Raw genomic sequence first — 219743 nt, forward strand, 5'->3', positions numbered from 1 at the left:
GAGGGGGAAGTAGCCGGAGCCAGGACTTGTTCCCCCTCCGGCGCTTCGCGCCACCTCCCCCGCTAGGGGGAGGATCTAGTTGACCTGCCGCTCCCTGCCCTCCCAGTACGGTGCCCTCAACTCCCGCCGCAGGATTTTCCCCGACGCATTCCTCGGCAACGCCTCCACGAAATCCACCGACTTCGGAACCTTGAACCCCGCGATCCGCGTCCGCGCGAACGCGATGATATCCGCCGCATCCGGCGTCACCCCCGGCTTGGCCGCGACCACCGCCTTCACCGCCTCGCCCCACTTCTCGTCGGGGACGCCGATCACCGCCACCTCGGCCACGTGCGGGTGGCCGTACACCGCGCTCTCGACCTCGGCGGGATAGATGTTCTCGCCACCCGAGATGATCATGTCCTTCACCCGGTCGTGGATGAACAGGTAGCCGTCCTCGTCCAGGTAGCCGGCGTCACCGGTGCGCAGCCAGCCGTCGGCGTCGACCGTCTTCCTCGTGGCGTCGTCCAGCTTCCAGTAGCCGGCCATGTTCGAGCCCGAGCGGATGGCGATCTCGCCCACGGCGCCCGTGGCCACGCTGTTCCCCGCGTCGTCCATGACCTTGATCTCGACGCCCGGCATCGGCAGGCCCGCCGCGCGCATGCGCTTGTTGCCGGCCGGGTCGTGGTCCTCGGGCGGCAGATAGACCACCGTGCCGGTCGTCTCGGTCATGCCGTACTGCTGGACGAAGCCGCAGCCGAACACCTCCATGCATTCGCGCAGCAGATCCAGCGGGATGGGCGCGGCGCCGTACAGGATGTGGCTCAGCCGCGAATAGTCGATCTCGCGGGCCCTCGGCTGGCGCACCACGATCTGCAGCGCCGCCGGCACCATGAACATCTTGGAGACGCGGTCCTTCTCGATGAAATCCAGCACCTTGAAGGGATCGAACTCGCGCGCCACCACGCCCTTGGCGCCGTTCATCAGGCCCACCAGCCCCCAGCCGGTGCCACCGATATGGGCGACCGGCATGGCCACCAAGCTGACGTCCTCCGGCCCCCACTGGTTCCAGGCCATCGGGTTCTTGGAGGCCTCGCGCCGCATGCCCAGCAGGTTGTCGTGGGTCAGCATCGCGCCCTTGGGCCGCCCCGTGGTGCCCGAGGTGTAGAGCTGGATGGCGATGTCCGAGGTCTCGATCGGCTTGTGCGGATCGGCGCCCGGCTGCGCATCACGCCAGGCCTCGAAGGTCGGGTGCTCGCCCGCCCCCTCGGCTTCCATGGCGATCACCACCGGACGCTGGGCCAGCGCCGCGCCGACCGCATCGACGTGGGTGATCAGCTCGGGACCGACGAAGACCATCCGGGCCTCGCTGTCGGCGACGATATAGGCGACCTCGGCCGACGCCAGCCGCCAGCCGATCGGCGTCGTCACCACCCCAGCCTTGGCCGCGCCCAGCAGCAGCTGGAAATAATGGTCGCTGTTCTTGCCGACATAGGCGACGCGGTCGCCGGTCCCCAGGCCCGCCGCGATCAGGGCGTTGGCCACCTGGTTCGCATGGCGGTCGAATTGCTCGAAGCTGGTCTCTCGCCCCTCGAACACGAACGCCACGTCGCCGGGCCGCACCTCCGCATGATAGCGGGCGACGTCGCCCAGCGTATGCATGCGGTCGAAATCGATCGCGCTCGACATCAGGCCTGGCTCCCTCGGTTTGCCCACTCTGATGGCGGGTCAAACGGATGTTGGGCCAGGCTTACGCAACCGGCAAGCTATCCGTATCGATAGGGCGTCAGCGCCAGGCCCGGACGCCGACTACCACCGCCGTGCTGCCCGCCCGCTCGCCCAGCGGCGTCAGAGGCCCGAAGGTCCGTTCCCGGACGACCCCGACATAGGGCGCGAACTCGCGGGTGATCTCGTAGCGCAGCCGCAGGCCGCCCTCGAGCCGCCCCGCCCCGGCCTCGGCCAGGTCGCCCTCGAGACGCGGCTGCAGGATCAGCCGCTGGCTCAGGCGCAGGTCGTAGGACGCCTCGCCCCGCGCCGAGACCTTGCCCTGGTCGGACAGATAGGCCGCGCCCTGGAGTTCGAACCAGTAGGGCGCCAGACCCTCGAAGCCGACGGCGGCGTAGCTGCGGCCCTTCGGGGCCAGGTCGTAGCGGACGCCTGCTTGCAGGTCGAAATAGGGGCCGACCGGCCAGGCCTTCAGCAGCTCGGCCTCGCCGGTTTCCCAGCCTTCGCCGTCAGTGCGTTCGCCTCGCGCCTTCACGACCCACTTGGAGGCGTCATTGCCCCACCATGCCTCGCCTTCGAACGCCTGGCCATCGGCGCCTTTGCGCGAACGGTATTCCAGGACATAGGCGCGGACGGTCCAGAAGCTGCCGCCGCCATGCTCCTTCATCAGCTGGGCGCGCGCGGCGGCCATCTGCTGCGGCGTGTAGAATCGCTCGGCGGCGTGGTCGCCCGCAACGGCCGGCGCAGGTTGCTCGATCGCCGGCGGCGGCGCGTGGTGATGCTCATGCTGGACCATCACAGCGGCCGCACCGTCACGACATTGAACATCCCCGCATGCATGTGCAGCAGCAGGTGGCAGTGGAAGGCCCAGTCGCCGGGCTCGTCGGCCGTCAGATCGAAGGCGACCTTACCGCCGGGCGCGACATTGACCGTGTGCTTCAGCGGCTGATGCGCCTGGCCGTTGACCAGTTCGAAGAAGTGGCCGTGCAGGTGGATCGGGTGGGCCATCATGGTGTCGTTGATCAGCACCACGCGCACCCGCTCGTCGCGCTGGAAGGCGATCGGCTTCTTGATCGGCCCGAACGCCTCGCCGTCGAACGCCCACATGAAGCGCTCCATGTTGCCGGTCAGGTGGATCTCCATCTCCCGGCCCGGCGGCCGCGTGTCCTTGGCTGGAACGAGGTTGGCCAGGTCGACGTAGCGCAGCACCTTGTGCCCGACATCCTCCAACCCCTGAGGCGGCTGGCCCATACGATCCATCGGCATCGGCGAGATGGTCTGGACGCCCGGCGTCAGCGGCACGTTCGGGGCGTTGCTCTGCGAGCGCATCGACATGTCCATGCCCGGCATGTCCATCCCATGGTGCATGTTCCCCATGCCCATGTCCTTCATGGTCGCCAGCGGACGCTTGCGCAGCGGCGGCACGGCGGCGGTCATGCCCAGGCGCGGCGCCAGGGTCCCACGCGCCAGCCCCGAGCGGTCGGACGCTTCGGCGACCAGGGTGAAGGCCTTGTCCTCCGAAGGCCGCACGATGACGTCATAGGTCTCGGCCGGCGCGATCTGGAACTCGTCTGCCGCCACCGGAACGACCGGCTGGCCGTCAGTCGCCACGACCTCCAGGCCAAGGCCCGGAATACGGACGTTGAAGATCGTCATGGCCGCTGAATTGATGAACCGCAGCCGCACCCGCTCACCCGGCTTGAACAGCCCGGTCCAGTTGTCGCCCGGCCCCTGGCCGTTGATCAGATAGGTGTAGGTCGAGCCGGTGACGTCGGCGATGTCGGTGGGGTCCATCCGCATCTTGCCCCACTCGACGCGGTCCTTCAGCGACTGGTCCTGGCCCGCCAACAGGCCACTGAGCGTCTGCTTCTGCATGTTGAAGTGACCGGCATTGACCTTCAGCTTCCGGAACAGGTCGTGCGGATGCAGGAAGCTCCAGTCCGACAGCACCACCACGTGCTCGCGGTCGTAACCGATCGGGTCCTCGCCGGCCGGATCGATGATCATCGGGCCGTAGTGGCCGACCTGCTCCTGCAAGCCCGAATGGCTGTGCCACCAGTAGGTGCCCGCCTGCCGCACCGGGAACTCGTAGGTGAAGGTCTCCCCCGGCTTGATGCCCGGAAAACTGACGCCCGGCACCCCGTCCATCTGGAACGGCACCAGCAGGCCGTGCCAGTGGATCGAGGTGTCTTCATCCAGGGTGTTCGTAACCGACAGCCGAACGTTTTGGCCTTCCTTCAGCCGGATCAGCGGGCCGGGGATCGTGCCGTTGACGGTCACCGCATGGCCGGCCTTGCCGTCGATCTTCGCCATCGTGTGGCCGACGGTCAGCTTGATCTCGTCGCCCGACAGCGCCGCCGGTCGCGCGCCCTCGCTGGCCATCGCCCATTCGGGCAGCAGGCCGGCCGCGCCCAGTCCGAAAGCGCCGCGCAGCAAGGTCCTTCGATCGATCATCCGCTATCCGTATTCCAACCTGAACCGCACTTGGGTATCACCCGAAGCATGTCCAAGAGCACCCCCGCCACGATCGCATTGAGCAAGGCCGGCGTCGCGTTCGACCTGCATACGTACGACTACGACCCTGGATCCGAGCGCGTCGGTCTCCAAGCGGCCGAGGCCCTGGGCGAAGACCCCAGCCGGGTGCTCAAGACCCTGGTGGTGATGCTGGACGGCAAGCCCGCCTGCGCCATCCTGCCCTCGGACAAGGAGGTCAGCATGAAGAAGCTGGCCGCCGCCCTGAAGGGCAAGTCGGCCGCCATGGCCCCCGTCCCCGACGCCGAACGCATCACCGGCTACAAGGTCGGCGGCGTCAGCCCCTTCGGCCAGAAGAAGCGCCTGCCGACGGTGATGGAGGAAGCCGCCCTCGCCGAACCGTACGTCTTCATCAACGGGGGCCAGCGGGGCCTGCAGGTCAAGCTGGCCCCGGCCGATGCGGTGAAGGCCCTGGGCGCGGTGACGGCCGCGATCGTTTCGGAGTAGCCCCGTGTCCTGGCTCCAGATCGTCGCGCTGGTCGTCCTCCTCGTCGCCGCCATCGTGGGCGAGGCCTCCCGGCTGGCCGCGAGGCAGGAGGCCAAGTCCCTCAAGGACAAGCGGCCCGACGACCCACGCCTGAAGACCTCCGAAGCGACCCTTCACCCAGCGCCGGACCTCGACCTAATGTGGGGCTCGAACAAGGGTCTGCCGCCCACGCTGGGGACCATGACCCGCCTGCATCGCGCCGCCATGGCGGTCGCCCTCGTCGCCGGCGCGGTCCTGCTGCTGACCCTGGTCTTTCGGAAGTGACGCCGCCCGCTTGATATCCCGCGCGGTTCTCGCCTATAAGCCGCGCCTCCTGGCTTGGTTGGGTAGCTCAGATGGTTAGAGCGGTGGATTCATAACCCACAGGTCGGCGGTTCGATCCCGCCTCCAACCACCAGGACTGACCTCTTTCTCCCTGAAAATACAACGCGATGTCACCCCGGCGGGTGAGGCGGATGCTTGGCCAGGTGCAGCGCCATGCCGATGCCGTTCCACACCGCGTGCGACAGGATCGCTAGGCCATAGGCGAAGCGCCCGGCTTGCCTGGACCAGTCCCAGGACATGTAGGCCATCAGCAGGAAAGCGAAGGCCTGGCCCAGCGTCCCCGGGCTGGCGCCGTGCAGCAACCAGGCTCCACCGAAGATGATCGCCAGCATGATCCACAGCGCCAGCGACATCCGCTCGCGGTTCGTGCGCCGCACCAGATAGGTGACGAACGGCGTCTCGATCAGCGCTGGCAGCAGGACCCACTCCACGGCCACCAACCAGGTCTCGGTGTCGAGCGGTGGCGGCGCGGGTCCCTTGGTGGGACCGCCGACGATCGTATTGGCTGCGGCCCGCACCAGCAGCGAGATCGTAAACAGCGCCACGCCCACCAGCACGGCCTGACCGATCAGCTTTCCCAACTTCCTGTTGCCCGCGCCCATCGCCGACCCATGCCACAGATTGCAGCTCGGCAACCACTACCCTTGAGCGCGAACACAGTTTGACCACCGCTCAACCCAGCCCCTACTCTGCCGACATGACCGAAATGGCCTTCAAAGGCGGATGCCTGTGCGGCGCGCTGCGCTGGGAGGCTGATCGCGCCCCGAACTTCATGGGCGTGTGCTGCTGCGCCGACTGCCGCAAGGCGTCAGGGAGCGGCTTCATCCCGTTCATGGGCTTTCCGGCCTCGGCCCTGACCATCACGGGGCCGGCGCGGCAGTATCGCAGCCGCGCGTTCCGAGGCGGCGAGGCCACCCGCAATTCCTGCCCGAACTGCGGGGGCCTCGTCTTTGGCGGGGAGCATGGCTTGCATGACTCCCACACCATCTATGCCGGGTCGCTGGACGACCCGGGTCTCTTCAAGCCCGCCATGGCCTTGTTCGGCCGCGACAAGCCCGACTGGGTGGTCCTGCCCGAGGGCGTGACCGTGTTCGAGACGATGCCGGACTAGGGCCGGATTAAGCCATCGCGCCGGCGTCGTGGGTGTCGACAGCCTGCCCCACCAGCGCCACGGCCTTGGCCGCGCCCACCAGCTCGGTTCCGTAGGTCGCCGTGCCGTCATAGGCCTTGGTCAGGAACGCCTTCACCGCCTCGGCATAGGCGCCGACGCCGGCCTCCAGCCCCTTGGACATCAGGAAGCCCGCCACCGCCGCCTTGGCCCCCAGGGCGTCGTGGCCATAGGCCTCGAAGTACTTCTGCTGGGACACGATGTAGTCCAGCGCGGCGCCGACATTGACGCCCGCCGCCTGGGCCTTGGTATTGCCGATGATGGCGTCATAGATCTTGGCCGCCGCGTCGCGGAAGGTCAGCGTGTCGTAGGCTGTCTTGAAGGTCACCGCCCCCGTGCCGCTCATGGCTTGGTTGACCGCGAACTCGATGTATTTGTTCTCGGTGTTGTAGATCGCATAGGCGAAGTCGGTCAGGTCGCTGGTGTTGGTGGCGCTGTCGATCAGTTCGTTCAGCGCCGCCTGGGTCGGGGTCTTGCCGGTGAAGAAGTTCATCGCCTGCAGCGCCAGCGCCGAGGTGTCGGCCGAGAAGCTGATCAGCTTGTCCAGGAACACGGCCTTGGTGATCTTGCCGGCCGTGACGTCGACCTGCAGCTGGGCCAGCAGCTTCATCTCGGCATAGAAGGCGTTGACCACCTTCTCGCCGTTGGGGCCGGTCAGATATTCCGACAGCGCCTTGGACGAGGTCGAGGCGATGCCGGCCAGGGCCTTGTAAGCGTCCTTGATCTGGGCGTCGGTCAGCACGATCGGATTGGAGACCGCGCCGCCGCCCGTCCCGCCGCCGCCGCCCGTGCCGAAGGCGACACTGAGCGGCGTATCCAGCGGCCACTTGGTCAGGGCCTCCTTCAGCGTCTGGACGCCGATATTGACCAGGGCCGGATTGGCCTCGACCAGAGCCAGGGCCGCGTCGACATCGGGCGTCAGCACGCCGAAGCTCTTCAGCAGCGGCCGCAGGTCGAGGAACTTGAAGGTCGCCTGGATCAGGCCGCTGTCGACCAGCTGGATCAGGAACTGGAAGTCGCGAAGCGTCGGTTCGGCCATGGCGGGTCCCTTGCGGGACCCTCGTCGCACCACGCGTCGCTCACTGTCCCCGAACGCCGTTCTACGGGCCAGGACGCCCTGGCCGACATCCCCAGGTCAGGGGGTTGCGAGCCGACTCAACCTCCAGCCAGCCTTACCCTCCAGGCAGCGTGCCCGGACGGATGTAGGCGAACATGTGCGAGACCCAGTCGGGCTTGCCCAGGGCCACGCCCTTGTGGCGCAGGATCGCGTAAGCCGTGGTCAGGTGGAAGTAGAACTGGGCCAGCGCCCAGTCGCGCAGGAACTGCTCGCCGGTCATGTCGAAGACGATGCCGTTGGGCATCTTCAGCTCGATCGTCTTCTCGGCCGCGCCGTCGAAGGCCGAGGCCGGCGTCGCCTGCACCTTGGCTGCGGCCTCGGCCAGCTGGGCGCGCAGGCCGTCGAAGTCGGCCGCGTCCTCGGCCGGGGTGAACGAGTCCGAGCCGGTCAGCTGCCGCAGCATGTCGCTGGCCTGGGTGCAGACGAACCGCACCTGGGTCGACAGCGGGAACATGTCCGGCGCCAGTCGGGCGGTGATCAGGTCCTCGGGCGACAGGCCGTTGTCGGCGACGAAGGCCTCGGCCTTGGTCAGCTGGTTCGACAGGCCCTTGAGCATCTGGGCGTAGGTGGGGACGGCGATCGCGTGCAGGTCCATGGGGGCTCTCCGGTTTGGGGCGGAGCTAAGCTGACGGAGACGCCCAACGCCAGAGGGGCCGGGCCCTTAGGCGCCAGGCCCGAACCGCGCGACCAGGTCGTAGGCCTCGCCGGGGAAGATCTGGCGCACGCGGGTGACGTGCTGGCCTTCGCGCCAGGTGCGACGGTCGACGACCAGGCAGGCCGCGCCTTCGTCCAGGGCCAGCAGGCGGGCGTCGTCGGCGTCGGCGTTGATGGCGCCGATGCGGCTCTCGGCCTCGGTCCAGGTCACGTGTTCCAGCAGCCAGGCGCCGGGCGGATGCGCGTTGAAGTCGGCGATCTCGATCTCGGGCGCGGCCTTTAGCGAGACCAGCCGCCGCTCCAGGGCGAAGGGCCGGCCGCCAGCGTCGTGCACGCCGTCCAGTTCCAGCAGCTTGCCGCCGGCCGCCAGTTCGACCTCCTCGGGATTGTCGCGGTCGGCCGCCCGCACCGTGCGCGACAGCAGGCGGAAGGCGTAGGCCTCGCCGCGCGCGACGATCTCGGACTGGATGTCGGGGATGTTCAGCACCGGCGCATGGACCTTGGGCCGGGCCACGAACGAGCCGGCGCGCTTGCGGCGCACGATCAGCCCGGCCTCGACCAGAGCGGCCATGGCCTTGCTGACCGTCATGCGGGCGCAGCCGTACTGGGTCATCAGCTCGGTCTCGAACGGCACCCGGTGGCCCGGCTCCCACTCGCCCGAGCGGATGCGAGCCTCGATGTCGGCGCGGATGCGCTGGTGCAGCGGTCCGGTCACGCTAGCAGAGCCTTCAGGGTCTGGACGTAGCGCGCCTGGATGGTCTCGCGGGCGTGGTGGCGACCGCCGGAGACCAGCTGCTTGCCGTGCCGCCAGACGGTGTCGATGCCGCCGCCGGCGAAGACCAGGCTGTCGATCAGCGTGTCGCCCGAGCGGCCAATCAGGTTCGGATGGTTGGCGTCGAGCGTGATGAAGTCGGCCGGCGCCCCGCGACGCAGGCCGCCGCGTCCGACGCCAAGCGCCTGAGCCCCGCCGACCGTCGCCCCGCGCCAAAGGTCGCCGCCGGTCGAGCGCTTGGGACCGCCCGCCAGCACGTTACGGGCCCGGCGGGTCAGGCGCTGGGCGTATTCCATGGTCCGCAGTTCCTGGGCCGCATCGATCACGATGTTGGAGTCGGTGCCGATTCCGAAAGCTCCGCCAGCCGACAGATAGTCCGGGGTCGGGAAGACGCCGTCGCCCAGATTGGCCTCGGTCACCGGACACAGGCCGGCGGTCGCGCCGCTCTTGGCCAGGCGCTCGGTCTCGGTGGCGTTGATGTGGGTGGCGTGGATCAGGCACCACTGCTTGCCGACCTCGGTGTGGTTCATCAGCCAGCGGACAGGACGCTGGCCGGTGGCGGCTAGGCAGTCGTCGACCTCCTTGGTCTGCTCGGCCACATGCATGTGGATCGGCCCGCCAGCGGCCAGGGGCAGGATGGCGGTCAACTCCTCGCCGGTCACCGCGCGCAGGCTGTGGGGCGCGATCCCGACCACCGCCTCGGGCAGGGGCGCGACGATCTCGCGGCAGGCTTCGACCAGCCGGGCGAAGCCGTCGACGTTGTGGATGAAGCGCTTTTGGCCATCGGTGGGCGGCAGGCCGCCGAAGTTGCTGTGGGCGTAGAACACCGGCAGCAGGGTCAGGCCGATGCCGGTCTCCTGCGCCGCCGCCGCCATGCTCACCGCCATCTCGGCCGGGTTGTCATAGAAGCCGCCGTCTGGCGCGTGATGCAGATAGTGGAACTCGCCCACCCGCGTGAAGCCGCCCTCCAGCATCTCGACCTGGCCCATGGCGGCGATGGCCTGGGCCATGTCGGGGTCCAGCCGCTCCAGGAAGCGGTACATGACCTCGCGCCAGGTCCAGAAGTTGTCGCCGGTCTCGCCGCGCGTCTCGGCCAGGCCCGCCATGGCGCGCTGGAAGGCGTGGCTGTGGACGTTGCCCAGGCCCGGCAGGGCGGGACCCAGGCGTTGGGTGTCGCCGGCAGAGGTGTCGGTGTCGATCCGCCCGATGCGGCCATCGGTGATGGTGAACTTCACGCCGCGCGCCCAGCCGTCCGCCAGCAGGGCGCTCTCGCACCAGACCACCGTCGAGGAGTCGGAATTCTGCGCGTCGGTCACTGGACAAGCCTCATCGTTCGCAAATATGTCTATACATATTGAAGCCGACTGCAAGCGAGGGAGACGGACCGGATGCGTTGCGACACCCTGTGGATAACTTGCCGTCTGGCCACCCTCGCCCCCACACAGCCGGGCCTCGGAATCATCGAGGATGGCGTGATCGCCGCCCGCGACGGCCGCATCGTCTATGCTGGTTCGGCCGATGACGCGCCTGCCTTCGAGACCGACCACACGATCGATTGCGAAGGCCGTTGGGTCACCCCTGGCCTAGTCGACCCGCACACCCACCTGGTCTTCGCCGGCGACCGCGCCCACGAGTTCGAGCTGCGCCTGGCCGGCGCCTCCTACGAGGAGATCGCGCTGGCCGGCGGCGGCATCGTCTCGACCATGCGGGCCACCCGCGCGGCGTCCGAGGACGAGCTGGTGCAAGCCGCCCTGCCCCGCCTGGACGCCCTGATCGCCGAGGGCGTCACCACCGTCGAGATCAAGTCCGGCTACGGCCTGTCGCTGGACGACGAGATCAAGAGCCTGCGCGCCGCCCGCACGCTGGGCGACATCCGCCGGATCGGGGTCAGCACGACCTTCCTGGGCGCCCACGCCCTGCCGCCCGAGTACCGCGACGACAAGGACGGCTACATCGCCCTGGTCAGCGAGAAGATGATCCCGGCCATCGCCGCGCGCGGCCTGGCCGACGCGGTCGACGGCTTCTGCGAGGGCATCGGCTTCTCGCCCGACCAGATCCGCCGTGTGTTCGAGACCGCCCGCAGCCACGGCCTGCCGGTCAAGCTGCACGCCGAGCAGCTGTCGAACCTGAACGGCGCGGCGCTGGCCGCCGAGTTCGACGCCCTGTCGGCCGATCACCTGGAACACCTCGACGAAGCCGGGATCGCCGCCATGGCCGCCTCGGGCACGGTCGCGACCTTGCTCCCTGGCGCCTACTACTTCACCCGCGAACACAAGGCGCCGCCGATCGCGGCGCTGCGCAAAGCCGGCGTGCCGATGGCCCTGGCCACCGACTGCAACCCCGGCACCTCGCCCCTGACCTCGCCGCTGCTGGTCATGAACATGGCCGCCACGCTCTTCCGGATGACCGTCGAGGAGTGCCTGGCGGGCGTCACGCGCGAGGCCGCGCGGGCGCTGGGGCTGCTGCACGATCGTGGGACGCTGGAGGCCGGCAAGGCCTGCGATCTCGCCATCTGGGACGTCGAGCGTCCCGCCGAACTTGTCTATCGCATGGGCTTCAACCCGCTCCATGCGCGCGTGTGGAGAGGCCTGTGACCAAGCTCGTTCTGAACCCCGGCGACGTGCCGCTGGCCGACTGGAAGGCGATCTATCGCGGCGCGACCGCGACCCTGGCCGAGACCGCCTGGCCGGTGATCGCCGAAAGCGCGGCGGCGGTCGAACGCATCCTGGCCAAGGGCGAGCCGGTCTACGGCATCAATACGGGCTTTGGGAAACTGGCCAGCGTCCGCATCGGCGACGCAGACCTCGAGACCCTGCAGCGCAATATCGTCCTGTCGCACGCCGCCGGCGTCGGCGAGCCCTCCCCCGTGCCGGTCATCCGCCTGATGATGGCCCTGAAGCTGGCCAGCCTGGCGCAAGGCGCCTCGGGCGTGCGGGTCGAGACCGTGCGCATGCTGGAGGAGATGCTGCGGCAGGACCTGATCCCGGTGATCCCGTGCCAGGGCTCGGTCGGCGCCTCTGGCGACCTGGCGCCGCTGTCGCACATGGCCGCGACCATGATCGGGGTCGGCGAGATCTTCGTCGACGGCGAGCGCAAGCCGGCCGCCAAGGCGCTGAAGAAGGCCGGCCTGGAGCCGCTGACCTTGGGCCCGAAGGAAGGCCTGGCCCTGCTGAACGGCACCCAGTTCTCGACCGCCAACGCCCTGGCCGCCCTGTTCGACGCCGAGCGCCTGTTCCAGTCGGCTCTGGTCACCGGCGCACTGTCCACCGAAGCCGCCAAGGGCTCGGACACGCCGTTCGACCCGCGCATCCATACCCTGCGCCGCCATGCCGGCCAGATCGAGACCGCCGCCGCCCTGCGCGGCCTGATGGCCACGTCCGAAATCCGCGCCTCGCACCTGAAGGAGGACGAGCGGGTCCAGGACCCCTACTGCCTGCGCTGCCAGCCGCAGGTGATGGGCGCGGCGCTGGACGTGCTGCGCCAGGCGGCGACCACCCTGGCGACCGAGGCCAACGGCGTCTCGGACAACCCCCTCATCTTCCCGGAAGCCGACGAGGCGCTGTCGGGCGGCAACTTCCACGCCGAGCCGGTGGCCTTCGCCGCCGACATGATCGCCCTGGCCGTCTGCGAGATCGGCTCGATCGCCGAGCGCCGCATCGCCATGCTGGTCGACCCGGCGCTGTCGGGGCTACCGGCGTTCCTGACGCCCAAGCCCGGCCTGAACTCCGGCTTCATGATCCCGCAGGTCACCGCCGCCGCCTTGGTCTCGGAGAACAAGCAGAAGGCCTATCCGGCCAGCGTCGACTCGATCCCGACATCGGCCAACCAGGAGGACCACGTCTCGATGGCCGCCCACGGCGCGCGTCGCTTGCTGGGCATGGTCGAGAACGCCATGGCGGTGCTGGGCATCGAACTGCTGGCGGCGGCGCAAGGCTGCGACTTCCACGCGCCGCTGCGGTCGAGCAAGGCGCTAGAAGCCGTGCGCAAGCTGACGCGGAGCCAGGTTCCGCAGCTGGACGATGACCGCCACTTCCACCCGGACATGGAGGCGGCGAACGCCTTGGTCCGTTCGGGCGCGGTGATCGAGGCGGCGGGTGAACTGCCGGGGCTCGTCGCATGAGCTGGCTGCAGGTCACGCGCGGCGACGCGCCGCTGATCGTCAGCCTGCCGCACACGGGGACGCAGATCCCGCCGGAGATCGAGGCCGGTCTCGCCTCGCCGTGGCTGGCCCGGAAGGACGCCGACTGGTGGGTCGATCGGCTGTATGCCTTCGCCGAGGGCATGCGCGCGACGATCGTGCGGACGGCGATCTCGCGGACGGTGATCGACGTCAATCGCGACCCGTCGGGCGCCTCGCTCTATCCGGGCCAGGCGACGACCGAGCTGTGCCCGACCACCACCTTCGACGGCGAGCCGCTGTATCGCGACGGCGGCCCTGACAAGGCCGAGATCGACCGGCGGCAGACGCTGTACTTCGAGCCCTACCACGCCGCTCTGCGCGCCGAGATCGATCGCCTGCGCAGAGCGCATCCGACCGTGGTGCTGTACGAGGCCCACTCGATCCGCTCACTGGTGCCACGCCTGTTCGAGGGCGAGCTGCCGCAGTTCAATCTCGGGACCAACAGCGGCCAAAGCTGCGATGACGCCCTGACCACCGCCGTCGAGGCCGCCTGCGACGCCTCGGGCCGCTCGCGCGTCACCAACGGCCGCTTCAAGGGCGGCTGGACCACGCGCCACTACGGCCAGCCCGCTACAGGCGTCCACGCCCTCCAGATGGAGCTGGCCTGCCGGGGCTACATGGACGACCCGGCCGAGCCGCCCGCCGAAGACACCTGGCCCACGCCCTTCCACGCCGACCGCGCCGAACCCCTGCGCCTGGTGCTCGAAGACGTCCTTTCCGCCTGCCTCCAGTTCGCGAGACCCTAATGACCCGCCGCGACAACACCCGCGTCATCCGCCCCGCCACCGGGACCGAGCTCACCGCCAAGTCGTGGCTGACCGAAGCCCCGCTACGGATGCTGATGAACAACCTGCACCCCGACGTCGCCGAGCGGCCCGAGGAACTCGTGGTCTACGGCGGCATCGGCCGCGCGGCCCGCGACTGGGAGAGCTTCGACAAGATCGTCGAGACCCTGCGCCGGCTCGAGGATGACCAGACCCTGCTCGTGCAGTCGGGCAAGCCCGTGGGCGTCTTCCGCACCCATGCCGACGCCCCGCGCGTGCTGATCGCCAACTCCAATCTGGTGCCGCGCTGGGCCAATTGGGAGCACTTCAATGCGCTCGATAAGAAGGGCCTGGCCATGTACGGCCAGATGACCGCCGGCTCGTGGATCTATATCGGCGCCCAGGGCATCGTGCAGGGCACCTACGAGACCTTCGTCGAGATGGGCCGCCAGCACTATGCCGGCGACCTGTCGGGCAAGTGGCTGCTGACGGCGGGCCTGGGCGGCATGGGCGGCGCGCAGCCCCTGGCGGCGGTGATGGCTGGCGCCTCGTGCCTGGCCATCGAGTGCCAGCCCTCGCGGATCGAGATGCGGCTGCGCACCGGCTATCTCGACAAGTCCACCGACAGCGTCGACGAAGCCCTGGCCTGGATCGCGGAAGCCTGCGCCGCCAAGACCCCGATCTCGGTCGGCCTGCTGGGCAATGCCGCCGAGCTCTTGCCGGCGCTCTACAAGCGCGGCGTCCGACCCGACCTGCTGACCGACCAAACCAGCGCCCACGACCCGATCAACGGCTACCTGCCGGCCGGCTGGACCCTGGACCAGTGGGCGGACGCCAAGGAACGCGACCCGGCCTCGGTCGACAAGGCCGCCCGCGCCTCGATGGCGGTCCACGTGCAGGCCATGCTGGACTTCCAGGCCGCTGGCGTCCCGACCGTCGACTACGGCAACAACATCCGCCAGATGGCGCTGGAGGAAGGCGTCGCCAACGCCTTCGACTTCCCGGGCTTCGTGCCGGCCTATATCCGCCCGCTGTTCTGCCGGGGGATCGGCCCGTTCCGCTGGGCGGCGCTCTCCGGAGACCCCGAGGACATCGCCAAGACCGACGCCAAGGTCAAAGAGCTAATCCCGGACAACCCGCACTTGCACAACTGGCTCGACATGGCGGGGCAGAAGATCAAATTCCAAGGCCTGCCGGCGCGCATCTGCTGGGTCGGTCTGGGCGACCGTCACCGCCTGGGCCTGGCCTTCAACGAAATGGTCGCCAGCGGCGAGTTGAAGGCCCCGATCGTCATCGGCCGCGATCACCTAGATAGCGGCTCGGTCGCCTCGCCCAACCGCGAAACCGAGGCCATGCAGGACGGCTCGGACGCGGTGTCGGACTGGCCGCTGCTGAACGCCCTGCTCAACACCGCCTCGGGCGCGACCTGGGTGTCGCTGCACCACGGCGGCGGGGTGGGCATGGGCTTCTCGCAGCATGCCGGCATGGTGATCGTCTGCGACGGCACCGAGGCCGCCGCCAAGCGCATCGCGCGGGTGCTGTGGAACGACCCGGCCAGCGGCGTCATGCGCCACGCCGACGCCGGCTACGACATCGCCCTCGACTGCGCGCGGGAGAAGGGCCTGGACCTGCCGGGGATCCTCTAGCGCGCCAGCAGCCCCGCCGCCTCGGTGGGGCTCTTCTTGCCCGTGTCGCGGTCGACCGCGTAGTTGGCCGCCTGCATCGCCTTGACGTCGATGCTGCCGGCCAGCGGCGTCAGGGCGTCCAGCAACCGCCGATCCCCCGCCCGCTTCGGCGAGACCAGGATCACCGCGTCGTAGGGCGGCAGAGCCCCCTTGGGATCGCCCAGCAGCACCAGGTCATCAGCCGCGATCCGGCCGTCCGACGAGAAGGCCGAGATCACGTCGGCCTCGCGGCTCTCCAGGGCGCGGTACATGAAGGTCGGCTGGAACTGGCGCTTGGACTTGAATTCCAGGCCGTAGGCTTTCACCACCGCCGCCCATTCCGGCCGCGAGAAGAACTCCAGGTCGCCGCCCATGGTCAGTTGCGGAGCCTTGGTCGCCAGGTCGGCCAGGGTCTTCACGCCCAGGGCCTCGGCGCGGTCGCGGCGCATGGCCAGGGCGTAGGCGTTCTCGAAGCCTAGCGGGGCCAGCAACACGACGCCATCACGGGCCTTCAGCTCGGTGCGAAGGCCGTCCAGCACCGCCTGTCGGCCAGGGTTGTCGGTGCGGTTCAGGACGTTGGCCCACAGGGTGCCGGAATAGTCGACATAGGCGTCGATCTCGCCGCTCGCGAGGGCGCGGTAGGCGACCGCCGAGCCCAGGTTCACGCGGCGCTGGACGCTGGCGCCCTGCCCCTCCAGCTTGCCGGCCATCAGCTCGGCCAGGATGTACTGCTCGGAGAAGTTCTTGGCCCCGATCACGTAGGCCGGCTTGTCATGCGGGACCACCAGCGGCCCCAGCGCGGCCAGGAGGCCGATAAGGAGCCCCACGCCGCCGGCCCATAGCCGCTTGCCGTCTCGTCGCGCCACGCCGCCCTCGATCAGGCCCAGCAGGCCGTCGACGATCAGCGCCAGGCCCGCCGAGGCCGCGCAGCCGACCAGCACCGCCACCCAGTCCTCGGTCTGGAGCCCTGAGAAGATGTAGTCGCCCAGCGAGGTTTGGCCGACGGGGGTCGACAGCGTCGCGGCCCCGATCGTCCAGACGGCGGCGGTGCGCACGCCCGCCATGATCACCGGCGCGGCCAGGGGCAGCTCCACCCGCCACAGCCGCTGGCGATCAGTCATGCCCACGCCCCGCGCGGCCTCGACCACGGCGGGATCGATCCCAGACACGCCCGCCGCCGCGTTCCGCAGGATCGGCAGCATCGAATAGAGGGTAAGGGCCAGCAACGACGGCAGGAAACCCAGGGCCGGGAAGCCGTGCCCCAGCACCTTCACCGCCAGCCCCGAGAGCAGCAGCAACACCGGGTAGAACAGCGCGAGCAGGGCCAAGCTCGGAATGGTCTGAACGAGGCCAGCCGCGCCCAGGGCGATCCATTTCAGACGCGGGTTACGCGCGGCGGCGATGCCCAGCGGCAAAGCGATGGCCAGGCCCAGCGTGAGCGCGGAGGCCGACAGCGTCACGTGCCAGCCCAGGCGTTCAGGCAAGACGGCGAGTGCAGAGGAAAGTCGATCAGCCACGGGCCAGCTCCGCCAGACGCTCGGCCTGCTTCTTCGGCGAGGCGATCAGGTCGGCGACCACCGGGTCGGGATGCCCCGCCAGCAGTTCCTGAGGCGGCGCGTAGGCCAGCGCCCAGCCATCGGCCATCACCACCACCTCGTCGGCCAGCAGCAGGGCCTCGCCGACGTCGTGGGTGACCATCACGGTGGTCAGACCCAGTTGGTCATGCAGCGCCCGGACATCGTCGGCCAGGGCCACGCGGGTCACCGGATCCAGCGCCCCGAACGGTTCGTCCATCAGCAGGATCGAGGGCCGCGCCGCCAGGGCCCGGGCCACACCGACCCGCTGGCGCTGACCGCCTGACAGCTGCGACGGCGCGCGGCCGGCGACCGCGCGCGGCAGGGCCACCAGGTCGAGCAGCTCGTCGACCCGCGCGGCGATCTCCCCCTCCGGCCAGCCCAGCAGGTCCGGCGTGACGCCGATGTTCTGGGCCACGGTCATGTGCGGGAAGAGGCCAATCTCCTGGAAGACGTAGCCGATCCCCCGCCGCAGCTCCGGCCCCGGCCGTTCGGCGATGTCCTCGCCGTCGATCAGCACCCGCCCGCGCGTCGGCGTCGACAGGCCGTTCATCAGTTTCAGCAGCGTGGTCTTGCCCGCGCCCGAGCCGCCGACCAGGGCGACGAAGCGACCCTTGGCGATCTCGAGCGACGTCTCGTGCAGCACCGTCTGGCCGCCGTACGTCTTGCTGACCTGGTCGAGGACGATGGCGCTCATGGGGGCTCCGGGCGGGGGAGAATCAACCTTTCGCCGTCTCCGAGCGTTGACTCGAATGAAGGGTGCGACAAGGCGGCGCGCGACAGGTCGTCAGGTTCGCACAGGCCGAGTCAATCTCGACCATGAGGAACAGGTTCAAGGAGCGTCTTCATGACCGTCGCCACGCAAGCCCGTACGTTCGATCCGCGCCCTGCTCGTCGCGCGCCCCGCCAATGGCCCCTGGGCTTCGCGGTGCTGCTGGCCTCGGTGCTGAACGCGATCGTCTGGGGCGGCCTGTTCGCGGTCGCCAAGACCTTCCTGCATTTGTAGGCGCCCGCGTATCTGAGCGCTCAGTTCTGTAAGCGTAGCGTTTTCTTTCTCCCCCTGAAGCGAACTGGGCCGCGTCCTCCCCCGAGGCGCGGCCTTTCTTTTTGCGCGCTCCATCCGCCGCCCGCGTGCTGGCGTACCTGTCCAGGAAGCCACCACAGGACGTTCCGCATGAGCCTTCTGACCGCATCGATAAACCGCCTGCAGGACGCGCCTTTTCCCGACTTCGTCGCCCGGCCGGCGATCGCCGCCCTGGTGGCCAACGCCCGCCGACAGCTGGCGTCGACGCCTACCGACGCCGAGGTGCGGTTCGCGGAGATGATGGCCCAACGCCCCGTGGCCGAGCATGTCGCGGCGGCCAACACCCAGCACTACGAACTGCCGCCGCGCTTTTTCGAGCGCGTCCTGGGTCCGCGGCTGAAATATTCGAGCGGCTACTACGAGACGCCCGACAGCACCCTGGCCGAGGCCGAGGACGCCGCCCTGGTTCGCACCTGCCAGAACGCCGGGCTGGCCGACGGCCAGTCGGTGCTTGAGCTGGGCTGCGGCTGGGGCTCGCTGTCGTTGTGGATGGCCTGCGCCTATCCCAACTCGCGGATCACGGCCGTGTCGAACTCAAGCGGCCAGAAGGCCTTCATCGATCGGGAGGCCAAGCTGATGGGGCTGGGCAATCTGACGGTCGTCACGGCCGACATGAACGCGTTCCAGGCCCCGTCGACCTACGACCGCATCGTCTCGGTCGAGATGTTCGAGCACATGGCCAACTGGCGCGCGCTGCTGACGCGAATGCGCGGCTGGCTGACGCCCGAGGGACGCGCCTTTATCCACGTCTTCGCCCATCGCTCGGCGCCCTATCGGTTCGAGGTCGAGGACCGCTCCGACTTCATCGCCCAGCACTTCTTCACGGGCGGCCTGATGCCTAGCCACGGCCTGATGCGCCAGTATCCGGACCTGTTCGAGGTGGAGGCCGACTGGCGGTGGAGCGGCGCCCACTATGCGCGGACGGCCAACGACTGGCTGGCCAATTTCGATCGGCACGAGGACGAGGTGATGGGCCTGATGCGGGAGGTCTACGGCGCCGAAGCCCGTCTGTGGGCGCGTCGCTGGCGGCGTTTCTTCCTGGCCACCGCGGGCCTGTTCGGCGATCGGGACGGGGCCGAGTGGGGCGTCAGCCACTACCGCCTGGCGCCGGTCCCTTAGATCGGCATCCGCATGATTTCTTGATAGGCCGAGATCACCTGATCCCGCACGGCCATCACCGTTTCCAGGCTGGCTTCCGCCGAGCTGATGGCCGTGACGACGTCGACCAGTTCGGCCTTGCCGGCCACCTGGTCGGCGATCTTGTGTTCGGCGACCTTGGAGGCCTTGGTCGCGCCGTCCATGGCCGACTTCAGCATGTCGCCGAAGTCCATGCCCTTGGCCTTGTCGGTCCCGCCCAGCGAGCCGATCGAGCCGACGCCCATGGCGCCTTGCGAAGCATAGGCCTTGGCGGCGGCGAGCGCGGTGATCATGGCCTAGCCTCTACTTCTTCAGGATGTCGAGGGTGCGCGCTTCCATGGAGCGCGCCGTCTCGATGACGTTGAGGTTGGCTTCGTAGGCGCGCTGCGCCTCCTTCATGTCCAGCGCCTCGACCAGCGTGTTGACGTTGGGCGTCTTGACGTAGCCCTTGGCGTCGGCGGCCGGATTGCCGGGATCGTATTCGCTCTTGAAGTCCGACTGGTCGGGATCGACGCGCAGCATCTGCACACCCTCGGCGCCCTGCACCTGGGTCGGCTTGAACACCGGGATCTGGCGACGATAGGGGTCGCCGCCGGCGGTGCGCGCGGTGGAGTTGGCGTTGGCGATGTTTTCCGCGATGACGCGCATGCGGCCCTGCTGGGCGCGCAGGGCCGACGAGGCCACGGCCATGGTCGCCAGCGAGTTGGATTTGATCTCGGGCATTGCTTAGTCCCCTAGCCGTTCGGCTTGCGCGCCGCCTGGCGCAGCATGTTCATGGACTTCTGGTAGAAGCTGATCGCCGCGTCGTAGTTCATGCGCGCGTCGGTCATCTTGAGCATCTGGTCTTCCAGCGAGACCGAGTTGCCGTCGAGGGTCGTTTCCGAGTCCGGGCCCGCCGTCTCGCGCCAGGCGCTGGGGGCCTTGGCCGGCGCCATGTGCGAGGCCGAGGTCGCCATCATGGCCACGCCGTTGGTCGGCGCGACCGGGCCGCCACGATAGGCCGAGCCGGCGCTCTGGTTCATCAGCGAGGCCTGGAAACTGAACGCCTTCAGGTCGCTGGGGCGGTACCCCGGCGTGTCGGCGTTGGCCACGTTCTGGGCGACAAGCTTCTGGCGCTCGGTCAGATAACCGAGGCGGCTCTTGAGCATGCCGAAAAGGGGAATGTCATCCGGACCCATGGCGATCATGGTGAAGAAACAGGGTTAATTCGGCATTAAGAACCCTCAGGCACACCAGGGTCGTAGGCACGATTTGCCTGCGCCAAGTTGTCTCGCTTTTGGGCGGCTCATGCTCGATATCGTCGAATTCATTCGCGCCCTGGCGGCGCTGGCGGTCACCCTGGGCCTGATCGGCCTGGCCGCGTGGGCGCTACGCAAGTACGGGCCCGACGCTATCGGCCGCGCGATCGCCGCGCGCCAGGAGCGCCGCCTGCGCATCGTCGAGAGCCTGGCCCTGGACCCCACCCGCCGCTTGGTCATCGTCAGCCTGGACGGCCAGGAGCGCATGGTCCTGCTGGGCGACGGCAAGCTGCTGGACTGGATCCCTTCTCCGCAACCGACAAAGCCCGCCGAAACCGTCCCCGCCCCGGAGCCCGTGGTCTGATGATCCGCGACCTGATCAAGTCCGTGACGGGCGCCAAGGCCGAGGACGTGCGGCGCGCCGCGGTCATCTCGGTGCTGGCCGCCATCGCCTGCGCGGTGATGCCGGCCGCGGCCCTGGCCCAGTCGGCGGTGAACATCAACCTGGGCTCGGGCGCGGGCCTGACCGACCGGGTCGTCCAGCTGGTCGGCTTGATGACGGTGCTGTCGCTGGCCCCGTCGATCGTGATCATGACCACCTCGTTCGTGCGGATCGTGGTGGTGCTGGGCCTACTGCGCACCGCCATCGGCATCCAGCAGAGCCCGCCCAACCCGGTGATCATCAGCCTGGCCTTGTTCCTGACCGCCATCGTCATGGGCCCGACCTTCGAGAAGTCCTATGACGCCGGCATCAAGCCGCTGCTGGACCACCAGATCGAACTGCCGGAAGCCTTCGACCAGGCCAGCGGGCCGGTGAAGCAGTTCATGCTGCGCCAGGTCGACCGCGAGGACCTGGCCCTGTTCGTCCGCCTGTCCAAGGCCCCCAAGACCCAGGCCGCCCAGGACCTGCCGATGCAGGTAGTGACGCCGGCCTTCATGATCTCGGAACTGAAGCGCGCCTTCGAGATCGGCTTCCTGCTGTTCATTCCGTTCCTGGTCATCGACCTGGTCGTGGCCAGCGTGCTGATGAGCATGGGCATGATGATGCTTCCGCCGGCGGCGATCAGCCTGCCGTTCAAATTGATCTTCTTCGTGCTAGTGGACGGCTGGCGACTCGTCGCAGGCAGCCTCGTCGAGAGCTTCCAGCGCGGCGGCGGCGGATAAACGTAGAAGACCTGCACCATGACTGTTTTCGTTCTCGGCTCGATCAACCTGGACGCCGTGGCGCGGGTCGATGACCTGCCTCGCCCGGGCGAGACGGTGGCCGGCACCTCGCTGGAGCTGTTCCTGGGCGGCAAGGGCGCCAACCAGGCGGTCGCGGCGGCCCGCATGGGCGCGGCCACCCGCCTGATGGGCGCGGTCGGGGGCGACGACTCTGGCAAGAGCCTCAAGGCCAGCCTGGCCGGCTATGGCGTGCAGGTCGCCGACGTGATGGAGCTGTCGGGCGTGCCGACCGGCCAGGCCCACGTCTGGGTGGCCAACAACGCCGAGAACATGATCGTCGTCACCGCCGGGGCCAACGCCCTGGTCACCCCGCAGCAGGTCGGCTCGACCCCGCTGGAGGGTCAGCGCGTGCTGCTGTGCCAGCTGGAGACCCCGGCCACCGCCATCGAGACCCTGTTTCGCACCGGCGCGGCCAAGGGCGCGCTGCGCGTGCTGAACGCCGCCCCGGCCCTGCCCCAGGGCGCGGCGCTGTTCCCGCTGACCGACATCCTGATCCTGAACCAGACCGAGCTGGCGACCTACGCCAAGCTGGACCGCGAACCGGTCCGGCTGGAGGACGTCTCGGTCGCCGCCCGCAAGCTGATGAGCCGGCCGGACCAGACGATCATCGTCACCCTGGGCTCGGCCGGCGTCGCCGCCGTGCGTCGCGACGAGGCTTTCCTGGTCGAGGGCAAGAAGGTCAAGGCGGTCGACACCGTCGGGGCCGGCGACTGCTTCTGCGGCAGCCTGGCCGCCGCCCTGGCTTCGGGCATGGACCTGCGCGAAGCTGTCGAGCTGGCCAATGGCGCCGCGGCCCTGTCGGTGCAGAAGGCCGGCGCCGCGCCGTCGATGCCCTCGCGCCGCGAAGCGGAAGCTTTCCTGGAGGGCTAGCCCTCCGGGTCGCGCTTCAGGTTCTTGGCCACCACCGCCACGATGATCAGCACGAAGGCCGCCAGGCGGATCAGATAGATCCCGCCGCGGTCCTCCTGCGGGATGTGCAGCACCACCGGCAGCGCCTGGTTCACCGCCATCAGCGCGAAGGCCGCCGAGAAGGCCAGGAACAGGCCGTCGCGCGTGCGCCCCCAGAAGCGCAGGAAGAACGCCGCCAGCACCAGGAAGCCGGCGCTCAAGCCGCCGGCGATCAGGCCCTCCTGGCCGCTCATTGGTCGACCTCCCAGATGAAGGCGTAGATCAGCACGCCGATCGCGACGGCCAGGGCGATCTGGCGCGGCCACCACAGCTGCACCTGGGTGGGCAGCAGCACGAGGTCGACGACCAGCAGCAGGTTGTTCAGCGCCATGAAGCCGAACGACACGGCGGTCCAGAGCAGCAGGCGCGTGCGAGCCTTGGCCCAGGCGCGAAACAACAGCCCCGCGCATAGCAGGCTGGCCAGCAGGCACAGGCCGTAGACGACCGCGGGTGTCATTTGCCCCCTCCCCGGAATTTAAACGCGTCGGCCAGCGACTGCAGCCGCTCGGCCGGCGCCGAGATCCAGCGGATCACGGTCACGGGACGAACGCGATAGGTCTCTTCCAGTTCGTCGCAGAGCTTGCCCAAGGCCGGCGCGGCCGGGCGATAGCGGAAGCAGCCGGCGTCGTCGGGAACCACCAGGCCGGCGCTCATCAGGGCGTCCAGATTGCCGTCGACCAGGGCATGGCTGGCGCGCATGGACTCGACCAGCTCGTCGGCCGTCCAGCACCGCTCGGGATCGGCCTTCAGCTTGAGCAACAGCTCCAGCGCCCACACCGACCGGATGTGTTCGCGGATGAAGCTCAGAACGTCCCGGTCCCCAGTCACGCCGTCTCGAAGTCTGCCCCTTGGAAGCGGCGGACCTTAAGGGGGTTCGCCCGAGGGGCAAGCTGAGCTGTAGGGATTTCTGGGATGGGGGCCTTAGGCCGCCCGGATGCCCGAGATGCCTTCGGCGGCGGCGCCGACCACGGCGTCGTAGCCGAGGATCATGTCGACGTCCTTGCCGTTGGTGGCCAGCGGCAGGCGCAGCCACAGGATCGACATGTGCGGCGAGCCGCGCCAGGCCAGGCTGTGGACACCGACGCCCGGACGGCGCTCGTCGACGACCTTGTCCAGTTCCTTGCGCCAGTAGTCGCCGGCGGCGGTGTTGTAGACGTCGTCCAGCTTGCGGCCGGTGATCTCGCGGCCATACACGCCGTACAGGCCGGTGCCGGCCAGACGCAGGCGGTAGTCGCGGGTCTCGCCCTTGACGACGTCGATCAACGACACCGTCGGCAGCAGCCGCTTCATGTTCGTAGGATGCAGGTCGACGCGCGCAGGGAGGCTCGCCCCCCGGCGGAGGGACGCCCAATAGGCGAACATCTCCTGATGAGCGCGGGCCGCCGTGGCGGATGCGCTCAATTGCGCGGACATCTTCAGAGTCCTTAACAAGCTATTGGAATCACTTCGATTCACTATCGCTTAAGGAACGAATCGGCGGCAAGTGAAAAACATGTCGCGCGACAAGATTCCCATATTGAGTCAACTGCCAAAGACAACGCCCGCCGTCCGGGTTCGGACGGCGGGCGCTGGGGTCTGGCGAGGCCGCTAACGGCCAAGCTTTTGTTCCGACTCGACTATTTCGCCTTGCGCGCCGGCTTACGGCCGCCCTGGCCCAGGCCCATCTGCTTGGCTAGGTTCGAACGCGCCTCAGCGTAGTTCGGGGCGACCATCGGGTAATCCTTGGGCAGGTTCCACTTGGCGCGGTAGTCCTCGGGGGTCATGTCGTACTTGGTGCGCAGGTGGCGCTTCAGCGACTTGAACTTGCGACCGTCTTCCAGGCACACGAGGAAGTCGGGCGTGATCGACTTCTTGACCGGAACCGCGGGCTCCTTGGGAGCCGGCGCCGGCTCGGCGGCCGGAGCGCCGACATTGGCCAGCGCGGCATGAACTTGCTTGATCAGAGCTGGCAGGTCGGCGGTCGAAACCACGTTGTTGCCGACATAGGCGGAGACGATGCCCGCCGTCATCTCGATCAGGTCGGATTGATCTTCCATAAGGCCTCGCCCGTAAGCCAATCTTTTTACACGACTGATTCACTAACCAGTCGAGGGCTGCATACAAAAGTTGCAAGCGGCGGGCAATACGGGGTTTGTAAGAGATTGTCCGTAATAATTCAGTGTTCGCCCAACCGACTCAACCAGCCAGGTGGCAAGTAAGTGAGGTTGAGTTCCTGAGCGGCCACAAGTAGCCGTCCCGAAAAACCAACGATATTCCGGATTTAGAGCGCGCTGGGCGAAAGTGTGCGCGGTTTCGCCCGCAAAGCGCGCTCCAAATATTGGGAGTTAGAGCCCCTCTCGGGCTCTAACGGCCGAAATCCCGAGACAGCGCTAGCATCGCGGCGCGCTGCGGGGCCGAGTATTCGTCGACGGCGGCCTCGTCGCCCTCGCGAATGGCCTTCAGCAGGGCAGGGGTCAGGGCCGAGGTCAGCGACCAGTTCCAGTAGCGCAGCACGGTCTGGGCGCGGTCGACGGCGACCATGTCATAGACGGTCAGCACCCGCTCCAGCGCGTGATCGATGGCGCCGCTGCGGTCGACGTCCTGGCGGCGCAGGCCGCGCCACAACAGGCGCACGTTGTTGCGCGGCAGGCCCGTGGCCTTGCACAGGATGGCCAGGGGCTCGCCGCCCGGATCGGTGAAGATCTTGGCGCCGGTCATCGGCTTCAGGCCCGACAGGTACGAGATCTCCTCGGCGATCTCGCGGGTGATCCCCGCCTCGCCGGCGGCGACCGCCTCGTCCAGGCTGCCATAGGGGCTCTTGGCGATGGCCGCGCGGTTGCGCTGGCGGCGCTCGATGAACTGCAGGGCCTTGCGCGATAGCGGGTCCTGCCAGCCCTCGGCCGAGGCCAGGGCGAAGACGTCGCCGACGGCGTCCTGCAGGATTTCGCGCGACACGGCGAAGCGCTGGAGGATGGTCTTGCGCGCCTCGGCGTCAGCCCACCAGAACATGACATAGGCGTGGCTGGGACGCAGCTCGGCGCGGCGCAGCAGCAGCGGGATCAGGTACTGGTTGTCACGCGTGGCGGCGACGATGTTCTCGACGCCCTGGTGGCTGAACTTGACCAGCTCGTTGCGCAGCAGGGTCTCGATGACCGGCGGCTCACCCATGTCGATCAGAGCGTCGGCGACGACCTCGCTGACGCCGCGCCGCTGAGCGATCAGCCGGCGGTGATCGGTGGTCGACTGGTACAGGCAGGCGATCAGGTCGGCGTCCGACAGCTTCTCGGCCTCGACCAGCAGGGCGCGGGCGACGGGCAGCTCGTCACGCAGCAGCAGGCGCGCCAGCACGCCCGGCATCTCGGTCAGCATGGCCAGGCGGCGGGCGACCTTCTCGCGCTCGGTGACATTGGCGTCGCGCAGCATCTCGACCAGCAGGTCGGCGGTCATCGAGCGCTCGAAGGCGTTGATCCGGCTGGTCGGCAGGCACACCACGTCGGCCAGGCGCTTGAGCAGGGCCGAGCGCGAGCGCGGCGCAGCCTTGGGGGCCTCCGGCTCTTCGAACGGCGATGTCCGCGCGGCGTCATTCATCCGATCGAAAAGAGCAGATCGTGCTTAACGAGCCGTGAGCGGCGCCCGCGACAAGTTCACCGGAATTCCGGCTCTTCCCACTCCGGCCAGATGTCCGGCACGTCGGTCGAGACCTTGTTCGGATAGACCGGATTGCGCTTCTCCAGGAACGAGGTCACGCCCTCCTTGGCGTCGCCGGATGCGCCGCGCGACTGGATGGCCCGGCTGTCGGCCTTGTGGGCTTCCATCGGGTGCGCGGCGCCGGCCATGCGCCACAGCAGCTGGCGGGTCAGGGCCACCGACACGGGCGCGGTGTTGTCGGCGATTTCACGGGCCAAAGCGCGGGCGGCGGGCAGCAGCTCGTCGGGCGCGTGCAGCGAGCGGACCAGCCCCTTCTCCAACGCTTCGGACGCCGGGAACACACGGCCGGTGTAGCACCACTCCAGCGCCGTCTGCAGGCCCACCAGGCGCGGCAGGAACCAGGACGAAGCCGCCTCGGGATTGATGCCCCGACGGGCGAAGACGAAGCCGAACTTGGCCTCGGTCGAGGCCATCCGGATGTCCATCGGCAGCTGCATGGTCACGCCCACGCCAACCGCCGCACCGTTGATGGCGCCGATGATGGGTTTCAGGCTGTCGTACATCCGCAAGGTCACGCGGCCGCCGCCGTCGCGATAGACGTCGCCGACCTTGCCCTCCTCGCGCTCCACGGCCTGGGGCGAGGAACGGTCGAACGTGCCGCCGCCGCCACCCAGGTCGGCCCCGGCGCAGAACGCCCGGCCCGCGCCCGTGATGATCACCGCCTTCACCGCGTCGTCGGCGTCGGTGATGTCGAACACCTCGATCATGTCCTTCATCATCCGGGCGGTGAAGGCGTTCATCCGCTCCGGACGGTTCAGAGTGATCGTCGCGATGCCGTCCTCGACGTCGTACAGGATGGTCTCGAAGGTGGGCTGCGACATGTGGGCTTCCTCGTGATTTGCAGGCAGTCAAACACGCGTATGAATACGCCGCAACCGCCCTACCCGCGCTTCACCCCCAGCTTGCTGATCGCGTGGACGAAGTTGTTCGGCGCGATCTCGATGTTCCCCGTCCACTTCATATCCGGGAACCGCGCCAGGATCTGGCGATAGGCCTCCTCCAGCTGGATCTGAGCCACGCGCTTGCCGATGCAGGTGTGGGGGCCATAGCCGAAGGCGATGTGCTTGCCGGCGTTGGCGCGGGTGACGTCCAGCGTGTCGGGCTCGGGGAACATCTCCGGATCGCGGTTGGCCGCGCCGTAGTACATCACGACCTTCTCGCCCTCGCGGATCAGCTGGCCGTCGACCTCGACATCGGCGGTGGCCGTGCGGCGCATGTAGATCACCGGGCTGACCATGCGGATGAACTCGTCGACCGCGCCGCCCAAGAGCGACGGGTCGTCGATCAGCTTCTGCTTCTGGTCGGGGAACTCGGTCAGCAGCTTCATCGCGCCCGACAGGGTGTTGCGGGTGGTGTCGTTGCCCGCGAACACGATCAGCAGCCAGGAGCCGTCGAGATATTCGTCAGCCAGCAGCGCCCCGTCGACCTGGGCCCGCGCGATGGCCGTCATCAGGTCTTCCTTCGGGTCCTCGCGACGCTTCAGCAGCATCCGGCGGCCGTACTCGAACATCTCCTCGACGCCGTTGTTGAAGTCCTGGACGAACTGCATCAGCTCCAGGGTCGGGGCGATCGGGGCGGCGGCGTTCTGGACGGCCAGGTCCTGGGCGCGCTCGAGGTAGTGCATCCAGCCGAGGAACTTCTGCCGGTCCTCGGGCGGCACGCCCAGGATCTCGCACAGGGTGAACAGCGGCAGGATCGAGCTGAAGTGCTCGACCATGTCGATCTCGGCGCCGCCCTCCAGCAGCGGCTCCATCGCGTCGAGAAGCCGGGTCACCTCGGCCCGCACCCGCTCGGTCAGGCCGCGCAAGTAAGCGGGCGTGAAGTACGGCATGTGCTCGCGACGCAGCTGCAGGTGATGCGGCGCGTCCAGATTGATCATGGTGTCCATCGACGCCCGGAACAGCAGGGCGTGGCGTTTGTCCGGCGGCCCCATCGACATCAGGATGCCGCCGCGCTGGGACGAGAAGGTCGCCGGATCGCCGTTCACGCGCTGGACGTCGTCGTACTTGGTCAGCGCCCAAAAGCCCGGACCGTTGAATGGCTCGCCGTGCCACATGACCGGCGCCTCGGTGCGCATCCGCGCGAAGTCGGCCCAGGGCTGGCCGCTGGTGAAGCGGAAGATGTCTGCGAGGTCGACGCCGCTCAGCGTCGGATAGGTCGGGGGCGCGCCGGGACCGGCAATGCCGTCCACTACCGTCTGGCTGATCAGGTCCATCGCGCGCATCTCCCAGAGCATCGTTCTTTGAAGCGACGATACCCCGGAAACGCGACGGAGGAACGGCGCCGCGACGGCAACTTGCGCGATCGGGAAAGGTGCGCGCATGCTCCAAACTGAACGGCGATCACGCGGGTCACACGCGGAGGCCGAAGGGAGAGAAACGATGACCGGGATCATCGAGGCCGACTACGTCATCGTGGGCGCGGGCTCCGCCGGCTGCGTGCTGGCGGCCAGGCTGTCCGAGGGCGGCAAGTTCAAGGTCGTGCTGCTGGAGGCCGGCGGCGACGACCGCCCGACCAAGAACCTTGGCCAATTCGCCTCGAACCTGATGATCCACATCCCGGTCGGCTACTCGTCGACGCTGAAGGATCCCAAGGTCAACTGGCTGTACCAGACCGAGCCGGACCCCGGCACGGGCGGCCGCACCCATGTCTGGCCGCGCGGCAAGGTGCTGGGCGGGTCGTCCTCGATCAACGGCCTGCTCTACATCCGCGGCCAGCACGCCGACTATGACGGCTGGCGGCAGCTGGGCTGCGAGGGCTGGGGCTGGGACGACGTGGCCCCCTATTTCCGCCGGGCCGAGCACCAGGAGCGCGGCGGCTGCGACTGGCACGCCACGGGCGGCCCGCTGAACGTCTCGGACGTCACCACCAAGCACCCGGTCTCGGACGCGGTGATCGAGGCCTGCGAGCAGGCCGGCATCCCGCGCAACGACGACGTCAATGGCTCGTCGCAAGAGGGCGTGAGCTACTACCAGCTGACGGTCAAGAATGGCCAGCGCTGCTCGGCGGCGGTGGCCTATCTGCACCCGGCCATGAACCGCCCGAACCTGACGGTCGAGACCAATGCCCTGGCCGGCAAGGTGCTGTTCGAGGGCAAGCGCGCCGTCGGCGTCGAGTTCACCCAGAACGGCGTCAAGCGCGTAGCCAAGGCACGCGGCGAGGTCATCCTGGCCGGCGGCGCGATCAACTCGCCGCAGCTGCTGCAGCTGTCGGGCGTGGGCCCCGCCGAGCTCCTGATCCGCAACGGTGTCCATGTGGTCCACGACCTGCCAGGCGTCGGCGAGAACCTGCAGGACCACTATGTGATGAGCGTGCGCTATCGGCTGAAAGCCGGCGTCGTCTCGGTCAACGAGCAGTCGAAGGGCGGCCGCCTGGCCGGCGAGGCGCTGCGGTATCTGTTCCAGCGCAAGGGCCTCTTGACCCTGTCGGCCGCGCACATCGCCGCTTTCTGTAAATCCCGTCCGGATCTCGCGGGACCGGACATCCAGTTCCACATCCTGCCCGCCACCATGGACCTGGATAAGTTGGTCAACGAGCAGAAGATGGAGCTGGAGGACGCTCCCGGCCTGACCATCGCCCCCTGCCAGCTGCGCCCCGAGAGCCGTGGCCACATCCGCATCAAGTCGGCCGATCCATCCGTCTATCCGACCATCTTCGCCAACTACCTGGCCGATCCGTTGGACCAGGAAGTCGCCGTCGCCGGCCTGAAGTGGGCCCGCAAGATCGGCCAGGCCCAGGCCCTGTCGCCCTATGTCGACAGCGAGATCAATCCGGGGGGCGAGTTCAGCACCGACGAGCAGCTGCTGGCCTATGCGCGCCTGTCGGGCTCGACGATCTACCACCCGGTCGGCACCTGCCAGATGGGCCACGGGCCGATGGCCGTGGTCGATCCGCAGCTGCGCGTGCGCGGGGTCAAAGCCTTAAGGGTCGTCGACGCCTCGATCATGCCGCGCCTGGTCTCGGGCAACACCAACGCCCCCACCATCATGATCGCCGAGAAGGCCAGCGACATGATCCGGCAAGCCGCCCGCGCGCCCGTCGCCGCCTAAGCCCCAGACGCAGAGGTATCGAGATGCACCCCTACCTTCACGCCCAATCCCAAGGCGACAAGCCGGCCTACATCATGGCCAGCTCGGGCGAGGTCGTGACCTATGCCCAGCTGGACGCGCGGTCGAACCAGGGGGCGCATCTCTTCCGCTCACTGGGCCTGGTTCAAGGCGACGTCATCGCCATCCTGATGGAGAACAACGCCCGCTTTTTCGAGGTCGCCTGGGCGGCGCAGCGCGCGGGGCTGTATTTCGTCTGCGTCTCGACCAAGCTGACGGCGGCCGAGGTCGAATACATCCTCAAGGACTGCGGGGCGAAGGTGTTCGTCACCTCCACCGCCATGGGGCCGCTGATCGACGAGGTGGCCCGGCTCGTGCCCGATCTGACCCTGTTCGCGGTCGGCGGCGCCCAGGGCGCCTATGCCGACTTCGAGGAGGCCCGCGCCCCCGAGCCGACCACGCCGATCGCCGACGAGACCGCCGGCTCGGACATGCTCTATTCGTCAGGCACCACCGGCCGACCCAAGGGTGTGAAGCCGGCCCTGAACGGCGGCCCGATCGACGCGCCCAATGCCTTGCAGATGATGGCCCAGGGCCTGTTCGGCTTCAGCGGCGACAGCGTCTACATCTCGCCCGCCCCGCTCTACCACGCCGCCCCGCTGCGCTGGTGCATGACCGTGCACAAGCTGGGCGGCACGGTCATCGTGATGGAGAAGTTCGAGCCCGAGGCGGCCCTGGCGCTCATCGAGAAGCACCAGGTCAATTGCGGCCAGTTCGTCCCGACCCACTTCGTGCGGATGCTGAAACTGCCCGAGGAAGTCCGAGCGAAGTACGACGTCTCGTCGATGAAGTCGGCGGTCCACGCCGCCGCCCCCTGCCCTGTCCCGGTCAAGGAGCAGATGATCGCCTGGTGGGGCCCGGTGATCTACGAGTACTACGCCGGCACCGAGGGCAACGGCTTCTGCTGGATCAATTCCGACAACTGGCTGGCCCACAAGGGCAGCGTCGGCCAGGCGGTATTGGGCGAGCTGCGCATCTGCGACGACGCCGGCGACCCCGTCCCGCCGCGCACCGAGGGCGCGGTCTACTTCGCCAACGGCCCGGCGGTGAACTACCACAACGCCCCCGACAAGACCGCCGAGAGCTACAACAAGCACGGCTGGACCACCCTGGGCGACGTCGGTTGGGCCGATGAAGAGGGCTACCTCTACCTGACCGACCGCAAGAGCTTCATGATCATCTCGGGCGGGGTGAACATCTATCCGCAGGAGATCGAAAACCTCCTGATCACCCACCCCAAGGTCGCCGACGCCGCCGTGGTCGGCGCACCCTGCGAGGAGATGGGCGAGAAGGTCGTGGCCGTCATCCAGCCCATGGACCAGGCCGAGGACCGCGACGCCCTGGCCGTCGAACTGATGGCCTTCGCCCGCGCCAATCTCAGCCACGTGAAGTCGCCAAGGCGCATCGACTTCATGGCGGAGCTGCCGAGGCATCCGACAGGCAAGCTCTACAAGCGGCTGATCCGGGATGCGTACTGGGGCAAGGGCGAGAGCCGGATCGTCTAGGCGAAGAAGTTATACGCAGATTTCGGATTTGCGTATAACTTGGCGCCATGATCGAGCGGCTGCCCCTTTCGGCGCACACCAGCTATGCCGAGCTGATGGAACGCCTGCGTCTTGGGCGCGTCGGCGACTATCCGCCGGGCTCGAGCTTCGTGTCGAAGACCGTGAAGGGCCGGCTCTACTGGTACGTCCAGATGCCGACCGGCGGCGCCGACAGCCGCCGCCAAGTCTATGTCGGCCCCGACAGCGAAGAGCTGCGCGAGACGATCGCGCGGCATGGCGAGCACCGCGCCGACTTGGACGACCGCCGCCGTCTGGTCGCCGCCATCATCGCCTCGGGCGCCCCGCGCCCTGACCGGACCAGCGGCGAGATCATCCTGGCGCTCGCGGCAGCAGGCGCCTTTCGCCTGCGCGCCTTATTGGTCGGCACCGTGGCCTTCCAGACCTATGCGGCGCACCTGGCCGTACGCCTGCCCGTCACCAGCCTGGCGACGCTCGACCTGGATGTCGCTCAGGACTTCGGCATCGCCTCGAACCTGGACGACACGCTCGACCGTCCTCTGCTCGAAATTCTGAGAGAACTGGATCCGCGCTTTGCGCCAGTGAGCTACGCCTTCGACGCCCGCCGCACGACCAGCTATTCGCTCGGCGAGCGCTATCGGCTGGACGTGCTGACCACCAATCGTGGCGCCCCGCGCGATAAGCCCTCGTACCTGCCGACGCTGAAGAGCGACGCGGTTCCGCTGCCATTCATGGATTTCCTGCTGCGTGATCCTATCCAGACCGCCGTCCTCCACGGCGGCGGCGCGCTGGTGAACGCGCCGGCACCGGCCCGCTACGCGATCCACAAACTGATCGTCAGCCGGGACCGCAAGGTGAACCCCGAGAAGGGCGTCAAGGATCGGCTGCAATCGGTCCAGCTGATCCACGCCCTCAGCCACGACGACCCCTTCGCCCTGCGCGACGCCTATGCCGAGGCCCGCGATCGCGGCGAGGCGTGGCGCGAACTGCTCGATCAGGCGGTCAGCCTCTTGCCCGCCGACGCCCGCGCCGTGCTGGAAAGCTGAGCTCCAGACGCCTATCTGCCGGCCATGACCAAGATCCTGTTCGTCCCCGCCGACGGCCCGCCGCTGGACGCGACCACCGTCAACGATCTGCTCAGCGACGCCTGGAGCGCCGAGGCCGACTTGGTCGCCGTGCCAGTCGAACGGCTGGCCGACGGGTTCCTGGAGCTCTCCACCCGCATCGCCGGCGAGGTGATCCAGAAGTTCACCAACTACCGCATGCGCCTGGCCTTCATCGGCGACATCTCGGCGCGCACCGAGGCCAGCCGCAGCCAGAACGACTTCGTCTACGAGTCGAACAAGGGCCAGCAAGTCTGGTTCTTGAACGATCACGCCGCATTGGACGCCCGACTGGCCGCCGAGGGCTGACAAGCTTGGCCGCGAGCGCCTAACTAGGCCCCATGTTCGCCAGCCTGCTCGCCCGCCTCCCCAAGACCGCCACCGCGCCGTTCTGTCCCGCCGAGGTGCGGGGCGCCGTCGTCGTGCCGGACGGGCTGCCGGCCTGGAAACGGATGCTGCGGGTCGCCGGCCCCGGCCTGCTGGTCAGCGTCGGCTACATGGACCCCGGCAACTGGGCCACCGACATCGAGGCCGGGTCGCGCTACGGCACGTCCCTGCTGTTCGTGGTGGTGCTGTCCAGCCTGGCGGCGATCGTGCTGCAGACCCTGTCGATGCGGCTGGGCTTGGTCACCGGCAAGGACCTGGCGCGGATGTCGCGCGAGCGGTTCGGGCCACGCACCGTCAAGGTCCAGTGGCTGCTGGCCGAGCTGGCCATCATCGCCTGCGACATCGCCGAGGTGCTGGGCAGCGCCCTGGCCTTCAAGCTGTTGCTGGGCATCCCGCTGTGGGCCGGGGTGCTGCTGACCGCGCTGGACACGGTCATCGTGCTGGGCCTGAAGGGCAAGGGTTTCCGGCAGCTGGAGGCGATCATCCTGGGCCTGATCTCGACGGTCGGGATCTGTTTCCTGGTGCAGCTGATCCTGGCCCCGCCGAACGGCGCCGACGTGGCGCGCGGGCTCGTGCCGTCGCTGGATGCGCTGAAGCAGGGCAACGCCCTGTACCTGGCGATCGGCATCCTGGGTGCGACGATCATGCCGCATAACCTCTACCTGCACTCGGCGATCGTACAGACGCGGGTAGTCCCGGCTGACGAGCCTGGCAAGCGCGCCGCCCTCCGCCTGTCGACCATCGATACCGTCGTGTCGCTTCTGCTGGCCCTGCTGATCAACGCCGCCATCCTGATCCTGGCGGCCTCGGCCTTCCACGGCACGGGTCTGACCGAAGTTGCCGGCATTGAGGAAGCCCACCAGCTGCTGGCCCCGGTCACCGGCGGCGTGCTGGCCGGCGTGCTGTTCGCCGTCGCCCTGTTCGCCTCGGGGCAGAGCTCGACCTTCACCGGCACCATCGCCGGCCAGGTGATCCTGGAGGGCTTCCTGGACCTGAAGATCCCCTGCTGGCAGCGGCGGCTGATCACCCGGGGCCTGGCCATCGTGCCGGCCCTGATCGGCGTGCTGACCCTGGGCGAGCACTCGGTCGGCAAGCTCCTGATCCTGACCCAGGTGGTGCTGTCGGCCCAGCTGCCGTTCGCCATCTGGCCGCTGCTGCGCTTCACCGACGACAAGGCGCTGATGGGGGCCTTCGCCAACGGCTGGACCACCAAGATCGTGGCCTGGTTCCTGTTCGTGGTGATCTCGGCGGCCAATGTCTGGCTGGTGGTTTCGACCTTCTCCGGTTGACCCGCGACGCCCGGACTGGTCTCTATCCGAACAACTGTTCGAGGGAGAAAATACCATGAAGGAAGTCGCCTACGCCGACGTCGCCAGCCTGGTCGGCCAGGAGATCGGGGTGTCCGACTGGGTCGAGGTCACCCAGGAGCGCGTCAACCTGTTCGCCGAGGCCACCGGCGACCACCAGTGGATCCATGTCGACGTCGAGCGCGCCACCCGCGAGATCGGCGGCCCGATCGCCCACGGCTATCTGACCCTCTCCCTGATCCCGATGCTGGGCGCCGACATCCTGCGCGTCACCGGCGTCACGCGCGGCATCAACTACGGCTGCGACAAGGTCCGCTTCACCGGCATGGTCCGGGTCGGAAAGCGCGTGCGCATGCGCCAGAAGCTGCTCTCGGCCGAGCCCAAGTCGGGCGGCCTGCAGATGAAGAACGAGTGCACCATCGAGATCGAGGGCGAAGAACGCCCGGCCTGCGTGGCCGAGACGATCTCGGTGATCTACGGCTGAAATCGAGGGATCCCTGTCATTTCCCCTGGCGGCCGCTTGCGATAGCGAGCGGACCTACCGCCAGGGGATTTGCATGCTCGAGCTCCGTCCCAACTGCGAACTGTGCGACGTCGATCTGGCGCCGGACGCGCTGAACGCCCGCATCTGCAGCTACGAGTGCACCTACTGCGCGACTTGCGCGGAGCAGACGCTCCAGAACGTCTGCCCCACCTGCGGCGGCGGCTTCGCGCTGCGGCCGATCCGACCGAAGCAGGCTTACCACCATCCGCATATTTCACTCGGCCTGGGCTTCCATCCGGCCGGCGTCGTCCGCAAGTACAGCCGCTGGAGCCGGGACCAGATCGCCGCCATGACCGCGCGGCTGAAGGACGTCCGACCGGAGGAGCGCTAGATGGCCAAGCAGCACGACTACACCTGCCTGATCGAATGGACCGGCGACCGGGGCGACGGCACGCGCACCTATCGCGGCTATGACCGCACCTGGAACATCGCCACGCCGGGCAAGCCGGTGGTGAACTGCTCCAACGACCCGCTGCTGGGCGGCGACCCGACGCTGCACAATCCCGAAGACCTGCTGCTGTCGTCGCTGAGCGCCTGCCACATGCTGTGGTACCTGCACCTGGCCTCGGTCGCCGGCGTGGTGGTCAAGGGCTACCGCGACCAGCCGATCGGCGTCGGCGAAAGCACGCCCGACGGCGCCGGCCGGTTCCTCAGCGCGACGCTGAAACCGCACATCCTGGTCGAGCGCGGCGCGGACCTGGCCAAGGCCGACGCCGTCCACCACGAGATCCACAAGGTCTGCTTCATCGCCCGCTCGGTGAACTTCCCGGTCGACTACGCGGCGACCTACGAAGAGGTCGACTGAAGCGCCTTGGCGGTCGCCGCGTCGGCCGGCAGGAAGGTCTCGATCGCCAGTTCCGAGACCATGACGTCCAGCGGCGAGCCGAAGGTCATGGTGGCCGACAGGAACGACAGCTCGCCGTGCGGTGTGTTCAGGCGCAGCGGGGCGGCAATCAGGCCTTCGCCGGCGCGGGGATGGGCCTCGCCGCCGGGATAGGCCGACAGCTCCTTGATCAGGTCGGCCAGCTCGGCGTCGCCGCTCTCGGCCAGCTGGCGGCGCAGGCGCGACAGGATATGGCCGCGCCATTCGGCCAGGTTGGCGATGCGCGGGGCGACGCCCTCGGGGTGCAGGCTGACCCGCAGCACATTGACCGGACCTTCCAGGAGCTTGGGCGACACACCCGCCAGCAGCGGCGCAAGGCCGGCGTTGCTGGCCAGCATGATCCAGCGGCGATCGATGGCCAAGGCCGGGAACGGCATGTGGGCGTGCAGCACCGCCTCGACCGCCACGCGGGCGGCGGCCAGGCCAGGGTCGTCATAGGACCGCTCGGGGAACACCGGCGCGAAGCCGGCGGCCAGCAGCAGGGCGTTGCGTTCGCGCAAGGGAACCTCCAGCTGCTCGGCCAAGCGCAGAACCATGTCCCGGCTGGGCGTCGCGCGGCCCGTCTCCAGGAACGACAGGTGCCGGGTCGAGATCTCGGCCTCCAGGGCCAGGTCCATCTGGCTCAGGCGCCGCTTCTGGCGCCAGTCGCGCAGGCGCTCGCCGATCGTCGGGGTGAGGGTCGCGGTGTTCATGTCCAGCAAGCTAGGGCGACCTGCGCGCCGCCGCCATTACCTGACGCGTAATCGACGATCCGCGTCGGCGGCGAAATCCTGGTCGGGCTCAAGAGGAGGAGCCCCCATGACCGCCCTGCCCCGCCGCCACGCCATCACCGTCATGACCGGCATCGGCGCCATCGTCGCCAGCCTACCGGCCCAGGCGACCGCCAAGCCCGCCGCCCCGGCCAAGCGCCCCGCCATGATCACCGCCCGCGACGGGACCCGGCTCTATTTCCGCGACTGGGGCGAGGGGCGACCGGTGGTGTTCCTGGCCGGCTGGGGCCTGCCGTCGGAGTGCTGGGCCTATCAGGCCGCCGAGCTGTCCGAGCAGGGCCTGCGCTGCATCGCCTATGACCGGCGCGGACATGGCCGTTCGGACGCGCCGTGGAAGGGCTACGACTACGACACCCTGGCCGACGACCTGGCCGCGGTGCTGGAGCAGCTGGACCTGCGCGACGTGGTGCTGGTGGCCCACTCGATGGCCGGCGGCGAGGTGGTGCGGTATTTCAGCCGTCACGGCGGGGCGCGGGTGGCCAAGGTGCTGCTGCTGGCCCCGCTGGATCCCTGCCCGGCCCACAAGGCCGACAACCCTACCGGCCTGCCGCCCGCGATGTTCGAGGCCTTCCGCACCCACGTGCTGATGCGCGACTATCCCCGCTGGCTGGAGGAGAACGCCCGGCCGTTCGTGACGCCGGACACCTCGCGAGAAATGATGGACTGGATCCGAGGCCTGATGCTGGAGACGCCGATCAAGGCCCTGGTCGAGTGCAACCGCGCCGCCACCACCGCCGACCTGCGGCCGGAGATCCCAAACATCAAGGTTCCGATGCTGGTGATCCAGGGCGACAAGGACGCCTCGACGCCGCTCGAGACCAGCGGCAAGCGCTATGCCGCGCTAGCCCCGAACGCCGAACTGGTCGTCTACGACGGCGCGCCGCACGGCCTGATGTTCACCCACATCGAGCGGCTGAACGCCGACATCCTGGCCTTCGCGAGGGCTTCCTAGACGGCGCGCGAGGGCGCACAAGACATCCCTTGTTTCAGGGATGATCCATGACCTTCCAAGCCCGTGGCCGCGCCGTTCTGCTGTCGCTCCTGCTGTGCGGCGCCGCCGTGCCCGCCTTCGCGCAAAGCCCGCCCGTCCCCGCTATCCTGAAGACGGCCGAAGCGCGCGACATCCACTCCTACGCCCAGCCGCTGGTGGCGCGGGTCACGCACATCGACCTGGACCTGACTGCCGACTTCGCCGGCCAGAAAATGACCGGCACCGCGGCCCTCGACATCGCCGCCGCGCCCGATGCGAAAGAGGTCGTGCTCGACACCAAGGGCCTGGTGATCCACGGCGTCACCGACGCCAAGGGTAACGCCCTGCCCTGGACCCTGGGCAAGGTCGACCCGATCCTGGGCGCGCCTTTGACGGTGCAGCTCAACGGCGCCAAGCGGATCATCGTCCGCTACGACAGCGCCCCGGGCGGCGCGGCCCTGCAATGGCTCACCCCCGCCCAGACCGCCGGCAAGAAGAGCCCGTACCTGTTCAGTCAGGGCGAGGCGATCCTGAACCGCAGCTGGATCCCCACCCAGGACAGCCCCGGCATCCGCCAGACCTGGACCGCCCGCATCGTCGCGCCCAAGGGCCTGAAGGCGGTGATGAGCGCCCAGATGCTCACCCCCAACGGCGAACCTCTGAAGGACGGCAGCCGCGCCTACCGCTTCAAGATGGACAAGCCGGTGGCCTCGTACCTGATCGCCATCGCGATCGGCGACCTGACCTTCACCCCGCTGGGCAAGCGAACCGGCGTCTATACCGAGCCGTCGGTGATGAAGAAGACGGCCAACGAGTTGGTCGATGTCGAGAAGATGGTCGCCGCCGCCGAGAGCCTCTACGGCCCCTATGCCTGGGGCCGCTACGACCTGTTGGTGCTGCCGCCGTCGTTCCCGTTCGGCGGCATGGAAAACCCGCGCCTGACCTTCGCCACCCCGACCATCATCGCCGGCGACCGCTCGCTGGTCAGCCTGGTGGCGCATGAGCTGGCGCACTCGTGGTCGGGCAACCTCGTCAACAACGCCACCTGGTCGGACTTCTGGCTGAACGAGGGCTTCACCGACTATTTCGAAAACCGGATCATGGAGAAGCTGTACGGCAAACCGCGCGCCGACATGCTGGCCGATCTGGGCTGGAGCGACCTGCAGGCCGCCATCGCCGACGCCGGCGGCCCGACCGGCGCCGACACCCGCCTGCACCTCGACCTGACCGGCCGTGACCCCGACGACGGCATGACGGACATCGCCTACCAGAAGGGCGCGACCTTCCTGCGCACCATCGAGAAGGCTGTCGGCCGGCCGCGCTGGGACGCCTATCTGAAGGCCTATTTCGCCCGCCACGCCTTCCAGAGCCAGACCACGGCCGGCTTCGTCGCCGACCTGCGCCAGAACCTGATCAAGGGCGATCCGAAGCTCGAAGCAGCGATCGGCATCGACAAGTGGGTCTACGAGGTGGGCTTGCCCGACAACGCCGTCCACGTGAAGTCGGTCGCCTTCCCGGCCGTGGACGCCTTGGCCGCCGAGTACGCCAAGGGCGGCCCCGCGCCGCTGGCCAAGTGGAAGGCCTGGAGCACGCCCGAACGCACCCGCTTCATCGCCAGCCTGCCGCGCAAGCTGTCGACCGAGCGTCTCAACACGCTGGATAAAGCCTTCGGCCTGGACGCCCAGGGCAACAGCGAGATCCGCTTCGTCTGGCTGGAGCTGGCCGTGGCCAACCGCTACCAGCCGGCCCTGCCGTCGCTGGAGGCCTTCCTGACCGACCAGGGCCGCCGCAAGTTCGTGGCCCCGCTGTTCAAGGACCTGATGGCCCAGGGCGACTGGGGCCAGCCGATCGCCAAGCGGATCTACGGCCAGACCCGGCCGCTCTATCACGCGGTGACGCGGCAGACGGTCGATACGATCGTGAAGTAGCCAAAACAAAACGGCCGCCGGATCGCTCCGGCGGCCGTTTTCTTTAGTCGTAGGCGGGTGTTCAGTGCTTGATCGCGTCGCCGATCTTGTCCTGCACCTGGCCGACCTTGTTCTGGATGTCGCCCTTGGCCTTTTGGGCGGCGCCCTCAGCTTCCAGACGTTCGTTGTCGGTAGCCTTGCCAACGCCTTCCTTGACCGCGCCTGCGGCCTTGTCTATGGCGCCTTCCACACGATTGGTGCTCATGAGCTCGCTCCTGCTGGTTCGCATTATTGCGTTGCAGAAGAAACGGGCGGGTCCCTCACCGGGTTCCGGGAATTTCCTAGTGTGAAGCGCCCATCGCCATGGCCGAGACGGCCACCGCGGGGATGGCGCCCGGCATGGGCTGTTCGGGCTTGGCCAGCCGCGCCTGGGTGACCGGCGCGCCGGGGATCTTGTCCAGGATGGCCAAGGTCTCGCGGATGAACTTGGCGTGGGTGACGATGCCGATCTCCAAGCGCTCGCCCGACAGCTCGACCTGCTGGGTCAGCAGGCCGGCCACGAACTGGACCTCCTGGCTCTCGCTGGCGCCCGGCCGGCGGCGCGCGCCCTCGGCCATGAACACCGGGCCGCCCGAATTGCCGGGGAACACCGAGAAGTCCATCAGGAAGGTCGGGAAGTTGGCGGCCGGGGCCAGCGGGTAGCTGGCCACGCGACCCGAACGCAGGATCGGGAAGCCAGCCGGGTTGGCCGACAGACCGCGCGGGAAGCCCAGCGCCATCATCTCGTCGCCCGGACCCAGATTGTACTGGTTGAAGGTGTCGTCCTGGGCCAGGTACTTGATCGGGATCGCCGCCTTGACGAACTCGGGCGGGGCCTCGACGACCATGGCCGCGACGTCGCGGGTCGGGTGCTTGGTCCACAGCGGGTGGTCGCCGTCGCGGATCTTCAGGGTCTCGGGATCGAAGCGCCAGACGCCGCCGTCGCCCTCGATGCGATAGCCGATCTTGGCCGACATCGACGGCATCTTTTCGAAGACGTGGGCGGCGGTGATCAGGATGACGCGCGGCTTGCCGTCCGGGGTCGGGTCCGAGATCAGAAAGCCCGTGCCGACGGTCCGCGAACCGTCGCCCAGCGGCTGTTCAAGCTGGACCGTCGCCTTGATCAGGTCGACGGACAGATCCCAGGCCATATCGCCCCCTTGTAGTAGTTACGCTTACTCGCCCGACTGCTGAGGGAATTTGACCACAGGATTCTCGCACCGCAAGTTGTCGTTCTGCCGCACTTGCGCGTTGTGTTGGGTTACGGGGGAATTTGCGCATGGATCGCCGACGCCTGATGACGAGCGCCGCCGCAGCGCTTACGTCATCCCCTGTAATCTTGTCTGGAACAGCTTTCGGGTCCCCCATGTCCGCGCAGAACGTCGTTCGCCCCACCCCGCCGGTCGCCAAGAAGATCCCCAAGACCATCGAGCAGCTGGGACGCAGCCGCACCGACGACTATGCCTGGATGAAGGACGACAACTGGCAGAAGGTCCTGCGCGACCCGGCCCTGATCAAGGCCGACGTCAAGGAGCACCTGACGGCCGAGAACGCCTACACCAAGGCCATGCTGGCCTCGACGGAAGGCCTTCAAGAAAAAATGTTCGCGGAGATGAAGGGGCGCATCAAGGAAGATGACGCCTCGGTGCCCGCAAAAGACGGTCCGTTTGATTATTACACGCGCTTTGAGAAGGGCGCGCAGCATCCGATCCACGCGCGGAAGCCTCACGGTGGAGGTTCCGAGGAGATCCTGCTGGACGAGGAGACTGAGTCGAAAGGCAAGGCCTTCTACCAGGTCGGCGCGGCCAGCCACTCGCCGGATCACAAGCTTTACGCCTTCGCCGTCGATGAGCAGGGCTCGGAAGTCTACCGCATCCACGTCAAGGACCTGGCGACCGGCAAGGTGCTGGAGAGCCCCGTCGAAAGCACCACGGGCGACTTCTGTTTCTCGCCCGACAGCCAGTGGCTGTACTGGACGTTCCGCGACGACAACGGCCGCCCGGCCAAGATCTATCGCCGCCCGACCAAGGGCGCGGCCAAGGACGACGTGCTGATCTATGACGAGCCTGACGAGGGCTTCTTCATCGGCGTTGGTCTCACGGCGTCGGAGAAGTACATCGTCATCTCGTGTGGCAACCAGGAGACCAGCGAGGCGCTGATCATCCCGGCCGCCACGCCGACCGCGACCCCGGTGGTCTTCCACCCGCGCGAGGTGGGTCTGCGTTACGAGCCCGAGCACTGGAACGACCACTGGGTGGTCCGCACCAATGCCGACGGCGCGGTCGACTGGAAGCTGGTCACGGCGCCGGAGGGCGCCACCGGCAAGGCCAACTGGAAGGACTGGATCGCTCACAAGCCGGGCCGCCTGATCTCCGGGACCATGGCCTTCAAGCGCTGGTTCGTGCGCCTGGAGAAGGTCGACGCCCTGAACCAGGTGGTGGTCACCGCTGCGAACGGCGACGCGCACACCATCGGCTTCGACGAGCAGGCCTACGCGCTGAGCCTCGAGGGCGGCTACGAGTACGACACCGACAACGTCCGCTTCGTCTACAACTCGATGACCACGCCCCGGCAGTGGTTCGACTACGACATGGCCTCGCGCCAGCGCACCCTGCGCAAGACGCAGGAGATCCCGTCGGGCCACGATCCGGCCCAGTACGAGACCCGCCGCCTGAACGCCAAGGCCAGCGACGGGACCGACGTGCCGATCTTCATCCTGATGAAGAAGGGGACAAAGCTGGACGGCTCGGCCCCGCTGCTGCTGTACGGCTACGGCAGCTACGGCATCGCCATGGAGCCCAGCTTCTCGATCCGAAACCTGTCCCTGGTCGATCGCGGCTGGATCTGGGCCACGGCCTGCCCGCGCGGCGGTTCGGAAAAGGGCTGGGGCTGGTTCCTGGACGGCAAGAAGTTCAAGAAGAAGAACACCTTCACCGACTTCATCGCCTGCGCCGAGCACCTGCACGGGGCCGGCTACGGCAAGCCCGCCAACACGGTGGCCTATGGCGGCTCGGCCGGCGGCCTGCTGATGGGCGCCATCACCAACATGCGGCCGGACCTGTTCGCCGGCATCATCGCCGCTGTGCCGTTCGTCGACGTGGTCAACACCATGAGCGACACCAGCCTGCCACTGACCCCGCCGGAATGGCCCGAATGGGGCAATCCGCTGGAGGACAAGGAGGCCTACGACTACATCGCCAGCTACTCGCCGTACGACAACGTCTCGGCCAAGCCCTATCCGGCCGTGCTGGCCACCGGCGGGCTGTCGGATCCTCGCGTCACCTACTGGGAGCCGGAGAAGTGGGTCGCCAAGCTGCGACCCGCCACCACCAGCGGCAATCCTGTGCTTCTGAAGATCAATATGGACGCCGGCCATGGCGGCGCATCGGGACGCTTTGACTTCCTGAAAGAGATCGCCTTGGACTACGCCTTCGCGGTGTGGGCGGTGGACAAGGGTTGGACCAAGGCGTGAGTTTAGTGATCAGGGCGTCGACTGACGCCGACCTGACGGCGATTACCGCCATCTATGCCTGGAACGTCTTGAACGGCCTGGGCACCTTCGAGGAAGTCCCGCCGGACCAGGCCGAGATGGGCCGCCGCCGCGCGGCCTTCCTCGACCGCGGCCTGCCCTATCTGGTCGCCGAACTGGACGGCGAGGTGCTGGGTTATTGCTACGCCGGCCCCTTCCGCCTGCGCGCTGCTTATCGCTTTACGGTCGAGGACAGCGTCTATATTTCGCCCGATGCAGTGGGAAAAGGCGTCGGCAAGGCCCTGCTTTCGGCCCTGATCGCGTCTTGTGAAGCTCTGGGCCTGCGACAAATGTGCGCAGTGATCGGCGACAGCGGCAACGACGCCTCGATCGGCCTGCACGCGGCGCTAGGCTTTGAAAAAATGGGCGTTTTCCCGAACATGGGCCACAAGTTCGGCCGCTGGGTCGACCTGGTCTGGATGCAGCGTTCGCTGAACGGCGGTGGCGACACCCCGCCCGACGCGCCGGGGATGCAACTCAGCGGCGTCTAGCAATTGTAAAACATCGTCATTCGAAACAAGGCTTAACCAGTCCGCCCTTAGTCTACTTGACGAGGGAAGGTTGGGGACAGGTCTTGAAGGGCTCGAAGACTGAGGAGAGGCAGCGGACCAAGGTCGCGCTGATGCAGGCCTACGTGCCGATCGTGCGCGGCTACCTGCTCGCGACCTCGGTCTACTATACGCTGATCAGCCTATCCCATCCCTTCTACGAGAAGGGCGCCGCCCTGGTGGTCCTGGAAGGGCTGGCGGTCGCTGCCTGCCTGTACGCGATCGGCGCCTGGGCTCTGCTGCGCAAGGGCAAGATCATGGGCCTGCCGCTGGAAGCGCTGGCCCTGGGCATGAACGCCCTGTTCTTCATCAACACCATCGCCTACCAGACCCTGCATTTCGAAGCGCAGAAGCTGGTCTATTTCGTGCTGATGGCCCTGGTCTTCGCGACCTCGGCGCCTAGCCGGCGCGTGGCCCTGATCAGCGCGACCACGGCCATCGCCGGCCTGATCATCATGACCCGCCAGGCGCCCAAGGACTTGGTCACCCAGTTCCTGTATGTCGGCGTGGCCGGCGCCTTCGCCGCCGCCGGCATGTCCGCCCTGATGCGCGGCGTCGTCGGCCGCGAGGTTCGCGCGCGCCTGGCCAGCGAGGCCCTGAACGTCGAGCTCGAGCGCGAGCTGACCGAGAACCGTCGCCTGCGCACCGAAGCCCAGGACCTGGCCCTGACCGCCGAGACGGCCAACCGCGCCAAGACCGAGTTCCTGGCCACCATGAGCCACGAGATCCGCACGCCCCTGAACGGCGTGCTGGGCATGGCCCAGATCATGGCCGCCGGGTCTCTCGAGCCCGACCAGCGCCGCCGCCTGGACACCATCAGCGCCTCGGGCCAGTCGCTGCTGGGCGTCATCAACGCCATCCTCGACATCTCCAAGATCGAGGCGGGCAAGATGGACATCAGCCCTGCCCCGTTCGACCTACCTATCCATCTTGACGCCCTGCGCCAGCTCTATGGCGGCCTGGCCCGCGACAAGGGCCTGGACTTCAGCCTGGAGGTCGCGCCCGGCGCGGCCGGCTGGCGTCTGGGCGACGCCGAGCGCCTGCGCCAGGTGCTGTCGAACCTGATCTCCAACGCCGTGAAGTTCACCGAGAGCGGCGGCGTGCGGGTGAGTGTCGAAGGCGACGCCGCCGGCATCACCGCGCGCGTCATCGACACCGGTGTCGGCATCCCCGAGGATCAGCGCGACCGCCTCTTCACCAAGTTCACCCAGCTGGACGGCTCCAGCACCCGCCGCGCCGGCGGCTCGGGCCTGGGCCTGGCGATCTGCAAGACCCTGGTCGAGCTGATGGGCGGGACCATCACCTATTCGCCTTCACCGCAAGGCGGGGCCCGCTTCTCGATCGCCGTGCCGATGCCGGAAGTCGTCGCCGACGTCCCCGCCCCGGCCCTGGACATCGCCGCCCCCGAGATGGACGACGCGGCCGCGCCCAAGATCCTGGTGGTCGACGACAACCAGACCAATCGCGCCGTGCTGCTGACCCTGCTGCATCACCTGGGCGTCGACGGCCATTTCGCCGTGGACGGCCGCGAGGCCGTGGCCATGTGGGAGAAGGACCGCTGGGACGCGATCCTGATGGACGTGCACATGCCGGTCATGGACGGCGTCCAGGCCAGCCAGGCCATCCGCGCCGGCGAGGCGCGCACCGGCCGCCCCCGCACCCCGATCATCGCCGTCACGGCCAGCGTGCTGACCCACGAGCGCTCGCTCTATGCCGAGGCCGGCATGGACGCCCTGGTGCCCAAGCCCGTCGAGATCCCGCGTCTGGTCGAGGCGCTGGCGAAGGTGCTTTCGCTGGACGCGGTTGCCGAGCAAGACACCCGGGGCGTGGCCTAGGTCTCCTTCTCCCCTTGCGGGAGAAGGTGTCAGCGAAGCTGACGGATGAGGGGTCGAAAGGCCTGTCCGGACAACGGAGCGCAACCCCTCACCCGACCTGCTTCGCAGGCCACCCTCTCCCGCAAGGGGAGAGGGATAAAAACAAAAAAGGGGACGCCCGCCGCGTCCCCTTTTCGCTTTTCAGCAGTCTTGTAAGAGCGATCAGCCCTTGCGGCCGCGCGTCGGGGCCTTGCCCTTGCGACCACCCTGGCCCAGGCCCAGGGCCTTGGCCATCTGCGAGCGCGCTTCGCTGTAGGCGGGCGCGGTCGTCGGATAGTCGTTGGGCAGGCCCCACTTGGCCTTGTACTCGGCCACGGTCATGCCGTGGGTGGTCAGGTGACGCTTCAGCGTCTTGTAGGGCTTGCCATCCTCGAAGCTGATCAGGGCTTCGGGGGTGATGCTCTTGCGAATTTGAGCCGGCGTGGCCTTGCTAACGGCTTCGACGGTCGGCGCGGGCGGCGCGCCAATACCAGCCAAAGCATCGTGCGTGGCACGGATAAGCGCCGGAAGTTCCGAAACTGGCGTGACGTTATTGGCCACGTAGTTGGCCACGATTTCGGCGGTCAGCTCGATCAGGGTAGCCTTGTCTTCCACGATAACACTCCATTCCCCTAGTGTTTTCGCAAATACACCCTCACCTCGAAAACACAAGTAGTTCACACCCAAATTCTGCTTTAATTCGTGACTTACCGTAACAATTGACTGTCGTTGAGCCCGTTCAACGAGGCGAATTTTCGTCAACTATATCGGTGACAACGCTGTTATCAGGCGCTGATTCAGCCGCTAAACCCTTACGGGTGAACATCTATCTCGCAGCTGCGAACTTGACTTGTGGTTTAGCGATCACAGAACCACAAATACCGCATGCCGAAGGATCGATGTGATCACGATCTGGCGGCCGACATACCGATCGACACTGCCATTGCTTATCTGCACCTGAGCGTGGAACGTTCGCTCTGGAAGATCACCCGCTGGGGGACCGTTCATGACCGTCTATGTCGTCGCGCAGCTAAGCTTCACCGACGAGCCGCGCTATCGCCTCTACCAGGCCCGCTTCGGAGAGGCCTTCGCCGGCCACGGCGGCAAGGTCCTGGCCGCCGATGAAGCGCCACAGGTGCTGGAGGGCGAATGGCCCTTCTCCAAGCTGGTCATGCTGGAGTTTCCGACGGAAGACGCCGCGCGCGGTTTTCTGGAAAGCCCGCTGTACCGGGAGATCTCCGTGGATCGAGACGCGGGCGCCAAGACGACGGCGGTGCTGGCAAAGGGCCTCTAGAGCAGGTCGCGTCGGCGACACTCTTTGAAGTCTTGGATCTCAGGAGGAAGTGGCTGGGGAACTAGGACTCGAACCTAGAATGACGGTACCAAAAACCGCAGTGTTACCATTACACCATTCCCCAGCAGGAACGGCGAAACCCGTCAGGGCTCGGCGAGGCGGTGGAGATAGCCCACGACTCGGATGGATGCAACATCCCATTTCAGAACTTTTTTCGGGCCGTCACACGAACCTCAAAAAAGGCGCTTGCGCCCTCCGAAACCGCCCCCTATAAGGCCGGCCTCCAAGTCGGAGTGTGGCTCAGTCTGGTAGAGCACTGCGTTCGGGACGCAGGGGTCGCAGGTTCAAATCCTGCCACTCCGACCATTTCCTCCCCGCCAACCAGAGGCGGGAAAAAAGCCTAAAATTCATAAGCTTGGGCGCCGCGAAAGCGGCGCCGAGGCTTTGTTTGCGTCTGCCGCGCGCTTACGCGAGATTCGTTGCGCGCTCTTCATTTGGTCGCAACACCAACACCGGTTAGCTTGTCGGCGGTTTCGCTAGCAGGACCTCCGATGAAGCAGTTCTTTCTGACCGTCGCCGGCGTTTTCGTCGGCCTTCTTCTGTTCGTGGTCGGAGTGCCCTTCCTGCTGATCGTGATGGCCGCCGGCGCCGCCCGGCCCGCGCCCGTCCCGACCCACACGGTGCTGCAACTGGACCTGCGCAACAGCCTGACCGACCAGGACGCCAAGAACCCCTTCGCGGCCTTCGGCGGCGGCGGCGGTTCGGTGATGTCGGTCATCGAGACGCTGCGTCGCGCCGAGAAAGACGACAAGGTCGAGAGCGTGCTGGTGCGCCTGCCGGAGGGCGGGCTGGCCCCTGCCACCGCCGACGAGCTGCGCCTGGCCTTCAAGCACTTCCGCGAGGTCGGCAAGAAGCCGATCTACGCCCACAGCCAGGGCCTTTACCCCTCCGGCATGGTCACCTCGACCTATATGCTAGGCGCGGCGACCAGCGAGTTCTGGATGCAGCCTGACAGCAGCTTCCAGGCGGTCGGCGTCTCGACGGAGTCGATGTTCTTCAAGCGCTTCTTCGACAAGTACGGCGTCAAGGCCGAGTACGAGCAGCGTTACGAATACAAGAACGCCGTGAACCCCTATCTCTATAGCGACTACACGCCGGCCCACCGGGAATCGACGCTGTCGTGGATGGGCTCGGTCTATCGCACCGCCCTGACCAGCGCCGCCGTCGATCGCAAGCGCGACCCGGCCCTGCTGATCAAGACGCTGGAAGACGGCCCCTACAGCGCCCAGGAAGCCCAACAGAAGGGCCTGATCGACAAGGTCGGCCAGGTCAGCGACATCCAGGCCTTCGCCCTGGACAAGGCCGGCAAGGGCGCCAAGCTGGTCGACTTCGACGACTATGCCAGCCGCTCCAAGCCGACGCCCGCCAAGACCGGCCCGGCCATCGCCGTGATCGGCGCCGAGGGCGCGATCGTCACCGGCGCGGGCGGCGGCGGCTCGCCGTTCGGCGGCGACAGCAACGTCTATTCCGACGAGGTGGCCAAGGCCTTCCGCGACGCGGCCGAGGACAAGGACGTCAAGGCGATCGTCTTCCGCGTCTCCTCGCCCGGCGGTTCGGACACGGCCTCGGAGCAGATCCTGGCGGCCATGAAGAGCGCCAAGGCGGCCGGCAAGCCCGTCGTGGTCAGCATGGGCACCTATGCGGCCTCGGGCGGCTACTGGATCTCCAGCCAGGCCGACTCGATCGTGGCCGAGCCCTCGACCCTGACCGGCTCGATCGGCGTCTATGGCGGCAAGTTCGCCGTGGGCGACGCCCTGGCCCGTTTCGGCGTCGACACCAAGGACCTGCATGTCGGCGGCGCCTATTCGGAAGCGTTCGGCTCGGCCGAGGGCTTCACGCCTGAACAGCGCGCCAAGTTCGCCGGCTGGATGGACCGCATCTATGCCGGCTTCATCAGCCGCGTGGCCGAGGGCCGCAAGCTGCCGCCCGAGCGCGTGCGCGAAATCGCCAAGGGCCGCGTCTGGACCGGCGAGCAGGCCAAGCAACTGGGCCTGGTGGACCAGCTGGGCGGCTTCTACGACGCCGTCGACAAGGCCCGGCAGCTGGCCAAGCTGAAGGACGACGTGCGCTTGAAGCGCATGGACGGCGCCAAGTCGCCGTTCGAGGCCTTCGAGCGCTTCCTGGGCGTCAGCGAGACCTCGGCCAAGACCCTGGCGGCCGCCGCCTGGGTGATGGGCGATCCGCGCTCGCAGGCGATCCTGGACGAGATGGCCCACGCCCGCCTGCGGGCGGCGCCCGGCGGGGCGTCGGTGCTGGCCGATACGCCGGTGCGATAGACGCTCTTGATATAGAGACGACGAGAAGGCCGCTCAGGGGCTCCCTGAGCGGCCTTTTTTGTTTGGCGCGAGGCAAAGGCCTGGAGCGCCCCCTCCGTCTCGCTGCGTATCCGCAGCGATCCACCTCCCCCGCTGCGCAAGGGAGGAGGATGCGGCCCTTCTCCTGCCCCGCTTGCGGGGGAGGTGGCGCGGCGCCGATAGGCGACGTGACGGAGGGGGCGCTTAGGTCGTCGCCCCCAAAAGAAAACGGCGGGCTCCTTTCGGAGCCCGCCGCCATTCTCAGAACCGTTAGGTCCGATCCGGGAATTAGAATTCCAGGTCGAAGCCCACGCGCACGTAGCGCGGCTCTTGGTAGGCGATCGGCTTGCGGTAGTTGGCCGAGTAGCCGCCGGTGCCGGTTTCGCGGCGCTCTTCGTAGGACGTGATGGCGTCCGAGTTGAACACGTTGAAGACGTCGGCGCGCAGGACCAGGTTGCCACCCAGAGCCATGATCTTTTCCGGCACGGTGTAACGGACCGACAGATCGAGGGTCGTCTGCCAATCGGTTTCCTGAGCCGAACCGCGCGGAACCGGAGCGCTCGGGGCCAGCAGGGCGCCCGTGTCGCTGAAGGTCTTACAGAAGCGCGAAGCCGCGCCGTAACCGCCAGAGTTACCATCGGTCGGGTGACGACCCAGGCAGCCCTGGTGCTTCGGCGAGATGACCGAAGCGTTGGCGCCGAACATCAGGTTGTCGGTGAGGGCGTAGGTGCCGAACACCTTGAACTGGTGAGCGTGGTGGTTCGGCAGCAGACCTTGCTGGTAGTCGGTCAGACCGACGAAGTCGTACAGCACGGTCGAACCGGCGTCGGCTTGGTTGTTGTCCGACAGAACGGTGCCTTCGTAGTTACCCTTGCTTTCCGACAGGGTGTACGAGCCTTGCAGGCCCCACTTGCCGTCGAAAGCGCGCTCGAAGGTGAACTCGAGGGCGATGTACTCACGCTTCGGCTTGGGGAAGCCCAGCTCTTGAGCGGTGAAGGTCAGTTCCTTCGGCAGGGCGGCGGCGGCGGCGATCGTCGCGGCGTCGTGCACCAGGGCGTTCGGCTGACGCAGCTTGATCGTCAGGTCTTCGCCCGGGTTGAAGACGATGTACTGCCACGAGTTGTTGAAGATCGTTTCGCAGGCGGCCAGCGTCGCGCCAGCGACGTGGGCGTTACACCACTTCACGACGAACGGGTCGAGGGTCGTGTCTTCCGAGATGCGGTTCAGCTTGCGGTACGTCAGGTTGACGCCGCCCTTCCACAGTTGGTTGAACTGACGCTCGTAGCCGATCGTGAATTCGTCTTCTTGCGAAGCCTTGATGCCTTGAGCGGCCTTCGAGTAGGCCGGCTCGGCGACACCCAGACCGAACGAAACCGTACAACCGATCACGTTCGGCGAACCGGCGACCACCGAGCTCGGGCAGGTCGTCAGCGTACCGTCCGGCAGGCCCGGGTTGGTCGTGGTGGTGATCTGCGTGCCCAGGGCCGTCGGGGCCAGGTTGGCGCCCTTGGTGAAGTCCGGGCCGTTCGTGGTGCCGTTGACATAGCCCGGCGCGTAGAAGAACGCGCTGTAGCCCAGGTCGGCGCCGCGATAGCTGAGGTTCGACGCCGGCGGGATGTAGTAGCGGCCGAACGAGAACGAGATCTTGTCCTTGCCTTCGCCGACCGGATCCCAGGTCACGCCAACGCGCGGGCCCCAGTTGTTCTTCAGGTTCAGGACCTGTTCGCCCAGCAGGTTGTCCAGGGTGAACTTGTCGTTACGGATGCCCAGCTGCAGGCTCAGGTCCGGGGTGATGTCCCAGGCGTCCTGCACGTACCAGGCTTCGTTGACGCCGTGCACCGGCGCGCCGCCGAAGCGGTTGGTCGACACTTCGACGTAGTTCACGCCGCCCAGAACGCCGTTGGCGTCGCGCGCGGTCGGCGCGGCCGGGTCGAACTTCGGACGGTGATAGATGTAGGCGATACCCGTGCCGCCCGGACCGGTGTCGATCGAGGCGTGGTTCAGGGTCGTCTTTTCGTGGTCGAAGCCGCCACGGACGTGGTGCTTGCCCAGGAAGTCGAAGTACAGGTCGCCGTCGATGCGATAGAATTCGCGCAGCGTCTTGCGGGTTTCGATCGTGGCCTGCTTCTGGGCCGAGACCGTCGTCAGGGCGCTGCCGTCGACGTCGCTTTGGACCAGCGGGTCAACGGTGTTGCCCGGCAGCACGCTGTTGGAGTCGCGGTTCTTGCCGTAGGCGGCCGACAGGGTGAACCAGTCGGTGAACGTGCCGGTGTAACGCGCCACGTAGTTCACGCCGCCCTGACGGTAGACGGTCGACGGCAGCTGAGCGCCGATGGTGTCCGCGGCCGCGGCGTAGGCGAAGGCCGAGCGGTTGATGGTCTTTTGCGTGTCGAAGTAGGTCAGTTCGACGCGCTGCTTGTCGGTGATGTAGCCGTCGATCTTGGCGCCCCAGAACGGGTCGTTCGACTTGTCGACGACGTACTGGCCGGTCGTCTTCTGGGCTTGCGCCGACTGCGTGTCGCGCTGGGCGTTCATCACGTAGAAGAACAGGTGGTCCTCGATGATCGGACCGCTGACTTCGAACGTGGCGTTCTTTTCAGTACGCTTCGAACGGTGGTTGGCGATGATGTAGGTGTCCGGCGCGTCTTCACGCCAGGCGTCCGACTCGTAGTTGCCGTGGACGCCGAAGTGGAAGGTGTTCGAACCCGACTTCGTGACGGCGTTGATGACACCGCCGGTGGCGCGACCGAACTCGGCGGGATAGCCGCCGGTCTTCACTTCGATCGACTTGTAGAAGTCGAACGGCACTTCGGCGGCGCCGATGTACGTGTCGAAGTTCGTGATGTTCAGGCCGTTCACGTAGAACGCGTTTTCAGCGACCGAACCGCCGCCGACCGACGGTTGACCGCCGAAGTTGGCGGCCGACGGAGCCGTGGTGACGCGCGACGAGCTGCCGGTGACGACACCGGGGGCCAGCTGCACGACGGCCGTCAGCGAGCGGCCGATCGGCGCTTGCTTGGTCAGGGTTTCGATGTCGACGGTCAGACCCTTGGTCGTCGCGGCGAAGTCGAGCTGCGGGTTGGCGGTGGCGGTGATCACCACTTCGCTGACCGTCTCGGTGGCGCCGGCCAGGGTGAAGGTATAGGCGGTCGAACCGCCCAGGCCGACGCGGACGTTGCCGTCGTTGGTCGGTTGGAAGCCGTCCTTGTTGATCGCGACCGAATAGCCGCCGATCGGGATCAGGGGGATCCGGAACTGGCCGGCGTCATCCGTGGTGACCGAACGGGTGAAGCCCTGGTCCAGCGACTTGACGGCGACGGAAGCGCCGGCGACCGGAACGCCGGAAGTGTCGCGCACGGTGCCGACGAGCGAGCCCGAGCTGTAGTCCTGAGCGCTGGCGATCGTGGGCGCCATGGCCGCGACGGTCGCGATCGCAACCGGCGTGGCGACGGTCGCCAGACCGGCGAGCAGCGTCGTCGTCAGTAGACGCGCGCGGGCGCTACCTTTGGTGGAAAGCATGCTGTTCAAATCCCCTCTGAGCATGGCGAGAGCGGCAGATCGGACGAGTCCCCCTCTAGAAACTTTGTCCGAACTGGAGCGGAAATCCGCGTAGTTCACGCCACGAGATCACTGGTGTCCCGGAAACATTTCCCCGGTTGCGGCGACGTTAGGGGCCGCTGCGGCCGAGGGTCAATTGTCATTGCAGAATTGTAATCCACATCGACAGCCCCTGTCGCAAAATCGCCACAGCCCTGCCACCATTCGGCAAACCGGCGCTCCATGTGGATACCTTGACCATGGAAACGACAGGCATGAGTTCATCATTGTCTTGTTTTAACGAGGTTATTTCGACCTCAAAGATCTTCGTTATCAATCTCGGCATTTCGAAGAATTTTTCGCGACAATCTTGCCCCTGGGAATTGACAGGCAACAAATCAACGTCGCGAACACGCCGTTTTAGGTAAAAGTTTTTTAATGAACAGGATGTGGGCGGCATGTTCTCCCCGCGCATGATCGTTCCACGTGCACGCTTGAGGGCGGCCGTGACCATTGCCTAGGCGCCCGCGGGTCGCGACAATGCGGAGCGGCGAAATTGCGTCGCGCCTTAAGTTGCGGCGAACCGATGAGCGATTTTCGACGAGTCACCGAATCCCTGTCCGTCAGCCCGCAGGTGACCGAGGCCGACATGGCCCGCGCCGCGGCCGAGGGGTTCGTGCTCGTGATCAACAACCGTCCCGATGGCGAGGATCCCAGCCAGCCTTCGGGCGCGACCATCGAGGCCGCCGCCCGCGCGGCGGGCCTGGACTATCTGCATGTGCCGGTGCGCGGCGGTCCGACCCAGGAGCAGGTGGACGCGGTGCGGGCCGCGGTCGAAGCGGCCGACGGGCCGGTGCTGGCCTTCTGTCGGTCGGGCACGCGCTCGATCGTCACCTGGTCGATCGGCCAGGCGCTGGCGGGCGAGGATCGCCAGACCCTGGTCAATCAGGGCCGCGAGGCGGGCTATGATCTGTCGGGCGTGCTGCCTTCTTAGGCAGATCAGGACTTAGAAGGCGGCCGACTCGCGAGCCACCATCGGGGTCGGTTCGGCCTGGCAGCTGGCCAGAACGAACTGGGCCAGGATGATACACACGATGGCGAAAGCCGCGCGCTGGAGCCGTTTTGAGACAAAAATCGCCGCGTCCGCCGCCATGGCCCGTCCTCCGAAGGTTACTGGAGGGCAAAAGCGCAAGACCGGCGCCGTTTCGGAGTGTCTCTCGATGATTCCTTTCGTTCGCGAGCTGGAGTTCGAATACGGCCGCTGCGACCAGGTCTCGCCGCTGATCCGGCGGGTCATCGCCCGCAATCCGGGGCCGTTCACCTTTACCGGCACCGGCGTCTACATCGTCGGCCAGGGCGAGGTGGCGGTGATCGATCCCGGCCCGGACCAGGAAGAGCATTTCGAGGCGCTAAAGGCTGCCCTGGACGGCGAGCGGGTGACCCACGTGTTGGTCACCCATCACCACCTGGACCACTCTCCCCTCGCCCACCCGCTGGCCCAGGCGTTCGGGGCCAAGGTCTATGGCCTGCCCGCCCCCGCGCCGCACGCCAGCGACGCTCCGGCGTTGGAAGAAGGCGGCGACGACCGCTTCCGTCCAGACGTGAGTCTGGTCGACGGCGACGTGCTGTCCGGTCCCGGCTGGACGCTGGAAGCAATCACCACGCCCGGCCACACCTCCAACCACGTCTGCTTCGCGCTGCGGGAAGAGAACGCCCTGTTCGCCGGCGACCACATCATGGGCTGGTCGACCACCGTGATCGCCCCGCCCGACGGCGACATGGGCGACTATTTCGCCAGCCTGGAAAAGGTGAAGGCGCGCGGCTTCAGCACGCTGTGGCCGACCCACGGCGCGCCGGTGCGCGAGGTCGGGCCGTTCATCGACGCCTATGTCGCCCACCGCCGCGCCCGCGAGGCCCAGATCGTCGAGGCTTTGGCCGCCGGCTTCACCACCATCAAGGCCATGGTCCCCAGCCTGTACGCCGCCGTGGACCCGCGCCTGCACCCGGCCGCCGCCCACTCGGTGCTGGCTCACATGCTGCAGCTGGTGAAGGAAGGCCGGGTCGCCGCGACCGGCGACGGCCTGGACGCGGAATACCGCCTGGCGTGAGGCGCCGAACCGCAAGATCGGTCGAGCAGCCCCTGTCCGTCAGCGCGTAACTGACGCCGCCACGGAAGAAGCGGGAGACGATGAAGGCGGCGCCCAAGACCTATCTCGACCACTATAACGCCCGAATGCAGCGGGTGCTGGACCATATCGACCAGCATCTGGACGGCGATCTGGACCTGGAGGCGCTGGCCCGCGTGGCCGCCTTCTCCAAGTTCCATTTCCACCGACAGTTCATGGCCACCTTCGGGGTGTCCGTGCACCGCTATGTCCAACTGGCCCGGCTAAAGCGCGCGTCGCACCGGCTGGCCAATACGGGCGATACGAGCGTCACGGAAATCGCGCTGGAGGCCGGCTATGACGCGCCGGACGCCTTCGCGCGCGCCTTCCGGCAGCGGTTCAGGCAGTCGCCCTCGTCGTTTCGCAAATCGCCCGACTGGGCGCCGTGGCTTGCGGCCTTCGGGCCCTTGGACAACGCCAGGAGCAAGCTGATGCAGATTACCTACGAAGCCGAAGACGTGATCATTCGTGACGTCGCCGCCACACCCGTGGCGATCATGGAACACCGCGGCGACCGCGCCGCGCTGCCGGCCACGATCGAGCGCTTCATCGCCTGGCGAAAGGCCGCCGGCCTGACGCCCGACAAGAACCCGACCTTCAACATCTTTCGGTCGGAGCGAACCCCTGAGAACCCGGCCGAGTACAGCATGGACCTGTGCATCGGCACCGACCGCCTGATCGCCTCCGACGATCCGGACATGAAGGCCGGCGAGATCCCCGGCGGTCGTTGCGCGGTGCTGCGGGTGGCCCAGAACACCCACAATCTGGAACCCGCCGCGCTGTATCTCTATCGCGAATGGCTGCCGGCCAGCGGCGAGGAAGCGCGGGACTTCCCGGTCTACGCCCAGCGGCACTTCTCGTTCTTCCCGGACCGGCCCGTGCACGAGGTGGTGTGCGAACTGTTCCTGCCGTTGAAATAGCGCCGCAACACACGCTCAGGCATAGTCGCCGGCATGCGCCGACATCTTGCCCTGATCGCTCTTTTCTCGAGCCTCTCCGGAGTCGCCGCCGCCGCGACTCCGGCCTTCGTCGACGTCTATCGGGTGCGGGTGGTGGCGGGGTTCTACTGGGGGACCCACGAGAGCCTGGCGCTGCGTCGGGTCGAGTCTCGCGCAGGCCCCTTCTGGATGGCCGAGCGCCGCACCCGCATCACCAACGGCCTCGCCGGCCCCACCAAGCACATCGACCGGCTGTGGATCGACGGGCGCAGCTGCCCGGCCTTGGGACAGTTCATCGAAGCCATCGGCAAGATCCCGGCCCCGCCCCGTTCCGGGCCCCCACCGCGGTTCCATGGCGCCCATACGACCCTGGCGACGCGAAAGGCGGACGGCAGTTACGCCGTCCGATCCGACTATGAAGGACCGATCACCGCCTGGTGGTGGACGGCCCAGGAAACCCTGAAGCCGTGCTGGGGCGCCGGGCTCACGATGGTGGACGACGACAGCCTGCTGCCGTTGACGCTGGAAACGGACGCCGACGAAGCGCCCTTCATCGCCCTCGAGCGCGCCGACTAGGCCCTACTGCCCCTTCACCGCCGTGATCAGCTCGCCGATGCGGGCGCAGTTGCGGCCCTGGTCGGGGCCGGCGTCGCGGCCGATCGAGCGCAGGTCCAGGCGCGAGCCACGGGCGTCGGGGCGCACGCGCACCACGACGTCATCGGTCAGGCCGTACCAGAAGCTGCGGGCCGTGGCCTCCAGGCGGCCGTCCACGGGGTCGTCGGTGACCAGGGTCATGCCCTGGGCCATGACGGCCGCCTTGATCGCCTCATAGGCGTCGCCAGGCGCGCGCTCGCTGACCAGAGGCCGGGCGGCAGGGCAGGTCTCGGCGTTGATCTCGGCCAGGCGGCGGCCGGCATAGGCGGCCGAGCCCACCGGCAGGGACGGATCGTCGTCCACGATCTCGGCCGAGCCGCCGCGCGCGGCCATGGCGGCGTCCGAGAAGCCCAGTGGCGTCTTCCAGTCGGTCGAGACGTCGTGGATCGGCGGCGACTGGCCCAGCAGCGCCTTGGCCCCGAACATCACCCCGAAGGTGACCGCCGTGATCAGCAAGGCCAGGATCGCCGCCCGGCCCAGGCGCTTGAAGCCGGCCATCAGGGCGATGACCAGGCCCAGCAGACCCGTGGCGACACTGACAAAGGCCAGGCGCGGCGCCCAGTCCAGAGTCATGGCGGTATAGCCCAGCGGCAGCGGGATCATGCCCAGCTTGACGCCCAGGGCGCCGCCGCCCGCCAGGATGGCCGGGGCCAGAGCGACCAGCAGAGCCAGGTCCAGATAGAACGAGGCCCAGGCCGGCGGCTTGCCTGAAGCCTTCTTCTCTTCGGTCTTCTTGGCGGCCTTGCCGCGCTTGCCCGGCGTGATCGGCATAGCGAACGGCAGGGCCTCGCCGGCGTCGGCCAGGACCGGGGTCGGCTTGGGGTCGTGCAGGCGTAGAGGCGCTTCCGGCGCGGGCTCCGGCGACGCAGCCTTCACGGGCGTGGCCTCCGCCTTGGGCTCCGGCGTGGGTTCCGGTTCCGCCACCGCCTCGGCGGCGGCTATCGCGGTGGCCTCGGCGATGATCGCATCGGTGGCCGATACGGTCTCGGGCTCGACGTGAGCGACGACCTCAGGCTCCGGCGGCGGCGCTTCAGGTTCGGGCTGTGGCTCGGCGAGGACGGCCTCGGGCTCGACCTCTTCCACCGGCTCGGGCGCATAGATCACCGAAGCCTGGGCGCCGTCGGCGGCCGCCAGGGTCTGAGTCGGAGGGGGCACGGGCGACGGCTGCAGCGGCGTTTCCGGCAGCTTGTAACCCTCGTCGGCCAGGCGCTTGCGGATCACCTTCTTGTCGATCTTGCCGGTCGCGCCCAGCGGGATGTCGTCGACGAACAGCACGTCGTCGGGCATCCACCACTTGGCGATCTTGCCGTGCAGGAAGTCGATGAACTCCTGCTTGGTCGCGGTCTCGCCCTCCTTCAGCTTGACCAGCAGCACCGGCCGCTCGTCCCACTTCGGGTGCGCCGCACCGACCACCGCCGCCAGGGCGGCCTTGGGATGGCCGACGGCGATGTTCTCGATCTCGATGGTGCTGATCCATTCGCCGCCGGACTTGATGACGTCCTTGGCGCGGTCGGTGATCTGCATGAAGCCGTGGTCGTCGATCGTGGCCACGTCGCCGGTGTCGAAGAAGCCTTCGTCGTCCAGGATCTTGCCGCCGGCGCCCCGGAAATATTCGGCGGCGATGATCGGGCCGCGGATCTTCAGGTGGCCGAAGGCCTTGCCGTCGTGCGGCAACGGATTGCCCTCGTCGTCGCGCAGACAGATCTCGACGCCCAGCGGCGGGCGGCCCTGCTTCAGGCGGTAAGGCATCTGCTCATCGTAGGGCAGCTTGGAGAGCTCATCGGTCATGACCGACAGCGTCCCGACCGGCGAGGTCTCGGTCATGCCCCAGGCGTGGACCACCTCGACGTCGTACTTTTCCTGGAAGGCGCGGATGATGCTCTCGGGACAGGCCGCCCCGCCGATCACCACCTTCTTCAGCACCGGCAGCTTGGCGCCGGTGGCCTCCAGGTGCTGCAGCAGCATCTGCCAGACGGTGGGCACGGCGGCCGAGAAGGTCACGCCTTCGGTGTCCAGCAGTTCGAAGATCGAGGCGCCGTCCATCTTGGCGCCCGGCATCACCATCTTGGCGCCCGTGCCCGGGGCCGAGAACGCCACGCCCCAGGCGTTGGCGTGGAACATCGGCACCACCGGCAGGATGGTGTCCTTCTGCGACAGCCCCATCACGTCGGGCTGCATGGTGATGAAGGTGTGCAGGAAGTTCGAGCGGTGCGAGTACAGCACCCCCTTGGGGTCGCCCGTGGTGCCCGAGGTGTAGCAGAGGCCCGCGGCCGTGCCCTCGTCGAACCCGCCCCAGGCGCAGTCGGCCGACTGCTCCGCCACCAGCTCCTCGTAGCAGAGCAGGCCCTTGAAGTGCGGAGCTTCCGCCGCCAGCGGGAACTCGGCTGGCATGTGGGCGCGGTCGGTGAAGACGATGACATGCTCGACATGCGGCAAGCGCGGCAGCACCGCCTGCAGGATCGGCAGGAAGGTCAGGTCGACGAAGATGGCGCGGTCGCCGGCGTGGTCGGCGATCCAGGCGATCTGCTCGGGGAACAGGCGCGGGTTCAGGGTGTGGCACACCGCGCCGATGCCCATGATGCCGTACCAGGCCTCCATGTGGCGGCCGGTGTTCCAGGCTAGGGTGCCGACGCGGTCGCCCGGCTTGATCCCCATGGCCAGCAGGGCGTTGGAGACTCGCTTGGCCCGATCGTGGATCTGGCCGTAGGTCGTGCGCACGATCGCGCCCTCGACCGAGCGGGTGACCACTTCACGATTGCCGTGCCACTTGGCGGCGTGGTCGATGATCTTGTCGAGGGTCAGCGCCCCATGCTGCATCAGCCCCTGCATCGACTCCCGCTCTCTCTCGGTTGCTTATCGTTGTTCAGGCGAGGCTATCGACGCGGCGCGCCCCGCGCAACGCGCGGCTCTTTAGAAGGGAAAGAAGGGGCAACGCGGGGCCTCTTCACAAGAGAAATCCAGGAAAAGTGATCGGTCGCCTAGTCGACGCACGCGCTGATCGGTCGCACGCGTGTTAAGGAGACTCTTGGTTGCTTGCGGGGGATAGTCGCAACGTAGGCGAACAATCGTCGTCGTCCGGAGAGGCGAGTCTTTGGGCTGGTGGGCCGATACATTAGCGGATGAGCGACTGGACGAGGTCGCGGCCGACATTCGACGGCTCGGTCCTTCGCGCATTATTTCCGGTTGTCTGGCGGCCGGCGTCATTGGCATCGGCCTGGGCTTTCGCACCGCTTTCGCCTGGCTGCTCAGCTTCCTGGTCGCCGAAGGCTTGGCCATGCTGGCCACCCGTAATTTCGGCAAGGGACGTCCGGGCAGCCGCGCCGACCGCGCCGCCTTCATGTTCGCCGCCATTCCCGTCAACGGCAGCTGGGCCGGGCTGGCAGCCCTGCTGTGGCTGCACGGCCCCGCGCAGCTGAAGGTCGCCGCCGTCGCCATCTGGTGCGGCCAGCTGGTCTTCATGCAGCAGTATCGCCACCAGCCGCTGGCCCTGCTGGTGCTGAGCGGCGTAGCCCCGATCGTCAGCCTGATCGTCTTCCCGTTCCTGTTCATGCCCGGCTCGGACCCGGCGACCCAGGCGATGCGCTGGTCGCTGGTGCTGCTGATCGGCATCACCATCAATGTCGCCCTGCGCAACCGCGCCGCCGCCCGGCGCATGGACGAGCTGACCCGCGGCCTGCGCGACGAGCGCGAGCGCGCCCTGGAGGCCGCCCGCGCCAAGTCGACCTTCATCGCCGTCACCAGCCACGAGCTGCGCACCCCGATGAACGGCCTGCTGGGCATGGCCCACGCCCTGGAGCGCTCCAAGCTGAGCACGGCCCAGCGCCAGCAGGTCGAGCTGATGATCAAGTCGGGCGACAGCCTGATGCAGCTGCTCAACGACGTCCTGGACCTCTCCCGCGTCGAGGCCGGCAAGGTCGAGCTGGCCCCCGAGATCGTCGACCCGCGCGCCATCGTCTCGGACGTGGTCGACGCCTGGCGCGACGCGGCCGAGGCCAAGGGCCTGCAACTGTTCGCCCGCTACGACACCGAGGTCCCCGCGTGGATTCGCGCCGACCCGCTGCGCATCCGCCAGGTGCTGACCAACCTGGTCTCCAACGCCGTCAAGTTCACCGCCCAGGGTCATGTCCGTGTCTCGGTCAGCGCCGAGGACGAGATGATCCGCTTCTCGGTCTGCGACACCGGTCCCGGCGTGCCGCCCGAGGCCGCCGACCGCGTGTTCGACAGCTTCACCCAGGCCGACGAGACGATCTCGCGCGGTTATGGCGGCGCGGGTCTTGGCCTGGCCATCTCGCGCTCGCTGGCCCGGCAGCTGGGCGGCGACCTGGTGCTGCGCCCCAGCACGGGCGGCGCCTGCTTCATGCTCAGCGTCCGCGCGCCGCTGGCTTCAGCGCCCGTCGCGCCCGAGCCGGAGCCGCAGGTCGATGACGAGAGCCTGGGCCAGATCCACGTGCTGATGGCCGAGGACAACGCAGTCAACCAGCTGGTCGTGCGCACCATGCTCGAGCCGGCCGGCGTCGCCTTGACCGTGGTCGAGAACGGCCAGGAAGCGCTCGAGGCCATGACCCAGCAGCACTACGACTGCGTGCTGATGGACATCAACATGCCGGTGATGGACGGCATCACCGCCCTGGAAGCCATCCGCGCCGGCCGCGCCGGCGACCCCGCCCTGCCCGTCATCGCCCTGACCGCCTCGGCCATGGCCGGCGACCGCGAGCGGTTCCTGGGGATGGGCTTCGACGACCACCTGGGCAAGCCGGTCAAGCCGATGGACCTGATCACGGCGATCATCCGCGCGGTGAACCCGGACCCGCCGGACGAGGGGCGGCAGGCGGCTTAAGCCCTACCCCATCGTCTCCGCCAGCGCCCGGGCTTCGTCCTCGAACGCGTTGACCGTATCCACCTTGCGCCAGGTGATCTCGCCGGCGTCGCGGGTCAGCTGGCTTTCCAGCACCGCCACGTCGGCGTCCGAGGCGTCGTTGACGCGGGCGGCGACGCGTTCGCGCAGCACTTCGGGCGGGGCCTCCAGCCAGACGCCCAGGAAGCCGACGTCGCAGGTCTTGGCCAGGGCCTCGGCGCGGGCGCGCTCTTCGGGCTTCAGGAACACCGCGTCCAGCACCACCGAACGGCCGGCCTTCAGGCACAGCTCGGCGTCGGAGAACAGCTGGTCATAGACCTTGGCGCTCATCTCCGGCGTATAGGCCTCGCGCGGCAGGCGCTCCAGCGACGGCACGCCCCACAGGCGCTTGCGGATCTCGTCGGTGCGCAAAACGACCGCGCCGGGGGCCGAGCCCAGGCCGGGGGCGCAGACGCGCGAGAAGGTCGACTTGCCCGAGCCCGACAGGCCGCCGGCCGCCACCAGGCTGACCGGCTTGGGCGCCAGGTGCTCCAGGGCGGTGTTCAGATAGGCCCGCGCGGCCTCGTCGTCGCCGGTATAGGCCCAGACGTGGGTGCGCACGGCGGCGCGGACGCTCAGCATCAGCGGCAGGGCCGCCAGACCGGTCCACAGGCCTTCGCCGAAGGTGCGGGCGGCCTCGTCCAGATAGGCGTTCAGCACCCGGCCGGCGGCGTCGCGGCGACGGCGGAAGTCCAGGTCCATCAGCAGGAAGGCTAGGTCGTACTGCACGTCGATGTCCGACAGGGTGTCGTTGAACTCGATGCAGTCGAACAGGATCGGCTGACCGTTCTCGATCAGGATGTTCCCCAGGTGCAGGTCGCCGTGGCAGTGGCGGGCAAAGCCCTCCTTGGCGCGGCCGTCCAGCAGCGGACCCAAACGCTCCAGCGCGATGTCGGTCTCGGTGACCAGGCGCTCGACCGCCTGCTTGCCCAGGCGCGCGGACAGGCCGCGCAGCAGGTTGGCGTTCGAACGGATCGTGTAGCCCAGGGCCGAAACACCACCGCCTTGCGGGCGCAGGCTCGAGCCGGCGTGGAAGCGGGCCACCGTGCGGCCCAGCGAATCCTCCAGCGCGTCGTCGATCGCCCAGGGCTGAGTGGCCAAGACGCCGTTCTGGTCGAAGCGGCGCATTTCCAGCAGGTACTCGACGATCTCGCCCTCGCCATTGATCTCCAGACCGCCGTCGGCGGTGCGCGTCAGGCAACGGACCTCACGATAGATGTCGGGCGCGGCGGCGCGGTTGAAGGTCAGTTCACGCTCGAGGGCCCAGCGGCGCAGCTCCAGCGTCGAATAGTCCAGGAAACCGAAGTCGACCGGGCGCTTCACCTTGAAGGCCGAGTCGTCGATCAGGAACACCCGGGCGCACGAGGTCTCGATCGTGCTTTCGGCCCGGCCTTCGAACCAGGCGGCCACTTCCTGCTCGCGCGCGGCTTCCGCGTCCTTGATCACGCCGAAAATCCCATCTGTCCGCGCACGAATTCGGCGCCGGGGCTGCATAGCCGAAAGCCGGGCCAGAGTCCTCTAACGTCAGCCTTGCTTACCCCTCGTTTTCGCGGCTAGATTGTATCGAAGGCATCAAGTGTGAGTACTCCTATGCTGGTCGGCGCGGGTTTGAAGCGGTCGGGTCACAAGCGCGAGGAGATCCTCGGCTCAGCCAGGGCGCTCTTCCTGCGCCAGGGCTACGCCGACGCCGGCATGGAGGTGGTGGCGCGCGCGGCGGGGGTCTCGACGGCCACGCTGTACGCCTACTTCCCCAGCAAGGCGGACCTGTTCAAGGCCATCGTCATGGAGACGGTCAGCGGCATCGCCGCCCCGGTCCGCGAGGCCGTCCGCACCAAGGGCGACGCCCGCGTCCGGCTGACCGCCCTGGCCGTGGCCTATGCCACCTTCTTCTCTCGCCCCGACACCCGGGCGATGTTCCGCATCGTCACCGCCGAGCGCCGCCGGTTCGAGGACGTCGCCGAATATTTCCTGCAGAGCGCTCGCGACGAACTGGGCGGGGCGGCGATCGCGGTCATCAACGACCTGGTCCGCTCTGGCGAGCTGAAGGTCGAGAAAGCCTCGTGGGCCGCCGGCCAGTTGATGGGCATGCTGGACCACGTGACCCTGGTGCTGGGCCTGTCGGCCGGCGACGAGGTCCAGCCGCGTCGTCCGATCAAGGCCATCGCCGAGGACGCCGTCGAGACGTTCCTCGCCCGCTACGGCGTCCGATAGTCGCAAGGCCCCTGCCCCGACTTGTAGCCGCGCTTCGCATCGGCTAGTCCTGCGCCTGCATCAAGAGTTGGGCCGCGCCCAACGCCAACCTGCCTTCCCGGGCAAGGTGGCGCTCTCTCCGGAGAGGATGTGGCCGAGACGGCAATCAAACGGGTCCCAACCCAGCTCGTCCCGCGTCGATTTTGTCGAAGTCCAGGGGCGAAGCCTTGCCGATCAAGATTCCGGATTCATTGCCTGCCCGCGCCACCCTCGAAGCCGAGGGCGTGGTCGTCATGCGCGAGACCGACGCCGCCCGCCAGGACATCCGTCCGCTGCGCATCGGCCTGCTGAACCTGATGCCCGACAAGCCCAAGACCGAGACCCAGTTCGCCCGCCTCCTGGGCGCCACGCCGCTGCAGGTCGAGCTGTCCCTGATGCAGCTGGCCAGCCACACGCCGCGCAACACCCCGGCCGAACACATGGCCGCCTTCTACCGCTCGTGGGACGAGATGCGCGACCAGCGCTTCGACGGCTTCATCGTCACCGGCGCGCCGGTCGAGACCATGGCCTTCGAGGACGTCGCCTACTGGGACGAGCTGCGGCGGATCCTGGACTGGACCCAAGCCCACGTGCACAGCTGCCTGACCATCTGCTGGGGCGCGCAAGCCGCCCTGCGCCACTTCCACGGCGTCGACAAGCAGGTGCTGCCGGCCAAGCGCTCGGGCGTCTATGCCCACCACCTGGTCGAGCCGACCTCGGCCTATCTGCGCGGCTTCGCCGATGAGGTCGACATCCCGGTCTCGCGCTGGACCGAGGTCAGCCGCGAGGCCGTCGACCAGGCCCCCGGCCTGAAGGTGCTGCTGGAATCGGACGAAGCGGGCCTGTGCCTGATCGAGGACGCCCAGCGCCGCTCGCTGCACATGTTCAACCACCTGGAATATGACGGCGAGACCCTGCGCGACGAATATGTCCGCGACAGCGCCAAAGACCCGACCACGCCGCAGCCGGCCCACTACTTCCCGCGCGGCGACGCCAGCGCGACGCCCCGCAACCGCTGGCGCGGCCACGCCCACCTGCTGTTCTCCAACTGGATCAACCAGATCTACCAGACCACGCCGTTCCGCCTGGACGACATCGGCCGCCTTACTTGACCGTATAGGCGACCGAGATCTTGAAGTTCGAGCCCGCCGCCATCGCCCCGCGCGGCTTCAGCCGGACGTGGGTCACCTGGGCTTGGGTCGCCACCGTTGGCAGGAACAGCCAGCTGGAGCCGCCGTCGGACGAGAACTCGACGTCGTCGCCCAGATTGTTCGACGCCACGTAGCTGAACGCCAGGCCCGAGGCCGGGCTGCCCTCGGTGAAGACCACGGAGGCCCCGCCCGCGCCATCGCCGTCCAGGGCGATCGTGGTGTTGGCCGGGGTCGCGATCTTCAGCTCCATCGTGTTGCTGGCCAGCGCCGAGGTGTCGGGATTGGTGACCGTGACGGTGGTGCGCTGCTTGGCGCCCGGAATGGACTTGGGGTTCGTCGTGCCGTTCTTGTCGTCATAGACCACGGTCGTCGTCGTCGTGACGGTCGCCGGCCTGCCGCCGCTGATCGTCAGATTGACCGTGACGATGCTCGACTTGGTGTCCTTGTCGGTCACGCCGATGCAGCTGCCCACGGCCAGCGAACACAGGCTCCAGTCCCACAGGATGGTGAACGAGCCGGTATAGACCCCCGACTTCACCGATCCCGAGACGCTGGGCTTGATGTAGACTGGCACGCTGGTCGGCGCGAAACCGACCAGTCCCGCCAAATCGACCGACGTGCCGTTGATGTAGTAGGTGGCCGAGCCCGACAGCGGCTTGGTCCCCGCCGCGTCGGCCGATAGCACGTAGTTGATGTCCGGCGCCCCGGCCTGGCTCAGCTTGTAGCCGTTCGACGCCGTGATCGTGGCCTTCACATAGTTGCCGGAGAACGAGATCCACAGCGGGCTGCCCGTCGCGCAGCCGAAGCCGGCCCCGATGCTGGGGGTCGCGGGCGTGACGGCGTTGGGCGAATAGGTGGCCGAGCTCGTTGCCGTGGCCGTGGCCGTACAGGCCGCCGACGCGCCGGTCGCGCAGGTCAGCAGCGTGAACGCCGCCGCCAGGGAGGTGAGGATCGAGCTCAGACGCATTGGCCAAAAGCCTAGGCGCCGGCGGTTAATCGCACCTCAAGGATGTTCCGCCGCCGGACACTCAACCCATAGACTTTGGTCTAGGGAAACAGGCGCTTGGTCGTCCAGCCGGCGTCCACGCGGTCGAAGACCAGCCGTTCGTGCAGGCGGAAGGGGCGGTCGCGCCAGAATTCGATGGTGACGGGCACGATACGGTAGCCCGACCAGTGCGGCGGGCGCGGCACCTTCCCGAGGCCGAACTTCAGGCCCATCTCGGCGACGCGCTTTTCCAGGGCCAAGCGGTCGGGCAGCGGCTGCGACTGGTCGCTGGCCCAGGCGCCGATCTGGCTGGCGCGCGCGCGGCTGGCGAAATAGGCGTCGGCCTCGGCCTCGGTGGTCGGCTCGACCGTCCCGCGGATCCGCACCTGGCGGCGCAGGGACTTCCAGTGGAACAGGATGGCGGCCTTGGGGTGGGCGTTCAGCTCCTGGCCCTTGGCGCTGTGGGTGTTGGTGTAGAAGACAAAGCCACGCGGATCGAAATCCTTCAGCAGCACCATGCGCGAGTCCGGCATGCCGTCGGCGTCGACGGTCGAGACGGTCATGGCGTTGGGGTCGTTGGGCTCTTTCTTGCCCGCCTCTTCCAGCCATTCGGCGAACAGGGCGAACGGATCCTCCTCCGACAGCAGGGCCGGCGGCGTAGCCTCGGTGACCTGGCGGACATAATCGTCTTCGCTGGGCGAGGCGGGGATCAAGGTCGGGTCGGCGCTCATGCCCTTGATATAGGCCCCAGCGCCGCGAGGGGCCACACCCGGACGAACCCCTAAAGTCTTAACTTAACCCGCCGTTGACCATCCCGGCGGCAGGGTCGCGCGAATGACCGCTCGTCCGTCCGCCCTGACGCTTGCCGCCGCCCGCGCCCTCCTGGGCGTGGCCGCGGACGCGGGCGAGCGCGAACTGCGCACCGCCTATCGCGAGGCGGCCAAGCGGGCCCACCCCGACCGTCCGACCGGCGACGCGGCCCTGTTCCGCGACGTGCTGGCCGCCTATCGCCTGCTGCAGGACCATCCTTATCAGCCGGCTGCCTTCCCGCCGGCCGTGACCAGCGCCCCGCCGATCGTCGACCGGGTCTATCTGGACATCGACATCGCCACGGCCGTCGCCGGCGGCGCCGAGGACCTGGCCATCGACAGCCGTCATCTGCGCCTGAAACTGCCCGCCGGCCTGCGCGAAGGCGACAAGGTCCGGGTCGAGGGCGTGATGTTCGAGGTGCGCTATCGCGCTCAGGACGGCGCCCTGGTGCGCGGCGACGACCTGTGGCTGACCGGCAAGGTCGATCCGCGCGTCCTGGCCGAGGGCGGCCGCGTCGACGCCGACACCCCGCTGGGCCGCCGCCCGGCCTGGATCTCGACCAAGGCCGCTGAACGCGGCCTGGTCCGCCTGCCTAATCAGGGTTTGCCGGCGCGGGCTCAGCATAAGGCGGGGGATCTGTTCCTGCGGCTGGAAGCCGCCGAAGCTGGCGCCGAGAGCCCGGCGCGGTCGCTGCTGAAGCGCTTCGCGGCGGCCTGGGCGGCTTAAATTTTCAGATCCTCCCCCTAGCGGGGGAGGTGTCGCCGTAGGCGACGGAGGGGGAAGAAGCGGGCTATCCGGCTACTTCCCCCTCCGGCCTTCGGCCGCCTCCCCCACGGGCGGAGGATCTCGCAATTTACATCGCGCACGATCTTTTTTCACGAACGACACTTGAACATCAATCGCGCACGATCAAATACCCCTGCATCGAACTCAAGCAAGGGAACTCCTCCAATGACCAGCCTCTACACCACCCGCGCCACCGTTGTCGGCGGCCGTGACGGCCACGCGCGCAGCGAAGACGGCCTGCTGGACGTGCAGCTGTCGATGCCCAAGGCCCTGGGCGGCAAGGAAACCGGGACGAACCCTGAGCAGCTGTTCGCGGCCGGCTATGCCGCCTGCTTCCAGAGCGCCATGGCCCACGTCGCCCGCACCCAGAAGATCGCCCTCACCGGCTCGACCGTGACCGGCCAGGTCGGCCTCGCCACGCAAGAAGTCGGCTTCAAGCTGGAAGTCGCCCTCGAAGTCGAGACCCAAGGCTTGAGCCAGGCTGACGCCGAAGCCCTCGTCGCCACCGCGCACCAGGTTTGTCCGTACTCGAACGCAACCCGCGGTAACGTGGACGTGGCTATTACCGTCAAGGCGGCTTAATCGTACACGATGAACAAGAAACCGACGCCGTCCGACCGTCCCGTAGAGTCCCTGCGCCTGGACAATCAGTTGTGCTTCGCCCTGTACGGCGCGGCCAATCGGATGACGCGGCTTTATCGACCCATGCTGGACGCGATGGGCATCACCTATCCGCAGTACCTGGCCATGCTGGTGCTGTGGGAGAAGAGCCCGCAGACGGTCGGGGCCCTGGGCGACGCCCTGGACCTCGACTCCAGCACCCTGACCCCGCTGCTCAAGCGCCTGGAAGCCGGTGGCCTCGTCGCACGCCACCGCGACCCGGAAGACGAGCGGCGGGTGATCGTGGGCCTGACCGACAAGGGCCGCGCCCTGCGGGATCAGGCCGAAGCCATCCCGGAACAGATGATCTGCGCGCTGGACATGCCCATGGACCTCATCGAGACCATGCGCGAGCGGCTGAAGGTTCTGGCTAGGTAATCAGACTTGCTGGCGCGGCGACTGCGCGGCCTGCTGGCGGGCGCGGTGCGCGGCGTGGTCGGCGTCGCTGGTCTGGCGCAGGGCCCGCAGGTCCTCGCTGATCCGGAAGATGGCGACATAGAACTCGCAGAAGGCGCGCCACAGCAGCACCAGGGCGCCGGCGACCAGCAGGCCGGCGATCAGCACCGGGAAGGCCAGTAGCAGCGAGCCCAGGCCCGGCTCCTTCAGCGCCAGGCCGACGGCGGCGCCGACGACCGAGAAGCCGAACAGGGCCACGACCCCCAGGCCAGCCCAATAGATGAAGTGAATCACTGGCCCGGTGACCAGGCGGTCAAAGGTCAGCAGATCCCACATCAGGGAGCCGGAACGCTTAGTCTTATTGGCCGGAGGCATACGGAACCCCAAGTCGGCGATTAACGCCTCTTTGAAGGCCATCGCTACCAGTGACGAGCCCGCTCGGCAATGCCGAGCGGGCTCGCGGTTGTATCAGTCCGGTTAGGGACCGTTATTGCTGCGGCTTGGCGCCCGCGACGGTGGCGTCGATCTGGGCCTTGGTGGCCGTGGTCGAGACGCTGCCGTCAGCGCCCGCGCTCAGGCTGTTGCCCGGCAGGGCGAACTTCACGCCGCCATTGGTGACGATGACGTTGGTCGAGCCGTCGGCGCCGGTGCTGGTGCCGGTGATCTGGCCGACCGAGACGCCGCCGGCGTCCTTCACGGCCGAACCGACCTTGAAGCTGGCCACGGTGGCCGAGCTGGGCGTGGCGGCCGCGTCAGCCGGGCTGGCCGAAGGCGTTGTGGTGCTCTGGGTGGTGGTCGAGCCGGCCGGCGTGGTCGTGGTCGTCGTCGACTGAGTCGGGGCGGCCGTGGTCGGCGACGTCGGCGCGGCCGGATCCGGCGCGGTCGTCGTGGTCGTCGTGCTTTGGGCCGGCGCCGTGCTGGTCGCCGGCGAGGTCGTGGTTTGGCTGGTGGTGGTGCTCTGGGCGAAAGCGGCGCCAGCGAACGTCAGGGTCGCGGCGGCGGCGAGCAGGGCGAGCTTGTTGGTCATGTCTTTACTCTCCGTCGGGAGCCCCTCCCGGCCAAAACAACGTCACCTTGTCGTGACGGTTCCGTCGGAAAGTCGACGTGAGGGTGAGGACTACGCGCTCCGCGCGACCAGAAGCGCCGAAATATAGGCCTCCATCAGCCGCACCAGTTCGTCCTCCAGCGCCTGCGGATCCAGGGCCAGGTCGCTCTCGATCGTGGCCGCGCGCAGCAGGCCGACCACCGCGTGAGTCAGGACGAAACCGGCCTCGGGCGACAGGTCGAACCCTAGCGCCGCCTTGCCGGCGATCATGTCGAAGAAGGTGACGTGGTTGCGCATGACCACGTCATCGCCGCCCTCGGCCGTCAGGGCGTCCAGCAGGGCGCGGCGGGTGGCGGGCGCGCCTTCGAAGGCCGTGGCCAGGGTGCGGACGATCAGGCGAACCGTGCCCAGTTCCGGCCCGGCGATGACGATCTCGGCGATGCGGTCGCGGGCCGCCGCCGCCCGGCGCTGGGCCAGGCCCGCCAGGATCGCCTGCTTGCCGCCGAAGTACTGATAGAGCGTGCCGACGCTGACCCCCGCCCGCTCGGCGATGTGGTTGGTGGTCAGGGCGTCGATCCCGTCGGCTTCCAAAAGTTGAAAGGCCGCCTCCAGAATCGCGTCCACGGTCGCCTCGGACCGCGGCTGGCGCGGCGTTCGCCTCGTCTTTTCAATCACTTGCGGCATGGCCTCCTGGATGCGGGGCAAGGCGAGTAGCGCGGGGGCGTCAGGGGCCTAACCTAGAACCCGAGACAGGGATCCGTCACGGCTCCCGCTAGGAAAGGATGACATGACCCCGCTGGAAAAGGTCCGGGCCAAGGTCGCCTCGCAGAAGACCGCCCTGCCCGCGCTGTATGGCGACGTCGATTTCGACGCCACGCCCGAGCGCTTCACCGACGATCCCAAGGCCAGCGTCGCGCCCCGCCTGCGCGACCTTGATCCCGACAAGGTCGCCCTGATCAAGGCCTACACCCTGCTGGGCGACGTGGTGGCCGACGCCTATGCGGCCCTGATGCCGAAGTACGGCTTCCGACCGCTGATCCAGATGCTGACCAAGGCCTGCGACGACGGGATCGCGGCCGTGCCCGACGCCCCACCGGAGCTGGCCGCTTTCATCGCCGACATGGAAGCCGCGCCCGACTGGCTGGACATGGACCTGGTCCGCGAAGGCCAGCGCCTGGACCGCAACGCCGCCGCCAATCTGGGCCCCTTCGCGATCCGGGGCGCGTTCATCGCCACCTTCATGAACAAGTACGCCGCCCTGCCGATGGCCCTGACCGGGACCCTGTCCAGCGACACGGCCGCCCGACGGGTCAACGAGACGGCGACCTTCTTCACCACCACCTTGCTGCCCGGCTCGCTGGAGCGCCACGGGGCGGGCTTCCGCGCAGCGGCCATGGTGCGGCTGATGCACTCGATGGTGCGGTTCAACGCCCTGAAGCGCTCGGACCGCTGGGACGTGGGCGTCTACGGCATCCCGATCCCGCAGGTCGACCAGATGCCTGCCGGCCTGATCCCGATCTTCCTGATGAGCTACAAGATCGTCGGCCAGGGCCGGAAGACCTTCACCGCCGACGAGCGCGCCCGGGTCGAGCTGGCCCGCTATCGCTGCTTCCTGCTGGGCCTACCCGAGGACCTCTTGGCCGACACCCCGCAGGGCGTGGTCGACACCATGAACGCCCGCAGCGGCACCCTGCGCGCCGGCTTCGACGACGCCACCTGCGGCGAGCTGGTCCGCGCCACGCTGAACGCCTACCTGCCGCCCGACGAACGCCCGGAGAACAAGCTGTTCGACAAGGTCGAGCGGCGGTTCTCCAAGGTGTTCTTCCTGCGCAACTTCATGAACGGCGACGTCTCCGCCGCCCGCCGCATGGGCGTCGAGATCGGCCCGCGCGACTTCATGATGTTCGGCTTGGTGGCCCTGCTGGTGACCAGCCAGCTGATGGCCTACCGCCTGGCGCGCAATGTCCCGGGCGTGGCCGATCTGGCCGACGCCCACCTGGTCGCCAAGCTGAAGAAGCAGCTGGCGCGGTACGGCCACGCGGAGTTCACCTCCGACGCGGAGAAGTACCGCCCGGCTGGCAAACCCGTAGCCGCCTAGAAGTCCAGCTCCATCCGCGCCCCGGCGACCTTGGCGGTGTAGTCACGGTCGCCGTTGGGCAGCGGCGTGGCGTCCGTATAGCTCAAGACCCCGCCGTTGAGGTTGAAGCGCAGATATTCGACCGGCTGCCAGATCAGCGCCGCCAGCCAGGCGTTCTGCGTGCCGCCGACGATGCTGCGGTCGTTCAAGTCCAGATAGTCGTAGCGGACATTGACCTGCAGCGTCCCCAGACCGCCGCCGCCCAGCGGTTTCCTGGGCTTGGCGCGATCGAAGATGCCGCTCTTGTAGCCGCGCGTGTCGTCGGTGAGGTAGTAGCCCAGCTCGGCATAGCCGCCGAAGAACCGTGCGTCCGGCCCGGTCTTCAGTTGCGCGTCCAGCCAGTGGGTCTCGGCCGCCCCGTGCCAGCGGCCGCGCACGAACGCCGCCTCCAGGCCGTAGTGGATCTCTTCGCGCACCGGCAAGGCGGCCGTGCCAATCAGCCGGCTGTTGCTGGTGTGGACATAGGGCCGCTGGCGATAGCGGGTGGCGGTGTCGGACACCCGCTTCAGCTGCCGCTGGTGGGCCGAACCGCCGAAGTGCCACTGGGTCTTGCCGATCTTGGGCGCATAGACCACCCGTCCGTCCAGGCCGTAGCTGTTGTTCTCGTCGCCGCCCGCCGGGCCGTCGCTGGCGTTGGCCAGGGCGGTGATGTCGTCGGCGAACAGGCCCGCCTGAACCAGCCACGGCCCCTTCTCGTACTGGGCCGACAGCCCCAGCCGCCGCTCGAAATTGAAGGCGTCGGTGAAGGCCGCCCGCTCCATCAGCGCGCCGGAGGTGTCGCCGGTCAGTTCGTCCAGCGACTGGAACTGGTTCTGGTTGCCCAGCGCCAGCAGCCAGGGCCCGGCCTTGTAGGTGACGAAGGTGTCGACCAGGTCGACGGCGTTGTCCGACAGCTCAAGCTCCAGCTTGTAGCCGATGCCCGCGCCTAAGCTGCCCTCCCCGCCCAGGCGGATCCGGCGCATCTCGGCGGCATAACCCAGGCCCCGGTCGGCCAGGGCCTTTGGCGCGTCGACATACCCCACGTCGGTCTGGATCCGTCCCTTGGCCTTGAAGCTGCGCCCGCCGCTGGCGGAGATCACCGGCGAGCCCTTCCAGGTGATCTCGGCGCTGACGGGCTTGGCGGGAACCGGTGCGGGGACCGCCGCCGTCGGCGCGGTGCGCTGGATCCCGCTGGCCGCGTCCAGGCGGCTCTCCATGCGCTGCACCTGCGCCTTCAGCCCCGCGATCTCGGCGCGCAGGGCGGCGATCTCTTCGGGGCTCAGCGTATCTTGCGCGAAAACAGGCGACGACAGCAGGCAGGCGCCCGCCGCGCTAAGCGCGACGAGGGACGTAAACTTGGGATGCAAAACAGCACCATGGAAAAGAGCAACCTGCCCGTTCCTAATGCCACACCTTGGTGAAGATTTGCGACTGTCGAAGCGCCAATAACGGATCAGGCGGTCTTCAGCGGCCACACCTCGACCACGCCGTGGCACACCGCGCAGGGGGCCTTGGAGACCAGCGCGATGGCTTCTTCCAGGCTGGCGGCCTCGATGATGGCGAAGCCGGCGATGGGCAGCGAGGACGACAGGAACGGGCCCTCGGTGGTCTGGACGCCGGCGGCTTCGGGGTTGCGGACCTGGACGGCCTGGCCGGCGACGCCGATCAGCGCGCCATGGCGCTTCAGTTCGGCATCCTGGGCATGGGCGGCGTCGCGGAGCGGCTGGGGCGTACGCTCGTAGCCTTCGCGGTCGCCGTAGCCGATGGTGACGAAGTGGGGCATGGGAGCCTCCTTTCAAACCGATTGCAAAACGCAATCAGTCTGGAGAAGGTTCCGCCGCCTGCCTAGACCATGCCCACCGTGCGCAGACGCGCGCGCGGGTGGATCTCGTTCTGGCTCATCACGACGGTCTGGCCGCGGAAGCGCTCGATGATCGAGCGGACGTAGGGGCGAACGCCGGGGCTGGTCAGCAGGACCGGAGCCTCGCCGGCCAGGGCGGCGCGCTCGAAGCTGTCACGGACGCCACGGATGAAGTCCTGCAGGCGCGAGGGCGGCAGGGCCAGCTGCTTGTCGTCGCCGGGGCCGATCAGGGCTTCGGCGAATGCCTGCTCCCAGTCGGCCGACAGGGTGATGATGGGCAGGGCGCCGTCGTCGCCGCGATTGGCCCAGCACAGCTGGCGGGCCAGACGCGCGCGGACCTGCTCGACCAGCTGGGTGACCGAAGCGGTGTGCGGAGCGGCCTCGCCGATGCCTTCCAGGATCTGCGGCAGGTCGCGGACCGAGACGCGCTCCTTCAGCAGCGACTGCAGCACGCGCTGGACGGTGGTGGCGGTGACCGTGCCCGGGATCAGGTCGGCGACAAGCTTCTGCTGCGCCTCGGGCATCTCCTTCAGGAGCTTCTGCACCTCGGAATAGGACAGCAGGTCGGCCATGTTCTCCTTGAGGATCTCGGTCAGGTGCGTGGTCAGCACCGTGGCCGGGTCGACGACCGTGTAGCCGCGGAAGGTGGCTTCCTCGCGCAGGTCGTCGGCGATCCAGGTGGCCGGCAGGCCGAAGGCGGGCTCGCGCACGTGCTCGCCGGGCAGTTCGACCTGGCCGCCGCGCGGGTCCATGGCCATCAGGCTGCCCAGGCGCACTTCGCCGGCGCCGGCTTCCATTTCCTTGATGCGGATGGCGTAGCCCTGGTTGGCCAGGCGCATGTTGTCCAGGATCCGCACCGGCGGCATGACGAAGCCGAACTCGCCGGCCAGGGTCTTGCGCAGGGCGCGGATCTGGTCGGTCAGCTTGCGGCCGTCCAGGTCGTTGATCAGGGTCAGCAGGCCGTAGCCCAGCTCGATCTTGACGTCGTCGATGGCCAGCGAGGCGCTGATCGGCTCTTCCTCGGCCTCGGCCGGCGCGGCGTTGGCGGCCTCGAGCGCGGCGGGGTCGAGCGGCTTGGGTTTCTTGGCGTCCTGAATGCGCTTGTAGGCCAGGGCCCCGGCGCCCAGCGACAGGGCCGCGAACGGGATGATCGGCATGCCCGGGATCAGGGCGATGACGCCCGACGAGGCCGAGACCATGCCCAGGGCGACCGGGTTCATGGCCAGCTGGGTCGTCAGGGCCTTGTCGGCCGAGCCTTCGACGCCGGCCTTGGACACGACCATACCGGCGGCGATCGAGATGATCAGGGCCGGGATCTGGCTGACCAGGCCGTCGCCGATCGTCATGATCGTGTAGGACGACGCGGCTTCGCCGATCGGGATCTTGTGCTGCACGACACCGATGATGATGCCGCCGACGATGTTGATGCCGGTGATGATCAGGCCGGCGATCGCGTCGCCCTTCACGAACTTGCTGGCGCCGTCCATGGCGCCGAAGAACGTGCTTTCCTGCTCCAGCTCCTTGCGGCGCAGCTTGGCCATTTCCTGGTCGATCAGGCCCGTCGACAGGTCGGCGTCGATGGCCATCTGCTTGCCGGGCATGGCGTCCAGGGTGAAGCGGGCCGCGACTTCGGCGATCCGGCCCGAACCCTTGGTGACGACCATGAAGTTCACCACCACCAGGATGATGAAGATGATCACCCCGATGACGAAGTTGCCCTGCATCATCAGGTGACCGAAGGCCTCGATGACCGCGCCGGCCCCGCCGCTGCCTTCCTGGCCGTGGCCCAGGATCAGGCGGGTCGAGGCGACGTTCAGGCCCAGCCGGTATAGGGTCGAGACCAGCAGGACGGTCGGGAACGAGGTGAATTCCAGCGGCCGCTTGATCAGGATCGCCGTCATCAGGATCAGCACGGATCCGGTCAGCGAGATCGACAGCAGCAGGTCCAGCAGGAAGGCCGGAACCGGCAGGATCAGCAGGACGATGATGCCCACGACGCCGACCGCCAGGCCCATTTCGCCGCGCAGGATGCCGTCGACCAGCGACCTGGCGCTGGGGACGGATCTCGCGGTCGGGGCGGCGGCGTCGGCCATGCTGAACCTTGAACCGTTGATGGATAAGCTAGACCAGCGCTTGAAGCGATTTGCGGTCCGCCGCCATCTCCTTAACCAAAATTAGCCATGTTCGGCGCCGCGCGGAGTGTCGCGGGCGCCGAGCCATGTGGTCGCACCCTAGGCGGCGGCGCCAACGCCACCTTGCGGCGGCGGAACGGGGACGCCGGCGTCGCCGTATTCCTTGAGCTTGTTGCGCAGGGTGCGGATCGAGATGCCCAGGATGTTGGCCGCGTGGGTGCGGTTGCCCAGGCAGTGTTCCAGGGTGTCGATGATCAGCTTCTGTTCGACTTCAGCCACGGTAGATCCCACGAAAGTGCGCGAAACGGCGTCGGCGGCCATCTGGGCGCCGCGAGCGACCTGAGCGTCCGGCGACGGCGCCGGAGCCAGTTGTTGGCCGTCCGGCAGGCGGATGGCGAATTCCTCGATCTCCGGACCGGTCGACAGCAGCACCGCGCGGTGCATGGCGTTTTCCAGCTCGCGGACGTTGCCCGGCCAGCGGTGGGCGATCAGGCGGCGCTTGGCCTCGGCCGAGATCGGCTTTTCGGCCACGCCGTTGGCGGCCGAGTACTTCTTCACGAAGAACTCGCACAGGCTGATGACGTCGGCCGGACGCTCGCGCAGCGGCGGCAGGCGCAGGTTCACGACGTTCAGGCGGTACAGCAGGTCTTCGCGGAAGACGCCGTCCTTCACCGACTGGGCCAGGTCGCGGTTGGACGTGGCCAGGATGCGGATGTTGACCTTGACCGGCTTGGAGCCGCCGACGCGATCGATCTCGCGCTCCTGGATGGCGCGCAGCAGCTTGGCCTGCAGGCGCACGTCCATTTCGCTGATTTCGTCCAGCAGCAGGGTGCCGCCGTCGGCTTCCTCGAACTTGCCGATGCGGCGGGCCATGGCGCCGGTGAAGGCGCCCTTCTCGTGGCCGAACAGCTCGCTTTCCAGCAGGTTCTCGGGGATGGCCGCGCAGTTGACGCTGATGAACGGCGCCTTGGCACGGCGGGACTTGCCGTGGACGTAGCGGGCCATGACCTCCTTACCCGAACCGCTTTCGCCGGTGATCAGGATGGAGGCTTCGGACGGCGCGACCTGGTCGGCCAGCTTGAGGACCTGTTCCATGGCCGGGTCGCGGACGACCATCGGCTTTTCGTCGTCGGTGACGGCGGCCAGGACGGCGGCGATCAGCTCGGCGTCCGGCGGCAGCGGGATGAATTCCTTGGCGCCGGCCTTGATGGCGGCGGCCGCGCGCATAGGATCGGCGTCGACGCCGCAGGCCACCACCGGCACCCGCATCCGCTCGGCCTCGTTGGCGGCGATCAGGCTGGCGATGTCCAGCGCGTAGTCGACCATCAGGAGGTCGGCGCCCTGCCCTGCTCTCAGAGCATTGGTCGCCTGCTCCGTCGACTCGACGTGCGAGACCTTGGCGCCCGCGTTCATCGCCATTTTCACGGCGACCGAGAGCTGTCCGTTCAGTTTTCCGACGACGAGAAGCCGCATGTTCTAACTCCTTACAACCGCAGGGCCTTAGCCCTGCTGGTCGCCGTCCTTGATGATTTCCGTCATGGTCACGCCCAGGCGTTCGTCGACGACGACGACCTCGCCCCGGGCGACCAGGCGGTTGTTGACGTAGATGTCGATCGCCTCGCCGACCTTGCGGTCCAGCTCCAGGATCGAGCCCTGGCCCAGCTGCAGCAGCTGCGCCACGGACATGTGGGCGCGGCCCAGCACGGCCGAGATGTTGACCGGCACGTCAAAGACGGGCGCCAGGTCGGAAGCGGTCTTGTCGCTGAGCTCGATCGGCATTTCCGAGGCGAGCATCGCGCCTCCGAACTCGTCGAGCGGGAGATTGTCTTCGGCCATCTCAGGTCAGCTTTCTCAAGAGAACATGGGTTCAGCGTGGAGGCCTTCGGCGGCGATCGCCGCCTCCAGCGCTTCGGTGACGCGCTGGGCGGCGCCATCCGGGTCAAAGGCCGCGCGGCCGTCGCCCCAATCAAAAGTGAAGGCCGCGGGGGCCATGCCGCCATCGGCGCGGGCGACGATCTGGCCCTGGTAGCCGATCTGGGTCGCCACGTGCTCCAGCGCGTTCTGGGTGCGCTCCTCAAGCTCGGGCGAGACCCGGACGAAGATGCGCGGCTGGGCCTCGACTTCGCGGGCCAGGGCTTCCAGCGCCGCGGCGATCGGGGCCTCGGGGAAATGGTGCAGGGCCGCGTCGGCGATCTTGCGGGCGCAGGCCAGGGCCAACATGGCCGAGCCTTCGCGGTGCTCGTGCGCCACGTGGGTCAGGGCCTCGAAGGCTTCGCGCACGGCGTTGGCCACGTCGCTCAGGGCATGGGCGGCTTCCTGCTCGGCGCGGGCCACGGCCGAACGCTCGCCGTCCTGGAAGCCCTGCTGGCGCGCGGCCTCGACCTCTTCGGCCGTCCAGGTCTTCTTGACCTTCGGCGGGGTGTAGGCGACGCCGCCGCGGTCGTCGAAGACCGTGTCGAAGCCGAATTTGCGAGGGGTGTCCATCATGTCGCCATCCTCCTCAGTAGATCAGCTCGTCGTCGCCGCCGCTGCCGGCCAGCATGATTTCGCCCTTGGCGGCCAGGTCCTTGGCGACCTGCACCATGCCCACCTGCGCGGCGTCGACGTCCTTCAGGCGCACGGGGCCCATGCTCTCCATGTCCTCGCGCATGATCTTGGCGGCCCGTTCCGACATGTTCGAGAAGAACAGGTCGCGCAGCTTGTCGGAGGCGCCCTTCAGGGCCAGGGCCAGCTGTTCCTTCGGCGTGCCGCGCAGCAGGGTCTGGATGCCGCCCGGGTCCAGCTTCGAAAGGTCTTCGAAGACGAACATCAGGGCGCGGATCCGCTCGGCGGCCTCGCGGTTGCGCTCTTCCAGGGCGGCGATGAAACGGGCTTCGGTCTGGCGATCGAAGTTGTTGAAGATCTCGGCCATCATCTCGTGGCTGTCGCGCTTGGACGTGCGCGCCAGGTTCGACATGAATTCGGTGCGCAGGGTCATCTCGATCTTGTCGAGGATCTCGCGCTGCACCGGCTCCATCCGCAGCATGCGGGTGACGCATTCCAGGGCGAAGTCTTCCGGCAGGCAGGCCAGCACGCGGGCGGCGTGGTCGGACTTCACCTTGGACAGCACGACGGCGACGGTCTGCGGGTATTCGTTCTTCAGATAGTTGGCGAGCACCGCCTCGTTCACGTTGCCCAGCTTGTCCCACATGGTTCGACCCGCGGGACCGCGGATCTCTTCCATCAGGGCGTCGACCTTCTCCTGAGGCATGAACGACATCAGCAGGCGCTGGGTCTGTTCGTACGAACCCATGATCGCGCCGGTCGAGCTCATGCCCGAGACGAACTCGACCAGCAGATCTTCGACGACGCTGGCCGAGATCGTGCCGAGGCCGGCCATGGCCTGGGAGACTTCCTTGATCTCCTCGTCGTCCAGGGCTTCCCAGATCTTGGTGTGTTCTTCACCGAGCGCGAGCAGAACGATCGCGGCCTTTTCCGGCCCCGAAAGGTTCTTGATATCGGTGACGGCGGCTTTCATGGCCATCAGTTCGACTCGTGCAGCCAGTTACGCAGGATGGCGACCGACTCGTCGGGGTGCTTTTCGACGAACTCGGAAACCCGCTTGATCGACGAGGCCTTAACCTGGCCCTCGATCTTGGCGATGTCGATGCGCGAGTCCATGTCGCTGCCGCCGACGGGGCCGGCGATGGCGATCGGCTCGCCCGACTGGTCGACCACGACCTGCTGCTGAGTGCCGTCCGACAGGGTGACCAGGCGGGTCACCGGCTGGCCGGGGCCGGCCAGCGCTATCTGGGCCGGCGCGGGGGTCGACAGGTTCTTGATGAACGGACGGACCGCGAACAGCAGGATCAGCATGGCCACGACGCCCAGGATGCCCAGTTCGGCGAAGCGCATGATGTCGTTCTTGTCGAAGCCGGCCAGCAGGCCTTGCTTCTCCAGGCCCTGGTCCTCGGGCTGCGGGAACTTGATGTTGGTGACCTTGACCTGGTCGCCGCGCTGGGCGTCGAAGGCCACGGCGGTCTTCACCAGTTCTTCGATCTGGGCGATCTCCTGGGCGGTGCGCGGGGTATAGGCGCCCGGCTTGCCGTCCTTGCCCGGAGGGGCGGTGATCCCATCGATGGCCACGGCCACGGCGACCTTCTTGATCGTGCCGGGCTCCTGGACCGTCGTCTTCACGGACTTGGAGATCTCGTAGTTGGTGACGGTGCCGGTCTCGTTCGAACGCGAGCCCAGCGGTTGGAAGCCACCGGCGCCGCCCTGACCGGGAACGTTCGAGGTCGCGGTGACGCCCGAATTGTCGTCGTTCTTGGTCTCGGAGCTGCCCGCCTCGTTGGAGCTTTCCGAGCGAACGACCTGGCCGTCCGGATCGAAACGCTCTTCTTGCGTGGTGACGCGGTCCAGATTGATGTCGGCGGTGACGTTGACGCGAGCCTTGCCCGGGCCGAGCACGCCTTCGATCATGTCCTTGACGGTCTTGGCGATGCGGGCCTCGGCTTCGGTGCGGCGGTCTTCGGCTTCCTTGCCGGCCAGGGTGTCGTCCGACGGGGCCGACAGGGTCTTGCCGTGCTGGTCGATGACCGCGACCTTCTCGGCCTTCATGTTCGGGACCGACGACGAGACCAGGTTCTGGATGGCGCGGACCATTTCCGACGAAGGTTCGCGAGCGCCGACGCCGATGGTCACGGCGGCCGACGGTTGCTCGGCGTCTTCCTCGAACAGCTGGCGCTTGGGCAGCACCAGGTGGACACGGACGCTGTTGACGCCCTGCATGGCCTTGATGGTGCGTTCCAGTTCGCCCTGCAGGGCGCGTTGACGGTTCAGCTGCTGGACGAAGTCGGTCTGACCCAGCGCGTTGTTGCCGTCGAAAATTTCGTAACCGATCGAGCCGGAGCTCACCAGGCCCTTGCCGGCGACCATCAGGCGGGCGCTGGCGACCTTGTCGCGCGGCACCATGATCGTCGAGCCGTCGCCCTTGGTCTCGTACTTGATGCCGGCCTGGTCCAGCGCCTGGGTGACGGTGGAGGCCTCTTTCAGGTCCAGGTTCGAATACAGCAGTTCACTGGGCTCCTTGCCCATGAACATGACGAGGGCCACCAGGACCGCGACGACGCCGGCGCCAACGCCCAGCATCGCGGCCAGACGGCCGACGCCAAACTGCTTGATTGAACCCAGAAAGCTTTCCACGAAGCCTCACCCTTGATCCCACGGCCCTCCCGCAAGGGAGGAACCGACAAGCGAACGAGAACCGCCGGTCGGTAGGCAGGATTTACCCAGTACAAGGTAAACGAGGCGTTTATATTTGGGTCCGGAAGGGGGCGTCCGAGGCGCCAAAACGTCGCGGCCGCCCCCTTTCGGGAGCGGCCGCTGAACGTCTTCAAACCCTTTTGGCGCAAGGCCTTGGGGATTATCAGGCCGGTAGGAGGGTGGTCACATTAACGCACCCCCTACTGGGTGTTAACGGTACTGCTGGATCCGCGTGGTCCGCAGGCCCGCCAGACCGTGCCGGTCAATCGACTGCTGCCAGCTGAGGAACTCATCGTTCGTCAGCTTGTAGCGATCACAAGCCTCGTCGAGCGAGAGCAGACCCCCGCGGACGGCGGCCACGACCTCGGCTTTACGACGGATCACCCAACGCTGGGTTTCCGGCGGCGGCAAGTCGGAGAGAGTCAGAGGCGCACCGGTCGGACCGATGACGTACTTTTCACCCCGGCTGTTCGTGCGCTGCTGTTGCAACATGGCTTTACGCCTTTCCCACAACCATCACTGTTGAGGCCTCACTATAGGCGCCGCCCAATAACAGCGGCTTAATTCCAACAGTAAAAAAAGGCCTAAACCAGATGGCTCTTAAGCAGTCCGTAGTGTCTCGATGTGAAACACAAGAATTAAAGAGCGTTAATCCCTATGATCAGCGCTTAATGTTCAGAAGTTCTTCCAGCATCTGATCGGCCGTCGTGATGATCTTCGACGAGGCCGAGTAAGCACGCTGGGTAGTGATCAGACCGGTGAACTCGGTCGACAGGTCGACCGTCGAAGCTTCCAGGGTCGAAGGCGCCAGCGAACCTGCGCCGCCCGAGCCTGGAGCCTTCAGGCTGTAGGTGCCGCTTTCATTGGTGACGCGGTAAGCGTTGCCGTTGACGCCCTTCAGGCCGTTCGGGTTCGAGAAGGTGGCCACGGCGACCTGGGCGATCCGGCGGGTGACGCCGTTGTCGAAGATCGCCGAGACGTAGCCGTCCTCGTCCACTTCGATGTTGGTCAGGTTACCGAAGGCCGTACCGTTGGTGTTGACCGACTGGACGACCGATTGGCTGTTGTACTGGGTCAGGCCGCCGGCGGCGCTGGCCAGGTCGATCTGGACGTCCTGGGTGTCGATGCCCAGGCTGTCGGCCCAGATCGGCGGCTGCGGCAGCTGGGCGGCCGGCGGGGTCGGCTGGACCACCAGCGGCGTGCCCGAGGCCTGGATCGAGATCGAGGTCGGGTTGGTGCCGCCGAACAGGTTGCCCGTGTCCTTCAGCTTGCCGTCGGTGGTGAATTCGACGATGCCCGAGCTGATCAGGCCATTGCCGTTGGTCGCCAGGTCGCCCGGCTTGGCGCGCAGTTCGGCGTACCACTGGTTCGGGCCCGGGGCCTTCAGCAGCGACAGGGTGACGGTGCGCTGGCCGCCCTTGGAGTCCGACAGCGGGATCTGGATCTCGAAGTCCGGCTTGACGCCCTTGGTGTTGTCCTTGGCGTAGTCCGACATCGACCAGCTGGCGGGATCGTACAGCTTGCCGGCCTTGGCGTCGGCGTCGTCGGCCGGCGTGCCGCCGATGATGCCCAGGTCGGCCAGGTCGACCGTGTCCGTACCGTTGATGCGCACGGTCGAGGTGCTGCCGACCACCGGCGAGGCGCCCTTGTAGTCCAGGGTCGAGCTGGCGATGGCGCCCGTGGAGTCGTAGCCGACGATGCCGGTGGCGACGATGACGCCGTTTTCCTTGATGTCGACCTGGTACTCGTAGTTACCGCCGACCGGGTTGGCCTTGCCCGTCGAGCTGTAGACGACGTCGTAGTTGTGGCTGACCGGCGGGGTGGCGGTGTCCATCACGCCCGTCTTCGACGGCGAGCCGGCGGTGCCGACCTTGTACGAGACGGCGGCGGCGACGGGCTGTTCCGAGCGCAGGTTGGCGTTGACGCCGACGCGGGTGGTCTTCTCGGCGGTGCCGCCGACGGTGCCCACGTTGATCGACGACAGCTGCATCAGGTCCGACGGGTCGGGCGTGATGGCGCCGGTGACCGGATCGGCCAGCCAGCCTTGCAGGTACAGGCCGGCGTCGTTGCGCAGGTAGCCCAGGCTGTCCAGCTGGAACGAGCCGGCGCGGGTGAACGAGCGGGTGTCGGTGGCGGTCAGGCCTTCCGGCTTCTCGGTGGCGACGAAGAAGCCCGAGCCCGAGATCGACAGGTCCAGGTTCGACGTCGTCGACTGGGTCAGGCCCTGCTGGCTGATGAACTGGTGCGTCTGGGCCTTCACGCCACCGGCGCTGTAGGTCTGGTTCTTCGAGCCCGAAGTGACCAGGGTCGAGAAGTTCGAGGTCGAACGCTTGTAGCCGACGGTGTTGACGTTGGCGATGTTGTCCGAGATCGCGGCCAGGGCCGACGAATTGGCGATCAGGCCGGAGACGCCGGCGAGCATGGCGCTGTTGATGCTCATGACTGAATTCCTACTTCTGAATGGGGTTCGAAGGGTTCAGCGCTGTTTGCGTTTGGGTCCGAGGGAAGACCGTCTTCCGGGGACCGCGTCGGCGTCATTCTGACGCCCGTTCGATAGGTGAATTGCGAGAGGTGGATCAGGCGGCTTCTTTGTCCGCGCCCTTGTCTGCCTCGGGATCGTTGTCGGCGGCGGCGGCGGCAGTGATGCCGATGACGCTGTCGACGGGGATGGATTTGCCGTTGACGATGACCATCGGCTGGCCGGTCGAGTTATCGACCGCCGTGACCAGGCCTTCGGTGCGGCCCTTGATGTTGGTGGCCTTGAGGTCCTTGCCGTCGGGGCCCTTGGCGATGACGTTGATCGTGTAGACGCCGCCATCTTCCAGCTGGACGCCCGCGTCGTCCTTGCCGTCCCAGGTCAGGGAGTGGGCGCCGCTCTTCTGGTCGTCCGGCTTCAGGGTGCGGACCACCTTGCCGGCGGCGTTCTTCACTTCGACGGTCAGCGAGGTCGAGGCGCCCGGCTGGCTCCAGGTGAAGGTGGCCTTCTTGTCCTTCAGGGTCGAGTTGTCGGTCGTCGCGGTGACCTGCTTGCCGATCATGTTGACGCCTTCCGACAGGCCCGTGCCGGTGTTCATGCCGACCAGGGCGGCCAGCAGGTCGTTGGTGACCAGCTGCTGCTCGACGCCCGTCATCGACGTGATCTGCTGGGTCATCTGGGTCGTGTCGGTCGGCGACAGCGGGTCCTGGTTCTTCAGCTGCGTGGTCAGCAGCTTCAGGAACGTGTCCTCGTTGTTGGCGAGCGACGTGCGCGAGTTGTTGATCTTGTCGAGAACCGAAGCGGTGTTCTGCGAGGAGACAGCGGTGGTCATGGCTCTTCCTTAGATCCGGATGTCCAGACCGCTGTCGGCGGTCGTCTTCAGACCGGGCAGCAGTTCGGGGGTGATGAGAATGTCTTCCTCGCCGGTCAGGGCGGACTGGAACGCACGGCCCGAGAAGGCGCGCTGGCCCTGGTCGCCGAAGTCCTGGAAAGCGAGGAAGGGATTGGCGTTCTGGCCGTTGTTCTGGCTGGAGACGTCGAACGACAGGCCGTTGTCCGAGACGGTGAAGCCGGCGTCGTTCAGGGCCTGGCGCAGTTCGTTGGCCTTGCCGCGCAGCTCTTGAGCGGCGTGCAGGGTGTCGAACTTCATCGTGGCGGTCATCGAGCCGTCGCGGGCGATCTCGATGCGCACGTCGACCTTGCCCAGGTTGTCCGGGGTCAGGGTGACGTCGAAACGGGTGGCCTTGTCGCCGGCCTTCTTGATGATCTCGGCCGACAGGGCCGCGACCGTCTCGGGCGAACCGCGCACCGGCGCCGCGGCGGGCGCGCTCGAGGTGTTGCTGACCGAGGTCGGGGCGGCCGGAGCCGGCGCGGCCAGGGCGTTGGCGTCGACCTTGGCGGCGGAGGCCGAGGCCGGGGCGTCAACCGAAGCGATCGCCGCGGTGTTGGCGTCAGCGCCCTTGGCGCCGGTGTTGGTTTCGCCGCCGGCGGCGCCCGCCGCGACAGCGGTCACGGCCTGGGCGGTCTCGACGGCCACGGCGTCGGCTGCCTGGGCCTGGGCGGCCATCACGGTCGGCGCGGTCTTGGGAGCCTCGGCGGTCTTGGTCGTGGTCTTGGCGGCTTCCGGCGCGACCGTCTCGACGGCGACGGCGTCAACGGCCTCGGCGACGGCTTCCGGCGCGACGACGTCAGCGGCGGCGACCGGGGCCTCTTCGGCGACGACCTGGGCCTGGATGACCGGCGCGGCGACCGGAGCGGCCGGCGCCGGGGTCGGAGCGGCTTGCGGGGCGACGGCGACCTTGGGGGCTTCGGTCGTCTTGGCCGCGTCGGCGGTCTTGGCGTCGGCGACCTTCGGCGCGGCGGCGTCTTCGGCGACGATCGGAGCGGTGCCCTCGGTCGACAGCTGGGCCAGGGCTTCCAGGGCGGCGGCGTCGACGGCCTGACCTTCCGGCGCGGCGGCGACCGGGGCGGTCGTCGCGGCCGTCTGGGCCTGAACTTGAGCCTGGACCGGCTGGGCCTGGGCCTGGACCTGGGCCGGCTGGGCGACGGTGGTTTGAGCGGCCTGGGCGGCGACCGGCTGGGCCTGGGCGGCGTCGACGGCGGCGGTGAAGGCCACGGCCTGATCGGCGGTCACGGCCGTGGCGTCGACGACCGGCTGGGCGTCGGTGGTCGGCTCGGTCTGGACCGTTGCTTGCACGGGAGCGGTCATCGCCGCGATCAGGGTGGCGGCGGCCTGGGCGGCGGCTTGCGTCGCGTCGACCTGGCCGGCGTCCTTGTCCGAGACCTCGACCGTGGCGTCCTTGGCGTCGCCCTTGTCGCCGGCGGCGTCGGCCTTGGCGTCCTTGGGGGCGTCGGTCTTGTCCGAGGCCTTGGCGTCAGCCTTGGCGGCGGCCTTCGCGTCAGCGGCGTCCGCCTTGGCGTTGGCGGCGTCGGCCTTGGCGTCCTGAGCGTTGTCGGCGGCGCGGTCGGCGCGATCAGCCCGGTCGGCGCGGTCCGCACGATCGGCGGCGCGGGTGTCGTTCTTGGAGTCGGCGCGAGCCGGCTTGTCGGCCTTCACGTCGCGGCGGTCATCGTTGACGTCACGGCGATCGTCGCGCCGGTCGTCGCGAACGTCGTTGTCGCGATCGTCGCGGGCGTCGCTCTTGAGTTCCGCACGCGAGAAACGCGGCGCGGGAGCCGAGGCCGGCGCCGAGGCCTCGTCGTCACGGCCGGCGATCGCCAGCAGAGCGTCGAAGCCGTCGTTCGACGACTTGGCGCTCACGGCCGGGGTCGGCGTGGCGGGAAGAGCGGCGGTGGGTGCGGCGATCGCGGTCATTCGCAGTCGTTGCTCGGGCTGGGCGGCGGTCCATGACGAACACGCCTTGTTCGGCCTTCCTCTGAGCAACGGTCGGGCCAACTCGGAAAAACGCACCCAAGCGCATGATTTCCTTGAGTTTAATCCCTTGTTTACGAAGCAAAATCCCTCCCCGTGCGGCGCTTTTTGCCGAGTCCTTCGGGTCATGAAGGACGTGAGTTGCCGCGTCGGCGCGTCGCAAGGGGTCTGACCGGGCAGTTGGCGCCGTAATTGCGCATGGTCCCTTGTCGAATTTCCGACCACCGGAACTTATCGCCTTGAATTTCAATGGCTTGGCACATCAACGGGGCCTGATCCCCACCGCGACCCGGCAAGTTTCGCCGGGCAATGACGCGTCGTGCGTTGCGCGGTTTGCCGAGTTGAAGGGGGTTACCGCATGTCGCTGAATGCGATCATGAGCACGGCGACGTCCGGCATGATGGCCGCGCAGACGGGTCTGCGCGTCACGTCGGACAACATCGCCAACGTCAATACCAATGGCTATGTCCGCAAGACGGTCAGCCAGTCGAACCTGTTGTCCAACGGTATGGGCGTGGGCGTCAGCATCGACGCCATCAAGCGCGCGACCGACCGCTTCCTGCAGTCGGCCAGCCTGAACGCCGCCTCGGACAGCGGTCGCGCCTCGGTCGTCGCCAGCACCCTGGACAGCGCCCAGCAGCTGTTCGGCGACCCCAGCGGCGACACCAGCTTCTTCACGACGCTGGACGACATCTTCTCGGCCTTCTCCTCGGCCCAGGACGATCCGTCCTCGTCCCTGCTGCGCACCCAGGCCCTGACCCGCGTGGACGACTTCCTCAGCGAGTCCAGCCGCATCACCTCGTCGCTGTCCAAGCTGGGCAAGGACGCCGACACCCGCATCTCGGCCGACACCAATCGCGTCAACGACCTGCTGAGCCAGATCGACGGCCTGAACACCGACATCACCCGCGCCAAGGTGGCCGGGGCCGACGCCACCGGCGCCGAGAACGTCCAGGGCGGCCTGATCGACGAACTGGCCAAGCTGATGAACGTCCAGATCACGCCCCGCACCCTGGGCGGCGTGTATGTGCGCTCGACCGAGGGCCTGCCCCTGGCCGGCGACGGCGCGGCCAAGATCAGCTACCAGACCTCGCCGACCGCGACGGGCTATCTGACGGTGCAGCTGGCCAACGGCTCGGTGCAGCCCACCCCGCTGAACATCACCAGCGGCGAGATCAAGGGCCTGCTGGACGTGCGCAACGTCGAGCTGGTCAACCTGTCCGACCAGCTGGGCGAGTTCACCTCGCGCGCGGCGGAAGAGATCAACCGCGCGTCCAACGCCGCCTCGTCGGTGCCGGCCCCGACCAGCCTGAACGGTCGCGACACGGGCCTGGACGCCCAGGCGGCGATCACCGGCATGACCGGCAAGACGACGATCGCCCTGACCGACTCCAGCAGCGTCATCCAGCGCCGCATCGACATCGACTTCGACGCCGGCACGATGAGCGTCAACGGCGCCGCCGGCACGCCCTTCACCACCGCCAACTTCATGACCCAGCTGAACGCGGCCCTGGGCGCCCAGGGCTCGGCCGGGTTCTCCGGCGGCGCGCTGAGCATCAGCGGCGCGGGCGGCCTGGGCGTGGCCATCCAGGACGACGCCACCAACCCGGCGACCAAGGCCGGCAAGGGCTTCAGCCACTATTTCGGCCTGAACGACATCATCCGCACCAACGGCTATTCGCCGTACGAGACGGGCCTGACCGCCAGCGATCAGCACGGCTTCACCTCGGGCGCGATGACCATCCGCCTGACCGACGTCGAAGGCGGCCGCATCCGCGACATCACCGTCGCCCCGCCGCCGGGCGGCACCATGCAGGACATGCTGGACGCGCTGAACTCCCGCGCCAACGGCACGGGCCTGTACGGCGTGTTCTCGATGAACGACAAGGGCCAGATCAACTTCGCGTCGAACTCGACGACGCCGGTGACCATGTCGGTCGTGGCCGACACCACCGAACGCGGCGTCGGCGGGCCCTCGGTCAGCCAGCTGTTCGGCATCGGCCCGGCCGAGCGCAGCACCCGCGGCGAAAAGTTCTTCGTCTCCAAGGAGATGGACGCCAACCCCAAGCTGGTGCCCTTCGCCCAGCTGGACCTGACCCAGATCGTCGGCGGCAGTCCCGCCCTGGCGATCGGCGACGGCCGCGGGGCCCTGGCCCTGGCCAAGGCCGGCGACAACAGCGCCGCCTTCGCCGCCGCCGGCGACGCCTCGGCCGTCAATATGAGCGTCAACCGCTACGCCTCGGACTTCAGCGGCTCGATCGCCCGCAAGGCCGGCACCGCCGAAAGCCGCAAGGACGCCGCCAACGCGGTGTCCAGCGAAGTCGACAGCCAGCGCCAGTCGGAAGAGGGCGTGAACCTCGACGAAGAACTGATCAACCTGACCACCTACCAGCAAGCCTTCAACGCCTCGGCCCGCCTTATCCAGGCGACCAAGGACATGTTCGACGTGCTCACCGGAATCCTGGGGTAAGCCATGACCCGCGTCTCGACCGTCCAAAACTACAACATCATGACGTCCAACCTGATGGCGGCTCAGATCCGCCAGAACGAGGTGGGCGCGCAGGTGTCCAGCCAGAAGGTCGCCAACGACCTGAAGGGCTATGCCAAGAACGCCGAAATGCTGACCGCCATGCGCAGCACCCAGACCAAGATCAACGGCCTGGTCGACCAGACCAAGATGGTCGGCAACCGGCTGGAGATGCAGGACACGGGTCTGGGCCGCATCGCCAACGCCACTCAGAGCGGACGCGAGGCCATCGCCAACGCCCTGGCCGCCGGCAGCGCCACCACCCTGATGCAGCAGATGACCGCCGCGTTCGGCGAGGTGGTCCAGGGCCTCAACGCCAAGTCGAACGGCCTCTACGTGTTCTCGGGCGCCAAGACCGACACGGCCACGACCACGGCCACCACCATGGCCGACCTGACCAGCGTGCCGATCACCTCGGACCTGTTCCAGAACGACCAGTACATCGCCACCAACCGGGTGGACGAGCAGACCAACGCCAAGACCGGCATCCTGGGCGACGCCGTCGGCACCGACGTGTTCGAGGCCTTCAAGCAGGTGCAGGCCTATATCGACGCCAATGGCCCGTTCACCGGCAATCTGGACGACGCGCAGGTCAACTTCCTCAAAGGCCTGCTGCCGGTGTTCGACGCCGCCCAGAAGGGCGTGGTCGACGCCCAGGGCAAGAACGGCGTGACCCAGAAGCGTTTCGAGAGCGCCCAAACGGATCTCTCCAACCAGGCCGACACCCTGACGGCCATGGTCGGCGGCATCACCGACGTCGACATGGCCGACGCCGTGACCCGCCTGGAAGCCGCCAAGCTGGCCGTCCAGGCCTCGGCCCAGGTGTTCACCAGCCTGCAGGCCTCGTCGCTGCTGAACGTGCTGAAGTAGGGAGCGGCGCGAAGACGCGCCCTCCCAACCTCGCAAAACCGACCTCCAGGCGCTATATGGCGGCGGATGAACGCCGACCTGCTGACCCCTGCCGCCACTTCCGACACCGACGCCCTCATCGCGCGCGCGGTCGAACAGGTGCGCGAGGCCGTCGGCCTGCCGGAAGGCACGCGGATCGTCGCGGCCATGTCCGGCGGCGTGGATTCCACCGTCACCGCCGCCCTGCTGGCCAAGGCAGGCTATGACGTGGTCGGCGTGACCCTGCAGCTCTACGACCATGGCGCGGCCATCACCAAGAAGGGCGCCTGCTGCGCCGGCCAGGACATCCTGGACGCCCGCATGGCCGCCGAGCGCATCGGCATCCCGCACTATGTGCTGGACTACGAAAGCCGCTTCCGCGAGCAGGTCATCGAGGACTTCGCCGACGCCTATCTGCGCGGCGAGACGCCGATCCCCTGCGTGCGCTGCAATCAGACCGTCAAGTTCCGCGACCTCTTGGACGTGGCCCGCGACCTGGGCGCCGAGGCCATGGCCACCGGGCATTATGTGCAGCGCGCCTTTGCGGGCGGCGGTAACCGCCCGCAGCTGCGTCGCGCCGCCGATCCCGCCAAGGACCAGAGCTACTTCCTGTTCGCCACCACGCGCGACCAGCTGGACTTCCTGCGCTTCCCGCTGGGCGGCATGGACAAGCCGACCGTGCGCGCCGTCGCCTTCGGCCTGGGGCTCGCCATCGCCGACAAGCCCGACAGCCAGGACATCTGCTTCGTGCCCGAGGGCAAGTACACGACCGTCATCGACCGCATCCGCCCACAAGGCGCCGAGGCCGGCGATGTCGTGCACCTGGACGGCCGCGTGCTGGGCCGCCACGAGGGCGTGACCCGCTACACCATCGGCCAGCGTCGCGGCCTGAACATCGCCGTCGGCGACCCGCTGTTCGTCGTCCGCATCGACGCCGACAAGCGCCACGTCATCGTCGGCCCGCGCGAGGCGCTCCTGACCGCCTCCCTCACCCTGAAGGAAGGCAGCTGGCTGGGCGGCCAGGACAGCCTGGAAGCCGCCGCGCAGGACGGCCAGCCGGTGCTGGCCCGCGTCCGCTCGACCCGCGAGCCTGTCGCCGGCCGCCTGGCGCTGACCGGCGACACGGTCTCGGTGGTGTTCGACGGCGCCGAGGAAGGCGTCGCGCCCGGCCAGGCCTGCGTGCTCTACGACCCCGCCGACCCCGAACGCGTGCTGGGCGGCGGCTTCATCGCCGCCACGGTCCGCCAGATGGACCTCGCCTAAGGAGCCCCTGATGTCCGAAGCCACGATCCGCCTCTTCTCCTACGGCACCTTGCAGCAGGAGAGCGTGCAGATCGAAACCTTCGGACGGCTCCTGAAAGGCCAGGCCGACACCCTGCCCGGCTTTGCCAAGACCATGGTGCGGATCACCGATCCGGCGGTGCTGGCGACCAGCGGCCAGGAATATCACCCGATCGTCACGCCCAGCGACGATCCGGCCGAGGCTATCCCCGGCGCGGTGTTCGAGATCACGCCCGAGGAGCTGGCGGCCGCCGACGACTACGAGGTCGCCGACTACAAGCGCATCGCCGTCGTCCTGGGCTCGGGTCTCCCCGCCTTCGTCTACGTCAAAGCCTGAGCGTCGGATCGAACCGGGTCTTGCGGGGTTCAGAAGAGGACCCTTTCACGGAAGATCCGCATGCTCCGATCCCTGCTCATCGGCCTGTCGGCCGGCTCTCGCTCCATGACCCCCCTGGCCGCCGTCAGCGAGGCCGCGCATGGCGGCCACCTGGACGCCAGCAATCCCTCCGCCCATCTGCTGGGCCATCCCCTGGTCGCCGCCGGGACCAAGGCCCTGGCCGCCGGCGAGCTGTGGGGCGACAAGCTGAAGTCGGCTCCGGACCGCATCGTACCGCTGGGCATCGCCGCCCGGGTCATCACGGCCGGCTTCACCGGCGCGGCCCTGGCCCCGCGCAAGAAGATGCTGCTAGGCGGCGCGCTCGCCGCCGGCGCGGCGGTGGCGGCGGCCTATGTCACCTTCCATTTCCGCATGAAGGCCATCAGTCGCTTCGGCCAGACCAACAGCGGCCTCGTCGAGGACGCCCTGACGGTGGGCGCCGCCCAACTGGTGACGCGGGCGCTGCGATGATCGAGCGCAAGGACAAGGAGTCGGTCGAGCCGGAGATGACGCCCACGCCGGAGGCCGACTCCACGGCCGAGGGCGTTCGCCGCCAGCGGCAGCACATCGAGGACCTGGACGGTGAAGACCCGCTGCGCGGCGGGGTCGCGGACTAGCTTCCTTCTCCCCTTGCGGGAGAAGGTGTCAGCGAAGCTGACGGTGAGGGGTCGCGCGGCGGATAGGGCTTTCAACCCCTCACCCGACCCGCTGCGCGGGCCACCCTCTCCCGCAAGGGGAGAGGGGGTAACTCTAAGCCGCCCGCCCCGGACGCGAGGCCGGCGCGGCCGCGCCCTCGTCGACCTTGAAGCGGCTCATCAGGCGGAAGAGTTCGCTGGTCTCGCGCGCCAAACCGTAGGCGGCCGCCGTAGACTCCTCGACCATGGCGGCGTTCTGCTGGGTCATCTGGTCCATCTGGTTCACCGCGACATTGACCTCGCCCAGCCCTGTGGACTGTTCCTTGGCGGCGGCGGCGATGCCGGCCACCACGCCGCTGATCTGGCCGACGCGTTCACCGATCCGGGTCAGGGCCTCGCCGGCCTGGGCGACCAGTTCGACGCCGCGCTCGACCTCGCCGCCCGACGCATGGATCAGCCGCTTGATGTCGCGCGCCGCCTCGGCCGAGCGCTGGGCCAAGGCCCGCACCTCCATGGCCACGACCGCGAAACCCTTGCCGCTCTCGCCGGCGCGGGCGGCCTCGACCCCGGCGTTCAAAGCCAGCAGGTTGGTCTGGAAGGCGATCTCGTCGATCACCCCGATGATCTGGTTGATCTCGCGCGAGCTGGCCTCGATCTGGCCCATGGCGGCGACGGCGTCCTCGACCACCCGGCGCGAGCCGTCGGCGTCGTGCTTGGCGTGGCCGACGATGTCGCGCGCCTGGTCGGCGCCCTCGGCCGTCCTTCGGACGGTTGCGGTGATCTGGTCCAGCGCGGCGGCGGTCTCTTCCAGGCTGGCGGCCTGGCGCTCGGTGCGCTGTGACAGTTCGCTGGAGGCCTGGCTGATCTCGTCGGTCCCCGAACGGATGCCGCGGCTAGCCTCGGACAACACGCCCATGGTCTCGCGCAGGCTCTCCATCGCCTGGTTGAAGTCGGCCCGCAGCTTTTCGTAGTCGGCGGCGAACGGGGTCTTGAGGCGGAACATCAGGTCGCCGGCCGACAGCTTCTCCAGCCCCTGGGCGATCGAGGTGACGACCTGTTCCTGCTCCTTCTGGGCCTGGGCCTTGGCGGCCTCGACGCGGGCGCGTTCGGCCTCGGCGGCGGCGCGCTGCTCGGCGGTCATGCCCTCGAGGCGCAGCTTCTCGATCGCCGCGTCCTTGAAGGCCTGGACCGCGCCGGCCATCTCGCCGATCTCGTCGCGGCGGCCCACGCCCGGAATGGCGATGGCGTTGTCCCCGGAGGCCAGACGGCGCATGGCCGAGGTCATGGCGCTGACCGGCGCGGCGACCAGGCGGGTGAGCGCCACGGCGAGGATCGTCGACAGCGCCAGAGCCAAGAGACAGCTGACGATCAGATAGACCTTGCCCATGAAGATGGCCGTGGACTGCGACTGCATCCGGTCGTCCTGCAGCAGGTGCTGGGCGTCGCTGATCTCGTCCAGGGTGGCCTGCATCTCGCGCAGGGTGTTGCGGCCCATCAGTTCGACGGCCTGGTCGTGGCCGCCCGGCTGCTTGGCCAGGGCCAGCGGCTTGTCGGCGAACTCGGCGCGCCAGCCGGCGATCATGCTCTTCAGTTTCTGGGCCCGCGCCCGCTGCCCCTCGCTGCTGGTGTCGGCTATGAAGCGGTCGATCGCGCCGTCTACCGCCTTCACATGCGCCTCATAGGCCTCCAGGTGCGAGGCATCGCTGGCCATGACGAAGCCGCGCACGGCGTTCTGCTGCTCGACCAGCCCTTGCGTGACCGCCTCAACGTCCAGCGACAGGTCGTAGGTCTTGTCGTTCTTCTGGGCGGCGTCGTGGATCTGGTCCAGCTTCAGGAAGACCAGGGCGTCGCCGATCAGCGACACGACGATCAGCACGGCGAAGGTCAGCGCCAGCTTGCGCGCGATCTTCAGGTCGTTGAGGAACATGGAAAGCCGTCCGGAACTGGGCCGGCAAACGTTTGCCGCGCGCGCAAACTTCGCGCCCCTCGTGCTTTCCGAAACCTTACCCGGCGAAAAGGCCGCACCCCTCGCGGGTCACTCGGCCGCGATCTTGATGGCTTCGAGGGCCTCGCCGACGGTCATCGGGTGCTGGTCCTGGGAGACGCGCTCCAGGTCGCGGCGCTGGACCACCTCGCCGCATTCCTCGCAGGCCAGGACGGGGTGGAAGGCGCAGCCACAGGTCTTGTGGCGGAACAAGACCGGCGAATTGTCACGACCATAGACGTGGCGGTCGCCCCATTCCGACATGGTCAGCAGCACCGGCGACAGGGCCAGGCCCTTCTGGGTCAGCCAGTATTCGTGGCGCGGCGGACGCTCGGAATAACGCCGGGTCTCCATGACGCCGTGGCCGACCAGGGTCTTCAAGCGCGCTGCCAGGACGTTGCGGGCCACGCCCAGCCGCTCCTGCCACTGCTCGAAGCGCTTCACCCCGGCAAAAGCGTCGCGGAGGATCAGCAGGGTCCACGGATCGCCCACGACCTCGAGGGTGGCGGCGACCGAGCAACGTTCGTTCGTATAGTCAGCTGTGCGGCCCATTTGGCGAGGTTGCGGCGTTCCGCGAGGGAAAGCAAGAGACCGTTGCGTTTGAAGATGAACCACAGTAGGTTTTTTATCGCAATTGACTCTCTCGGTTATTGCACGACTGGCGAGGAGGCGCGGTTTCGGCCAACACCTCCTCGCCCCTTTCCCATCACAATCTCGCAACCCACTTGCGCATGATCGGGTGATGAGGGCCTATCTCGCCTCAAAATCCGCCCAGGGAGCTTATTCATGTCCGTCGCCGATCCCGTCGTCATCGTCTCCTACGCCCGCACGCCGATGGGCGGTTTCCAGGGCGCTCTGAGCGGGGTGAAGGCCACGGACCTGGGGGCGGCGGCGGTCAAGGCGGCCATCGAACGCGCCGGCGTGACGGGCGACAAGGTCGAGCAGATCATCATGGGCTGCGTGCTCCCCGCCGGCCTCGGCCAGGCTCCGGCGCGCCAGGCGGCGCTGGGCGCGGGCCTGCCGCTGTCGGTCGAAGCGACCACCGTCAACAAGATGTGCGGCAGCGGCATGCAGGCGGCGATCATGGCGCATGACGCCCTGGCCGCGGGCTCGGTCGACGTCGTGGTGGCCGGCGGCATGGAGAGCATGACCGGCGCGCCCTACCTGATGTCCAAGCACCGCGCCGGCGCCCGCATCGGCCACGACCAGATGTGGGACTCCATGTACCTGGACGGCCTGGAGGACGCCTACACCCCCGGCAAGCTGATGGGCGCCTTCGCCGAAGAGACGGCGGCCCAGTACCAGTTCAGCCGCGAGGCCATGGACGACTACGCGACCAAGGGCCTGGCCAAGGCCAAGACGGCCATCGAGAGCGGCGCCTTCAAGGCCGAGATCACGCCGGTGACCGTCACCACCCGCAAGGGGACCGAGGTCGTCGACACCGACGAACAGCCGCTGAAGGCCGATCCGGCCAAGATCCCCACCCTGCGCCCGGCCTTCGCCCGCGACGGCGGCATCACGGCGGCCAACAGCAGCTCGATCAGCGACGGCGCCGCTGCCCTGGTCATGACCCGCGAGAGAGTGGCGAAAGCCTTGGGCCTGCCGATCGTCGCCCGCGTGGTCAGCCACGCCGCTCACGCCCACGAGCCGGGCCTGTTCACCACCGCCCCGGTGCCGGCCATGAAGAAGGCGCTGAAGAAGGCTGGCTGGGAGGTCGCTGACGTCGACCTGTTCGAGGTCAACGAGGCTTTCGCCGTCGTTGCCATGATCGCCCAGCAGGAGCTGGGCATCGATCCCGACAAGCTGAACGTCAATGGCGGCGCCTGCGCCCTGGGCCATCCGATCGGCGCCTCGGGCGCTCGGATCCTCTGCACCCTGATCAACGCCCTGCAGGCGCGCGGCGGCAAGAAGGGCCTGGCGTCCCTCTGCATCGGCGGCGGCGAGGCCACGGCCATGGCGGTGGAGCTGGTCTGATCCCATCTAGGGCGGATCAGATTGCCCGAGAGGCGCGTTTCCTCGTCATGGACACCTTCCGCCACAACCCCGAACGCAGCCGCTACGAGCTGGAGGTCGACGGCCTGCTGGCCGTGGCCGACTACCAGCGCGCCGGCCACCGGCTGGTGATCCCGCACGTCGAGGCCGACATGGCCCTGCGCGGCACCGGCGCGGCGGGACGGCTGATGACCAAGGTCGCCGAGACGGCGCGCGCCGAGGGCATGCGGATCACCCCGCTGTGCTCCTACGCGGCCGCCTGGCTGAAGCGGAACGACCCCGACCTGATCGCTTAGGCCTTCGCCGCCGCCTTCTCCGCCATGAAGGCCACCCGAGACAGCACTTCCGGGCCCGCCGCTGGGCCGGGCCTATAGGCGAAGCTCTCATTCGTGATCGGCTTGCCGCTGACCCGGTCGACCATGATCGGTTCGGCCGCCAGGCCCGTCTGCCGGTCGACCAGCTGGCCGGCCACGCCCTCGATCGCGAAGTGGCGGTTGCCGAAGGCCAGCAGCGCCGTCAGCACCGGCGCGAAGTCCCGCCCCAGATCCGTCAGCAGATATTCGTAGCGCGGCGGTCGCTCGCTATAGGCGCGCTTCTCCAGCATGCCATTCTCCACGAGGCCAGCCAGGCGCTTGGTCAGGATGTTCGGCGCCACGCCCAGGCTCTTCTCGAACTGGTCGAAGCGGGTCAGCCCCTGGGCGGCGTCGCGCAGGATCAGCAGGGTCCAGTGATCGCCCACCCGCTCCAGCGTGCGGCCGACCGGACATTGGGTGGGCAGGCGTTCAGATTTGCTCATGACAAAAGATTTGGGATGTCACTTGCGAAAAGCAAGTTACCCCATAGCTAAGCGTGGAGCCGGACCATCGAGGCCTCGGCGAGGGATACGAGGACTACCACGATGAGCACCACCAACAACCAAGGCACGGCCCTGATCACCGGCGCTTCGACCGGCATTGGCGCGACCTATGCCGACCGCCTGGCCAAGCGCGGCTACGACCTGATCCTGGTCGCCCGCGACGAAGCCCGCCTGAACGCCCTGGCCGATCGCCTGCGCGCCGAGGCCGGCGTCAAGGTCGAGGTCATCAAGGCCGACCTGACCGACAAGGCCCAGGTGGCCGCGCTGGAGCAGCGCCTGGCGACCGACACGGCCATCACCACCCTGGTCAACAACGCCGGCGTGGCGGGCGCGGGCGACTTCCTGGCCTCCGATCCGGAAGCCTTCGACAAGATGATCCAGCTGAACGTCACGACCGTGACCCGCCTGGCCTCGGCGGCGGCCCGCAACTTCGTGCCGCGCAACACCGGCGCGATCATCAACCTGGCCTCCGTGGTCGGTCTGATGCCCGAGCTGAACATGCCGGTCTATGGCGCGACCAAGGCCTTCGTGACCTATCTGACCCAAGGCCTGCGCGTGCAGTTCGCCGAGTCCGCCGTCCGCCTGCAGGCGGTGCTGCCGGGCGCCACGCGCACCGAGATCTGGGAGCGCTCGGGCTCGGACATCGATGCCCTGGACCCGAACATGGTCATGGGCGTCGACGACCTGGTCGACGCGGCGCTGGCCGGTTTCGACCAAGGCGAGCTGGTGACGATCCCCTCGCTGCCCGACGCGGCCGACTGGGACGGCGCCCTGGCCGCCAAGGCCAAGCTCTATCCGAACCTGTCGCGCAGCGAGCCAGCGGCTCGCCTCCGCTAAGTCTTAGAAAGCAGAAAGCTCGCCGGCGCGGCGCTCACTCCCGCGCCGGCGAGTCCGCCCTGATGGGCTTTCCCGGGTTGATGCGCACCGGGAAAACCCATCTGGAACGCGAATTCTACGAAAGCACCATCACGACCACGCGGCGGTTCTGAGCCCGGCCTTCGCGCGTTTCGTTCGCGGCGACGGGGGCGTCCTGGCCGTACGAGATCGTCGCCATGCGGTTCAGGGCGACGCCGTGCACGCTGAGGAACTTGCGCACGGTTTCCGCGCGCTTCTCGCCGAGCTCGTCGTTGTATTCCTTGGAGCCCGAGTTGTCGGTGTGACCCTGGATTTCCAGGTACACGTTCTTGTTGTCGGTCTTCAGCTTCTCGGTGAATTCCGACAGGCGCTGCTCGGCCTCCGGCGAGAGGTTCGCGGCGTTGACCGGGAACTTCACGGAGTCGTCGCTCAGCACCAGGGCGTACTGGAACTTGCCTTCAGCCAGCTTGCCGGCCGCGATGGCGCGGTCCAGGGCTTCCTTCGAGGTCTTGTCCAGTTCACCGATCTGGGTGTCATGAGTGCTGACCCGCTCATTGACCGCACCCACCTGGGTGTTCACGTACTTCTTGGTGGCGCAGCCGCTGACCGACAGGCCGCCCATCACCAGGGCGGCGGCGACCATCATCGTCTTCGTGCTTGCTATCATTGTTTCCATCTCATCCGTAGCTGGGGCGCAGCGTCCTGCAACGCTCGCAGGACCAAATCGGGCAGCCGAACTTGGCCAAAGATGGGCGTGATTCCGGCGCTTCCGGGCCAAGCTATGCCGTTGATATGGCAGCGATTTCAGAGCCAATAGAACCGCGCACGAGCGCCGTTTACGGACTTTGGTTCCGAAGATTCTTTATTGATTTTCCGTGCTGGAAAGCCACGCCTGAAAGGCCTTCAGGGCCGGAGTCGGGGCCCTGGATTTCAGCCAGGTCAGCCAGTAGCGACCGGCGCTGACCTGAGTCGGGAAGGGCCTGACGAGGCGTCCCTGCTGCAGATCGTGAGCAAACATCATCGGCGGGGCCAGCGCCACCCCAAATCCCTGGATGGCCGCCTCGACCATCACCCACGAGCTGTCGAACACCGGCCCGCGGATGGGCGGCGGCGACAGGCCGGCGGCGGCGAACCAGTCCGGCCAGTCGGCGGCGCGGTAGCTGCGCAGCAGGGTCTCACCGAAGAGATCGGTCGGCTCGGCGATGCGCTCGGCCAGGGCCGGGGCGCACAGCGGGCTCATCGGCGCCTCGAACAGCGGCGAAGCCTCGGTCCCATGCCAGGCCCCATCGCCAAACCGCACCGCGCAGTCCAGGCCCTCGCCCGCCAGGTCGGTGCGGTTGTTGTTGGTGAAGAGCCGCAGGTCGACGAACGGATGGGCCTCCCGGAACGCTGGCAGGCGCGGCAGCAGCCAGCCGACCGCGAAGGTGCCCACGACGCCGACGCTGAGCACCTCCAGCACCCGGCCGCCCTCGAACCGGGCCAGCACGTCGTCCAGCCGGTCGAAGGAGTCGCGCACGCTGGGCAGCAGGGCCAGCCCCTCGTCGGTCAGCGCCAGGCCGCGCGGCAGGCGGCGGAACAGGGCCGCGCCCAGACGGGCCTCCAGCCCCTTCACCTGGTGGCTGACGGCGGCCTGGGTCACGCACAGCTCGATCGCCGCTCGCGTGAACGACAGGTGCCGGGCCGAGGCCTCGAAGGCGCGCAGGGCGTTCAGGGGCAGTTGCGCGCGGCTCATTAAGGATGACCCTAGATCAGCTAATGGGTCCGCCAAGGTATCGTCGTTTGCGGCCGAGGCCAGCCCCCGGCAGGTTCCGCGGGCAAGGAGACCCCCACCCATGTTCCACCGTCGCAAGTTCTTAACGGCCCTGGCGGCCGCGCCCGTTGTCGTGCCTGCCTTCGCCAAGGCCGCCGTGTTCAGCAGCACGCCGCCTTCTGACCTTAGCTCACGTATTAACGAATTGGAGCAGCGCAGCAGCGGCCGCCTGGGCGTGGCGGTGCTGGACACCCAGACCGGCCGCCGCTTCGCCTGGCGCGGCGACGAGCGTTTCCGGATGTGCAGCACGATCAAGATGCCCTTGTCCGCCGCCATCCTGCGCCGCGTCGACCAGGGCCGCGAGCGCCTGGACCGCCGGATCACCTATGGCCGCGACGTGCTGATGGGCAATTCGCCGGTGGTCGAGAAACATGTGGCCGACGGCATGACCATCAGCGAGCTGTGCCATGCCACGATCACGGTCAGCGACAACGCCGCCGCCAACCTGCTGCTCGAGGCCCTGGGTCCGGGCGACGGCGGTCCGGCCGCCCTCACCCGCTTCCTGCGCGCCATCGGCGACCAGACCACCCGCAGCGACCGCCTGGAGCCCGAACTCAACACCGGCACGCCCGACGACCCGCGCGACACCACCACGCCCGTGGCCATCGCCGACACCTGGAAGACCCTGCTGCTGGGCGACGCCCTCTCGCCCGCCTCCCGCAAGCAGCTGACCGCCTGGGTCGTGGCCAACAGGACCGGCGACAAGCGCCTGCGGGCGGGCCTGCCCAAGGGTTGGCGGGTCGGCGACAAGACCGGCAACAACGGCAAGGACACCACGAATGACGTGGCCATCGCCTGGCCGCCGGGCAGGAAACCGCTGCTGATCGCGAGCTTCCATGATCGGGGGAGTTCGGATGATGACGTGCGCAACGCGGTGCTGGCCGATGTGGCGCGGGCGGTCGTGGCTGCGGGGTTCGGGCGGTAGAAAGTTATCCACAGGGGCGGAGGGAGACCGTGCTGGCGGCTTCCCTCTCTCCTCCCCCTCTTGGGGGAGGGGGACCGCCGAAGGCGGTGGAGGGGCCAGCGCGGCCGGCTCATGACTAGCCCCCTCCGTCACGCCACGCTGCGCGGGCGCGCCACCTCCCCCAGACGGGGGAGGAGAGGTGAAAGGCCGTCTGCACTCGTGCTTATCCCCACTCAGTAACCGGCGTTTCCGTGTCGCGGCGCGCACTTACCCAAAAACACCCGTTTCTTATCCCCGCCCCTCCCGACCGCCTCATGCTTCTCCCCATGAGCCAGACCCAATCCCCCGCCACCTGGTGCGCCGACCTGCAAGCCCGCCTGATGGCCGCCCTCGACGCCGCCTGGACCCTCGCCGAAACCAGCGACGACCCGGCCGTCATCGCCAAGGCCCGCGACAAGGCCAAGCTGTGCGGCCAGATGTCCGCCGAGGTCCGCAAGGTCGCCGCCATGGTCCCGCAACCGAAACCCCGCAGCCTCCCCGCCCACATCCACGAAGCCTTCGACCGCCTCGACACGGCCACCGCGCCGCTGATCGCCGAGGCGGCGCGCCAGGAGGCCCGCGACACGGGTAAGCCGCCGGCCGCCCAGTCGCTGGCGATGCTGGCCGCGCTGAAGAAGCTGAAGCGACGCTAAACTTTGATCCCGCCAGTCGCGAGCGCCACTTCAACACCCCTTAAAAATTGCAATTGCACGATCGACACGCGACATTCCTGTTGGCGTTAGCGCCAGGGGGATATCTTGACCGAAAAGAAAAAGACGGCCGAACCAGCCGCCAAACCCATTTGCTTCGTAATCACGCCGATCGGCGCTGCTGGCAGCCCGGAGCGAGAGCACGCCGACTTCGTCTTGAATGGCGCCCTTCGCCCGGTATTCGAAGCACGCGGTTATGAGGTGGTTCGCGCCGACACCATGGCCGATCCAGCCATGATCAACGACGGCATCTTCAACCACATCTTCGAGGCCAAGGTCTGTGTGGCGGACCTGACCTTCTCCAATCCAAACGTGTTCTACGAGCTAGGCGTGCGGCACGCTCAGCTTTTGCCAGTGATCCACATCGCCGACGAGGACACTCGCCTTCCCTTCGACACAGCACAGCATCGAGCGATCATGTTTCGCAGAACGAACTGGGCGTCATTCGAGGCCCTTCGAGATGGACTCGGCCGGCAACTCGACGCGATCGAGGGACGGGACTTCAAGGTCTCCAATCCGATCACCCATGCGCGCGGCCGTATCGAGATCGCCAAGCGCGGCGACGAGGAAAGCAAACTGGTGCTCGATACGCTGACACGAGTGGAGCGGCTCGAGCGGCGGGTACGACAAACGACCGGACCGGACACCATACAACGCGTCCGGTCGACGCCCTTTTCCTCAGCACCCAAGTCATACGATGACCTATCACTCAAGATAGTAGAATTTATCGAAGCAATAGATGATCTCCCCGAGAAGGAAAAGAAAATTTTATTCCAAGACGAATTCGGATATTTAATCTCCAACATGGAATCTTTCGAGAAGAACGCCCTCTTCAATCAGGTATTTGAAATGAGCAATATGAGCTTCGAAAATTTTCAGTGGGCAAGGAGGTTTTTCTAGCCTAGCCAATTCCCTCGAGATCTAAGCACCTCATTGCAGCCCCTCACTTGTTACCGCTACCTTTTCTGTTAGCTTCCCCGCGCTGACACCGGTGACCAAACCGGGACGGGGAGAGAAACGACCATGCTGAAGACCATCGCGCCCTCGCTGATCGCGCTCGCGATTGCAACGTCGGCTTCGGCCCAGACCCTCCCCTACCAGGACCCCAGCCTCCCCGCCGCCCAGCGCGCCGCCGATCTGGTCAGCCGCATGACGCTGGAGGAAAAGGCCGCCCAGCTACGCCACGCCGCCCCGGCGATCCCGCGCCTCAAGGTCCCCGCCTACAACTGGTGGAACGAAGGCCTGCACGGCGTCGCGCGGGCCGGCGAGGCCACCGTCTTCCCGCAAGCCATCGGCCTGGCCGCCACCTGGGACGAGCCGTTCATCCATGAGGTGGCCGACACGATCGCCACCGAGTTCCGCGCCAAATATGTGGAGAAGGTCGCGCCCGACGGCAGCACCGCCCAGTATCGCGGCCTGACGGTCTGGTCGCCCAACATCAACATCTTCCGCGACCCACGCTGGGGCCGGGGCCAGGAAACCTGGGGCGAGGATCCCAAGCTGACCGCGACCCTGGGCTCGGCCTTCGTCGAGGGGCTGCAAGGTCCCGACCTGAACCACTTGAAGACCCTGGCCATGGCCAAGCACTTCGCCGTGCACAGCGGCCCCGAGGCCGACCGCCATCGCGACGACATCCACCCGTCGCGCCACGACCTGGAAGACACCTACCTGCCGGCCTTCGAGGTGCTGGTGACCCAGGCCAAGGCCCAGTCGGTGATGTGCGCCTACAACGCCGTCGACGGCCAGCCGGCCTGCGCCAGCGACATGCTGCTGAAGGACAAGCTGCGCGGCCAGTGGAAGTTCGACGGCCACGTGGTCTCGGACTGCGCCGCCATCGCCGACGTCTGGCTGCCGACCTCGCACGCCTATCGCAAGACCCCGGCCGAGGCCTTCGCGGTGACGGTCAAGGCCGGCACCGACCTGCTGTGCGATTTCGGCGGTCCCAACGGCGTCGAGGCGCCGGCCATCGTCGAGGCCGTGCGCACGGGCCTGGCCACCGAAGCCGAGGTCGACCAGGCCGCCCGCCGCCTGTTCGAGGGCCGCATGCGCCTTGGCCTGTTCGATCCGCCCGGCTCGGGCCCCTGGGGCAAGATCACCGCCGCCGACAACGACACGCCGGCCCACCGCGCCCTGGCCCTGAAGGCCGCGCAAAAGGCCATGGTGCTGCTGAAGAACGACGGCCTGCTGCCGCTGAAGACCGCGCCCAAGTCGATCGCCGTGATCGGTCCCAACGCCGACAGTGTCGACGCTTTGGTCGGCAACTATAACGGCACGCCGTCCAAGCCGATCACCGTGCTGGCCGGCATCCGTGAGCGCTTCCCCGACGCCAAGGTCACCTATGTCGCGGGCACGGGCCTGATCGGTCCGCCCAGCGCGCCGACGCCGGAGGCGATCTTCTGCCAGGACGCCGCCTGCGCGACCAAGGGCCTGAAGGTCGAGGAATTTGCCGGGCTGGAACTGGCCGGCGCCCCGACCGCGACGCGCGTCGACGCCAACGTCAATTTCCGCTGGGGCTGGCCGACGCGGACGCCGCGGCAGGCCTCGGTCCGCTGGAGCGGCTTCGTCACGCCGACGCAAAGCGGTCCGCACAGCTTCGCCATCGACGGCGAGCGCGGCTGGCGCATCCTGATCGACGGCAAGGCCGTCGCCGAAGCCTGGGACACGATCCAGGATCCGGGCCAGGCCCAGACCATCATGCTGACCGCCGGCAAGGCCTATGCGATCACGATCGAGGCCCGCCAGGACAGCAGTCGCGGCAGCCAGCGCCTGACCTGGAGCCAGCCGGCCGACAACGCCGACACCGCCATCGCCGCGACCAAGGACGCCGAGCTGATCGTCTTCGTCGGTGGCTTGTCGGCCCGGATCGAGGGTGAAGAGATGCCGGTCCACGCCCCGGGCTTCGCCGGCGGCGACCGCACCAGCCTGGACTTGCCCGGTCCGCAGGCCAAGCTGCTGGAAGGCCTGCAGGCCACCGGCAAGCCCGTGGTCATGGTGCTGGTCAACGGCTCGGCCATGGCGGTGAACCAGGCCGACAAGACCGTGCCGGCCATCATCGAGGCCTGGTATCCCGGCGGCGAAGGCGGCAAGGCCGTCGCGGGTCTGCTGGCCGGCGACTTCAGCCCGGCCGGCCGCCTACCGGTGACCTTCTACCGCTCGGCCGACCAGCTGCCGCCGTTCAAGGACTACACGATGGCGGGCCGCACCTATCGCTACTTCACGGGCGAGGCGCTGTACCCGTTCGGCTACGGCCTGTCCTACACGACCTTCAAGTACGGCAAGCCGGTGCTCAGCAAGGCCAGCGTGAAGGCCGGCCAGACGCTGACCGTCAGCGTCGATGTCACCAACACCGGCGGCCGCGACGGCGACGAGGTGGCCCAGCTGTACGTCACCCGTCCGGACGTGGCCGGCGCCCCGATCCGCGCCCTGAAGGGCTTCCAGCGCGTCACGCTGAAAAAGGGCGAGACCCGCAAGCTGACCTTCGCCCTGGACCCCGCCGCCTTCGCCACGGTCGACGCGGACGGCAAGAAGAGCGTCGTCCCCGGCGCCGCCGACCTGTGGATCGGCGGCGGCCAGCCCGTCAGCCGCCCGGGCCTGGCCCAGGCGGCTGGGGTCGCGGCGAAGGTGACCGTGACGCCTTAAGGCAGCGGGTCCGTCCTCGCCCTTCGACAAGCTCAGGGTGAGGACTACTTTTGAGCCCCAGCAGTAGAAAACCTCATCCTGAGCTTGTCGAAGGACGAGGCTTTCGGCTCCTCCGACTTAGAACGTCTCGCCGACCATCTTCTCGCTCAGCGCCCACAAGGCCTGGGCGTTGGCCGGGTCGAGGGCGTACGACCGCACGCCGTACCGGACTTCGGAGGCGTCCTCGACCGGCGGGGCCAGGTGACAGTCCTCGCAATAGCGGCCGGCGACCTCGTCGATCGGGGCCACGACGCCGGCCCAGACGCTGGTCGCCGCGCCCTGCGGGATGGTCTTCCACTCGAAGGCCTTCTCGCCCTTGGCTTCGGCCTCGGCGTTCAGCTGGTCCAGCATGCCCTGGATGAAGGACGGGTCCAGGTGGCGGGCCAGCTCGGTCTGGATGCCGCCCGGATGCACGGCCACGGCCCGCACGCCGCGATCCTTGTGGCGACGGTCGAACTCGACGGCGAACAGGATGTTGGCGGTCTTGGAGCGGCCATAGGCGGCGAACGGGATGTACTCGGTGGTCTCGAAGTTCGGATCCTCGAGATTGACGTCCGAGAAGCGGTGGCCCGACGAGGCCAGCGACACCACGCGCGACCCGGCCTTCAGCAGGCTGGCGATGCGGTTGATGAACGTGAAGTGGCCCAGGTGGTTAGTGCCGAACTGGGTCTCGAAGCCGTCGACGGTCTTGCCCAGCGGCGTGGCCATGACGCCGGCATTGGCGATCACCAGGTCGAAGCTTCGGCCGTCCTTGACCAGGGCGTCGGCGGCGGCGCGCACGCTCGCCAGGCTGGCCAGGTCCAGTTCGATCAGCGACAGCGAGCCGCCGCTCGTCGCGGCCGCCTCGCGCACGACGGCGGTCGCGCCTTCGGCCTTTTGAAGATCGCGGGCCGCGCCCACGACGTCGGCGCCGTGCGCGGCCAGGGCGCGGGCGGTCTCGACGCCCAGGCCGGCCGAGACGCCGGTGACCAGCACGCGCTTGCCCTTGAGATCGACGCCGGCCAGGACGTCGTCGGTGGTGGATTTGGCGCCGAATGGATTGCTCATGACTCTCTCGCTCTCTTGTTGTCAGAGCCAATCCGGAGGATAAGTGGAGGAAGGCTCCGGATACATATTCGGAGGTATCCTCCGTTTTTCAAGATCGATGTCCGAAGATTCTGAGATCAAGACGCGGAAACCCCGCGCCGACAGCCTGCGCAATCGCGAACTGCTGCTGACGACGGCCAAGACGGCCTTCGCCGAAACGGGCGCCGACGCGCCGCTAGAAGAGATCGCCCGCCGCGCCGGCGTGGGCATCGGCACGCTGTACCGCCACTTCCCCACCCGCGAGGCCCTGGTGGCGGCGGTCTATGCGCGGGCGTTGGAACAGCTGACGCAGGCCGCCGACGACCTCCTGGCCACACGCCCGGCCGGCGAGGCGCTGGCGGCCTGGCTGGAGCTGCTGATCGACTACATGGCCACCAAGCGCGTCGTGGCCCCCGCCCTGCAAGCCGACCCCGGCGAAGGCTCCCGCGTCTACGCCAGCGCCGGCGCGACCATCCTGCCGGCCCTGCAGAAACTCACCGACACCGCTCACGCCGCCGGGGAGATCCGGGGCGACATCGGCTTCGAGGACATCCTGCGGATGATGGCCGGCCTCAGCCAGGGGTACGAGAAGCCGGGCTGGGAGGTCGGCGCCCGGCGCCTGCTGGGGGTGATGATGGACGGGTTGCGGGCGCGCTAGGCTAGGCCGGCGCGTCCGCCTCTTGGTGCCAGGAACGCGTCGTCGCGAAACCGATCCAGAGCGCCGCCAGGATCGCCGTGACGACGAGCACGGCGTTGAAGCCACGCTCGAAGACCAGGCGCGAGTCCACCGCCGTCGTGGCAGGCCCGACAAGGCAGTTTTCGGGCCCACGCGCCGGCGCTGGACGCCGCAGCACCGCCTGGCGGGCCAGGCGTTCGCTGGTGGCGCGGATTTCCACGCACCGCGTCCAGTCGCCGCCCGGAACGATGACGTAGCTCTTCAACGGAGGATCGCGCAGGAGATCGACCATGGAAAAGCCGACGGCGCCCACATACGCCGTCGCGCACAGCGCCATCACAAGATTGCGGCTGGCCACACTAGGCCACCAACATCGCGCGCGGATCGGCGACCGCCGGTGCGCGCTCGCTGGCGACGACCTGGGTCCGCAGATGGGCTTCCAGGATATCGAGGATCTCCGCATCGACCTCGGCGTCGAACTTGCGCGCGAAGAGGTCCCCGCTGGACGTCAGCAGGTCCGCGTCGGCCTTGGTGAAGGTGCGGGGGCGCAGCTTGATGTCCCCGTCGGGCACCCAGTCGATCATCCGCTTGTCGTCGTTGACGATCTCGCCGTGCGCGGCGGTGTTCATCATCACGGTCTGGAAGAAGCCCTCATCGGCGATGAAGGTGTTGCGGTAGAAGGCCTTGTAGCGATCGACCGACGGATCGTGACAGACGAACTCGCAGAACGCCCGGCTGACGATCTTCCACTGATTGCCGATGTAGGGCGTGGCGTCCTTCAGGAAGAGACGGGTCATCAGGCTGTCGATGATGCGGCCGCCCTGCTCGACCACGTGCTGGAGGATCCGCCCCATGGTTTCGGGCCGACTCTGGGCCTGGTCCAAGACCCGGATGAACTCACGCCCCCGATTGGCGTCCAGGAAGGCCCGGATGCGGCCCTGCGTCGCCAGGGGAAAGTCCTGGCCGCTGAGATTGATGAAATAGTCCCACCGGGCGTCCATCTCGAGCAGCCTGGCCATACCTCGCAGCTCGGCGTCGACCAGACTGTAGCCGCCCCACAGGGCGCGCTGGCCCTCGAGAATGGCGGCGTTGGGATAGGCCGCGAGGAATGCCCGCAGCTCGTCCTCCAGGCCTGGGCCGGCGTTCTTGTCGACATGGACCAGGTAGTGGTTGGCCGGATCATGGATCGCCTTGAACAGCCGCTTGAACTGTTCGGGATAGCGGTGGACCAGGACCAGATAGGCGATGGTTGGCGGCGCGTGGCGCTTGATCAAGACTTGGTCCCTCGCAGGGCGTCCGGGTCGATCGGCCTGGGCCTGGAAGGCTGCCCACCGGTCGACCGGGAATCGTTCAGGCCCTTGGGAGCCGAGGGGCGGGTTCCGGGATAGGTTTTCATCGTGCGGTCTTTCGTCGAGCGCGCCGATCCGCGGCGCTCGGTCTTCTCGCTGCGCCCGGCGGCTACTTCTTGCGCGGCGCCAGGGTCTGCGAGAGCGCGGCCGACGGCGCGGCGGCGATCACCTTGGGCTTGATCGCCTTGGGTTTGCGGACTTCACGATTGCCTTTGGACATGGCGTTCCTTTTGAGGGCGGCGGACGTCGGCCATGGGCGCGGCACGGGCCAAGCCCGATCCGTTGTGGTCGACTCTCGCGATAAGGGGTGTCCCGGCTTCGGGACCTAGGGACCTTCCGCCTGGCGGACCGGTCCGAATGGCGTGACTGCGCGCCTCAAGGGAACCTTAGCACGGAGAACCATGCGACAGGGAAATGATTGCGCCGACTGGGGAGCCATCGCCCTCGGATCGCGCTATCATCCCTGCGCCACGGATTACCCCGCGCCATGCGGACTCGTCGGCCTGAAAGGACGTCATGTCCTCCCCCTCGAACACGCCAGTCCGCACGCCGACGCGCGCGGTGTTTCAATGAGCCCGTGGAGCGCCGTGCTGGCGATCTTCGGCGTGCGCCAGGTCTCGATCCGGGAGGTGCGGGCCGAGGCCTTTTTCCTGGGCGGCCGGCACAAGGGCGAGATCCGGGAAGGCGCGCAGAAGGAGTTGCTGGCGCCGGGTCTCGATCCCGAGCGCGCCGCCCTCCTGAGGGCGGTCATTCGCACGACGCCGCCGTCCACGGTCGAGGGCGCGCGCCCATGACCGACGAAGACGCCCAGGCGATGCGCCGCGAGAACGATTATCTCAAGCGCCGGAACGCCCAATTGCAGAACGACGTCACCAGTCTCGGCAGCCAGGTCCTGCGCATGCAGCAGGAAATGGAGCGCCTGGGCGGTCGCCATCCCGGTCAGGCGCCAAACCCGCTGGCGAGCGGACAATCATGACCCTGACACCCGGCCAACGCGCGGCCCTGCAGAACCTGGCGCGGAAAAAGTCGGGCGAGGCGGTCGACTGGATCAACATCGGCGACGCGCGCGCGCTGACCGAGCAGGGCCTGGCCGAGAGGACCGGCGGCGGCTGGGTCATCACCCCGGCCGGAGCGGCCGCGCTCGCCGCGTCGGGGGAGCCTTAACGGAAGGCCTTAGTTCCCTTCCTCGTCCACATAGATCACCACCGGCTTGCCGCGCGACAGCGGCTCCCAACCGGCTTCGATGGCCGAGGTGATGGCCTTGGCGATGATGCGCACGGGAATCTGCGAGGGCTTGAGCGGCGGCGCGCTGAACTTGGGTTTGGGGCCGGGCGGGAACTCGATCAGCGCCTCGCGCTGGCCTTCCTTGTGGCGCGCGGCGATCACCTTGCCGTGGCGCTCCGACGGGTCGTAGTTCCACTGCGGCAGGCGGTGCAGGCGCCAGACATAGGGGTGGCCGTCGACATCGATGTCGAACTCGACGGTGAGTTTGGTGGTTTTGGCCATGCGGGGGAATAACCCGACAAGCGCCCAAGAAAAAGGGCCGCCCTCCTATCACCCTCTCTCATGGAGAGAGGGAGGGGCCCGCCGCCGCAGGCGGTGGGAGGGTGAGTGGGTTCGCCGGTCCAAGCAAACCCACCACCGTCATCCCGCGCTTTATGCGCGGGACCCATCGTTCAGCTTCTACGTGAGAGTTTAGGCCCGCACTTCACTTGCGGCGGACAAATGGGTCCCGCGCATAAAGCGCGGGATGACGGCCTAGATCCGGGTTTCTCCGGCCGCCTTTGTAACCACTCACCCTCCCACCGCTACGCGGCGGGCCCCTCCCTCTCTCCAAGAGAGAGGGAGTTCTTACCCTTACTGCAGCGTCGCCTTGCCGAACGACAGCAGGCCGCCCTCGACCCCGACGGCGATCACCCCGCCGTCCTCGATCTCGCCGGCCAGCAGCTTTCTGGCGATCGGGTCGATCAGTTCCTTCTGGATCACGCGCTTCAGGGGACGCGCGCCGTAGACCGGGTCGTAGCCCTTGTCGGCGATCCAGTTCAGGGCCTCGGCGTTGATCGACAGCGTCATGCGGCGGTCGGTCAGCAGCTTCTCGACCCGTTGCAGCTGGATCTTGACGATGTCGCCCATGTGCGCGCGGCTGAGGCGCTTGAACAGGATGATCTCGTCGATCCGGTTGAGGAACTCGGGGCGGAAGTGGCCGCGCACCATGTTCATCACCATCGGCCGGACGGCTTCGACGTCTTCACCCTCTTCCTGGTTGGCCAGGAATTCGGCGCCGAGGTTGCTGGTCATGATGATCAGCGTGTTGCGGAAGTCGACCGTGCGGCCCTGACCATCGGTCAGGCGACCATCGTCCAGCACCTGCAGCAGCACGTTGAAGACGTCCGGGTGGGCCTTCTCGATCTCGTCGAACAGCACGACCTGGTACGGACGCCGGCGCACGGCTTCCGTCAGCGCCCCGCCCTCGTCGTAACCGACATAGCCGGGAGGCGCGCCGATCAGGCGGCTGACCGAGTGCTTTTCCATATATTCGGACATGTCCATCCGGGTGATGGCGTGCTCGTCGGCGAACAGGAACTCGGCCAGGCTCTTGGTCAGCTCGGTCTTGCCCACGCCCGTCGGGCCCAGGAACAGGAACGAGCCGATCGGTTTGGTCGGGTCGTGCAGGCCGGCCCGCGCGCGGCGGACGGCGTCGGACACGGCGGTCAGCGCCTCGTCCTGGCCGACCACGCGACCGCGCAGTTCGTCCTCCATCTTGAGCAGCTTCTCGCGCTCGCCTTCCAGCATCTTCTCGACCGGCACCCCGGTCCAGCGGCTGACCACGGCGGCGATCTGCTCGGCGTCGACGACTTCCGGCGTCAGGGCCTGGGTGTCGCCCTGCTCGGCCTCGGCCAGGCGGCGCTCCAGGGCCGGGATCTCGCCGTACTGGATCTGGCCGGCGCGGGCGAAGTCGCCGGCGCGCTGGGCGTTGGCGAGGTCGGCGCGCAGGCGGTCCAGGGCTTCACGGGCTTGCGCGGCGCCGCCGACCTTGTCCTTCTCGGCCTTCCAGCGGGCAGTCATCTCGTCGCTGCGGAACTGCAGATCGTCGACCTCGACTTCCAGGTTCTCCAGGCGGTGCTTGGAGGCGGCGTCGGTTTCCTTGCTGAGGGCCTCGCGCTCGATCTTCAGCTGCACCAGGCGGCGGTCGATCTCGTCCAGCTCCTCGGGCTTGCTGTCGATCGCCATGCGCACGCGGCTGGAGGCTTCGTCCATCAGGTCGATCGCCTTGTCCGGCAGGAAACGGTCGGCGATGTAGCGGTTGCTGAGCGTAGCGGCGGCGACCAGGGCCGAGTCCGAGATGCGCACCCCGTGGTGGACCTCGTACTTCTCCTTCAGGCCGCGCAGGATCGAGATGGTGTCCTCGACCGTGGGCTCGCCGACAAAGACCGGCTGGAAGCGACGGGCCAGGGCCGCGTCCTTCTCGACGTGCTTGCGGTACTCGTCCAGCGTGGTGGCGCCGACGCAGTGCAGCTCGCCGCGCGCCAGGGCGGGCTTCAAGAGGTTGGAGGCGTCCATCGCCCCGTCGCCCTTGCCGGCGCCGACCAGGGTGTGCATCTCGTCGATGAACAGGATGATCGAGCCCTCGGCGGCCGTGGTCTCCGCCAGAACCGCCTTCAGGCGCTCCTCGAACTCGCCGCGATATTTCGCACCAGCGATCAGGCTGCCCATGTCCAGCGACAGCAGCCTCTTGTCCTTCAGGCTTTCGGGCACGTCGCCATTGATGATGCGCAGGGCCAGGCCCTCGACGATGGCGGTCTTGCCAACGCCGGGTTCGCCGATCAGGACGGGGTTGTTCTTGGTGCGGCGCGACAGGACCTGGATGGTGCGGCGGATTTCTTCGTCGCGGCCGATCACCGGGTCGAGCTTGCCGTCACGAGCGGCCGCCGTCAGGTCGCGGGCGTAGCGCTTGAGCGCCTCATAGCCTTCCTCGGCGTTGGCGCTGTCGGCGGTGCGGCCCTTGCGGATGGCGTTGGCGGCGGTCTCCAGGGCCTGGGCGCTGACGCCGGCTTCCTTGAAGAGCTTGGCCGCGTCCGCGCCTTCCTTGGCGATGGCGATCAGCAGGCGCTCGGTGGTGACGAACGCGTCGCCGGCCGCCTTGGCGCTTTTCTCGGCCTCGGCGAAGACGCGGGCCGTGTCGGGCTTCATGTAGAGCTGGCCGCCGGCGCCGTCGACGCGCGGGGTCTTGGCCAGCAGGGTCTCGACGCCGCCGTCCAGCTGGTCGGGGCGGCCGCCGGCGCTCTGGATCAGGGCGCGGCCCAGGCCGTCCTTCTCCTCGAGCAGGACTTTCAGGATGTGTTCGGGCGCGAACTGCTGGTGGCCACGGGCCAGGGCCAGGCTCTGCGCCGACTGGACGGCCTGCTTGGCGCGGTCCGAATAGAGATCGATATTCATGTGTCTAAGGTGTCCCCTTCCTAGGCGGATCTGGACCGGCCGCCTCTTCTGAGCACGGCCCGTCCCGATGGGGCATTTAGGTGTGGCTCCCTAGCCACACAAGGCTCACCAGCCCCGGCTAGCCAGATAACGTTCGAGCTCGGAAATTCGCACCGCGTCCGACGGGTGGGTCGAGCCCAGATCGCCGCCGCCAGACTGGCCAGCCTGAGCGTCATGGGCCTGCATGTTGCGCCACAGCGCCACGGCCTCGCGCGGGCGGTAGCCGGCCCGCTGCATGAAGTCGACGCCCAGCTTGTCGGCCTCCAGCTCCTGCTTGCGCGAGAACGGCAGCAGCACGCCGAACTTGGCCGCGTCGTCGCCGTGGTCCTTGAGCAGCTTGCCAAAATCGGTGCCGCCGGCGGCCGCGCCGGCGATGCCCAGCAGGATCTTCGAGGTCCGCTCCTGCGAGACGCGCTCGGCCGCGTGGCGGGCGACGACGTGGCCGGCTTCGTGACCGATCACGGCGGCCAGCTGGTCGTCGTTCTCGACAATGGCCAGGAGGCCCACGGTCACCCCGACATGGCCGCCGGGCAGCACGAAGGCGTTCGGCGCTTCGTCCAGGAACACCGCATAGTCCCACGGCCGGGCGCCCAGACCCGCCGCATTGATGACCCGCTGGCCCACGGCCTGGACGCGGGCGTTCTTGCGCGGCTCCTTGGAGATGTAGCTGGTGCGCAGCGTATCGGCCCAGGCCTTCTCGCCCTCGCCGACCAGGCTGTCGTCATTGACGATCAGCAGCTGGTCGCGGCCGAGGTCGGCATTGTAGGCGCAGCCGCCCAGCAGGGTGGCGGCGACTATCAAGAGCGGCAGGGCCAGACGGGCGAGGTTTGGGCGGCGCAAGGTTGCCATGAAGCTCGACTGTGTTTCCAACACGACACAAGCCTTATCCCTGGCCGGCTTGCCGGACGCAACCGGCGAAGCTTCCAGGACCTAGTCCTCGTCCAGCGGCCGGCCGCCCCGGGCCCGCAGGTCGGCGATCAGGGTGCGCATGGCCCAGCCCGTGGCCTTGGCCATCTGCTCGCCGGTCAGGTTCCAGTGGTCGCGCATCTCCAGCCAGGGCGTGGTGTGCAGCACCTGCAGCATGGCGGTGGCCAGCACCTGGTCCTGCGCCGGCAAGTCCTTGACCAGATCGGCGGTCGCGGCGCTGTAGCGGGCCAGGCGCTCGTCATTGGTCGACAGCCGCATGACCCGGCCCTGGGGCGTGGATCGCACCAGGGTGGCGATCGGGGCGATGCTGTCGAAGCCGGTATAGATGTCGTGCAGGTCGCCCGTCAGGTCGGCCTCGCTGGACGGATAGGTGACGCGCGGCCCGGCCAGCTCCTGCACCCGCGCATGCGCCGCCGCCATCAGCGCCTCGCGGTCGGGGAAGTAACGATAGACCGTCCGCCGCGCCACGCCGGTGCGCTCGGCGATCAGGTCGTGATTGATGTCCATCCGCCCCTCGGCCAGCAGGTCGATCAGGGCGTCGGCGATGCGCGTACGCATCTCCAGCTTCTGGGTTTCGCGGGCGCCGGCCGCTTTGCCTTCGGGGGGGGGAATCTCACCATCCATGGCGGACGGATTTAGAGCGCGGCACATTTTGTGTCAAATTCTGATTGACACTTTTTGTGCCACATAGCATTCAGCGCTACCTCAAACGAAGGGGATAACGATGCTATTTCACATGTCGATCGCGGCGCGGGACCCGCAACACGTGGCCGAGGTCTTCGCCGAACTGTGGGGCGGCGAGGCGTTTCCGTTCCCGCCGGTGTCCGACAACGGCTGGATCGCCGTGGCCGGTGACGATCGCGGCACGGCGCTGGAGGTCTATCCGGCCGATGTCGTGCTGCGCGAAGCCGACGGCGACGCGGACGCTTACGGACAAGCCACCGGCCAGGTCGTCTACAGCGCCAGCCACGGCGCGATCGCCACGGCGCTGGACCTGGACGCGGTCATGGCGATCTGCGCCCGCGAGGGCTGGCCGGCCAAGTACCGCAAGCGCGGCGGCATGTTCGGCGTGGTCGAGGTCTGGATCGAGGGTCGCCAGATGATGGAGATCCTCACCCCCGAGATGCAGGGCGAATACCTGGCCTGCATGAGCTTCGCCACCTGGCGGGCCATCCGCGACGCGGTGGCGGCCGGCCAGGCCATGCCGGCCTAACGGCGCAGCTCGAGGAGATCCAGCTTCGACTCCTGCTTGGGCCACGGCAGGGCCAGGCGGTACTGGCCCGCGCCGATGCGCTCCAGCACCCCGACTTGGTCGCGCTCGGGATCGCGGCCATAGCGGGCGCGGCCCTCCCCCGTGCCCCAGGCCACCGCGCCCAGGAACACCAGGCGCCGGTTGGTCTCGGGATAGAGATTGCCGGCCTGGCGTTGGCTGCCGGTGGTCTTCTCCAGGATCAGGTCGCCGCCCGGCGTCAGCGCGACCCGGCAGCGGAACCAGCCATAGGCCACATAGGACGGCCCGCTGCTGGGCGAGCCCAGCTTGATGGTGCGGCAGCGGTAATTGCCCGGCGTCGGCTGCGGGCGAGCCAGGGAGACGCGGGGGTCGACCAGCGCGCCCAGGCTGCGCAGTTCGCGCCCGTGACCGTCGGCGCGGGCCTGCGACAGCGCCGCGTCCCAGGCCTCGTCCAGCTGCTCCAGCCGGCGGACATCCGATCCCTTGGCATCGGCGCGCCAGTCGCCGGAGGCGGCGTGGGCCGTGCCGGCGGCGAGGAGGGACAGGGCGAAGACGGCGGGCAAACGCATGGCGGCTCCTGAGCTTTGCAGTCAGGGGTAACGCGGGGGTGCGGCGGGAGTTCGGCTAACGGCAGCCCTGCTTCAGCAATCCGTCCATCGCCACCGCCAACCTCCCGCCCAGCACCCGCTGCCCGGCCGTGGTCAGGTGCAGGGTGTCGGCCTTCAGCGGCAGGCCGCCGGCCGGGACCATGGCCACGCACTTGGGCATCGGCCCGGCCTGGACCGCCTGGATCGCCGACCACGACGGATAGGTCTTGGGCGCGGACACCTCCGGCGATGGTGGGTCGGCCAGTTGGACCAGGACCAGCGGCAGGTTCTTGCCGCCGAGGTCGGCTCGGAACCGGGCGACCAGGGCCTCGAAGCTCTCGCGCCAGCCGGCGGCGGAGTCGGGGCGGCCGGCGTCGGTTTCGCCCTGGTACCAGAGAATCCCCCGCACCTTGCCCACGGCGCGAGCGCGGGCCAGGCACGAGCCGTAGAGGGTGTCCCTCCCCTCCCCCGGCGTCCACTGCGCCATGGACGAGCCCCCCTTGGCGCAGGGGACCAGCAGGATCGGCCAGCCGTTCAGGCCGTGCAGGGTCCGGGCGAAGAACAGGCCCGGCCCGACGGCGGCGATCGTGTCGGTCGAGATCGCGTCGACCTGGCCGACGGCGGTGTCCAGCGGCTCGACGGCGGGCCGGATCGTCTCCTCGTTGCCGTAGAGCGTGATGGCTGGGTCGGCGACACGCTCGGCCGCCGTCAGCTCCTCGACCAGCCCCCGGCCCGACATGTTGGACTGGCCCGTCAGCAGATAGACATCGGGCTTTTGCGCCATCAACGCCAAGGCCAGCAGCAGGCCGCTCACTTGAGCACCGCCAGCGGGATGGCCGCCGCCATGGCGCGGTAGCCGGCCGGCGAGGGATGCAGCAGGTCGCCGCTGTCGTACTCGGCCTTCAGGCGCGCGGGGTTGGCCGGATCGCGCGTGACGGCGTCCAGGTCGACCACGGCGTCGAACGCGCCCGAGGTGCGGATCCACTGGTTCACCGCCTGGCGATCGGCGTCGGCGTCCGCGTCCGCGTCGGAGCGGTAGGTCTTGGTCCCGCCGAACGGCAGGATGGTCGCGCCGACGACGCGGATCCCCTGGCCGTGGGCGCGGTCGATCAGCTGGCGATAGCCGGCCTTCAGCCCCTCGACCACCGCCTGGCGGCCTTCCGGCGTCACCGGGCCTTCGCGCGAGAGCATGCCGATGTCGTTGACGCCGATCAGCACGATCAGGGTCTTCACGCCCGGATGCGAGAACACGTCGCGATCCAGCCGCGCCAGGCCGCTGACGCTGGTCCCGTCCTTGAGCAGCCGGTTGGCGCCGATGCCGGCGTTGATCACCGCCAGGTTCCGGGTCTTGGGGTCGGCCTGCAGCCGCTCGGCCAGCACGTCGGGCCAGCGCTCGTAGCGGTTCACGCCCGCGCCGCTGCCGTCGGTGATCGAGTCGCCGAAGGTCGCCACCGCCGCGACCTTGGCGTTGTCGACCTCGACCCCGGCCAGTTGCAGCCATTGCAGGTTGGTGACCGCGCCCGGCAGGTCGGCGGCGTCCGGCGTCGCGCCGGTGGCAAGATAGGTCGTGGTGCGGCCCGAGCGGTGCTGGGTCGCCACGCTCGGCGCGGTCGGCATAGCGAGGCTGACGGCCAGGCGGTCCAGCGCCTTCACGGGCAAGGCGACGGGATCGGACAGCCACACCGCGCCGGCCGGAATGACCACGGCCTCGCGCCCATCGAAGGTCACCTTGCGGTCGCTGCCGGCGACGATGGCGGCGCTGGCCGGCGCCGCCGACAGCGCCACATGGACGGCGTCGATGCGCAGCGGCGCGGTCCCGAAGGCGTTGGAGAGCCGCAACCGCACGCGCGGCCCGCCGGCGGTCAGGCGCACCACCTCCCGGACCACGAACGGCCCTTCCGGCCAGGTCGGGGGTTTCTCGGTCTCGGACGACACCAGCCCGGTCGACCAGGCGCTGACCCAGGGCGAAAGCCGTTCCGCCGCGTGGCCACTGGTCGCCAGCAGCAAGGCGCCCGCCAGCGCCAGCATCGTACGCTTCATGGAAACTCCCCGATCATTGGCGGGGACCTTAGCGAGTCCCACAAATGGGGCAATCGCTCCACGATATGGATGTCAGGAGTCGGCGGCGGCAAGTCCCGGCTCCATTCGCAACTTGCCTAACGAAATTCGAACTTGCACAACCGCGGCGGTCGCGAATGATTGTAACGCTAGTGGGATTCAGTAATAGGCGAGTGCGTGCGCGCCGGTGCGCAGATTTCCGTGGGGGGAACCAAGATGACTCTGGATCAGCTGATCAAAGCGTATACAGCCGTTCACGACGGGAAAGCGCCGGACGCCGCGACCCAGGCCCGGCTTCAGTATTTCGTGCAGCTGTCCGAGCAGCGGCCCACCGATGCGGCGGCGATGAGCTACATCGTCAACAGCGCCGACAGCACCACGGCCCTGGCGGTGCTCAGCTACCAGTTCTTCACGGGCAAGAGCCCGACGGCGGCCGGCCTCGACTTCCTGGTCAATTCGTCGAGCAACACGAACGACCTGAACGACGCGTACTATCGCCAGTTCAGCCTCGAGAACCGCTACATCAACTTCGCCGCCAACCTCGGCGTGTGGGGCGAAGGCGCCAGCGTCTTCGCCAACAAGTACGGCGCGCTGAGCTTCGCCGACTATGTGGCCTCGATCTACCAGACGATCATCGGTTCCAACTATGCGGCGGCGGCGGGCATCAATCCCGCCCAGGCCATCGCCGACATCATCTCTCGCAAGGACGCCCTGCTGGCCACGGCGACCGGCGCCGGCATGATCAATTCCAACATGACGGCCGCCCAAATCGACATCGCCCTGAAGGCCGCGACCGCGGGCTATCTGCTGGGCGAAGCGATCAAGGCCGACGTAGGCCTCTACGCCTCGGCCGCCAACAACTTCATGGTCGCGGTGGCCACCGGCACGGCCGTCTACAACACCGACATCACGCGGACCTATGCTAGCCCGGCCAACCTGACCGGCGGGAGCGGCCAGGCGGTGTCGCCGGGCTTCAACTTCCCACCACCGGTCGTCACCCCGCCCGAGCAATCCGTCAGCCGCGCCTTCACCCTGACCACAGGCCGCGACATCTTCACCGGCGCCGATCTTGCCGACACCTTCACCGGCCAGATCGGCGCCGGCGCGACGCTGAACGCCACCGACGTGCTGAACGGGGCCGGCGGCACGGACACGCTGCTGCTGACCAGCGATGCGGCGTCGTTCGCCCTGGACCCCGGCAAGATCACCAGTATCGAAGTCCTGCGCATCAAGGCCCAGACCCAGGCCCTGAACATCGACGTGGGCGGGATCGCCTTCACCGAGGTCAACAACAACGGCTCCACCCAGGCCCTGACCTTCGACAACGCCGCGCCGACCAGCACGCTGTCGATCAACAACACCACCTCCGACACCACCTTCGTCACGCCGAACACGGGGCTGGGCGGCAATGCCGACGCGATCACTCTGAAGCTGGAGGACGTGACCTCGGCCGCCGGCGTCACCATTACCGCCGACATCTCCCGCCCCAACGAGTTCGAGACGCTGAATATCGTCTCGAACGGGTCCGGGACCAACGCGATCACCCTGGCCACCGACGCCGACCAGACCAGCCTGTCGACGATCAACATCCGCGGCGCGGCCGGCCTGACCCTGCGGTTCGCCGCCGGCGGCGGCGACCACACCGCGCAATATGCGACGACCATCAACGCCCACAACCTGACCGGCGCCCTGGACATCATCACCGGCGTGGTGGCCAACACCATCACCGGCGGCTCGGGCAATGACGTGATCCAGCTGGGCGCTCAGGGCGTCAACGCCGTGTCGGGCGCCGACGCGATCGCGACGGGAGCCGGCAACGACATTATCCGCTTCGTCGGCAACAACCCGGCGGGCACGGGCGGCGCGACCGACCTGACCGCTTTCGCCACCATCACCGACTTCTCACTCGCCAACGACAAGCTGGCCTTCAGCGCCAACGACGCCGACTTCAGCCTGACGGCCGATAACGGCGGGCCTTTCACCGTGACCGGTCTGTCCAAGATGAATAGCGCCGGTGGCCTCGATCCCAACGATCCGATGGTGGTCCAGGAGATCGAGCAGAATGGCCCGCCCAGGGATAGAATCTCCGGCGTCACCTTCTTCAAGCTGACGGAAGCCGTTGCGTTCACCACGGACGTGAAGGGCACGTTCAGCGCCGCGCTCGGCGGGTCAGTGCTCAATCTATTGGCGAGCGACGCCAACTATCTGATCTCGGTCTATGACACGACCCACAGTCAGATGATTATCGGCGTCGTGAACATCAGCCGCGGCGGCTTCAATTCCTTTAGTGGGCAAGATTTGACCGATGACGCCGGCGTCGCCGTCATCGGGGTCGTCAACATGTCGCAGACAGATTACGGCCTCTTCGGCGCGACCCACCTGGGCACGGCGTTCTAAGCCAGCCATCGTCACTGGACACCTGAGACAGGGCGATCCTCAAGGTCGCCCTGCGGGTGTTCGTGGGGGCGAGCGAACGACCCAAATCGTCAGTCCAATCTGACATTTTTGGTCAGGCCAGTTTGACAAAGTCAAAAAACATGGTCATGCCAATCGCGCGACAGTCATTCGTGTACGTCGCGGCAGGAGGCGACCGTAACGGCGGCGCGCTCCGGGGAAACGAAAGGTCTTTTCTCGGACAGCGCAGGTCCGTTCGACGCTCTCAAAAACATCAAAATAACAAAGCGTAATGCCGGGTAACCGGTCACCTCGATGAGCAGGAGGGGAAAACTTGCTCATGCAAAAAGGGGTGGAATACCAATGTCTCGATATAACAACGGGCTCGTGCGTCGCGCGGGTCTGCTGGTCAGCGTCTCGACAGCCGTGCTGTTGAGCGGCGGCTACGCCATGGCCCAAGACAAGACGGCGGCAGACGAGTCTCAGGTCGTCGAAGCCGTCACCGTGACCGGCTCGCGGATCACCGCGATCGCCACCAATGCGCCGACGCCGGTGACGGCCGTCTCGACCGAACAGCTGACCCAGACCACGCCCAGCGCCCTGCCGGACGGTCTGAACAAGCTGCCGGTCTTCCAGGGCTCGTCGATCCCGACCCGCTCGGGCGACGGCGCCGGCAACCAGGCCCAGAACGTGCTGGCCCTGCGCGGCTTCGGCGCCCAGCGCACGCTGGTGCTGATCGACGGCCATCGCCAGACGCCGTCCAACGCCAACGGCACGGTCGATGTCGACTCGGTGCCCCAGATGCTGATCAGCCGCGTCGACGTCGTCACCGGCGGCGCCTCGGCCGTCTATGGCTCGGACGCCGTGACGGGGGTGGTCAACTTCATCCTCGACAAGAAGTTCACCGGCCTGAAGATCGAGGCCAACGCCGGGATCTCCACCTACGGCGACGGCCAGAGCTACAAGTTCGGCATCGCCGGCGGGGCCAAGGTCCTGGGCGGTCGCGGCCACGTGATCGGCTCGTACCAGCGTCGCGAGACCGATGACGTCGACAACTTCGACCGCGCCTACGGCCGGGGCGTCTACACCCTGACCGGCAGCGGCACGGCGGCGGCGCCCTTCACCACCTCGGCCAATGTCCGCCGGGGCGACAGCGCGTTCGGCGGCAAGATCACCGCCTGCACCAATTCCTGCTCGGCCCTGAACCAGCAGTTCATCAGCAACGGGGTGCTGGGTCCGTTCCTGCCCGGCCAGACCACCGGCACCGGCAACCAGAACGTCGGCGGCGACGGCGCCTATGCCCGCTACACCACCGCCCTGGTGGCCATGCGCCAGGACGAGCTGTTCGGTCGTTTCGACTTCGACCTGACCGACAACGTCCAGTTCTACGCCCAGGCCTCGTACGCCAACGCCTATTCCGGCGGCTGGCACTTCCCGGTCAAGCTGACCCCCGGCAACGGCCAGGCCAGCACCTTCTACAAGAACAACCCCTTCCTGAACGCGGCCACGCGCGCGGCCCTGGGCGACAACGGCGCCTCGGACGCGACCAACACCTTCCAGATGGGGACCTACATCATCAGCACGGGCCCCAAGGGCCTGACTGGCACGCGCAACGTCAACGAATATACGAACTTCAACACCGGCCTGTCGGGCACGGTGGGCGACTATCGCTGGGACCTGTTCTTCACCCACGGTCGCAACGACCTGATGGTCGAGAGCCGCAACAACTCCAACTACCAGAAGCAGTTCGCCGCCCTGGACGCGGTGACCGTCGGCGGGACGGTGCAGTGCTACGCCGCCACCCAGGCCGCCACGGCCGCCGCCTACAAGGGCTGCGTGCCGCTGAACGCCTTCGGTCCGACGGCGATCACCCAGGACGCCTTCGACTGGTTCACCGACAACACCCACCAGAACGTCATCAACACGATGGACAATGTGGGCGGCAGCTTCACCGGCACCGCCTTCGACAACTGGGCCGGCCCGATCAACTTCGCCGTCTCGGCCGAAGCGCGCTGGAACAAGTACACGGTGTGGAGCGACGCCAGCCCGACCGCCACGGTCGACTGCACCGGCCTGCGCATCTGTAACGCCGCCCTGCCGCTGTGGGCCCAGCCGGTCTCGGCCAATGTCACGGCCAAGAACAACGTCTGGGAAGTCGCCGGCGAGCTGGCCATTCCGCTGCTCAAGGACCTGCCGTTCGTCAGCAGCCTGGATGCGAACCTGGCCGGTCGCTACACCGACTACAGCACCTCGGGCAGCGTCCAGACCTGGAAGGTCGGCCTGGACTATCGCGTCAACAACAGCCTGCGGTTCCGGGCGACCACGTCGCGCGACATCCGCGCGCCGACCTTGAACGACCTGTTCCAGCCGATCCAGGCCTCGGTCAGCGGCTTCGTCGACCTGCATACCTCGACCAGCAGCACGGTGTTCATCTCGACCCAGGGCAACGCCAACCTGGTGCCGGAAGTGGCCCGCACCTACACGGTCGGCGCGGTGTTCACGCCCAGCTTCCTGCCCGGCTTCAACGCCTCGGTGGACTGGTACAAGATCAGCATGGACAACGCGATCGGCTCGATCGCGGCCAGCAACACCAGCATCCAGCAGCTGTGCGAGGCCTCCGGCGGCAGCTCGCCCTACTGCGCGCTGTTCGAGCGTCCGCTGCCGTTCAGCAACACGACCCCGGCCAACTTCCCGACCAAGGTCTATAACCAGAGCCTCAACACCGCCTATACCGAGATCAAGGGCTTCGACTTCGAGGCCAACTACCGGTTCGAGGCCCTGGGCGGGTCGTGGTCGGCGCGTCTGTTCGCCAACCACCAGCCGACCAACATCTCGCAAGCCTTCCCCAACGCCCAGTTCAGCAAGGTCTCGGCGCCCAAGACCCGGGTGACCACCTTCCTGCGCTACGAGCGGGGCGACCTGGCGATCGGCGTGCAGGACCGCTGGCTGAGCGGCTTCAGCAAGATCACCAACATTCCGCGCACGCCGGCCGAGAAGCAGTACTGGGTCGATCCGGACGTGCGCGCCTTCAACAGCGCCGACGTCAATGTCGAGTACAAGTTCGGCGGCAACACCACCGCCTATGTCACGGTGCAGAACGTGGGCAACGCCAAGCCCGAGATCGTGCCGCTGGCCGGCTCGATCGGCCTGACCTTCCCGGTCCCCGCAGGCCAGGACATCATGGGCCGCTACTACACCGTGGGCGTTCGCGCGCGGTTCTAAGGACAAAGAAAAAGGGAGCCGCTGGTGCGGCTCCCTTTGACTTTCTACCGATCGCTAGCGGATCAGGCGTCTTCGGATTCCGAACCGGCCGGAGCGCCCTCGCCCGCTTCGAAGCTGCGCGGCGCGCGGCGACGACGGGGCTTCTTCACCTCTTCACCACCGTCGGCGGCGGGAGCCTCCACAGGGGCTTCAGCGGCCGGGGCTTCGGCCTTCGGCGCGCGGGTCGACTTGCGGCCGAGGAAGGCCGGAGCCTCGCTGATGGCGCCGTCCTGGCCGCGCAGCACGGGCGAGCTTTCGCTGGCCGAGGCCTTCGAGGTCGGCAGCGGCGAGGCTTCCGGCTCGATCACGGCCAGCGGGTCACGCTCGCCGCGCGGCTGCCAGTCACGGTCGCGGTTGCGATCGCGGTCACGGCCCCGACGACGGCCTTCGCGGCCCTCGCCCTCACCGCCCTGCGGCTGCTCGCCCTCGGCGGCGACCGGACGGTCTTCACGCGGACGATCATCCCGGGGGCGATCGTCGCGGTCACGGAAGCGGTCTTCGCGAGGACGGTCGTCGCGCGGGCGATCGTCACGGGGACGGTCGTCCCTGGGGCGGTCATCACGAGGACGGTCGTCACGGGGACGATCATCGCGCGGCCGGTCGTCACGCGGGCGGTCATCCCGGTTGCGGTCGCGGTCGTCGCGGTCACGCCAACGGTCGCGGCGACCTTCGCCCTGGCCCTGGTTGTCGCGCGGACGATCGTCGCGGTTCCGGTCGCGATCGCGGCCTTCGCGGTTGTTGTCGAAGTTGCGGTCACGGTCGCGGTTGCGATCGCGGTCACGGTTTTCGAAGCGGTCACGGCGCTGTTCGCCGCCTTCACCGTTCTCGCCGCCTTCGCCCTGGCCTTCCGGCTGGGCGGGGGTCTCGGCGACTTCCGGCTCTTCGGGCGGCTCGGCCTCGAAGTCGATCTCGTACGCCGCGTAGACGTCCTTGCCGACGATGTCGGACACGGGACGATTCGGCTGGATGGCGCGCAGGACGCGGAAATAGTGTTCGGCGTGCTGCAGATAGTTCTCGGCCAGAACCCGGTCGCCGGACGACGTCGCGTCGCGGGCCAGCTGCTGGTACTTTTCATAGACGCTCTGGGCCGCGCCGCGAACCTTGACCCCTTCGGGCCCGTTCGAGTCGAAAGCGCGGTTGGCGTTGTGCTGTTGAGGCTTGCCGCCGCTGCCACCGCGATTGTTGCGGCCGCGCTGGCGCTTCATGCCTTTGAAATCTCTCATGGTCTCTCTGAACCTGTCCGGAGGTCAGTCTTGCGCTGGCGCGTCCGGCCTTGCTGGTCTCTGAGCGGGTCGAACCCTGTTGAGTTTCAGAGACACTGGTTTCCGTAGAGCCCCCGCCCTGTCTTTGGGCGCGGCGACCGGCGAACCGGGCGCGCCTGCCAGGGGAGCCTCACAGACGTTGTAGACGTCTGCTTTTCCCGTCACCTGGCGATCTGGAAGGGGACATGACTCGTCTAACGGTTCACGCCCCGGTTTCCAAGGGGTTTTTCACCCCCGTGACAACACGGTCGTGCGTCGACAGGTCTTTGATGGTCTTGACCTGCTGCGCGCCCGCCTCACGGAACAGCGCTTCGACGGCTTCGGACTGGTCGAAGCCGATCTCGACGGCGAACATCCCGGCCGGTTTCAGCACCCGCAGGATCTCCGGCGCCAGCAAGCGATAGGCGTCCAGGCCGTCGGTCCCGCCGTCCAAAGCCAGGCGCGGCTCGTGGTCGCGAACCTCCGGCTCCAGCGTGTCGATGACGGCCGTCGGGATGTAGGGCGGGTTGGAGACCACCAGGTCGAAGCTGGCGTCGCCCAGGCCCGCCGTCCAGTCGCCGTGCATGAAGGCCGCGCGGGTGTTGAGGTCCAGGCTAGCGGCGTTGTCGCGCGCCACGGCCAGCGCCTCGGCCGAGGCGTCGATACCCAAGCCCTTGGCGGCCGGACGCTCGGCCAGCACCGCCAGCAGGATGGTGCCCGAGCCGACGCCCAGGTCCAGCATCGAGAACCCCATCTGCTCGGGGAAGGCCTTCAGCACCTCGTCGACGATGACCTCGGTCTCGGGACGCGGCGTCAGGACGTTCTTGTTCACCTGCAGCAGGATCTTCCAGAAGCCCTTGCGGCCGATGATGTGGCTGACCGGCTCACGGCGCGCGCGGCGGCTCAGGTAGTCCTCGAGGGTCGCCTCCTGCTCGGCCGTCAGCTCGCGATAAGGATCGGTGACGATTTCGGTGCGGCTGACATTGGCGGCCACCTCCAGCATCAGGCGCGCGTCGATCGACGGCTGATCGATGCCGGCGTCCTTCAGACGATCCTTGGCGGCGGTCCAGGCTTTGACGAGGGTCAGGGTCATGGGCGGGGTTTAGCGTGTTGGATTGGCGGAGGCGAGATTGAATGGGGTACCAGATTTTGGTATCATGACGACATGGCCAGCAAGAACACTTCCGTGAGCCTGGGCGATCACTTCCAGGAATTCATCGACACCCAAGTTGCCGAGGGTCGCTACGGCTCGGCCAGCGAGGTCATCCGGGCGGGGCTTCGGCTGCTGGAGGACAACGAAACCAAGCTTGTCGCCTTGCGAGCAGCCCTAAAGGCGGGTGAAGAGAGCGGCTTCATCGAAGACTTCGACTTCGACGCATTCATTGAGGAAAGGCTGCGGGAACCCCAGCCGCATGGATTCCACGAGGAATGAAGGCTTACCGCCTCTCGTCTCTCGCCAGGCTCGATCTCATCGAGATCTGGAGCTACTCGCGCGGCCAATGGGGCAACGTCCGCGCCGAGGCCTATCTCAGAAGCATCCAGTCCACAGTCGAAATGATCGCCGAGCGTCCTGACGTCGGCTGGACTGACGAAACGATAGGCGAAGGCTACCGCCGTCGCGCCATCGGATCGCATGTCATTTTCTACCGCGTTGATGAGGGCGTGGAGATCGTCCGCATTCTGCATCAAAGCATGGACGCGAAATCCCGCCTGGGCTGACGGTCAACCGACCGAGAGCAAATCCCCCTCGGCCACCGCCCCGCCCTGCGTCACGTTCACATAGATCCCGCAGAACATGTGCTCGTAGTTGTCGAACAGGGCCTTCACCAGCTCGACATCCCGTTCGGCCGTCGTGGGATCGACGTGAGTCGCCGCGCAGCGGACGATGGGTTTGAGGACCGCTGCGGTCGCGCCGCCGACGGTCAGGGTCTTGCCGGTCCAGGCGTTTTCGACCCAGGCCGGCCAGCCTTCGACATAGAGGTTGGCGCGGAAGCGCAGCGGATCCAGGTCCATGCCCAGGCGCTGCCCAAGATCGCGTACGCTGGCCAGGTTGACGATCGAGACGTAGCCGGACTTGCTGTCCATGAAGCGGTGCGCGCCCGGGCCTTCGATCACCTTCAGCGGCCCGGTGATCTCGCCGTCCAGCAGGTCGGCCAGCCAGCCCTCCAGCCCCTCCCGTCCCGCATCCGTGCGCAGGTCGCCGGCGAAGTCGGGGCGGCCTTCCGCGCGGGCGGAGAAGACGCCGGAGGCCTCGTCATAGGCCGTGCGAGCCTTGGCGACGGCCGGGATCTTGGCCAGCACCGTGAACTTCATCTTCGAGATGTGGCCGGGCGCGGCGGGGTCAAAACCACTCGGCCCGTCCTCGACCGCGTACAGACGGTCGCACGGAAAGCACGCCCCGGCCTCCAGCGTCGCGGCGGTCAGCCGCTCGGGCGTGAAGCCCTTCACCGGGTGGCGGTAGATCGAGGCGATGCGGGCGTCCATGGCGCGGAAGATTGTGGACGACTCAGGTCCTGGCAAGGCTTGCGCGGAACAGAGCGCCGCCGTCCGGGTTTTGCAGGCCTGGAGGGCGTTTCATGGCCGACGCAGCAAAGCGTCCGATCCTCAAGTACCTGAAGTCGCGTCCGTACCACCTGGCGCCCTGGATCGTGCTGCTGGCTGTCGCCCCGTTCGCCTTTCCGAAGAAGCCCCCAAAGAACCCTGGCGAAGAACACATCGAAGCGCCGCCCGGCCTGTCGGAAGACCGCGCCATGCCGCCGGCCGACTTCGACCAGGCCGAGCCCAAGCGCGGCCGCGCCGCCCGTCATCCCGGCCACATCCCGCTCTTGGGCTGGCGCGACATCCTGTGGCGCACCTGGCGCGAGATCACCGTCGATCGCCTGCCCGCCGTAGCAGGAGGCGTGACCTTCTACACCCTGCTGGCCCTGTTCCCGGCCATCGGCGCCTTCGTGTCGCTGTATGGCCTGTTCGCCGACGTGCGCACGGTCGAGGCGCAGCTGCGCGAGATGCGCGGCGTCTTCCCGCCCAGCGTGGTCCAGATCGTCGGCGAGCAGATGCTGCGACTGGCCAGCCAGGGCCAGGCCAAGCTGGGCGTGGCCTTCGGCTTCTCGCTGCTGCTGTCGATCTGGAGCGCCAACGCCAGCATGCGGGCGCTCTTCGACGGGCTGAACATCGCCTATGACGAGGACGAGAAGCGTCACCTCGTGCCGCGCACCCTGCTCAGCTACCTCTTCACCTTCTGCGCCCTGCTGTACGCGGCGGTCGCCTCGAGCGTGCTGATCGCGACGCCGCTGTTCCTGAAGGCTGCACGCCTCTCGGCGTTGGACGAGATCATCGCCCCGATCCGCTGGCTGCTGGTGCTGGCTATGACGGCCTTCGCCTTCGCCGTGCTGTACCGCTTCACCCCCAGCCGGGCCCAGGCTCGCTGGCGCTGGGTGTGGATCGGGGCGGCGGCGGCCTCGGCAGGCTGGCTGTTCGGCTCGCTGGGCTTTTCGTTCTACCTGGCCAACATCGCCCACTACGACGCCACCTACGGCACGCTGGGGGCGGTGATCGCCTTCATGGTCTGGGTGTGGTTCTCGATCATGGCCATCCTGGTCGGGGCCGAGCTGAACGCCGAGATCGAGCACCAGACCGCCGTCGACTCCACCACCGGCCCCGAGCGCCCGATGGGCGCGCGCGGCGCGGCCATGGCCGACACGGTGGGGCTGGCCTTCCATCCCTGGGAGATGATCAAGCGCGAGGCGGGCATGGTCCGCCGCGTGACCGGCGGGGCCTGGAACAAGGTGCGAGGGCGCTGATTGTTCGGCTTGACCCCGGGAATCGGCTTGTTGCGACCGAGCGGCGTTCCTAGCTTCCGACCTTGACCGTCGGGGAGCCTTCCATGTCGCTGCTTCGCCCATACCAGGATCACGAACTGGCCGACCTGGCCCTGCTGGTGAACTCGGCCTATCGCGGCGAACTGGCCGAGAAGGGCTGGACCAGCGAGAGCTACCTGCTGGGCGGCCAGCGCACCGACGAGGACAGCCTACGGGCCGACCTGGCCGCCAGTCCGGGCTCCACCCTGCTGACCCTGCGCGACGGGGAACGTGACAAGGCGCACGCCTGCGTCTGGCTCCAACCTGGCGAGGACGACGCCTGGTACGTCGGCATGGTCACCGTCTCGCCCCTGCGCCAGGCCGGCGGCATCGGCCGCACCATGCTGGAGGCCGCCGAGGCCTACGCGAAAGAGCGCGGCGCCAAGCGCATGACGATGACCGTCGTGTCGGTGCGCGACACTCTGATCGCCTGGTACGAACGCCGCGGCTACCGCCTGACCGGCGAGACCGAGCCCTTCCCGTATGGCGACGAACGCTTCGGCGTGCCCAAGCGGGACGACCTGCACTTCGTGATCATGGAAAAGGCGCTTTAAACGCGCTAAGCCTTGGGGGCCTCGACGAGGAACTCCCATGCATCGCTACATCCTGACCGGCGCCCCGGGCGCTGGCAAAACCGTGCTGCTGCGCGCCCTCGAACGCGCGGGGCATGGCGTGGTCGAAGAGGCCGCGACGGACGTCATCGCCTTGGCCCAGGCCGAGGGCGTCGCCGAGCCGTGGACCTCCCCTGACTTCATCGACGCGATCGTCGCGCTGCAAAGGCAGCGGGAAGCGCGGGCGGTCGGCGACGTCGTGTTCTTCGACCGCTCGCCGGTCTGCGCCCTGGCTCTGGCGCGGTTCCTGGGCCACCCGGTTTCGCCGTTGCTGCGGGAGGCGCTGGACCGGATCGCGGGTGTGTACCAGCGGCGGGTGTTCCTGGTGCGGGGGCTGGGGTTTGTCACGCCGACGGCCGCGCGGCGGATCAGCCTGGAGGAGGCGCGGGCGTTCGAGGCGGTGCATGAGGCGGCTTATGGAGAGCTGGGGTACGAGCTGGTTTCGGTGGAGCGGGCGTCGGTGGCGGAACGGGTGGCGGCAGTGTTGACGCGCCTCTAAGCAGCGCCCTCCTCCGTCTCGTCGCCTATCGGCGCCGATCCACCTCCCCCGCAAGCGGGGCAGGAAGGTGAAGCTGCCTCCTCCCTCGTGAAACGGGGGAGGTGGATCGATGCGGATACGCATCGAGACGGAGGGGGCGCTCAGCGGATTACTGAAGCTTAATTGGCGCAGACTCCCCGCCTCCCCTCACATGCCCCGATCCAAACTCAGGGGCTCCCATGTCGCTCACCCTCCGCGCGGCGCTCGCCGTGCTCGCCCTGTCCGTCGCGGTCTCGGCCCAGGCCGCCGTGACGCCCGTGCCCGTCGGCCAGCCTCTCGCCCGGTTCGACAAGCTCAAGCCCGCCACCCACCGCTACCTGCGCTACAAGCAGGTCGGCGACACGATCCAGCCGCTGGACGTCTGGACCCGCGAGATCCGCATCGAGCCCGACAAGGCCGGCGTCAAACGCCTGCACATCGTCCAGCACTGGGACGGCGCGACGCCGGGCGCGGTGAAGACCCTGGACAGCTGGTTCGAGCTGAACACCTTCCGCCCGTTCACCCACGAGCGTCGCACCACCAAGGATGGCCAGACCAAGGTCGAGGGCTTCGACTTCAAGCCCGACCGCGTGGTCGGCTTGAAGGATCTGCCGGACAACGCCCAGGCCGCCTATGACGTGGCCTCGCCGCAGCCGACCTTCAATTTCGAGACCGACATGGAGTTCCTCCAGGCCCTGCCGCTGGCGGCCGGCTATGAGGCCCAGATCGTCTTCCACCATCCGGGCGGCGGCGCGCCCGCGCCCTATGTCTTCAAGGTGACGGGCAGCGCGGTCCTGACCAGCTCGGCCGGCGGCAAGGTCGACTGCTGGGTGGTGACCACCGACTACAACCGCCCGGAGATGAAGCCCACGACCTTCTGGATCGCCAAGGACAGCCAGGTGGTGATCAAGAACGTCGCGACCGCGCCAGACGGGGCGGTGTGGGTCAAAACGCTGATCTGGTAGCCGCTATTTGCTGGTGAAGACCTTGCGGCACAGCTGGTCGGCGAAGTCGCGGGACATCTGGGCCTCGACGTCGGCGAGGGTCTCGAACTGGTACTTCATGTTCGTCCAGCCGGCGCCGCTGGTGCGCACCGAATGCGTGGCCAGCACCGAATGCGTGGCCGGGTCGTACAGGCGGACCTCGCCCTGCAGAGTGCTGCCCGGCCCCATGTTGTCGCGCAGGCTGGGGTTGGAGCGGTGATACTTGGTGATGTCGACCTGCAGGGTCACCGGATAGGTCCCCTTCACGCAACGCGCCAGCTTGGCCGACACCTCGCGGGTGAAGACCGTCTGGAATTCGTCGGTGGAGTCGGGCGGGCTGTTCACCTGCACGGCCGTGACGGTCACGCGCGGCGCGGTCGGCGCGGCGGCCTGGGCCATGGCGGACGTAGCGAAGAGCGCGCCGCATAGGGCGGCCAGGACGGACTTGAGCATGACGGTTCCCCTCGAACCCTCGCCTCATAGCAAAGCTTGAGGTCGCCCGCCTAGATCACCGCCCGCGAACGCTCGGCGACCTCGCTGAACAGCGCGCTGGCGACGATCTCCAGCCCGCGCCGCAGGGTCTCGCGGTCCGGCACCGCGCCCAGGCAGACGCGGACGCCGCTTTCGAAGCCGGCCTCGACCACGGGGGCGGTCGGCGGGGTGACCTCGGCGCCGCCGCGCAAGGCGCGGCCAGCCAGGCGCTCGGCGTCCAGCTCGCTCATCGGCAGCCAGACGTGGGGGGCGGTCTCGGACTGCGGGGCCTCGATCGCCGGACCCAGCAGGTCGCGGACCAGGCTCATGCGGATGCGGGCCTCGTCGCGGGTCTCGGCCAGGATGGCGTCGGCGCTGCCGTCCTCGATCCATTGGGTGGCGATCAACCCGCCGAAGGCCGGCGGGGCGTAGGTGGCCACGCGCACCGCGTCCAGCACCCGCTCGAACATCTCGCTGGCCGGAGCCACCAGGAAGCCGGCGCGCAGGCCCGGGGCCAGGGTCTTGGAAACGCCCGAGACGTGGAACGTCCGCTCCGGGGCCAGCATGGCGAACGGCGGCGGCGAGCCCTCGGCATAGGCGCCGTAGATGTCGTCCTCGACGATGGTCAGGTCGTACTTGCGGGCGATGCGGACGATGTCGTCGCGGCGGGCGCGGCTCATGATCCGGCCGGTGGGGTTCTGCAAGGTCGGCAGCACGGCCAGCACCTTGGCGCCGGTCTCGACGATCGCCTGTTCCAGCGCGTCGGGGCGCAGGCCCTCGTGATCCATGGCCAGGCCGCGCACGCGCCAGCCGCTGTGTTGGCCCAGGGTCTTGAGGCCGTGATAGGCCAGGCACTCGGTCAGCAGCGTCTCGCCCGGCCGCATCACCGCGCCCAGGGCCAGGGAGAGGCCCTGCTGAGCGCCGGCGCAGCAGATCAGCCGCCGCCAGTCGACGCTCTCATAGCTGCTGGTCCGCGCCAGCCAGGCCGCGCCGGCCCGCCGCTGGGCGTCGTGGCCGGTGGGCGGGGCGTAGGCCAGGTGCTCCAGGAGGTCGGCGCGCTTGCGCAGGCGCGCCAGGGCCTCGGGCAAGCGGGCGCCGGCCGGGGCCTGGGGGGCGATGTTCTGGGCCAGGTTGATCGGCCCGGCCCGCTCGTAGGGACGATGCTCGGCGGGCGCGTTGACGAAGCTGCCCCGGCCCACATGGGCGCTGACCAGGCCCGCTTTCTCGGCCTCGACATAGGCCCGCGTCACGGTCCCCAGCCCCACGCCCAGGCGGTAGGCCAGGTCGCGCTGCGGCGGCAGGCGCACGCCGGCGGCCAGGGCGCCCGAGGCGATGTCGGCGCGCAGCACCGCCACCAGCCGCTCGTAGAGCGGGGCGTCTCCGTCGGGAATGACGGGCGTCCAGATGGCGGCCACGGCAAGCGCTCCTTTATTGTCACGATGACAATATGCAATTTGACTCACGATACAATGGAAATCATCACCATGACACTCCTGACCAATGGAGGTCGTGATGACTCCGGAACTGCTGCTCGCCTACGTTCTCTTTTGCTTCGCCACCGCCGGTACGCCGGGGCCGAACAACATGATGCTGCTGGCGTCGGGAGCAAATTTCGGGCTCCGGCGGACCGTACTGCACATCCTGGGGATCAGCTGCGGCCTGGGCTTCATGGTGCTGTGCATGGGGTTGGGCCTGGGTGGCGTGTTCCGGACCTACCCCGTGCTGCACGAGATCCTGCGCTGGGTCGGGGCGGCCTACATGCTGTGGCTGGCCTGGAAGATCGGGACCTCCAGCACCGTCAGTGACAAGTCGCTGGCCAAGCCCATGACATTCCTGCAGGCGGCGGCGTTCCAATGGGTCAATCCCAAGGCCTGGGCCATGGCCCTGGGCGCCGTGACGACCTATGCGCCCGAAGGCAGCGGCTGGACGATCGTGCCGCTGCTGGCCGGGACCTTCATGCTGGTCGGCGCGCCGTGCAGCGCCGCCTGGGCGGGGTTCGGGCAGGGTCTGCGGCCGTTCCTGGACCGGCCGGCGGTGCTGCGGACGTTCAATGTGACGATGGCGGTGCTGCTGGTGGTGTCGCTGTATCCGCTGGTGTTCGAACATCGGAAGCCGAACCTCAGCCTGGAGGCGCTGGCGAGCGTGCCAGCCCCGCCGGCGATGCAGTCGCGGGGGTGAACGCGGAGCCGGAAACCTCGTCCTTCGACAAGCTCAGGATGAGGTTTCCTACTGGCGCGGGGTAGCAATAGTCCTCACCCTGAGCCTGTCGAAGGGCGAGGACGGCCCCACGGAGATTTCCATGCGCCTGCTGCTCGCCGCCATCGCCGCTCTCGCCCTGCATGGCGCGGCCTTCGCCCAGGACCTGAAGGTCACCGTCGCCGGTCGCGACACCGTCACCCTCAGCGCCAAGGACCTCGCCGCCCTGCCCCGCGCCAAGGCGACGATCAAGGTCAAGGGCGCGGACGTCACCTATGAGGGCGTGCGCCTGGACGCCGTGCTGGCCCAGGCCGGCGTGGTGCATGGCGAGCGGCTGATGGGGCGGTATCTGAACCAGGTGGTGATCGCCCGCGCGGCGGACGGCTTCTTCAGCGTGCTGTCGCTGGCCGAGACGGATCCGGTCTATCGGGCCAATCCGGTGGTGGTCGCCGACACCGTCAACGGCCACAAGCTGGACGAACGCGAAGGCCCCTATCGCCTGGTGGTCGATGGCGACCTGAGGCCCTCGCGCGCGCCGCGCCAGCTGACCTCGATCGAGGTCAAGCCGGCCTTCTAGGCCTTAGGCCGCGACCGCCTTCACCCGCTCCGGCCCGATCCCCAGGAAGTCCCGCTTGCCCAGCGGCACCCCGTTGTGGCGCAGGATGTCGTAGGCCGTCACCACGTGGAAATTGAAGTTCGGGATCGCGAACTCCAGCAGATATTCCAGGCCCGTGAAGCCCAGGGTCAGGCTCGGACCGGCCGGCACCGTGACTTCACGATCGGCCGCGCCCTCGAAAGCCGAGGCCGGGACGCTTTCGACGAAGGCCAGGGTCTTGGCCACGCGGTCCTGCAGCTGGGCGAAGGTCGTCTCGTCATCGGCCATGGCCGGGGCGTCGACGCCGGTCAGGCGGGCGATCGTGCCCTTGGCAGTGTCGGAGGCGCGCTGGATCTGGCCGCTCAGCGGCAGCATGTCCTCGAACAGGCGGGCGGTGACATAGTCGTCCGGGTTCGCGCCGGTCGCCTCGGCATGGGCCTTGGCCTTGTCGAGCAGGGCCGACAGCGTCTTGAGGCCGCGCGCGGTGGTGGTCACGGCGACGTGCTGGATGGAAACGGACATGGGAGATCCTCGCTGAGCCCAGACCCCTCCGGCCTAAGCTGCACAACGAGTTAGACACGCTTATGAGCGTTTTCAATAAAGACTGATGACAATTCCTGTCAGCAGTTACGCATCTGCCGTCAGACGCACCCGCCCGCCGCCCTCAACCAGCGCGTCGATCTGATCCGCCGGCACCGCGGCGCTGAACAGGAAGCCTTGCGCCTGGGCGCAGCCGATCTCCTTGAGCTGCTGGCGCTGCGCGTCGGTCTCGACGCCCTCGGCGATCACCGACAGGCGCAAAGCCTTGGCCAGGCGGACGATGGCGTGGACCACCGCGCCGGCTTCCTTGTCCTCGCCCAGCGGGGTGATGAAGCTGCGGTCGATCTTGATCTTGTCGATCGGGTAGCGCCGCAGATAGCTGAGCGAGCTGTAGCCGGTGCCGAAGTCGTCCAGGGCCAGCGAGAAGCCCATCTCGCGCAGGCGCTCGATGGCCCGGTGGGTGGTCTCGTCGTCGCCCAGCAGCGCGCCCTCGGTGATCTCCAGCTCGATCTTGTCGGCCACGGCGCCGGTCTCGTGCAGCAGCAGGGCGACTTGGTCGGGGAAGTCGGCCTGCTTCATCTGCAGGGCCGAGACGTTGACGGCGACTTTCAGGTCTTTCCAGCGGCGGCTGTCGGTGAAGGCGCGGCGCATGACGAGATGCCCCAGCGCGTCGATCAGGCCGCAGTCCTCGGCCAGGGGCACGAAGGCGGCGGGCGAGATGGCGCCCTTGGTCGGATGGGTCCAGCGGGCCAGGGCCTCGACCCCGACCACCTGGCCCACCGCGTCGACCTGCGGCTGGTAGGCCAGCCACACGCCGCCATCCTCCATGGCCTGGCGCAGATCGGCCTCCAGCCCGCGCCGGGCCTTCAGCGCCGCGTCCATCTCGGCCTCGAAGAAGCAGTAGCGGCCACGGCCCTCTTCCTTGGCGCGGTACATGGCGACGTCGGCGCGGCGGGCGGCCTCGACGGCGCCGGCATGGGCCTCGGCCTGGTCGATCAGGGCGACCCCGATCGAGCCGCCGACGAAGACCGTGCCGCACGACAGCTCGACCGGCGCGGCCAGGGCCGCCACCAGGCGCTCGGCCAGGGCGGCGGCGCCCTTGGGCTCCAGGTCGACGGCCACCACGCCGAACTCGTCGCCGCCCAGGCGGGCCACGGTCTCGCCGACCCGGCACAGGGTGGACAGGCGCTTGGCCATGGCCTGGATCAGCTCGTCCCCGGCCGCGTGGCCGTGAGTGTCGTTGACGGCCTTGAAGCGGTCCAGGTCGATGGCCAGCACGGCGGCCGCCCCGCGACGGCGCGACAGGCCGTCGATCGCCTGGCGCAGGCGCTCCTCGAACAGCACGCGGTTGGGGAGCCCCGTGAGGGCGTCGTGCAGGGCCATGTGCTTGGCCCGCGCCTCGCTGGCGACCAGGCCCTCGGCGATCTTGCGGCTGCGACGGGCGAAGACCAGTACGGCCACGGCCAGGCCGCCGACCACGATCAGGATCGGCAGCACCGCCTTGCGCAGCAGGCGCTGGCCCGGATGCGGCGGCTCCCAGTCCAGGGTGGCGACCACTTGGCCGCTCAGGTTCTTCAGGGGCACATGGGCGTCGTCCCTGTCGGCGGTGGAGTCGCCCGGATGCAGGTGGATGCCGGCCAGCAGGAACCGGTTGGCGAAGCCCTCCAGGAAGGCCGCGTCCAGCTTCAGCGCCGTCAGCACCACCGGCGCGCGGTCGTGCCGGATCAGGGCCTTGCCGAAGTCGGGCTGCACCAGGCTGGCGGTGACGAGGTAGGCCTCGCCGTCAATGCGCTCGATGGCGCTGACCTGGACGGGCTGGGAGACCATGTCGCCGTCGGGACGCGGCCCGGTCGGGCGCGGGGTCATCGCCTCGCGCTGGCGCAGGCGGTCCATCACCGGCGCGAAGCCCGGCGCATGCCGTTCGTACCAGGCGTCGGTGATCGGCTGGCCCAGGCGCTCGTTGAAGATCGCCTGGCCCTGGGGATCGACCACGAAGATGTAGTCGAAGCCCGCCTGGGTCATCAGATAGGCGCCGATATTCTCGTGCGCCCACTTGGGATCGTACTGGTTGTCCAGCGCCTTGACCGCGTCGTCCCAGCCGACCTCGGGCCAGATGGTGCGTTCGATGTCGACCATCTTGGACTGAATGCCGCGCTCGACCAGGGCCTGTTCGTGCAGCAGGGCGTCGCGGTCCACGCGGGCGGCGATCATGAACAGCACGGCGACCAGGACGCCGACCGTCAGCAAGGCCATGCCCGCCAGGGGGGCCGAAAGGCGGGTCTCGATACGCTTCATGGTCGTGGGAAGGCCCAGGCCGGCGACGGGAAGCCGACACACTCGCCCTGAATGGCTAAGTCTCGGCTAACAGCGCGAGCATTGCTCTCCGAAACGGGTTTGCTCCCCCATCCATTCCCTTCGGCCGCTAAAAGCACTAGAGAAGCCGACCCGATCCTTCAGACATTGCGACATCCCCCTTGCGACTGCCCCAGGCCCGTCTCGACCAGGTTCTCGACCGTTTCCGCGAAGTGGAGGCGCGCATGGGCGCGGCCACCGACGGAACCGAGATCGTCAAGCTCTCCAAGGAGCACGCCGAGCTGCGCCCGGTCGCCGAGGCCGTCGAGCGCCTGGCCAAGCTCAGCGCCGAGCGCGCCGAGCTGGACGTCATGGCCGCCGATCCCGAGATGGCCGACATGGTCAAGGACGAGATCCAGGCCCTGGACGAGAAGCTGCCGATCCTCGAGCACGACCTCGCTTTGATGCTGGCCCCCAAGGACAAGGACGAGAACGCCTCGGCCATCCTGGAAGTCCGCGCCGGCACCGGCGGCGACGAAGCGGCTCTCTTCGCCGGCGACCTCTTCCGCATGTACCAGCGCTACGCCACCCTGCAGGGCTGGCGCGTCGAGATCGACAGCATCTCGGAAGGCGAAATGGGCGGCTTCAAGGAAATCGTCGCCTCGATCACCGGCGACGGCGTGTTCGGACGCCTGAAATTCGAAAGCGGCGTGCACCGCGTGCAGCGCGTGCCGGCCACCGAGGCCCAAGGCCGCATCCACACCTCGGCCGCCACGGTCGCGGTGCTGCCGGAAGCCGAAGACGTCGAGATCGAGATCAAGGAAAGCGACCTGCGGATCGACACCTACCGCTCGTCGGGCGCGGGCGGTCAGCACGTCAACAAGACCGACTCGGCCGTGCGCATCACCCACTTGCCCACCGGCGTGGTCGTGACCTCCTCGGAAAAGTCGCAGCACCAGAACCGCGCCCGGGCCATGAAGAACCTGAAGGCGCGCCTCTACGACATGCAGCGCGAAGCTCTCGACAGCGCCCGCTCCGAAGCCCGCAAGAGCCAGGTCGGCAGCGGCGATCGCTCGGAACGCATCCGCACCTACAACTTCCCGCAGGGCCGGGTGACCGACCACCGGATCAACCTGACCCTCTACAACCTGGCCCGGATCATCGAGGGCGACAGCCTGGACGACGTGATCAACCCGCTGATCGCCGAGGACCAGGCCGAGCGCCTGGCCAGCCTGGAAGAGAGCTTCAGCTAGTGGCCTTCACCCGGACCTATGACGAGGGCGAGCCCCAGCGGGTCAACAAGTGGCTGGCCCAGAGCGGCGTGTGCTCGCGCCGCGAGGCCGAGCAGTTGATCAGCGACGGCCTGGTCTCGATCGACGGCGAAGTGGTCGAGGACGTGGGTCGCAAGATCCTGCCCGGCCAGACCCTGGTGCTGGCCGACCGCGCCACCGCCAAGCTGGACGCCGCCGTCACCTACATGATCCACAAGCCGGTCGGCATCGTCTCGGCCCAGCCCGACCCCGGCCAGGTGCCCGCCGCCCGCCTGCTGACCCGTCAGAACCAGTGGGGCAACGCCCCTGCCCCGATCCCGCAATCGGGCGACCTGCTGCCGCCGGTGGGCCGCCTGGACAAGGACTCGCGCGGGCTGCTCCTGCTGTCGAGCGACGGCGTCGTGGCCAAGGCCGTGATCGGCCCGCAGTCGGACCTCGAGAAAGAATACCGGGTCGCGGTCATGGGCGACCTGACCGAAGAGAAGATCGAGCTCCTGCGTTTCGGCCTGGAGCTGGACGGGAGAGAGCTCCGCCCGGCCGAGGTCGAGGTCATCTCCGACCAGCGCCTGCGCATCGTCCTGCGCGAAGGCCGCAACCGCCAGATCCGCCGCATGTGCGAGTTGGTCGAGCTGAAGGTCGTGGACCTGTTCCGGGTGAGGATCGGGCCGCTGGACATGGACGATATGCCCGAGGGCCGTTGGCGTCCGCTGACGGCGGCGGAGCGCGCGGCGTTGATCGCGGGGTAGACTTGCCTAGGCCCAGGGCAGGTTGAATTCAGCCGCCAGCGTCGGCGCGTTAAGCCGTTCCGCGGACCGCCGCTCGACCGCTTGCGCCTCGTCGCTATCGGAGATCGTCACGAACAACGTCACGCCTTCAAGCGCCTGCGCCCGCTCGGCCCGCAGATGGGCCAGCGCATCGATCATCGCGTCGATCAGGCGGTCGAAGTAGGCGCTGAAGTCCGCGCCAGAGTCGCCGCTCGCCGCGGTGAACTCGCGATTGATGTCCGCGAAATGGCCATTGCCGGAACTCTCGTACCGCCACTCGGCCGGAGCCCAGCGCAGATAGGCCGCGTAATCCGACGTCATGTCCTCGACTTCGGCCTCTGCGGCGTGTTTCGCGGCATAACCCTCCTCGGTATTGGCGCAGAACCCGACGCTCATGCCGTCATCCGCCGTCTGCAGACAGATCGCGTAGAGGCGCTGCTCGTCGCGCAAGGACGCCAACCCGTCGAACGCCGCGATCGTCGCCACGCGAAGCTTCTCTGCTCTGACGCTCCAGTCCACGCCGGCTCCCTTTCGATCCTGACCAAGCTAGCACCCAGACCCCGCCCAGCAAGCGGACCTTGGCGGCATCCGCTATGGGGGGTGAGCGGACGGCGTCGCCGTCGACGCGCTATTGAGACGGCTGGCGCGCGCCAGATTTGGCGTTACATTATAACAATGAGCCAATCCCAGCCCCCCGCCCCGACCAACTTCTTCAACCAAGAGATGGCCGACGCCTATGATCGGCGGAACAGCGCCCTCGCCCCCATCTCCGACAATCTGCATTTCCTGATGCGCCTGGTCCTGGCGGACTTGCCCGCCGAGGCGCGGGTGCTGTGCGTCGGCGTGGGAACCGGCGCCGAGATCCTGTCCTTGGCCAAGGCCTATCCGGGCTGGTCGTTCGTCGGCGTCGATCCGTCCGAGGAGATGCTGGCCGTCGGGCGACACCGGCTCGAACAGGCCGGGGTGCTGGAGCGTTGCGAGCTGCTTCAGGGCTACGTCCAGGATGCTCCCAGCGACGGCTTCGACGCCGTGGTCAGCCTTCTGGTCGCGCACTTCATCAAACGCGAGGACCGAGCCGCCTTCTACACCGCCATCCATGATCGCCTGAAACCCGACGGCCGCTTCGTCAGCGCCGAGATCAGCGGCGACCTGGACGCGCCGGAATTCCCGCGGATGCTGGAGGACTGGAAACAGGTCCAAACCCTGATGGGCGCGACGCCAGAGTCGCTGGCCAAGCTGGGCGGCATGATGCGGGACGTGTTGGGGGTGCTGCCCCCGGCGGAAACGGAAGCTCTGTGGCAGACCGCCGGCTTCCGGACGCCGATCCCCTTCTTCCAGGCCTTCATGATCCGCGGCTGGCACGCGGCGAAGGCTTGATGGGCGGTCTTGGCATGGCCACGTTTTAATTGGCCGTCCCAACCGAGCCCCGATAGACCACGAACAGTTGAGTCGGTTGGGGAGAGACGCGTGCCGAGAGTTTATTGGGGTCTGTCAGGTGTGCTTCTCGCCGCGCTCAGCGCGTTTGCGACCAGCACGGTCGCCCAGGAGGCGACGCCCTCGCCCTTCCCTTCACGCCTCGCCCAGGCGATCACCCCTCTGGACGTCAAGCCGGAGGGTCTGTCGGGCGCGGGCGCGCTCGTCCTGTCCAAGGCCATAGCCGACAGCCGCTACGTCCTGATCGGCGAGAGTCACCACAGCCGCGAGATCCCGGCCCTCACCACCCAGATCTGCCGCCTGATGGCGCCCTCCGGCCTGACCGCCATGGCCATCGAGACCGGCCCCGAAGCGGCGCGCGTCGTCGATTCCGTCATGCGATCGAAAGACCCCGAAGCTCGGATCGACGATTTCGTACGCGCGCATCCGGACAGCATCGCCTTCTTCAACGGACGCGATGAAGTCCGGATGGCCGGCGATTGCGCCGCCGCCGCCGGACCGAAGTTCAAGCTCTGGGGCCTGGACCAGGAGTTCCTGGGATCCAGCGGCCATCTGCTTGAGGCAATGCTAGCCTCGAAGCCAGGGCCCCTCGCCCGGGCCGCCCTGACCGGTCTGGCCGCGCAGGACAAGAAGGCGACCGCCGCCGCGCTCGCATCGAGCTCGCCTTTCGACCTCTTCTTGCTCTCGGTCCCGCAGGATGATCTTGATAAAGCCGCCGCCGCGGTCGCGCGGGATGGCGGCGCGCGCGTCCGCCATCTGTTTGGCCTGCTGACGGAAAGCCGCGCCATCTATCAGGCGTCGAAGTCGGGCCAGGGCGACGCCAACGGACGCCGCGCGCGGCTGATGAAGCGCACCTTCGCCGCCCATCTCGCCGAAAATCCCGACGCGAGAGTCCTGATGAAGTTCGGCGCCTACCATGTCTACAAGTCGATTAATCCGCTCAATCAGCGCGACCTCGGCGCCTATGTGGCCGAGCGCGCCGAAGGCGAAGGCGTCTCGGCGTTGCACATCATGGTGCTCGGGGCCAAGGGCTCGGAGGGGGGTTATGGCGGCGTCGGGCGGCCCTCCGTCGTGCGCGCCTTCGACATGAAGGACGACAAGGACCCGGACTGGCGCAAAGACGCCGCGCTCGCGAAAGCGGCTGAGGCCGCGCCGGGATCGTGGATGCTGGTGGATCTGCGGACGCTCCGGACCAAGAGCGTGTTGGCGTCGGCGCCGCCGGAATGGCGTGACCTGGCGCTGGGCTACGACATCGCCATTCTGGCTCCGACACTCACCGCGTCCAGCGTGCTCGGCGTCGAGAAAACCGCGGCGCGTTGATCTCGCACTGAAAAGGGCGGCCGCCTCACGGCAGCCGCCCTCAGCTTTCCTTCGGCCAGGGCCGAGGGCTAGTTCAGGTCGATACGGTCGGCGTTCATGACCTTGGTCCAGGCGGCCACGAAGTCCTTCACGAACTTGCCTTGCGCGTCGGACGAGCCGTAGACCTCGGCGAAGGCCCGCAGTTCGGCGTGGGAGCCGAAGATCAGGTCGACGCGGCTGGCGGTCCAGCGGGGCTCGCTGCTCTTGCGATCATGGCCGGCGAAGGCGTTGACCGCCGTCGGGCTCCAGACGGCGCCCATGTCCAGCAGGTTGACGAAGAAGTCTGTCGTCAGCACGCCCGGGCGATCGGTGAACACCCCGGTCTTGGAGCCGCCGGTATTGGCGCCCAGCACCCGCAGGCCGCCGACCAGCACGGTCAGTTCCGGGGCCGACAGACCGAGCAGCTGAGCCCGGTCGACCAGCGCCTCTTCGGGCGCCATGAACTGGGTCCCGTCCTTGCGGTAGTTGCGGAAGCCGTCCGAGATCGGCTCCAGCGGCTCGAACGACTCCGCGTCGGTTTGCTCGGCCGAGGCGTCGGTGCGGCCCGGCGCGAACGGCACCTCAATCGGCGTGCCGGCGTCCTTAGCCGCCTTCTCGACCGCGGCCGAGCCGCCCAGCACGATCAGGTCGGCCAGCGAGACCTTCTTGCCGAAGTCCTTCTGGATGCCTTCCAGCGTCGACAGCACCTTGGCCAGCACCGGCGGGTCATTGACGGCCCAGTCCTTCTGCGGCGCCAGGCGGACGCGGGCGCCATTGGCGCCGCCGCGCTTGTCGGACTTGCGCCAAGTCGAGGCCGAGGCCCAGGCCGCCGAGACCAGCTCGGAAACCGACAGGCCCGAGGCCAGGATCTGGTCCTTCAGCGCCTTGACGTCATTGGCGTCGACCAGCGGGTGGTCGACGGCCGGCACCGGGTCCTGCCAGATCAGCGTCTCGGCCGGGACCAGCTTGCCCAGGTAACGACGCTTGTCGCCCATGTCGCGGTGGGTCAGCTTGAACCAGGCGCGGGCGAAGGCGTCGGCGAACTGGTCGGGGTTCTCGTAGAACCGGCGCGAGATCTTCTCGTATTCGGGGTCGAAGCGCAGGGCCAGGTCCGAGGTCAGCATGCGCGGGCGCTGCTTCTTGGAGGCGTCGAAGGCGTGCGGAATGTCCTCCGGCGCGTCCTTGGCTTCCCACTGCTGGGCGCCGCCGGGGCTCTTGGTCAGCTCGTATTCGAACTTGAAGAGGTTGTCGAAGAAGTGGTTGCTCCACCGCGTCGGCGTCTGGGTCCAGGTGACTTCCAGGCCCGAGGTGATGGCGTCGGCGCCCAGGCCGGTGCCGTGCTTGCTGGCCCAGCCCAGGCCGGCGGCTTCGATCTCGCCGCCTTCCGGCTCGGGGCCGACGAACGAGGGATCGCCCGCGCCGTGGGTCTTGCCAAAGGTGTGGCCGCCGGCGATCAGGGCGACGGTTTCCTCGTCGTTCATGGCCATGCGGGCGAAGGTGGCGCGGATGTCATGCGCCGAGGCCAGCGGGTCGGGATTGGCGTTCGGGCCTTCCGGATTGACGTAGATCAGGCCCATCTGCACCGCGCCCAGGGCCGGATGCAGCTGGCGCTCGCCGCTGTAGCGCTCATCGCCCAGCCACGAGCCCTCGGGACCCCAGTACAGTTCCTCGGGCTCCCACTGGTCGACGCGGCCGCCGGCGAAACCGAACGTCTTGAAGCCCATCGACTCCAGCGCGACGTTGCCGACCAACACATAGAGGTCGGCCCACGACAGCTTGGCGCCGTACTTCTGCTTGATCGGCCACAGCAGGCGGCGGGCCTTGTCCAGGTTGGCGTTGTCCGGCCAGCTGTTCAGCGGCGCGAAACGTTGTTGACCGCCACCGGCGCCGCCACGGCCGTCCGAGGTGCGGTAGGTGCCGGCGCTGTGCCAGGCCAGGCGGATGAACAGGCCGCCATAGTGACCGAAGTCGGCGGGCCACCACTCCTGGCTGTCGGTCTGCAGGGCGTGCAGGTCGGCGATCACCGCGTCCAGGTCCAGGCTCTTGAAGGCCTCGGCGTAGTCGAATGCCTCGCCCATCGGGTTGGAGCGCGGCGAGTGCTGGTTCAGCCCCTCCAGCCGCAGGTTCTGGGGCCACCAGTCGCGGTTGCCATGGCCGCCACGGCCGCGTCCCATCGGGCACTGGCCCTGAACGCTGTCTTCGACTTTCTTGTCCACGTCGTTTCCTCCGCTTTGGCTTGGTTCAACCCGGCGCCGTCCCCGACACGGAAGCCATCAGGACGCCCCAACCGGCGATAGGTAAAATTGATTGTTCCTATCGTCAGGATAGACTGAGCCATTGGCGATCAGAGCGCGGACAATGGAACTATCCGTACAGCCCCGCATCGCGCGCCACGCGAACGTAGACACCTGCCTACAGCCGGCTGAAATAATTGTAGGTACGTACCTTCAAAATCAAAAATGACAACGTTGGACAAAATCGGCTTGCCAGCCCATTTTTTGCGTTGTTAGCGTCGCTCCAAGGGACGGAACGCGACCGCCAAAAAGGCGGCGCGGAAACCAGGGGGACGCCATGACGCCGGCTGAATTGAGCGTAGCCTTTTTCCTGCAGATGTTCGTGATCGTTGCCGCGTGCCGCGCGTCCGGCTGGGTCATGAAGCGCTTCTTCGACCAGCCGCAGGTCATCGGCGAGATGATCGCCGGCATCATCCTGGGCCCGTCGCTGCTGGGCCTGCTGGCGCCGGATCTCCAACATCACCTGTTCCCCAAGGAGACCAAGTCGGTCCTGTTCGTCGGCGCCCAGCTGGGCGTTGGCCTCTACATGTTCCTGGTGGGCGTCGGCTTCCGCGCCGACCACTTCAAGGCCAACGCCAGGAGCGCGGTGACCGTCTCGCTGTCGGGCATGATCGCGCCGTTCCTGGTCGCCATCGCCCTGACGCCGTGGCTGATGGGCCTGAACCTGTTCGGTCACGGCGTGAGCCACGTCCAGGCCATGCTGTTCATGGGCGCGGCCATCTCGATCACCGCCTTCCCGGTGCTGGCCCGCATCATCCAGGAGCGCGGCCTGACCAAGACCCCGCTGGGCTCGCTGGCCCTGTCATCGGGGGCCATCGACGACGCCGGCGCCTGGACGGTGCTGGCCATCGTGCTGGCTAGCTTCGGCGGCGGTCCGGCCGTGGCCCTGAAGGCCGTGATCGGCGGCGGCCTGTTCGCGCTCTTCATGCTGACCGTCGGCCCCAAGCTGCTGGCGCCGCTGGGCCGCTGGGCCGAGCGCGAGGGCAAGATCACGCCGCCCCTGCTGGGCGTGGTCGTCATGCTGTTCATGCTCAGCGCCTGGGCCATGGACGCGGCCGGCCTGCACTCGGTGTTCGGCGGCTTCCTGCTGGGCGCGGCCATGCCGCGTGGCGTGCTGACCCGCGAACTGAAGAAGTCTCTCGAGCCGCTGACCGTGGCCCTGCTGGTGCCGATGTTCTTCACCTTCTCGGGCCTCAACACCCAGATGAACCTGCTCAACAGCTGGTCGCTGGCCGCCGTCGCCCTGGTCATCCTGGCCGGCTCGATCCTGGCCAAGGGCGGGGCCTGCTGGGCCGCCGCGCGCCTGACCGGCCAGGACAATGCCACGGCTCTCGGCATCGGCGCCCTGATGAACGCCCGCGGCCTGATGGAACTGATCATCATCAATATCGGCCTGCAGAAGGGCATCATCGGCCCGGCGCTGTTCTCGATGCTGGTGGTCATGGCCCTGGTCACGACGCTGATGACCTCGCCGCTGTTCGAGCAGGTCTATGGCAAGCAGGCCCGCGCGCGCGGCGAGCTGGGCGCGCTGAACGAAGACGAGGACGACGAGCTCGTCCCCGCCGGCGCCAAGGCATGATCCCCGCCCCGGCGCTGCCGCCCCTCGCGACCGACTTCCGGGACGTGCTGGCCCACCTCGCCAGCGGCGTCGCCATCGTCTCGTGCTGGGATGGCGACGCGCCTCGGGGCCTCTTGGTCAGCTCGATCACCGGGCTGTCGGTGGACCCGCCCCGCTTCCTGTTCTGCGTGCGCAAGGAAGCCGGCTGCCACGACATCTTCCTGCGCCGCCCTGCCCTGTCGATCGCCCTGCTGGGCGCGGCCGACAAGGACGAGGCGGTGCGGTTCGGCGGCCCGGTCCAGGCCCATGAGCGCTTCTGCCCCAGCCGCTGGGAGCTCAGAGCCGACGCACCGCCCACCTACCGCCAGGGCTTGGCCCAGGCCGCCTGCACGATCGACGAGATCGTCGAGGCCCAGACCCACTCGATCTTCATCGTCACGGCCAGCGACCATCGCCTGGACCCGGCCGCGCCGCTGATCGCCTGGAACCGCGCGCTGATCGCGGTCGACTAATCAAAACAAGAAAGTCCGCAGGGGAGTAACCGATGAGCGACAAGAACCCGAACGCCATCCAGAAGATCGTCATCGTCGGCGGCGGCTCGGCCGGCTGGATCTGCGCGGCCATGCTCAGCCACTTCTTCCGGGACGGGGACTGCGACATCGAGCTGATCGAGAGCGAGCAGATCGGCACGGTCGGCGTGGGCGAGTCGACCATCCCGCCCTTCCTGCAACTGATCTCCAGCCTGGGCCTGGACGAGCGCGAGTTCATCCAGGAGACGCAGGCCGCCTTCAAGCTGGCCATCCGCTTCGAGAACTGGCGCAAGAAGGACGAGGTCTATTACCACCCGTTCGGTCAGATCGGCGGCCCGATCGGCTCGCACGAGTTCTACCAGTGCTGGCTGCGGGCCAAGGCCAACGGCCACTCGTCGCAGCTGCAGGACTTCGCCCCGGCCACGGTGATGGCCGACCAGTGGAAGTTCATGCTGCCGGGTGCCCTGCAGGACACCATGCTGGCCGCCTCGCGCTACGCCCTGCACATCGACGCCAACCTGGTGGCCAAGTACCTGCGCAAGTTCTCCGAGGCGCGCGGCGTCAAGCGCGTCGAGGGCATTGTCGACCAGGTCGTCACCCGCAATGACGGCACGATCGAGAAGGTGATCCTGCAAAACGGCTACGAGGCCTCAGGCGAGCTGTTCATCGACTGCTCGGGCTTCCGCTCGATCCTGAACGGCAAGGCGATGGACACCCCGTTCCTGGACTGGTCCGACGTGCTGCTGAACGACCGCGCCATCACCGTCCAGACCGACAACATCCGCGAGCCGCATCCCTACACCCTGGCCGCGGCCCAGGACTTCGGCTGGCGCTGGCGCATCCCGCTGCAGCACCGGGCCGGCAACGGCTATGTCTTCTGCTCCAAATACATCAGCGACGACGAGGCCCGGCATGTGCTGCTGAGCCAGGTGGAAGGCGAGCCGATCACCGACACCTGGCTGGTGCCGTTCAAGACCGGCATGCGGACCAAACTTTGGAACAAGAACTGCGTGGCCATCGGCCTGGCCGGCGGCTTCATCGAGCCGCTAGAGTCGACGGCCCTGCACCTGATCTATCGCGGCATGGACTATCTGCTGCGGTTCTTCCCTGACCGGACCTTCGCCCCGGCCTTGCAGGCGGAATACAATCGCCGCATGGCCGCGGACTACGAAGAGATCCGCGACTTCATCGTGCTGCACTACCAGACCACCCAGCGCGACGACACGCCGTTCTGGCGCGAGTATCAGCAGGTCCAGCCGCCCCAGAGCCTGAAGGAGCGCATCGAGCTGTTCCGCGAGACCGGCACCCTGCGCGACGGCGTCGACGACATGTTCCGCGCCCCGTCGTGGCAGTCGGTGATGGAGGGCATGGGCATCCGGCCCAAGCGCTACCAGCAGCTGGTCGACACCACGCCCTATGAGGTGATCCGCCAGACCCTGGACCGCTCGGCTCCGATCGTGAAGGCCCAGGTGGCGACCCTGCCCGGCCATGGCGAGTTCCTGGCCCACCACTGCCCGGCCCCGCCGCCGCCTCCCCCGCCGGAGCACCGCCGGCCCAAGGTCGCGGCGACGGCCTAAGCTTTCAGATCGCGACAGGTCGGAAACGAACCCGGCCCTCGCGGCGCCACGAGCCAGCGGCATCCCTGTCGGACGACAACGACGGGGATGACCATGGCCGACCTTCATCGACGCGGACTGCTGGCCCTAGGCCTGGCGGCGGGGACGGGCGCTTCGGCGCAACCGAGCCTGCGGCCTGGTCCCAAGCTGACGCCGGCCGTCACCGAGGGTCCCTACTACCTGGCCGGCGCGCCGTTGCGGGCCGACATCGCCGAGGGCCTGCCCGGCGTGGCGGTCGAGCTGCGCTTCCACGTCTTCGACGAACTGGGCGCGCCGCTGCCGGGGGCGCGGGTCGATGTCTGGCACTGCGATGCGCAAGGCCGTTATTCCGGCGTGGACGCCCTACAGGCGCAGCGGTTCCTGCGTGGCGTGCAGCCGGTCGATGACGGCGGGGCGGCGACATTCCGGACGGTCTATCCGGGCTGGTACGAAGGCCGCACGACCCACATCCACTACAAGGTCTGGCTGGGCCAGCAGGCGCTGCTGACCTCGCAGGTCTTCCTGCCCGACGCCCTGAACGAGTTCCTTTATCTTCAGGCCGCCGACTATCGGCGCGGCCGCACGCGTGACACGCTCAACAGCACCGACGGCATCGCCCGGCAGGGCGGCGAGGCGACCTTCGCGGCTGTGGCCGAGGGCGAGGATCGCTACCGGGTCGATTTCGACGTCGTGGTCGACCGCAACGCCCGGCCGCGCGCGGAGGGGTTCATGGGACCGCCTCCGGGAGGCCCGCCGCCGGGCGATTTTGGCCGCCGTGAGAGCCTCACCGGCGAGGCGCGTGTAGCGGCGCTGTTACCTAAGACCTGACTCCCGCACAGCTTGATACATTGCCGTTACAGAGCCGCCCTAGTTGCACCGCAGCATTGGCGTTCTTTCCGACGGGTACGGAGAGACTGACATGCCTTACGACACCGCCAAGGATACCGAAGGCCGCCGCGCCAGCACGATCGACCTGCACGTCGGCACGCAGGTGCGGATGCGCCGCAAGGTGCTGGGCGTCACCCAGGACCAGCTGGCCGACAGCCTGGGCATCACCTTCCAGCAGGTGCAGAAATACGAGCGCGGCGAGAACCGGATTAGCGCGTCCAAGCTCTACCAGATCGCTGCGGTGCTGAAGACCGACATAGGCTTCTTCTTCGACGGCCTGCCCGATCCGGTCGAGACCGACGGCGAAGGCTGCGAGGCCGACCGCACGGTGCAGACCTTCCTGCACACATCGGAGGGGATGCAGCTGGCCGAACTGTTCCCGCGCATCGGCCCGAGCCGCGTGCGGCGACAGCTGGTGGATCTGGTGCGGGTGATGGCGGAGACTTAGCGGTCCGACACACTATCCGATCATCCCCGCGAAAGCGGGGACCCAAGCGGCATAAGCCACCAAACAACCGCCCCCCAAAGAATTCGCCTTCCTAGGCCTTGTGCCTAGGACCCATGGTTCGACCGGGCGCGGAACGCTTCGAGAAAGCGCTGCGACACAGCGGCGGCTGAACGCTGGGTCCTCGGCACAAGGCCTAGGAAGACAGGGTAGGTTTGAAACTCAGCTTGGATCCCCGCTTTCGCGGGGATGATCGGTGGGGGGTGTTACTCCGCCGCCAACGCCTTGGCGGCATCGGCCGCCTTCAGCTCAGCGGCCTTCTTCTCGACCAGCTCGACGATGTGGTCGACCATGCCGTCGTTGGACTGTTTGTGGTCGGGCTTGCCGGCCATGTAGACCATGCCGGCGCCGGCGCCGCCGCCGGTGAAGCCGATGTCCGTCATCAGGGCCTCGCCCGGGCCGTTGACGACGCAGCCGATGATCGACAGCGACATCGGCTGCGAGATATGGGCCAACCGCGCCTCGAGCGCTTCCACGGTCTTGATGACGTCATAGCCCTGCCGCGCGCACGACGGGCAGGCGATGATGTTGACGCCCCGGTGGCGCAGGCCCAGCGACTTGAGGATATCGAAGCCGACCTTGATCTCCTCGACGGGATCGGCGGCCAGCGACACGCGGATGGTGTCGCCGATGCCGGCCCACAGCATCGAGCCGATGCCGATCGAGGACTTCACCGTGCCGGTGCGCAGCGCCCCGGCCTCGGTCACGCCCAGGTGCAGCGGGCAGTCGATGGCCTCGGCCAGCTGGTAATAGGCCGCCACCGTCATGAACGGGTCGGACGCCTTCACCGAGATCTTGAACTCGTGGAAGTCGTGGTCCTGCAGGATGCGGGCGTGGTTGAGGGCGCTCTCGACCATCGCGTCGGGGCACGGCTCGCCGTACTTCTCCAGCAGTTCGCGCTCCAGCGAGCCGGCGTTCACGCCGATCCGCATCGAGCAGCCGTGGTCGCGGGCGGCCTGGATGACGTCACGCACGCGGTCGGGCGAACCGATATTGCCCGGATTGATCCGCAGGCAGGCCGCACCGGCCTGGGCTGCCTCGATGCCGCGCTTGTAGTGAAAGTGGATGTCGGCCACGAGCGGGACCTTGGCCTCGCGGGCGATGGTCTTGAACGCGGCCGTGCTGTCGACGTCGGGGCAGCTGACCCGGACGATGTCGGCGCCGGCCTCTTCCAGCTGACGGATCTGCTCCAGCGTCGCCTTGGCGTCGCTGGTCAGGGTGTTGGTCATCGACTGGACGGTGATCGGCGCGTCGCCGCCCACCTCGACATTGCCGACGCGGATCTTGCGCGATTGCCGGCGCGTGATCATGCGCCAGGGACGGACGTGCGTGTGGTCTGCGGCCATGGGGGTAATTTAGAGGGTGTTGAGGGCGGATAGAAGACCCGCCCTTCGCCCTTGCGAGAAAACTACTGCGGCCGAACCGGCGCAGCCGGCTTCGGCGCGACGGGAGCCGTCGCCACCGGGGCAGGCGCCGCCGGGACCAGCTTCGCCACCGCCGTCTGGTTCGAGGTCAGCCGCCCCGTCAGACGCCCGTTGAAATAGACGTCGAACAGGTTCGGCTCGACCACGTCCAGGATCAAACCCGGCGTGTTCGGGGCGCGATAGGCGTCGCCGGTCGAGAGCCAGCGGGTCATGTGGATCGTGCCGTCGGCGCGGCGCACGGTCAGGGCGCCGGCCTTGCGGGCCTGGATCAGGACGCCCGAGGCTTCGGCCGGCGAGGCGCCCAGCATCTGGCCCTTGGGCTTGAACTGCGAGCCGACCACGAACTGGTTGGCCGGATCCACGACACCGGCCTTGGCGTCGGCCTCGGCGCGGGCCTTGGCGGCGATCTTGGCGGCGTCGACCGAACCGCCGTTGGCGGCGGCGTCGTCCAGGCCGGGGGTCTTGTAGGGCTCGGGCGTGGTGCTTTCGACCGGGGCCGGCAGCGGCGCGCCCAGGGCGACCTGGTTGTTGCCGGCGTGGGCCTGGACCTGGGTCGAGGCGGCGGCCGGGGCCACCTGGGCCGGCGGCTCTTCCTTGGTGATGGCGCGCTGGGCGACATTCCACAGCAGGATGGCGCCGACCACCAGCAGGCCGCCGGCGAAGATCAGGGCCAGGCGCGGGTCACGCTCGCGGCGCACGCCGACGGGGGCGCGCAGCTCGGCGGCGTCGTTGTCGGGCGCATCGTTCTTGAAGCGGGCCACGGCGGCCTCGGCGTCCAGGCCCAACAGGCCGGCATAGGCGCGGACATAGCCGATGGTGAACGGGCGCGAGGGCAGGTCGTCGAAGCGCAGGTCTTCCAGCGCCTCGATATAGCTCTGGCGGATACGGGTGGCGTCGGCGACGTCCTGGGTGTTGAGGCCGCGGAACTCGCGCGCCGCCTTCAGGGCCATGCCCACGTCGGCGCCCTCATCGATCGACGGATGATGGACGGCGACCGGCGTATCATCCGCATCGGCGTCGGCGACAAGGTGCAGACGTCTCACGTTGCCCGTATCCAGCGGCATGACTTGACTATACGCCCCCAAAATCGCGCCGCGCGCGAAGCGCGACGCACTCCCCCACCCCGTATCGCACGGAGGTCTTAACAAGTGTTTGGGATAACAAACTAAGTAGCCGGATTCAATGGACTAAACGGTGACGCTTGGTTAACAGCCAAGCTTTTCTTCTAAACGGCGACGTAAAGCTTCCGGGCCAAGGTTTCGATTTCGCCGCGCAAGGATCCGCTGGTGCCCTTCAGCAGGGCCTCGACATTGCGCCGCGCGGCCTCGCGATCGCACGACAGGACCATCTGCTTGACCGGGCCGATGCCGGCCGGCGGCATGCTAAGCCCTTCAAATCCAAGGGCGACCAGCGCGAAGGCCTCCAGCGGACGGCCGGCCATTTCACCGCACACGGACACCGGCGTGCCGGTGTCGGCGCAAGCCTGCTGGATGGTCTTCAGCGCGCGCAGGGCGGCCGGCGACAGCGGGTCGTAGCGGTCCGAGACCTTCGGATTGCCCCGGTCGGCGGCGAACATGTACTGCATCAGGTCGTTGGTGCCGACCGAAACGAAGTCGGTCATCGGCAGCAGTGCGTCGAGATGCCACAGCAGCGACGGGGCCTCGATCATCGCCCCGACGTCCAGGCGGGCCGGCGCGGCGCGGCCACGCTTCAGGGCCCAGGCCACTTCCTGGTCGACGAAGGCGCGGGCGGCGCGGAACTCGTCGACATTGGCCACCAGCGGGAACATCACCTTCAGCGGCCGGCCGTTGGCGGCCTTGATCAGGGCGCGGATCTGCATGCGCAGCAGGGCCGGACGGTCCAGGCCCATGCGCACGGCGCGCCAACCCAGGGCCGGATTGTCCTCGCGCTCCAGCTCCATGTACGGCAGCAGCTTGTCGCCGCCGAGGTCCAGCGTGCGGAAGGTCACCGGCATGCCGTCGGCGGCGTCCAGCACCTTCTCGTAGAGCGCCGTCTGGGCCTCCAGGCGCGGCAGCTCCTCGGCGACCATGAACTGGAACTCGGTGCGGAACAGGCCGATGCCCTCCGCCCCGGTCTCGGCCAGGATGTCCAGGTCGACGGCCAGGCCGGCGTTCATCAGCAGCGTGATCTTCGCCCCGTCCTTGGTGATCGGCGGGGTGTCGCGCAGGCGGGCGAACTCGGCCTTGCGCTGGGCGCGGACCTCCATCCGGGTCTTCAGCGCCTTGACCACGTCCGGACGCGGCCGCAGCCAGGCTTCCTGCGTCTCGCCGTCGACGACCACGGGGTCGCCTTCGCTGACCCGGTCGCGCAGGCCGGCCAGGCGGCCGACGCAGGGGATGTCCAGGGCGCGGGCCACGATGCCGGCGTGGCTGGCGGCCGAACCTTCCTCGAGCAGGATGCCCTTCAGCTTGGTGCGGTCATATTCCAGCAGGTCGGCCGGCCCCAGGTTCCGGGCGATCAGGATGGCGTCGTCGGGCAGTACGCGCACGGCGTGGACGTCGCCCGACAGGTGGCGCAGCAGCCGGTCGTTCAGGTCTTCCAGGTCGTGCAGCCGCTCGCGCAGGTAAGGATCGCGGGCTTGGCCGAGGCGCGCGCGGTGCTCGGAGCGGACACGCTCGACGGCGGCCTCGGCGGTCAGGCCCGAACGCACGGCTTCGTTCAGGCTCCGGTTCCAGCCCCGGTCGTGAGCGAACAGGCGATAGGTCTCGAGAACCTCGTACGAGGCGCCGACCAGGCCGTGCTGGCCTTCCAGCATCTGGTCGATCTGGGTCTGCAGCGCCTCGATGGCGTAGGAGAGCCGCGCCTCCTCGGCCAGGGCGTCGTCCGACAGCAGGGTCTCGGGGACCACCGGCTGCTCGTGCAGCACCGCCACGCCATAGGCCAGACCTTCGGCGAAACGCGAGCCCTTCAGGCGCTCGGGCTTGTGCGGCGCCAGCTCGACGTCCTTGAGCTCGTCGGCGCCCAGCAGTTCGCTGGAGCTGACCATCTCGGCCAGCACCATGGCGATGATCTGGAGGTCCTCGACCTCCTCCTCGTCATAGACCCGCTCGGTGCGGTTCTGGACGACCAGCACGCCGATCGCCCGGCCACCGCGCAGCAGCGGCACGGCCAGGAAGGCGTGGTAGGGATCTTCGCCGGTTTCCGGACGATACGAGAACTGCGGGTGGCTGGCGGCGTCCGACAGGTTCAGCGGCCGGCCCAGACGCATGGTCTCGCCGACCAGGCCCTCGCCCGGTCCCAGCCGCGTGACGTGGACGGCCTCGCGGGCCAGACCCTCGGTGGCGAACAGTTCCAGATCGTTGGAGGCGCGGCGCAGATAGATCGAGCAGACTTCGGCCACCATCGAGATGGCGATGGTGCGCACCACCATGTCCAGCTTGGCCTGGGCGGGACCGCCGCCGGCCATGGCCTCGCGAATCTGCCGCAGCAGGCTGCGTGGTCCTCGAACGGCGATGCCGGATGCAGCCATCTCGTTCGCGTGCGCTCCCTAAGTGCCTGGAGGTACGATCTAGCCTAGCTTGAGCCGCCAGGGGTTAAAGACCGTCCGTCCTCTAGATGGGGGCTATAGCAGATTTCGCCCGCGCGAAAGCGGCCTAGGTCAACCGAACGTCGATTAGGTGTAGGGGCACGAAAAAGCGCCGCCCGGTTTTGCCGGACGGCGCAGTCTGCACGCTAGGGGAGGGATCGGAACTCTAGCGGCGATACTCGAAGCGAACGGGGGGACTAGCGGCGATAGCCGTAGTCGCGGGCGTCGTAGCGGTTGCCGTAACGGTCATAGGCGTAGCGGCTGTTCTGGTAGCCACGCTGATCGTAGCGGTTGTTGTAGTAGCCGCGGTTGTCGTAGCGCGGGGCCGTGCGATAGCCGTAGCCGTAGTTCTTCTTCTTGGCCGTCGTCGCGCCCAGGGCCGCGCCGGCGACCGCGCCGATGGCGACCGCTTCGGTCTTGCCGTCGCCGATGGCCGCGCCGGCCACGCCACCGATCACCGCGCCCAGAATGGCGCGCTCGGTCTTGCTGGCGGCGAAGGCCGACGAGGCGGGAGCAACCAGGGCGCCGGTGATGGCGACGGCGATCGCAGTCTTGGTGAAGGTCTTCATGACAAACTCCTTTTCCAGATGCGTCGCCCCCAAACCAATTCTGGGCGGCGCTGTTGATGTCTGTTGTAAGGGGGTCTGCCTGAACCTGATTTGAACCACGCCGTTCAGGTTCGCGTCATGTTGCGAAAAAGTTTTAGGCCGCCGCCAGGGCCGCTTTGGCCGGCCGATGCAGCCGCACCGACCACAGCACGCCGACCAGCATCAGCACGATCGCCGCCGTCTCCAGCCCGCGCGGCCAGCGGCCCTCATGCAGGAAGCCGTACAGCAGCGCGAACAGGGTCTCGAACACGATCAGCTGGCCCGACAGGCTGAGCGGCAGCAGGCGGCTGGCCGAATTCCACAGGCCGTTGCCGATCACCGAAGCCCCGATCGCCACCGCGAAACTGACCATCCAGAACCAGCGCCAGTCGGCCGCCGCATGCGATGCGCCGCCCATCATGAAGGCAGGGACCACCAGCAGCAGCGACAACAGCCCCGTGGCCAGGCCCGTCAGCAGCGACCACTCGTGGCTGGTGAATTTCGGCGTCGCGGCCAGGCGGCGGGCGTTCCAGACGGCGTAGGCGGTCCACATGGCCAGGGCCAAGGTCGCGCCCAGCAGGCCGACGACCTGCTTGCCTATCGAGGCGCCCTGCCCGTCCGTGAACACCGAGACGTTGATGCACACCCCACCGGCGACGATCAAAGCCAGCGGCGCGGCCAGGTGACGGAGCGCAACCCCCTCCCCCGGCTTGGCGCCCACAAGGGTCACCGTGACCGGCAACAGGCCAATGACCAGCGAGGCCAGGGCCACGCCAGAGCTCTGCACCGACACCGACAGGCCGACATAATAGATCAGGTTGCCCAGCAGGCTCAGCAGCACCAGGTCGCGCCAGTCACGGCCGTCCATCTTGGCCATCACCGTCCGCCAGCTCGGAACTAGCAGCACCGCCGACGCCAGGCCGTAGGCGATATAGCGCCCCGCCGTCATCTGCAGCGGCGTGAAGGCGTGGAGCAGCTTGGGCGCCAGGAACACCCCGCCCCAGAACGCGCCGGCGACCAGGCCGCACAGCAGGCCGAGGAGGAGATTGCGGGAGGTGCTCATGCGGCTGGGCTTAGCACCGCGCGCCAGGGGCGGCTTGGCGAAAGCTCTCGGAGGTTTGGCGTCTCCTCCCGGCGCGCTAGTTGGTCGCTTCGTAGCGACCTGGCCCGTGATCATCCTTCTTGGGCAAGGTGAGGAGCACGCCGGCCTTGGGTGAGATCACCTGAATGCGCTCGATCTTGGCCGACACGACACACCCCTTCCAATGCTGCTCGGAGGGATTGTCCAAGGTCGGAGTGGTTTTGCTTTCCCCGCAATCGACGATGGAGCCCGTCGACGACTTGCTGACGGTTCCTTCGATCAAGGCATACAGGTTGGCGGTTGCGGCGCGCGCGTCATCGGGCTTCATGGGAATGAGCTTGCTGGCCGCGTCATACACGCCGTACTTCGCCTTCGGCAGGGTTCCCATGTGGTCGTCGCCAATGCTTCCCACACCGAACTCGGTCCAGTAGGAGGACGTCACTTCTCGCTCCGCGCCGAACGCGTTGGACATCTTCCTCGGCTGACCGGTCGTATAGTCCGTGCTCAGCGCAAAGTAGCTGTAGTCGGGCCCGGGACCGCCCGCATCGCGATACTGAACCGTTGTGTCGGGATAGACGCGGATGTTCAGGACTTCCTTTTCCGCATCATATTCGTAACGGACACCCCCCACGTCACTGACGGGCAGACGAACCTGGAAACGACGTCCCTCCAAGGCGGAGTCGTCGAAGCCCTTGCTGAACTCGTCCTTCGGCGTGAACGTGAGCTTGGCCTTGCCATAGGCGATCATGTTCGCGGCCGTCACCGTGCCGTCGGACTTGAGCTGCAAATCAGCGGCGTTGGCCGCCGCCTTCGACGCCTCTTCGGTTCCGGACGACGACTCCCCGCAGCCGGCCAGCATCAGGGCCGCGGCGCCGGCCACCCAGAACATCTTCGAAAACCGCATAACGCCTCCCCAAGCGAATCCGGGGTCAAGGGACCATGCCGGACAGGGGAGATCAACCGCAGCGCTACTACCCTTTCCGCCACGCCCCCGGCGTAACGCCCATCACCGCCTTCCAGCCGGCGACCAGGCCGCACAGCAGGCCGAGAAGGAGATTGCGAGAGGTGCTCATGGGCCTGGGTTAGCAGGTCCCATTCCAGCGGGCTTGGCGAAAGCTCCCGCGGGTTTGGCGAGTGCTCTCAAGGGTTGACTCTTAAGTAGAGTAATGACGCAATCCAACCCTAGGTACAAGCAGGAGGGTTCGATGAAATCTCGTCGTGAAGTGATGTTCTCCGCCGCCGGCCTTGGCGTGGGCGCCCTGATGGTCGCCACCGCCGCCCAAGCCCGCACGCTATCGGCCAGCGCCTCGCCGTCGATCGTCGGCATGGACGACGACAACTGGTCCGATCCCGTCACCGTCAGCGTCAGCGGCGGCATCGGCCCCTACACCTATCAATGGGTGCGCACCTCGGGTTCGAGCGACATCTGGGCCACGGACGACACCAGCCCGGTGACCCAGTTCCGCTGGCTGGGGAACTTCAACGGTCCGCCGCGCCTGTCGGGCTGGGTGTGCCAGGTGACCGACAGCGCCAACGAGACCACCAGCACCGGCCTCATCCGCGCCGCCTACGCGTCGGACTGAGACCTAGCCGCGTCCCTTTCGCCAGGCGCCGGGGGTCACGCCCAGGCTGGCCTTCATGCGCTTGGTGAGACCGCTCTGATCGCCGTGCCCCGTACGCACGGCGATCTCGGCGATCGACAGGCTGGTGTCCGACAGCAGCCGCTGGGCCGCCCGCAGGCGCGCCTCCGACAGCGCTCCATGCGGCGTGGTCCCATAGGCGTCGGCGAACCGCGCGAAGAAGCGGCTCTGGCTCATGCCGGCCTCGGCGGCCAGGTCGCGGACAGTCAGGGCCTGGTCGAAGCGGGCCTCGATCATCGCGGCGGCGCGAGCCAGGCGCGGATCGACATTGATCGGCGCCGCCGACAGGCCGCGTAGCAAGAGCGGCGTCCACAGGCTGGCTACGCCGGTGTCGATCGCGCCGGGCGCCTCGCCGGCCAGATATTCCAGCAGGCCCCGCACCGCGCCGGTCACCGGAGCGAAGGGCCGCTCGCGCAGGGCCTCGAACGGCTTCATCAGCGCCCCGCCGATATCGGCCACCACGAACAGGTTCTCACCACAGGCGGCGAAGGCGTGGCGGGTTCCGGGCGGCACCACCGCCGCGCGGCCAGGATCCACGCGCCCGCCCTTGCCGTCGATCTCCATCTCCAGCACGCCCCGGCGCGGCAGCACGATCTGGTCGAAGGCGTGGGCGTGCGGCGGCGCGTCCTCGCCGTAGCGGCGGAACGACAGTTCGGCGGGGGCGGTCAGGTCGTGACCCATGCCCTCACTATAGCGGGATCAGCCGTGCCCCGGCAGGGCCAGGGCTTCGCTGGCGTCCTCGACCAGCTTGCGGGCCTGCTGCAGGGCCGCGTCGATGTCGGTCTCGATGAACTCGACCTCGAGGTCGGTCAGCGGGTGCGGGGCGGCGACGACATTGCGCAGATAGGCGCGCTTTTCGGCCTCGGTCATGGTCCACCAGCCGACGGTGTGGCCTTCCTCGATGACCGCGTCGCCCATGGCCAGCAGGTCGTCGGTGTCGAAGATCGGCTGGCCGGGCTTTTCCGGGAACCATTGGCCGTCGTCCGGCAGGGCCTGGTCCAGCTTGTTCAGCAGGGCCGCCAGCCACGGGCTGATCAGCAGCGGCTTCTCATAGCCGTCGCCGAACTTGGCGCGCAGCAAGAGGTCGTAGAGCAGGTCCAGGCCCGCGTCGCCGTGGAAGGTGACGGTCTTGGCGTCGGGGTCGAACTTGAAGACGTCGGACATGGGGATTCTCGGAGGCTGCAGCGCCTTCTTAACGTCAGAACACGACGTTTCGGCAACGGCGAAGCGCGATCGCGCTCCGCCTCAGCAATCCTACAGCTGGTCCAGCCCATACACCGCGTGCAGGGCGCGCACGGCCAGCTCGGTGTAGGCCGCGTCGATCAGGACCGAGATCTTGATCTCCGAGGTCGAGATGACCTGGATGTTGATGTTCTTCTCGGCCAGGGCCGCGAACATCGACTGGGCCACGCCGGCGTGGCTGCGCATGCCGACGCCGATGACCGACACCTTGGCGACGTCCTCGTTCACCGCGACGTCCTCGAAGCCGATCTCGGCGCGGGCGGCCTGGACGATCTCGACGGCGCGGGCGGCGTCACGCTTGCCGACCGTGAACTCCATGTTGGCGGTGTCGGCGCTGCGGGCGCGCGACTGCACGATCATGTCGACGTTCACATTGGCGTCGGCGAGGCGGCCGAAGATCTGCGAGGACACGCCCGGGTGATCGGGCAGGCCCAGCAGGGTGATCTTGGCTTCGTCGCGGCTGTAGGCGACGCCCGAGACGATGCGCTTTTCCATGATTTCTTCCTCGTCGCAGACGATCGTACCTTGGCCCGGGGCTTCGCCCGGTTCGACGAAACTCGACAGCACCCGCACCGGGACGCGATGGGCCATAGCCATCTCGACCGAACGGGTCTGCAGCACCTTGGCCCCCAGCGAGGCCATTTCAAGCATCTCTTCGTAGCTGATCTTGGCCAGGCGCTTGGCCTTGCTCTCGATCCGCGGGTCGGTGGTGTAGACCCCGTCCACGTCCGTATAGATGTCGCAAGCGCCCTTCACGGCGGCGGCGATCGCCACGGCCGAGGTGTCCGAGCCGCCACGGCCCAGGGTGGTGATGCGCTGCTTGGTCGTCACGCCCTGGAAGCCGGCGATGACGGCGATCTCGCCGTTCGCGAAGCATTCATCCAGGTTCTCGGACGGAATGTCCTCGATGCGGGCGCTGCCGTGGGCTTCGCTCGTGATGATCGGCACCTGCCAACCCAGGAACGAGCGAGCCTTGTGGCCCATGTTGCGCAGGGTCATGGCGAGGAGACCCGCGGTCACCTGCTCGCCCGACGCGACGACGGCGTCGTACTCGTCGTCCGACTCCGGAAGCCCTTGCGCGGCGCGGCCCGCGCCGTCCGTCCAGGCGACCAGTTCATTGGTCTTGCCCGACATGGCCGAGACGACCACCGCCACCTGCTTGCCCGTCGCCACCTCGGCCGCGACCAGGCGCGCCACCCGACGGATGCGCTCCAGGTCGGCCACCGAAGTGCCGCCGAACTTCATCACCAACCGAGACACGTGCCTGTCACCTCGAAAACCGGTCAATTCTTGCGCGGAACGCGGCGCAACGCCCCCGCTCGCGCAAGCCGCCGCCTTCTAGCGACCTTGATGCGGCGCCGCAATGCTCTCCCCGCTATTTTTGAGGGCCCGAAACGTCCGGAACCGGCGGAACCTTGAAGGCCACGACCTGCCGGCTGGCGCGATTGACGCCCCACAGCACGCGCTTGTCGTAGGGATCCCAAGCGATGGCCTGGCCCTCGACGGGGATCGCCAGCGTGGCGACATAGTCCAGGGTCGCCCCGCCCTCGGTGGGAATCTTCAGCGCGTACAGCTCGGGCCGGTCGTGGCCGGTGATGTAGAGCAGCCCGTCGTCGCCGAACCCGCCGCCCGAGCAGCTGTAGGGCGCCATTCGCGCCAGGACCTCTTCAGGCAGGGTCCAGGCGCCGACGCGCCGCCACTGGTCGTCGAACTTGACCAGGGTGGTCCAGCGGTGATCGCGGTTGGGCTCACCGCCCTTGGCGTCATAGTTGGCGAACATCGCGAACCAGAAGCCGTCGCGGCGGTCGACCCAGGTCAAGGAGCCGATGCCCGGTCCCAGCGGCACGGTCCGCACGTGGGTCATCTTCACCGGATCGAAAATCTCGACCGAGCTGTTCTGCGGCACGCTGGGATAGTTCGAGCCGGCGCAGACCAGGTCCTTGCCGACGATCAGGCAGGCGTTCAGGTGCTTGAAGCGCACCGGATCGCCGGTCCAGGTCGCCTGCTTGGCGCCGCTGGCCTTGTCGTAGCGGGCGATGCGGCCGTTATCGATGGCGTAGAGGTGGGTCTTGTCGGCCGCCACGCCCTGCTTGGCCTCCGGAGCGTCGAAGCGGCGCAGCTCGGTGGTCTGCAGGGTGGGTTCTTGGGCAAAGGCCGGCGAGGCCAAAGCCGCCAGGACAGCTGCGAGGATCAACGGCTTCATCGACTTGCTCCCGTACGCGCGACCGGACCCTAGCCCCGGCGCAAGGGTCGCTCTAGATAGGCTTTATGACGGATACTGCATCCCCCTCCTCTGGGCATCCCTCCTGGAGCATCGACCCCGCCGACGTGGCGCGGTTCTCGGCGATCGCCGCCGAGTGGTGGGATCCCAAGGGCAAGTTCGCGCCGCTGCACGTGTTCAACCCCTGCCGCCTGGCCTTCATCCGCGAGCAGGCGCTGGAGCGGTTCGGCCGCGACGGGACGCTGCGCCAGCCGTTCCAGGGCCTGTCCCTGCTCGACATCGGCTGCGGCGGCGGGCTGCTGTCCGAGCCGATGGCGCGGCTGGGATTTGACGTCACCGCCGTCGACGCCTCGGAAAAGAACATCAAGACCGCCGCGACCCACGCCGCCGAGCAGGGCCTGGCCATCGGTTATCGCCCCGCCACCGCCGAGCAGCTGCTGGCCGAGGGCGCGGGGCCGTTCGACGTGGTGCTGACCATGGAGGTCATCGAGCACGTCGCCGATCCGGGCGAGTTTCTGCGCACCTGCTCGCGGCTGCTCAAGCCCGGCGGCCTGATGATCGTCGCCACCCTGAACCGCACGCTGAAGGCTTTGGCGCTTGCGAAGATCGGCGCGGAATACATCCTGCGCTGGGTGCCGCCCGGCACCCACGAGTGGAAGCAGTTCCTGAAACCCGAAGAGCTGCGCGCCTTCATCGCCGGCGAGCCCGTCGAGATGCACGGCCCCTTCGGCGTGGCCTATAATCCGCTGACGGGCCGCTGGAGCCGCTCGGCCGATGTCGACATCAACTACATGATGACCGTCACCAAGGCCTGACCGTGAGTTGAAACGGCAGAGGTCCGGGAACCTCGATGTCACGCGGGCTTTTCCTCCCCGGGACATGAACCCGGATTGGCGACCCTGTCGGGGGTGGCCGTCGATCCGTTCGAGTGGGAACGGAGACACCTAATGACTCGCAAGACCTTGGCCGCCGTCCTGGCCGCCACCGTGGCGTGCGGCGCGATCGCCCCCGCCTTCGCGCAGGATTCGGCTTACCAGCAGAGCCTGCGCAACTACGACAACCAGCGCGCCAACTATTACGACAAGGTGGCCGAGTATCAGGACCGCCAGGCGGCCTATGAGCGCGACCGGGCCAACTACATCCGCAACCGCGACGACTATGACCGCCGTTACGGCCGCGGAGCCTATGACCGTCGCAACCCCAGCTTCGCCGAGCGCTACCGCGTCGCCCAGTATCGCGACAGCGCCGCCTACTATGCCGAGCAGGCCGAGTTCGAACGGTCGCGCGCCACCTACGAGCGCGCCCGCTACGACTATGACCGTCGTTACGGCCAAGGCAGCTATGACCGCCGCAACCCGCGCGAGGCCGACCGCTTCCGCACCGAAGGCGTCAGCTATACGTCCGGCTACAATGCCGACCGCGACCAGTGGGAGCGCGATCGCTCGCGTTATCTGAGCGCCCGTGACGACTATGACCGCCGTCGCGGCGCCGGGGCCTATGACCGTCGTTATCCCGGCGAGGCCAGCCGCTACAACGCGCCCTATGCCGGGGCCTACAGCATCGACACCAGCGCCAACGTCAACTACCGCGACGACTGTCGTCAGGACGCCAAGAAGAACGCCACCGTCGGCGGCGTGATCGGGGCCCTGGCCGGCGCGGCCCTGGGCTCGAACGTCGCCGCCCGCAACGCGCGTCCGGAAGGCACCGTCCTCGGGGCCCTGGTCGGCGCCGGCGTCGGGGCGGCCGTGGGCAACGCCTCGGCCAAGTGCGACACGCGCGGCAACTACTACAGCTATGACCAGACCCAGCCCTATCGCTACAGCGACGGCCGCTACGCCGAAGCCAGCGAACGCTGCCGCCTGGCCCCGGCCCCGACCGAGTACAACGGTCGCGTCGAGCAGCGCTATGTGCGGGTCTGCCCCGACGCCGACGGCCGTTATCGCGTCGACGGCTAAGCGCGATCGTAAGACCCAAGCTGGCGTCTGGTAGCCGACTTTCTCGGAAACCGGCCGTCAGCTTGGGCGTTTACGAAACGAGGGATCGTACAAGAAACAATATTGGAGAGCTCGCCATGCGCGCCCGCCTGAAGACCATCGTCCTGGCCACCGTCGTCGGTTTCACCGTCAGCAGCGTGGCCATCACCGCCGCAGAAGCCCAGCAGCGCCGTGAGCGCGTGCTGGTCTGCAACAAGTCCAAGGCCAAGAACGGCGCCATCATCGGCGGCCTGTCGGGCGCCCTGCTCGGCAACACCGTCGCGGGTCGCGGCAACAAGACCGAAGGCGCTCTGCTGGGCGCCGGCGTCGGCGCCGTCGCCGGTCACGAGATCGGCAAGGGCAAGAAGAAGTGCCACTACGAGTACCGTTATCGGTAACGCGTAGGGGTTCATCCAGAGCCAAAAGGGCGGCGGATCTCAGGGTCCGCCGCCTTTTGCATGTCGGGCTGCCTCCGGGGCTGATGGCAATCTTTGCCAAAACGTGCCAACTTTGGGGCTGGAGGCACATCATGGCTACGATGAACGTGTCCCTCCCCGACGCGATGAAAGCGTGGGTGGAAGGGCAGACCGAGACCGGCCGCTACAGCAATGCGAGCGACTATGTGCGCGACCTGATCCGGCGCGACCAGGAGCGCGCGGACAAGATCGCAGCCCTCCAAAAGCTCGTCGACGAAGCCGAAGAGAGCGGCGCAAGCCAGAACTCGATGACCGACATTCTCGCCATCGCGCGTCGCGGCCTCTGAAACCCTCTCTCATAGAGAGAGGGCGACTCTGCGACAGCCTCACCGACCTAGTTCACGTCCGTCTTCTTCGGCGCCGCCGGCGGCAACGCCGCGACCTTCACCCCGTCCTCGACCAGCGCCTTTACCTCGGTCGGCGAGGCCTCGCCGTAGATGCCGCGGTCTTCGGACTTGCCCTCGTGGATGGCGCGGGCCTCCTTGGCGAAGGCGTCGCCGACATAGTCGAAATTGTCCTCGACGTGCCGACGGACCTCGCCCATGGCCGTCATCATCATCTCGCGCATTTTCGGATCGACGGCGGGCGCCGCGCGCTGAGCTTTGGTCCCTGCCACGGCCGGGGCCATGATCTGCTTGGAGACGCCGTGCGAGCCGCAGACGGGGCACTCGACCAGCCCCCGCGCGGCCTGGTCGTCATAGTCCGACGACGACCCGAACCAGCCCTCGAACTCATGGGCGTGCTCGCACTGAAGCGCGTACTTGATCATAGGCGGAGGGTGCGCGCTTTCAGGGACCGACGAAAGGCCGGGCGTTCTTGAGGACCGGGATCGCCGCCCGCGCTGACAAGGCCGCAGGCAGATCCAGCTCGGCCAACAGCACGCCGGGCTCGTCGTGGTCAAGCTTACCGATCACCTCGCCCCAGGGGCCGATGGCGATCGAGCGGCCCCAGGTGCCGCGGCCGTCCTCGTGGAAGCCGCCTTGCGCCGCCGCGATCACGAACGAGCCGGTCTCGATGGCGCGGGCGCGCAGCAGCACGTCCCAGTGCGCCTCGCCCGTCGGACGGGTGAAGGCGGCCGGGGCGGTGATCACCGTCGCACCGGCCAGCGCCAGCGCGCGGTGCAGGGCCGGGAAACGCATGTCGTAGCAGATGGTCAGGCCGAACTTACCCAGCGGCGTGTCGACGACCACGGCCTTCTCGCCCGGCGTATAGGTGGCCGACTCCCGTGCCGTCTCGCCGGTGGGCAGGTCGACATCGAACATGTGCAGCTTGTCGTAGGTCGCGACGATCGCGCCCGTCGGGTCGATGACGGCCTGGCGGTTGGCCGCCTTGCCGTCCTCGCGCAGCACCAGGGCCGAGCCGATGTCGATCCAGGTCCCGGTCTCGGCCGCGATCTGGCGCAGGCCGTTGACGACCACGTCGTCCTCCAGCGCGACCAGGGTCGGCAGCAGCTTGGCGCGGTCCTTCTGCAGGACGTTGGTGCATTCGGGCGTCAGCACGAACTGCGCGCCGCCCGCGATCGCCTCGCGCACCAGCGGCGCGACATGGGCCAGCGCCGACGCGTGCGTCGCGGGCGTACGGGTCTGGATCAGACCGACCTTCAAGCTCATGCGGCCAGCATCGGGTCCAGCTTGCCCTCACGCTCGAGGGCCATCATGTCGTCGCAGCCGCCGATGTGCTGCTCGCCGACGAAGATCTGCGGGAAGGTGGTGCGGCCCGAGCGCTGCATCATTTCCTGGCGGAGCGCGGGATCCATGCCGGCCTCGACCTCGGTGAAGTCGGCGCCCTTCTCGTCCAGCAGGGCGAGGGCGCGGGCGCAATAGCCGCAGAACGGGCGGGTGTAGATAGTGACGTGAGCCATGGTGCAGTCGATACCCTGGTGTTGTGCGTCCTCATATAGGACGCGCCTGCATTTCTGTAACGCGGGCGACGACGGATAACGTCACCGACGCCGCGCCGGCGGCCAGAAGCGCTCGTGCGCAGCCCTCGGCCGTCGCGCCTGTGGTCAACACGTCATCAATGAGAACGATCCGCCGGCCCTCAATCCGCGCCCGCCGCGTTTCGGGGACGACAAAGGCGGCGGCGACGTTGCGACGGCGGCCCGTCGCCGACTTGCCGCCCTGGCTGGCGGTGTCGCGCTTTCTCACCAGGACGTCGGGCAGATAGGCCAGCCCCGCCGTCCGGGCCAGCGGCCGGGCGATCTCGGCGGCCTGGTTGTAGCGACGGCTGAACAGGCGCGATCGGTGGACAGGCACCGGGACCACCGCGTCGGCCTCGTCCAACAGCTCCACCGCCGCCCGCGACAGCCAGCGGGCGAACAGCCGCGCCAACTCCGGCTGGTCGGCGTGTTTCAGCTTCAGGATCAGGTCGCGCGAGTGTTCGTCATAGACGCAGGCCGCGCGGCAACGCTGGAAGGCCCTGGGCTTGGCCAGGCAAGCGGGACACCGCTCCAGCGCCATCTCGGCATAGGCCATGGCCAGACCGCAGCCGTCGCAGACCGGATCGTCCAGGAAGGTCACCTTCGAGAAGGCCCTGGCCGACAGGCCGCCGCTGAGGGCCGCCTCCCCGTCCAGGCTGGACGGCGGAAGGAGCAGATCGAGGACACCCCGACCCAATCCTACAAAGAAGGGACGCCCTTTCCAGAACGGTCCGGAATCGCCATGTTCCGCGCGCAATGACCGCCTCCCCCCTGCTCTTCGACCGCGCCCTGCATCGCGCCCGTCTCGACCGCGCCGCGCCCGACTTCGCGGCCGCCGATTTCCTGAAGGCCCGGGCGGCCCAGGACGTTGTCATGCGGCTGGAGACGATCCTGCGACGCTTTCCGGTCGCCGTCGACCTCGGAGCCAGAAACGGTCATTTTTTCAAGGCCTTGGCCGATAGCGACGCCCGCGCCAACATCGACACGCTGATCGAGGCCGACCTGTCGGGGCGGATGCTGGGCGGCCGCGACTCCCTGCGTGTTGTCGCCGACGAGGAGCGCCTGCCGTTCGGCGACGGGACCCTGGACCTGGTCACCTCGACCCTGTCGCTGCACTGGACCAATGACCTGGTCGGCGCGCTGATCCAGATCCGCCGCGCCCTCAAGCCCGACGGCCTGTTCGTCGGGGCGATCTTCGGCGGGGCCACCCTGACCGAGCTGCGCCAGTGCCTGCTGGCCGCCGAGGCCGAGCTATCGGACGGCGCATCGATGCGCGTCTCGCCGTTCGCCGACGCCATCGACGCGGCGGGCCTGCTGCAACGGGCCGGTTTCGCCCTGCCCGTCGCCGACGTGGATCGCGTGAAGGTCCGCTACAGCCACCCGATCAAGCTGCTGCAGGACCTGCGCCGCATGGGCGAGACCAGCGTGCTGGTCGACCGCTCGCGCAAGCCGCTGACCAAGAAGATCCTGTTCCGGGCGATGGAGCTTTATGCCGAGCGCTTCGCCGAGGCCGACGGCAAGGTCCCCGCGACCTTCGAGATCGTCTCGGTCACCGGCTGGGCGCCGCATGACAGCCAGCAGAAGCCGCTGCGGCCGGGTTCGGCCAAGATGCGGCTGGCCGATGCGCTGGGAACGACGGAAGAGTCCGCAGGCGATAGGGCCGGTTAGGAGCCGATCGCGTTCGCGGTCTTGGTGAAGGCCGCCTTGATGTTGCCGCCGATCGTGGTCAGGGCGGTGATCAGGATGACGGTGATCAGGCACATGAGTACGCCGATCTCGACGGCGGTGGCGCCGCTTTCGTCACGCCAGAAACGGTTCAGAGCAGATCGCGCAGCCAGGCGACCAGCGGCTCGTCCGCCGGGGGCATCGGATAGTCCGTGAGCTTGTCGGGCTTCACCCATGCCAGCGCCTCGTGCTCCTTGCGCGCCACTTGGCCTTCCCACCGACGCAGCAGGTACAGTGGCATCAGGAGGTGAAAAGACTCGTAAGAGTGTGACGCGAACACGAACGGCGCGAGACAGGCCTGGGCGACGGTGATGCCCAGCTCCTCGTTCAGCTCGCGGATCAGGCACTGCTCCGGCGTCTCGCCCGGCTCGACCTTGCCGCCCGGAAACTCCCACAGCCCGGCCAACTGCTTGCCCTGCGGCCGCTGACAGATCAGCACGCGCCCGTCGACATCGATCAGGGCGGCGGCGGCGACAAGGACGATCGGCTTGGTCATGAGGCCGGGTTTGGCGCGGCGCTTGGCCGCTGGCAAGGCCGGGAACTGGCCCTTCCTTGACTTTTGCACTGCAACAAGCGATATCCGCCTCGCGCCGACTTGGCGCTATCGGTGCTCCAGCCGCGTGAGGGTCCTTTTTGGACCAGCCTGTCGAGCGCCCTGAAGAGCTTCTCATTAGAGAGCCCGTGCACGCGGGGCGCTCCCCGACCGACTAGCCGAGGGGCCAGCCGTGCGAGGACGCATGGGCTGCATTCGGCGCATGATTAAGACAAACATCCGTGACTCAATTCGCTGACCTTGGCCTGGCCAAGCCGCTGCTGAAGGCCCTCGCTGAAAAGGGCTACAAGGAACCCACCCCGATCCAGGCCCAGGCCATTCCGGTGGTGTTGCAAGGCAAGGACCTGCTGGGCATCGCCCAGACCGGCACCGGCAAGACCGCCGCCTTCGCCCTGCCGATCCTGCAGCGCCTGGCCGAGGACCGTAAGCCGGCTCCCCGCCGTGGCTTCCGCTGCCTGGTCCTGTCCCCGACCCGCGAACTGGCGACCCAGATCGCCGAGAACTTCAAGGCCTACGCCGTCCACATGGGCCTGTCGGTCCACACCATCTATGGCGGCGTCAAGTACGGCCCGCAGATGAAGGCCCTGGCCGGCGGCATCGACGTTCTGGTCGCCACCCCGGGCCGCCTGATGGACCACATGGCCGAGAAGTCGGCCATCGTCTCGGGCACCGAGATCTTCGTCCTGGACGAAGCCGACCAGATGCTGGACCTGGGCTTCGTGGTGCCGATCCGCAAGATCGCCAGCCAGCTGACCAAGAACCGCCAGAACCTGTTCTTCTCGGCCACCATGCCGACGGAAATCGGCAAGCTGGCCGGTGAGCTGCTGAAGGATCCGGTGCAGGTCTCGGTGGCGCCGCAGGCGACCACCGTCGAGCGCATCGACCAGCGCGTGCTGTTCATCGAGGCGCAACGCAAGCGTCCGCTGCTGGCCGAGTTGTTCGCCGACAGCAACTTCTCGCGCACCATCGTCTTCACCCGCACCAAGCGCGGCGCCGACCGGGTGGCCAAGTATCTGAACGCCGCCGGCATCGAGGCCGCCTCGATCCACGGCGACAAGACGCAAGGCCAGCGTGAGCGCGCCCTGGCCGCCTTCAAGGCCGGTGAGATGCGGGCCCTGGTGGCGACCGACATCGCCGCGCGCGGCATCGACGTCAACGACGTCAGCCACGTCATCAACTACGAGCTGCCCAACGTGCCGGAGGCCTATGTCCACCGGATCGGCCGCACCGCCCGCAAGGGCAAGGACGGCATCGCCATCAGCTTCTGCGCCGATGACGAGCGTAACCTGCTGAAGGACATTCAGAAGGCCACCCGCCAGACGATCCCGACCTTCGACCGCCGCAACGACAAGAACCTCGCCGCCGCCGCGGCCGTCGCCGACAAGCTGGCGCCGCCGGAAAAGTACGTCGATCCCCGCAAGGCCGACCCGCGCAACGACGTGCCGTCGGAACTGCGCCGCAAGCGCAACCGCAACGGCAACCGCAATGGCGGTGGCGGCGGCAACGGTGGCGGCCGCTCCGAGGGCGGCCAGAAGGCCCAGGGCAAGGGTCCGCAGCGCCAAGGCCGCGGTCCGGGTCAGGGCCAGAAGGCCCAGGGTCCCCGGAACGAGTTCCGCGGTCCCAAGCGCGACGCCGCGCCGGCCGAGAAGCGCTGGTCGCCTATCGACTAAGTGGAAATAAAACAAAGGGTTGTAAAACGGGGCGGCGAAAGCTGCCCCGTTTGTATGTCTGCGTCCTTTCGTTACAGCGCAGCTTGTCTCTACGTCGTCTATGGGTTCACCTTAACGACGGGCCGGCCAAGTGAGGCCGGATGGGGGACCAACTGCGATGGGCGAGGGTGAACCACGCGCCACGCCTGTATTGACACGCATCGCGGGCGGCGAGATGGCTGCTCGCGTGAGCGCCTTCGATTGGTCGATGACGCCCCTGGGCCCGAGGGACGCCTGGTCCCCGGCCCTGCGCCTGTCGGTCGACATGATCCTGGCCGCCAACTTCCCGATGGCCCTGCGCTGGGGGCCTGAGCTGGTCCTTGTCTACAACGACGCCTACGCCCCTGCCCTGCACGAGAACCACCCGCAGGCCCTGGGCGTGCTGTTCACCCAGACCTCGCCCGAGTTCCAGGCCTCGATCCGCGCCCTGCACGACGACATCCTGGCCGGGACCAGCCCCGGCTTCGCCTTCGACAAGCTGCCGCTGCGGGTAACGCGGGGCGGCAAGCAGGAGCTGGGTTATTTCCGGGTCAGCTACAGCCCCGTGCCCGACCCCACGGGCGCCAACGGCGTCGGCGGGGTGCTGGTCACCGCCGTCGAGATCTCGCAATCGGTCGCCGACCAGAAGACCCTGCGCGCCACCCAGGAGCGCTACGCCATGGCCCGCGAGGCAGCCGGGGTGGTCGGGGCCTGGGAGTGGGACATCAAGGCCAACAAGGTCTATGCCGACGCCCGCTACGCCGAGCTGCACAATGTCTCGCCCGAGTTCGCCGAGGCCGGCCTGCCGGCCCAGAGCTACACGCCCGCCGTCCATCCCGAGGACGCCGACCGCATCCGCGACACCGCCCTGAAGGCCGCTCGCGAAGGCGGCGACTTCTCCGAGGAGTACCGGCTGGTCCAAGCCGACGGCTCGATCCGCTGGGTCTATACGCGCGGCCGCGCCTATCTGGACGACGCGGGCCAGCCGCACCGCAACACCGGCGTCATCGTCGACATCACCGAGCGCAAGACGGTCGAGGCCGAGCTGGCCGCCGCGCGCCTGGATCTGGACCTCGCCGCCCAGGCCGCCGGCATGGGCCGCTGGGACCACAAGCCCTCGCGGGGCGAGCGATACTGGGACGCCCGCGCCCGCAGCATCTTCGGCCTGGCGCCTGACGACGAGCCCACGCAAGAGCTCTTCGATCGCCTGCTGCATCCCGACGACCTGCCGGCGATCCGCGCGGCAGTGGCCGCCGCCGTGGACCCGGCCGGTCCCGGCGCGATCAACATGGAGTACCGCATCCGCCGCGCCGACGACGGCGCCGAACGCTGGGTCGAGACGTTCGGCCAGGCCTTCTTCGAGGGCGACCAGTGCGTGCGGTTCGTCGGCGTGGTCTCGGACGTCACCGAACGCCGCGAGGCGGTCGAGCGCACGCTGCGCCAGGAGGAGACCCTGCGCCAGGCCGTCGACGCCGCCGACGTCGGCACCTGGGACCTGGACATCGACAGCGGCGCCCTGACCTGGTCGGACCGCTGCTACCAGATGTTCGGCATGACGCCGGGCGATGCAGTCGACGTCGAGACGGCCTATGCGCTGATCCACCCGGGCGACGTGGCCCGCGTGCGCGACGCCACGATCCAGGCCATGGATCCGGCCATCCGCCCGGACTACGCGGTCGAGTACCGCGCCATAGGCCGCGACGACCATGTCGAGCGCTGGCTGGGCGTGAAGGGCAAGGTGTTCTTCGGCGACGACGGCAAGGCCCACCGCTTCGTCGGGGCCGTGGTCAACATCACCGACCGCAAGCGCTCGGAGTTGCATCTGCGGCTGCTGGTCAACGAGCTGAACCACCGCGTCAAGAACAGCCTGGCCACCATCCAGGCCATCGCCGCCCAGAGCTTCACCGGCGAGCGCGCCCTGCCCCAGGCGCAGGAAGCCTTCTCCAGCCGCATCGTCGCCCTGGCCGAGGCCCACGACCTGCTGACCCGCGAGAACTGGGAGGGCGCCGAGCTGCACGACGTCACCACGCGGCTGGCAGCCCTGCACGGCGGCGCGGCGCGGTTCGAGCTGTCGGGCCCGTCCATCCGCCTGTCGCCCAAGACGGCCCTGTCGCTGTCGATGGCCCTGCACGAACTGGCCACCAACGCCATGAAGTACGGCGCGCTGTCGACGCCCGACGGCCGCATCCGCGTGGTCTGGGACTTCGCGCCGGAGCCGGGCGCGGCGCGGCTCGATTTGACCTGGACCGAAAGCGGCGGGCCGCTGGTCAAGCCGCCGACGGATCGGGGTTTCGGCTCGCGGCTGATCGAGCGGGGTCTGGCGGCGGAGCTGTCGGGCTCGGCGGCGATCGACTTTCAGCCCGAGGGGGTGGTGTGCCGGATCCGGGCGTTGCTGGAGGCTTAGGCCGAAGCCGCCCTCAACGCCGCCCCGATCTGCTCGTCCGTCCGGCGCAGGGCCATCATCACCGCGCCCGCCACGATCAGCGGCAACAGCGCCCAGACGTACCAGCCGGCCACCGCCAACGCCGTCGCGCCGCCGAACAGGAAGGCGATCAGGAGCTCGGCCAGGGCGGACAGGAACGAGCCCGTACGCCGGCGGCGGAAGTCGGCGCGTTTGCCGGGCTTCTGATGCCAGATGCCGATCAGGCCCGAGCTCCAGGCGGTCAGGCCCGCGCCGATCGCGGTCCACAGGGCGGCCAGGGGCGCGAACCAGGCCAGCACGGCGATCGGGACCGCCAGCAGCACCGCCACCGGGATCAGGGCCGCCGTCAGCTTGGCCCGGCGCAGCACGCTCATGGGTGTCGGCGAGATGGCCAGCAGGTCGGGCGTGTCCTCGGCCGAGACGGTGATCCAGATCAGGCTGCCGGCCACCTGGCCCGCCAGGAAGGTCACGGCGGCGGCCGGGCCGGCCAGGGCCCAGACCGGCAGGTGCGCGGCGTTGCGGGCCATCAGGAAGGCCAGCGGCAGCATGTACAGCACCCGCAGCAGCACCTGCGACAGCAGAGCCGCGTCGCGGCTGACCAGGCGTAGCTCCTTGCGCACCGTGGCCCGGAAAGCGCCGGCGGCGAAGGCGCGGGTCGGGCCCTTCGCGGCCTTGCGGGTCTCGGCCCCTTGGGTGGCGGCGGCCGCGTCGGCGAAGCGGCGCCCCAGCACGCGGGCGGCGAACAGGAAGATGCCGAGACCGATCGCCGTGATGACCAACAGCGGGATCGGCTGACCCAGCGCCGCGCGCAAAGGCCAGTCGGCGAACGGCGGGAGGACGATCTTGCCGTCCCGGACGTCCAGGGCGATGCGGGCGAACAGGCTCTCGCTGGCCCGCTCGCCCATCAGGTTGCGGTACTGGCTGGCCAGGAAGAAGGCCGCGCCGATCAGGGCCGCCATCACCTGGGCCACGGTGCGCGTGCGGCGCGGGCCGATCAGGGCGAACAGCGCCATGGCCAGCAGCAGGCCCACACCGGAAGCGCCCAGGGCGGCGGCGCTCAGCACCACGAACACGCTGGCCCAAGCCCAGTGTCCCAGCAGGATCGACGGCGTCAGCAGCAGCACCGCCGGCGCCAGGAACCAGAGCCCCGCATTGACCGCCAGGCCCAGCGCCCGGACGAACAGCACCTTGCGCGGCGCCAGGGGTGACGAGAACAGCAGGTCGAGGTCGTTGCGCTCGTAGAGCGCGTCCGCCGAGGCCGCCAGGGTGGTCGACAGCATCAGGGTCAGGATCACCGCCAGGATCAGGTCGGCGATCACCGCCGACAGCGGCAGGATCGGAACCTCGTGTCCGCGCACGCCCAATCCTAAGAACACCCCGCCGACCAGGATCATAGCGCCCAGGATGCCGAACGCGATGAACGCGCCGGGCCCGCTGGCCTTGCGCCCGGCCTTGAAGCCGCGCCAGGTCAGCCGCAGCTCGTGGGCCAGCAGCCAGGGCGTGCTGGCGGGCTTGAACGGCAGGCTCACGCAGCGGCCTCGGCGTTCGTCAGCTGCAGGAAGACGTCCTCCAGCGTGCGGCCGCTGGCCTCGCCGGCCTTGGCGCGCAGCTCGTCCAGCGTGCCCTCGGCCATCAGGCGGCCGCCGGCGATGATGCCGATGCGGTCAGCCATGCGCTCGGCGACTTCCAGAATGTGAGTGGTCAGGATCACCGTGCCGCCGGCGTCGACGCGGGCCTGCAGCATGTCCTTGACCAGGCGCGCGGCGGCGGCGTCGAGGCCCGTCAGCGGCTCGTCCAAGATCAGCAGCTTGGGATCGTGGATCAAGGCGCCGGCCAGGGCGACCTTCTGTTTCATGCCGCGCGAGAAGCCCTCGCAACGGCGGCGGGCCTCGTCGGTCAGGCCCAGGGTGGCCAGGAGTTCTTCGGCCTTGGTCTTGGCGGCGCGCGGCTCGATGTTCCAGAGGCCGGCGACGAACTCCAGATATTCCAGCGGGGTGAGCTTGTCGTAGATCATCGCCTCGTCGGGCGCCCAGGCCAGCAGCGCCTTGGCGCCGGCGGGGTCCTTGCGGGCGTCGACGCCGTAGATCTCGACTTCGCCGCTGTCGGGCTGGGTCAGGCCCGCGACCATGCGCAGGGTGGTGGTCTTGCCCGCGCCGTTGGGACCCAGCAGGGCGTAGAGTTCGCCGGCATGGACCGTCAGGTCGAGGTCGGACACCGCGGGCTTGGCGAACGTCTTGTTCAACCCGCGAACGATCAAGGCTTCCGTCAAACCCGCCCCCAGCACTGCAACGGCGCGATGTGAGCCCGATGCGCGCGGCGAGGCAAGAAAAAGCGCCCGCCTCCGGAAGGAAGCGGGCGCCAGCCGTCTTAGAACGCGTACTTCAGAGCCACCGTGTAGTTGCGCGGCTCGCCATAGCGGTACTGGCTGTAGAAGCCGGTCTGCGCGTAATAGGTCTTGTCCGTCAGGTTCTCGATATTGGCCTGGACCGACAGCTGCTCGTTGATCTCGTAGCGGGCCATCAGGCTGACCAGCGTATAGGCCTTCTGCGTGAAGCTGAACGGCGCGCCCGTGACCGGGTTGGTCGAGGCCGAGTAGGCCTCGCTCTGCCAGTTGACGCCGCCGCCGACCGTCAGGCCGCTGAGCGCGCCCGGCAGCTGATAGGTCGTGAACAGCTTGAGCAGCTTGCGCGGGAAGGCGGTGTTGACCTTCACGTCGTTGACGTCGCGCATCTGGAACTGGCTGTAGCCCAGCGAGATGTTCCAGTTGTCGACCGGCTTGCCGATCACTTCCAGCTCGAAGCCCTTGCTGGTCGCGCCCTTGGCCGCGATCGAGGCGCGGGTCGGCGGGGACGAGCCGGGGATGATGTGCGTCAGGTCCGGATCGGTCTGGGCCAGGTTGTCCTGGACGATGCGGAACACCGCGACCGAGGTCTGCAGCTTGTCGCCGAAGAAGGCGCTCTTCAGACCGCCTTCCAGGCTCTCACCGGTGATCGGCTTCAGATAGTCGCCCCGGAAGTCCTGGGCGTTCTGCGGCTGGAAGATCTCGGTGTAGCTGGCGTACAGGCGATGGTTCGGCGTCAGGTCGTACAGGGCGCCCAGATACGGCACCAGCACGTTGTCGTCGCCGAAGTCGAAGGTCCCGTAGTTGAAGCCCTTCTGGCGCCAGCTGGACAGGCGCGCGCCGCCGATCACCTTGAAGGCGTCGGTGACGTTCAGGCGGGTGGCGACGTAGTAGCCGCTCTGCGTGATCGTCTGGTCGACGGTCGGCGACTTGGTCTTCGAGAAGGTCGGGTGCGGAATGGCCTGCCAGTCGAAGAAGCTGCCCGCCGTCGTCGCCGCCGAGGTCGCCGCGAAGGTGTCGGTGGTCAGGTGCTGCTTGCTGCCCAACGCGCCCAGCACCAGCTCGTGCTGGCGGCCGAACAGGGTGTAGTCGCCCTTGACCTGCACATCGATGCTGTTCTGGAGGCTCTCGCCCTTGTCCTTGTAGGGGAACGGCGCCCACTGCCAGGTCCCGGCGGTCTTGTCGATCAGGCCCGACATGTAGAGCAGCTCGGTGCTCTGGGCGTTGCGGATCCAGTTGTAGTTGACGCTCAGCGACCAGCCGTTGCCGAACTGGTGCTGCAGGTTGGCGAAGATGTTCTGGTTGGTGCTGTCCCAGTAGCTCCACTTGGCCGAGGCGGTCTTGGTGCGCGGCCAGATGGCGACGCTGCCGTCGCTGTAGAAGGTGGGCAGAGCGCCCCAGGCCGGGGCGTTCGGGGCGCCCTTCTGCTGGCTGGCGCCGACGCGCAGCAGGGTGGCGTCGTCCAGGTCGGCGTCGATGACCCCGTACAGCACCGACTTCTCGTTCTTGTACCAGTCGATGAAGTTCTCGGTCTTTTCGTACTTGGCGACGGCCCGGCCACGGATCTTGCCGCTGGACGTCAGGGCGCCGGCGACGTCGGCCTGGACCTGGCGGTTGTTCCAGCTGCCGACGCTGGCGTTGATGTAGCCGTTGAGCTCGGTGCTGGTGGCGTGCTTGCGCACCAGGTTGATCGAGGCCGACGGGTCGCCCGCGCCGGTCATCAGGCCGGTGGCGCCGCGCACGATCTCGACCCGGTCATAGATCGAGACGTCGGCGATGGTCTCGCCGGCGCCGCCCGCCAGGGTCCAGGCGGTTGGGACGCTGTCGATCTGGTAGTTCTTGATCTCGAAGCCACGCGCATTGAACGTGTTGCGCACGTCGTCGACCTGGTTGGTCGCGACACCGACCGTGTTGACCACGACATCGGCCACGGTGCGCATGTTCTGGTCCAGGATGCGCTGGGCGGTGATCACGGTCACCGACTGCGGCGTCTCGCGCAGGGTCAGGCCCAGGCCGGTGGCGGTGTCGATACGGTTGTTGATCGTATACGAGCCGGTGATGACCACTTGGTCGACTTCGCTCGCGTCGGTCTTGGCCTCTTGCGCCATGGCGGGCGCGGCGAATGCGAGAAGAGCGCCGCCCGCGAGCAGCGTGGTTTTGAAGTCCATGGAACTCACCCCTGATAGGACGCCTGCCGCACGGAGAGACGCGGCGGTCGCAGGCGTTGTCGGCTTGAGACGCCGTTGATCAGGAGCCTATAACGAGCGTCACCTGCAATTGCAAATGACTCTCATCAACTTTTGGGTAGCGGTCCCTTTTAGAACTTGGTCTTGCAGCCCTGCTTCAGGTGCACGCCGCGCAGGAAGCCGCGCCGGGCCAGACCGGCGTCGACAGCGGCGTTCATACGACGGTCGTTCGGCGCCGCGCCCGTCACTTCGCGAACCAGGCCGCGGAAGGGGATGATGCTGTTGATGATGGTCTTGCCGCCCGCCTCGGCCAGCTTGCCCGCGCGGTTCTCCTCGTAGGAGTTGCCGACAATGTAGTCGGGGCCCAGCACGCCGTTCAGATCCCGCACTTCGCGAGACAGGGACACGCACGTCTTCAGCCCCTTGAGGCTGTAGGGATCGGCATAGGCCTTTTCCAGGATCGGCGGGATCTCGCGCTTGGACATGCCGACGTCGCGGACCGGCTGGCTGCCGATCTCGGTGGCCTTTTTCTTGGCCTCGCCCCAGCGACCGCCCGGCTCGTCCGGCGTGGCCGGCGGCTTGACCTGGGCCAGAGCGGGCGCAGCCGAGGCCAGCATCGCGACCAACAGTCCGGTCATGACGGTTTGCTTCAGAGACATCTCAACGCCCTCCAACCCAGGTAAACACCGATCAGGAACGATGCTTCGGGCTTGCGGTTCCGCTTGCCCGGCAAGGATTTGAATAGCTTAGTTCGGCGGGGTCGCCGCTTCCAGTTCGAAGGCCGCGTCGAACGCGTCTTCGCTGGGGACGGTCCCTTCCAGGGCGCCGATGAACAGGTCCTCCAGCGCGTCCCAGATGAAGGTCATCTGCTCCAGCACGGCCGGCACGCGGGCAGACTCGAAGCCCGGATACAGGTCCTCGACCAGCCACAGGCCGGTCTGGCCGTCATAGCCGAAGCGGCAGCCGATTAGGCGGAACTGGGCCAGGGCCATGGTCTCGAACAGCGCCGTCAGGTCGCGGGCCTCGGCCAGGTCCTCGGGGTCCAGCACCAGGCACCGCACCTGCAGCCAACCGTGGTCGGGCAGCAGGTAATAGGCGCCCTCCTCCTCACCGCCGGAGACTTCCAGGCCGCGGTCGATGGCGTCGACGACGTAGCCGGCCTCGCGGCAGGCGGTCGTCAGTTCGGCCAGCAGGGCGGCTTCCTGGTCGGGGGTGAGGTCGGTCATGGCTTAGCTCCGGTAATCGCCGTTGATGGCCACGTACTGCTTGGTCAGGTCGCAGGTCCACACCGTGGAAGACCCCTTGCCCACGCCGACGTCGACGCTGACCTCGAACTCCTGGTTCTTCACATAGGCGCTCATCTTGGCCTCGTCGTATTCGGCCGAGATCAGGCCGTCACGGGCGGCGTACAGGTCGCCGAACTTGACGCTGATCTTCTCGCGAGCCACCGGCTCGTCGGCGCGGCCCACGGCCATGACGATGCGGCCCCAGTTGGCGTCCTCGCCGGCGAAGGCGGTCTTGACCAGCGGGCTCTCGGCGATGGTGCGGGCGATCTTGCGGGCGCTGGCCGGGCTCTCGGCGCCGTTGACGGTGATCTTGACGAACTTAGTGGCGCCTTCGCCGTCGCGGACCAGCTGCAGGGCCAGGTCCAGCAGCACGTGTTCCAGCTTCTCGCGGAAGTCGGCCAGGCGCTTGTCGCCCGGACGGCTGATCTTGGGCGCGCCCGACTGGCCGGTGGCGAACAGCAGCAGGGTGTCGTTGGTCGAGCGATCGCCGTCCACCGTCACGCAGTTGAAGGTCGTGCGGGTATAGAGCGAGACCAGGGTCTGCAGCGCCGCCGGGGCGATGGCCGCGTCGGTGGCCACGAAGGCCAGCATGGTGGCCATGTCGGGCGCGATCATGCCCGAGCCCTTGGCGATGCCGGCGATCTTCACTTCCACGCCGTCGATCAGGGCGGTGGCGTAGGCGCCCTTCGGGAAGGTGTCGGTGGTCATGATCGCGCGACCGGCCTGGGCCCAGGCGTCGGCGGTCAGGCGCGCTTCGACTTCCGGCAGGCGGGCGGTGATCTTGCTGTCGTCCAGGATGACACCGATGACGCCAGTCGAGGCCATCATCACGTCGCGCTGGCGGCAGTCCATGCGCTTGCCCACGGCCGTGGCCACGCGGCGCACCGCGTCGGCGCCGGGACGGCCGGTGAAGCTGTTGGCGCAGCCGGCATTGACCACCAGGGCGCGGACGTCCGCCCCGCCGGTGGCGGCCAGCTGGCGCTTGCACCAGTCCACAGGGGCCGAGCCGACGCCGTGACGGGTGAAGACGCCCGCCGCCGAGGTGCCCTCGGCGAAACGCATCAGCAGCAGGTCCTCGCGCTCGTGCTTGTAGAAGCCGGCGCGACCCGTGGCGATCTCCACGCCCGGGATCGGCGGGATATGCGGGAACGGCACGGCCAGGGGCGAGATGGCCAGGCCCGGCTTGCCCGCGCCGGTGGCGGCGGGCTTCGCGGGAGCAGGCGTGGCCGGAGCCGGCGTCGTCTCGCCGGCCGACTTCTGGGCGCGGCGCAGGCCGGCGCGCTTCAGGGCCGAGGTCAGGGGATCGACGATCGCGTCGATCACGCCGCTGGCGCGCTCGGCCGGCGTCGGCGCGGCTTCAGGAGCCTTCGCGGCCGTCTTCTTGCCGGAAGTCTTGGGAGTCTTGGTCATGAGCCGCTCTTATTTCTTAGCGGGTTGAGCAGGAGGCGGCGGAGCCGAGGCCGGCGCGCCGGCCGGCGGCTCGGGCGGCGCCGAAGCCGGTTCCTGGGCGCCGGCGGGGCCGGGCGCGTCGGCGGTCTTGCCGATCAGCATCTCGACCTTGGCCGAGCCGCGCAGCTTTTCGAGGATGTCGCGGACCTGATCATAGGTCAGGAAGCGCACGATCTGCGGCCGCGCGGACTCCAGGGTGATCGGCTCCTCGGTGCGCTTGTCCTCGACCTTGACCAGCACCCAGCCGCCCTCGGCCGCGAACGGACCGACCAGCGCGCCCTTGGCGGCGTCCTTCAGGGCCACGCCATAGGGCTCGGGCATCACGTCCAGGGTGAAGTAGCCCAGGTCGCCGCCGTTGAAGCGGGTGGCCTGGTCGGTCGAGCGCTCCATGGCCAGGGCGTCGAACGAGGCGCCGGAGGCCAAGAGCTTCTTGACGCTGTCGGCCTCGGCCTGGCTGCCGACGATGATCTGGCGGGCGCGGATCTCTTCCGAGCGCTTCGAAAGCTTCTGCTGCTCGGCATAGAGCTTGCGGATGGCGTCCTCGGTGACGGCCTTCTCGACCACGCCCTCGACCAGCATGTCGCCCAGGATGCGCTCGCGGGCGGCGGCCAGGCGGCGCTGGGCGATGGCTTCCTTGTCGATCTTGCGCTTGGTCGCCTCGGCGGCCAGCAGCTTCTGGTCGATCACCTCGTCCAGGCGCTGACGGAAGACCTCGCTGGAGATGTCCAGCGGCTCGCCTTCGCTGATCAGGCCTTGCGCCACGGCCTCGCGTTTGACGTCCGACGCCCAGATCACCTGGCCGTTGACGCGCGCCACGGCGGTGTCGCCGGGCTCGGGCGGACGCTCGGCGACCTTGTTCTGGCCGCACGAGGCCAGCACCAGGGCGCAGGCGACGGCGCCGATCAAACGAGAGAGGCGGAAAGTGGTCTTCAAGGCCAAGATCTCCGGCTTTGTTGCAGACGGCTCTAGCGTGCTTTTTCGCCGAGTGGAAACGGCTTCGCCATCGAAAGCGTTCGACCTAGCGAAAACTGAGGCGGGACGGCCACTAACGGCCCTTAAAGCCTTACTTACACCGGGGTCTTCGCGTTGACACCAAGATGACCGGTGCTTAAGTCTCCGGCCGCACCGGAAGAGTGGATTTTTCCGTTAATCCAGTGCGACTCCATATTCCGTAGTCGAGGCCGCACAGCCTTAGCGCCGGCCTCCTCGTCAAAACGTCCCTTTCGGATTCCCCCTGCATGCTTGGTCTCGCCAAAAAGCTCTTCGGCTCTTCGAACGAACGCAAGGTCAAGACCTTCCAGGCGCGGGTCGCCAAGATCAATGCGCTGGAGTCGGAATACGCCGCCCTGTCGGACGAGGCCCTGAAGGCCAAGACCGCCGAGTTCAAGGACCGCCTGGCCAAGGGCCAGACCCTGGACGACGTGCTGAACGAAGCCTTCGCCGTCGTGCGCGAGGCCGGCAAGCGCGTGCTGGGCATGCGCCACTTCGACGTCCAGCTGGTCGGCGGCATGGTGCTGCACTTCTCGGGCATCTCGGAAATGCGCACGGGTGAAGGCAAGACCCTGGTCGCCACCCTGCCCACCTATCTGAACGCCCTGGAAGGCAAGGGCGTCCACGTCATCACCGTCAACGACTACCTGGCCACCCGCGACGCCGACTGGATGGGCCAGATCTACAACTTCCTGGGCCTGAGCTATGGCGTCATCGTCAATGGCCTCTCGCAAGGTGAACGTCAGCGCGCGTACCGCAGCGACATCACCTACGGCACCAACAACGAATTCGGCTTCGACTACCTGCGCGACAACCTCGTCTACAGCGTCGAGGAAATGGTCCAGCGCGGCCACAACTTCGTCATCGTCGACGAAGTGGACTCGATCCTGATCGACGAAGCCCGCACCCCGCTGATCATCTCGGGCCCGACCGAGGACCGCAGCGAGTTCTACAAGACGATCGACGTGCTGGTGAAGCAGCTGATCCTCGACAAGGGCACCTACGACCACGACGAGAAGCAGAAGCAGGTCATCCTGACCGAGGACGGCCAGGAGAAGATCGAAGAGATCCTGATGTCGGGCGGCCACCTGGCCGAGGACTCGGCGGGTCTGTACGACGCCGCCAACGTCTCGGTGGTGCACCACGTCAACCAGGCCCTGCGCGCCAACATCCTGTACACGCGCGACAAGGACTACATCGTCAAGGGCGGCGAAGTCGTCCTGATCGACGAGTTCACCGGCCGCATGATGACCGGCCGCCGCCTGTCGGAAGGCCTGCACCAGGCCATCGAGGCCAAGGAAGGCGCCGACATCCAGCCCGAGAACCAGACCCTGGCCTCGGTGACCATCCAGAACTACTTCCGCCTCTACAAGAAGCTGTCGGGCATGACCGGCACGGCTTCGACCGAGGCCCAGGAATTCGACGACATCTACAAGATGGGCGTGTCGGAAATCCCGACCAACCGCACCATCCAGCGCATCGACGATGACGATGAGGTCTATCGCACCGAGCGCGAGAAGAACGAGGCCATCCTCAAGCAGATCGCCGACTGCCACATGCGCGGCCAGCCGATCCTGGTCGGCACCGTCTCGATCGAGAAGTCGGAAGAGCTGTCCAAGCTGCTGACCAGCTACTCGTTCGAGAACGACGGCAAGAAGCAGAAGGGCATCCCGCACCAGGTGCTGAACGCTCGCTTCCACGAGCAGGAAGCCGGCATCGTCGCCGACGCGGGCGTGCCCGGCGCGGTGACCATCGCCACCAACATGGCCGGCCGCGGCACCGACATCCAGCTGGGCGGCAATGTCGACATGCGCCTGGCCTCGTGGCGCCAGCAGCAGCGCGGCATGGGCCTGGAGATCGACCACCAGGACGAGCTGGCCCAGAAGGCCGCCCTGGAAGCCGAGATCGCCGGCGCCAAGGCCGCGGCGCTGGCCGCCGGCGGCCTGTTCGTGCTGGGCACCGAGCGCCACGAAAGCCGCCGCATCGACAACCAGCTGCGCGGTCGTACCGGCCGTCAGGGCGACCCGGGTCGTTCGAAGTTCTTCCTGTCGTGTGAAGACGATCTGCTGCGCATCTTCGCCGGCGAGCGCCTGGACGCGATCATGCGCACCTTCGGCGTCCAGGAAGGCGAGGCGATCACCCACAAGTGGCTGAACAACGCCATCGCCACGGCGCAAAAGCGCGTCGAGCAGCGCAACTACGAGATCCGCAAGAACCTCCTGAAGTACGACGACGTCGTCAACGACCAGCGCAAGGCCGTGTTCGAGCAGCGCCAGGAGTTCATGGAGTCGACCGACCTCTCGGACATCATCGCCGAGATGCGCCAGGACACGATCGACGACCTGGTCGCTCGCCACCTGCCGCCCAAGGCCTATGCCGAGCAGTGGGACATCGACGGCCTGAAGGAACGCGTTCAGTCGATCCTGGGCCTGGACCTGCCGATCGAAGCGTGGGCCGCCGAGGAAGGCATCGCCGACGAAGAGATCAAGGACCGCATCCAGAAGGCGGCCGACGCCTACGCCGCACAGCGCGAAGAGATCATCACGCCCGACCAGATGCGCTCGGTCGAGAAGAACTTCCTGCTGCAGATGATCGATCTGCAGTGGCGCGAACACCTGATGCACCTGGACCATCTGCGCAACGTCATCGGCCTGCGCGGCTACGGCCAGCGTGATCCGCTGAACGAGTACAAGACCGAAGCCTTCTCGCTGTTCGAGAAGCTGCTGGGCGACCTGCGCACCAACACCACCCGCTGGCTGATGACGGTCGAGATCGCCTATGCCGAGCCGGAAGTCCCGCACCAATCGCTGGACAACCTGGTCGAGGTCCACCTGGACCCGCTGACCGGCGAGAACGCCGCCGTCGCCGGCGCCATTCCCGACGGCCTGTCTCCGCAACAACGCGAAGCCCTGCCCGTCTCGGCCCTGCCGGAAGGCTGGGACCGCACCAACCGCAACAGCGCCTGCCCCTGCGGCTCGGGCAAGAAGTTCAAGCAGTGCCACGGCTCGCTGGTGAAGTGAGCCTCTAGGCCGCTCTGAGTTTAGGACGCCCGCCCCGGGAGACCGGGGCGGGCGTTTTCTATTTCCGGGTGGGCAGCCCCGCCACCGCCGCCGCGCCGACCAGCAGCACCGCCGCGCTCAGGCCCGAGACGTGCAGACCGGTCACCACGTCCGTCCCCGCCAGCGCGCCGAAGATCGCCACGCCCGCCGCGCCGCCGACCTGGCGGCAGGCGTTGAGGGCGCCCGAGGCCGCGCCGGCGTCGTGCTTGTCGACGCTGGCCAGCAGGCCGCTAGTCAGGGCGGGGATGGCCAGGCCCATGCCGCCTGGGATCAGGGCGAAACCGGGCAGCATCTCGAGCATGTCGCTGCCCGTCCCCAGCCGCGCCGTCAGGGCGTAGCCGCAGGCGGCCAGCAGTACGCCGCCCGTCGTCACCGTCCGCGCGCCGAAGCGAGCCACCAGGCCGCCGCTCAGCAGGTTGGAGACGATGAACGTCGCCGTCAGCGGCAGGAAGGCCAGGCCCGCCTTGGCCGGGGCCCAGTGCAGGGCGCGCAGCATGTAGAGGCCCAGCACGAAGATCAGGCCGTAATAGGTGAAGTTCAGCGCCGAGCCGACCACCACGGCCGTCCAGGCCGGGCGCTTGCGGAACACGCTGAGCGGCATGGCGGGATGGGCCGCGCGGCGCTCGAACAGCACGAAGGCGACGGCCAGCAGCACCCCGGCGACCAGGGCCAGCAGCGGCGCCCCGCCCCAGCCTCGGTGACCGCCCTCGATCAGGCCGCCGACCAGCAGCGACACCGCCGCCACCGCCAGGGCCTGGCCGGGAATGTCGAACGGGACCTTGGGCTTGGCCGGCGCGTCGGGCGCGACCAGCAGCGTCAGCACCGCGCCCAAAGCGCAGACCGGCAGGTTGACGAAGAACACCCAGCGCCAACCCAGGGTCTCGACCAGCAGGCCGCCCAGCACCGGTCCCAGCGCGATCGACACCCCGCCGGCGGCGGTCCACCAGCCGACGGCCGAAGCGCGCTTGGCGTTATCGCCGTGCGCGGCATGGGCGATCAGAGCCAGGGACGGCGGGATCAGCAGCGCCCCGGCCGCGCCCTGGGCCGCGCGGGCCAGGATCAACGCCAGCGGGCTCATGGCGAACCCGCAGGCCGCCGAGGTCAGGCCGAACAGGACGAGCCCCGCCACGAACGCCCGGCGTGGCCCCACCCGGTCGCCGATCGCGCCGGCCGACAGCAGCATGGCCGCCAGCGCCAGAATGTAGGCGTCGACCACCCATTGCAGCTGCGCCGTCGGGGCGTGGAACGCCGCGCCGATGGCGTCCAGCGCGACATTGACGATCGTGACATCCAGCTGGGTGACGAAGAAGCCGAAGCTGGCGGCGGCGGTGATCAGGGGCAGGCGTGCGTTACTCATGGTCCTGGACATGCCCCGATCCGCCGCCCGGATGCTACACGCGCCGATGAACCATTCCGCCGACGATCGTCCTATGATGCGAATATGGACGCCAATATCGCCACCCCCGCCGCCTTGATCGGCGACCCGACCCGCGCCGCCATGCTGCAGGCCCTGCAGGACGGCCGCGCCCAGCCCGCCAGCGCCCTGGCCTGGGCGGCCGGCGTCACGGCCCAGGCGGCCAGCAATCACCTCGCCAAGCTGGTCGACGGCGGCCTGCTGGCGGTCGAGCGCGAGGGGCGGCATCGCTATTACCGCCTGGCCTCGGCCGAGGTGGCGCACGCGATCGAGGCGCTGTCAGTGCTGGCCACGCCGGTGCGGTCGCTGGAGGTCCCGCGCTCGCCCAAGGCCCGGGCGTTGCGGGATGCGCGGTGCTGCTACGGGCACCTGGCGGGGCGACTGGGGGTGCGGGTGTGCGAGGCGCTGGTCGATCGGGACCTGATCCGACCGGCGGCGGAGAAGCTCTACGACGTGACGCCGGAAGGCCGCGTCTGGTTCGAGGACCTGGGTGTGGCGGTCGACAGCTTGCGCTCGCCGAGGGGCGTGGCGCGGCAGTGCCTGGACTGGACTGAGCGGCGGCATCACTTGGCCGGGCCGCTGGGGGTGAAGTTGCTGGAGGCGATGAGCGCGCGGGGGTGGTTGGCGTTGGAGGCGAAGGGCCGGGCGGTGCGGTTGACCACTGTTGGCGCCGAGGCCCTACGTGAGCGGCTAGGTGTCAGCCTGGACGAAGAAGGCCGCGTCGCCGCTTGAAAGGCTTTTCCCTCTCCTCCCCCTTTGGGGGAGGGGGACCGCCGAAGGCGGTGGAGGGGTCAGCGCGGCCGGCTCATGACTAGCCCCCTCCGTCACGCCACGCTTCGCGGGCGCGCCACCTCCCCCATACGGGGGAGGAGAGATGAAACGGGACGCCCTGCCGGCTAGGGCTTCAGGACGACCCCGACCTCGGGACTGGTCCCACCATCGACCTGCGCCAGATACGCCGCCTGCATCGCCTCGCGGCCTTCGCCGACCTCGACCTTCAACCACCGCGGCGCATCCGCGACGAACCCCGCCCAGGCCGCGCCGTAGCGCTGCTCGAACTCGCCCGGCGCCCAGTCCTTCTGCCGCTTGGCCACCCGATCCGGCGCGAAGAAGAACGCCGGCGTCGGACCCGGCAGGGCCCCGCCACCACTCGGCGCCTCCCAGTGGGTGCCACCCACCAGGATCGAGGCCTTCAAGTCGTCGGCGAACCGGTTATGCACCGCCGCCAACACCGCCGCATCGCCCGCGAAGTCCACGAACGCCGTCGGCCCTTCGATCGGCGCGCTGGCCAGGTCGTCGTACAGCACCACATGATCGTAGAACCCCAGCCCCTCGACGAACGCCTTGTTGCGCGGCGAGGTCAGGCCCACGACGGTCACCCCGCCCCGCTTCTTCAACAGCGCCGCCAGGCCGATCGCCGTCTTGGACGAGGCGCTGGACAGGATCACGCTCTCGGCGCCGTAGAAGCCGTGCTCGTCGAACTGGTCGTCGATCAGGAAGGCGGTGATGAACAGCGGTTGCAGCAGCGCCCGGTGCGCCTCCAGCGCATCCTCGGCGCCGACCGCCAGGTACTGGTTGTAGACCGGCGGCAAGGGCTGGCGATGGGCCGCCACGTCGGTGAAGCCGCTCTTGCCGGGCTTGGCCTGCACCGTCAGATGGGTCGACATCGGCCAGTAGCCGTAGAACCGCTGCCCCACCGCGATGTCCGGATGCGCCGAGGCCTCGACGCGTGCATGGCCCCACACCGGCACGCGGCCAAAGCCGTCGGGGCCGGGGAAGAAGTCCCAGTACTTCATCATCTCGCCGAACACGGCATAGGTGATGTTGTTGGCCGTCAGGGCGAAGCTCTCGATGGCCAGGCGGACCTGGCCATCGTCCAGCGGCGGCGGCTCGACGTCGCGGAATTCCGTGCGGCGCAGGTCGCTCTTGGCGACGACGAAATCCCAGGCCATGGCGGCCTCCCATGCTGTTTCGACGGAGTTAGCGGGAGGCCGCGCGGCAAGTCAAACGTGCGTTTGAGATCAGGCGCTGACCCACTGGCCGTGGAAGCCGAACGGCACGCGGCGCGGCAGCCTGGCGCCGGCGATCGGGCCGTTCTCCACCGCCTGGGCGTCGAAGACCACGAACTCGCTGACGTCCTCAGCCTGGCGATAAATCACCGCCGTCAACCAGCCCTCGCCCTCCGCAGCGTCCGGCCCGGCGTGGGTAAAGACGGCTTCGGAGATCGCGTCGCCTTGCGGCACGGTCCAGGTCTTCCGCGTCCCCGCGACCAGGTCGACATGGGCCACGATGTTGGAGCGGAAGTCGCCGGGCTTCAGGCTCTGGCCGACCAGCCAGCCGTGGCGATAGGCCATGCCGGCGAAGCGCTCGTCGAAGCGCGGGAATTCGCCGGCCGTGTCGTCGAGTTCGACCTCCGTCACCGCCCCGGCGGCCAGGTCGATCGTCCAGCGCGTCAGATAGGCGGCGGCGTTCTCGCCCTTGGTCCCGTCGGCATTGGGGAACAGCGGCGCGGAGGCGTAGCGCATGACGTCGGCGACGATCGTCTCACCCTGCTCAAACGCGTTCATGACGTGGAAGGCGTAGCAGGCCGGGATCTCGATCCAGCGCAGGCTGGCCACGCCCTCGTCCCGCCGGATCACCGCCAGATGGCCGCCGACCTCCGGCTCCCAGGCGAAGACCGGCTTGCCGCTCATGGCGCGCGGCAGGCTGCCGGTCAGGGGCAGCACCGGGATGACGATGTAGTGCTCGGTGACGATACAGTCGTGGACCATCGAGCAGTACGGCGCTTCGAAGGTCTCGCGCTTGAGCAGCTTGCCGTCCTTGTCGGCGACGCCCCAGCTGACCTTGTTCGACAGCGGCATCGGATCGTCGGCATAGGCGAAGAACACCAGCTCGCCGGTGATCGGGCAGGCCTTGGGGTGGGCGGTGACCTTGCCGCCCAGGTCGTAGGCGCCCAGCGTCTCCAGGTCCGGACCGCTCATCTCGAACGGCGCATGGGCCTCCTCTAGCGCCAGCAGATGGCCGCCATGCTGGATGATGTTGGTGTTCATCGCGCCTTCGGACGCGACACCCAGCACCGACGGGTCGGTGGTCATCGGGTTGCCCCAGCTGCCCCACAGCGCCTGGCCCGCGTCGCGCTCCATCCGCCACTTGTTGGTGCGGACCCAGCGGTTGCGGTAGCGGACCTGGCCGTCCTCCACCGTGAAGGCGTGCAGCATGCCGTCGCCGACGAACCAGTGATAGTTGGCGTCGCGCGGGTCGAACTGCGGGTTGGGACCGTTGCGATACAGCGTGCCCTTCAGGCTCGGCGGCAGGTCGCCCCAGACCTCCAGCGCGAAGTCGTCCTCGCTGCGCACGGGCGCGAAATTGCCTGAGAGGAAGGGATTGATACGCACGTCACCGTCCATGGCCGGACCTCCTGAATGACGATTGTTTACAATGTAAATTTATGTTGTAAGCGAATGAGTGAGTCAATCGGGATTCTCGAGTGCCCCGCGTCCTGTCGTCCGAAGACGTCGAAGCCTTCCGCGTCCGCCTGTGCGAGGCGGCCGAAACCCTCTTCGCCGAGCGCGGCATCGAGGCTGTGACCATGCGCGAGCTGGCCCAGGCCCTGGGCGTCAGCCCGATGACCCCCTACCGCTACTTCAAGGACAAGGACGCCATCCTGGCGGCCGTCCGTGCCGCCGCCTTCGCCCGCTTCGCCGTGCGGCTGGAAGCGGCCATGGCCGCGGCCGCCGATCCGCTGCGCCGCTCGCGCGACGCGGGCCAGGCCTATGTCGACTTCGCGCTGTCCGAGCCCCAGGCCTACCGCCTGATGTTCGACCTGAACCAGCCGACCGAGGGCGACTATCCCGAGCTGCAGGCCGCCATCGTCCGCGCCCGCCGCACCATGACCGTCCACATCGAGGCGATGATCCAGGCGGGCCAGTTGGAAGGCGACGCCGAGCTGATCGGGCATCTCTTCTGGTCGGTGCTGCACGGCATGCTGATGCTGCAGCTGACCGGCAAGCTGGCGCCGGCGATCGACCCGGTGAAGCTGCGAGCCCTGGCCTCTCAGACCCTGGTCAAAGGCCTGGGAATCTCCGCGCCCTGATTGTCACGGGGACAATGTTTCCGTTGCGACGCCCGGCCTGAAGGCCCAAGTCCAGGCTAGTCCAGCTTGCGATTGGAACCGCCATGCCGACCCACGCCCCCCTGCCCTTGCGCCACTTCCTGCTGGCCCTGGCCGTGGTGGCGGTGTGGGGCACCAACTTCGTGGTCATCCGCATCGGCCTGAATCACCTGCCGCCACTGCTGTTCGCGACCCTGCGATTCTGCATGGTGCTGGTCCCCATGGTGTTCTTCGTCAAGCGCCCGGCGGTGTCGTGGAGCAACCTGGCGGCCTATGGTCTGCTGATCGGGGCGGGGCAGTTTGGCCTGCTGTTCGTGGCCATGAAGGGCTCGATCTCGCCGGGCCTGGCCTCGCTCATTCTCCAGACCCAGGTGTTCTTCACCATCGGCATGGCGATGTGGATCAGCAAGGAGCGGATCCAAGGCTTCCAGATCGCCGCCCTGGTGCTGGCCGTCGCCGGCATCGTGGTCATCGCCGCCCACGGCGGCGGCGCGGCCACGCCGCTGGGCGTCGCGCTGGGCCTGCTGGCCGCGCTCAGCTGGTCAGGCGGCAACATCGTCGCGCGCCAGGCCGGACCGGTGAACATGCTGGGCTATGTGGTCTGGGCCAGCCTGTTCTCGATCCCGCCGCTGTTCGCCATGTCGCTGTGGCTGGAAGGCTGGCCGGCCATCGTCAAGGGCGTGACGGGCGCGGGCTTCACCACCTGGCTGGCCGTCGCCTGGCAGGCCGTGGGCAACACCATGTTCGGCTACGCCGCCTGGGGCTGGCTGCTGGCGCGGCACCCGGCCGCGACAGTGACCCCGATGGCCCTGCTGGTCCCGGTGTTCGGCATGAGCGCCTCGGCGCTGTTGCTGGGCGAGGGTTTGCCGGCGTGGAAGCTGATCGCGGCGGCCCTGGTGCTGACCGGCCTGGCGGTGAACATGCTGTGGCCGAAGGTGCGGATGAAGTTCCTGGCGGCGGCCTGAGATTCGCAGCCAAGGGTTGATTTCATTGCGAGCACACTCAAGCTCGCGACATGGTCCCGCGCGACGCCTCCATCGCTGTCTACATCATGACGAATAAACCTCACGGCACGCTGTACGTCGGTGTGACGAGCATGTTCGAGGCTCGGATCGTCCAGCATCGCGAGAAGCAGCTGAAAGGCTTCACCCAGAAGTATGGGCTGACGCGGCTCGTCTGGTACGAGACCCACGAGGACATGACCGTGGCCATTCATCGCGAGAAGCGGCTGAAGGAATGGCCACGGCAGTGGAAGATCAATTTGATCGAGCAGGATAATCCACGCTGGGATGATCTGTACGATCAGGTGATGAACTGGACGCCCGTGCCTCGGCAGGTTTAGCCGCCACCCCTCCCCCAACCCGTCATCCCGCGCTTTATGCGCGGGACCCATGGCTCAGCTTCCACGTGAGAGCGTGAGCCCGCACTGCACCTGCGGCGGACAAATGGGTCCCGCGCATAAAGCGCGGGATGACGGGTTGGGGGAGTTCGGAGCTCTATTGACGGCCGTCACGTAAGCGAGCGGAGGCTCCTCCGAAACAAGGGAGGCCCGTCATGACGCCGTTCGAGGTGAACTGGAGCCGCGAGGCTGTCGACATGGTCCTTACTCAGGTTCGCGCCTATGAGTTCCCGCCCGCGCCGGAGGGCGGTGGCTGGGCCTATGGGTGTGACGCCGACTTCCTGAAGGACCTCTGCGGCTACTGGAGCGACGGGTTCGACGTCGCGGCGGCGCAGGCCAACCTCAACCGCTTTCCGCAATTCAGGGCCAACATCGAAGGCCTCGACATCCACTTCGTTCACGTGGTCGGCGAGGCGCAGGGCAAACGGCCGCTGCTGATCAGCCACGGCTGGCCGGGCAGCCACTTCGAGTTCTGGGACGCCATCGAGCCCTTGGCCTTCCCGTCGCGCCACGGCGGGGACCCGGCCGACGCCTTCGACCTCGTCATCCCGTCGCTGCCGGGGTTCGGGTTCTCGGGTAAGCCCAAGCGGCCGCTGGGCCAGCGGGCGACGGCGCGGATCTTCGACACGCTGATGACCCGCGAGCTGGGCTACGAGACCTACCTCGCCCAGGGCGGCGACTGGGGCGGCCTCGTCACCTCGTGGCTGGGCCTGGACCACGCCGCGCATGTGAAGGCCATCCACCTCAACATGATCGGCCTGCGCCCGCACGGCCCGCCGACGACGCCAGAAGAGATCGCCTGGATCACCGGCTTCGGCGCCCAGATGGATCTGTGGGGCGCATACTTCCGGCTCCAGGCCAGCAAGCCGCAATCGGTGGCGTGGCTAGGGGCCAACAACCCCGTCGGCCAGGCCGCCTGGATCCTGGAGCGCTTCCACGACTGGGCCGACCTGTCGACCAGGCCCTTCGAGCAGGTGTTCACCCGCGACCAGCTGCTGACCAACATCATGCTCTATGTGATGACCGGCAGCTTCACGACCGGCGCCTGGTACTACCGCGCCCTGCTCGAAGAAGGCGGCCCGGTCCTGGCCCAGGGCCAGCGCTGCGAGACCCCAACCGCCTTCGCCAACTTCCCCGGCGAGAGCATCTACAGGCCCCCGCCCCGCTCGTGGGCCGACCGGGCCTACAACATCACCCGTTGGACCGACCAGCCACGCGGCGGCCACTTCGCGGCGATGGAGGAGCCGGGGCTGTTCGTTGACGACGTGCGGAGCTGGGCGCGGGACGTCTAGACGGCCCAGGCTTGGCCATGGCATGCCCGGCGGCAGTTCCTTCCAGGAGTTCGCCTGCCATGGCCCGCTACGATTTCGCTTCCGACAACGTCGCCGGGGCCATGCCCGAAGTGATGGAGGCGCTGGTCGCGGCCAATGCCGGCACGGCTTCCGGCTATGGCACCGACCACGTCAGCAAGGCCGCCGCCGACCGCATCCGCGCCTTGCTGGACGCCGACGCCCAGGTGCGGTTCACCGCCTCGGGCACGGCCGCCAACGCCTTCGCCCTGACCTTGCTCGCCCAGCCGCATGAGGCGGTGCTGGCCCACGAGCACGCCCACATCTGCACCGACGAGACCGGCGCTCCCGGCTTCTTCGGCCAGGGCGTGGGCCTGATCGGCCTGCCCGGCGCGTCGGGCAAGATCGAGCTGTCGGCGCTGGAGAGCGCCCTGGCCCGCCCCGAGGTCTCGTACAACCAGCCCGCCAACGCCTTGTCGCTGACCACCGCTACCGAATACGGCACGGTCTATTCCGAGGCCGAACTGCGCGCCCTGGTCGCCCCGGTGAAAGCCAAGGGCTACGGCGTCCACCTGGACGGCGCCCGCCTAGCCAATGCCGTGGCCGCCGGCTTCGATCTGAAGAGCGTCGCCAAGATGGGCGTCGACATCCTGGTCATGGGCGGCACCAAGGCCGGCTCGACCCCGACCGAGGCCGTGGTGTTCCTGAACCCCGACCACGCCCGCCGCCTGGACGCGCGCCTGAAGCACGCCGGCCAGCTGGTGTCGAAGGGCCGCTTCCTCGCCGCTCCGTGGCTGGGCCTGCTGGGCGAGGACGGCGGCACGGGTCCCTGGGCGGCCCGCGCGGCGCACGCCAACGCCATGGCGCAAAAACTGGCCGCTCGGATGCCCTTCGAGATCAAGCACCCCGTCGAGGCCAACGGCATCTTCGTCGAGATGGACGAACCGACCCTGGAGCGCCTGCGCGGCGAAGGCTGGTTCGTCTACCGCTTCCTGGACGGCACGGTGCGCTTCATGTGCTCGTGGGCGACCACGCCCGAGATGGTCGAGGACCTGGGCGCGGCGCTGAAGCGGGTAGCCTAGGAAGCCGCCCGCTTAGCTTCTTGCGTCTGCGGCGCGGGCTCTTCCTTCGGGGCGAACGCAATCACCGGCGCGGCGGCTTCGGCGGCCGAGGCGGCCGTGATGCCGAGCAGTTTGGCGATCTCGCTGGCCGGGGCCGGGCGGCTGATGAAGTAGCCCTGGATCTCGGCGCAGCCCTGGCCGCGCAGGGCGTTCAGCTGTTCCAGGGTCTCGACGCCCTCGGCCGTGGTGACGATGCCCATGGACGAGCCCAGGTCCAGCACGGCCTTGATGATGGCCATGGCGTCGCTGTCTTCCAGGATGTCGCGGACGAAGGTCTGGTCGATCTTGATCTTGTCGAACGGGAAGCTGCGCAGATAGCTCAGCGAGCTGTAGCCCGTGCCGAAGTCGTCCATCGAGATGCGCACGCCCAGGGCTTTCAGGTCATGCAGCATGGTCATGTTGGCCTGGCTGTCCTGCAGCAGCACCGACTCGGTGATCTCCAGCTCCAGGCGCTGGGCGGGCAGGCCGGACGCCGCCAGGGCCGAGACGACGGTGCGCACCAGGCCGCGATCGCGGAACTGGGCCGGCGACAGGTTGACCGCCAGGCGCACGTGGCCCGGCCACTTGGCGGCCTCGGCGCAGGCCGTGCGCAGCACCCACTCGCCCAGCTGGACAATCAGGCCGATTTCCTCGGCCAGCGGGATGAAGTCGGCCGGCGAGACCATGCCCCGCTCGGGGTGGCGCCAGCGCAGCAGGGCCTCGCAGCCCGTGACCTGCTCGGCGCCCAGATTGTAGAGCGGCTGGTAGAACAGCTCGAACTCGCCGGCCGTCAGGGCGCGGCGCAGGTCCAACTCCAGGGCGCGGCGGGCTTGCAGCTGCTCGTCCATGGCGCGTTCGAAGAAGTGGAAGGCGCCGCGGCCGTCGGCCTTGGCGCGGTACAGGGCCATGTCGGCCTTTTTCAGCAGTTCGTCGGCGTCCTCGCCGTCCGAGGGCGCGGCGGCGACGCCGACGCTGGCGCCGATCACCACGTGATGGCCTTGCAGGTCGAACGGCTGCGACATCGCCTCGACGATGCGGCCGGCCAGACGCGTGGCGCCCCCCATGTCCTTGAGACCGCTCTGGACCACGGCGAACTCGTCGCCGCCCAGGCGGGCCACGGTGTCGCCTTCGCGCACGCAGCCGCGCAGACGCTCGGCGGCCTCGCGCAGCAAAGCGTCGCCCAGCGGGTGGCCCAGGGTGTCGTTGACGGTCTTGAAGCGGTCCAGGTCGATGAAGTGCACGGCCAGCTGGTCGCCCTTGCGGGCGCGGCGGGCCAGGGCGTCGGACAGCGACTTCTGGAACAGCACGCGGTTGGGCAGCTCGGTCAGCGGATCGTAGTGGGCCAGGCGCGCGATCTGGGCCTCGGCCCGCTTGCGCTCGGCGATGTCTTCCGAGACGCCCAGCAGATATTCCGGCACGCCGTCGGCGTTGCACAGCGCGATCTTCTTGGTGCGCAGGATGGCCATGCCGCCGTCCTTGCGCGGCACGTGGTCTTCCTCGACGACGCGGACTTCGCCGGACTCCAGCACTTCGCGGTCGCGCTCGACATAGATCGCCGCCAGCTCGGCGTCGTGGATGTCGGCGTCGGTCTTGCCGATCACCTCATCGCGCTTGAAGCCCAGGGTCTTCTCGCCGGCGCGGTTCAGCAGCACGTAGCGATGATCGTCGGCGCGCTTGACGAACACCATGGCGGGCATGGCCTCGACGATAGCGGTCATGAAGGTCTGGGCGCGCTCGACATCGGCCTTGGCGGCGGCCAGGGCCTCGACGCCCCGACGGTTGGTCTCGTTGGCGGCCTGCAGCAGGCCCAGCACCGTGCCGACGCCCAGATAACGGCCGCCCTCGGTGACGATGAAGCCGCGCAGCAGGTCCGAGGCGCGATACGACAGGCTGTCGGTGGTGAAGGACGCCAGCTCGGTATTGGCGTCGACGACCAGCGGCTCGCGGTCCATCAGCGTCGAGATCGGACGATTGGCGTACAGGGCGCGGCCGTACTCGGCGGCCATGCGCAGGAAGAAGGCGTTGCGCTCGACAATGCCGATCGGCCGGTCCTCGGCGTCGAGCACGGGCACGATCAGGGTGTCGGGCTCCTCACGGAACCGCTCATACAGCGACTTGCCGAGATCATCCTGACGCGCCGGCGTCAGCGAAGAAACGGTGTCCCGCAGGGTGAACATGGTACGCCTCCACTTACGGGTGGCAGGGACCATTTCCTGACTAACGGGGCGCTAATGGCCCCGCTTGGAGCCCTTCATTTCGCCAAAACTTCATAGGGCTGTCACAGTGTTTGCCGCGCTATTTACAGTGCTTATCTACTTTTAAGAGTGACCCGAAACTAGCGCCCGGTATCCATGAAGTCTCGGGCCTTGAAGTCGTCGGGCGCGGCGACCTCGACGATGGGCTCCTCGCGGTCGTCGAACTCGGTGCGCAGGGCCCGGCTCATCACAGCGTGCATCTCGTAGAGACAGGTGATGTAGGTCAGCTCCAGGATCTGCTCGTCGGTCAGGAAGGCCTTGAGGCTGGCGAACACGCCGTCGGCGATACGCCCGCCATCCAGCACCAGGCCGTCGGCATAGGCCAGCACCGCCCGCTCGCGCGGTTCGAACACTTCCGAGATCTGCCAGTGCGGCACGGCGGCGATCTTGTCCTCGGGCACGCCCAGGCCGCGCAGCGACTTGCAGTGCTGGGAGAACACGAACTGGCTGCCCCGCGTCCAGCCGGCCCTCGTCTGGGCCAGCTCGCGCAGCACCGGGTCGATCTTGCGGGCCGGGTCGCGATAGAGCGCGAAACCCTGGGCGGCGTGGCGCAAGACGTCGGGGCTACCCGCGAAGACCGTCCACCAGTCGCCGCGCGTGCCCGTGGCCGTGCCGGGCTCGACGACGGGGTCGCGGTCGCCGAACAGCAGGTCGTAGAGCTTCAGCGTGCCTTTGTCGGTGACCTCGCCGCGAGGGATCTCGCGCAGGCGCGGCATCAGGCGTCCACCGTGGCTTTGGCGGGCTCGTGCTTCACGTCCTCCGGCCCGAAGTCGCGGGTGAAGGCGGCCAGCTCCATCATGATGCCGTTGGGATCGGTGAAATAGACCGAGCGGACGAAGACGCCGGGATGGAGCTTGCGCGCCACGCCCATCTCGCTGTCGTCGTGATTGACCACCATCGGGAAGGCCGGCACGCCCGCCGCTTGCAGGCGCTCCAAGCAGGCTTCCAGGTCGGCCTCGTCGACGGTGAAGGCCACGTGGTTCATCGAGCCCACGGCGGTCTTGGAGTCGGCCGGGAAGCTCTTCACCGACGCGATGCCCGGCGCGGCCGGCGGCGTTTCTGGCCACCAGAAGAAGGCCAGGCACGACCCGCCGCCGCAGTCGAAGAAGAAGTGCTGGCCGCCGTCGGGCAGAGCCACGGTCTTCACGAGGGGCATCTGCAGCACCTCGGAATAGAACCTGACGGTCTGCGCCATGTCGCGGCAGACCAGAGCCAGGTGATTGACGCCGGTGATCTTCATCTCGGCTTCCTCCCGGAGACCGAGGTTACGCCGATCGCGGTCGGCGTCGAGCGTGCCGCGACGTCGCTTCTATTCGCGCTCCCGCTTGGCGTCCCCCAGCAGCACCTGGCCGATCCAGCTGACGACGCCGGTCACCACCGCCGCCTGGACGCCCGCCCACAGGCCGTGGACCTGCATGCCGGGCACGATCAGGGACACCAGGCCGATCATCGCCGCATTCACCACCAGCAGGAACAGGCCCAGGGTCAGCAGCGTCAGCGGGAAGGTCAGCAGCGTCACGATCGGCCGGACGATGGCGTTGACGACGCCCAGCAGCAAGCCGGCCAGCAGCAGGGTGGTCACCCCCTGGACGACGACGCCGGTGATCAGGCGATCCGACAGCCACAGGCCGGCGGCGGCGATCAGGATGCGGAGAATGAAACGGATCATGGCGGTGCGACTCCCCTCGATTTCCGGAAGAGTGAACTACGGAAATCGGCTGAGCAAACTGTCGCCCGATTTGTACAATATCCCAGCCGTGAACTCGGACATTACAAATGCGTTACCGCCCTTCCAACCGCCGCCTTGCGAACTATCTATCCTCTCGTGTGGGGGATGATCGCGCGCGAACGGCGAGCGGATCCGCGCACCGCAAGGGGATATAAGAACTATGGCCGTGAATTCTCTATCGGTGATGTCGCCGGACGGCGGCTTGTCGCGTTACCTCACCGAGATCCGCAAGTTCCCGATGCTGCCCAAGGACGAGGAGTTCATGCTCGCCCAGCGTTGGAAAGAGCATCAGGACTCGGCCGCAGCCCATAAGATGGTCACCTCGCACCTGCGTCTCGTGGCCAAGATCGCCATGGGCTATCGCGGCTACGGCCTGCCGATCGGCGAAGTGATCTCGGAAGGCAATGTCGGCCTGATGCAGGCCGTCAAGAAGTTCGAGCCCGACAAGGGCTTCCGTCTGGCCACCTACGCCATGTGGTGGATCCGCGCCTCGATCCAGGAATACATCCTGCGCTCGTGGTCGCTGGTGAAGATGGGCACGACCGCCGCGCAGAAGAAGCTGTTCTTCAACCTGCGCAAGGCCAAGAGCCAGATCGCCGCCTTCCAGGAAGGCGACCTGCATCCTGACCAGGTCAGCCAGATCGCCACCAAGCTGGGCGTGCTGGACAGCGAAGTCATCTCGATGAACCGCCGCCTGTCGGGCCCCGACGCCTCGCTGAACGCGCCGCTGCGCGCCGACGGCGAAAGCGAGTGGCAGGACTGGCTGGCTGACGACGACCAAGTCAGCCAAGAGACCGTCGTCGCCGAGAACGAGGAAAAGTCGCTGCGGATGTCGCTTCTGGAAGAAGCGATGGTCGAACTGACCGACCGCGAACGTCACATCCTGACCGAGCGCCGGCTGAAGGACGACCCGACCACCCTGGAAGAACTGGCCGCCCAATACGGTGTCAGCCGTGAACGGGTCCGTCAGATCGAAGTCCGGGCGTTCGAAAAGCTGCAAAAGAACATGCGCGAGGCGGCCGTCGCCAAGAACATGGTCGATGCGTAACTGATATCTGCTCCCCCTCTGGGGGAGCTGTCGGTGAAGACGACTGAGGGGGCTACTCGGCCTAGGCCGCGCTGCCCCCTCCGGCCCTCTGGGCCACCTCCCCCAGAGGGGGAGGAGAAAGACGGAAAGGGGCGCTCTTCGGAGCGCCCCTTTTTCGTTTCGGGCCCGATGGTCTACAAGGCCTCCGCATGACCCTGACCTGCGCCCATACCGGTCAGCCGGCCGTCTACCAGCGCACGCCCGACGACTGCATGATCTGCGTCCTGGCGATGCTGACCGGCCGTTCGTACGAGGACGTGGTCGCCGCCGCGCTGGCCCACGATCCCGCGTTCCCGGTTCAGGGCCCGATGAGCCATTCGATCCTGCGCAGCGTGGCCCACGGCTGGGGCTTCATGCTGCTGAGCGGCATCTACATGCTGTGGGCGAGCCCCGGCATCGTCGGCGTGCTGTCGCCCACAATTCCGGGCACGGGCCACGCGGTGTTCTGGGACGGCGAGAAGATCATCGATCCCAAGCCGGGCGGCGAGGTCGACCGCGCCTATGTCGACGCCCACGGCCTGGAATTCACCCAGCGCGCCAGCGACCTGCTGCCCCTGGCCGACCACGAACTGGCCCTCGCCGCCGCGCGGACGACGGACGAACCGTTCTGAGTCTATAAGGCCCAGATGACCGACGCGACTCCCCTGCCCCAGCTGATCCTGCTGCCCGGCCTGCTCAACGACGCCGAGCTGTGGCGCGACCAGATCAGCGGCCTGGCCGACGTCGCCCGCATCTGGGTCCCCGACCTTGCCCCCTACGCCACCCTGCGCGAGATGGCGCAGAGCGTGCTGGAGAAGGCCGAGCCGACCTTCGCCCTGGCCGGGTTCTCGATGGGCGGCTACGTGGCCCAGGAGATCGCCCGGATCGCGCCGGAACGCATCGAGCGGCTGGCCCTGCTGGACACCTCGATCCGCGTCGACACGCCCGAACGCGCCGCCCAGCGCAAGGCGCTGAACAAGGCGGCCGCCAAGGGCCAGACCTTCATCGGCATCGGCCAGGCGATCATGAAGAGCTATGTCGACGCCTCGCGCCTGGACGACACCGACCTGACCGGCCGCATCGTCGACATGACCCAGCGCCTGGGCCGCGACGTCTTCCTGCGCCAGAACAGCCTGGAGCGCGAGGACGGCGAGGCGGCGCTGCGGGCCCTGCGTGTCCCTTTGGTCATCATCGTCGGGGAAAACGACCAGATCACCCCCGCGCCGGGCCACCACGAGATGGCCAAGGCGATCGGCTGCTCGCACCTGCTGGTGATCCCAAGCACCGGCCACATGACGCCGATGGAAGCCCCCGGGCCCGTCAACGGCGCCCTGCGCCACTGGCTGCAAAGACCCGCCGGAAAGCGCTGATCAACGGCTTATGGCCACGCTTTAGCCGCATTTGAGATCGAAGTAATAGTTATATCGTATCAGGCAAAGCCGACGATAAACGCTCCGGAAAACGAGTAATAAGCGCTTTACTTAAGCGGCGCTGGAGCCGTCGTTTCAAAAATCTGCAACAAAACCGTCAAGCAAACATCACTGGTCCACCTGGACCGTGAAATCTATCCCCTGCCCCGCATACGCGAACGCGCGCCTGCTCAAACAAGAGCGCGCAGACAAAGGGGATATTTCATGCGGAAGACCATGCTCTTCGCGCTGGCGGCGCTCGCGCCGCTGGCCATTGCCTCGGTGGCCACGGCCGCTCCGGAAGACGCGCCGATGGCCACGGCCGACGAGCCGACCCTGGCTTCGGCGGTCGTCGTCCAGGCCAAGATCGCCTACCGCAACCGCAGCGAGTCGACCGCCCCGGTCCTCGACTACGGTCTCGACTACTTCCAGCGCTTCGAGCCGCTGACCGTCGGCGACGCCCTGAAGCGCGTCCCCAGCGTCTCGTTCCTGTCGGACGTGCTGGAATCGGACGGCGTGCGCCTGCGCGGCCTGGATCCGGCCTACACCCAGATCCTGATCAACGGCGAAAAGGTCCCGGGCTCGGGCTCGTCGTCGGGCGCGTTCGGCAACGGCGCCGACCAGTCGTTCTTCGTCGACCGCATCCCGGCCGAACTGATCGACCACATCGAGATCTCGCGCGGCGCCTCGGCCAACCGCAGCGGCGACGCCGTCGCCGGCGCCCTGAACATCGTCCTGCGTGACGCCCTGGCCCTGGACGGCGGCTATGTCCGCGCCGGCGCCCTGATGTTCGACGACAAGCGCATCCGCGGCGCCTTCGGCGGCGTGTGGGGCGGTCAGGTCGGCCCCGGCCGCCTGCTGGTCGGCGCCAACGTCCAAGGCCGTCGCAACCCCAAGGAAAAGCTGAGCCTGCGCTATGACGAGCCCGGCGCGGCCCTGAACAATAACGAAGTCCAGACCGACAAGCGCAACGGCACCGACAGCTCGTTCAACATCGCCTACGACGTGCCGGTCGGCCCCGGCCAGCTGTCGATGAACGGCTTCTACGTCCACACCGACCGCTACCAGGACGAAGACTCGATCGAGTACAACACCGGCAACAACACCAACGCCAACCTGTCGACGATCAACAACAACGACGTCGACATCCAGCAGGACAGCTACTCGCTGAACGGCAAGTACAAGTTCCCGATGGCCGGCGGCACGACGACCGTGAAGCTGGGCTACGCGGCGTTCAAGAACGACGAGTACGAGTTCGAGTACGAAACCGAATATCTGCGCGACTCGACCCCGTTCCCGGACGGCGACCGCTTCACCGGCGACCGCGCCAAGACCCGCGTCACCGACGATGAAGCCTCGGCCAAGCTGGAGCACAAGCGCGAGCTGTCGCCCAGCACCGACCTGGAGTTCGGCGTCCAGTACGAAGGCAAGCGCCGCGACAGCCGCGTCAGCGAAGTGCCGCGCAACCGCTACAACCTGCCCTCGGCCAGCCCGCCCGCCTACGGCCCGTTCTTGGTCGTCGGCAAGGCCCGCCTGGAGCAGACCCGCATCGACCCGTACGTGATGCTGTCGGGCCGCTCGAACGGCTTCAAGTGGGAAGCCGGCCTGCGCTACGAAACGACGGACGTCACGATCAACGACTACGTCCTGCGTGAAGAGACCGAGAAGAAGTACGAGGTCCTGCTGCCCTCGGCCTCGATCCGCTACAACCTGACGGCCGCCGATCAGATCTACGCCTCGGTCGCCCGCACGCTGCGCCGCCCCAGCTTCCAGCACCTGTCGCCGGTGCTGCTGGAGGAAGAACTGGGCGCCAACGACTTCGTCGGCAACCCGGACCTGGAGCCGGAAAAGGCCTGGGGCCTGGACGCAGGCTACGAGCGCCGCATGGGTCGTGACGGCGTCTTCGGCGTCAACGTCTTCTACCGCGAGATCAAGGATCTGCTCGAGATCTACAACACCAACGTCCGCGGTTCGGCCGATGATCCGCCCAGCGACATCGCCTGGGTCTTCTCGGCTCGCAACACGGGCGACGGCAAGGTGTACGGCATCGAGTTCGACCTCTCGACCCCGCTGTCCTTCATCGGCATGGACAACACCGGCGTGTTCCTGAACTACTCGTACCTCGACTCCGAGGTCAGCGACGAGTTCGGCAAGCGCCGCTTTAACAGCCAGGCCGAGTCGGTGTTCAACGTCGGCTTCATCCAGGACATCCCGACGATCGCCGCCTCGTTCGGCATGACCTATCGCAAGCAGGGCGAGGCCTATAGCCGCGTCGTCGGCGAAGAGGTCACGACCACCTACGGCGCCGACCTGGAAGCCTTCATCGAAAAGCGGGTCGGCAAGAACATGGTCATCCGCCTGACCGGCTCGAACCTGCTGGACGCCAACAAGCGCGAGACGTTCAACAAGTTCACCACCATCGCCAGCCAGCAGACCCGCGACTTCGACGAGTACGAGCTGGAGCGCGAAAAGGCCGGCCCGGTGTTCCAACTGACCGCCCGCGTGGCGTTCTAAGGAACCCTAGGGTTTGAAATGACGAAGGCGGCGTCCACGAGGGCGCCGCCTTTCTTCTTGGTCCGTCCTCGTCCTTCGACAAGCTCAGGATGAGGACTACTTTTGACGCGGTATCCGTAGAAACCTCATCCTGAGCTTGTCGAAGGACGAGGTTTCGGCTCCGCCTTCGCTAAGCCGCCCGCCCCGTATCCTCGGACGACATAAAGCCCAGCAGGGCGTCGATGCGCTTGACCAGCTCGACCCGCGCGGCGCTGCCGGAGAGATCCGCGCCCATGACGGTTTCCAGCGCGCTGGCGGCTTCGACCAGGCGGCTGTCCTTGACGGCCTCGCCCACGCGCTTGAGCTCGACGGCCTGGGCGACCAGGGCGCGGCGGGCCTGGGCCGGATCGGTGTCCAGGGCGGTGGCGGCGGATTTGACGATGCGCAGGGCCTGGGAGAGGCGCGCGGCGGGCGTGCCGGCCGCGTCGGCCTTGCGCTTGCGCGGACCCTTGTAGTCGGCCGAGTTGAAGCGGCGGCGGTCGGGACCGACATAGGCCACGGCCTCGATCCAGTCGCGCGGCTTCAGGGTCACCGCCTCCAGGCGGCGCTCCAGGTCCTTCAGGTTGAAGGGCTTGCGCATGAATTCGTGCACGCCGGCGTCGCGGGCGCCGAAGATCGCCTCGGCGGTGGCTTCGGCCGTGCACATGATCACCGGGGCCTCGCGGCACAGCAGGTCGCTGCGGCGAATCTTGCGGGTGAAGGCCAGGCCGTCGACGCCGTTCTGGGCGTGCTCGACGAAGATCAGCTGCGGATCGGTGGCGCGGGCCATGGCGTAGCCCTTCTCCGCCGACGGCGCGGCGAAGATCTGCACGCCGCCCAGCGGACGTAGCTGTTCGGCCAATAGGCGCGCGGTCGCGGGGTTGGGGTCGACGACCATAACCCGTTGCACCTTGGCGGCGACACGCTGAATTGTGCGGACGTTCCCGTCGAACACGTGACCCGAGACTCCTCGAAACCAGACCCCTTCACTAGGCCTAGAATGTAAAAATCCGCTTATTGATCCAGAGGGGTTAACCGCGTCAGTTTGTCCGCCCCCACTAGAGGCTGAGCGGCACTGACAGGCCCGCCTCGAAGTCCATGAAGATGTCGATCGCCTCTTCGACATCGACCGTCAGCGGCTCGCCCTGCGGGAAGCGGTACCGCCAGTAGCTGGAGATATGCGAGATCACGCCCACCCGCTCGCCCAGCGACAGGAACATCTCCGGCGCGCGCAACAGGAAGTCGCGGAAGGCCGTCGGGCGACCGTTCTCGATCAGGTCCTCGAAGGCGTCGTCATAGACCTTCAGCGTGCGCAGGATCGCCGACCGCTCGACCAGCACCCCGCCCTGCAGGCGGCGGCGGCTGTCGTCGATGAACTTGGAAGTCTCGGCGTCCTTGTTGCCGGTGATCAGCAGACGGCCGATCTCCTGGCCCACCGTGGTCAGCTGCGGCCACAGCTTGGTCAGCATCCACTTGTAATAGAGGAAGCCCTTCCAGCTGAAGACGCCTTCCTTGAAGCTCTCGCCTTCCATGACCAGGGTGTCGCGCAGGGGCTCCAGGCGCTCGTCGACATCGGTCGACAGCAGGGCCTCGACCAGGCGCGCGGCATGGGCGCGACCGACGCCGCCGGACCCGCGATAGGCCAGCTCGATCAGCCGGGCGATCTCCATGGTCACGAAGCCCTGCATGTTCTCGTAGTCGGCCAGCGACAGGGCGAAATAGCAGTTGGCCACCAGCACGCCGTTGCGGCGCAGGTGTTCGCGCAGCAGGAACGGATCCAGCGACGGCAGCACGTCGATCAGCCGCAGGGTGGCCAGGTCGCGGCTCATGTCGCCCGAGGCGTTGCACGCCTCGACCACCAGGTCGGTCCAGCCCCGTTGCCCCACGAACACCGACTGGCCGCCCAGGCCCAGGTCGCCGCGGTCGAACGGAATGATGATCTTGGTCGCGGTCGGCCGGGCCTCGTCGAACAGGTACATGTCGTCGTTGCGCAGGCGGTGCTTGAGCAGGATGGCGGTGTTCAGGGTCCGGTTCCGGAACAGCGGCGCCTGCGCATATTCCGGCCGCCTGCCGCTCTCGGCCTCGACGGCCAGCAGGTTGAGGACGCGGCTGGTCGAGGCCGTGCGCTCCAGCGCGCGCAGGCTGCGCATCATCCGGTCGGCCTTATGGACCGGCTTCAGCTTGCGACGGCGCGCGAGTGCGGACACGAAACCCCCTTATGTGGACAAGCCGTCATAAGGGAAGCTGGCTAACAAACGCTAACCGAACCGCGCTCTGCGCAGGCCCCGCAACCGGAAGTGGGGAGGGTCAGCGCGAGGCCGTCGCCCGCACGAAATCGGTGATCAATCGCGCGGCCGGCTCGGCGTGGGTTTCCAGCAGCAGGTGGCCGGCGTCCAGGACGTGGGCCTGCGCGCGGGGCAGGTCCTCCAGCCACGACAGCACCTCGGCGGTCTCGAAATAGGGATCGTGGCGGCCCCAGAGGATCAGGCCAGGGGGCTGGTGCGCCTTCAGATAGGCCGCGATCTCGCCGAACCGGGCTACGTGGTTGCCGTAGTCGGCGATCATCGCGTGCTGGGTCTCCATGCGGCCCGGCAGGTTCATGACCCGCCAGTCCTCTTCCCAGCGCGCGTAATCCAGGCGCGCGACCAGGTCCTCCGGCACGTTGTCGGCGTACTGGCCGCGCGTGCCTTTCGCCGTGAGGTGAGCGGTGGCGGCGGCGGTGTTGCGGGCGTCCGGAGCGGACCAGAATTCGATGACGTCGGCCCAGCTGGGTCCCATGCCCGAGCGGTGGGCGTTGCCGTTCTGGACGATCAGGCCGCTGACCAGCTCCGGCGCGCGCATGGCCAGGTCCAGGGCGACCGGCGCGCCGAAGTCGTGGACGTACAGATAACGCTCACGCATGCCCAGACGGTCCAGCAGCTCCTCGAGACAGTCGGCGAAGGCCTTGAAGGTCGGCGCCTCCAGCGGGTCCGAAGCGCCGCTGCCCGGCAGATCCGGCGCGACGACGAACGCCACTTGCGACAACGGCTCCATCAGGCCTCGGAAATAGCCCGAGGCGTTGGGCACGCCGTGGATCAACACCACCGCCGGCCGCTGGTTCACATCGCCAGCGGTGCGGAACGCCAGGTCGACACCGCGCGCCAAGCGCATCGTCTGGATGGGAAGGTCGGAGGCCATAACCACCAAACGCGGCGCCCCCAGGCCAAGGTTCAGCGCCCGGTCGTGGCCCGCTGCATGACCTGCTGGAACGGTGCGACCCAGATCTCGGCCTCGTGGGCCTTCAGGTAGCGCAGCAGGCCTTGGTGAGCCTCCGACGAGACGGTCAGGTAGTCGCCGCCCACGCCGTGGAACATGAACACGCCCAGGCCGCCCGCGCGCTGCACATCCTTGACGTAGGCGATCAGGTCGTCGGCCGTGGCGGTCTCTGGAAACGAGCGACTGGGCACGCGGAAGGGATCCAGCTTGGCCGGGTCGCTGACCACCGCGTCACTGGGCACGCCGGTGCGGACATAGGCGATCGTCCCGGACGCCTTCAGCGCGTCGGTATAGTCGACGCCGCCGGCCAGGCTGATGCTGCAGGGCACCGAATAGGTCCGCGTCGTCTGGCCGTCGATCGCGGTCAGCAGGGTGTTCATCGCCCCGATCTCGCGCAGCATGCCGGGGACCGTGTAGCGCTCGGAGTTGAACTGGGCGTCCATCGGGAACGACGCGCGCGGGCACGGGTGGAACATCGAGTGGTTGCCCAGCTCGTGCCCGGCCTGGGCCAGCCGCCGCCAGCGCGGAATGTCTTTCGCCGCAAAGGTGCCGTTGAGGAAGAAGGTGCCGCGCAGGCCCGCCGCCTCCAGCTGCGGCGCGGCGACATCCAGGTGCGAGACCAAGGCGTCGTCATAGGTCAGGACGATCGCCGCCTTGCGCCCGCCCGGCCAATCGAAGGTCCCCGCCGCGACGGGCGAAGCCAGGACCAGGGCGACCAGCGCGGCGACGATCGCGCGCATCAGGCGACCGCCAGGCGAACCGTCGGCGCCGGCGCTCGCAGGCCCGCCACCGTCATCAGCAGCCCCGCAGGCTGGATCGGCTTGGGATGCGCGGCGTCGAAGCCCTGGGCCAGCAGGCGCTCGGCGTCGCCGGCCATGGCGTCGGCGGTCAGGGCCACCACCGGCATGTCCACCCGGCCGGCCTCTCCCGCGCGGATGCGGCGCACGGCCTCGCTGCCGTCCATCCCGGGCATGTGGACGTCCATCAGCACGACGTCGAAGTCCTCGACGCGCAGGCGGGCCAGGGCCGTGTGGCCGTTGTCGGCCGTGGCCACGGCGGCGCCGACCGCTTCCAGGATGGCGCGGGCGACGGTCTGGTTGATGCTGTTGTCGTCGACGACCAGCACCCGCGCGCCGGTCAGGTCCAGCGCCTCGTCGGCGCCGCCGGCGGCGTCCGGACGCTGCGAGGCGGCCAGCGGCAAGCGGGCGGTGAAGGTCGAGCCTTGGCCCGGCGCGCTCTCGACGCCGATCTCACCGTCCATCATGTCGACCAGCTGGCGGCAGATCGCCAGGCCCAGGCCGGTGCCGCCGAACCGGCGGGCAATGGTGCGATCGCCCTGCACGAACGGGGTGAACAGACGCTCCTGCTGCTCGTCGCCCATGCCGACGCCGGTGTCGGTCACGGCCAGCAGGACGCCGGCCTCGGTCGGGGCTATGCGCACGATGACGCGGCCGGTCTCGGTGAACTTCAGGGCGTTGGACACCAGGTTCATCAGCACCTGGCGCACGCGGGCGGCGTCGCCTGACAGCCATTCGGGGGTGGCCGGATCGATATCCAGGACCAAATCCACGCCCTTGAGCCGCGCGGTCTCGCTCCAGACCAGGCGGATCTGGGCGGCCAGCTTGCGGACGTCGAACGGCAGGGCCTCCAGCTCCAGCTTGCCGGCCTCGATCTTGGAGAGGTCCAGGATGTCGTTGAGGATGGTCATCAGGCCGTGGCCCGACTGCTCGATCATTTCGAGATATTCAGCCTGACGCTGGTCCAGCTTGGCGCCGCGCAGGGCGTAGGCCAGGCCGAGAATCCCGTTCATCGGCGTGCGCAGCTCGTGGCTCATCATCGCCAGGAAGGCCGACTTGGCGCGGCTGGCTTCCTGGGCCTCCTCCTGCGCCTGCTCCAGGGCCTGGTTGGTGCGGCGCATGACCCGCACCGCGTCGATGGCGTAGCCGACCAGGCCGGCGATCGTCACCAGGGCCACGGCCTTGTCCCAGGCATTGAAGCGTTGGGCCATCAACGGCGCCACGGTCAGCGCGATGAACGGGCCCGGCAGGATGGCCAGCATCGCCGTCCAGCTGATCGTCGCGTATTTCAGCCCTTCGATCACCAGGCCGAACAGGATCATCACGGCCGCGAACTTCATCGACATCGGGCCGTTGACGGCGGACCAGCCGGCCATCACCGACCAGGCCAGGGTGAAGGCCGCCGGCGGTCCCAGGCGGATGTACAGCGGCGTGCGCCCGCCCACCCGCGGCTTAAAGCTGAATTGCAGATAGAGCAGCCAGCCTTCGAGCAGGACATTGACGGCCGCCCACAAGAGCGGCGGCACGGGCCCGAAGTGGAACGCCAGCAGTCCGCCGACCAGGGTCGTGACCAGCAGGCGCGCCACCCGACTGCGCCGGCTCATGATGAGCGAGGCGCCTTCGCGTCCGTCATCGAGGAAGTCTCGGAGAGCCAAAACGCTCCTCCCGCACGGCTAAGGTGCGGGAGGTTAAGGTCAACTTGGTTCACCAAGCGTTTACCGTGCGACGGTCTGTCGCACCTTTTTTGTGCAGCTACCCTTGGAAGGGGTCGCGCATGAGGATGGTGTCGTCCCGCTCGGGGCTGGTCGACAGCAGGGCCACCGGGGCGCCGATCAGCTCCTCGACGCGGCGCACATACTTGATGGCGTTGGCGTTGAGGTCCTTGAACGAGCGGGCGCCAGCGGTGCTTTCGGTCCAGCCGGCGATCTCTTCGTACACCGGCGTGGCGGCGGCCTGATCGCGCAGGCCGGCCGGCAGGTAGTCGACGACCTTGTCGCCGATCTTGTAGCCGACGCAGATCTTCAGGGTCTCCAGGCCGTCCAGCACGTCCAGCTTGGTCAGGGCCACGCCGTGAATGCCGTTGATGGCCACCGACTGGCGCACCAGCACCGAGTCGAACCAGCCGCAGCGGCGGGCGCGGCCGGTGTTGACGCCGACCTCACGGCCGACCGTCGACAGGTGCTTGCCCACGTCGTCGAACAGCTCGGCCGGGAACGGGCCCTCGCCCACGCGGGTGGTGTAGGCCTTGACGATGCCCAGCACGAAGCCAGTCGCCGACGGGCCCATGCCCGAGCCGGCCGAGGCCTGGCCCGCGGCGGTGTTGGACGAGGTCACGAACGGATAGGTGCCGTGGTCGACGTCCAGCAGCGAGCCTTGCGCGCCTTCGAACAGGATGCGGCGGCCGGCCTTGTGGGCCTGGTCCAGCACCCGCCACGCCGGCTGGGCGTAAGGCAGGATGCGCGGGGCCAGCTCCATCAGGGCGTCAAACAGCTCCTGGGCCGACGCTTCCGGCAGGTTCAGGCCGCGACGCAGGGCGCCGTGGTGGCTGAGCAGGCGCTCGATCTTGGGCTTCAGGGCTTCCGGATCGGCCAGGTCGGCGACACGGATGGCGCGACGGCCGACCTTGTCCTCATAGGCCGGGCCGATGCCGCGGCCGGTGGTGCCGATCTTCTGGGTCGAGGCGGCCTCGCGGGCCTGGTCCAGGTCACGGTGCAGCGGCAGGATCAGGCAGGCGTTGTCGGCCAGGATCAGCAGCTCGGGCGTGATGGCCACGCCCTGGTCGGCGATCTTGTCGATCTCGCCCAGGAGGTGCCACGGGTCGACGACGACGCCGTTGCCGATCACCGACAGCTTGCCCTGGACCACGCCCGAGGGCAGCAGGGCCAGCTTGTAGACCTTGCCGTCCACCACCAGCGTATGGCCGGCGTTGTGGCCGCCCTGGAAGCGCACGACGACATCGGCTCGGTTGCTGAGCCAGTCGACGATCTTGCCCTTGCCTTCATCGCCCCACTGGGCGCCGACGACGGTTACGTTGGCCATGGTAGAGATATGCCTTGTCACCTGCCCGGTGACGTCCAGCGGCCCTTCGACAGGACTCGGCCGCAGACGTTTATTCAGTTTTGGGCGGCGACACGCAGCTCGTCAAATCGAGCCAGCGCGAAGTCAGAAGGCGTAAACCAGCCGGACCCCCGCGTCGTCAAGTCCCTGGTTCTTGCCTTGGTGGAAGATCTGGCCGTTCGACAGGTGGGTGTAGCTCAGTTCCACCGACACCTTGTCGCTGACCTGGTAGCCCAGGGCCAGCTCCGGCTCGAACAGCACCTTCGAGCCGAAATCGATGCGGTGATAGTAGAGATAGGTGCGGCGATCGCGCTCGGCCTGGGTCAGGCCCGGCGCGTTGGCGGGCGGCAGGCCGGCCTTGCCGTCGGTATAGGCCAGGCCGATGCCGGGGCGGAAATAGAAGCCGCCGGGCTGGCCCAGCTCGATCCGCCAGTCGAAGCCCGCGGCCACGAAGTTGGAGGTGTTCTTGCTGTTGATCGACACCATGGTGTGGACCTGCGGCTTGCCCAGCCAGCGCAGGTTCTCCAGACGGTTGGTGCGATAGCCCAGGTGGACGTCGAAGCCGTCCTCGCGACCCGCGGCGCCCAGGCCGACGGCGTTGCCGATGAAGGTCACGTCGTGCTTGTAGACACCGACAAAGGCTTCGCCGGCGCAAGCGGGCGCGGCGACGGCCAGCACGGCGGCAGCCGCAGTGGCGAACATGGCGGTCTTCATCGAGTCGTCCTGAGAAATCAGCCCGTTCCCTATATGGAGCCAACGGCGATTGTCGCAAAGTGTTTCAGGCGGGGTCTTTTGAACGTCCATGCCCCGATATCTTCAAAAGCGCGACCGCAACCCCTAAAGCTGGGGGCATGACCGTTTCCCTCGCCGACATCCAAGCCGCCGCCGTCCGCCTGAAGGGCCTGGCGGTCGAGACCCCGCTGATCGAGAGCCCCGCGCTGAATGAGCGGCTGGGCGGGCGGGTGTTCCTCAAGCCCGAGACCCTGCAGCGGGCCGGGGCCTTCAAGTTCCGGGGCGCCTATAACCGCCTCAGCCAACTGAGCGACGCGGAGAAGGCGCGCGGCGTCGTGGCCTTCTCGTCGGGCAACCACGCCCAGGGCGTGGCGTTGGCGGCCAAGCTGCTGGAGATCCCGGCGCTGATCGTCATGCCGTCGGACTCACCGGCCGTGAAGGTCGCGGGCACCAAGGGCTTCGGGGCCGAGATCCGCTTCTACGACCGCTTCACCGAGGACCGCGTCGCCATCGCCGACCAGATCGCCGCCGAGCGTGGGTGCACGGTGGTGCCGTCATACGACGATCCGCACATCATCGCGGGCCAGGGCACGCTGGGGATCGAGATCGTCGAGCAGGTGCGGGCGCTGGGCGTGGAGCTGGATCGCGTGCTGTCGCCCGTGGGCGGCGGCGGGCTGATCGCCGGGACCAGCACGGCGGTGAAGGGGCTTTCTCCGTCCACGGCAGTCTGGGGCGCCGAGCCGGCCGGTTTCGACGAGACCCGCCGCTCGCTGGAGAGCGGCCAGCGCGAGACCATCGACAAGGACGCCCGCTCGATCTGCGACGCCCTGCTGACGCCGGTGCCGGGCGAGCTGACCTGGCCGATCAATCAGCGGAACCTGTCGGGGATCGTGGCGGTGACCGACGCCGAGGTCGCCGAGGCGATGCGGTATGCGTTCTCGACGCTGAAACTGGTGGTCGAGCCGGGTGGGTGCGTGGCGCTGACGGCGGCTTTGACCGGCAAGGTGGATCTGAAGGGCAAGACGGCGGCGATCGTGCTGTCGGGCGGGAATGTGGATCCGGGGTTGTTCGCCAGCGTGCTCAAGGGCGAGATCTAACCCTCAACCCCTGCCGTCATCCCGCGCTTTATGCGCGGGACCCATGGCTCAGCTTGCATGTGAGGGCTAGCTTTTCTCCGCACCTGCGGCGGACAAATGGGTCCCGCGCATAAAGCGCGGGATGACGGTTGAGGGGATACGGACAAAGTGAATTTTCCAAGCGCTGAACACCTCCCCCAGACCCCCCTCCTCGTCGTCGACCGCGCCGCCCTCACCCGCAACCTCGCCCGCATGCAGGCGCTCTGCGACACCGCCGGCGTGCGCCTGCGCGCCCACGGCAAGACCCACAAAAGCTCCACGCTCGCCCGCCTCATCGTCGAAGGCGGCGCCGTGGGCCTGTGCTGCCAGACCGTCGGCGAGGCCGAGGCCTATGTCGCCGGCGGCATCAAGGACGTCCTGGTCACCGCCCCCGTCCCGCCCTGGGGCCCCGCGCGCCTCGCCGCCCTCGCCCGCACCGGCGCGACGATCGGCGCGGTCGCCGACGACGAGGGCCAGATCGACCGGCTCTCGGACGCGGCCGTCGCCGCCGGCGTCCGCCTCGACCTGATCGTCGACCTCGACCTCGGCACCCACCGCGCCGGCGCTTACCCCAAGGACGCCTTGCGCCTGGCCCGCGCCGCCGACGCCTCGCCCGGCCTGCGGTTCGCCGGTCTCCAGGCCTACCTCGGCCACCTGCAGCACATGGACGACCTGGCCCTACGCCAGAGCGCCGACGAGGCCGCCTTCGCCACGTTGAAGGCCCTGGTCGCCGAGCTGACCGCCGCCGGCTTGCCCCCGCCCGTCGTCACCGGCGGCGGCACCGGCACCCACGCCTACGACCTGGCGTCCGGCGTCTATACCGAGCTGCAAGCCGGCTCCTACGCGGTGATGGACGTCGAGTACGACGCCTGCGGCGCGCCGGGTGGCGGCGACTGGGCGTTCGAGCCGGCCCTGTTCGTGGCCGCCACCGTGGTCTCCGGCAACCACAAGAGCCACGTCACCTGCGACGCCGGTTTCAAGGCCATGTCGATGGACGGCCCGCCCGCCCGCGTGGTGGCCGGCGCCGCGCCGGGCTCGCTGTGGCGGCCGATGGGCGACGAGCACGGCATGATCGCTCACCCCGCGATGATCGACGTGCTGAAGGCCGGCGGCCGCGATCCCCTCGGCTTCGACCGCGCCGTGGCCGCCGCCGACGCCGATCCGGCTCGCGACTTCCCGGCAGACGCTCCGAAGGTCGGCGACCTCGTCTGGCTGCAACCGGGCCACTGCGACCCGACCATCAACCTCTATGACGCCCTGCACGTCTGGGACGGTGAAAAGCTGGAACGATGGCCGGTGGACGGCCGCCGGGTCACGCTCTAGGGTCCGCGCCAAGATTTCCCCCAAAGAGGGTTCCGGATGAAACGCCTGCTGCTCGCCACCGCCTTGATCGCCGCTCCCATGCTGGCGCAGGCCGCTGAAGCGCCCAAGATCGACCCCGCCAAGCTGTCGGCCCACATCAAGATCCTGTCGTCGGACGAATACGAAGGCCGCGGCCCCGGCACGGCCGGCGAGACCAAGGCCGTCGGCTACATCGTCGAGCAGATGAAGGCCATCGGCCTGACCCCCGCCGGCGACGTCCAGAAAGACGGCAAGCGCGCCTGGACCCAGAACGTACCGCTGGCCAAGTTCGAGATGGCCGGCCCGGTCGCCGCTTCGGTGGCCAAGGACGGCAAGAGCACCCCGCTGGCCCAGGGCGACCAGATCGCCATTCGCGCCTCGATGACCAATGTCGACGCCGTCTCGCTGAAGAACGCCCCGATCGTCTTCGCCGGCTATGGCGTCAAGGCTCCGGAACGTAACTGGGACGACTTCAAGGGCCTGGACGTGAAGGGCAAGATCCTGGTCGTGCTGATCAACGACCCGGACTTCGAGACCGGTTCCGGTGACTTCGGCGGCAAGGCCATGACCTATTACGGCCGCTGGACCTACAAGTACGAAGAGGCCGCCCGCCTGGGCGCCGCCGGCGTGCTGATCGTCCACGAAACCGCCCCGGCCTCGTACGGCTGGGCGACGGTCAAGAACTCCAACACCAACGTGATGTTCGACATCGTCCGCAAGGAGCCGGCCAAGTCGCATCCGGCGATCGAGGCCTGGATCCAGCGCGATACGGCCGTCGACCTCTTCAAGCAGGCGGGCCTGGATTTCGACGCCCTGAAGAAGCAGGCCCAGAGCCGCGACTTCAAGGCCGTGGAGCTGCCCGGCGTGACCTTCTCGGCCGACTTCAAGGTCAAGCACCAGGTGATCACGTCCAAGAACGTCGCCGGCCGCATCGTCGGCACGAAGTTCCCGAACGAGACCATCATCTACAGCGGCCACTGGGACCACCTGGGCGTCGGCGCCCCGGACGCCAAGGGCGACAAGATCTATAACGGCGCGATCGACAACGCCGACGGCATCGCCGCCTTGCTGGAGCTGGGCCGCGCCTTCAAGAGCCGCCCCGCGCCGCAACGCTCGATCCTGTTCCTGGCCGTGACCGCCGAGGAAAAGGGCCTGCTGGGCTCGGAATACTACAGCGCCAACCCGCTGTTCCCGATCGCCACCACGGTTGGCGACATCAATATCGACGCCCTGTCGGCGGCCGGTCCGGCCAAGGACATCGGCACGTCCGGCGACGGCAAGGTCGACCTCCAGGACATGCTGGTCGCCAAGGCCAAGCTGCACGGCCGCTACTTCACGCCCGACCCGTCGCCGCAGGCCGGCCACTTCTACCGCTCGGACCACTTCCCGTTCGCCAAGCGCGGCGTGCCGGCCATCTCGATCGGCTCGGGCAACGACCTGGTCGTCGGCGGCAAGGAAGCCGGCGAGAAGGCCGAGGCCGACTATACCGAAAACCGCTACCACCAGCCGGCCGACGAGTGGTCGGCCAGCTGGGATCTGTCGGGCCAGGCCATGGACCTGGGGCTGGTCTACGAGATCGGCGCGGATCTCGCGAACAGCCGCGTGTGGCCGCAGTGGCAGGCGGGGTCGGAGTTCAAGGCGCTGCGCGACAAGACCGCGGCGCAGCGGAAGTAACCTCGCTACCGACTATCCCCGCGACCCGAAAGGGCGGCGCAAGCCAAAGCGGGGATCCATTCTGACGTGCCGCTTGGGTCCCCGCTTTCGCGGGGATGGGCGGGAGTTTTTGCATGACCGCCTCCGTCTTCGACCTCTTTAAACTCGGCGTCGGCCCGTCGAGCAGCCACACCATGGGGCCGATGACGGCCGCCGGGCTGTTCATCGGCCGCCTGCGCGAGGCCGGCAGGCTCCCTGCCGTCGCCCGGGTCGAGACCCGCCTCTACGCCTCGCTGGCCCTGACCGGCAAAGGCCACGCCACCGACCGCGCGGTGATCCTGGGACTGATGGGCTTCGTGCCCGCCACGCTGGATCCCGACGCCGGCGAGGCCGCGCTGCTGGAGAGCCAGGCCACCCAGTCCCTGAACCTGGGCGGCGACCATTCCATCGCCTTCGACGAGGCCAAGGACATCGTCTGGCTGGGCCACGAGCGCCTGCCCCAGCACCCGAACGGGCTCACTTTTACGGCTTTCGACGCCGCTGGCGTCGTCCTGGCCGAGCGCACCTATTTCTCCATCGGCGGCGGCTTCGTGCGCGACGAGTTCGAGATGGGCAGCAACGCCCCGCCCGAGCCCGGCCCAGTCATCCCCCACCCGTTCGAGAGCGGCGCCGACCTCTTGCAACGCGCCGCCGACGCCGGCCTGTCGATTGCAGGGGTCATGGGCGCCAACGAGCTGGCGCGGATGTCGGAAGGCGACATGAACGCCGGCCTCGACCGCATCTTCGAGGCCATGGAGGCCTGCATCGATCGCGGCATGCGCCAGGACGGCGTCCTGCCCGGCGGCCTGACCGTCAAGCGCCGCGCCCGCCAGATCCACCAGACCATCCTGGGTCGGATGGAGCGCCAGATGAGCGACCCGCTGGCGGCCATGGACTTCGTCAACCTGTGGGCCATGGCGGTCAACGAGGAGAACGCCGCCGGCGGCCGCGTCGTCACCGCCCCGACCAATGGCGCGGCGGGCCTGGTGCCGGCCGTGCTGCGGTTCTTCGTGCGCTTCCACAAGGGCACGCCCGAACAGATCCGGGTGTTCCTACTGACCGCCGCCGCCATCGGCGCGCTCTACAAGCGCAACGCCTCGATCAGCGGCGCCGAGGTCGGCTGCCAGGGCGAGGTCGGCGTGGCCTGCTCGATGGCCGCCGCCGGTCTGGCCGCCGCCCTGGGCGGCACCAACGCCCAGATCGAGAACGCCGCCGAGATCGGCATGGAGCACAACCTCGGCCTCACCTGCGACCCCATCGGCGGCCTGGTCCAGATCCCCTGCATCGAACGCAACGCCATGGGCGCCATCAAGGCCATCGACGCCGCCCGCCTGGCCCTGCTGGGCGACGGCCAGCACTCGGTGTCGCTGGACAAGGTCATCGCGACGATGAAGCGCACCGGCGAGGACATGAACGAGATCTACAAGGAAACCTCGATGGGCGGCCTGGCGGTGGGCCTGTCGGTCAACCGGGTGGAGTGCTGACGGCAGGAGTCAGCAGGCTTGCCGCCCGCTCTTGCCGAACCGCGCGGCGATGCTAGGGTGCGCGCCGAGAACAGGAAGGGAACAAACATGGCCAAGGGCGTGATCCGGGCGGGCATCGGCGGTTGGACGTTCGAGCCTTGGCGCGGTCCCTTCTACGGCGCTGACGTCAAGCAGAAGGATGAGCTGAAATACGCCTCGTCCAAGCTGACCAGCATCGAGATCAACGGCACCTACTATTCGACCTTCAAGCCCAACAGCTGGCAGAAGTGGCGCGACGAGACGCCCGACGACTTCGTGTTCGCGGTCAAGGCCAGCCGCTACTGCACCAACCGCAAGGTGCTGAGCGAGAACAACGACTCCCTCGAGAAATTCCTGTCCCAGGGGCTGGAGGAGCTCGGGCCGAAGCTGGGTCCCATCAACTGGCAGTTCATGGGCACCAAGAAGTTCGATCCGGCTGATTTCGAGGGATTCCTGAAATTACTGCCAAAGGAGCGCGGCGGGGTGCGCCTGCGCCACGCGCTGGAGGTCCGCAATCCGACCTTCGCTTGCCAAGAGTTCTACGACCTGGCCGCCAAGTACGGCGCGGCCATCATCTACGCCGTCGACGACGAGGAGCCGACCTGGCCGTGCATCGACGAACCCACGGCCGACTTCACCTATGCGCGGCTGATGTCCAGCAAGGAGGATGAGCCGACCGGGATGAGCTCGGAGGAGCTGGACGGCGTAGTGAAGCAGACGCGGAAATGGGCCGAGCGCGGTGACGTGTTCGCCTACTTCATCGCCGGGGCGAAGGTGCGCAATCCGGCTGCGGCGATGGCGCTGATCGAGAAGCTGAAGGCGTAGCCCTCCACCGTCATCCCGCGCTTTATGCGCGGGACCCATTTGTCCGTCGCAAGTGAGGTGCGGGCCTAGGCTCTCACGTGCAAGCTGAACCATGGGTCCCGCGCATAAAGCGCGGGATGACGGGTTTGGGTTGAGGGCGCTTAGACCTTCTTCGGAAACCACGGCACGAACCCGCTCGTCCGCGCCACGTACTCCGCATAGCCCGGCTTGCTCTTCTTCATCCGCCCCTCGGTGGTCGGCACGCCGCTCCACCGCGTCAGCAGGAAGGTGATCAGCAGCGGCCCCGGCAGGCTCCAGACGCCCAGGCCGGTGTCGGCGGCGATCAGATAGAGGCCCCACCAGACGCAGGCGTCGCCGAAATAGTTCGGGTGGCGGGTGTAGCGCCACAGGCCGCGATCCATCACCTGGCCGGCGTTGGCCGGGTCGGCCTTGAAGCGGGTCAGCTGCCAATCGCCGATCGTCTCGAAGGCGATGCCGATCAGAGCCAGGACCGCGCCGGCGATGGCCAGCGGTCCCAGCGCTCCCGGCTGCTGGCCCAGCTGCACCGGCAGGGCGACGACGAAGCCCAACAGCATCTGCAAGCTGAACACGTAGATCAGCGCCGTCTTGGCGAAGCTCCAGCCGCGAGTCTTCTCGGCGTGGGCGATCATCGAGACATAGCGCCGATCCGCCCCGTGCTTGCGCCAACGCCAGAAGAGATACCCGCCCAACCGCGCCGCCCAAAGGGTGCAGAGGCCCGTCAGCAGTAGGGCGTGCGGAGTCGGCGGCGACTGCAGGAAGGTGCTCCAGGCCAGCAGCGCCATGCTGGGTCCCCACCAGGCGTCGATGAAGCTGACGTCCTTGATCCGTAGGCTGACGACCCACAGGAGCAGGAAGGCGACCAGCGAGACGGCGACGTTGGTGAGCAGGAGGGTGAGCAGCGGAGGCATGGACGACGGACCTTTGAAACGAAGATCCTCCCCCGCGATGCGGGGGAGGTGGCCCAGAGGGCCGGAGGGGGCTAGCTCGGCCTGAGCGGCGCTTGCCCCCTCAGTCGCTACGCGACAGCTCCCCCGCAGCGCGGGGGAGCATCTGCCTCAGACCCCTACGTCCCCACGACAAAACTCACCGTCGTCGTCGTGGACCCGCCGATGTTCAGCGTCTGCACTGTCTTCGCCCCCTCGACCTGATAGTCCCCGGCCTTGCCGGACGTCTGCTTCCACGCATCCAGCAGCATCCGAACGCCCGTAGCCCCCACCGGGTGCCCCGCGCCGATCAGCCCGCCGGACGGATTGATCGGCAGACGCCCGCCCATGGCGATGTCGCCCGCCTCGACCGCCTTCCAGCTTTCGCCGGGCGCGGTCAGGCCCAGGTGGTCGATGGCCATGTATTCGGTGGCGGTGAAGCAGTCGTGGGTCTCCACCGCGTCGATGCCGGAGACATCATCCGCGATGCCGGCTCGCGCACGCGCGTCCAGGATGGCCCGGCGCACCTGCGGGAAGACGTAGTCGCTGCCCCGCGACGCCTCGACCTTCCGCGCATAGCTGAGCGGCGCCGACCGATGCCCCCAGCCCTTGATGCGCGGAATGCTCTCCAGCGCGATCCCGCGCTTGTCGGCATACTCGCGAGCTCGCCGCTCCGACGCCAGGAACACCACGGCCGAGCCATCGGTGACCTGCCCGCAGTCCTGCTTGCGCGTCCGCCCCTCGACCACCGGATTGGCGACCTCGTCGGCGGTGAAGGCCTCGGGGCCGAAGTTCCAGCCGCGTGTCTGGGCGTTGGGATTGCGCTTGCCGTTGGCGAAATTCACCTCGGCGATGCCCATCAGGTGCTCGTACTTCAGCCCATAGCGCCGGTCGTACTCGTCGGCGAGATCGGAGAAGGCGTGCGGCCACAGGAAGCGGGCGTCCTGGAACTCGTGGCCGGCCCAGGCGGCGCTACCGAGGTTCTCGGCCGCCTTCTGGCCGGGGACGTTGCGCATCTGCTCGACGCCGACCACGCAGGCCAGGTCGTAGCGGCCCGCCTCGATCTCGGCCGTCGCCGCCAGGATCGCCACGCTGCCCGAGGCGCAGGCCGCCTCGTGGCGCGCGGTCGGCAGGCCGTCGAAGTCGGGATGGACCAGGCCGAACATGCCGCCCAACAGGCCCTGGCCCGCGAACAGCTCGGCGGCGAAGTTGCCGACATGACCGGTCTCGACGTCCCCCACGTCGAGACCGGCCGCCGCCAGGCCCTCCCCGACGGCCTGCGCGAAAGCGTCGGCCAGCTCGCGCCCCTCGCGGCTCCAGTTGGCGGCGAAGTCGCTCTGCCAACCGCCCAGCACATAGACCATGCGCCAGCTCCCTTCTTCTAGTTAGTTCGATTATACAAGCGACCATCGTCGAGTCCACGACTTAGACGAACAACAGTTTGAACCAGCGTTGACTTAGCCTCCCGAAGCGGCTCACCAACCGCCCATGGTCTCGCCTAAGGCCCCTGTCCTCGTCCGTCGCAGTTCAGCCGCCCGCGCGCTGAACCTGATCGGCGACCGCTGGACTCTCCTGGTTCTGTACGCCGCCTTCATGGGCGTGAAGCGCTTCGACGGCTTCGTGGAGATGACCGGCGTCGCCCGCTCGCTGCTGACCGATCGCCTCAAGCGCCTGGAGGCCGGCGGCGTCCTGGAGCGCCGCCTCTATCAGGACCGCCCGCCGCGCTTTGAGTACCGGCTGACGGCCATGGGCCGCGACCTCTACGACTCGGCGCTGATGCTGCTGGGCTGGGAGATGCGCTGGCGCTTCGATCCGGGCTGCCCGTCGCACCAGATCGTCCACGAACCCTGCGGCCAGGCGCTGAAGCCCATCCTGGCCTGCAAGGCCTGTGGCGAGGCGGTGAAGGTGCGCGACATCACCCTGTCGCCCGGTCCCGGCGCGGGCCTGGAGCCCGCCCCGCCGGCCCGTCACTCGCGCCGCGCCAGCTCCGACGACGTCGGCGGCGCGCCGCTGCATCCGATGCTGGAGCGCGGCATCGAGGTGCTGGGCGACCGCTGGACCGCCCATCTGGTGGCGGCGGCTTTCTACGGCCTGCGCCGGTTCAAGGATTTCCAGGCCGAGCTGAAGGTGGCCAGCAACATCCTGACCGACAGGCTCGAGCGGTTGGTGGCGCGAGGGATGCTGGAGCGCGTGCGGTATCAGGAGCGGCCTGAGCGGTGGGAGTATCGGCTGACACAGGAGGGCCGCGACCTGTTTCCGCTGATCGCGGCGCTGATGGCGTGGGGCGATCGGTGGTTGGCAGGGAGTGAGGGAAGTCCGGAAATCCTGACGCATCGGTGTGGGGTCAGGTTGGAACCTGTGGTGCGGTGTGAGGGGTGCAATGGCGCCGTGGACATCAGCAACACGCGGATCGCGGCGAGCGCTTGAAAGATGCTCCCCCGCGTTGCGGGGGAGCTGTCGCGGGAGCGACTGAGGGGGCTAACGCGGCATGCGTCCAGCTTGCCCCCTCCGGCCCTCTGGGCCACCTCCCCCGCATCGCGGGGGAGGATCTAGATCGGCGCTAAAGCCAGAGGTCGCGGGCCTCTTCTCCATCCCCCCAGAACCCCGGCTTCGGCGGCGCAATCCGCCCCCGCTCCACCCGCAGCCCGCCCGGGTGATCCACCGCCAGCCACCACGGCCCGTCCAGGTCCGCGAAGTCGCTCGCCCCGCCCAGATGCAGCGCCGGCGCGACACCCAGCGACGAGGCGACCATGCACCCCGTCATCACCTGGAAGCCCAACCCCCGCGCGGCCTTGAGCATCCCAACCGCCTCGGTCAGGCCGCCGGTCTTGTCGAGCTTCAGATTCACCGCCTGATATCGCCCGCGCAACGCCGCGAGGTCGCCGCCGACATGGACGCTCTCATCGGCGCAAACGGTGAACGGCGGATCCCAGCCCTCGAGCGCGTGATCGGCGTCGGCCGGCAGCGGCTGTTCCACCAGGGCGATCGGCAGGTCCGCCAGCAGGCTCTTCAGCCCGTCCAGGATCTGGAACGTCCAGCCCTCATTGGGATCGACGATGAACCGCGAATTCGGCGCCGCGGTCGCGACGGCGCGCAGGCGGGCGGCGGGGTCGTCGGCCGAGAGCTTGATCTTGATCAGCGGCGCGTCGGCGACGGCGCGGGCGGCCTTGGCCATGGCTTCGGGGCTGTCCAGGCTAACCGTCACGGCGGTGATCAGATCCGTCGGGATCGCCAGGCCGGTAGCCGCCGCCACGCTGACGCCGGTGCGCTTGGCCCGCAGGTCCCACAGCGCCAGATCGAGGGCGTTACGCGCCGCGCCGGGCGGCAGGGCGGCGCAGGCGGCTTCGACATCCGCCGAGGCCAGGGCCGGCGCGAGCCGGGTCAGCACGTTCTCGACCGTCTCGTCGTAACGGCCGTAGGGCACGCTCTCGCCGCGCCCGATATGGCCCTCGGCCGAGGCGATCACCTCGACCACGTCGGCCGCCGTCTTGACCCCGCGCGAGATGCGGAACGGGGCCTTCAGCAGGTGCGAAACCGGGCGGGCGGAAACGGCGATCGACATGTCCGAAGGCATGCCGCGTTTCGCGAAATCCTACCAGCCCCAGTGACGGGGGATCGGCGAGTCGGCGCGGCGCTCGGCCATCACCTTCAGGGCCAGCGGACGGTCGACGACGAACAGCACCGCCCAGACCAGCAGCACGCCGGCATAGTGGATGGCGCCCAGCAGGCCGCCAGGACGACCCGGACGCACGAAACGACGTTGGGCGGTGAACGGCTGGGTCATGGCGAAGTCGGTCATGTGGTCGTCCCTCATCTGATGAAGACGACCTTGGCTGTGCGCTGCGCCAGAATCGGACGTATTGAACTGGACCGCCACCGCCCGCATTTCAGCGGTGCGCCTTCACGAGGATTCCATGGCCAAGACCGTCAGCATCAACATCCCCCACCAGCTGGGCGCGGCCGAGGCCAAGCGCCGCCTGGAACAGGGCCTGTCGCAGCTGGCCGG

At 68.0% G+C, this 219743-nt stretch carries 213 protein-coding genes, 3 tRNA genes, 10 pseudogenes and 1 riboswitch (1 of these 227 running past the window's edge); of the genes and pseudogenes, 108 read left to right on the plus strand and 118 right to left on the minus strand.

The genetic code is table 11. The annotated features are described in order from the left end of the window. Positions 1–75: 75 nt before the first annotated feature. From AC07NF_RS22575 to AC07NF_RS22585, 3 genes are all read right to left on the minus strand, one after another. Positions 76–1668, minus strand: a complete 1593-nt coding sequence (locus AC07NF_RS22575) for a fatty acid--CoA ligase (RefSeq protein WP_494632813.1) — start codon at positions 1666–1668, stop codon at positions 76–78. Between the two features lie 97 nt (positions 1669–1765). Then, positions 1766–2500, minus strand: coding sequence for a copper resistance protein B (locus AC07NF_RS22580; RefSeq protein WP_494632815.1), 735 nt, complete (start codon positions 2498–2500; stop codon positions 1766–1768). Next, entirely contained in the window at positions 2500–4158 is a 1659-nt protein-coding gene (locus AC07NF_RS22585) for a copper resistance system multicopper oxidase (protein WP_494632817.1), read from the minus strand. Before AC07NF_RS22585 ends, AC07NF_RS22580 begins: the two co-directional genes overlap by 1 nt. A 48-nt stretch (positions 4159–4206) precedes the next feature. On the opposite strand from AC07NF_RS22585, the gene ybaK reads away from it, so the two are divergent. The 3 genes from ybaK (at position 4207) to AC07NF_RS22600 (ending at position 5120) form a co-directional block, all read left to right on the plus strand. After that, on the plus strand, positions 4207–4683 hold the full coding sequence (gene ybaK / locus AC07NF_RS22590; RefSeq protein WP_494632819.1) for a Cys-tRNA(Pro) deacylase: 477 nt from the start codon (positions 4207–4209) through the stop codon (positions 4681–4683). 4 nt (positions 4684–4687) lie between these two features. After that, the gene (locus AC07NF_RS22595; protein WP_494632821.1) at positions 4688–4987 is read left to right on the plus strand and encodes a hypothetical protein; all 300 of its coding nucleotides are present in this window, start codon (positions 4688–4690) and stop codon (positions 4985–4987) included. Positions 4988–5043: 56 nt separating this feature from the next. Further along, positions 5044–5120, plus strand: a tRNA-Met gene (locus tag AC07NF_RS22600). Positions 5121–5157: 37 nt separating this feature from the next. On the opposite strand, the gene AC07NF_RS22605 is transcribed toward AC07NF_RS22600, so the two are convergent. Next, positions 5158–5628 carry a hypothetical protein gene (locus AC07NF_RS22605; RefSeq protein ID WP_494632824.1) on the minus strand — a complete coding sequence of 157 codons (471 nt, stop codon included), beginning with the start codon at positions 5626–5628 and terminating at the stop codon, positions 5158–5160. Between the two features lie 80 nt (positions 5629–5708). On the opposite strand from AC07NF_RS22605, the gene AC07NF_RS22610 reads away from it, so the two are divergent. Then, on the plus strand, positions 5709–6158 hold the full coding sequence (locus AC07NF_RS22610) for a GFA family protein (RefSeq protein ID WP_494632827.1): 450 nt from the start codon (positions 5709–5711) through the stop codon (positions 6156–6158). A 7-nt stretch (positions 6159–6165) separates the two neighbouring features. Here the strand turns inward: AC07NF_RS22610 and AC07NF_RS22615 are convergent, their stop codons facing one another. The 4 genes from AC07NF_RS22615 to AC07NF_RS22630 form a co-directional block, all read right to left on the minus strand. Beyond that, on the minus strand, positions 6166–7254 hold the full coding sequence (locus tag AC07NF_RS22615; protein WP_494632829.1) for a hypothetical protein: 1089 nt from the start codon (positions 7252–7254) through the stop codon (positions 6166–6168). Between the two features lie 133 nt (positions 7255–7387). After that, entirely contained in the window at positions 7388–7927 is a 540-nt protein-coding gene (locus AC07NF_RS22620; RefSeq protein WP_494632831.1) for a DUF1993 domain-containing protein, read from the minus strand. A gap of 66 nt (positions 7928–7993) precedes the next feature. Then, positions 7994–8701, minus strand: a complete 708-nt coding sequence (hutC, locus tag AC07NF_RS22625; protein WP_494632832.1) for a histidine utilization transcriptional repressor HutC — start codon at positions 8699–8701, stop codon at positions 7994–7996. Beyond that, a complete protein-coding gene (locus AC07NF_RS22630) occupies positions 8698–10074 on the minus strand; it encodes a formimidoylglutamate deiminase (protein ID WP_494632837.1) in 1377 nt (458 codons plus the stop codon). The genes hutC and AC07NF_RS22630 overlap by 4 nt, the downstream gene beginning before the upstream one ends. Positions 10075–10146: 72 nt before the next feature. On the opposite strand from AC07NF_RS22630, the gene hutI reads away from it, so the two are divergent. The 4 genes from hutI to hutU are packed head-to-tail and all read left to right on the plus strand — an operon-like array spanning position 10147 to position 15348. Beyond that, the gene (gene hutI, locus AC07NF_RS22635) at positions 10147–11352 is read left to right on the plus strand and encodes an imidazolonepropionase (protein ID WP_494632839.1); all 1206 of its coding nucleotides are present in this window, start codon (positions 10147–10149) and stop codon (positions 11350–11352) included. After that, positions 11337–12878: a histidine ammonia-lyase gene (hutH, locus tag AC07NF_RS22640; protein ID WP_494632841.1), complete on the plus strand. Its 1542-nt coding sequence runs from the start codon at positions 11337–11339 to the stop codon at positions 12876–12878. The genes hutI and hutH overlap by 16 nt, the downstream gene beginning before the upstream one ends. Next, complete coding sequence (hutG, locus tag AC07NF_RS22645; protein ID WP_494632843.1) at positions 12875–13684, plus strand: N-formylglutamate deformylase; 810 nt, start codon at positions 12875–12877, stop codon at positions 13682–13684. Before hutH ends, hutG begins: the two co-directional genes overlap by 4 nt. Continuing rightward, positions 13684–15348, plus strand: a complete 1665-nt coding sequence (gene hutU, locus AC07NF_RS22650) for a urocanate hydratase (RefSeq protein WP_494632845.1) — start codon at positions 13684–13686, stop codon at positions 15346–15348. Before hutG ends, hutU begins: the two co-directional genes overlap by 1 nt. Here the strand turns inward: hutU and AC07NF_RS22655 are convergent. Next, entirely contained in the window at positions 15345–16883 is a 1539-nt protein-coding gene (locus tag AC07NF_RS22655; protein ID WP_494632847.1) for a glycine betaine ABC transporter substrate-binding protein, read from the minus strand. The two genes, hutU and AC07NF_RS22655, sit on opposite strands and share 4 nt — an antisense overlap. Next, positions 16876–17637, minus strand: coding sequence for an ATP-binding cassette domain-containing protein (locus tag AC07NF_RS22660; protein ID WP_494632848.1), 762 nt, complete (start codon positions 17635–17637; stop codon positions 16876–16878). Before AC07NF_RS22660 ends, AC07NF_RS22655 begins: the two co-directional genes overlap by 8 nt. 150 nt (positions 17638–17787) lie before the next feature. On the opposite strand from AC07NF_RS22660, the gene AC07NF_RS22665 reads away from it, so the two are divergent. Both AC07NF_RS22665 and AC07NF_RS22670 read left to right on the plus strand, forming a co-directional pair. Then, positions 17788–17946, plus strand: a complete 159-nt coding sequence (locus tag AC07NF_RS22665; RefSeq protein ID WP_454717509.1) for a hypothetical protein — start codon at positions 17788–17790, stop codon at positions 17944–17946. A gap of 168 nt (positions 17947–18114) precedes the next feature. After that, positions 18115–19143 carry an SAM-dependent methyltransferase gene (locus AC07NF_RS22670; RefSeq protein WP_494632850.1) on the plus strand — a complete coding sequence of 343 codons (1029 nt, stop codon included), beginning with the start codon at positions 18115–18117 and terminating at the stop codon, positions 19141–19143. On the opposite strand, the gene fliE is transcribed toward AC07NF_RS22670, so the two are convergent. From fliE to flgB, 3 genes are read right to left on the minus strand one after another with little or no spacing between them, the layout of a single operon-like run. Next, positions 19140–19454, minus strand: a complete 315-nt coding sequence (fliE, locus tag AC07NF_RS22675) for a flagellar hook-basal body complex protein FliE (protein WP_454717512.1) — start codon at positions 19452–19454, stop codon at positions 19140–19142. The genes AC07NF_RS22670 and fliE overlap by 4 nt on opposite strands. A gap of 10 nt (positions 19455–19464) precedes the next feature. Next, entirely contained in the window at positions 19465–19884 is a 420-nt protein-coding gene (gene flgC / locus AC07NF_RS22680; protein WP_492813049.1) for a flagellar basal body rod protein FlgC, read from the minus strand. A gap of 11 nt (positions 19885–19895) precedes the next feature. Beyond that, positions 19896–20339 carry a flagellar basal body rod protein FlgB gene (gene flgB / locus AC07NF_RS22685; protein WP_492813549.1) on the minus strand — a complete coding sequence of 148 codons (444 nt, stop codon included), beginning with the start codon at positions 20337–20339 and terminating at the stop codon, positions 19896–19898. Positions 20340–20448: 109 nt separating this feature from the next. Between flgB and AC07NF_RS22690 the strand changes: the two genes are divergently transcribed. Genes AC07NF_RS22690 through AC07NF_RS22700 form a run of 3 tightly spaced genes read left to right on the plus strand, consistent with a single transcriptional unit; the run spans position 20449 to position 22493 of the window. Continuing rightward, positions 20449–20763, plus strand: coding sequence for a FliO/MopB family protein (locus tag AC07NF_RS22690; RefSeq protein ID WP_492813051.1), 315 nt, complete (start codon positions 20449–20451; stop codon positions 20761–20763). After that, complete coding sequence (gene fliP, locus AC07NF_RS22695) at positions 20763–21563, plus strand: flagellar type III secretion system pore protein FliP (protein WP_492813053.1); 801 nt, start codon at positions 20763–20765, stop codon at positions 21561–21563. Before AC07NF_RS22690 ends, fliP begins: the two co-directional genes overlap by 1 nt. Before the next feature lie 18 nt (positions 21564–21581). Next, positions 21582–22493, plus strand: coding sequence for a ribokinase (locus tag AC07NF_RS22700; RefSeq protein ID WP_492813055.1), 912 nt, complete (start codon positions 21582–21584; stop codon positions 22491–22493). On the opposite strand, the gene AC07NF_RS22705 is transcribed toward AC07NF_RS22700, so the two are convergent. The 8 genes from AC07NF_RS22705 to AC07NF_RS22740 all read right to left on the minus strand — a co-directional run bounded on the left by AC07NF_RS22705 (position 22490) and on the right by AC07NF_RS22740 (position 28473). Beyond that, entirely contained in the window at positions 22490–22765 is a 276-nt protein-coding gene (locus AC07NF_RS22705; RefSeq protein ID WP_492813057.1) for a DUF5985 family protein, read from the minus strand. The two genes, AC07NF_RS22700 and AC07NF_RS22705, sit on opposite strands and share 4 nt — an antisense overlap. Next, complete coding sequence (locus AC07NF_RS22710) at positions 22762–23028, minus strand: DUF5985 family protein (RefSeq protein WP_454717519.1); 267 nt, start codon at positions 23026–23028, stop codon at positions 22762–22764. Before AC07NF_RS22710 ends, AC07NF_RS22705 begins: the two co-directional genes overlap by 4 nt. Continuing rightward, complete coding sequence (locus tag AC07NF_RS22715; protein ID WP_494632859.1) at positions 23025–23399, minus strand: hypothetical protein; 375 nt, start codon at positions 23397–23399, stop codon at positions 23025–23027. Before AC07NF_RS22715 ends, AC07NF_RS22710 begins: the two co-directional genes overlap by 4 nt. 93 nt (positions 23400–23492) lie before the next feature. Next, positions 23493–23990 (minus strand): motility/cell cycle regulatory protein MopJ, encoded by a 498-nt coding sequence (gene mopJ, locus AC07NF_RS22720; RefSeq protein WP_454718708.1) that lies wholly within the window; start codon positions 23988–23990, stop codon positions 23493–23495. Between the two features lie 197 nt (positions 23991–24187). Further along, positions 24188–24607, minus strand: coding sequence for a Ros/MucR family transcriptional regulator (locus tag AC07NF_RS22725; RefSeq protein ID WP_454761142.1), 420 nt, complete (start codon positions 24605–24607; stop codon positions 24188–24190). A 307-nt stretch (positions 24608–24914) separates the two neighbouring features. Next, positions 24915–26138, minus strand: a complete 1224-nt coding sequence (locus AC07NF_RS22730) for a DUF2336 domain-containing protein (protein WP_454717522.1) — start codon at positions 26136–26138, stop codon at positions 24915–24917. A gap of 56 nt (positions 26139–26194) precedes the next feature. After that, entirely contained in the window at positions 26195–27079 is an 885-nt protein-coding gene (locus AC07NF_RS22735; RefSeq protein ID WP_494632862.1) for a crotonase/enoyl-CoA hydratase family protein, read from the minus strand. A gap of 59 nt (positions 27080–27138) precedes the next feature. After that, the gene (locus AC07NF_RS22740) at positions 27139–28473 is read right to left on the minus strand and encodes a cytochrome P450 (protein ID WP_494632864.1); all 1335 of its coding nucleotides are present in this window, start codon (positions 28471–28473) and stop codon (positions 27139–27141) included. 166 nt (positions 28474–28639) lie between these two features. Between AC07NF_RS22740 and AC07NF_RS22745 the strand changes: the two genes are divergently transcribed. From AC07NF_RS22745 to AC07NF_RS22780, 8 genes are all read left to right on the plus strand, one after another. Further along, the gene (locus tag AC07NF_RS22745) at positions 28640–30307 is read left to right on the plus strand and encodes a GMC family oxidoreductase (protein WP_494632865.1); all 1668 of its coding nucleotides are present in this window, start codon (positions 28640–28642) and stop codon (positions 30305–30307) included. Between the two features lie 23 nt (positions 30308–30330). Then, positions 30331–31869 (plus strand): acyl-CoA synthetase, encoded by a 1539-nt coding sequence (locus AC07NF_RS22750; protein ID WP_494632867.1) that lies wholly within the window; start codon positions 30331–30333, stop codon positions 31867–31869. A 47-nt stretch (positions 31870–31916) separates the two neighbouring features. Next, positions 31917–32933: a nucleotidyltransferase family protein gene (locus AC07NF_RS22755; protein WP_494632868.1), complete on the plus strand. Its 1017-nt coding sequence runs from the start codon at positions 31917–31919 to the stop codon at positions 32931–32933. A 24-nt stretch (positions 32934–32957) separates the two neighbouring features. Next, the gene (locus tag AC07NF_RS22760) at positions 32958–33299 is read left to right on the plus strand and encodes a DUF4180 domain-containing protein (protein WP_494632869.1); all 342 of its coding nucleotides are present in this window, start codon (positions 32958–32960) and stop codon (positions 33297–33299) included. Positions 33300–33331: 32 nt separating this feature from the next. Next, the gene (locus AC07NF_RS22765; RefSeq protein WP_494632871.1) at positions 33332–34666 is read left to right on the plus strand and encodes an Nramp family divalent metal transporter; all 1335 of its coding nucleotides are present in this window, start codon (positions 33332–33334) and stop codon (positions 34664–34666) included. Between the two features lie 55 nt (positions 34667–34721). Then, complete coding sequence (locus AC07NF_RS22770; protein ID WP_099580679.1) at positions 34722–35168, plus strand: MaoC family dehydratase; 447 nt, start codon at positions 34722–34724, stop codon at positions 35166–35168. A gap of 73 nt (positions 35169–35241) precedes the next feature. After that, the gene (locus AC07NF_RS22775; protein WP_492813074.1) at positions 35242–35559 is read left to right on the plus strand and encodes a DUF1272 domain-containing protein; all 318 of its coding nucleotides are present in this window, start codon (positions 35242–35244) and stop codon (positions 35557–35559) included. Next, entirely contained in the window at positions 35560–36033 is a 474-nt protein-coding gene (locus AC07NF_RS22780) for an OsmC family protein (protein ID WP_494632875.1), read from the plus strand. Here the strand turns inward: AC07NF_RS22780 and AC07NF_RS22785 are convergent. Next, positions 36015–36803 carry a helix-turn-helix domain-containing protein gene (locus tag AC07NF_RS22785; RefSeq protein ID WP_494632877.1) on the minus strand — a complete coding sequence of 263 codons (789 nt, stop codon included), beginning with the start codon at positions 36801–36803 and terminating at the stop codon, positions 36015–36017. The genes AC07NF_RS22780 and AC07NF_RS22785 overlap by 19 nt on opposite strands. A gap of 106 nt (positions 36804–36909) precedes the next feature. Between AC07NF_RS22785 and AC07NF_RS22790 the strand changes: the two genes are divergently transcribed. Both AC07NF_RS22790 and AC07NF_RS22795 read left to right on the plus strand, forming a co-directional pair. After that, on the plus strand, positions 36910–37833 hold the full coding sequence (locus AC07NF_RS22790) for an alpha/beta fold hydrolase (protein WP_494632878.1): 924 nt from the start codon (positions 36910–36912) through the stop codon (positions 37831–37833). A gap of 47 nt (positions 37834–37880) precedes the next feature. After that, a complete protein-coding gene (locus AC07NF_RS22795; RefSeq protein ID WP_494632883.1) occupies positions 37881–39779 on the plus strand; it encodes a M1 family metallopeptidase in 1899 nt (632 codons plus the stop codon). Positions 39780–39829: 50 nt separating this feature from the next. Here AC07NF_RS22795 and AC07NF_RS22800 read toward each other — a convergent pair. Then, positions 39830–40023, minus strand: a pseudogene (locus AC07NF_RS22800) (CsbD family protein); the annotation flags it as partial. A 76-nt stretch (positions 40024–40099) separates the two neighbouring features. Beyond that, positions 40100–41113 (minus strand): annotated as a pseudogene (locus AC07NF_RS22805) (trypsin-like serine peptidase). On the opposite strand from AC07NF_RS22805, the gene AC07NF_RS22810 reads away from it, so the two are divergent. From AC07NF_RS22810 to AC07NF_RS22820, 3 genes are all read left to right on the plus strand, one after another. Further along, positions 41077–43269 (plus strand): S9 family peptidase, encoded by a 2193-nt coding sequence (locus AC07NF_RS22810; RefSeq protein ID WP_494632886.1) that lies wholly within the window; start codon positions 41077–41079, stop codon positions 43267–43269. The pseudogene AC07NF_RS22805 and the gene AC07NF_RS22810 sit on opposite strands and share 37 nt — an antisense overlap. Then, positions 43266–43817, plus strand: a complete 552-nt coding sequence (locus AC07NF_RS22815) for a GNAT family N-acetyltransferase (protein ID WP_494632888.1) — start codon at positions 43266–43268, stop codon at positions 43815–43817. Before AC07NF_RS22810 ends, AC07NF_RS22815 begins: the two co-directional genes overlap by 4 nt. Positions 43818–43900: 83 nt before the next feature. Then, positions 43901–45709 carry an ATP-binding protein gene (locus AC07NF_RS22820; protein WP_492813087.1) on the plus strand — a complete coding sequence of 603 codons (1809 nt, stop codon included), beginning with the start codon at positions 43901–43903 and terminating at the stop codon, positions 45707–45709. Positions 45710–45910: 201 nt separating this feature from the next. Here the strand turns inward: AC07NF_RS22820 and AC07NF_RS22825 are convergent, their stop codons facing one another. Beyond that, a complete protein-coding gene (locus AC07NF_RS22825) occupies positions 45911–46342 on the minus strand; it encodes a Ros/MucR family transcriptional regulator (RefSeq protein WP_454717538.1) in 432 nt (143 codons plus the stop codon). A 391-nt stretch (positions 46343–46733) separates the two neighbouring features. Between AC07NF_RS22825 and AC07NF_RS22830 the strand changes: the two genes are divergently transcribed. Then, positions 46734–47021, plus strand: coding sequence for a DUF1330 domain-containing protein (locus AC07NF_RS22830; protein WP_494632892.1), 288 nt, complete (start codon positions 46734–46736; stop codon positions 47019–47021). A 50-nt stretch (positions 47022–47071) separates the two neighbouring features. Here the strand turns inward: AC07NF_RS22830 and AC07NF_RS22835 are convergent. Further along, positions 47072–47145: transfer RNA gene (locus AC07NF_RS22835), tRNA-Gln, on the minus strand. 165 nt (positions 47146–47310) lie between these two features. On the opposite strand from AC07NF_RS22835, the gene AC07NF_RS22840 reads away from it, so the two are divergent. After that, a tRNA-Pro gene (locus tag AC07NF_RS22840) sits at positions 47311–47387 on the plus strand. A gap of 185 nt (positions 47388–47572) precedes the next feature. Then, positions 47573–49357: a signal peptide peptidase SppA gene (gene sppA / locus AC07NF_RS22845; protein WP_492813090.1), complete on the plus strand. Its 1785-nt coding sequence runs from the start codon at positions 47573–47575 to the stop codon at positions 49355–49357. A 160-nt stretch (positions 49358–49517) separates the two neighbouring features. Here sppA and AC07NF_RS22850 read toward each other — a convergent pair. The 3 genes and pseudogenes from AC07NF_RS22850 to AC07NF_RS22860 form a co-directional block, all read right to left on the minus strand. After that, positions 49518–49595: pseudogene (locus AC07NF_RS22850) on the minus strand (hypothetical protein); the annotation flags it as partial. 68 nt (positions 49596–49663) lie between these two features. Next, positions 49664–52894, minus strand: coding sequence for a TonB-dependent receptor (locus tag AC07NF_RS22855; RefSeq protein WP_492813091.1), 3231 nt, complete (start codon positions 52892–52894; stop codon positions 49664–49666). A gap of 178 nt (positions 52895–53072) precedes the next feature. After that, positions 53073–53426, minus strand: a complete 354-nt coding sequence (locus AC07NF_RS22860) for a hypothetical protein (RefSeq protein WP_494632894.1) — start codon at positions 53424–53426, stop codon at positions 53073–53075. Between the two features lie 72 nt (positions 53427–53498). Between AC07NF_RS22860 and AC07NF_RS22865 the strand changes: the two genes are divergently transcribed. Continuing rightward, positions 53499–53906 carry a TIGR01244 family sulfur transferase gene (locus tag AC07NF_RS22865; RefSeq protein ID WP_492813095.1) on the plus strand — a complete coding sequence of 136 codons (408 nt, stop codon included), beginning with the start codon at positions 53499–53501 and terminating at the stop codon, positions 53904–53906. A gap of 12 nt (positions 53907–53918) precedes the next feature. Here AC07NF_RS22865 and AC07NF_RS22870 read toward each other — a convergent pair whose 3' ends face one another. Beyond that, positions 53919–54065 (minus strand): hypothetical protein, encoded by a 147-nt coding sequence (locus AC07NF_RS22870; protein ID WP_492813097.1) that lies wholly within the window; start codon positions 54063–54065, stop codon positions 53919–53921. 67 nt (positions 54066–54132) lie between these two features. On the opposite strand from AC07NF_RS22870, the gene AC07NF_RS22875 reads away from it, so the two are divergent. The 3 genes from AC07NF_RS22875 (at position 54133) to AC07NF_RS22885 (ending at position 56591) form a co-directional block, all read left to right on the plus strand. After that, positions 54133–55020, plus strand: coding sequence for an MBL fold metallo-hydrolase (locus AC07NF_RS22875; RefSeq protein WP_494632898.1), 888 nt, complete (start codon positions 54133–54135; stop codon positions 55018–55020). 80 nt (positions 55021–55100) lie between these two features. Continuing rightward, complete coding sequence (locus AC07NF_RS22880; protein ID WP_494632902.1) at positions 55101–55997, plus strand: AraC family transcriptional regulator; 897 nt, start codon at positions 55101–55103, stop codon at positions 55995–55997. 33 nt (positions 55998–56030) lie between these two features. Next, positions 56031–56591 carry a hypothetical protein gene (locus AC07NF_RS22885; RefSeq protein ID WP_494632905.1) on the plus strand — a complete coding sequence of 187 codons (561 nt, stop codon included), beginning with the start codon at positions 56031–56033 and terminating at the stop codon, positions 56589–56591. Between the two features lie 3 nt (positions 56592–56594). Here the strand turns inward: AC07NF_RS22885 and AC07NF_RS22890 are convergent, their stop codons facing one another. Continuing rightward, positions 56595–59498 (minus strand): long-chain-fatty-acid--CoA ligase, encoded by a 2904-nt coding sequence (locus AC07NF_RS22890; RefSeq protein WP_494632907.1) that lies wholly within the window; start codon positions 59496–59498, stop codon positions 56595–56597. Positions 59499–59760: 262 nt separating this feature from the next. Here AC07NF_RS22890 and AC07NF_RS22895 point away from each other — a divergent pair, with 262 nt between their 5' ends. Further along, positions 59761–61506 (plus strand): hybrid sensor histidine kinase/response regulator, encoded by a 1746-nt coding sequence (locus AC07NF_RS22895; RefSeq protein WP_494632909.1) that lies wholly within the window; start codon positions 59761–59763, stop codon positions 61504–61506. 3 nt (positions 61507–61509) lie between these two features. Here AC07NF_RS22895 and AC07NF_RS22900 read toward each other — a convergent pair whose 3' ends face one another. Beyond that, positions 61510–63009 carry a bifunctional aminoglycoside phosphotransferase/ATP-binding protein gene (locus AC07NF_RS22900; RefSeq protein ID WP_494632912.1) on the minus strand — a complete coding sequence of 500 codons (1500 nt, stop codon included), beginning with the start codon at positions 63007–63009 and terminating at the stop codon, positions 61510–61512. A gap of 144 nt (positions 63010–63153) precedes the next feature. Here AC07NF_RS22900 and AC07NF_RS22905 point away from each other — a divergent pair, with 144 nt between their 5' ends. After that, positions 63154–63774, plus strand: a complete 621-nt coding sequence (locus AC07NF_RS22905) for a TetR/AcrR family transcriptional regulator (RefSeq protein WP_492813553.1) — start codon at positions 63154–63156, stop codon at positions 63772–63774. A 52-nt stretch (positions 63775–63826) separates the two neighbouring features. Continuing rightward, positions 63827–63933, plus strand: a riboswitch (SAM-I-IV-variant riboswitch). Positions 63934–63980: 47 nt separating this feature from the next. Next, positions 63981–64904, plus strand: a complete 924-nt coding sequence (locus AC07NF_RS22910; protein ID WP_494632914.1) for a homoserine O-succinyltransferase — start codon at positions 63981–63983, stop codon at positions 64902–64904. Here the strand turns inward: AC07NF_RS22910 and AC07NF_RS22915 are convergent. Both AC07NF_RS22915 and pdxH read right to left on the minus strand, forming a co-directional pair. Continuing rightward, entirely contained in the window at positions 64897–65910 is a 1014-nt protein-coding gene (locus AC07NF_RS22915) for a hypothetical protein (RefSeq protein ID WP_494632917.1), read from the minus strand. The two genes, AC07NF_RS22910 and AC07NF_RS22915, sit on opposite strands and share 8 nt — an antisense overlap. 80 nt (positions 65911–65990) lie before the next feature. Then, positions 65991–66659, minus strand: a complete 669-nt coding sequence (gene pdxH / locus AC07NF_RS22920; RefSeq protein WP_494633260.1) for a pyridoxamine 5'-phosphate oxidase — start codon at positions 66657–66659, stop codon at positions 65991–65993. 103 nt (positions 66660–66762) lie between these two features. On the opposite strand from pdxH, the gene AC07NF_RS22925 reads away from it, so the two are divergent. Further along, positions 66763–67464, plus strand: a complete 702-nt coding sequence (locus AC07NF_RS22925; RefSeq protein WP_494632920.1) for a DnaJ domain-containing protein — start codon at positions 66763–66765, stop codon at positions 67462–67464. A gap of 7 nt (positions 67465–67471) precedes the next feature. On the opposite strand, the pseudogene AC07NF_RS22930 reads toward AC07NF_RS22925, so the two are convergent. Then, positions 67472–67568, minus strand: a pseudogene (locus AC07NF_RS22930) (hypothetical protein); the annotation flags it as partial. A gap of 121 nt (positions 67569–67689) precedes the next feature. On the opposite strand from AC07NF_RS22930, the gene AC07NF_RS22935 reads away from it, so the two are divergent. Both AC07NF_RS22935 and AC07NF_RS22940 read left to right on the plus strand, forming a co-directional pair. Then, entirely contained in the window at positions 67690–68106 is a 417-nt protein-coding gene (locus tag AC07NF_RS22935) for an organic hydroperoxide resistance protein (RefSeq protein ID WP_494632922.1), read from the plus strand. Between the two features lie 9 nt (positions 68107–68115). Next, positions 68116–68562, plus strand: a complete 447-nt coding sequence (locus tag AC07NF_RS22940) for a MarR family winged helix-turn-helix transcriptional regulator (protein WP_494632925.1) — start codon at positions 68116–68118, stop codon at positions 68560–68562. On the opposite strand, the gene AC07NF_RS22945 is transcribed toward AC07NF_RS22940, so the two are convergent. The 3 genes from AC07NF_RS22945 to AC07NF_RS22955 form a co-directional block, all read right to left on the minus strand. Then, positions 68563–68967: a DUF4282 domain-containing protein gene (locus AC07NF_RS22945; protein ID WP_454717560.1), complete on the minus strand. Its 405-nt coding sequence runs from the start codon at positions 68965–68967 to the stop codon at positions 68563–68565. A 100-nt stretch (positions 68968–69067) separates the two neighbouring features. Next, positions 69068–69607: a hypothetical protein gene (locus AC07NF_RS22950; RefSeq protein WP_492813115.1), complete on the minus strand. Its 540-nt coding sequence runs from the start codon at positions 69605–69607 to the stop codon at positions 69068–69070. A 90-nt stretch (positions 69608–69697) separates the two neighbouring features. Continuing rightward, positions 69698–70300 carry a TetR/AcrR family transcriptional regulator gene (locus tag AC07NF_RS22955; protein WP_494633261.1) on the minus strand — a complete coding sequence of 201 codons (603 nt, stop codon included), beginning with the start codon at positions 70298–70300 and terminating at the stop codon, positions 69698–69700. A gap of 112 nt (positions 70301–70412) precedes the next feature. On the opposite strand from AC07NF_RS22955, the gene AC07NF_RS22960 reads away from it, so the two are divergent. Then, on the plus strand, positions 70413–71723 hold the full coding sequence (locus AC07NF_RS22960; protein ID WP_494632930.1) for an oxygenase MpaB family protein: 1311 nt from the start codon (positions 70413–70415) through the stop codon (positions 71721–71723). Here AC07NF_RS22960 and AC07NF_RS22965 read toward each other — a convergent pair. The 12 genes from AC07NF_RS22965 to AC07NF_RS23020 form a co-directional block, all read right to left on the minus strand. After that, positions 71720–73108 (minus strand): OprO/OprP family phosphate-selective porin, encoded by a 1389-nt coding sequence (locus AC07NF_RS22965; protein WP_494632934.1) that lies wholly within the window; start codon positions 73106–73108, stop codon positions 71720–71722. The genes AC07NF_RS22960 and AC07NF_RS22965 overlap by 4 nt on opposite strands. Positions 73109–73194: 86 nt before the next feature. Then, positions 73195–73524: a YciI family protein gene (locus tag AC07NF_RS22970; RefSeq protein WP_492813123.1), complete on the minus strand. Its 330-nt coding sequence runs from the start codon at positions 73522–73524 to the stop codon at positions 73195–73197. A 62-nt stretch (positions 73525–73586) separates the two neighbouring features. Then, complete coding sequence (gene flhA / locus AC07NF_RS22975; protein ID WP_494632937.1) at positions 73587–75695, minus strand: flagellar biosynthesis protein FlhA; 2109 nt, start codon at positions 75693–75695, stop codon at positions 73587–73589. Positions 75696–75833: 138 nt separating this feature from the next. Further along, on the minus strand, positions 75834–77207 hold the full coding sequence (flbD, locus tag AC07NF_RS22980) for a sigma-54-dependent transcriptional regulator FlbD (RefSeq protein WP_494632939.1): 1374 nt from the start codon (positions 77205–77207) through the stop codon (positions 75834–75836). 27 nt (positions 77208–77234) lie between these two features. Then, positions 77235–77570: a flagellar motor switch protein FliN gene (gene fliN / locus AC07NF_RS22985; protein ID WP_492813129.1), complete on the minus strand. Its 336-nt coding sequence runs from the start codon at positions 77568–77570 to the stop codon at positions 77235–77237. Positions 77571–77585: 15 nt separating this feature from the next. Further along, complete coding sequence (locus AC07NF_RS22990) at positions 77586–78221, minus strand: FliH/SctL family protein (protein WP_494632941.1); 636 nt, start codon at positions 78219–78221, stop codon at positions 77586–77588. 13 nt (positions 78222–78234) lie between these two features. Beyond that, positions 78235–79257, minus strand: a complete 1023-nt coding sequence (gene fliG / locus AC07NF_RS22995) for a flagellar motor switch protein FliG (protein ID WP_492813133.1) — start codon at positions 79255–79257, stop codon at positions 78235–78237. Beyond that, positions 79257–80918: a flagellar basal-body MS-ring/collar protein FliF gene (gene fliF, locus AC07NF_RS23000; RefSeq protein ID WP_494632943.1), complete on the minus strand. Its 1662-nt coding sequence runs from the start codon at positions 80916–80918 to the stop codon at positions 79257–79259. Before fliF ends, fliG begins: the two co-directional genes overlap by 1 nt. Before the next feature lie 270 nt (positions 80919–81188). Next, entirely contained in the window at positions 81189–81470 is a 282-nt protein-coding gene (sciP, locus tag AC07NF_RS23005; RefSeq protein ID WP_099580735.1) for a CtrA inhibitor SciP, read from the minus strand. Between the two features lie 169 nt (positions 81471–81639). Beyond that, a complete protein-coding gene (flgE, locus tag AC07NF_RS23010; protein WP_494632945.1) occupies positions 81640–83418 on the minus strand; it encodes a flagellar hook protein FlgE in 1779 nt (592 codons plus the stop codon). Between the two features lie 136 nt (positions 83419–83554). Beyond that, a complete protein-coding gene (locus tag AC07NF_RS23015; RefSeq protein WP_494632947.1) occupies positions 83555–84286 on the minus strand; it encodes a flagellar hook assembly protein FlgD in 732 nt (243 codons plus the stop codon). A 9-nt stretch (positions 84287–84295) separates the two neighbouring features. Continuing rightward, positions 84296–86269, minus strand: a complete 1974-nt coding sequence (locus tag AC07NF_RS23020; RefSeq protein WP_494632949.1) for a flagellar hook-length control protein FliK — start codon at positions 86267–86269, stop codon at positions 84296–84298. A 296-nt stretch (positions 86270–86565) separates the two neighbouring features. Here AC07NF_RS23020 and AC07NF_RS23025 point away from each other — a divergent pair, with 296 nt between their 5' ends. The 8 genes and pseudogenes from AC07NF_RS23025 to AC07NF_RS23060 all read left to right on the plus strand — a co-directional run. After that, complete coding sequence (locus tag AC07NF_RS23025; protein WP_291870982.1) at positions 86566–86694, plus strand: hypothetical protein; 129 nt, start codon at positions 86566–86568, stop codon at positions 86692–86694. Beyond that, positions 86685–88796: a flagellar hook-associated protein FlgK gene (gene flgK, locus AC07NF_RS23030; RefSeq protein WP_492813143.1), complete on the plus strand. Its 2112-nt coding sequence runs from the start codon at positions 86685–86687 to the stop codon at positions 88794–88796. The genes AC07NF_RS23025 and flgK overlap by 10 nt, the downstream gene beginning before the upstream one ends. A gap of 3 nt (positions 88797–88799) precedes the next feature. Beyond that, on the plus strand, positions 88800–89723 hold the full coding sequence (locus AC07NF_RS23035; protein ID WP_492813145.1) for a flagellin: 924 nt from the start codon (positions 88800–88802) through the stop codon (positions 89721–89723). Between the two features lie 66 nt (positions 89724–89789). Next, complete coding sequence (gene mnmA, locus AC07NF_RS23040; protein ID WP_494632953.1) at positions 89790–91004, plus strand: tRNA 2-thiouridine(34) synthase MnmA; 1215 nt, start codon at positions 89790–89792, stop codon at positions 91002–91004. Positions 91005–91014: 10 nt separating this feature from the next. Next, positions 91015–91359 (plus strand): gamma-glutamylcyclotransferase family protein, encoded by a 345-nt coding sequence (locus AC07NF_RS23045; RefSeq protein WP_494632955.1) that lies wholly within the window; start codon positions 91015–91017, stop codon positions 91357–91359. A gap of 60 nt (positions 91360–91419) precedes the next feature. Further along, positions 91420–91869, plus strand: coding sequence for a DUF4126 domain-containing protein (locus AC07NF_RS23050; RefSeq protein WP_494632958.1), 450 nt, complete (start codon positions 91420–91422; stop codon positions 91867–91869). Beyond that, on the plus strand, positions 91866–92015 hold the full coding sequence (locus tag AC07NF_RS23055; RefSeq protein WP_494632959.1) for a hypothetical protein: 150 nt from the start codon (positions 91866–91868) through the stop codon (positions 92013–92015). Before AC07NF_RS23050 ends, AC07NF_RS23055 begins: the two co-directional genes overlap by 4 nt. Continuing rightward, positions 91981–92148: pseudogene (locus AC07NF_RS23060) on the plus strand (hypothetical protein); the annotation flags it as partial. The gene AC07NF_RS23055 and the pseudogene AC07NF_RS23060, both read left to right, overlap by 35 nt. Here the strand turns inward: AC07NF_RS23060 and AC07NF_RS23065 are convergent. Both AC07NF_RS23065 and AC07NF_RS23070 read right to left on the minus strand, forming a co-directional pair. After that, entirely contained in the window at positions 92149–93960 is a 1812-nt protein-coding gene (locus tag AC07NF_RS23065; protein ID WP_494632962.1) for a methyl-accepting chemotaxis protein, read from the minus strand. A 108-nt stretch (positions 93961–94068) separates the two neighbouring features. Continuing rightward, on the minus strand, positions 94069–94569 hold the full coding sequence (locus tag AC07NF_RS23070) for a winged helix-turn-helix transcriptional regulator (RefSeq protein ID WP_492813157.1): 501 nt from the start codon (positions 94567–94569) through the stop codon (positions 94069–94071). Positions 94570–94803: 234 nt separating this feature from the next. Here AC07NF_RS23070 and AC07NF_RS23075 point away from each other — a divergent pair, with 234 nt between their 5' ends. Further along, positions 94804–95991 (plus strand): acetyl-CoA C-acyltransferase, encoded by a 1188-nt coding sequence (locus AC07NF_RS23075; RefSeq protein ID WP_494632963.1) that lies wholly within the window; start codon positions 94804–94806, stop codon positions 95989–95991. A gap of 47 nt (positions 95992–96038) precedes the next feature. Then, positions 96039–96305, plus strand: coding sequence for a GNAT family N-acetyltransferase (locus tag AC07NF_RS23080; RefSeq protein ID WP_494632964.1), 267 nt, complete (start codon positions 96039–96041; stop codon positions 96303–96305). On the opposite strand, the gene AC07NF_RS23085 is transcribed toward AC07NF_RS23080, so the two are convergent. Further along, a complete protein-coding gene (locus AC07NF_RS23085) occupies positions 96302–96805 on the minus strand; it encodes a winged helix-turn-helix transcriptional regulator (protein WP_494632966.1) in 504 nt (167 codons plus the stop codon). The two genes, AC07NF_RS23080 and AC07NF_RS23085, sit on opposite strands and share 4 nt — an antisense overlap. A 102-nt stretch (positions 96806–96907) precedes the next feature. Between AC07NF_RS23085 and AC07NF_RS23090 the strand changes: the two genes are divergently transcribed. Next, positions 96908–97702, plus strand: a complete 795-nt coding sequence (locus tag AC07NF_RS23090) for an SDR family NAD(P)-dependent oxidoreductase (protein WP_494632967.1) — start codon at positions 96908–96910, stop codon at positions 97700–97702. 115 nt (positions 97703–97817) lie between these two features. Here AC07NF_RS23090 and AC07NF_RS23095 read toward each other — a convergent pair whose 3' ends face one another. Together AC07NF_RS23095 and AC07NF_RS23100 are read right to left on the minus strand one after the other, a co-directional pair. Further along, positions 97818–98387 carry an OmpA family protein gene (locus AC07NF_RS23095; RefSeq protein ID WP_492813165.1) on the minus strand — a complete coding sequence of 190 codons (570 nt, stop codon included), beginning with the start codon at positions 98385–98387 and terminating at the stop codon, positions 97818–97820. Between the two features lie 195 nt (positions 98388–98582). Continuing rightward, positions 98583–99452, minus strand: a complete 870-nt coding sequence (locus tag AC07NF_RS23100) for a LysR family transcriptional regulator (RefSeq protein ID WP_494632970.1) — start codon at positions 99450–99452, stop codon at positions 98583–98585. Positions 99453–99552: 100 nt separating this feature from the next. Here AC07NF_RS23100 and bla point away from each other — a divergent pair, with 100 nt between their 5' ends. The 4 genes from bla to AC07NF_RS23120 all read left to right on the plus strand — a co-directional run bounded on the left by bla (position 99553) and on the right by AC07NF_RS23120 (position 104822). Further along, positions 99553–100455 (plus strand): class A beta-lactamase, encoded by a 903-nt coding sequence (gene bla, locus AC07NF_RS23105; RefSeq protein ID WP_494632972.1) that lies wholly within the window; start codon positions 99553–99555, stop codon positions 100453–100455. 305 nt (positions 100456–100760) lie between these two features. After that, a complete protein-coding gene (locus tag AC07NF_RS23110; RefSeq protein WP_494632974.1) occupies positions 100761–101126 on the plus strand; it encodes a hypothetical protein in 366 nt (121 codons plus the stop codon). Positions 101127–101231: 105 nt separating this feature from the next. Further along, complete coding sequence (locus tag AC07NF_RS23115; RefSeq protein WP_494632976.1) at positions 101232–102083, plus strand: hypothetical protein; 852 nt, start codon at positions 101232–101234, stop codon at positions 102081–102083. A gap of 123 nt (positions 102084–102206) precedes the next feature. Further along, positions 102207–104822, plus strand: coding sequence for a glycoside hydrolase family 3 C-terminal domain-containing protein (locus AC07NF_RS23120; protein WP_494632977.1), 2616 nt, complete (start codon positions 102207–102209; stop codon positions 104820–104822). 117 nt (positions 104823–104939) lie between these two features. Here AC07NF_RS23120 and AC07NF_RS23125 read toward each other — a convergent pair whose 3' ends face one another. Continuing rightward, positions 104940–105908, minus strand: a complete 969-nt coding sequence (locus AC07NF_RS23125) for an SDR family NAD(P)-dependent oxidoreductase (protein ID WP_494632979.1) — start codon at positions 105906–105908, stop codon at positions 104940–104942. Positions 105909–106005: 97 nt separating this feature from the next. On the opposite strand from AC07NF_RS23125, the gene AC07NF_RS23130 reads away from it, so the two are divergent. Beyond that, positions 106006–106584, plus strand: coding sequence for a TetR/AcrR family transcriptional regulator (locus AC07NF_RS23130; protein WP_494632980.1), 579 nt, complete (start codon positions 106006–106008; stop codon positions 106582–106584). A 1-nt stretch (position 106585) separates the two neighbouring features. Here the strand turns inward: AC07NF_RS23130 and AC07NF_RS23135 are convergent, their stop codons facing one another. The 3 genes from AC07NF_RS23135 to AC07NF_RS23145 are packed head-to-tail and all read right to left on the minus strand — an operon-like array spanning position 106586 to position 107998. Beyond that, positions 106586–106960, minus strand: coding sequence for a hypothetical protein (locus AC07NF_RS23135; protein ID WP_494632982.1), 375 nt, complete (start codon positions 106958–106960; stop codon positions 106586–106588). Position 106961: 1 nt separating this feature from the next. Next, the gene (locus AC07NF_RS23140; protein ID WP_494632984.1) at positions 106962–107876 is read right to left on the minus strand and encodes a beta-1,6-N-acetylglucosaminyltransferase; all 915 of its coding nucleotides are present in this window, start codon (positions 107874–107876) and stop codon (positions 106962–106964) included. Continuing rightward, positions 107873–107998 carry a hypothetical protein gene (locus tag AC07NF_RS23145; protein WP_494632986.1) on the minus strand — a complete coding sequence of 42 codons (126 nt, stop codon included), beginning with the start codon at positions 107996–107998 and terminating at the stop codon, positions 107873–107875. Before AC07NF_RS23145 ends, AC07NF_RS23140 begins: the two co-directional genes overlap by 4 nt. A gap of 540 nt (positions 107999–108538) precedes the next feature. Between AC07NF_RS23145 and AC07NF_RS23150 the strand changes: the two genes are divergently transcribed. From AC07NF_RS23150 to AC07NF_RS23160, 3 genes are read left to right on the plus strand one after another with little or no spacing between them, the layout of a single operon-like run. Continuing rightward, positions 108539–108745 carry a hypothetical protein gene (locus tag AC07NF_RS23150; RefSeq protein WP_492813183.1) on the plus strand — a complete coding sequence of 69 codons (207 nt, stop codon included), beginning with the start codon at positions 108539–108541 and terminating at the stop codon, positions 108743–108745. Continuing rightward, a complete protein-coding gene (locus AC07NF_RS23155) occupies positions 108742–108927 on the plus strand; it encodes a coiled-coil domain-containing protein (RefSeq protein WP_494632988.1) in 186 nt (61 codons plus the stop codon). Before AC07NF_RS23150 ends, AC07NF_RS23155 begins: the two co-directional genes overlap by 4 nt. Continuing rightward, positions 108924–109115: a hypothetical protein gene (locus AC07NF_RS23160; protein WP_492813185.1), complete on the plus strand. Its 192-nt coding sequence runs from the start codon at positions 108924–108926 to the stop codon at positions 109113–109115. Before AC07NF_RS23155 ends, AC07NF_RS23160 begins: the two co-directional genes overlap by 4 nt. Positions 109116–109124: 9 nt before the next feature. On the opposite strand, the gene AC07NF_RS23165 is transcribed toward AC07NF_RS23160, so the two are convergent. Next, positions 109125–109457 carry a hypothetical protein gene (locus AC07NF_RS23165; protein ID WP_492813187.1) on the minus strand — a complete coding sequence of 111 codons (333 nt, stop codon included), beginning with the start codon at positions 109455–109457 and terminating at the stop codon, positions 109125–109127. Positions 109458–109622: 165 nt separating this feature from the next. Between AC07NF_RS23165 and AC07NF_RS23170 the strand changes: the two are divergent. Further along, a pseudogene (locus AC07NF_RS23170) lies at positions 109623–109706 on the plus strand (hypothetical protein); the annotation flags it as partial. 102 nt (positions 109707–109808) lie between these two features. Here the strand turns inward: AC07NF_RS23170 and clpB are convergent. From clpB to AC07NF_RS23185, 3 genes are all read right to left on the minus strand, one after another. Further along, positions 109809–112388, minus strand: coding sequence for an ATP-dependent chaperone ClpB (clpB, locus tag AC07NF_RS23175; RefSeq protein ID WP_494632990.1), 2580 nt, complete (start codon positions 112386–112388; stop codon positions 109809–109811). Positions 112389–112493: 105 nt separating this feature from the next. Next, complete coding sequence (locus AC07NF_RS23180; protein ID WP_494632991.1) at positions 112494–113276, minus strand: M48 family metallopeptidase; 783 nt, start codon at positions 113274–113276, stop codon at positions 112494–112496. A gap of 81 nt (positions 113277–113357) precedes the next feature. Beyond that, positions 113358–113912 carry a TetR/AcrR family transcriptional regulator gene (locus tag AC07NF_RS23185; protein WP_494632993.1) on the minus strand — a complete coding sequence of 185 codons (555 nt, stop codon included), beginning with the start codon at positions 113910–113912 and terminating at the stop codon, positions 113358–113360. Between the two features lie 166 nt (positions 113913–114078). On the opposite strand from AC07NF_RS23185, the gene AC07NF_RS23190 reads away from it, so the two are divergent. Further along, positions 114079–114567, plus strand: a complete 489-nt coding sequence (locus AC07NF_RS23190) for a hypothetical protein (protein WP_494632995.1) — start codon at positions 114079–114081, stop codon at positions 114565–114567. On the opposite strand, the gene AC07NF_RS23195 is transcribed toward AC07NF_RS23190, so the two are convergent. Genes AC07NF_RS23195 through AC07NF_RS23205 form a run of 3 tightly spaced genes read right to left on the minus strand, consistent with a single transcriptional unit; the run spans position 114564 to position 117212 of the window. Further along, positions 114564–115154, minus strand: coding sequence for a DUF4893 domain-containing protein (locus AC07NF_RS23195; protein WP_494632997.1), 591 nt, complete (start codon positions 115152–115154; stop codon positions 114564–114566). The two genes, AC07NF_RS23190 and AC07NF_RS23195, sit on opposite strands and share 4 nt — an antisense overlap. 55 nt (positions 115155–115209) lie before the next feature. Next, positions 115210–115986, minus strand: a complete 777-nt coding sequence (locus AC07NF_RS23200) for a sialate O-acetylesterase (protein ID WP_494632999.1) — start codon at positions 115984–115986, stop codon at positions 115210–115212. Then, positions 115983–117212, minus strand: coding sequence for an SGNH/GDSL hydrolase family protein (locus AC07NF_RS23205; RefSeq protein WP_494633001.1), 1230 nt, complete (start codon positions 117210–117212; stop codon positions 115983–115985). Before AC07NF_RS23205 ends, AC07NF_RS23200 begins: the two co-directional genes overlap by 4 nt. A gap of 234 nt (positions 117213–117446) precedes the next feature. Here AC07NF_RS23205 and AC07NF_RS23210 point away from each other — a divergent pair, with 234 nt between their 5' ends. Together AC07NF_RS23210 and AC07NF_RS23215 are read left to right on the plus strand one after the other, a co-directional pair. Continuing rightward, a complete protein-coding gene (locus tag AC07NF_RS23210; RefSeq protein ID WP_494633004.1) occupies positions 117447–119627 on the plus strand; it encodes a hypothetical protein in 2181 nt (726 codons plus the stop codon). A 360-nt stretch (positions 119628–119987) separates the two neighbouring features. Continuing rightward, positions 119988–122846, plus strand: coding sequence for a TonB-dependent receptor domain-containing protein (locus tag AC07NF_RS23215; protein ID WP_494633006.1), 2859 nt, complete (start codon positions 119988–119990; stop codon positions 122844–122846). Positions 122847–122908: 62 nt separating this feature from the next. Here AC07NF_RS23215 and AC07NF_RS23220 read toward each other — a convergent pair whose 3' ends face one another. From AC07NF_RS23220 to prmC, 3 genes and pseudogenes are all read right to left on the minus strand, one after another. Further along, complete coding sequence (locus AC07NF_RS23220) at positions 122909–124108, minus strand: DUF4167 domain-containing protein (protein WP_494633007.1); 1200 nt, start codon at positions 124106–124108, stop codon at positions 122909–122911. 4 nt (positions 124109–124112) lie between these two features. Continuing rightward, positions 124113–124312, minus strand: a pseudogene (locus tag AC07NF_RS23225) (hypothetical protein); the annotation flags it as partial. Positions 124313–124349: 37 nt separating this feature from the next. Continuing rightward, positions 124350–125219 (minus strand): peptide chain release factor N(5)-glutamine methyltransferase, encoded by an 870-nt coding sequence (gene prmC / locus AC07NF_RS23230; protein WP_494633010.1) that lies wholly within the window; start codon positions 125217–125219, stop codon positions 124350–124352. Between the two features lie 72 nt (positions 125220–125291). Between prmC and AC07NF_RS23235 the strand changes: the two genes are divergently transcribed. Next, positions 125292–125558, plus strand: a complete 267-nt coding sequence (locus tag AC07NF_RS23235) for a type II toxin-antitoxin system ParD family antitoxin (RefSeq protein WP_494633014.1) — start codon at positions 125292–125294, stop codon at positions 125556–125558. Next, positions 125555–125845 (plus strand): type II toxin-antitoxin system RelE/ParE family toxin, encoded by a 291-nt coding sequence (locus AC07NF_RS23240; RefSeq protein WP_494633015.1) that lies wholly within the window; start codon positions 125555–125557, stop codon positions 125843–125845. Before AC07NF_RS23235 ends, AC07NF_RS23240 begins: the two co-directional genes overlap by 4 nt. Before the next feature lie 3 nt (positions 125846–125848). Here the strand turns inward: AC07NF_RS23240 and AC07NF_RS23245 are convergent, their stop codons facing one another. After that, positions 125849–126610, minus strand: coding sequence for an MOSC domain-containing protein (locus AC07NF_RS23245; RefSeq protein ID WP_494633018.1), 762 nt, complete (start codon positions 126608–126610; stop codon positions 125849–125851). A 92-nt stretch (positions 126611–126702) separates the two neighbouring features. On the opposite strand from AC07NF_RS23245, the gene AC07NF_RS23250 reads away from it, so the two are divergent. From AC07NF_RS23250 to AC07NF_RS23260, 3 genes are all read left to right on the plus strand, one after another. Then, the gene (locus AC07NF_RS23250; protein ID WP_494633020.1) at positions 126703–127926 is read left to right on the plus strand and encodes a YihY/virulence factor BrkB family protein; all 1224 of its coding nucleotides are present in this window, start codon (positions 126703–126705) and stop codon (positions 127924–127926) included. Between the two features lie 83 nt (positions 127927–128009). Further along, entirely contained in the window at positions 128010–128537 is a 528-nt protein-coding gene (locus tag AC07NF_RS23255; protein ID WP_494633021.1) for a GNAT family N-acetyltransferase, read from the plus strand. 37 nt (positions 128538–128574) lie between these two features. Then, positions 128575–129093, plus strand: a complete 519-nt coding sequence (locus AC07NF_RS23260) for an AAA family ATPase (RefSeq protein ID WP_494633022.1) — start codon at positions 128575–128577, stop codon at positions 129091–129093. A 25-nt stretch (positions 129094–129118) separates the two neighbouring features. Here the strand turns inward: AC07NF_RS23260 and AC07NF_RS23265 are convergent. Then, positions 129119–129241 (minus strand): annotated as a pseudogene (locus AC07NF_RS23265) (hypothetical protein); the annotation flags it as partial. Positions 129242–129311: 70 nt separating this feature from the next. Here AC07NF_RS23265 and AC07NF_RS23270 point away from each other — a divergent pair. Together AC07NF_RS23270 and AC07NF_RS23275 are read left to right on the plus strand one after the other, a co-directional pair. Next, positions 129312–129440: pseudogene (locus AC07NF_RS23270) on the plus strand (hypothetical protein); the annotation flags it as partial. 66 nt (positions 129441–129506) lie between these two features. After that, positions 129507–130076 (plus strand): DUF3108 domain-containing protein, encoded by a 570-nt coding sequence (locus AC07NF_RS23275; protein WP_494633262.1) that lies wholly within the window; start codon positions 129507–129509, stop codon positions 130074–130076. Between the two features lie 3 nt (positions 130077–130079). Here AC07NF_RS23275 and AC07NF_RS23280 read toward each other — a convergent pair whose 3' ends face one another. Next, positions 130080–130547, minus strand: a complete 468-nt coding sequence (locus AC07NF_RS23280) for a hypothetical protein (RefSeq protein ID WP_494633023.1) — start codon at positions 130545–130547, stop codon at positions 130080–130082. 50 nt (positions 130548–130597) lie between these two features. Next, on the minus strand, positions 130598–131980 hold the full coding sequence (locus tag AC07NF_RS23285; protein WP_494633026.1) for an aminotransferase-like domain-containing protein: 1383 nt from the start codon (positions 131978–131980) through the stop codon (positions 130598–130600). Between the two features lie 97 nt (positions 131981–132077). On the opposite strand from AC07NF_RS23285, the gene AC07NF_RS23290 reads away from it, so the two are divergent. Both AC07NF_RS23290 and AC07NF_RS23295 read left to right on the plus strand, forming a co-directional pair. Then, positions 132078–132743 carry a LysE family translocator gene (locus tag AC07NF_RS23290; RefSeq protein ID WP_494633029.1) on the plus strand — a complete coding sequence of 222 codons (666 nt, stop codon included), beginning with the start codon at positions 132078–132080 and terminating at the stop codon, positions 132741–132743. 121 nt (positions 132744–132864) lie between these two features. Next, positions 132865–133338 carry a molybdopterin-dependent oxidoreductase gene (locus AC07NF_RS23295; RefSeq protein ID WP_494633033.1) on the plus strand — a complete coding sequence of 158 codons (474 nt, stop codon included), beginning with the start codon at positions 132865–132867 and terminating at the stop codon, positions 133336–133338. Between the two features lie 3 nt (positions 133339–133341). On the opposite strand, the gene AC07NF_RS23300 is transcribed toward AC07NF_RS23295, so the two are convergent. Together AC07NF_RS23300 and AC07NF_RS23305 are read right to left on the minus strand one after the other, a co-directional pair. Then, positions 133342–133878 (minus strand): DUF1993 domain-containing protein, encoded by a 537-nt coding sequence (locus tag AC07NF_RS23300; RefSeq protein ID WP_494633038.1) that lies wholly within the window; start codon positions 133876–133878, stop codon positions 133342–133344. Positions 133879–133983: 105 nt separating this feature from the next. Beyond that, a complete protein-coding gene (locus AC07NF_RS23305) occupies positions 133984–136191 on the minus strand; it encodes a putative bifunctional diguanylate cyclase/phosphodiesterase (RefSeq protein WP_494633040.1) in 2208 nt (735 codons plus the stop codon). 179 nt (positions 136192–136370) lie between these two features. On the opposite strand from AC07NF_RS23305, the gene prfA reads away from it, so the two are divergent. Both prfA and AC07NF_RS23315 read left to right on the plus strand, forming a co-directional pair. Then, entirely contained in the window at positions 136371–137441 is a 1071-nt protein-coding gene (gene prfA / locus AC07NF_RS23310) for a peptide chain release factor 1 (RefSeq protein WP_492813229.1), read from the plus strand. Then, on the plus strand, positions 137441–138205 hold the full coding sequence (locus tag AC07NF_RS23315) for a pseudouridine synthase (RefSeq protein ID WP_494633044.1): 765 nt from the start codon (positions 137441–137443) through the stop codon (positions 138203–138205). The genes prfA and AC07NF_RS23315 overlap by 1 nt, the downstream gene beginning before the upstream one ends. 6 nt (positions 138206–138211) lie before the next feature. On the opposite strand, the gene AC07NF_RS23320 is transcribed toward AC07NF_RS23315, so the two are convergent. Continuing rightward, positions 138212–138709, minus strand: coding sequence for a DUF4303 domain-containing protein (locus AC07NF_RS23320; protein WP_494633046.1), 498 nt, complete (start codon positions 138707–138709; stop codon positions 138212–138214). A 189-nt stretch (positions 138710–138898) separates the two neighbouring features. On the opposite strand from AC07NF_RS23320, the gene AC07NF_RS23325 reads away from it, so the two are divergent. Both AC07NF_RS23325 and AC07NF_RS23330 read left to right on the plus strand, forming a co-directional pair. Continuing rightward, the gene (locus AC07NF_RS23325) at positions 138899–139600 is read left to right on the plus strand and encodes a class I SAM-dependent methyltransferase (RefSeq protein WP_494633049.1); all 702 of its coding nucleotides are present in this window, start codon (positions 138899–138901) and stop codon (positions 139598–139600) included. A 120-nt stretch (positions 139601–139720) separates the two neighbouring features. After that, positions 139721–140977 carry a TraB/GumN family protein gene (locus tag AC07NF_RS23330; RefSeq protein WP_494655334.1) on the plus strand — a complete coding sequence of 419 codons (1257 nt, stop codon included), beginning with the start codon at positions 139721–139723 and terminating at the stop codon, positions 140975–140977. Between the two features lie 68 nt (positions 140978–141045). On the opposite strand, the gene katG is transcribed toward AC07NF_RS23330, so the two are convergent. Further along, the gene (katG, locus tag AC07NF_RS23335; protein ID WP_494633055.1) at positions 141046–143211 is read right to left on the minus strand and encodes a catalase/peroxidase HPI; all 2166 of its coding nucleotides are present in this window, start codon (positions 143209–143211) and stop codon (positions 141046–141048) included. A 355-nt stretch (positions 143212–143566) separates the two neighbouring features. Here katG and AC07NF_RS23340 point away from each other — a divergent pair, with 355 nt between their 5' ends. The 5 genes from AC07NF_RS23340 to AC07NF_RS23360 all read left to right on the plus strand — a co-directional run bounded on the left by AC07NF_RS23340 (position 143567) and on the right by AC07NF_RS23360 (position 148308). Beyond that, positions 143567–144868 (plus strand): cation:proton antiporter, encoded by a 1302-nt coding sequence (locus AC07NF_RS23340; protein ID WP_494633057.1) that lies wholly within the window; start codon positions 143567–143569, stop codon positions 144866–144868. Beyond that, a complete protein-coding gene (locus AC07NF_RS23345) occupies positions 144865–145359 on the plus strand; it encodes a flavin reductase family protein (protein ID WP_494633059.1) in 495 nt (164 codons plus the stop codon). Before AC07NF_RS23340 ends, AC07NF_RS23345 begins: the two co-directional genes overlap by 4 nt. Positions 145360–145391: 32 nt before the next feature. Continuing rightward, positions 145392–146954, plus strand: a complete 1563-nt coding sequence (locus tag AC07NF_RS23350; RefSeq protein ID WP_494633062.1) for a tryptophan halogenase family protein — start codon at positions 145392–145394, stop codon at positions 146952–146954. A gap of 93 nt (positions 146955–147047) precedes the next feature. After that, a complete protein-coding gene (locus AC07NF_RS23355) occupies positions 147048–147800 on the plus strand; it encodes a dioxygenase family protein (protein ID WP_494633064.1) in 753 nt (250 codons plus the stop codon). 91 nt (positions 147801–147891) lie between these two features. Beyond that, positions 147892–148308 (plus strand): helix-turn-helix domain-containing protein, encoded by a 417-nt coding sequence (locus tag AC07NF_RS23360; RefSeq protein WP_494633069.1) that lies wholly within the window; start codon positions 147892–147894, stop codon positions 148306–148308. Between the two features lie 263 nt (positions 148309–148571). Here AC07NF_RS23360 and ispG read toward each other — a convergent pair whose 3' ends face one another. From ispG to AC07NF_RS23390, 6 genes are all read right to left on the minus strand, one after another. Beyond that, positions 148572–149711, minus strand: coding sequence for a flavodoxin-dependent (E)-4-hydroxy-3-methylbut-2-enyl-diphosphate synthase (ispG, locus tag AC07NF_RS23365; RefSeq protein WP_494633071.1), 1140 nt, complete (start codon positions 149709–149711; stop codon positions 148572–148574). 62 nt (positions 149712–149773) lie between these two features. Next, a complete protein-coding gene (locus AC07NF_RS23370) occupies positions 149774–150853 on the minus strand; it encodes a helix-turn-helix domain-containing protein (RefSeq protein WP_494633075.1) in 1080 nt (359 codons plus the stop codon). A gap of 161 nt (positions 150854–151014) precedes the next feature. Next, on the minus strand, positions 151015–153279 hold the full coding sequence (gene ptsP, locus AC07NF_RS23375; protein WP_492813251.1) for a phosphoenolpyruvate--protein phosphotransferase: 2265 nt from the start codon (positions 153277–153279) through the stop codon (positions 151015–151017). Positions 153280–153533: 254 nt separating this feature from the next. Beyond that, entirely contained in the window at positions 153534–153905 is a 372-nt protein-coding gene (locus tag AC07NF_RS23380; protein WP_494633079.1) for a YMGG-like glycine zipper-containing protein, read from the minus strand. A 133-nt stretch (positions 153906–154038) separates the two neighbouring features. Beyond that, a complete protein-coding gene (locus tag AC07NF_RS23385; protein WP_494633081.1) occupies positions 154039–154986 on the minus strand; it encodes a DMT family transporter in 948 nt (315 codons plus the stop codon). 76 nt (positions 154987–155062) lie between these two features. Continuing rightward, positions 155063–155908, minus strand: coding sequence for a hypothetical protein (locus AC07NF_RS23390; protein ID WP_494633083.1), 846 nt, complete (start codon positions 155906–155908; stop codon positions 155063–155065). Positions 155909–156209: 301 nt separating this feature from the next. On the opposite strand from AC07NF_RS23390, the gene AC07NF_RS23395 reads away from it, so the two are divergent. Then, on the plus strand, positions 156210–156587 hold the full coding sequence (locus tag AC07NF_RS23395) for a SprB repeat-containing protein (protein WP_492813258.1): 378 nt from the start codon (positions 156210–156212) through the stop codon (positions 156585–156587). A 3-nt stretch (positions 156588–156590) separates the two neighbouring features. Here AC07NF_RS23395 and AC07NF_RS23400 read toward each other — a convergent pair whose 3' ends face one another. The 4 genes from AC07NF_RS23400 to AC07NF_RS23415 all read right to left on the minus strand — a co-directional run bounded on the left by AC07NF_RS23400 (position 156591) and on the right by AC07NF_RS23415 (position 160089). Then, entirely contained in the window at positions 156591–157325 is a 735-nt protein-coding gene (locus AC07NF_RS23400) for a helix-turn-helix domain-containing protein (RefSeq protein WP_494633086.1), read from the minus strand. Positions 157326–157343: 18 nt separating this feature from the next. After that, positions 157344–157808 carry a hypothetical protein gene (locus AC07NF_RS23405; RefSeq protein WP_492813262.1) on the minus strand — a complete coding sequence of 155 codons (465 nt, stop codon included), beginning with the start codon at positions 157806–157808 and terminating at the stop codon, positions 157344–157346. A gap of 90 nt (positions 157809–157898) precedes the next feature. Continuing rightward, a complete protein-coding gene (locus AC07NF_RS23410; RefSeq protein WP_494633091.1) occupies positions 157899–159146 on the minus strand; it encodes an aspartate kinase in 1248 nt (415 codons plus the stop codon). A 115-nt stretch (positions 159147–159261) separates the two neighbouring features. Next, complete coding sequence (locus AC07NF_RS23415) at positions 159262–160089, minus strand: hypothetical protein (protein WP_494633094.1); 828 nt, start codon at positions 160087–160089, stop codon at positions 159262–159264. Between the two features lie 65 nt (positions 160090–160154). On the opposite strand from AC07NF_RS23415, the gene ubiG reads away from it, so the two are divergent. From ubiG to AC07NF_RS23435, 4 genes are all read left to right on the plus strand, one after another. Beyond that, the gene (gene ubiG / locus AC07NF_RS23420; protein WP_494633096.1) at positions 160155–160922 is read left to right on the plus strand and encodes a bifunctional 2-polyprenyl-6-hydroxyphenol methylase/3-demethylubiquinol 3-O-methyltransferase UbiG; all 768 of its coding nucleotides are present in this window, start codon (positions 160155–160157) and stop codon (positions 160920–160922) included. Positions 160923–161054: 132 nt separating this feature from the next. Next, positions 161055–162062, plus strand: a complete 1008-nt coding sequence (locus AC07NF_RS23425) for a YMGG-like glycine zipper-containing protein (RefSeq protein WP_494633098.1) — start codon at positions 161055–161057, stop codon at positions 162060–162062. 116 nt (positions 162063–162178) lie between these two features. Next, the gene (locus AC07NF_RS23430) at positions 162179–162478 is read left to right on the plus strand and encodes a glycine zipper 2TM domain-containing protein (RefSeq protein WP_494633101.1); all 300 of its coding nucleotides are present in this window, start codon (positions 162179–162181) and stop codon (positions 162476–162478) included. A gap of 83 nt (positions 162479–162561) precedes the next feature. Then, positions 162562–162843 (plus strand): type II toxin-antitoxin system ParD family antitoxin, encoded by a 282-nt coding sequence (locus AC07NF_RS23435; RefSeq protein WP_494633103.1) that lies wholly within the window; start codon positions 162562–162564, stop codon positions 162841–162843. A 47-nt stretch (positions 162844–162890) separates the two neighbouring features. Here AC07NF_RS23435 and AC07NF_RS23440 read toward each other — a convergent pair whose 3' ends face one another. Genes AC07NF_RS23440 through AC07NF_RS23455 form a run of 4 tightly spaced genes read right to left on the minus strand, consistent with a single transcriptional unit; the run spans position 162891 to position 165231 of the window. Then, positions 162891–163325: a DUF1178 family protein gene (locus AC07NF_RS23440; RefSeq protein WP_492813275.1), complete on the minus strand. Its 435-nt coding sequence runs from the start codon at positions 163323–163325 to the stop codon at positions 162891–162893. Between the two features lie 19 nt (positions 163326–163344). Further along, positions 163345–164166 (minus strand): carbon-nitrogen hydrolase family protein, encoded by an 822-nt coding sequence (locus AC07NF_RS23445; RefSeq protein ID WP_494633107.1) that lies wholly within the window; start codon positions 164164–164166, stop codon positions 163345–163347. Next, positions 164163–164417, minus strand: coding sequence for a glutaredoxin 3 (gene grxC / locus AC07NF_RS23450; RefSeq protein ID WP_494633110.1), 255 nt, complete (start codon positions 164415–164417; stop codon positions 164163–164165). Before grxC ends, AC07NF_RS23445 begins: the two co-directional genes overlap by 4 nt. Positions 164418–164448: 31 nt before the next feature. Beyond that, positions 164449–165231, minus strand: coding sequence for a ComF family protein (locus tag AC07NF_RS23455; protein ID WP_494633112.1), 783 nt, complete (start codon positions 165229–165231; stop codon positions 164449–164451). On the opposite strand from AC07NF_RS23455, the gene AC07NF_RS23460 reads away from it, so the two are divergent. Further along, positions 165231–166142: a methyltransferase domain-containing protein gene (locus AC07NF_RS23460; protein WP_494633114.1), complete on the plus strand. Its 912-nt coding sequence runs from the start codon at positions 165231–165233 to the stop codon at positions 166140–166142. The genes AC07NF_RS23455 and AC07NF_RS23460 overlap by 1 nt on opposite strands. On the opposite strand, the gene AC07NF_RS23465 is transcribed toward AC07NF_RS23460, so the two are convergent. Then, the gene (locus AC07NF_RS23465; RefSeq protein WP_492813284.1) at positions 166139–166375 is read right to left on the minus strand and encodes a Flp family type IVb pilin; all 237 of its coding nucleotides are present in this window, start codon (positions 166373–166375) and stop codon (positions 166139–166141) included. The two genes, AC07NF_RS23460 and AC07NF_RS23465, sit on opposite strands and share 4 nt — an antisense overlap. Next, positions 166291–166695, minus strand: coding sequence for an 8-oxo-dGTP diphosphatase MutT (gene mutT / locus AC07NF_RS23470; protein WP_492813556.1), 405 nt, complete (start codon positions 166693–166695; stop codon positions 166291–166293). The genes AC07NF_RS23465 and mutT overlap by 85 nt, the downstream gene beginning before the upstream one ends. Positions 166696–166973: 278 nt before the next feature. Between mutT and AC07NF_RS23475 the strand changes: the two genes are divergently transcribed. Both AC07NF_RS23475 and AC07NF_RS23480 read left to right on the plus strand, forming a co-directional pair. Next, positions 166974–168422 (plus strand): DEAD/DEAH box helicase, encoded by a 1449-nt coding sequence (locus tag AC07NF_RS23475; protein WP_494633117.1) that lies wholly within the window; start codon positions 166974–166976, stop codon positions 168420–168422. Positions 168423–168636: 214 nt separating this feature from the next. Then, positions 168637–170844, plus strand: a complete 2208-nt coding sequence (locus tag AC07NF_RS23480) for a PAS domain-containing protein (protein ID WP_494633119.1) — start codon at positions 168637–168639, stop codon at positions 170842–170844. Here the strand turns inward: AC07NF_RS23480 and AC07NF_RS23485 are convergent. The 7 genes from AC07NF_RS23485 to AC07NF_RS23515 all read right to left on the minus strand — a co-directional run bounded on the left by AC07NF_RS23485 (position 170841) and on the right by AC07NF_RS23515 (position 179063). Next, positions 170841–172391 (minus strand): hypothetical protein, encoded by a 1551-nt coding sequence (locus AC07NF_RS23485; RefSeq protein ID WP_494633122.1) that lies wholly within the window; start codon positions 172389–172391, stop codon positions 170841–170843. The genes AC07NF_RS23480 and AC07NF_RS23485 overlap by 4 nt on opposite strands. Next, positions 172388–173143 (minus strand): ABC transporter ATP-binding protein, encoded by a 756-nt coding sequence (locus tag AC07NF_RS23490; RefSeq protein WP_494633263.1) that lies wholly within the window; start codon positions 173141–173143, stop codon positions 172388–172390. The genes AC07NF_RS23485 and AC07NF_RS23490 overlap by 4 nt, the downstream gene beginning before the upstream one ends. A gap of 86 nt (positions 173144–173229) precedes the next feature. Next, positions 173230–175371, minus strand: coding sequence for a TonB-dependent siderophore receptor (locus tag AC07NF_RS23495; protein WP_494633124.1), 2142 nt, complete (start codon positions 175369–175371; stop codon positions 173230–173232). 149 nt (positions 175372–175520) lie between these two features. Continuing rightward, entirely contained in the window at positions 175521–176048 is a 528-nt protein-coding gene (locus AC07NF_RS23500) for a hypothetical protein (protein ID WP_492813294.1), read from the minus strand. An 87-nt stretch (positions 176049–176135) separates the two neighbouring features. After that, entirely contained in the window at positions 176136–176615 is a 480-nt protein-coding gene (locus AC07NF_RS23505; protein WP_494633127.1) for a hypothetical protein, read from the minus strand. A gap of 3 nt (positions 176616–176618) precedes the next feature. Beyond that, positions 176619–178085 carry a bifunctional glutamate N-acetyltransferase/amino-acid acetyltransferase ArgJ gene (gene argJ, locus AC07NF_RS23510; protein WP_494633129.1) on the minus strand — a complete coding sequence of 489 codons (1467 nt, stop codon included), beginning with the start codon at positions 178083–178085 and terminating at the stop codon, positions 176619–176621. 9 nt (positions 178086–178094) lie between these two features. Continuing rightward, the gene (locus AC07NF_RS23515) at positions 178095–179063 is read right to left on the minus strand and encodes a peptidylprolyl isomerase (protein WP_492813299.1); all 969 of its coding nucleotides are present in this window, start codon (positions 179061–179063) and stop codon (positions 178095–178097) included. A 299-nt stretch (positions 179064–179362) separates the two neighbouring features. On the opposite strand from AC07NF_RS23515, the gene secA reads away from it, so the two are divergent. Next, the gene (secA, locus tag AC07NF_RS23520; RefSeq protein ID WP_494633132.1) at positions 179363–182134 is read left to right on the plus strand and encodes a preprotein translocase subunit SecA; all 2772 of its coding nucleotides are present in this window, start codon (positions 179363–179365) and stop codon (positions 182132–182134) included. Between the two features lie 58 nt (positions 182135–182192). On the opposite strand, the gene AC07NF_RS23525 is transcribed toward secA, so the two are convergent. Further along, entirely contained in the window at positions 182193–183542 is a 1350-nt protein-coding gene (locus AC07NF_RS23525) for an MFS transporter (protein WP_494633134.1), read from the minus strand. 72 nt (positions 183543–183614) lie between these two features. Here AC07NF_RS23525 and AC07NF_RS23530 point away from each other — a divergent pair, with 72 nt between their 5' ends. Further along, a complete protein-coding gene (locus AC07NF_RS23530; RefSeq protein WP_494633138.1) occupies positions 183615–184319 on the plus strand; it encodes an ArsR/SmtB family transcription factor in 705 nt (234 codons plus the stop codon). Positions 184320–184483: 164 nt separating this feature from the next. Here AC07NF_RS23530 and AC07NF_RS23535 read toward each other — a convergent pair whose 3' ends face one another. Together AC07NF_RS23535 and AC07NF_RS23540 are read right to left on the minus strand one after the other, a co-directional pair. After that, positions 184484–185539 carry a DUF2855 family protein gene (locus AC07NF_RS23535; RefSeq protein ID WP_494633142.1) on the minus strand — a complete coding sequence of 352 codons (1056 nt, stop codon included), beginning with the start codon at positions 185537–185539 and terminating at the stop codon, positions 184484–184486. Between the two features lie 69 nt (positions 185540–185608). After that, on the minus strand, positions 185609–186994 hold the full coding sequence (locus AC07NF_RS23540) for a carotenoid oxygenase family protein (RefSeq protein ID WP_494633143.1): 1386 nt from the start codon (positions 186992–186994) through the stop codon (positions 185609–185611). An 80-nt stretch (positions 186995–187074) separates the two neighbouring features. On the opposite strand from AC07NF_RS23540, the gene AC07NF_RS23545 reads away from it, so the two are divergent. The 5 genes from AC07NF_RS23545 to AC07NF_RS23565 all read left to right on the plus strand — a co-directional run bounded on the left by AC07NF_RS23545 (position 187075) and on the right by AC07NF_RS23565 (position 191468). Further along, positions 187075–187680, plus strand: coding sequence for a TetR/AcrR family transcriptional regulator (locus AC07NF_RS23545; RefSeq protein ID WP_494633145.1), 606 nt, complete (start codon positions 187075–187077; stop codon positions 187678–187680). An 83-nt stretch (positions 187681–187763) separates the two neighbouring features. Further along, the gene (locus tag AC07NF_RS23550; RefSeq protein ID WP_494633146.1) at positions 187764–188663 is read left to right on the plus strand and encodes an EamA family transporter; all 900 of its coding nucleotides are present in this window, start codon (positions 187764–187766) and stop codon (positions 188661–188663) included. Positions 188664–188713: 50 nt separating this feature from the next. Continuing rightward, the gene (locus AC07NF_RS23555; RefSeq protein WP_494633148.1) at positions 188714–189040 is read left to right on the plus strand and encodes a GIY-YIG nuclease family protein; all 327 of its coding nucleotides are present in this window, start codon (positions 188714–188716) and stop codon (positions 189038–189040) included. Between the two features lie 212 nt (positions 189041–189252). Next, on the plus strand, positions 189253–190389 hold the full coding sequence (locus AC07NF_RS23560) for an epoxide hydrolase family protein (protein WP_494633150.1): 1137 nt from the start codon (positions 189253–189255) through the stop codon (positions 190387–190389). 59 nt (positions 190390–190448) lie between these two features. Next, the gene (locus tag AC07NF_RS23565) at positions 190449–191468 is read left to right on the plus strand and encodes a threonine aldolase family protein (RefSeq protein WP_494633151.1); all 1020 of its coding nucleotides are present in this window, start codon (positions 190449–190451) and stop codon (positions 191466–191468) included. On the opposite strand, the gene AC07NF_RS23570 is transcribed toward AC07NF_RS23565, so the two are convergent. From AC07NF_RS23570 to AC07NF_RS23585, 4 genes are all read right to left on the minus strand, one after another. Continuing rightward, entirely contained in the window at positions 191465–193663 is a 2199-nt protein-coding gene (locus tag AC07NF_RS23570; RefSeq protein ID WP_494633153.1) for a putative bifunctional diguanylate cyclase/phosphodiesterase, read from the minus strand. The two genes, AC07NF_RS23565 and AC07NF_RS23570, sit on opposite strands and share 4 nt — an antisense overlap. Positions 193664–193821: 158 nt before the next feature. Further along, positions 193822–194457, minus strand: a complete 636-nt coding sequence (locus AC07NF_RS23575) for a carboxymuconolactone decarboxylase family protein (RefSeq protein ID WP_494633156.1) — start codon at positions 194455–194457, stop codon at positions 193822–193824. Continuing rightward, positions 194457–194981, minus strand: a complete 525-nt coding sequence (locus tag AC07NF_RS23580) for a VOC family protein (protein ID WP_494633159.1) — start codon at positions 194979–194981, stop codon at positions 194457–194459. The genes AC07NF_RS23575 and AC07NF_RS23580 overlap by 1 nt, the downstream gene beginning before the upstream one ends. A 69-nt stretch (positions 194982–195050) precedes the next feature. Beyond that, entirely contained in the window at positions 195051–195410 is a 360-nt protein-coding gene (locus tag AC07NF_RS23585) for a phage holin family protein (RefSeq protein ID WP_494633161.1), read from the minus strand. A 107-nt stretch (positions 195411–195517) separates the two neighbouring features. Between AC07NF_RS23585 and AC07NF_RS23590 the strand changes: the two genes are divergently transcribed. The 5 genes from AC07NF_RS23590 to AC07NF_RS23610 all read left to right on the plus strand — a co-directional run bounded on the left by AC07NF_RS23590 (position 195518) and on the right by AC07NF_RS23610 (position 200459). Further along, positions 195518–195625, plus strand: a complete 108-nt coding sequence (locus AC07NF_RS23590) for a hypothetical protein (protein WP_454717671.1) — start codon at positions 195518–195520, stop codon at positions 195623–195625. After that, on the plus strand, positions 195622–196518 hold the full coding sequence (rpoH, locus tag AC07NF_RS23595; protein ID WP_494633264.1) for an RNA polymerase sigma factor RpoH: 897 nt from the start codon (positions 195622–195624) through the stop codon (positions 196516–196518). Before AC07NF_RS23590 ends, rpoH begins: the two co-directional genes overlap by 4 nt. Before the next feature lie 188 nt (positions 196519–196706). Further along, positions 196707–197168 carry a hypothetical protein gene (locus AC07NF_RS23600; RefSeq protein WP_494633164.1) on the plus strand — a complete coding sequence of 154 codons (462 nt, stop codon included), beginning with the start codon at positions 196707–196709 and terminating at the stop codon, positions 197166–197168. Positions 197169–197183: 15 nt separating this feature from the next. Then, positions 197184–197906: an alpha/beta fold hydrolase gene (locus tag AC07NF_RS23605; RefSeq protein ID WP_492813327.1), complete on the plus strand. Its 723-nt coding sequence runs from the start codon at positions 197184–197186 to the stop codon at positions 197904–197906. A gap of 264 nt (positions 197907–198170) precedes the next feature. Then, positions 198171–200459: a TonB-dependent receptor plug domain-containing protein gene (locus AC07NF_RS23610; RefSeq protein ID WP_494633165.1), complete on the plus strand. Its 2289-nt coding sequence runs from the start codon at positions 198171–198173 to the stop codon at positions 200457–200459. 169 nt (positions 200460–200628) lie between these two features. Here AC07NF_RS23610 and AC07NF_RS23615 read toward each other — a convergent pair whose 3' ends face one another. The 7 genes from AC07NF_RS23615 to AC07NF_RS23645 all read right to left on the minus strand — a co-directional run bounded on the left by AC07NF_RS23615 (position 200629) and on the right by AC07NF_RS23645 (position 208300). Further along, positions 200629–201375, minus strand: coding sequence for a response regulator (locus AC07NF_RS23615; protein WP_494633265.1), 747 nt, complete (start codon positions 201373–201375; stop codon positions 200629–200631). A 160-nt stretch (positions 201376–201535) separates the two neighbouring features. Next, on the minus strand, positions 201536–202684 hold the full coding sequence (locus tag AC07NF_RS23620) for a hypothetical protein (protein WP_494633166.1): 1149 nt from the start codon (positions 202682–202684) through the stop codon (positions 201536–201538). A 100-nt stretch (positions 202685–202784) separates the two neighbouring features. After that, positions 202785–203654, minus strand: a complete 870-nt coding sequence (locus AC07NF_RS23625) for an alpha/beta fold hydrolase (RefSeq protein WP_494633167.1) — start codon at positions 203652–203654, stop codon at positions 202785–202787. Between the two features lie 32 nt (positions 203655–203686). After that, entirely contained in the window at positions 203687–204472 is a 786-nt protein-coding gene (locus AC07NF_RS23630; protein ID WP_494633168.1) for a polysaccharide deacetylase family protein, read from the minus strand. After that, a complete protein-coding gene (locus AC07NF_RS23635; RefSeq protein ID WP_494633169.1) occupies positions 204472–206133 on the minus strand; it encodes an ATP-binding protein in 1662 nt (553 codons plus the stop codon). The genes AC07NF_RS23630 and AC07NF_RS23635 overlap by 1 nt, the downstream gene beginning before the upstream one ends. Positions 206134–206281: 148 nt before the next feature. Beyond that, positions 206282–207568: an adenylosuccinate synthase gene (locus tag AC07NF_RS23640; protein WP_494633170.1), complete on the minus strand. Its 1287-nt coding sequence runs from the start codon at positions 207566–207568 to the stop codon at positions 206282–206284. A gap of 123 nt (positions 207569–207691) precedes the next feature. Next, positions 207692–208300 (minus strand): acyloxyacyl hydrolase, encoded by a 609-nt coding sequence (locus AC07NF_RS23645; RefSeq protein WP_492813340.1) that lies wholly within the window; start codon positions 208298–208300, stop codon positions 207692–207694. Positions 208301–208437: 137 nt separating this feature from the next. Between AC07NF_RS23645 and AC07NF_RS23650 the strand changes: the two genes are divergently transcribed. The 5 genes and pseudogenes from AC07NF_RS23650 to AC07NF_RS23670 all read left to right on the plus strand — a co-directional run bounded on the left by AC07NF_RS23650 (position 208438) and on the right by AC07NF_RS23670 (position 214793). Beyond that, entirely contained in the window at positions 208438–209415 is a 978-nt protein-coding gene (locus tag AC07NF_RS23650) for a threonine ammonia-lyase (protein WP_494633171.1), read from the plus strand. Positions 209416–209562: 147 nt separating this feature from the next. Beyond that, positions 209563–210756 (plus strand): DSD1 family PLP-dependent enzyme, encoded by a 1194-nt coding sequence (locus tag AC07NF_RS23655; RefSeq protein ID WP_494633172.1) that lies wholly within the window; start codon positions 209563–209565, stop codon positions 210754–210756. 36 nt (positions 210757–210792) lie between these two features. Next, positions 210793–212448 (plus strand): M28 family metallopeptidase, encoded by a 1656-nt coding sequence (locus AC07NF_RS23660; RefSeq protein WP_494633173.1) that lies wholly within the window; start codon positions 210793–210795, stop codon positions 212446–212448. 113 nt (positions 212449–212561) lie between these two features. Beyond that, complete coding sequence (locus tag AC07NF_RS23665) at positions 212562–213950, plus strand: L-serine ammonia-lyase (protein ID WP_494633174.1); 1389 nt, start codon at positions 212562–212564, stop codon at positions 213948–213950. Positions 213951–213999: 49 nt separating this feature from the next. Continuing rightward, positions 214000–214793 (plus strand): annotated as a pseudogene (locus AC07NF_RS23670) (DUF72 domain-containing protein). Positions 214794–214933: 140 nt separating this feature from the next. On the opposite strand, the gene AC07NF_RS23675 reads toward AC07NF_RS23670, so the two are convergent. Together AC07NF_RS23675 and AC07NF_RS23680 are read right to left on the minus strand one after the other, a co-directional pair. Continuing rightward, a complete protein-coding gene (locus tag AC07NF_RS23675) occupies positions 214934–215722 on the minus strand; it encodes a DUF1295 domain-containing protein (protein WP_494633175.1) in 789 nt (262 codons plus the stop codon). Positions 215723–215877: 155 nt separating this feature from the next. Further along, positions 215878–217101 (minus strand): acetyl-CoA acetyltransferase, encoded by a 1224-nt coding sequence (locus tag AC07NF_RS23680; RefSeq protein ID WP_494633176.1) that lies wholly within the window; start codon positions 217099–217101, stop codon positions 215878–215880. Between the two features lie 124 nt (positions 217102–217225). Between AC07NF_RS23680 and AC07NF_RS23685 the strand changes: the two genes are divergently transcribed. Then, the gene (locus tag AC07NF_RS23685) at positions 217226–218164 is read left to right on the plus strand and encodes a winged helix-turn-helix transcriptional regulator (RefSeq protein ID WP_494633177.1); all 939 of its coding nucleotides are present in this window, start codon (positions 217226–217228) and stop codon (positions 218162–218164) included. A gap of 133 nt (positions 218165–218297) precedes the next feature. On the opposite strand, the gene AC07NF_RS23690 is transcribed toward AC07NF_RS23685, so the two are convergent. Together AC07NF_RS23690 and didA are read right to left on the minus strand one after the other, a co-directional pair. Further along, on the minus strand, positions 218298–219299 hold the full coding sequence (locus AC07NF_RS23690; protein ID WP_494633266.1) for a dipeptide epimerase: 1002 nt from the start codon (positions 219297–219299) through the stop codon (positions 218298–218300). Positions 219300–219329: 30 nt separating this feature from the next. Continuing rightward, on the minus strand, positions 219330–219536 hold the full coding sequence (gene didA / locus AC07NF_RS23695; RefSeq protein ID WP_494633178.1) for a DNA damage-induced SOS-independent cell division inhibitor A: 207 nt from the start codon (positions 219534–219536) through the stop codon (positions 219330–219332). Positions 219537–219651: 115 nt separating this feature from the next. Here didA and AC07NF_RS23700 point away from each other — a divergent pair, with 115 nt between their 5' ends. After that, positions 219652–219743: the start of a polyhydroxyalkanoic acid system family protein gene (locus tag AC07NF_RS23700; RefSeq protein ID WP_454717687.1), read on the plus strand. Its footprint extends 217 nt past the window's final position; only the first 92 of its 309 coding nucleotides appear in the window; it begins with the start codon at positions 219652–219654; the stop codon falls past the right edge of the window.

This window comes from Caulobacter sp. GW821-FHT10A06 (genome assembly GCF_059415805.1).

What these genes read in the sequence shown, in the direction of transcription:
- AC07NF_RS22575 (WP_494632813.1), bottom strand. Translation starts at nt 1,668, where the DNA reads ATGTCGAGCGCGATCGATTTCGACCGCATGCATACGCTGGGCGACGTC.
- AC07NF_RS22580 (WP_494632815.1), bottom strand. Translation starts at nt 2,500, where the DNA reads ATGGTCCAGCATGAGCATCACCACGCGCCGCCGCCGGCGATCGAGCAA.
- AC07NF_RS22585 (WP_494632817.1), bottom strand. Translation starts at nt 4,158, where the DNA reads ATGATCGATCGAAGGACCTTGCTGCGCGGCGCTTTCGGACTGGGCGCG.
- ybaK (WP_494632819.1), top strand. Translation starts at nt 4,207, where the DNA reads ATGTCCAAGAGCACCCCCGCCACGATCGCATTGAGCAAGGCCGGCGTC.
- AC07NF_RS22615 (WP_494632829.1), bottom strand. Translation starts at nt 7,254, where the DNA reads ATGGCCGAACCGACGCTTCGCGACTTCCAGTTCCTGATCCAGCTGGTC.
- AC07NF_RS22620 (WP_494632831.1), bottom strand. Translation starts at nt 7,927, where the DNA reads ATGGACCTGCACGCGATCGCCGTCCCCACCTACGCCCAGATGCTCAAG.
- hutI (WP_494632839.1), top strand. Translation starts at nt 10,147, where the DNA reads ATGCGTTGCGACACCCTGTGGATAACTTGCCGTCTGGCCACCCTCGCC.
- hutG (WP_494632843.1), top strand. Translation starts at nt 12,875, where the DNA reads ATGAGCTGGCTGCAGGTCACGCGCGGCGACGCGCCGCTGATCGTCAGC.
- hutU (WP_494632845.1), top strand. Translation starts at nt 13,684, where the DNA reads ATGACCCGCCGCGACAACACCCGCGTCATCCGCCCCGCCACCGGGACC.
- AC07NF_RS22660 (WP_494632848.1), bottom strand. Translation starts at nt 17,637, where the DNA reads ATGAGCGCCATCGTCCTCGACCAGGTCAGCAAGACGTACGGCGGCCAG.
- AC07NF_RS22665 (WP_454717509.1), top strand. Translation starts at nt 17,788, where the DNA reads ATGACCGTCGCCACGCAAGCCCGTACGTTCGATCCGCGCCCTGCTCGT.
- AC07NF_RS22670 (WP_494632850.1), top strand. Translation starts at nt 18,115, where the DNA reads ATGAGCCTTCTGACCGCATCGATAAACCGCCTGCAGGACGCGCCTTTT.
- fliE (WP_454717512.1), bottom strand. Translation starts at nt 19,454, where the DNA reads ATGATCACCGCGCTCGCCGCCGCCAAGGCCTATGCTTCGCAAGGCGCC.
- flgC (WP_492813049.1), bottom strand. Translation starts at nt 19,884, where the DNA reads ATGCCCGAGATCAAATCCAACTCGCTGGCGACCATGGCCGTGGCCTCG.
- flgB (WP_492813549.1), bottom strand. Translation starts at nt 20,339, where the DNA reads ATGGGTCCGGATGACATTCCCCTTTTCGGCATGCTCAAGAGCCGCCTC.
- AC07NF_RS22690 (WP_492813051.1), top strand. Translation starts at nt 20,449, where the DNA reads ATGCTCGATATCGTCGAATTCATTCGCGCCCTGGCGGCGCTGGCGGTC.
- fliP (WP_492813053.1), top strand. Translation starts at nt 20,763, where the DNA reads ATGATCCGCGACCTGATCAAGTCCGTGACGGGCGCCAAGGCCGAGGAC.
- AC07NF_RS22700 (WP_492813055.1), top strand. Translation starts at nt 21,582, where the DNA reads ATGACTGTTTTCGTTCTCGGCTCGATCAACCTGGACGCCGTGGCGCGG.
- AC07NF_RS22705 (WP_492813057.1), bottom strand. Translation starts at nt 22,765, where the DNA reads ATGAGCGGCCAGGAGGGCCTGATCGCCGGCGGCTTGAGCGCCGGCTTC.
- AC07NF_RS22710 (WP_454717519.1), bottom strand. Translation starts at nt 23,028, where the DNA reads ATGACACCCGCGGTCGTCTACGGCCTGTGCCTGCTGGCCAGCCTGCTA.
- AC07NF_RS22725 (WP_454761142.1), bottom strand. Translation starts at nt 24,607, where the DNA reads ATGGAAGATCAATCCGACCTGATCGAGATGACGGCGGGCATCGTCTCC.
- AC07NF_RS22730 (WP_454717522.1), bottom strand. Translation starts at nt 26,138, where the DNA reads ATGAATGACGCCGCGCGGACATCGCCGTTCGAAGAGCCGGAGGCCCCC.
- AC07NF_RS22735 (WP_494632862.1), bottom strand. Translation starts at nt 27,079, where the DNA reads ATGTCGCAGCCCACCTTCGAGACCATCCTGTACGACGTCGAGGACGGC.
- AC07NF_RS22740 (WP_494632864.1), bottom strand. Translation starts at nt 28,473, where the DNA reads ATGGACCTGATCAGCCAGACGGTAGTGGACGGCATTGCCGGTCCCGGC.
- AC07NF_RS22745 (WP_494632865.1), top strand. Translation starts at nt 28,640, where the DNA reads ATGACCGGGATCATCGAGGCCGACTACGTCATCGTGGGCGCGGGCTCC.
- AC07NF_RS22750 (WP_494632867.1), top strand. Translation starts at nt 30,331, where the DNA reads ATGCACCCCTACCTTCACGCCCAATCCCAAGGCGACAAGCCGGCCTAC.
- AC07NF_RS22755 (WP_494632868.1), top strand. Translation starts at nt 31,917, where the DNA reads ATGATCGAGCGGCTGCCCCTTTCGGCGCACACCAGCTATGCCGAGCTG.
- AC07NF_RS22760 (WP_494632869.1), top strand. Translation starts at nt 32,958, where the DNA reads ATGACCAAGATCCTGTTCGTCCCCGCCGACGGCCCGCCGCTGGACGCG.
- AC07NF_RS22765 (WP_494632871.1), top strand. Translation starts at nt 33,332, where the DNA reads ATGTTCGCCAGCCTGCTCGCCCGCCTCCCCAAGACCGCCACCGCGCCG.
- AC07NF_RS22770 (WP_099580679.1), top strand. Translation starts at nt 34,722, where the DNA reads ATGAAGGAAGTCGCCTACGCCGACGTCGCCAGCCTGGTCGGCCAGGAG.
- AC07NF_RS22775 (WP_492813074.1), top strand. Translation starts at nt 35,242, where the DNA reads ATGCTCGAGCTCCGTCCCAACTGCGAACTGTGCGACGTCGATCTGGCG.
- AC07NF_RS22780 (WP_494632875.1), top strand. Translation starts at nt 35,560, where the DNA reads ATGGCCAAGCAGCACGACTACACCTGCCTGATCGAATGGACCGGCGAC.
- AC07NF_RS22785 (WP_494632877.1), bottom strand. Translation starts at nt 36,803, where the DNA reads ATGAACACCGCGACCCTCACCCCGACGATCGGCGAGCGCCTGCGCGAC.
- AC07NF_RS22790 (WP_494632878.1), top strand. Translation starts at nt 36,910, where the DNA reads ATGACCGCCCTGCCCCGCCGCCACGCCATCACCGTCATGACCGGCATC.
- AC07NF_RS22795 (WP_494632883.1), top strand. Translation starts at nt 37,881, where the DNA reads ATGACCTTCCAAGCCCGTGGCCGCGCCGTTCTGCTGTCGCTCCTGCTG.
- AC07NF_RS22810 (WP_494632886.1), top strand. Translation starts at nt 41,077, where the DNA reads ATGGATCGCCGACGCCTGATGACGAGCGCCGCCGCAGCGCTTACGTCA.
- AC07NF_RS22830 (WP_494632892.1), top strand. Translation starts at nt 46,734, where the DNA reads ATGACCGTCTATGTCGTCGCGCAGCTAAGCTTCACCGACGAGCCGCGC.
- sppA (WP_492813090.1), top strand. Translation starts at nt 47,573, where the DNA reads ATGAAGCAGTTCTTTCTGACCGTCGCCGGCGTTTTCGTCGGCCTTCTT.
- AC07NF_RS22855 (WP_492813091.1), bottom strand. Translation starts at nt 52,894, where the DNA reads ATGCTTTCCACCAAAGGTAGCGCCCGCGCGCGTCTACTGACGACGACG.
- AC07NF_RS22860 (WP_494632894.1), bottom strand. Translation starts at nt 53,426, where the DNA reads ATGGTCACGGCCGCCCTCAAGCGTGCACGTGGAACGATCATGCGCGGG.
- AC07NF_RS22865 (WP_492813095.1), top strand. Translation starts at nt 53,499, where the DNA reads ATGAGCGATTTTCGACGAGTCACCGAATCCCTGTCCGTCAGCCCGCAG.
- AC07NF_RS22870 (WP_492813097.1), bottom strand. Translation starts at nt 54,065, where the DNA reads ATGGCGGCGGACGCGGCGATTTTTGTCTCAAAACGGCTCCAGCGCGCG.
- AC07NF_RS22875 (WP_494632898.1), top strand. Translation starts at nt 54,133, where the DNA reads ATGATTCCTTTCGTTCGCGAGCTGGAGTTCGAATACGGCCGCTGCGAC.
- AC07NF_RS22880 (WP_494632902.1), top strand. Translation starts at nt 55,101, where the DNA reads ATGAAGGCGGCGCCCAAGACCTATCTCGACCACTATAACGCCCGAATG.
- AC07NF_RS22885 (WP_494632905.1), top strand. Translation starts at nt 56,031, where the DNA reads ATGCGCCGACATCTTGCCCTGATCGCTCTTTTCTCGAGCCTCTCCGGA.
- AC07NF_RS22890 (WP_494632907.1), bottom strand. Translation starts at nt 59,498, where the DNA reads ATGCAGGGGCTGATGCAGCATGGGGCGCTGACCCTCGACAAGATCATC.
- AC07NF_RS22905 (WP_492813553.1), top strand. Translation starts at nt 63,154, where the DNA reads ATGCTGGTCGGCGCGGGTTTGAAGCGGTCGGGTCACAAGCGCGAGGAG.
- AC07NF_RS22915 (WP_494632917.1), bottom strand. Translation starts at nt 65,910, where the DNA reads ATGCGTCTGAGCTCGATCCTCACCTCCCTGGCGGCGGCGTTCACGCTG.
- pdxH (WP_494633260.1), bottom strand. Translation starts at nt 66,659, where the DNA reads ATGAGCGCCGACCCGACCTTGATCCCCGCCTCGCCCAGCGAAGACGAT.
- AC07NF_RS22925 (WP_494632920.1), top strand. Translation starts at nt 66,763, where the DNA reads ATGACCGCTCGTCCGTCCGCCCTGACGCTTGCCGCCGCCCGCGCCCTC.
- AC07NF_RS22935 (WP_494632922.1), top strand. Translation starts at nt 67,690, where the DNA reads ATGACCAGCCTCTACACCACCCGCGCCACCGTTGTCGGCGGCCGTGAC.
- AC07NF_RS22940 (WP_494632925.1), top strand. Translation starts at nt 68,116, where the DNA reads ATGAACAAGAAACCGACGCCGTCCGACCGTCCCGTAGAGTCCCTGCGC.
- AC07NF_RS22950 (WP_492813115.1), bottom strand. Translation starts at nt 69,607, where the DNA reads ATGACCAACAAGCTCGCCCTGCTCGCCGCCGCCGCGACCCTGACGTTC.
- AC07NF_RS22960 (WP_494632930.1), top strand. Translation starts at nt 70,413, where the DNA reads ATGACCCCGCTGGAAAAGGTCCGGGCCAAGGTCGCCTCGCAGAAGACC.
- AC07NF_RS22970 (WP_492813123.1), bottom strand. Translation starts at nt 73,524, where the DNA reads ATGCCCCACTTCGTCACCATCGGCTACGGCGACCGCGAAGGCTACGAG.
- flhA (WP_494632937.1), bottom strand. Translation starts at nt 75,695, where the DNA reads ATGGCCGACGCCGCCGCCCCGACCGCGAGATCCGTCCCCAGCGCCAGG.
- flbD (WP_494632939.1), bottom strand. Translation starts at nt 77,207, where the DNA reads ATGCGGCTTCTCGTCGTCGGAAAACTGAACGGACAGCTCTCGGTCGCC.
- fliN (WP_492813129.1), bottom strand. Translation starts at nt 77,570, where the DNA reads ATGGCCGAAGACAATCTCCCGCTCGACGAGTTCGGAGGCGCGATGCTC.
- AC07NF_RS22990 (WP_494632941.1), bottom strand. Translation starts at nt 78,221, where the DNA reads ATGATGGACACCCCTCGCAAATTCGGCTTCGACACGGTCTTCGACGAC.
- fliG (WP_492813133.1), bottom strand. Translation starts at nt 79,257, where the DNA reads ATGGCCATGAAAGCCGCCGTCACCGATATCAAGAACCTTTCGGGGCCG.
- sciP (WP_099580735.1), bottom strand. Translation starts at nt 81,470, where the DNA reads ATGTTGCAACAGCAGCGCACGAACAGCCGGGGTGAAAAGTACGTCATC.
- flgE (WP_494632945.1), bottom strand. Translation starts at nt 83,418, where the DNA reads ATGAGCATCAACAGCGCCATGCTCGCCGGCGTCTCCGGCCTGATCGCC.
- AC07NF_RS23015 (WP_494632947.1), bottom strand. Translation starts at nt 84,286, where the DNA reads ATGACCACCGCTGTCTCCTCGCAGAACACCGCTTCGGTTCTCGACAAG.
- AC07NF_RS23020 (WP_494632949.1), bottom strand. Translation starts at nt 86,269, where the DNA reads ATGACCGCGATCGCCGCACCCACCGCCGCTCTTCCCGCCACGCCGACC.
- flgK (WP_492813143.1), top strand. Translation starts at nt 86,685, where the DNA reads ATGTCGCTGAATGCGATCATGAGCACGGCGACGTCCGGCATGATGGCC.
- AC07NF_RS23035 (WP_492813145.1), top strand. Translation starts at nt 88,800, where the DNA reads ATGACCCGCGTCTCGACCGTCCAAAACTACAACATCATGACGTCCAAC.
- mnmA (WP_494632953.1), top strand. Translation starts at nt 89,790, where the DNA reads ATGAACGCCGACCTGCTGACCCCTGCCGCCACTTCCGACACCGACGCC.
- AC07NF_RS23045 (WP_494632955.1), top strand. Translation starts at nt 91,015, where the DNA reads ATGTCCGAAGCCACGATCCGCCTCTTCTCCTACGGCACCTTGCAGCAG.
- AC07NF_RS23050 (WP_494632958.1), top strand. Translation starts at nt 91,420, where the DNA reads ATGCTCCGATCCCTGCTCATCGGCCTGTCGGCCGGCTCTCGCTCCATG.
- AC07NF_RS23055 (WP_494632959.1), top strand. Translation starts at nt 91,866, where the DNA reads ATGATCGAGCGCAAGGACAAGGAGTCGGTCGAGCCGGAGATGACGCCC.
- AC07NF_RS23065 (WP_494632962.1), bottom strand. Translation starts at nt 93,960, where the DNA reads ATGTTCCTCAACGACCTGAAGATCGCGCGCAAGCTGGCGCTGACCTTC.
- AC07NF_RS23070 (WP_492813157.1), bottom strand. Translation starts at nt 94,569, where the DNA reads ATGGGCCGCACAGCTGACTATACGAACGAACGTTGCTCGGTCGCCGCC.
- AC07NF_RS23075 (WP_494632963.1), top strand. Translation starts at nt 94,804, where the DNA reads ATGTCCGTCGCCGATCCCGTCGTCATCGTCTCCTACGCCCGCACGCCG.
- AC07NF_RS23080 (WP_494632964.1), top strand. Translation starts at nt 96,039, where the DNA reads ATGGACACCTTCCGCCACAACCCCGAACGCAGCCGCTACGAGCTGGAG.
- AC07NF_RS23085 (WP_494632966.1), bottom strand. Translation starts at nt 96,805, where the DNA reads ATGAGCAAATCTGAACGCCTGCCCACCCAATGTCCGGTCGGCCGCACG.
- AC07NF_RS23090 (WP_494632967.1), top strand. Translation starts at nt 96,908, where the DNA reads ATGAGCACCACCAACAACCAAGGCACGGCCCTGATCACCGGCGCTTCG.
- AC07NF_RS23095 (WP_492813165.1), bottom strand. Translation starts at nt 98,387, where the DNA reads ATGATAGCAAGCACGAAGACGATGATGGTCGCCGCCGCCCTGGTGATG.
- AC07NF_RS23100 (WP_494632970.1), bottom strand. Translation starts at nt 99,452, where the DNA reads ATGAGCCGCGCGCAACTGCCCCTGAACGCCCTGCGCGCCTTCGAGGCC.
- bla (WP_494632972.1), top strand. Translation starts at nt 99,553, where the DNA reads ATGTTCCACCGTCGCAAGTTCTTAACGGCCCTGGCGGCCGCGCCCGTT.
- AC07NF_RS23110 (WP_494632974.1), top strand. Translation starts at nt 100,761, where the DNA reads ATGAGCCAGACCCAATCCCCCGCCACCTGGTGCGCCGACCTGCAAGCC.
- AC07NF_RS23120 (WP_494632977.1), top strand. Translation starts at nt 102,207, where the DNA reads ATGCTGAAGACCATCGCGCCCTCGCTGATCGCGCTCGCGATTGCAACG.
- AC07NF_RS23125 (WP_494632979.1), bottom strand. Translation starts at nt 105,908, where the DNA reads ATGAGCAATCCATTCGGCGCCAAATCCACCACCGACGACGTCCTGGCC.
- AC07NF_RS23130 (WP_494632980.1), top strand. Translation starts at nt 106,006, where the DNA reads ATGTCCGAAGATTCTGAGATCAAGACGCGGAAACCCCGCGCCGACAGC.
- AC07NF_RS23145 (WP_494632986.1), bottom strand. Translation starts at nt 107,998, where the DNA reads ATGAAAACCTATCCCGGAACCCGCCCCTCGGCTCCCAAGGGCCTGAAC.
- AC07NF_RS23155 (WP_494632988.1), top strand. Translation starts at nt 108,742, where the DNA reads ATGACCGACGAAGACGCCCAGGCGATGCGCCGCGAGAACGATTATCTC.
- AC07NF_RS23160 (WP_492813185.1), top strand. Translation starts at nt 108,924, where the DNA reads ATGACCCTGACACCCGGCCAACGCGCGGCCCTGCAGAACCTGGCGCGG.
- AC07NF_RS23165 (WP_492813187.1), bottom strand. Translation starts at nt 109,457, where the DNA reads ATGGCCAAAACCACCAAACTCACCGTCGAGTTCGACATCGATGTCGAC.
- clpB (WP_494632990.1), bottom strand. Translation starts at nt 112,388, where the DNA reads ATGAATATCGATCTCTATTCGGACCGCGCCAAGCAGGCCGTCCAGTCG.
- AC07NF_RS23180 (WP_494632991.1), bottom strand. Translation starts at nt 113,276, where the DNA reads ATGGCAACCTTGCGCCGCCCAAACCTCGCCCGTCTGGCCCTGCCGCTC.
- AC07NF_RS23185 (WP_494632993.1), bottom strand. Translation starts at nt 113,912, where the DNA reads ATGCGTACGCGCATCGCCGACGCCCTGATCGACCTGCTGGCCGAGGGG.
- AC07NF_RS23190 (WP_494632995.1), top strand. Translation starts at nt 114,079, where the DNA reads ATGCTATTTCACATGTCGATCGCGGCGCGGGACCCGCAACACGTGGCC.
- AC07NF_RS23195 (WP_494632997.1), bottom strand. Translation starts at nt 115,154, where the DNA reads ATGCGTTTGCCCGCCGTCTTCGCCCTGTCCCTCCTCGCCGCCGGCACG.
- AC07NF_RS23205 (WP_494633001.1), bottom strand. Translation starts at nt 117,212, where the DNA reads ATGAAGCGTACGATGCTGGCGCTGGCGGGCGCCTTGCTGCTGGCGACC.
- AC07NF_RS23210 (WP_494633004.1), top strand. Translation starts at nt 117,447, where the DNA reads ATGACTCTGGATCAGCTGATCAAAGCGTATACAGCCGTTCACGACGGG.
- AC07NF_RS23215 (WP_494633006.1), top strand. Translation starts at nt 119,988, where the DNA reads ATGTCTCGATATAACAACGGGCTCGTGCGTCGCGCGGGTCTGCTGGTC.
- AC07NF_RS23220 (WP_494633007.1), bottom strand. Translation starts at nt 124,108, where the DNA reads ATGAGAGATTTCAAAGGCATGAAGCGCCAGCGCGGCCGCAACAATCGC.
- prmC (WP_494633010.1), bottom strand. Translation starts at nt 125,219, where the DNA reads ATGACCCTGACCCTCGTCAAAGCCTGGACCGCCGCCAAGGATCGTCTG.
- AC07NF_RS23235 (WP_494633014.1), top strand. Translation starts at nt 125,292, where the DNA reads ATGGCCAGCAAGAACACTTCCGTGAGCCTGGGCGATCACTTCCAGGAA.
- AC07NF_RS23240 (WP_494633015.1), top strand. Translation starts at nt 125,555, where the DNA reads ATGAAGGCTTACCGCCTCTCGTCTCTCGCCAGGCTCGATCTCATCGAG.
- AC07NF_RS23245 (WP_494633018.1), bottom strand. Translation starts at nt 126,610, where the DNA reads ATGGACGCCCGCATCGCCTCGATCTACCGCCACCCGGTGAAGGGCTTC.
- AC07NF_RS23250 (WP_494633020.1), top strand. Translation starts at nt 126,703, where the DNA reads ATGGCCGACGCAGCAAAGCGTCCGATCCTCAAGTACCTGAAGTCGCGT.
- AC07NF_RS23255 (WP_494633021.1), top strand. Translation starts at nt 128,010, where the DNA reads ATGTCGCTGCTTCGCCCATACCAGGATCACGAACTGGCCGACCTGGCC.
- AC07NF_RS23260 (WP_494633022.1), top strand. Translation starts at nt 128,575, where the DNA reads ATGCATCGCTACATCCTGACCGGCGCCCCGGGCGCTGGCAAAACCGTG.
- AC07NF_RS23280 (WP_494633023.1), bottom strand. Translation starts at nt 130,547, where the DNA reads ATGCTCAAGTCCGTCCTGGCCGCCCTATGCGGCGCGCTCTTCGCTACG.
- AC07NF_RS23290 (WP_494633029.1), top strand. Translation starts at nt 132,078, where the DNA reads ATGACTCCGGAACTGCTGCTCGCCTACGTTCTCTTTTGCTTCGCCACC.
- AC07NF_RS23295 (WP_494633033.1), top strand. Translation starts at nt 132,865, where the DNA reads ATGCGCCTGCTGCTCGCCGCCATCGCCGCTCTCGCCCTGCATGGCGCG.
- AC07NF_RS23300 (WP_494633038.1), bottom strand. Translation starts at nt 133,878, where the DNA reads ATGTCCGTTTCCATCCAGCACGTCGCCGTGACCACCACCGCGCGCGGC.
- AC07NF_RS23305 (WP_494633040.1), bottom strand. Translation starts at nt 136,191, where the DNA reads ATGAAGCGTATCGAGACCCGCCTTTCGGCCCCCCTGGCGGGCATGGCC.
- AC07NF_RS23325 (WP_494633049.1), top strand. Translation starts at nt 138,899, where the DNA reads ATGAGCCAATCCCAGCCCCCCGCCCCGACCAACTTCTTCAACCAAGAG.
- AC07NF_RS23340 (WP_494633057.1), top strand. Translation starts at nt 143,567, where the DNA reads ATGACGCCGGCTGAATTGAGCGTAGCCTTTTTCCTGCAGATGTTCGTG.
- AC07NF_RS23345 (WP_494633059.1), top strand. Translation starts at nt 144,865, where the DNA reads ATGATCCCCGCCCCGGCGCTGCCGCCCCTCGCGACCGACTTCCGGGAC.
- AC07NF_RS23350 (WP_494633062.1), top strand. Translation starts at nt 145,392, where the DNA reads ATGAGCGACAAGAACCCGAACGCCATCCAGAAGATCGTCATCGTCGGC.
- AC07NF_RS23355 (WP_494633064.1), top strand. Translation starts at nt 147,048, where the DNA reads ATGGCCGACCTTCATCGACGCGGACTGCTGGCCCTAGGCCTGGCGGCG.
- AC07NF_RS23360 (WP_494633069.1), top strand. Translation starts at nt 147,892, where the DNA reads ATGCCTTACGACACCGCCAAGGATACCGAAGGCCGCCGCGCCAGCACG.
- ispG (WP_494633071.1), bottom strand. Translation starts at nt 149,711, where the DNA reads ATGGCCGCAGACCACACGCACGTCCGTCCCTGGCGCATGATCACGCGC.
- AC07NF_RS23370 (WP_494633075.1), bottom strand. Translation starts at nt 150,853, where the DNA reads ATGCCGCTGGATACGGGCAACGTGAGACGTCTGCACCTTGTCGCCGAC.
- ptsP (WP_492813251.1), bottom strand. Translation starts at nt 153,279, where the DNA reads ATGGCTGCATCCGGCATCGCCGTTCGAGGACCACGCAGCCTGCTGCGG.
- AC07NF_RS23380 (WP_494633079.1), bottom strand. Translation starts at nt 153,905, where the DNA reads ATGAAGACCTTCACCAAGACTGCGATCGCCGTCGCCATCACCGGCGCC.
- AC07NF_RS23385 (WP_494633081.1), bottom strand. Translation starts at nt 154,986, where the DNA reads ATGAGCACCTCCCGCAATCTCCTCCTCGGCCTGCTGTGCGGCCTGGTC.
- AC07NF_RS23390 (WP_494633083.1), bottom strand. Translation starts at nt 155,908, where the DNA reads ATGCGGTTTTCGAAGATGTTCTGGGTGGCCGGCGCCGCGGCCCTGATG.
- AC07NF_RS23395 (WP_492813258.1), top strand. Translation starts at nt 156,210, where the DNA reads ATGAAATCTCGTCGTGAAGTGATGTTCTCCGCCGCCGGCCTTGGCGTG.
- AC07NF_RS23400 (WP_494633086.1), bottom strand. Translation starts at nt 157,325, where the DNA reads ATGGGTCACGACCTGACCGCCCCCGCCGAACTGTCGTTCCGCCGCTAC.
- AC07NF_RS23405 (WP_492813262.1), bottom strand. Translation starts at nt 157,808, where the DNA reads ATGTCCGACGTCTTCAAGTTCGACCCCGACGCCAAGACCGTCACCTTC.
- AC07NF_RS23415 (WP_494633094.1), bottom strand. Translation starts at nt 160,089, where the DNA reads ATGAAGCCGTTGATCCTCGCAGCTGTCCTGGCGGCTTTGGCCTCGCCG.
- ubiG (WP_494633096.1), top strand. Translation starts at nt 160,155, where the DNA reads ATGACGGATACTGCATCCCCCTCCTCTGGGCATCCCTCCTGGAGCATC.
- AC07NF_RS23425 (WP_494633098.1), top strand. Translation starts at nt 161,055, where the DNA reads ATGACTCGCAAGACCTTGGCCGCCGTCCTGGCCGCCACCGTGGCGTGC.
- AC07NF_RS23430 (WP_494633101.1), top strand. Translation starts at nt 162,179, where the DNA reads ATGCGCGCCCGCCTGAAGACCATCGTCCTGGCCACCGTCGTCGGTTTC.
- AC07NF_RS23435 (WP_494633103.1), top strand. Translation starts at nt 162,562, where the DNA reads ATGGCAATCTTTGCCAAAACGTGCCAACTTTGGGGCTGGAGGCACATC.
- AC07NF_RS23440 (WP_492813275.1), bottom strand. Translation starts at nt 163,325, where the DNA reads ATGATCAAGTACGCGCTTCAGTGCGAGCACGCCCATGAGTTCGAGGGC.
- AC07NF_RS23445 (WP_494633107.1), bottom strand. Translation starts at nt 164,166, where the DNA reads ATGAGCTTGAAGGTCGGTCTGATCCAGACCCGTACGCCCGCGACGCAC.
- grxC (WP_494633110.1), bottom strand. Translation starts at nt 164,417, where the DNA reads ATGGCTCACGTCACTATCTACACCCGCCCGTTCTGCGGCTATTGCGCC.
- AC07NF_RS23460 (WP_494633114.1), top strand. Translation starts at nt 165,231, where the DNA reads ATGACCGCCTCCCCCCTGCTCTTCGACCGCGCCCTGCATCGCGCCCGT.
- AC07NF_RS23465 (WP_492813284.1), bottom strand. Translation starts at nt 166,375, where the DNA reads ATGGGTGAAGCCCGACAAGCTCACGGACTATCCGATGCCCCCGGCGGA.
- mutT (WP_492813556.1), bottom strand. Translation starts at nt 166,695, where the DNA reads ATGACCAAGCCGATCGTCCTTGTCGCCGCCGCCGCCCTGATCGATGTC.
- AC07NF_RS23480 (WP_494633119.1), top strand. Translation starts at nt 168,637, where the DNA reads ATGGCTGCTCGCGTGAGCGCCTTCGATTGGTCGATGACGCCCCTGGGC.
- AC07NF_RS23495 (WP_494633124.1), bottom strand. Translation starts at nt 175,371, where the DNA reads ATGGACTTCAAAACCACGCTGCTCGCGGGCGGCGCTCTTCTCGCATTC.
- AC07NF_RS23500 (WP_492813294.1), bottom strand. Translation starts at nt 176,048, where the DNA reads ATGTCTCTGAAGCAAACCGTCATGACCGGACTGTTGGTCGCGATGCTG.
- AC07NF_RS23505 (WP_494633127.1), bottom strand. Translation starts at nt 176,615, where the DNA reads ATGACCGACCTCACCCCCGACCAGGAAGCCGCCCTGCTGGCCGAACTG.
- argJ (WP_494633129.1), bottom strand. Translation starts at nt 178,085, where the DNA reads ATGACCAAGACTCCCAAGACTTCCGGCAAGAAGACGGCCGCGAAGGCT.
- secA (WP_494633132.1), top strand. Translation starts at nt 179,363, where the DNA reads ATGCTTGGTCTCGCCAAAAAGCTCTTCGGCTCTTCGAACGAACGCAAG.
- AC07NF_RS23525 (WP_494633134.1), bottom strand. Translation starts at nt 183,542, where the DNA reads ATGTCCAGGACCATGAGTAACGCACGCCTGCCCCTGATCACCGCCGCC.
- AC07NF_RS23530 (WP_494633138.1), top strand. Translation starts at nt 183,615, where the DNA reads ATGGACGCCAATATCGCCACCCCCGCCGCCTTGATCGGCGACCCGACC.
- AC07NF_RS23535 (WP_494633142.1), bottom strand. Translation starts at nt 185,539, where the DNA reads ATGGCCTGGGATTTCGTCGTCGCCAAGAGCGACCTGCGCCGCACGGAA.
- AC07NF_RS23540 (WP_494633143.1), bottom strand. Translation starts at nt 186,994, where the DNA reads ATGGACGGTGACGTGCGTATCAATCCCTTCCTCTCAGGCAATTTCGCG.
- AC07NF_RS23550 (WP_494633146.1), top strand. Translation starts at nt 187,764, where the DNA reads ATGCCGACCCACGCCCCCCTGCCCTTGCGCCACTTCCTGCTGGCCCTG.
- AC07NF_RS23555 (WP_494633148.1), top strand. Translation starts at nt 188,714, where the DNA reads ATGGTCCCGCGCGACGCCTCCATCGCTGTCTACATCATGACGAATAAA.
- AC07NF_RS23560 (WP_494633150.1), top strand. Translation starts at nt 189,253, where the DNA reads ATGACGCCGTTCGAGGTGAACTGGAGCCGCGAGGCTGTCGACATGGTC.
- AC07NF_RS23565 (WP_494633151.1), top strand. Translation starts at nt 190,449, where the DNA reads ATGGCCCGCTACGATTTCGCTTCCGACAACGTCGCCGGGGCCATGCCC.
- AC07NF_RS23570 (WP_494633153.1), bottom strand. Translation starts at nt 193,663, where the DNA reads ATGTTCACCCTGCGGGACACCGTTTCTTCGCTGACGCCGGCGCGTCAG.
- AC07NF_RS23575 (WP_494633156.1), bottom strand. Translation starts at nt 194,457, where the DNA reads ATGCCGCGCCTGCGCGAGATCCCTCGCGGCGAGGTCACCGACAAAGGC.
- AC07NF_RS23580 (WP_494633159.1), bottom strand. Translation starts at nt 194,981, where the DNA reads ATGAAGATCACCGGCGTCAATCACCTGGCTCTGGTCTGCCGCGACATG.
- AC07NF_RS23585 (WP_494633161.1), bottom strand. Translation starts at nt 195,410, where the DNA reads ATGATCCGTTTCATTCTCCGCATCCTGATCGCCGCCGCCGGCCTGTGG.
- AC07NF_RS23590 (WP_454717671.1), top strand. Translation starts at nt 195,518, where the DNA reads ATGCGTTACCGCCCTTCCAACCGCCGCCTTGCGAACTATCTATCCTCT.
- AC07NF_RS23600 (WP_494633164.1), top strand. Translation starts at nt 196,707, where the DNA reads ATGACCCTGACCTGCGCCCATACCGGTCAGCCGGCCGTCTACCAGCGC.
- AC07NF_RS23605 (WP_492813327.1), top strand. Translation starts at nt 197,184, where the DNA reads ATGACCGACGCGACTCCCCTGCCCCAGCTGATCCTGCTGCCCGGCCTG.
- AC07NF_RS23610 (WP_494633165.1), top strand. Translation starts at nt 198,171, where the DNA reads ATGCGGAAGACCATGCTCTTCGCGCTGGCGGCGCTCGCGCCGCTGGCC.
- AC07NF_RS23615 (WP_494633265.1), bottom strand. Translation starts at nt 201,375, where the DNA reads ATGGTCGTCGACCCCAACCCCGCGACCGCGCGCCTATTGGCCGAACAG.
- AC07NF_RS23625 (WP_494633167.1), bottom strand. Translation starts at nt 203,654, where the DNA reads ATGGCCTCCGACCTTCCCATCCAGACGATGCGCTTGGCGCGCGGTGTC.
- AC07NF_RS23630 (WP_494633168.1), bottom strand. Translation starts at nt 204,472, where the DNA reads ATGCGCGCGATCGTCGCCGCGCTGGTCGCCCTGGTCCTGGCTTCGCCC.
- AC07NF_RS23635 (WP_494633169.1), bottom strand. Translation starts at nt 206,133, where the DNA reads ATGAGCCGGCGCAGTCGGGTGGCGCGCCTGCTGGTCACGACCCTGGTC.
- AC07NF_RS23640 (WP_494633170.1), bottom strand. Translation starts at nt 207,568, where the DNA reads ATGGCCAACGTAACCGTCGTCGGCGCCCAGTGGGGCGATGAAGGCAAG.
- AC07NF_RS23645 (WP_492813340.1), bottom strand. Translation starts at nt 208,300, where the DNA reads ATGAAGACCGCCATGTTCGCCACTGCGGCTGCCGCCGTGCTGGCCGTC.
- AC07NF_RS23650 (WP_494633171.1), top strand. Translation starts at nt 208,438, where the DNA reads ATGACCGTTTCCCTCGCCGACATCCAAGCCGCCGCCGTCCGCCTGAAG.
- AC07NF_RS23660 (WP_494633173.1), top strand. Translation starts at nt 210,793, where the DNA reads ATGAAACGCCTGCTGCTCGCCACCGCCTTGATCGCCGCTCCCATGCTG.
- AC07NF_RS23665 (WP_494633174.1), top strand. Translation starts at nt 212,562, where the DNA reads ATGACCGCCTCCGTCTTCGACCTCTTTAAACTCGGCGTCGGCCCGTCG.
- AC07NF_RS23675 (WP_494633175.1), bottom strand. Translation starts at nt 215,722, where the DNA reads ATGCCTCCGCTGCTCACCCTCCTGCTCACCAACGTCGCCGTCTCGCTG.
- AC07NF_RS23680 (WP_494633176.1), bottom strand. Translation starts at nt 217,101, where the DNA reads ATGGTCTATGTGCTGGGCGGTTGGCAGAGCGACTTCGCCGCCAACTGG.
- AC07NF_RS23685 (WP_494633177.1), top strand. Translation starts at nt 217,226, where the DNA reads ATGGTCTCGCCTAAGGCCCCTGTCCTCGTCCGTCGCAGTTCAGCCGCC.
- AC07NF_RS23690 (WP_494633266.1), bottom strand. Translation starts at nt 219,299, where the DNA reads ATGTCGATCGCCGTTTCCGCCCGCCCGGTTTCGCACCTGCTGAAGGCC.
- didA (WP_494633178.1), bottom strand. Translation starts at nt 219,536, where the DNA reads ATGACCGACTTCGCCATGACCCAGCCGTTCACCGCCCAACGTCGTTTC.